150 protein-coding genes and 5 tRNA genes (1 of these 155 only partly in view) are annotated in these 177,383 nt (G+C 64.2%); 89 read left to right on the top strand and 66 right to left on the bottom strand.

The genetic code is table 11. The annotated features are described in order from the left end of the window. Positions 1-301 precede the first annotated feature (301 nt). A complete protein-coding gene (locus B2246_RS07315) occupies positions 302-955 on the bottom strand; it encodes a Crp/Fnr family transcriptional regulator (protein ID WP_349676971.1) in 654 nt (217 codons plus the stop codon). Between the two features lie 133 nt (positions 956-1,088). Between B2246_RS07315 and B2246_RS07310 the strand changes: the two genes are divergently transcribed. The 6 genes from B2246_RS07310 (at position 1,089) to B2246_RS07285 (ending at position 8,520) form a co-directional block, all read left to right on the top strand. Beyond that, positions 1,089-1,619: a thiamine pyrophosphate-binding protein gene (locus B2246_RS07310; protein ID WP_008644566.1), complete on the top strand. Its 531-nt coding sequence runs from the start codon at positions 1,089-1,091 to the stop codon at positions 1,617-1,619. 8 nt (positions 1,620-1,627) lie between these two features. Continuing rightward, positions 1,628-2,221 carry a thiamine pyrophosphate-dependent enzyme gene (locus tag B2246_RS07305; RefSeq protein WP_286881000.1) on the top strand — a complete coding sequence of 198 codons (594 nt, stop codon included), beginning with the start codon at positions 1,628-1,630 and terminating at the stop codon, positions 2,219-2,221. Positions 2,222-2,224: 3 nt separating this feature from the next. Then, positions 2,225-3,838 carry a GMC family oxidoreductase gene (locus B2246_RS07300; RefSeq protein ID WP_286880998.1) on the top strand — a complete coding sequence of 538 codons (1,614 nt, stop codon included), beginning with the start codon at positions 2,225-2,227 and terminating at the stop codon, positions 3,836-3,838. A 26-nt stretch (positions 3,839-3,864) separates the two neighbouring features. Further along, positions 3,865-6,180, top strand: a complete 2,316-nt coding sequence (locus B2246_RS07295) for an arylsulfatase (RefSeq protein ID WP_286880995.1) — start codon at positions 3,865-3,867, stop codon at positions 6,178-6,180. A 48-nt stretch (positions 6,181-6,228) separates the two neighbouring features. Beyond that, a complete protein-coding gene (locus B2246_RS07290) occupies positions 6,229-7,203 on the top strand; it encodes a Bug family tripartite tricarboxylate transporter substrate binding protein (RefSeq protein ID WP_234706950.1) in 975 nt (324 codons plus the stop codon). Between the two features lie 162 nt (positions 7,204-7,365). Further along, positions 7,366-8,520 (top strand): porin, encoded by a 1,155-nt coding sequence (locus B2246_RS07285; protein WP_286880992.1) that lies wholly within the window; start codon positions 7,366-7,368, stop codon positions 8,518-8,520. Between the two features lie 168 nt (positions 8,521-8,688). Here the strand turns inward: B2246_RS07285 and B2246_RS07280 are convergent, their stop codons facing one another. Continuing rightward, a complete protein-coding gene (locus B2246_RS07280; RefSeq protein WP_040011230.1) occupies positions 8,689-8,985 on the bottom strand; it encodes a hypothetical protein in 297 nt (98 codons plus the stop codon). Positions 8,986-9,342: 357 nt separating this feature from the next. Between B2246_RS07280 and zigA the strand changes: the two genes are divergently transcribed. From zigA to B2246_RS07250, 6 genes are read left to right on the top strand one after another with little or no spacing between them, the layout of a single operon-like run. Next, on the top strand, positions 9,343-10,536 hold the full coding sequence (gene zigA / locus B2246_RS07275; RefSeq protein WP_008650601.1) for a zinc metallochaperone GTPase ZigA: 1,194 nt from the start codon (positions 9,343-9,345) through the stop codon (positions 10,534-10,536). Between the two features lie 60 nt (positions 10,537-10,596). Further along, entirely contained in the window at positions 10,597-11,526 is a 930-nt protein-coding gene (gene folE2, locus B2246_RS07270; protein WP_286880985.1) for a GTP cyclohydrolase FolE2, read from the top strand. Then, positions 11,523-12,941 carry a cysteine--tRNA ligase gene (gene cysS / locus B2246_RS07265; RefSeq protein ID WP_035881822.1) on the top strand — a complete coding sequence of 473 codons (1,419 nt, stop codon included), beginning with the start codon at positions 11,523-11,525 and terminating at the stop codon, positions 12,939-12,941. Before folE2 ends, cysS begins: the two co-directional genes overlap by 4 nt. 26 nt (positions 12,942-12,967) lie before the next feature. Continuing rightward, complete coding sequence (locus tag B2246_RS07260; RefSeq protein ID WP_008650596.1) at positions 12,968-13,552, top strand: 6-pyruvoyl trahydropterin synthase family protein; 585 nt, start codon at positions 12,968-12,970, stop codon at positions 13,550-13,552. Next, a complete protein-coding gene (locus tag B2246_RS07255) occupies positions 13,549-14,109 on the top strand; it encodes a carbonate dehydratase (protein ID WP_286880978.1) in 561 nt (186 codons plus the stop codon). The genes B2246_RS07260 and B2246_RS07255 overlap by 4 nt, the downstream gene beginning before the upstream one ends. A 50-nt stretch (positions 14,110-14,159) precedes the next feature. After that, a complete protein-coding gene (locus B2246_RS07250) occupies positions 14,160-15,557 on the top strand; it encodes a dihydroorotase (RefSeq protein WP_186425268.1) in 1,398 nt (465 codons plus the stop codon). 65 nt (positions 15,558-15,622) lie between these two features. Here the strand turns inward: B2246_RS07250 and B2246_RS07245 are convergent, their stop codons facing one another. Beyond that, positions 15,623-17,809, bottom strand: a complete 2,187-nt coding sequence (locus tag B2246_RS07245; protein ID WP_186425269.1) for a TonB-dependent siderophore receptor — start codon at positions 17,807-17,809, stop codon at positions 15,623-15,625. Positions 17,810-18,168: 359 nt separating this feature from the next. Here B2246_RS07245 and B2246_RS07240 point away from each other — a divergent pair, with 359 nt between their 5' ends. The 4 genes from B2246_RS07240 (at position 18,169) to B2246_RS07225 (ending at position 22,777) form a co-directional block, all read left to right on the top strand. Further along, complete coding sequence (locus B2246_RS07240) at positions 18,169-18,468, top strand: DUF3649 domain-containing protein (protein ID WP_008650580.1); 300 nt, start codon at positions 18,169-18,171, stop codon at positions 18,466-18,468. Further along, the gene (locus B2246_RS07235; protein WP_286880972.1) at positions 18,468-20,096 is read left to right on the top strand and encodes a PepSY-associated TM helix domain-containing protein; all 1,629 of its coding nucleotides are present in this window, start codon (positions 18,468-18,470) and stop codon (positions 20,094-20,096) included. The genes B2246_RS07240 and B2246_RS07235 overlap by 1 nt, the downstream gene beginning before the upstream one ends. Beyond that, on the top strand, positions 20,093-20,455 hold the full coding sequence (locus tag B2246_RS07230; protein ID WP_008650577.1) for a DUF3325 domain-containing protein: 363 nt from the start codon (positions 20,093-20,095) through the stop codon (positions 20,453-20,455). The genes B2246_RS07235 and B2246_RS07230 overlap by 4 nt, the downstream gene beginning before the upstream one ends. Before the next feature lie 105 nt (positions 20,456-20,560). Beyond that, positions 20,561-22,777: a TonB-dependent receptor gene (locus tag B2246_RS07225; protein ID WP_286880969.1), complete on the top strand. Its 2,217-nt coding sequence runs from the start codon at positions 20,561-20,563 to the stop codon at positions 22,775-22,777. A 58-nt stretch (positions 22,778-22,835) separates the two neighbouring features. Here B2246_RS07225 and B2246_RS07220 read toward each other — a convergent pair whose 3' ends face one another. From B2246_RS07220 to B2246_RS07160, 13 genes are all read right to left on the bottom strand, one after another. Beyond that, positions 22,836-23,204, bottom strand: coding sequence for an STAS/SEC14 domain-containing protein (locus B2246_RS07220; RefSeq protein ID WP_286880967.1), 369 nt, complete (start codon positions 23,202-23,204; stop codon positions 22,836-22,838). Positions 23,205-23,358: 154 nt separating this feature from the next. Beyond that, positions 23,359-24,552 (bottom strand): type III PLP-dependent enzyme, encoded by a 1,194-nt coding sequence (locus B2246_RS07215; RefSeq protein WP_035881837.1) that lies wholly within the window; start codon positions 24,550-24,552, stop codon positions 23,359-23,361. Between the two features lie 38 nt (positions 24,553-24,590). Beyond that, positions 24,591-25,355, bottom strand: coding sequence for an HpcH/HpaI aldolase family protein (locus B2246_RS07210; RefSeq protein WP_411860063.1), 765 nt, complete (start codon positions 25,353-25,355; stop codon positions 24,591-24,593). Beyond that, complete coding sequence (locus B2246_RS07205; protein WP_286880962.1) at positions 25,343-27,172, bottom strand: IucA/IucC family protein; 1,830 nt, start codon at positions 27,170-27,172, stop codon at positions 25,343-25,345. Before B2246_RS07205 ends, B2246_RS07210 begins: the two co-directional genes overlap by 13 nt. Before the next feature lie 5 nt (positions 27,173-27,177). Next, positions 27,178-29,004: an IucA/IucC family protein gene (locus B2246_RS07200; protein WP_286880960.1), complete on the bottom strand. Its 1,827-nt coding sequence runs from the start codon at positions 29,002-29,004 to the stop codon at positions 27,178-27,180. Continuing rightward, entirely contained in the window at positions 28,991-30,178 is a 1,188-nt protein-coding gene (locus B2246_RS07195; protein WP_286880957.1) for an MFS transporter, read from the bottom strand. The genes B2246_RS07200 and B2246_RS07195 overlap by 14 nt, the downstream gene beginning before the upstream one ends. Positions 30,179-30,180: 2 nt before the next feature. Beyond that, entirely contained in the window at positions 30,181-31,950 is a 1,770-nt protein-coding gene (locus tag B2246_RS07190; RefSeq protein ID WP_286880954.1) for an IucA/IucC family protein, read from the bottom strand. After that, positions 31,947-33,014: a 2,3-diaminopropionate biosynthesis protein SbnB gene (gene sbnB, locus B2246_RS07185; RefSeq protein ID WP_286880952.1), complete on the bottom strand. Its 1,068-nt coding sequence runs from the start codon at positions 33,012-33,014 to the stop codon at positions 31,947-31,949. The genes B2246_RS07190 and sbnB overlap by 4 nt, the downstream gene beginning before the upstream one ends. Next, positions 33,011-34,036, bottom strand: coding sequence for a 2,3-diaminopropionate biosynthesis protein SbnA (gene sbnA / locus B2246_RS07180; RefSeq protein WP_286880950.1), 1,026 nt, complete (start codon positions 34,034-34,036; stop codon positions 33,011-33,013). The genes sbnB and sbnA overlap by 4 nt, the downstream gene beginning before the upstream one ends. Before the next feature lie 98 nt (positions 34,037-34,134). Then, positions 34,135-36,582 (bottom strand): TonB-dependent receptor, encoded by a 2,448-nt coding sequence (locus tag B2246_RS07175; RefSeq protein WP_286880948.1) that lies wholly within the window; start codon positions 36,580-36,582, stop codon positions 34,135-34,137. Between the two features lie 164 nt (positions 36,583-36,746). Beyond that, positions 36,747-37,775, bottom strand: coding sequence for a FecR family protein (locus tag B2246_RS07170; protein WP_286880946.1), 1,029 nt, complete (start codon positions 37,773-37,775; stop codon positions 36,747-36,749). A 96-nt stretch (positions 37,776-37,871) separates the two neighbouring features. Further along, positions 37,872-38,372, bottom strand: coding sequence for a sigma-70 family RNA polymerase sigma factor (locus B2246_RS07165; protein WP_008650559.1), 501 nt, complete (start codon positions 38,370-38,372; stop codon positions 37,872-37,874). 139 nt (positions 38,373-38,511) lie between these two features. Then, on the bottom strand, positions 38,512-41,646 hold the full coding sequence (locus B2246_RS07160) for a multidrug efflux RND transporter permease subunit (RefSeq protein ID WP_286880944.1): 3,135 nt from the start codon (positions 41,644-41,646) through the stop codon (positions 38,512-38,514). Between the two features lie 459 nt (positions 41,647-42,105). On the opposite strand from B2246_RS07160, the gene B2246_RS07155 reads away from it, so the two are divergent. From B2246_RS07155 to B2246_RS07130, 6 genes are all read left to right on the top strand, one after another. Further along, a complete protein-coding gene (locus tag B2246_RS07155) occupies positions 42,106-43,398 on the top strand; it encodes a dicarboxylate/amino acid:cation symporter (protein WP_008650557.1) in 1,293 nt (430 codons plus the stop codon). A gap of 4 nt (positions 43,399-43,402) precedes the next feature. Then, complete coding sequence (locus B2246_RS07150; protein WP_035881851.1) at positions 43,403-44,314, top strand: amino acid ABC transporter substrate-binding protein; 912 nt, start codon at positions 43,403-43,405, stop codon at positions 44,312-44,314. Between the two features lie 162 nt (positions 44,315-44,476). Further along, positions 44,477-46,783 (top strand): FdhF/YdeP family oxidoreductase, encoded by a 2,307-nt coding sequence (locus B2246_RS07145; RefSeq protein ID WP_008650550.1) that lies wholly within the window; start codon positions 44,477-44,479, stop codon positions 46,781-46,783. A gap of 14 nt (positions 46,784-46,797) precedes the next feature. Beyond that, on the top strand, positions 46,798-47,670 hold the full coding sequence (fdhD, locus tag B2246_RS07140) for a formate dehydrogenase accessory sulfurtransferase FdhD (protein WP_186425279.1): 873 nt from the start codon (positions 46,798-46,800) through the stop codon (positions 47,668-47,670). A gap of 55 nt (positions 47,671-47,725) precedes the next feature. Next, complete coding sequence (locus tag B2246_RS07135; protein WP_008650546.1) at positions 47,726-49,153, top strand: PLP-dependent aminotransferase family protein; 1,428 nt, start codon at positions 47,726-47,728, stop codon at positions 49,151-49,153. Beyond that, positions 49,150-49,443, top strand: a complete 294-nt coding sequence (locus B2246_RS07130; protein ID WP_008650545.1) for a hypothetical protein — start codon at positions 49,150-49,152, stop codon at positions 49,441-49,443. The genes B2246_RS07135 and B2246_RS07130 overlap by 4 nt, the downstream gene beginning before the upstream one ends. 43 nt (positions 49,444-49,486) lie before the next feature. On the opposite strand, the gene B2246_RS07125 is transcribed toward B2246_RS07130, so the two are convergent. The 3 genes from B2246_RS07125 to wrbA are packed head-to-tail and all read right to left on the bottom strand — an operon-like array spanning position 49,487 to position 51,959. After that, positions 49,487-50,911, bottom strand: coding sequence for an FAD-binding oxidoreductase (locus B2246_RS07125; protein WP_008650544.1), 1,425 nt, complete (start codon positions 50,909-50,911; stop codon positions 49,487-49,489). Between the two features lie 5 nt (positions 50,912-50,916). Further along, positions 50,917-51,369 carry a DUF2069 domain-containing protein gene (locus tag B2246_RS07120; RefSeq protein WP_286880938.1) on the bottom strand — a complete coding sequence of 151 codons (453 nt, stop codon included), beginning with the start codon at positions 51,367-51,369 and terminating at the stop codon, positions 50,917-50,919. Further along, positions 51,366-51,959: an NAD(P)H:quinone oxidoreductase gene (wrbA, locus tag B2246_RS07115; protein WP_008650538.1), complete on the bottom strand. Its 594-nt coding sequence runs from the start codon at positions 51,957-51,959 to the stop codon at positions 51,366-51,368. Before wrbA ends, B2246_RS07120 begins: the two co-directional genes overlap by 4 nt. A 108-nt stretch (positions 51,960-52,067) precedes the next feature. On the opposite strand from wrbA, the gene B2246_RS07110 reads away from it, so the two are divergent. Further along, positions 52,068-53,411 carry a YihY family inner membrane protein gene (locus B2246_RS07110; RefSeq protein WP_008650536.1) on the top strand — a complete coding sequence of 448 codons (1,344 nt, stop codon included), beginning with the start codon at positions 52,068-52,070 and terminating at the stop codon, positions 53,409-53,411. 136 nt (positions 53,412-53,547) lie between these two features. On the opposite strand, the gene B2246_RS07105 is transcribed toward B2246_RS07110, so the two are convergent. The 3 genes from B2246_RS07105 to B2246_RS07095 are packed head-to-tail and all read right to left on the bottom strand — an operon-like array spanning position 53,548 to position 56,015. Continuing rightward, positions 53,548-53,865: a DUF962 domain-containing protein gene (locus B2246_RS07105; RefSeq protein ID WP_008650535.1), complete on the bottom strand. Its 318-nt coding sequence runs from the start codon at positions 53,863-53,865 to the stop codon at positions 53,548-53,550. Between the two features lie 33 nt (positions 53,866-53,898). Further along, positions 53,899-54,714: an alpha/beta fold hydrolase gene (locus B2246_RS07100; RefSeq protein WP_286880935.1), complete on the bottom strand. Its 816-nt coding sequence runs from the start codon at positions 54,712-54,714 to the stop codon at positions 53,899-53,901. Then, the gene (locus B2246_RS07095; protein ID WP_008650532.1) at positions 54,714-56,015 is read right to left on the bottom strand and encodes an O-acetylhomoserine aminocarboxypropyltransferase; all 1,302 of its coding nucleotides are present in this window, start codon (positions 56,013-56,015) and stop codon (positions 54,714-54,716) included. The genes B2246_RS07100 and B2246_RS07095 overlap by 1 nt, the downstream gene beginning before the upstream one ends. A 230-nt stretch (positions 56,016-56,245) precedes the next feature. On the opposite strand from B2246_RS07095, the gene B2246_RS07090 reads away from it, so the two are divergent. The 5 genes from B2246_RS07090 to B2246_RS07070 all read left to right on the top strand — a co-directional run bounded on the left by B2246_RS07090 (position 56,246) and on the right by B2246_RS07070 (position 61,819). Continuing rightward, positions 56,246-56,701 (top strand): CBS domain-containing protein, encoded by a 456-nt coding sequence (locus B2246_RS07090; protein ID WP_008650530.1) that lies wholly within the window; start codon positions 56,246-56,248, stop codon positions 56,699-56,701. A 90-nt stretch (positions 56,702-56,791) separates the two neighbouring features. Further along, positions 56,792-58,696: an MFS transporter gene (locus B2246_RS07085; protein WP_008650529.1), complete on the top strand. Its 1,905-nt coding sequence runs from the start codon at positions 56,792-56,794 to the stop codon at positions 58,694-58,696. Positions 58,697-58,698: 2 nt separating this feature from the next. Then, on the top strand, positions 58,699-59,472 hold the full coding sequence (locus B2246_RS07080) for a glutathione S-transferase family protein (RefSeq protein WP_286880931.1): 774 nt from the start codon (positions 58,699-58,701) through the stop codon (positions 59,470-59,472). A 56-nt stretch (positions 59,473-59,528) separates the two neighbouring features. Continuing rightward, the gene (aroC, locus tag B2246_RS07075; protein ID WP_286880930.1) at positions 59,529-60,638 is read left to right on the top strand and encodes a chorismate synthase; all 1,110 of its coding nucleotides are present in this window, start codon (positions 59,529-59,531) and stop codon (positions 60,636-60,638) included. 83 nt (positions 60,639-60,721) lie between these two features. Beyond that, positions 60,722-61,819 carry an MFS transporter gene (locus B2246_RS07070; RefSeq protein WP_008650526.1) on the top strand — a complete coding sequence of 366 codons (1,098 nt, stop codon included), beginning with the start codon at positions 60,722-60,724 and terminating at the stop codon, positions 61,817-61,819. Between the two features lie 82 nt (positions 61,820-61,901). On the opposite strand, the gene B2246_RS07065 is transcribed toward B2246_RS07070, so the two are convergent. Continuing rightward, positions 61,902-63,008 carry an NAD(P)/FAD-dependent oxidoreductase gene (locus B2246_RS07065; protein ID WP_008650525.1) on the bottom strand — a complete coding sequence of 369 codons (1,107 nt, stop codon included), beginning with the start codon at positions 63,006-63,008 and terminating at the stop codon, positions 61,902-61,904. Between the two features lie 33 nt (positions 63,009-63,041). Next, positions 63,042-63,743 (bottom strand): FadR/GntR family transcriptional regulator, encoded by a 702-nt coding sequence (locus tag B2246_RS07060; RefSeq protein WP_286880928.1) that lies wholly within the window; start codon positions 63,741-63,743, stop codon positions 63,042-63,044. A 303-nt stretch (positions 63,744-64,046) separates the two neighbouring features. Between B2246_RS07060 and B2246_RS07055 the strand changes: the two genes are divergently transcribed. The 4 genes from B2246_RS07055 (at position 64,047) to torA (ending at position 70,258) form a co-directional block, all read left to right on the top strand. Then, positions 64,047-64,949: a flagellar brake protein gene (locus B2246_RS07055; RefSeq protein ID WP_008650523.1), complete on the top strand. Its 903-nt coding sequence runs from the start codon at positions 64,047-64,049 to the stop codon at positions 64,947-64,949. 554 nt (positions 64,950-65,503) lie between these two features. Then, positions 65,504-67,102 carry a c-type cytochrome gene (locus tag B2246_RS07050; RefSeq protein ID WP_040011227.1) on the top strand — a complete coding sequence of 533 codons (1,599 nt, stop codon included), beginning with the start codon at positions 65,504-65,506 and terminating at the stop codon, positions 67,100-67,102. Further along, positions 67,099-67,791, top strand: coding sequence for a TorD/DmsD family molecular chaperone (locus B2246_RS07045; protein ID WP_008650521.1), 693 nt, complete (start codon positions 67,099-67,101; stop codon positions 67,789-67,791). The genes B2246_RS07050 and B2246_RS07045 overlap by 4 nt, the downstream gene beginning before the upstream one ends. Further along, complete coding sequence (gene torA, locus B2246_RS07040) at positions 67,781-70,258, top strand: trimethylamine-N-oxide reductase TorA (RefSeq protein ID WP_008650520.1); 2,478 nt, start codon at positions 67,781-67,783, stop codon at positions 70,256-70,258. The genes B2246_RS07045 and torA overlap by 11 nt, the downstream gene beginning before the upstream one ends. 108 nt (positions 70,259-70,366) lie before the next feature. Here the strand turns inward: torA and B2246_RS07035 are convergent, their stop codons facing one another. Further along, positions 70,367-72,052: an electron transfer flavoprotein-ubiquinone oxidoreductase gene (locus tag B2246_RS07035; RefSeq protein WP_008650519.1), complete on the bottom strand. Its 1,686-nt coding sequence runs from the start codon at positions 72,050-72,052 to the stop codon at positions 70,367-70,369. A 331-nt stretch (positions 72,053-72,383) separates the two neighbouring features. Between B2246_RS07035 and B2246_RS07030 the strand changes: the two genes are divergently transcribed. The 5 genes from B2246_RS07030 (at position 72,384) to B2246_RS07010 (ending at position 76,703) form a co-directional block, all read left to right on the top strand. Next, entirely contained in the window at positions 72,384-73,169 is a 786-nt protein-coding gene (locus B2246_RS07030; RefSeq protein WP_008650518.1) for an SDR family oxidoreductase, read from the top strand. 178 nt (positions 73,170-73,347) lie between these two features. Then, positions 73,348-73,938: a TRAP transporter small permease gene (locus B2246_RS07025; protein ID WP_008650517.1), complete on the top strand. Its 591-nt coding sequence runs from the start codon at positions 73,348-73,350 to the stop codon at positions 73,936-73,938. Further along, the gene (locus B2246_RS07020; RefSeq protein ID WP_008650516.1) at positions 73,935-75,239 is read left to right on the top strand and encodes a TRAP transporter large permease; all 1,305 of its coding nucleotides are present in this window, start codon (positions 73,935-73,937) and stop codon (positions 75,237-75,239) included. The genes B2246_RS07025 and B2246_RS07020 overlap by 4 nt, the downstream gene beginning before the upstream one ends. Positions 75,240-75,273: 34 nt before the next feature. Then, positions 75,274-76,305 carry a DctP family TRAP transporter solute-binding subunit gene (locus B2246_RS07015; RefSeq protein ID WP_008650515.1) on the top strand — a complete coding sequence of 344 codons (1,032 nt, stop codon included), beginning with the start codon at positions 75,274-75,276 and terminating at the stop codon, positions 76,303-76,305. Then, the gene (locus B2246_RS07010; RefSeq protein ID WP_008650513.1) at positions 76,302-76,703 is read left to right on the top strand and encodes an acyl-CoA thioesterase; all 402 of its coding nucleotides are present in this window, start codon (positions 76,302-76,304) and stop codon (positions 76,701-76,703) included. The genes B2246_RS07015 and B2246_RS07010 overlap by 4 nt, the downstream gene beginning before the upstream one ends. Before the next feature lie 59 nt (positions 76,704-76,762). Here the strand turns inward: B2246_RS07010 and B2246_RS07005 are convergent, their stop codons facing one another. Beyond that, complete coding sequence (locus B2246_RS07005) at positions 76,763-77,308, bottom strand: PAS and helix-turn-helix domain-containing protein (protein ID WP_008650510.1); 546 nt, start codon at positions 77,306-77,308, stop codon at positions 76,763-76,765. Between the two features lie 195 nt (positions 77,309-77,503). Between B2246_RS07005 and B2246_RS07000 the strand changes: the two genes are divergently transcribed. Both B2246_RS07000 and B2246_RS06995 read left to right on the top strand, forming a co-directional pair. After that, positions 77,504-78,202 carry a CoA transferase subunit A gene (locus B2246_RS07000; protein WP_008650509.1) on the top strand — a complete coding sequence of 233 codons (699 nt, stop codon included), beginning with the start codon at positions 77,504-77,506 and terminating at the stop codon, positions 78,200-78,202. Between the two features lie 11 nt (positions 78,203-78,213). Then, the gene (locus B2246_RS06995) at positions 78,214-78,852 is read left to right on the top strand and encodes a CoA transferase subunit B (protein ID WP_008650507.1); all 639 of its coding nucleotides are present in this window, start codon (positions 78,214-78,216) and stop codon (positions 78,850-78,852) included. Positions 78,853-79,011: 159 nt separating this feature from the next. Here B2246_RS06995 and B2246_RS06990 read toward each other — a convergent pair whose 3' ends face one another. Both B2246_RS06990 and B2246_RS06985 read right to left on the bottom strand, forming a co-directional pair. Then, the gene (locus B2246_RS06990; protein ID WP_008650506.1) at positions 79,012-79,485 is read right to left on the bottom strand and encodes a DUF411 domain-containing protein; all 474 of its coding nucleotides are present in this window, start codon (positions 79,483-79,485) and stop codon (positions 79,012-79,014) included. Between the two features lie 20 nt (positions 79,486-79,505). After that, positions 79,506-80,282, bottom strand: a complete 777-nt coding sequence (locus B2246_RS06985; protein WP_011515941.1) for a 3-hydroxybutyrate dehydrogenase — start codon at positions 80,280-80,282, stop codon at positions 79,506-79,508. A gap of 187 nt (positions 80,283-80,469) precedes the next feature. Here B2246_RS06985 and B2246_RS06980 point away from each other — a divergent pair, with 187 nt between their 5' ends. From B2246_RS06980 to B2246_RS06920, 13 genes are all read left to right on the top strand, one after another. Continuing rightward, positions 80,470-81,351 (top strand): alpha/beta fold hydrolase, encoded by an 882-nt coding sequence (locus tag B2246_RS06980; RefSeq protein ID WP_286880922.1) that lies wholly within the window; start codon positions 80,470-80,472, stop codon positions 81,349-81,351. Between the two features lie 25 nt (positions 81,352-81,376). Next, on the top strand, positions 81,377-81,739 hold the full coding sequence (locus B2246_RS06975; protein WP_008650501.1) for a RidA family protein: 363 nt from the start codon (positions 81,377-81,379) through the stop codon (positions 81,737-81,739). Between the two features lie 16 nt (positions 81,740-81,755). Further along, entirely contained in the window at positions 81,756-83,984 is a 2,229-nt protein-coding gene (locus B2246_RS06970; protein WP_286880920.1) for a RelA/SpoT family protein, read from the top strand. A gap of 21 nt (positions 83,985-84,005) precedes the next feature. Next, positions 84,006-84,082: transfer RNA gene (locus B2246_RS06965), tRNA-Val, on the top strand. Positions 84,083-84,479: 397 nt separating this feature from the next. Beyond that, positions 84,480-86,387, top strand: a complete 1,908-nt coding sequence (thrS, locus tag B2246_RS06960; RefSeq protein ID WP_035881872.1) for a threonine--tRNA ligase — start codon at positions 84,480-84,482, stop codon at positions 86,385-86,387. A gap of 47 nt (positions 86,388-86,434) precedes the next feature. Beyond that, entirely contained in the window at positions 86,435-86,956 is a 522-nt protein-coding gene (gene infC, locus B2246_RS06955) for a translation initiation factor IF-3 (RefSeq protein WP_080672715.1), read from the top strand. A gap of 167 nt (positions 86,957-87,123) precedes the next feature. Continuing rightward, the gene (rpmI, locus tag B2246_RS06950; protein WP_006575466.1) at positions 87,124-87,321 is read left to right on the top strand and encodes a 50S ribosomal protein L35; all 198 of its coding nucleotides are present in this window, start codon (positions 87,124-87,126) and stop codon (positions 87,319-87,321) included. Between the two features lie 28 nt (positions 87,322-87,349). After that, positions 87,350-87,706, top strand: coding sequence for a 50S ribosomal protein L20 (gene rplT / locus B2246_RS06945; RefSeq protein WP_008650487.1), 357 nt, complete (start codon positions 87,350-87,352; stop codon positions 87,704-87,706). A gap of 208 nt (positions 87,707-87,914) precedes the next feature. Continuing rightward, entirely contained in the window at positions 87,915-88,946 is a 1,032-nt protein-coding gene (gene pheS, locus B2246_RS06940; protein ID WP_008650479.1) for a phenylalanine--tRNA ligase subunit alpha, read from the top strand. A gap of 77 nt (positions 88,947-89,023) precedes the next feature. After that, positions 89,024-91,471: a phenylalanine--tRNA ligase subunit beta gene (gene pheT, locus B2246_RS06935; protein WP_008650477.1), complete on the top strand. Its 2,448-nt coding sequence runs from the start codon at positions 89,024-89,026 to the stop codon at positions 91,469-91,471. 84 nt (positions 91,472-91,555) lie between these two features. After that, entirely contained in the window at positions 91,556-91,966 is a 411-nt protein-coding gene (locus B2246_RS06930) for an integration host factor subunit alpha (protein WP_008650476.1), read from the top strand. Between the two features lie 179 nt (positions 91,967-92,145). After that, a complete protein-coding gene (locus B2246_RS06925) occupies positions 92,146-92,580 on the top strand; it encodes a MerR family transcriptional regulator (RefSeq protein ID WP_008650473.1) in 435 nt (144 codons plus the stop codon). Between the two features lie 56 nt (positions 92,581-92,636). Then, positions 92,637-92,713 (top strand) — tRNA-Pro (locus B2246_RS06920). A 416-nt stretch (positions 92,714-93,129) separates the two neighbouring features. Here the strand turns inward: B2246_RS06920 and msrA are convergent. Genes msrA through msrB form a run of 3 tightly spaced genes read right to left on the bottom strand, consistent with a single transcriptional unit; the run spans position 93,130 to position 96,253 of the window. Then, positions 93,130-93,861 (bottom strand): peptide-methionine (S)-S-oxide reductase MsrA, encoded by a 732-nt coding sequence (gene msrA, locus B2246_RS06915; protein ID WP_186425284.1) that lies wholly within the window; start codon positions 93,859-93,861, stop codon positions 93,130-93,132. A gap of 27 nt (positions 93,862-93,888) precedes the next feature. Then, positions 93,889-95,679 carry a cytochrome c biogenesis protein DipZ gene (locus B2246_RS06910; protein WP_286880911.1) on the bottom strand — a complete coding sequence of 597 codons (1,791 nt, stop codon included), beginning with the start codon at positions 95,677-95,679 and terminating at the stop codon, positions 93,889-93,891. A gap of 58 nt (positions 95,680-95,737) precedes the next feature. Further along, complete coding sequence (gene msrB, locus B2246_RS06905) at positions 95,738-96,253, bottom strand: peptide-methionine (R)-S-oxide reductase MsrB (RefSeq protein ID WP_008650467.1); 516 nt, start codon at positions 96,251-96,253, stop codon at positions 95,738-95,740. Positions 96,254-96,404: 151 nt separating this feature from the next. Between msrB and B2246_RS06900 the strand changes: the two genes are divergently transcribed. Together B2246_RS06900 and B2246_RS06895 are read left to right on the top strand one after the other, a co-directional pair. Next, on the top strand, positions 96,405-97,148 hold the full coding sequence (locus tag B2246_RS06900) for a response regulator transcription factor (RefSeq protein WP_286880909.1): 744 nt from the start codon (positions 96,405-96,407) through the stop codon (positions 97,146-97,148). Next, positions 97,145-98,659, top strand: a complete 1,515-nt coding sequence (locus tag B2246_RS06895; protein ID WP_286880907.1) for a sensor histidine kinase — start codon at positions 97,145-97,147, stop codon at positions 98,657-98,659. The genes B2246_RS06900 and B2246_RS06895 overlap by 4 nt, the downstream gene beginning before the upstream one ends. On the opposite strand, the gene B2246_RS06890 is transcribed toward B2246_RS06895, so the two are convergent. Beyond that, positions 98,580-99,479, bottom strand: coding sequence for a LysR substrate-binding domain-containing protein (locus B2246_RS06890; protein WP_411860064.1), 900 nt, complete (start codon positions 99,477-99,479; stop codon positions 98,580-98,582). The two genes, B2246_RS06895 and B2246_RS06890, sit on opposite strands and share 80 nt — an antisense overlap. A gap of 119 nt (positions 99,480-99,598) precedes the next feature. On the opposite strand from B2246_RS06890, the gene eno reads away from it, so the two are divergent. Then, positions 99,599-100,876, top strand: a complete 1,278-nt coding sequence (gene eno, locus B2246_RS06885; RefSeq protein WP_286880905.1) for a phosphopyruvate hydratase — start codon at positions 99,599-99,601, stop codon at positions 100,874-100,876. 28 nt (positions 100,877-100,904) lie between these two features. Here eno and B2246_RS06880 read toward each other — a convergent pair whose 3' ends face one another. Then, on the bottom strand, positions 100,905-101,165 hold the full coding sequence (locus B2246_RS06880; RefSeq protein ID WP_008650459.1) for a hypothetical protein: 261 nt from the start codon (positions 101,163-101,165) through the stop codon (positions 100,905-100,907). A gap of 125 nt (positions 101,166-101,290) precedes the next feature. Here B2246_RS06880 and B2246_RS06875 point away from each other — a divergent pair, with 125 nt between their 5' ends. From B2246_RS06875 to B2246_RS06865, 3 genes are all read left to right on the top strand, one after another. Then, positions 101,291-101,794, top strand: a complete 504-nt coding sequence (locus tag B2246_RS06875) for a hypothetical protein (protein ID WP_008650457.1) — start codon at positions 101,291-101,293, stop codon at positions 101,792-101,794. Between the two features lie 57 nt (positions 101,795-101,851). Beyond that, entirely contained in the window at positions 101,852-102,091 is a 240-nt protein-coding gene (locus tag B2246_RS06870) for a hypothetical protein (RefSeq protein ID WP_008650455.1), read from the top strand. Positions 102,092-102,160: 69 nt separating this feature from the next. After that, positions 102,161-102,556 (top strand): hypothetical protein, encoded by a 396-nt coding sequence (locus tag B2246_RS06865; RefSeq protein ID WP_008650454.1) that lies wholly within the window; start codon positions 102,161-102,163, stop codon positions 102,554-102,556. 21 nt (positions 102,557-102,577) lie between these two features. Here B2246_RS06865 and B2246_RS06860 read toward each other — a convergent pair whose 3' ends face one another. The 5 genes from B2246_RS06860 to B2246_RS06840 all read right to left on the bottom strand — a co-directional run bounded on the left by B2246_RS06860 (position 102,578) and on the right by B2246_RS06840 (position 110,312). Next, complete coding sequence (locus B2246_RS06860; RefSeq protein WP_286880900.1) at positions 102,578-107,449, bottom strand: NAD-glutamate dehydrogenase; 4,872 nt, start codon at positions 107,447-107,449, stop codon at positions 102,578-102,580. 125 nt (positions 107,450-107,574) lie between these two features. Then, entirely contained in the window at positions 107,575-108,096 is a 522-nt protein-coding gene (locus tag B2246_RS06855; protein ID WP_035881883.1) for a hypothetical protein, read from the bottom strand. A 390-nt stretch (positions 108,097-108,486) separates the two neighbouring features. After that, entirely contained in the window at positions 108,487-108,825 is a 339-nt protein-coding gene (locus B2246_RS06850; protein WP_024569438.1) for a hypothetical protein, read from the bottom strand. A 175-nt stretch (positions 108,826-109,000) separates the two neighbouring features. Further along, positions 109,001-109,981, bottom strand: coding sequence for a Bug family tripartite tricarboxylate transporter substrate binding protein (locus B2246_RS06845; RefSeq protein WP_008650447.1), 981 nt, complete (start codon positions 109,979-109,981; stop codon positions 109,001-109,003). A gap of 255 nt (positions 109,982-110,236) precedes the next feature. Beyond that, positions 110,237-110,312 (bottom strand) — tRNA-Lys (locus tag B2246_RS06840). A 120-nt stretch (positions 110,313-110,432) separates the two neighbouring features. Here B2246_RS06840 and B2246_RS06835 point away from each other — a divergent pair. Continuing rightward, complete coding sequence (locus B2246_RS06835) at positions 110,433-111,332, top strand: LysR family transcriptional regulator (protein ID WP_035881885.1); 900 nt, start codon at positions 110,433-110,435, stop codon at positions 111,330-111,332. A gap of 120 nt (positions 111,333-111,452) precedes the next feature. Next, positions 111,453-112,844, top strand: coding sequence for an 8-oxoguanine deaminase (locus B2246_RS06830; protein WP_040011231.1), 1,392 nt, complete (start codon positions 111,453-111,455; stop codon positions 112,842-112,844). A gap of 194 nt (positions 112,845-113,038) precedes the next feature. On the opposite strand, the gene B2246_RS06825 is transcribed toward B2246_RS06830, so the two are convergent. Continuing rightward, a tRNA-Lys gene (locus B2246_RS06825) sits at positions 113,039-113,114 on the bottom strand. 260 nt (positions 113,115-113,374) lie between these two features. Between B2246_RS06825 and B2246_RS06820 the strand changes: the two genes are divergently transcribed. After that, on the top strand, positions 113,375-113,638 hold the full coding sequence (locus B2246_RS06820; protein WP_008650441.1) for a DUF1488 domain-containing protein: 264 nt from the start codon (positions 113,375-113,377) through the stop codon (positions 113,636-113,638). Between the two features lie 119 nt (positions 113,639-113,757). Here the strand turns inward: B2246_RS06820 and B2246_RS06815 are convergent, their stop codons facing one another. The 5 genes from B2246_RS06815 to folD all read right to left on the bottom strand — a co-directional run bounded on the left by B2246_RS06815 (position 113,758) and on the right by folD (position 119,954). Beyond that, a complete protein-coding gene (locus B2246_RS06815; RefSeq protein WP_286880895.1) occupies positions 113,758-115,569 on the bottom strand; it encodes a SulP family inorganic anion transporter in 1,812 nt (603 codons plus the stop codon). Positions 115,570-115,572: 3 nt separating this feature from the next. Further along, the gene (gene xth, locus B2246_RS06810) at positions 115,573-116,370 is read right to left on the bottom strand and encodes an exodeoxyribonuclease III (RefSeq protein ID WP_286880893.1); all 798 of its coding nucleotides are present in this window, start codon (positions 116,368-116,370) and stop codon (positions 115,573-115,575) included. Beyond that, complete coding sequence (locus B2246_RS06805; protein ID WP_060784569.1) at positions 116,367-116,822, bottom strand: hypothetical protein; 456 nt, start codon at positions 116,820-116,822, stop codon at positions 116,367-116,369. The genes xth and B2246_RS06805 overlap by 4 nt, the downstream gene beginning before the upstream one ends. A gap of 38 nt (positions 116,823-116,860) precedes the next feature. Continuing rightward, a complete protein-coding gene (locus B2246_RS06800) occupies positions 116,861-118,963 on the bottom strand; it encodes a M3 family metallopeptidase (RefSeq protein WP_286880889.1) in 2,103 nt (700 codons plus the stop codon). A 133-nt stretch (positions 118,964-119,096) separates the two neighbouring features. Next, positions 119,097-119,954: a bifunctional methylenetetrahydrofolate dehydrogenase/methenyltetrahydrofolate cyclohydrolase FolD gene (gene folD, locus B2246_RS06795; RefSeq protein ID WP_286880887.1), complete on the bottom strand. Its 858-nt coding sequence runs from the start codon at positions 119,952-119,954 to the stop codon at positions 119,097-119,099. A gap of 169 nt (positions 119,955-120,123) precedes the next feature. On the opposite strand from folD, the gene B2246_RS06790 reads away from it, so the two are divergent. Then, positions 120,124-120,819, top strand: a complete 696-nt coding sequence (locus B2246_RS06790; RefSeq protein ID WP_286880885.1) for an energy-coupling factor ABC transporter permease — start codon at positions 120,124-120,126, stop codon at positions 120,817-120,819. A 98-nt stretch (positions 120,820-120,917) separates the two neighbouring features. Here the strand turns inward: B2246_RS06790 and B2246_RS06785 are convergent, their stop codons facing one another. Then, complete coding sequence (locus tag B2246_RS06785) at positions 120,918-121,550, bottom strand: response regulator transcription factor (RefSeq protein ID WP_008650428.1); 633 nt, start codon at positions 121,548-121,550, stop codon at positions 120,918-120,920. 137 nt (positions 121,551-121,687) lie between these two features. Next, positions 121,688-124,300 carry a PAS domain S-box protein gene (locus B2246_RS06780; RefSeq protein WP_035881890.1) on the bottom strand — a complete coding sequence of 871 codons (2,613 nt, stop codon included), beginning with the start codon at positions 124,298-124,300 and terminating at the stop codon, positions 121,688-121,690. Between the two features lie 437 nt (positions 124,301-124,737). Between B2246_RS06780 and aceE the strand changes: the two genes are divergently transcribed. The 4 genes from aceE to lpdA all read left to right on the top strand — a co-directional run bounded on the left by aceE (position 124,738) and on the right by lpdA (position 131,769). Beyond that, positions 124,738-127,425, top strand: coding sequence for a pyruvate dehydrogenase (acetyl-transferring), homodimeric type (aceE, locus tag B2246_RS06775; RefSeq protein ID WP_035881893.1), 2,688 nt, complete (start codon positions 124,738-124,740; stop codon positions 127,423-127,425). Positions 127,426-127,626: 201 nt separating this feature from the next. Further along, positions 127,627-129,291, top strand: coding sequence for a dihydrolipoyllysine-residue acetyltransferase (gene aceF / locus B2246_RS06770; protein ID WP_286880880.1), 1,665 nt, complete (start codon positions 127,627-127,629; stop codon positions 129,289-129,291). A 63-nt stretch (positions 129,292-129,354) separates the two neighbouring features. Next, positions 129,355-129,951 (top strand): MFS transporter, encoded by a 597-nt coding sequence (locus B2246_RS06765; protein WP_035881919.1) that lies wholly within the window; start codon positions 129,355-129,357, stop codon positions 129,949-129,951. A 39-nt stretch (positions 129,952-129,990) separates the two neighbouring features. Further along, complete coding sequence (gene lpdA, locus B2246_RS06760; RefSeq protein ID WP_011515978.1) at positions 129,991-131,769, top strand: dihydrolipoyl dehydrogenase; 1,779 nt, start codon at positions 129,991-129,993, stop codon at positions 131,767-131,769. A 275-nt stretch (positions 131,770-132,044) separates the two neighbouring features. Here lpdA and phaP1 read toward each other — a convergent pair whose 3' ends face one another. Beyond that, positions 132,045-132,623 (bottom strand): TIGR01841 family phasin PhaP1, encoded by a 579-nt coding sequence (gene phaP1, locus B2246_RS06755; protein ID WP_008648591.1) that lies wholly within the window; start codon positions 132,621-132,623, stop codon positions 132,045-132,047. 433 nt (positions 132,624-133,056) lie between these two features. Between phaP1 and B2246_RS06750 the strand changes: the two genes are divergently transcribed. The 4 genes from B2246_RS06750 (at position 133,057) to pbpG (ending at position 136,750) form a co-directional block, all read left to right on the top strand. Continuing rightward, positions 133,057-133,980, top strand: coding sequence for a histone deacetylase family protein (locus B2246_RS06750; protein ID WP_286880875.1), 924 nt, complete (start codon positions 133,057-133,059; stop codon positions 133,978-133,980). Positions 133,981-134,086: 106 nt separating this feature from the next. Beyond that, positions 134,087-134,533, top strand: coding sequence for an acyl-CoA thioesterase (locus B2246_RS06745; protein WP_029310151.1), 447 nt, complete (start codon positions 134,087-134,089; stop codon positions 134,531-134,533). 32 nt (positions 134,534-134,565) lie between these two features. Then, a complete protein-coding gene (locus tag B2246_RS06740) occupies positions 134,566-135,261 on the top strand; it encodes a nitroreductase (RefSeq protein WP_186425297.1) in 696 nt (231 codons plus the stop codon). A gap of 307 nt (positions 135,262-135,568) precedes the next feature. Then, positions 135,569-136,750, top strand: coding sequence for a D-alanyl-D-alanine endopeptidase (gene pbpG, locus B2246_RS06735; protein ID WP_411860065.1), 1,182 nt, complete (start codon positions 135,569-135,571; stop codon positions 136,748-136,750). A 98-nt stretch (positions 136,751-136,848) separates the two neighbouring features. Here pbpG and B2246_RS06730 read toward each other — a convergent pair whose 3' ends face one another. Further along, the gene (locus B2246_RS06730) at positions 136,849-137,634 is read right to left on the bottom strand and encodes an IclR family transcriptional regulator (RefSeq protein ID WP_008648598.1); all 786 of its coding nucleotides are present in this window, start codon (positions 137,632-137,634) and stop codon (positions 136,849-136,851) included. A gap of 240 nt (positions 137,635-137,874) precedes the next feature. On the opposite strand from B2246_RS06730, the gene B2246_RS06725 reads away from it, so the two are divergent. The 3 genes from B2246_RS06725 to B2246_RS06715 are packed head-to-tail and all read left to right on the top strand — an operon-like array spanning position 137,875 to position 140,298. Then, positions 137,875-138,600 carry a (Fe-S)-binding protein gene (locus B2246_RS06725; RefSeq protein ID WP_008648600.1) on the top strand — a complete coding sequence of 242 codons (726 nt, stop codon included), beginning with the start codon at positions 137,875-137,877 and terminating at the stop codon, positions 138,598-138,600. A 22-nt stretch (positions 138,601-138,622) separates the two neighbouring features. Beyond that, positions 138,623-140,035 carry a LutB/LldF family L-lactate oxidation iron-sulfur protein gene (locus B2246_RS06720; protein ID WP_286880868.1) on the top strand — a complete coding sequence of 471 codons (1,413 nt, stop codon included), beginning with the start codon at positions 138,623-138,625 and terminating at the stop codon, positions 140,033-140,035. Further along, on the top strand, positions 140,032-140,298 hold the full coding sequence (locus B2246_RS06715; protein WP_008648602.1) for a hypothetical protein: 267 nt from the start codon (positions 140,032-140,034) through the stop codon (positions 140,296-140,298). Before B2246_RS06720 ends, B2246_RS06715 begins: the two co-directional genes overlap by 4 nt. A 56-nt stretch (positions 140,299-140,354) precedes the next feature. Here B2246_RS06715 and B2246_RS06710 read toward each other — a convergent pair whose 3' ends face one another. The 6 genes from B2246_RS06710 to B2246_RS06685 form a co-directional block, all read right to left on the bottom strand. Further along, positions 140,355-141,149: an ABC transporter ATP-binding protein gene (locus B2246_RS06710; RefSeq protein ID WP_008648603.1), complete on the bottom strand. Its 795-nt coding sequence runs from the start codon at positions 141,147-141,149 to the stop codon at positions 140,355-140,357. A 1-nt stretch (position 141,150) separates the two neighbouring features. After that, positions 141,151-142,047 (bottom strand): ABC transporter permease, encoded by an 897-nt coding sequence (locus B2246_RS06705; RefSeq protein ID WP_035881940.1) that lies wholly within the window; start codon positions 142,045-142,047, stop codon positions 141,151-141,153. A 102-nt stretch (positions 142,048-142,149) separates the two neighbouring features. After that, positions 142,150-143,121 (bottom strand): ABC transporter substrate-binding protein, encoded by a 972-nt coding sequence (locus B2246_RS06700; protein ID WP_008652195.1) that lies wholly within the window; start codon positions 143,119-143,121, stop codon positions 142,150-142,152. Between the two features lie 292 nt (positions 143,122-143,413). Then, positions 143,414-144,472, bottom strand: coding sequence for an aldo/keto reductase (locus B2246_RS06695; protein ID WP_008652193.1), 1,059 nt, complete (start codon positions 144,470-144,472; stop codon positions 143,414-143,416). A gap of 45 nt (positions 144,473-144,517) precedes the next feature. After that, the gene (locus B2246_RS06690) at positions 144,518-145,552 is read right to left on the bottom strand and encodes a quinone-dependent dihydroorotate dehydrogenase (RefSeq protein ID WP_008652191.1); all 1,035 of its coding nucleotides are present in this window, start codon (positions 145,550-145,552) and stop codon (positions 144,518-144,520) included. Positions 145,553-145,625: 73 nt separating this feature from the next. Next, positions 145,626-146,414, bottom strand: a complete 789-nt coding sequence (locus B2246_RS06685; RefSeq protein ID WP_186425299.1) for an arginyltransferase — start codon at positions 146,412-146,414, stop codon at positions 145,626-145,628. Positions 146,415-146,591: 177 nt separating this feature from the next. On the opposite strand from B2246_RS06685, the gene B2246_RS06680 reads away from it, so the two are divergent. Beyond that, the gene (locus B2246_RS06680) at positions 146,592-146,990 is read left to right on the top strand and encodes a hypothetical protein (RefSeq protein ID WP_286880861.1); all 399 of its coding nucleotides are present in this window, start codon (positions 146,592-146,594) and stop codon (positions 146,988-146,990) included. Between the two features lie 112 nt (positions 146,991-147,102). Here B2246_RS06680 and aat read toward each other — a convergent pair whose 3' ends face one another. The 9 genes from aat to B2246_RS06635 form a co-directional block, all read right to left on the bottom strand. Then, a complete protein-coding gene (gene aat / locus B2246_RS06675; protein ID WP_035881945.1) occupies positions 147,103-147,852 on the bottom strand; it encodes a leucyl/phenylalanyl-tRNA--protein transferase in 750 nt (249 codons plus the stop codon). Between the two features lie 59 nt (positions 147,853-147,911). Continuing rightward, entirely contained in the window at positions 147,912-148,496 is a 585-nt protein-coding gene (locus B2246_RS06670) for an NUDIX hydrolase (protein WP_008652183.1), read from the bottom strand. 151 nt (positions 148,497-148,647) lie between these two features. Beyond that, positions 148,648-148,723 (bottom strand) — tRNA-Met (locus tag B2246_RS06665). A gap of 122 nt (positions 148,724-148,845) precedes the next feature. After that, entirely contained in the window at positions 148,846-149,610 is a 765-nt protein-coding gene (locus B2246_RS06660; protein ID WP_187192283.1) for an RES family NAD+ phosphorylase, read from the bottom strand. Continuing rightward, the gene (locus B2246_RS06655) at positions 149,570-149,959 is read right to left on the bottom strand and encodes an antitoxin Xre/MbcA/ParS toxin-binding domain-containing protein (RefSeq protein WP_008652179.1); all 390 of its coding nucleotides are present in this window, start codon (positions 149,957-149,959) and stop codon (positions 149,570-149,572) included. Before B2246_RS06655 ends, B2246_RS06660 begins: the two co-directional genes overlap by 41 nt. A gap of 105 nt (positions 149,960-150,064) precedes the next feature. Beyond that, on the bottom strand, positions 150,065-151,312 hold the full coding sequence (gene boxA, locus B2246_RS06650) for a benzoyl-CoA 2,3-epoxidase subunit BoxA (protein ID WP_008652178.1): 1,248 nt from the start codon (positions 151,310-151,312) through the stop codon (positions 150,065-150,067). A gap of 26 nt (positions 151,313-151,338) precedes the next feature. Next, complete coding sequence (gene boxB / locus B2246_RS06645) at positions 151,339-152,763, bottom strand: benzoyl-CoA 2,3-epoxidase subunit BoxB (protein ID WP_035881946.1); 1,425 nt, start codon at positions 152,761-152,763, stop codon at positions 151,339-151,341. A gap of 41 nt (positions 152,764-152,804) precedes the next feature. Further along, positions 152,805-154,481: a 2,3-epoxybenzoyl-CoA dihydrolase gene (gene boxC, locus B2246_RS06640; protein ID WP_286880857.1), complete on the bottom strand. Its 1,677-nt coding sequence runs from the start codon at positions 154,479-154,481 to the stop codon at positions 152,805-152,807. Positions 154,482-154,601: 120 nt separating this feature from the next. Continuing rightward, positions 154,602-155,552 carry a helix-turn-helix transcriptional regulator gene (locus tag B2246_RS06635; RefSeq protein ID WP_008652172.1) on the bottom strand — a complete coding sequence of 317 codons (951 nt, stop codon included), beginning with the start codon at positions 155,550-155,552 and terminating at the stop codon, positions 154,602-154,604. Between the two features lie 248 nt (positions 155,553-155,800). Here B2246_RS06635 and B2246_RS06630 point away from each other — a divergent pair, with 248 nt between their 5' ends. The 8 genes from B2246_RS06630 to B2246_RS06595 all read left to right on the top strand — a co-directional run bounded on the left by B2246_RS06630 (position 155,801) and on the right by B2246_RS06595 (position 165,265). After that, positions 155,801-157,450: a benzoate-CoA ligase family protein gene (locus B2246_RS06630; protein ID WP_035881950.1), complete on the top strand. Its 1,650-nt coding sequence runs from the start codon at positions 155,801-155,803 to the stop codon at positions 157,448-157,450. Between the two features lies 1 nt (position 157,451). Further along, positions 157,452-158,267 (top strand): alpha/beta fold hydrolase, encoded by an 816-nt coding sequence (locus tag B2246_RS06625; protein ID WP_286880854.1) that lies wholly within the window; start codon positions 157,452-157,454, stop codon positions 158,265-158,267. An 85-nt stretch (positions 158,268-158,352) separates the two neighbouring features. After that, positions 158,353-159,546: an ABC transporter substrate-binding protein gene (locus B2246_RS06620; protein ID WP_008652165.1), complete on the top strand. Its 1,194-nt coding sequence runs from the start codon at positions 158,353-158,355 to the stop codon at positions 159,544-159,546. A gap of 25 nt (positions 159,547-159,571) precedes the next feature. Further along, positions 159,572-160,438 carry a branched-chain amino acid ABC transporter permease gene (locus B2246_RS06615; RefSeq protein ID WP_008652164.1) on the top strand — a complete coding sequence of 289 codons (867 nt, stop codon included), beginning with the start codon at positions 159,572-159,574 and terminating at the stop codon, positions 160,436-160,438. Positions 160,439-160,453: 15 nt separating this feature from the next. Next, the gene (locus B2246_RS06610) at positions 160,454-161,518 is read left to right on the top strand and encodes a branched-chain amino acid ABC transporter permease (RefSeq protein ID WP_035881956.1); all 1,065 of its coding nucleotides are present in this window, start codon (positions 160,454-160,456) and stop codon (positions 161,516-161,518) included. Beyond that, complete coding sequence (locus B2246_RS06605; protein WP_017513260.1) at positions 161,515-162,282, top strand: ABC transporter ATP-binding protein; 768 nt, start codon at positions 161,515-161,517, stop codon at positions 162,280-162,282. Before B2246_RS06610 ends, B2246_RS06605 begins: the two co-directional genes overlap by 4 nt. Beyond that, on the top strand, positions 162,279-162,995 hold the full coding sequence (locus B2246_RS06600; RefSeq protein WP_008646845.1) for an ABC transporter ATP-binding protein: 717 nt from the start codon (positions 162,279-162,281) through the stop codon (positions 162,993-162,995). Before B2246_RS06605 ends, B2246_RS06600 begins: the two co-directional genes overlap by 4 nt. A 371-nt stretch (positions 162,996-163,366) precedes the next feature. After that, complete coding sequence (locus tag B2246_RS06595; RefSeq protein ID WP_286964029.1) at positions 163,367-165,265, top strand: potassium transporter Kup; 1,899 nt, start codon at positions 163,367-163,369, stop codon at positions 165,263-165,265. A gap of 92 nt (positions 165,266-165,357) precedes the next feature. On the opposite strand, the gene B2246_RS06590 is transcribed toward B2246_RS06595, so the two are convergent. Beyond that, positions 165,358-167,721: a Tex family protein gene (locus B2246_RS06590; protein WP_035881959.1), complete on the bottom strand. Its 2,364-nt coding sequence runs from the start codon at positions 167,719-167,721 to the stop codon at positions 165,358-165,360. A 177-nt stretch (positions 167,722-167,898) separates the two neighbouring features. Between B2246_RS06590 and B2246_RS06585 the strand changes: the two genes are divergently transcribed. From B2246_RS06585 to B2246_RS06575, 3 genes are all read left to right on the top strand, one after another. Beyond that, on the top strand, positions 167,899-168,675 hold the full coding sequence (locus B2246_RS06585) for a hypothetical protein (protein WP_186425304.1): 777 nt from the start codon (positions 167,899-167,901) through the stop codon (positions 168,673-168,675). 57 nt (positions 168,676-168,732) lie between these two features. After that, a complete protein-coding gene (locus B2246_RS06580; RefSeq protein WP_008646837.1) occupies positions 168,733-168,936 on the top strand; it encodes a YdcH family protein in 204 nt (67 codons plus the stop codon). Between the two features lie 144 nt (positions 168,937-169,080). Beyond that, complete coding sequence (locus B2246_RS06575) at positions 169,081-171,228, top strand: ATP-dependent DNA helicase (protein ID WP_234818991.1); 2,148 nt, start codon at positions 169,081-169,083, stop codon at positions 171,226-171,228. A gap of 301 nt (positions 171,229-171,529) precedes the next feature. Here B2246_RS06575 and B2246_RS06570 read toward each other — a convergent pair whose 3' ends face one another. Continuing rightward, positions 171,530-172,360, bottom strand: a complete 831-nt coding sequence (locus B2246_RS06570) for an outer membrane protein assembly factor BamD (RefSeq protein WP_024570892.1) — start codon at positions 172,358-172,360, stop codon at positions 171,530-171,532. A 17-nt stretch (positions 172,361-172,377) separates the two neighbouring features. On the opposite strand from B2246_RS06570, the gene B2246_RS06565 reads away from it, so the two are divergent. Together B2246_RS06565 and pgeF are read left to right on the top strand one after the other, a co-directional pair. Beyond that, a complete protein-coding gene (locus B2246_RS06565; RefSeq protein ID WP_286880848.1) occupies positions 172,378-173,571 on the top strand; it encodes an RluA family pseudouridine synthase in 1,194 nt (397 codons plus the stop codon). Then, entirely contained in the window at positions 173,543-174,349 is an 807-nt protein-coding gene (gene pgeF / locus B2246_RS06560; RefSeq protein ID WP_186425306.1) for a peptidoglycan editing factor PgeF, read from the top strand. Before B2246_RS06565 ends, pgeF begins: the two co-directional genes overlap by 29 nt. 25 nt (positions 174,350-174,374) lie before the next feature. On the opposite strand, the gene B2246_RS06555 is transcribed toward pgeF, so the two are convergent. Further along, positions 174,375-174,602 (bottom strand): hypothetical protein, encoded by a 228-nt coding sequence (locus tag B2246_RS06555; RefSeq protein ID WP_017512837.1) that lies wholly within the window; start codon positions 174,600-174,602, stop codon positions 174,375-174,377. A 328-nt stretch (positions 174,603-174,930) separates the two neighbouring features. Here B2246_RS06555 and phaC point away from each other — a divergent pair, with 328 nt between their 5' ends. Together phaC and B2246_RS06545 are read left to right on the top strand one after the other, a co-directional pair. Beyond that, entirely contained in the window at positions 174,931-176,838 is a 1,908-nt protein-coding gene (gene phaC, locus B2246_RS06550) for a class I poly(R)-hydroxyalkanoic acid synthase (protein ID WP_286880846.1), read from the top strand. Positions 176,839-176,914: 76 nt separating this feature from the next. Continuing rightward, a protein-coding gene (locus B2246_RS06545) for an acetyl-CoA C-acetyltransferase (RefSeq protein WP_008646824.1) crosses the window boundary here: on the top strand, positions 176,915-177,383 show its beginning. Its footprint extends 713 nt past the window's final position; only the first 469 of its 1,182 coding nucleotides appear in the window; its start codon is at positions 176,915-176,917; its stop codon lies beyond the right edge, outside the window.

Here is a 177,383-nt window from a genome sequence, read left to right as displayed (position 1 = left end):
TTCGTTTTGCGGGGGCAAGCTCAGACTCGGACTTGCTATGGGTCTCGATGTCGCGCACAGCAAGGATCAGAACGCCATATATGTTCAGGTGGGGACCGCCTGGCATTGAGAGTGATCACGGGGCCGGGCACATTGCATGGTGACACTCGACTCGGGAGGTAACGCGAGCGGGGTGAGAACTCCTCTAGCGGCGAATGTCGGGAGAGGATTTGCAATTCTTTATCTACGTGGCGGATGCCGACACGATAGCCCGACGCCATTCTTCGGCATCACACGGTATCGAAATAGCCGAGCCCCCACATCACATATCCATCGATGCGATGGATACCAGCGCATCACGATCCAGGATCTCGATTTGCGAGTAGGCGATCGAGACAATGCTGTCGTTCTCGAACTCCTTCAACTCCTTGTTGAGGCGCTGTCGCGACACGCCGACCAGGGTAGCGAGTTCATCCTGCGAGAGCTTGATGGATAGCGCGACGGTGTTGCCGCGTGGCAGGCCGTAGGCCGGCAGTAGCGAGAGCAAGGCGCGTGCAAGCCGGGCCTTTGCCGGCGAGAGCGCATGCGCGGCCACGCCGTCATAGAGTGAGCGGGAGCGGGCACAGAACAATTGCAGCAGCGATTGTCCCAGGCCCGTGTCATTCGCCAACGCCTCGGCGAACGTGCTCTTTGGTACCAGCAGGACAATGCTCTCGCCGTGGGCCCGCGTGTCGTGAATGGAGTGCTTGCCATCCAGGATCGGGATCACGCCTTGTATCTGCCCCGGTTCCATGAAGCGGACTACGTAGCGCTTGCCTGTGCTTGTCTGCACGCCAACTTCCAGGCTGCCGCGCAAGACGACGATCAGTGACTCCATCGGCTTGCCGCGCGTGGTCAGCATCGCTCCATCAGGGCATACCTCGATTCTGCCGGCTGCCAGAAAACGCTCGAGGGTCTGCGCTGAGCATCTCTCCAATACCGCGGAACGACGCAAAACAGCTTCGGCAAGTGCCCGATATGTGGTGGATGGGTTTTGTGTCGTCAACGTGACAGATTGCTGCGCCGCGTCATACCCAGAATGGGCATCACAACGACAGAGCGAGGCAAAGGTGAGTACACAAAATCATAGCATTGCAGCTACCGCGTTTATTGCGGCGCTGGAACGCAGTGGCGTCGACCACTTCGTCACCGTGCCGGATTGGATTCAGTGGGCGCTCCATGCCCGTATCGGTGCGGGAGTCGATGGCATTCGGGAAGTCATCTGTGCCAACGAGGACCAGGCCGTTACCACGGCCGCCGGACTGACCATCGGTGGCAAACGCCCGGTCATCGCCGTCCAGAACCAGGGACTCTATGCCTGCGTCAACACCATTCGCGCGGTAGCCCTCGACGCACGCATTCCCACCGTTTTCCTTGTTGGCCAGTTCGGCCGCGAGTTCTCCAACTTTGGCGCCAACCCGGCGGAATCGCGTCGCAACATGGTGCGGCTGCTGGAGCCGGTGCTCGACGCGCTGGCCGTGCCGCATTGGCGACTCGAACGACCGGAAGACCTGGCGTGCGTGCAAACCGCATACGAACAGGCGCATAGCCAGCGCGGTGCTGCGGCCTTGATCGTGGGTGCACCCATTGGATGGAACTGAGACCTGTCATGCGAATTCTCGAAGCTTGCAAAGCAATTGAAGCGGCGCGCGATGGCGCGGTTCTGGTGACGACCATGGGGTCGATGTATTTGTTCGATACCCTGGGCGTCAACGCGGGGCGAATCAACTCCGTGCCGTTGATGGGCGGTGCGTCTGGTCTCGGCCTTGGCCTGGCCCTCGCGAAGCCCGAGCGCATGGTGATCGTGGTGGATGGGGATGCGAGTCTGCTGATGCAGCTTGGCAGCCTGGCGACCGTGGCAGGACAGCAGCCGCGCCGGTTTGCCCACTTCGTCGTGCACAACGGCAGCCAGTTCACGGGCGGTGTGAACCTGAAGCTTGCGTGCGAAGACACCATGGATTTTTGTGGCATGGCGCGTGCGGCGGGCTATCGCCATGTTGTACGCGTCGATAGCGTTGCTGTCCTGCTGGACGTAGTGGCCCAAATGCATGACGTGGAAGGGCCGGCATTCTATGAACTCTGCGTGGAGCAGGAGCCGCCACGATTTGACGCGGAGAATCCACAGGCGGAGATGCCGGACCGGCAGTTCTCGAGAATGGGTGCCGAAGCCGTGGCGCTGGCGGCGTGGTTGCAGGAGCGCTAGGCGATGAGCAACTTCGATTTCATCGTCGTCGGGGCCGGTTCCTCAGGCGCGACGCTTGCGACCCGGCTCGCGGAGCGCGGCTCCGGCAAGGTGCTGCTACTCGAAGCGGGTGCTAGCCGGGAGCGCGACTTCTGGGTGCGCGTCCCCATCGGTATCGCCAAGTTACTGTTGAATCCGCGCTACGTATGGCCATTCAAAACGGCGGGCCAACGCCATCTGGAGGGTCAGGAAATCTATTGGCCGCGCGGACGCATGCCTGGCGGCTCGAGTTCGGTCAACGGCATGATCTACGTCCGCGGGGAGCCTGCCGAGTTCGACCATTGGGCGGCGCTCGGCAATCCGGGATGGAGCCACGCGGAACTGCTGCCGTATTTCAAGCGACTGGAATCCACCATGGTTGGATCGGACGCATATCGCGGGCGTAGCGGACCCATCGGCGTGACGTCGCTGGCGCATCTGGGTCATGAGCTTTCGGAGGGCTTCATCGACGCGTGCGAGGCCGGCGGCATCCCCCGAAATGCCGACTACAACGGCGAGCAGTACGAGGGGGTTTCCTATCTGCAACTCTCCACGCGCAATGGGCAACGTTGCAGTACCGCAATCGGCTACCTGCATGGACGGGTGAATGCGAAGATCGACCTGCAGGTCGAGGCGACGGTGACACGCATTCTCTTCGATGGCAAGAAGGCTGTCGGCGTCGAGTATGTCCAGGCTGGTGTTACCCGGAAGGCGTATGCCAGCCGCGAGGTCATCCTCAGTGCCGGGCCGATCAAGTCACCGCAGATACTCGAATTGTCCGGGATCGGCAATGCGGAATTGCTGCGCGAGCATGGCATCCAACCGCGGCATCACCTGCCCGGCGTCGGCGAAAATCTGTCGGATCATCTGCAATGCCGGATCACGTACGAATGCACGAAGCGCATCACGCTGAACGATACGCTTTCGAGCCCACTCCGGCAGCTATGGATGGGCGCGCGTTACATGGTTACACGCAAGGGCATGATGGCGACACCGTCGGCCACCGTACACGCGCTGGCACGGACCGCACCGGCGCAGACGCGTGCTCAGGTCAAGGTGCAGCTTCACCACCTGAGTGGCATGGATCGCTATGCCCGCACGAAGGGGTTTGGTCTGGACGCGCATCCGGGTTTCTCTATCGGCTTCTTCCAGTTGCGGCCGGCATCCCGGGGCAGTCTCCATATCGCCAGCGTGGACCCGCACGCGGCGCCGCATATCGATCCCGCGTACTTCTCGGCGGAGAGCGACAAGGCGGTGATGCTTGAAGGCATTCGCCTGGCCCGGCGCATTGCCAGCCAGCCGGCGCTCGCTTGCTACATCAAGCGCGAAACGCGCCCCGGTGCGGATATTCGCTCGGACGACGAACTGCTGGCCTACATCAGGAAGGCGGGGCAGACCTCATGGCATCCGATCGGGACATGCAAGATGGGCAACGATCCCATGGCAGTGGTGGGCGCCGACCTGAAGGTTCACGGTGTCGCCAATCTGCGCGTGGTGGATTCCTCGATCATGCCGACCATGCCCTCGTCGAACACCAACGCCGCCTCCATCATGATTGGAGAGAAGGCTGCAGACCTCATCCTTGGCAAGACGACCTGACTCAGGGCGTCGACGGAGTACGTGAGATGACTACCAATCAATCGCGCTCGCATGGCGAGCAATCAATGGGCACGACCATGCAGGGACAAACATTCAAGGGCCGGATCGGCAAGACGCTGAAGGACTCCGAGCCGTGGTGGCCAGCCCGGCGTGAGGCGCTGCCGGGCACGCCCAACGTCGTGGTGGTGCTGCTCGACGATCTTGGGTTCTCGGATTTCGGTTGCTATGGAAGCGAGATTCGGACGCCCAACATCGACGGGCTCGCACAGGCGGGGCTGCGTTTCGTCAACTACACGACGGTGCCGATGTGCACGCCGGCGCGGGCGGCCCTGATGACAGGCAAGAACCCGCACGCGGTGGGATGCGGCTGGCTGACGCACAACAATCCCGGGTATCCGGGCTATCAGGCCGGCGAGATTGCGAAGGAGGCGCCCACCATGGCCGAGTTGCTGCGGGAACGCGGCTTCTCGACCTATGCGGTAGGCAAATGGCACAACACCGCTGACTACAACGTGACACCGTCGGGATCGCGCGATGCGTGGCCGCTGCAGCGGGGTTTCGATCGCTTCTATGGCTTCCTCGCGGCGGAGACTAACTATTTCGCTCCCGGGCAACTGATCGAGGGCAATAGCTTCATCGACGTTGAAGAGTATCCGGAGGGTTACTACTGCAGCGACGATTGGACCGACAAGGCAATCCACTGGCTCAAGGACCATCAGGGTGCCAGTCCGGACAAGCCGTTCTTCCTGTACCTTGCCCACAACGCCCCGCATGTGCCCTTGCAGGCCAAGCCGGAGGACATCCAACGCTATGCGGGAGCCTATCACCAGGGCTGGGACCAGACCCGGAAGGAACGCCATGCGCGCCAGGTCGCCGACGGGCTGATCCCGGCAGACTGGCAGCTATCCGAGCGAAGCCCCAACATCCCCGCCTGGGAGACGCTGGATGCCGACACACGCCGGCTCTATGCCCACTACATGGAAGTTTATGCCGCGATGGTTGACAACATCGACCAGAACGTCGGGCGGCTGGCGGACTTCCTGCGCGATGCGGGCATGCTCGATAACACCATCTTCATCATCACCTCGGACAACGGCGCTTCGTCAATCGGAGGGCCGCAAGGCGCGGCAAATATCTTCGAGAAGCGCGTCTCGGGAGCCGAGCCTAAGGGGCTGGCAGAGTCGATGATGCAAGACGGCAAGCTCGGTGGCGCGCATTCATACGCGGCCTATCCGGTCGGTTGGGGCAACGCGTCGAACACGCCATTTCGCTTTTACAAGCGCACACCGATGAATGGCGGCATCCGTGTGCCATATGTCATGCACTGGCCACGGGGCATTGCGGACGCAGGCGCCATCCGCCGGCAATGGATTCACGTGACCGACACCTTGCCGACGTTGCTCGAACTGGCCGGCGTCCGCTACCCGGAGGTCTTCAACAGTCTGCCCACCGGCGGCATGAATGGGAGATCGTTCCGCAAGATGCTGGCGGAGGCCGGACACCCCGCCGCGCGGGATCGCCAGCACTATGAACTGGAGGGCAATCGGGGCTATATCCGGGGGCAATGGAAGATTGTTTCGTTGCAGCCTCCAGGTGCGGCCATCGAACTGGACAACTGGATGCTGTTCGACCTTGCCGCCGATCCGACCGAGTGCGAAGACGTTGCCAAGGGGCATCCTGAACTGCTGGCGGCGCTGATCGCGGAGTTCGAAGCGGATGCCGAGGCCAACTACATCTACCCGCTCGACAACCGGGACAACCGTCGGGCGCTCTCTGTGCCACCGTTCCTGGAGAAGGCAAACGCGAGTGCCAGGATGTTCTATTCCGGGACATCGACGGTGCCGACCGCTATCGTGTCGCCGCTGATTGCGGACCGGGACTACGATCTCGAATGCAATTTCTCGTATGAGAGCGGGCAGGAGGGGGTGCTGCTTGCGTTCGGGAACTCCTTTGGCGGTTTGACCATCTTCGTGCAGCAGGGCCAACTTCACATCGTTTACAACGGTGGTCAACGACAGGCCGAACTTGCCGGGCAGCAACTGTCCGCCGGTGACCACGTGCTGGCCCTGGCGCATCGGGCCACGGGCGGGCGGCGAGGTGTCGGCGTCATCAGCCTGGACGGTGCGCCGGTCGGTGATCTGGATATGTCGCCAACCATCGTGAGACTCACGGGTGAGGGCCTGGACGTGGGCTGCGATCGTCGGCTGAAAGTCAGTGACCGCTATGGCACGCGCGGTGCATTCCCCTATGCGGGAAGCATCCGCTTCGTTCGGCTCACACCAGGACAGCAGGCGGTAGACAGTCTGGCGAACCGTCCCGAACGCCTCGCACAGATCGACTAGCGAGCCATGCTTCCGCGCTGCAAGCCCAAAACAAGAATGGAGACCAACATGCCTATGACGCACCGCCGCCGCGTGATGTTCGCGCTGGCCCTGTCCGCGCTGACGCTGCCGTTTGGCGCACGGGCAACTGAAAACTGGCCGACCAAGGCCATTCGCATCATCGTTCCGTACCCGGCCGGAGGCGGTCCGGACATCTCGGTCCGCAAGCTTGCCGAGATCATGGGCAGGCACCTGGGCGTTCCGGTAATCGTCGATAACAAGCCCGGAGCTTCCGCCTTGCTCGGCACTCAGGTTGCGGCCGCGGCCGCGCCCGATGGCTACACGGTTGCTTACATCACGTCGGGCCTGGTGACCGTCGAGGCCATGACCCACAAGATTGACCTGTCCAAGGCTTTGCAGCCGGTGGCCAAGGTCAATACCTCGGCATTTGTTGCGGTAGTGCCCTCCAACTCGAAGTACCACACCCTGCAGGAGCTGATCGGTGCCGCCAAGGCACACCCTGGGTCACTGAGTTACGGCTCGGCCGGTGTCGGATCGCCTGCGCACATGGCAGTCGAGTACATGAAGCGGAGCGTGTCGGGGCTGGAGTTCCTGCATGTCCCTTACAAGGGGGCCGTGGAGTCGATCAATGCGATGCGTAGCGGGCAGATCGACTTCTCCATCATGGTGCTTTCCTCGGCGCTGCCGCAGATCAAGGCCGGTAGCCTGAAGGCACTCGCCGTGACCACGCCCGCCCGAGTGCCGCAACTCGCCGGTACGCCGACCTTCGTCGAAGCTGGTGTGCCGCGCTATGGCTTCTCCTCGTGGGGGGGCTTCGCGCTGCCCGCGGGCACGTCGCCGGCCATTACACGGAAACTGTTCGCTGCGATACAGGCTGCGGCACATGACCCCGGATTTCAGTCGATCCAGGAGAACCTGGGGTCGGTGACGGACGTCAGTAGCTCCCCGGACCAGTTCCGCGCGGAACTGAATGACGCCGTTCGCGCGGAGGAGTCGGTGGCAAGGACCATCGTCCAGCAATAGCGCATCACATTCCCATCGATACACGTGTCCATCCGCCGACGATCCGTAGGCGGAGGGCATCGCTCGTCCGCAAGCTATCGGCCGCAAGAGCCGAGGCTCGTCTGCGAACCGCACGACACGAGCAACGCACAGCCAGAACCACAATAGAGGAGGAGAGACCTTATGAAGAAGATGATGGTTGCCACGCTTGCCACCGCAACGATGGCCCCGTTCGCGCACGCACAGTCATCGGTGACGTTGTATGGCGTGGTGACAACGAGTCTGCAGTACGTGAACCGGATGCAGAACACCTCTGGTGGCGTGCTCGCGCCGGGTAGTGGTTCGACCTTCCAGATGAATTCTTCCGGCATCGCACAGTCGCGGTTTGGGCTGCGCGGGGTGGAGGACCTGGGCGGTGGCTTCAAGAGTCTGTTCGTCCTGGAGAACCAGTTCAACACCGACAATGGCCAGCTTGGCGGCGGGCTGATGTTCGGCCGCCAAGCCTTCGTCGGGTTGCAGAATACCTATGGCAGGCTGACGTTCGGGCGTCAGTACACGTCAAGCTTCCTGACGATGGGCAGCTTCACCCCGGTGGCCTATGCGCCAGAGTTCGAGCCGGTGGTAGGCATCTCTGGGCCAAATTTCCGGGAAAGCAACATGGCGCAGTATCAGGGGGTGTTCGGCCCGGTCACCGCCACGGCGCATTGGTCGTTCGGAGAGCGCGCGGGTACCTTCTCGGCCGGGTCGGCCTACGGTGTGGGTGTTTCGTATCTGAACGATGTATTCGGCGTCGCGCTTGGGTACGACGAAGTGAAAACACTGAATACGGCACAAGTCGCTGGCAACTCGACGTCGAACGACTACGGCCGTGACATGCGCGCCACGGTGGCAGCTAGCTACATGCTCGGGCCAGTGAAGCTGGTCGCGGGATATCGCTGGGGGAACTCAGTGGCGCCGTCGACCGGCACACCATCGCTGCTGCCACATCGGGACAACATGTACTGGGCTGGTATCAACTGGTATGCGACTGGCGCACTCAAGCTGACGCTGGCGTACTACTACGACGATATCAAGGATGCCACCATCGGCGGTGTGCATACTAATCCGAAGAACCTGCAGCAATATCTGGCGCTGGCGGATTACAACCTCTCAAAGCGCACCGACGTCTTCCTTGGTGTCATGTACGCCCGCAATGCCTCGCTGAACTGGGACAACATCACCTACTTGCCGAATGGCCAATCCATCGGCTATTCACCCGCTACCTCTCAGGTCTACTACAAGACGCCAAGCTCAAGTGGACAGCTTGGCGTGTCAATGGGCATGCGGCATGTCTTTTAGGCATTTTTGGCGATGAGCCAGGTCAATGCCTGGGTCCTTGCCGGGAGTCTGTGCTTCCATCAGTGCAGATTTCCGGCGCAATGTCCGTTCGCAGTTGGAACCGGCCTTCGCGGGCCACACCGCCGCGTGTCGCCTCTTGGCCGAGCGAGGGGCCAGGCAGCACCCGAACTAGCCAAATCGATCTCGATTTGCGGTTCTCGACAGCAGCAACTCATTTGCTGAATCGAGGTTGCCGGTGTCTGGAACGATCGCGCCTGCGTGGATGAGCCGCTTGGCTCGCCAGAGTGGGATGCGATCGATGATGGAGGCGTTCTCTGGGGTCATCACGGCAACGTGCACAACATGCAGGGTAATCGGTGATCGCACCGTAACGAGGCGATGGCCCGCTGCCATCAGACCAATGATTCTGCGCTGAAGAATGGAGTTACCCACTTCGGATACTTGAGCGATGACGGGAGGATCCATGCTGCAGTCCTTTTTCCCCATGCAGTTGACATCTGATGCCTCGGTCTTCGCATTTCGTGCCACGATGCCGTGGCAGATCGCCTGGCAGTACGGGACATCAGCCCAAGTTGCATTCAGGCAACGCAGATAGATGGAGGCGGCAGATAGAGGGAGACAGCAGGGCCCGCATGTCGACTTCGATCGCTACAAGCTGGCCCCGCCGACGGCGCTGTTGGTGTTGCCGCACTCGTCGCTTTGGGGGCTTTGAAAATTTGGCTTGAAATGCAACAAGGTTGCATTTAAGATCTGTTTGCAACAATGTTGCATTAACAGATCGCCCGCATTTGGCAGGATGCCTTGCGGGCAAACCAAATCCTCATGCTTCCAGCCAAGCTTCCTGTCACCGTGCTCTCGGGCTTCCTCGGCGCGGGCAAGACCACCTTGCTTAATCACATCCTCCATAACCGTGAGGGTCGTCGCGTCGCGGTGATCGTCAACGACATGTCCGACGTCAACATCGATGCCGCGCTTGTCCGGGATGGCGGCGCCAATCTTTCGCGGACGGAAGAGACATTGGTCGAGATGAGCAATGGGTGCATCTGCTGCACGCTGCGCGAAGATCTGCTGCTGGAAGTCGACCGGCTGGCGAGGGAAGGGCGATTCGACCAACTGGTTATCGAATCGACCGGGATCTCGGAGCCCTTGCCGGTGGCGGAGACCTTTACGTTCGAAGGCGAAGATGGCCGTAGTCTCAATGAGGTTGCCCATCTGGACACCATGGTCACGGTGGTCGACGCCTTCAATTTCCTCCGCGACTACGGTTCGCGCGACAGTCTGCAATCGCGCGGCGAGTCACTGGGCGAGAAGGATGCGCGCACCGTCGTGGACCTCCTGATCGATCAGGTCGAATTCTGCGATGTGCTGGTCTTGAACAAGGTCGATCTGATCGTCGACGCGGACCGCGAGCGCCTCCTGGCCATTCTGCGCGCGCTCAACCCCAGGGCACGTATCGAGATCGCCGAGTTTGGCCGGGTGCCTCTCGATCGGGTGCTCGACACAGGTTTGTTCGATTTCGAGGAAGCATCGAAAGCGCCCGGCTGGATACAGGAAATGCGCGGCAAGCACGTGCCTGAGACCGAGGAATACGGCATTCGCAGCTTCGTCTACGGCGCCCGTCGACCATTTCATCCTCAACGCTTCCACGCGTTTGTCGCGGCCGAATGGCCGGGTGTGGTGCGGTCAAAGGGGTTCTTCTGGCTGGCAAGCCATCCGACGCTCGCGGGAACCTGGTCTCAGGCTGGCGCCGTTGCCAGGCACGGTCCGGCCGGTTACTGGTGGGCCGCGGTGCCGCCCGAGCGCTGGCCGGACGACCCGGAGTCCGTTGCCTTGATTCGCGCCAAATGGGACGACAGCGTCGGCGATGCGCGTCAGGAGATCGTGTTGATTGGTGTCGACATGGACGAGTTCGAACTTCGTAGATGTCTGGACGCCTGCCTGTTGACGGACGACGAGATGGCGCAGGGTCCTGATGCGTGGACCACCTGGCACAACCCCTTTCCTGACTGGCCCTGACACTTGGGGCTCCCCATGCGCCTAGGACATTGGGGATGCCTTCCCAATCCGAACGAAAGCATGAGCGCAGCCCTTCCCGACGTTTCCTTGACCGAAGTCTCCCCGACCTTCACCCCGCTGGAGTGGGTCGGCATGCAGGGCATCGACCTGCCAATCAGGCTTGTCGAGCCTGGCTATCGGCGTCAGTTGCACGCCCGCGCGGACATTCATGTCGACCTGCCCGCGCCCAGGGTCAAGGGGATCCATATGTCTCGCCTGTACGCGCTGCTGGATGCGCCGGACGATGGCGCGGGTCTTTCGCCCATCCGCATACGGCAATTGCTTGAAGCGGTGGTGGACAGTCATCGCGATTGCGAGACAGGCGGCGCGCGGCTACGCCTGCGTTTTGATCTGCTAGTCCGTCGCCCCGCATTGGTCACGGAAGGCATTGCAGGATGGAAGTCGTATCCGGTACGGCTGGACGCATCGCTGGTTGGCAATGTCTTTGCGCTGACGGCTCGGGTAACGGCAGGCTACTCGTCGACTTGTCCGTGCTCCGCGGCATTGACCCGGCAACTGGTAGAGCGAGGGTTTGCGAAGGCGTTCGCACATAAGCGTCATGTCGACGTCGCCGAAGTCTCGGCCTGGTTGCGGCAACACGGCACGCTGGCGACGCCACACAGCCAGCGTAGCGAGGCGTCGATCACTGTGGATATTGCCGTCGATTCGCCAAACCTGGAGCTTCTCGACCTGATCGACCACATCGAGCGCGCGCTTGGCACGCCACTACAGACTGCCGTCAAGCGTGCCGATGAGCAGGCATTCGCCGCGCTGAATGGCCAGAATCTCATGTTCGTTGAAGACGCGGCGCGCCGCATTCAGGTTGCGCTGGACGGACGTTTCGCGAATCCCAGGGTTCACGTTCGGCACCTTGAAAGTCTCCATCCTCATGATGCGGTGGCTTGGGCAGCGCCGTTGCAGATGAAGCATGCACGGGAGGTGGCCGCATGACTTCCGCGCTCAGCCTCTACAACTCGCTGACCCGCAAGAAGGAGCCCTTGCGGACCGGGCAGCCGGGCCGCGTCGCGATGTATGTCTGCGGGCCAACGGTCTACAACTTCGCGCATATCGGCAATGCCAGGCCGGCCGTTGTCTTCGACGTGCTGGCGCGGCTACTGCGCGAGCAATACGCAGAAGTGGTCTACGCCCGCAACTTCACCGATGTGGACGACAAGATCAACGCGAGCGCGGCGGCGGAGGGCGTGCCTATCGGCACCATTACTGCGCGCTACATCGATGCCTACCACGAGGACATGCGGGCGCTGGGCGTGTTGATTCCTGACCTGGAGCCGCGCGTCACCGAGCACATCCCCGCGATCATTGCCTTGATACGGCGGCTGATCGCAAACGGGAATGCCTATGTCGAACAGGATCATGTCCTGTTTCACGTGCCGTCCTTTCCCGCGTATGGCCAGCTTTCGGGTCGCCGACCTGAGGACATGCTCGCCGGCGCACGCGTCGAGGTCGCACCATACAAGCGCGATCCGCTGGACTTTGTCCTCTGGAAGCCGTCCACTGCCGAGCTTCCGGGTTGGCCGAGTCCGTGGGGACGCGGGCGACCAGGTTGGCATATCGAATGCTCAGCCATGATCGGGCAACACCTGGGAAGCACGATCGACATCCACGGGGGCGGCCAGGATCTGATATTCCCGCATCACGAGAATGAGATTGCCCAGGGCACTTGCGCGAATGGCGAGATGTACTGCCGCACCTGGGTTCACAACAGCTTCGTTACCGTGGACGGCCAGAAAATGTCCAAGTCGCTCGGCAACGTTCTGCTGCTGCGCGATCTGCTGGGGCAGGCGCCGGGGGAGGCGATACGACTGGCGTTGCTTTCGGCGCATTACCGGCATCCGCTCGACTGGAACGCGCAGCGCCTGCTGACGGCGCGCCAGACCCTGTCGCGCTTCTACCGGGGGCTGAAGACAGTTGAACACATCGAGATCTCGCCCGGCGAAGAGCCTGACGAGGAGGTAATCGCGGCCCTCAACAATGACCTGAACATTCCGGGTGCGCTGGCGCGACTCCACGTGTTGCTCGCCGAGCTGGAAAAGGCAGGTACCGATGCCGGCCGATCCGTGGCCAAGGCGCGGGTGACGGCGTCGGGACGGTTGCTCGGATTGTTCCAGCAGGATCCAAACTCCGCGCTCCAGGCACTGGCCGGGCCAGCAGACATCCATGGTCTCGCCACTGCTGCGGACGCGGCACGGATCGACCATTTGGTCGCGGAGCGCGAGCAGGCCCGCAAGCGCCGCGACTTCGCACGGGCAGACGCACTGCGTGAGGAACTTGGCGCGGCCGGTGTCCTGGTTCACGACACGGCCAATGGGAGTACCTGGACCCTTGTCGATGGAACTCCAGCATAAGGGCGGCGGGCGCACGTGACGACGGCATGCTGATTCGCAAGCTCTTCCGCTTCGAGAACGCCCATATCGTGCGCGGATGCAGCACGAGGCGCTGCTCGCATTCCATCCACGGGCATTCGTACAAGATCGAGTTACTGCTGGAGGCACACTCACTCGACCATGGACAGATGGTCTATGACTTCGGCCTGCTCAAGGGCGGCGCGTTTACGCTGATCGACGCCTTCGACCATGCGGTCACGCTATGGACCGGCGACGACCCAGCGTATCTGGCATCCATGCGCCAGCATTCAGAGCGTTGGGTGTTGATACCGGTGTCGCCAAGCGCCGAACAATTCTCAAGGTTGTTCTTCCGGCTGGTGGATGCGGTGCTAGCCACGACCGCCTTGCGCAATGGCGAGGGAGACGTGCGATTGCACTCCGTCATCGTCCATGAAACGGAGACCGGCTATGCGCAGTGTTTCCGTGAGGACGCCGAGAATCCCCGCATGGGGCGCATCGAGCTTGAATCCATCGTCTTCGCGCCCGCCATCACGGCGCAATGGTGCGACGCGGCGTTGTTCGAACGGTTAAAACGCGCGTGCGGATTAGCACGCCAGGAATCCGCTACATGATCAGAAAGAACCCGAGCGGCGATCTGCCGCAGATTCACCCGAGCGCCTTCGTTGACCCGACGGCCGTCCTGTGCGGCAAGGTGGTTGTTGCGGAGAACGTATTTATCGGTCCCTACGCGGTGATTCGTGCCGACGAGGTAGATGCCAATGGCCAGCTTGAGCCGATCCTGATTGGCGCGCATTCCAACATACAAGACGGCGTCGTCGTCCATTCCAAGTCTGGCGCGCGGGTATCGATCGGGGAACGCACCTCGATCGCGCATCGTGCCATCGTTCACGGTCCGTGCCGGGTCGGTAATGGGGTGTTCATCGGATTCAATAGCGTGCTATTCGACTGCGTCGTGGAAGACGGCTGCGTGGTGCGATTCAACGCCGTGGTCGATGGCTGCCATCTGCCGGCCGGCTTCCATGTTCCGTCGACGATGCGCATTGGACGATCCACCGACCTTGCCACACTCCCCAAGGTGTCCGTCGACGCCAGCGAGTTTTCCGAAGATGTCGCGCTGACCAACAACGCGTTGGTGCGCGGATACAAAGCCATCCAGAACGAGTTCTGAAACATGTCGGTTGCTCCTACGCTGCCACGCACAATCATGGAGGGCGCAGCATGATGGATGGAACATTCACCGATGTTGGGCGGTCATCGGCACGCCGCCATGCGGACCTGCTGGTGATTGGCGGCACCCTCGCCACCCCCAACGGTGTCGAGCGCGCCGATGTCGCATGTGCGGCCGGTCGCATCGTGGCGCTTGGAGACCTGCAGCACTCATGGACGGCCGATGCCACGCTCGACGCGAAGGGTCTGCACGTACTGCCGGGCGTTATCGATAGTCAGGTGCATTTCCGCGAGCCCGGCTTGACGCACAAGGAAACGTTGGAGGCCGGCACGCGCGGTGCGGTGCTAGGCGGCGTCACGGCGGTATTCGAGATGCCGAACACGCAACCGCTCACATTGCGTGCAGAGGATCTCCAGGCGAAGCTTGATGCGGCACGGGGACGAGCGTGGTGCGACCACGCGTTCTACATCGGCGGGTCGTCCGTAAATGCCGAGCATCTGGAGTACCTGGAGAGTCTGCCTGGCTGTGCTGGCGTGAAGGTCTTCATGGGCAGCTCGTTTGGCGACCTGCTGGCGGATGAAAACGAGGTGCTATGTCGGATCCTGGCGCACGGCCGCCGCAGGATGGCCGTGCATGCTGAGGATGAGGCCCGCCTGCGCGACCGCAAGGTCATCGCCGAGTCGAGCGGCGACGTGCGCCAGCACCCGGTCTGGCGCGACGCCAGCAGCGCATTGCTGGCCACGCAGCGCATCGTGACGCTTGCCGGGGATACTGGGCGGCGCCTTCATATCCTGCATGTTTCGACTGCCGAAGAGATTGCCTTCCTATCGGATCGGAAGGATCGCGTGACAGTTGAAGTGACGCCGCACCACCTGACCCTGGAGGCGCCAGAATGCTACGAGCGCCTGGGGACGCTGGCACAAATGAATCCTCCGGTGCGTGAACGTCGCCACCGGGACGCCCTATGGCAAGCGATTCGCGAGGGCGTCGTCGATGTCATCGGTAGTGACCATGCGCCTCACACGCTTGAGGAAAAGAGTCGTCCATATCCAGCTTCGCCCAGCGGCATGACCGGTGTGCAGACACTGGTGCCGGTGATGCTGAATCATGTGCATCGTGGTCAATTGAGCCTTCAGCGATTCGTCGACCTGACAAGCGCCGGACCGGCCCGGATCTTCGGTGTCGAAGGGAAGGGCCGTATCGCGCTTGGCTACGACGCCGACTTGACGCTGGTCGATCTGGAGGCTCGCAGGACCATCCGCAACGACTGGATCGCGAGTGTCAGCGGATGGACGCCCTATGACGGCATCGGCGTTACGGGCTGGCCGATCCATACCGTGGTGCGTGGCCACATCGTCGTGCGGGACGAAGCGCTCGTCGGGACGACACCTCTGGGTCGACCGTTGCGCTTCCTTGAAGCGCCACCACGAGTGCCAGGCGACATCTGAGATCAGGTGGCAGGGGGCCAGGTCGGGTCGGGGCAGCCAATGCCTGCTGATGGTGCGCGTGTCCGTCAGAACTGCAGCGATACGTTCGCCAGGAACGTGCGTGTTGACGCTGGCAGGACAAAGCCGTCATACGTGGTCGTCCAGTATCGGCGTCCAAACACATTGTTGACCACAGCGCGCACCGTCAGCGTCTTGCCAGCCATGCGCGTGGTGTAGCGCGCGCCGACATCGGCGGTGGTGTATGAAGGTATGTGCTGCGTGTTGGCCGAATTGACATACATATCGCCGGTTACCTTGGCGCCGGTCCACAGCGTCAGGCCGGGGGCGAACGGGGTGTCGTACTCGATGCGGCCCGTCACGATGTAGTTCGGCGTGGCGAACACGCGCTTGCCATTGACCAGGGGGTCGTCGACGCCAGAGGTCTTCGTGTCGAGCCACAACACACCACCCATCAGCCGTACATCGCGTGCTACGCGTAACCAGCCGCTTGTGTCCAGGCCGGTGAAACGCTGGCTGCCGTCCTGCACGAAGTAGTTGGCCGAGTTGGTGTACTCGTAGCCCTTTTCAACGCGGAACAGCGCGACGTTGGCCCCCCACTTGTCGCGGTCGGTCTTGAATCCCAGTTCATATTGCCGGCTCTTGAGTGGACCAAAGGTCTGCCCGGCGTTGACATTGGTGACGCCCGCCGATCCTCCCTGCTCCAGCGACTCCACGTAGCTGAAATACGCCGTGGAGAAGTCGTCGGTTTTGTACATCAGCGCAACGGTCGGGGTGAACGGATTGGCGCTGTAGTGCGAGGTTTTGACTTGCGACGGATCGTAGTTGTCCTGCGTGAAGTCGTTGTAGCGCACGCCGGCCAGTACCGAAAAACGTGGCGTGAACTGGATTGTGTCGCTCAGGTAGACCGATTTCTGCTGAATCCTGTAGTCGCGGTACGGGATGTAGTCCTTGCCCACGCCCGGCTGCTCGGGCAGCGGCACCGGGTTATACAGATTGCTGGTGCCCATGGGGATGCCATTGCCGCCAAGACCGTTGTCGAGTTCGCGCACCTGCGAGAGGTAGCCAATGCCGGCAACGATATCGTGCTTGATCGCACCCGTCTCGAACTTGCCCTGCACCATTGCGTCGTACGCCTGGTAGTAGTAGGCGGTCTTCCAGCGGTAGTTAGTGTCGGAGAAATCCCCGGCACTATTGGTAACGTACAGGAAGCTGTCGGCGTTAAGCCGGTTCTGGCGCGCAAATCGATACTTGAAGCTGGCCTGCCAGGCATCGTTGATGCGGTAGTCCACGCCGGTGCCTACGGTAAGCGTGTCGGTCTCGTGCGACGACCACGGCTGTGCCAGATTCCGGGCCACGCTGCTGGCGGGCGGAATGGACAGGTCCGACGCGAACGACAGGCCGAAGATCGTGCCCTGCGACTTGCGCTTCCAGTACATGACGTCGGCATTCCATGTGAGGTCCGGGGTGATGCGGAAATCCGTGGCCAGCGAGAAGGCCTGGCGCCGCACATGCACGTTTGGCTCGTTGGTGTTGCCATCCTCGTTGACCGCATTGATCCGATAGCCGAAGCGGTCATCCACGCCGAAGCGACCGCCGAGGTCGACCTTCTCGCTCCAGACGCTGTTGGCCTGGTAGCCGACCGTGACTTCTCGCAATGGCTTGTCCGTCGGACGTTTCACCACATAGTTGATGATGCCGCCGGGTGAGCCGAAGCCGTACATGAAGCCTGACAGCCCCTTGAGCAGTTCCACCTGTTCGAATGGTTCGAGTGGCATGTCGGCATCCCACGTGACGAAGTTCTGCCCATCCACCTTGGTGCCATTGAGCATGTCCACGCGCATGCCGCGCACGGCGAAGTAGGAGTTCTCGGTCCGCGCGTTATCGCCCAGCACCGACACGGCCGGGTCGTACTTGAACACGTCGTTGGCCGTCTGCGCCAGGCGTTGCTGGATCTCGTCGCCCGATACGGCCACCACGGAGAAGGGCGTATCCACGGGCTTGCGGTCGCCCAGCGCGCCGCTATTGACCCGTTCCACTTTGACGGCCTCCCCGGAGCGGTCCGCCACCACGGTAGCCGCCGGCAACATGGTCGCGTCGGCTGTGTCCTGCGACTGTGCCTGCGCTGGCTGCGAAAGGCTGAAGCTCAGCGCGGCAATGGCTACCGGCGACAGGATCGGCAGCGGGCGCGCCGAGCGCGTCGAATTACGCGCGCGCAAGCTCGCGTGCCTGTCGAGTGAATCAAGCATGGACATACAGACTTCCTGGATTGTTGTTGTTCTGGTGCGTGGCTCCGCACCCGGATGCGGCTGAATTTGACCGGAATACTAATACGAATGCAAATGATTTGCATTTATTACGATGTTCAGATGAGGGTCAAACGAGGGGCGATGTTCGGGTCGTTGCCAGGAGAGAGGCATCCGATCGGCCACAAAAGAGCGCTGTAGCTATCTTTTTGCCCCATACGCGGCACCGATTCGTCGAGAAAGCAACATGTCTGCCAATGTCTTATCCGACGTACAGCCGTCGTTCATCGCTTCCTGCTCAAATCCGTAATGCAAACCATTATCATATGCGTTTGTGTTTGTCGGGCCTGAGTGGAAGTCGTCGAATCATGAAACAGCGTGTGTCGGTTGGATATCGCGTGGCAATCGGCTCGCGGGTGATTGCCGCCGTTGTTGGTGGTTATGCGGTGGCGGCACTTTGTACTGGCTGCCTGTCGCTGGCACTGGTGCGGTGGACGAATGTCACCCGGTCGGAAGCCGTGATGACGGCCACGTTGATGTCGTTCCTCTGGTTTGCGTTGGCCGTCATCTGGGTGTTCGTGGCCAGTACCGCCTGGCGCGCCTGGGTCGGGTTGTGTGTGCCTGGCGTGTTGATGGCCGCCGGGTGGTTGATCTTGCGCGGTGCGTGATGGCTGAACTGAAGAAGGGGCAGGGGTTGAGGCAGTCGATGGCCTGGCTGCATACGTGGTCGGGGCTGTTGGTGTGCTGGGTCCTGTTCCTGGTGTTCTGCGGCGGCACGGCAAGCTACGTCAAGGACGAGATCTCGCTATGGATGAAGCCGGAGCTGCACGCGTCGTCGGATGGAGACGTATCCGCCGCTGATGTCGCGCAGCGTGCCTACGCATACCTGCAACGCGAGGCGCCTGGCGCCGAGCGCTGGTTCATCAATCTGCCGGACGCCCGGCGTCCCGCGATCTCCGTATTCTGGTTGCGCAAGCCCGGCCCGGCTGATGCCGGCAAGGGCAATCGCGCGCGCCTCGAATCACGCACGCTCGATGCCCGCACGGGTATGCCGATTCCCGGCGCGCGCGATACGCGTGGTGGCGAATTCCTCTATCGGCTGCATTTCGACTTGCACTACATGCCCGCGGTGCAGGCACGCTGGATCGTGGGCATCTGCGCGATGTTCATGCTCGTGGCAATCATCAGCGGCGTAATCACGCATCGGCGCATCTTCACGGATTTCTTCACGTTCCGTCCGCGCAAGGGGCCGCGCTCCTGGCTCGATGCGCACAACGCCCTGGCGGTACTGGCGCTGCCATTCCACCTGATGATCACCTATACGGGCCTGGTGACGCTCCTGTTCATGTACATGCCGTGGGGCATCCAGGCTGTCTACAAGGGCGACGAGAAGGCATTCACCGCCGAACTCGCGGCACGCGCGCCGCGCGTCAAAGCGGCGAACGAAGCAGCGGCACTGGCGCCGATCGCGCCGATGGTGGAGCAGGCCATGGCGCGCTGGCATGGCACGCCGCCGCAGCGGATAGCGGTGGAGCAGCCCAACAATGCCAATGCCACCGTCTCCCTGACGCGTGCGGAGAGCCGCGATATCGGCACCACGCTGCCGGTCATGGTGTTTTCGGGCACCACTGGTGCCGTTCAGTCCGCGCTTGGCGAAAGCGTGGCCGCGGCCAGCGCCACACGCAGCACGATGGTCGGCTTGCACGTGGCGCATTTCGCGCCGCCATTACTGCGTGCGCTGTTCTTTGTCTCCGGGCTGGCCGGCGCGCTGATGGTGGCCACTGGCGCGTTGCTATGGGCGGTCAAGACGCGCCAGAGCCATGCAAAGCATATCGCCGCCACCGGGCGCGTGCCGTTCGGGCTGCGGCTCGTCGAGGCCCTCAATCTCGGTGTCATCGCGGGTTTGCCGATTGCCTTCACTGCCTACTTCTGGGCGAATCGGCTGCTTCCGGCCGACATGTCCCAGCGTTCCGGCATGGAGGTCCAGGCCTTCTTCGGCGCCTGGGCGGTGGCGGCGCTGCTGGCGCAATGGAAACCCACGCGGGAGATGTGGCGCGTGCTGCTGTGGACCGGAGCGGGGTTGTTTGCGGGACTCCCTGTGCTCAACGCCTTCACCACTACCTCGCACCTCGGGGTGACGCTGCGCCACGGCCCGATTGCCGTCGCCGGCTTCGATCTGACCGTGCTTGCCATCGGCATTGGTATCGGTGCCGCCGCATGGATGCTTGGCAAACGGCGCCCCGGAAAACGCGCAGTCCCTGCCGCCAGGCACGGCGCGGCGGAGGTGTCGCCATGAGCGTCGAGCCAGCCGCGAGCGTCGTCGGCCTTGCCTTTGCCGTGGGCGGCTTTACGTGGCTAGCCCAGGCCATCGAGCGCCATCACGCCGACATGTTCGGGCGTGGCAGCGCGCCGTCCCCCGCACGTGTCGCGCGGCTGCGCGTGCTCGGCACGCTGGCGCTACTGGCGGCGCTGGCTGCATGTGTGCTCGCCGAGGGCTGGGCTTTCGGCGTCATCTACTGGACTGGCCTTCTGACAATCGGTGCGCTGACTGCGATCAGCGCATTCACCTGGGCGCCTCGTGCCACGCCACGTCTTGCACACGTGGCGATCGGCATTGGCGTTACCACTGCCCTCGCATTGATCTGCTCTCAGTAGCGAACGGGTGGGAAAAAACATTCGCGGACACGGGTTATGCCTTGCCCTCATGGCTTCTGGATCGGGCCGTGGCGCAAGGGGGTTATTTCCTTTTGGAGTCTTATCTTGTCTCTTGCTGTAGAGCGTAGTGTTCAACCGCGTGCCTTGCGGCCATCCCCGATTTACCTGCGCCATCTGGTCGTGGCGCTGGCGGCAGCCGGCGTATTGCCGTCCGTGGCGCTGGCACAGGCAGATGCGCAGCCATCCCAATCGTCGGGCGCGCCGCAAGCCGCGGCGACGTTGCCCGCCGTGACCGTGCACGGCGACGCAACTCCCGATCAGTTGCCGCCGTCCTATGCGGGCGGGCAGGTCGCACGCGGTGGCCGGCTTGGCGTGCTTGGCAATCAGGACTTCATGGATGTGCCGTTCAGCATGACGACGTACACGTCGCAGGCCATCCAGAATCAGCAGGCACGCAGTATTGCCGGCGTGCTGGCTGACGATCCGTTCATCCGCACCAGCTATGGCTTCGGCAATTTCTCCGAGACGTACATGGTGCGCGGTTTCCAGCTGACAGGCGACGACCTGGGCTGGAACGGCCTGTTCGGCATCGCGCCGCGTCAGCTCGTGGCTGCGGAGGCGGTCGATCGGGTGGAAACCTTCCGCGGTGCCAGCGCGTTCCTCAACGGTGTATCGCCAACCGGTACCGGCATTGGCGGGGGCATCAACCTCGTCCCGAAGTACGCCACGGTGGCACCGATTACGCAGGCAACGATCGACTACACCAGTGATGCCCAAGTGGGTGGCGCAGTCGATGTCGGCCGCCGCTTTGGCAGCGCCAAGGAGTTTGGGGCGCGGATCAACGCGATGGCGCGTGGAGGTGATACGCCGGTCGATTCCGAGAACCGCCAGCAGCGCTTGCTGACGCTCGGACTCGATTACCAGGGCGAGGCGTTTCGCGTCAATGCCGATTTTGGCTATCAGAAGCAGACGGTGAATCAGGGAAGAAGCACGATCCAGCTGGCTTCGGGAACGACGGCCCTGCCGCCCGTGCCGTCGGCGAGTTCGAACTTCGCGCAACCCTGGACGAACTCGATGCTCGAGGATACGTGGGGGACGATTCGCGCCGAGTACGACTTTGCTAAGGACTGGACGGCGTATGCGGCCTTCGGCATGCACCACAGCAACGAGATCGGCAACTACGGCGGCGCCACCGTCGGCAACGACGGTTTCGGCACCTCGCAGCGGCTCAGCGTGCCGTTCAAGCAGGACACAACCACCGGAGAGGTTGGGATTCGGGGTCGCTTCGTGACGGGTCCCGTCAAGCACAGCGTAAATCTGGGGTGGTCGGGATTGGAGCAGGAAAAACGGTCGGCCTACGAGATGTCCCGCACGTACGCGACCAACCTTTACGATGCCCCTGTCGTTGCGCGTCCAGCCACGGCATATTCGGGCAGCAGCATGACCGATCCGCAGGTGACTGGCCGTACGAACCTGAACGGCGTGTCGGTGGCTGACACGATGTCGTTCCTGGACGACCGCGTGCTGCTTACCGCAGGCGTCCGGCATCAAGTGATCAACACGCGCGGCTACGCCTACGGCACCAATGTGGTCACCCCTTATGGCGACTCGGCAACGTCGCCGATGTTCGGCATCGTGATCAAGCCGCTCCAGAACCTGTCGGTGTACTACAACCATATCGAGGGACTGGCCGCCGGGCCGACGCCGCCGTCGAGCGCCACGAACCGGAACGACGTATTCCCGCCGATCAAGTCGAAGCAGGATGAGGCCGGCGTCAAATACGATGCAGGCAAGTACGGCACAACGCTTGCGTTCTTCCAGATCAAGCAACCCAACGGCATTACGCAAGGGAACATATTCTCGGTGGCTGGCGAGCAGCGCAACCGTGGCGTCGAGTGGAGCGTGTTTGGCGAGCCGGTGCGCGGACTCCGTCTGCTGGGCGGCATCGGCTATATCGATACGAAGATGTCGAACACCGGCAATGCCGCGACCGAGGGCAAGGAGGCGATCGGCGTGCCGAACTACACGCTGACGGCGAGTGCCGAATACGACCTGCCCTTCGTGCCGGGGCTGACCGTCTCGGGTCGATACATCCAGACCGGCAGCCAGCAAGCCAATGCGACCAACACGATCAGCCTGCCGTCCTGGAACCGTTTCGATCTGGGCGCGCGATACACGTTCAAGGCCGCGCAGATGCGCTACACGATGCGCGCGTCGGTGGAGAATCTTGCTGACAAGGATTACTGGGCCTCGTCGTATGGCGGCTATCTGGTGGTTGGCCAACCTCGCACGTTCAAGCTGTCCATGACCGTGGACTACTAAGCGTGCCTCGTCATGCCGGGCGGCGATGTGCCACCCGGCATGACAACGGCCGGGGCATCTACCCGACGATCCACTCGCGGGCTTCGCGGGACTGGCTCATCGTGAACGTGCGGATCTTCCCGGGCACCAGGAACCGGAACACATTGATCGAGTGCCGGACCCAGTCATGGTCGGTGACCAGCGCAACGGATTCCCATTTCAGGTAGTGCGACACGCCGAGCTTGAAATCGTCCCACAGGGCGCCGGGCTCCATGCTCGTTATCGTGAAGTCGGGCCCCAGCTCGTAGTAGAGGCGCACCTTCTCGCGGCCGGTCAGCACGGCATCGATGGCGGGAATCAGCACCTTCTCGTAGTCATCCCGCGTCAGCTTGCCGTTGCCGTGCACTGCGACGACGTTGGCGGGAAAGCCGTCCAGAATTTCCATCATGGTTGTTCTCCTTGCGGAACGGCGCGCCGTGGCACGCGCTCCCGATCGTTACCGGACCGGCCGGTGAGCACGACACACCACCGGACCGTCCGGTTTCACCGTATATCGGGCTAGCCCCCGGGGCAAGCATTCCTTTCGATTCGTCCCGGTAGGATCAAGGTTGACCGCCGATGAACACGCGCTCGGGGTGCGGATGGCTCAGGAAGTCGTGGTGCGAGATATGCCAGCCGTACGCGCCCGCCATCGTGAACGCGATGCGATCCCCGACCCGCAGCCGTTCCACCGGCACCTCGCGCGCCAGCACATCCTTTGGTGTACAGAGTTCGCCACACAGCGTCACCGGCAGCCGCTCAACCACGGGCCTCGGAAACGGATAGTCCCATTGGTCATTCGGCAGCACCTGGAACGGATGGCTGTGCTGCCATGACACGGGCAGCCGGAAGTGGTGCGTGCCACCCCGCAGCACGGCGAACCATTTGTCGTGGTTCCGCTTCAGGTCGATGACTTCGGCGACATAGCAGCCACAGCCCGCGCTGATGAACCGGCCGCACTCGAAGACGATGCGCGTGGTCGGCGCAGTCTCCCGCAGCAGGGCGGCCAGCCCATGGCAGAAGCGGTCCCAGTCGAAGTGGCGCTCCGGGTTCTGATAGTCGATACCAATGCCACCACCGACGTTCAGCCATTCGAGCGTCAGGCCGTGCAAGTCGCGCAGGCGCTTGGCCAGCGCGATATGGCGGCCGATCAGGGCCAAATGGGTGTCGGCATCGAGACTGTTGGACCCGGCGTGCACATGCAGGCCAACCACGCGCACATTGGGCATCGTGCGGGATAGCGCCAGCACATCGGGTAGCAGGGCCTCGTCGATGCCGAACTGCGTGGCACTGCCGCCCATCTGGAGCGTGGCGCCGGGCAGACCGTAGGCGGGGTTCGCGCGAAGCAGCACATCGGCGCAGCGGCCTTGCCGTCTTGCTACGGCATCCAGTCGACTTAGCTGCAGCGCGCTTTCCACGTGAATCAGGCCGACGCCAAGACGCAGCGCGCCTTCGAGCTCGGCATCGGTCTTGCCCGGGCCGCCGAACGCAATGGGTACCTCGGCATTGACGCTGCGCACGCGCTCGATCTCGCCGAACGAGGCCACTTCGAAACCATCGGCTACACCCAGCAGGGTCCGAAGGACAGGCGCGTCGCTGTTGGCCTTCACGGCGTAATACAGTGCGCATTGCTCCGGCAGCGCCGCCCGCAAGCGTGTCGTGCGCAGGCGCAGATCGTCGAGATCGTAGAGATAGGCGCAGACCGGCTCGCGAGTATCCCGCTCGGCGATGTAGCGGGTAACGTGTGTCAGATCCATGGTTGTTCCTGTTCGAGGCAGCTTATGTCCTCATGCTGCTAGACGATGCACGCCTGCCGGTGGGCGGCCATCGCACGGCGGGCGATGCCGCGATCGTCGCCAAGCACCATCATCCGCGTGCCCCGTGCACGCCATGCGGCGGCGTCATCGGGTGTGCGGGGCAGGGCGCAGAAGTGTTTGTCATGACGCTGCGCGGCGGCGGCGATCGTTTCCACGGCGTCGCGCACGTGCGGATGGCGGGTTTGCCACGGCACGCCCAGCGACTGGGAGAGATCGGCCGCACCTTCGAGCAGCACGTCGACGCCCCGTTGCGCCGCGATGTCATCGGCGTTGCGCAAGCCCGCGGCGTCTTCGATCATTGCCACCACGAGCGTGTGCCGTGCGGCGTCCTCGGTGGCTTCGCGCAGATCGTCCCGGCCGTAGCCGCTGTGCCAGGTGGCATTGAGACCGCGCTTGCCTGTCGGGATGCCGCAGGTGTGATGGCAGCATGCCACCGCTTCGTTTGCCTGCGCCGCACTGGTGATGCGCGGGAAGACGATCCCTTGCGCGCCAGCGTCCAGCGCCGGTGCCACCTGATGCAACGCTGCCACGCGCACCAGCGGAGCGATGCCACTGGCACGCGCCGCCAGCAGCATCGCGCCAAGCAATGCGCCATCGATTAGCGTGTGCTCCAGATCGATCACTGCGAAGTCGTAGCCAGCGGCGGCGATCAGTTCCACTGTGAGCGGCGTCGGCGTCGAGCAGAACAGGCCGACGATCGGTTCTCTGCCTGGCGTGAGCAAGCGCTCCTTCAACGATTGCACGATGCCTCCGTCGGTGCGTGGTCCGTTGTAAGGCTGGTTGCGCGCGTCGATGCGAGCGCGCTCGCGAGCGGGTTCGGCGCGTCGCGTGTGCGCAGGCGGACTTCTGGCAGAAAGCGGCGGCTTGCCAGTAGCTCGATGGCCATGGTCGGCGCAAAGCAGTCGAAGCGCGCGAACTGTTCGGCCAGATCCGGATGATCGGCCTGGTAGTCGCGGATCACGCCGGCGACGATGCGCCAGAACGCGGGTTCTTCCAGATAGCCGTGGTCGGCCAGCATCGCGCCGAACTCGGCCAGATTGACGAAGAACAGGGCGTCGCAGGTGAAGTCGCGCAGTTCGTCGGCATCGTCGGTCTCGATGAATGAGTTCGGATTGACCAGCGCGTGTTCGGGCGGCGGTACTGTCAGCGCGGGCGGCTCCGTCGACAGCCATTGGCGCGAAAAACGCACGCCGTCGTGGAAGTCCTTGAGCGCGACGCGCTCGGGCAGGCCATCCACGTGGATCAGCAGCATGTTCTGCGCGTGGGATTCCAGGGCGATTCCATGAACCCACAGCAGGTGCAGCACCGGCAGCCATGCGCGTTCGATCAGCCGGCGCACCCATATGGCGGCACCATACCGATCGAGCCAAGGCGCAAGCAGGGGCTCGCCATCGCTGTCGAGGTGGGCCAGGGCGGTCATCGGTAGCGCGCGCTCGTCTGGGGTGAGATGGCCGTGGATGCTCTCGCGCCAGATGCACGACAACGCGCCGTACTGTCCCTGAGCGGGTGCCGCCGGCATGTAGCTGACGCCCGCCACCTCGCGCAACAGGATCGGCGCGGCAATCGGGGGTGTCCACGTCGTGCTTGCCACCAGGCAGGCCAGCCAGTCGCTCAGCGGCGCGGCGTTGCAGACGGTATGCGGCGCCAGCACGCGCGACGTCGACGTGTTCACCATGTTCATGGCCAGTTTCAGCGATGGCGCTCCGGGGTGATCCAGACTGGCCAGCGTACGAATCGATTGCTGGGGCAGGTAGCGCTCGGGCAGTGTGCCGATGGCGATCAGATCGCCTTGCGCGAAGGCGGCGTGGAACGTCGGCGCGGCAACCTCCTCCCATTGCCACGGGTGGATTGGTAGTGGCAGGTAGTCCGCCGGGTCCACGCCGTATCGGGCCAGCGCTGTGTCAAAGCGCTGACGCGCGGCATCACTCAGCAGGGCGCCAGCGTTCTGCCCGGGCACGGTGGCGCTGGCCGACGCGCGGCAACGATCCCGTCGCACGGCCAGCAGCACGGGATGTACCGCCGAGGCACATTCCGGGCCGAAACGTGCGTTGTCGATCATCGTGAAACCAAGACGCGACTTGTAGGACGGGTGGTAGGGATGCGCGCCAGTCAGGCGTGCCTCGACGGTGTCGTAGTCGGCGTCGCGCAGCAACTGGCCGCTGGCACCGTTTGCATGGTGCGAGTGCGCATCCTTGATTTGCGTGGATAGCAGTTCCATCGCGAACTGCTGAATGCGCTGGGGATCGGCGTCGAACTGGCCGGCGAGTTCGTGCAGCAGGCGCGATACATCGTCCGCCGCCGTCTCGTCGCCACCGTGCGCGCGTATCACGTTGCCCAGGCGGATGCGGCCGAACGCATCGATGCGCCTGACCGCGCAGCGGTACCGCACCGGTTGGCCATCGGCTGCAACGGCTGGGAGCGTGACGGACTCGGTGGTCCAGTGGACGTCGCGAAACACGTCCTCGAACAGCAGCGCCTCCATGAGTTGGCGGATTACGCGTTGCGTGGCACAGCGATAGTGATCGCTCTGGATCAGGGCTTGATAATCGTCGATCTGCATGGCGGTTACGCGTGCGGGTGATGAAGTGGGTTGGCGATGGCTACCCAGGCCGGCGTTTCGCCATGCCGTCCGAAGCAGCTCAGCAGATTGGCCTTGGCGGGCAGCGTGGGCATGGCTGCGAGCTGTGCCAGTACCGTTCGGGCAGTGGGGCCGTCGTCATGCAGGGCGCGGGCAGTCTGTTGCCACAGCGTTTCCTCGCTGCAATGGCCGGTACGGGCGATGCACGCGATGCAATGGCCGATGTGGTTCACCATCACGTAATAGGCAAAGCGGTGCAACGCCGCGGCGTCGTCGTAGAGCGCCGGGCTGCCGTCGAGGTCGCCCGCCCAGGGATACCGGTCCCGGCTGATGCTGACGCCCTCCATGTCACGCACATAGCCGTGCGCGGGCCAGCCTTCGTGGAAGGCAACCATGCTGTTCTGCAGATGCGCTTCGAGGCTGATGCCATAGTCGCCGAACAGGCGCGTCAGCGGCAGCAGGGTGACTTCCAGATAGCGCGCCCACCAGCGGCTGACGTCTTTCACGGCTGGTGATGCGCCTAGCGCCTGGCGCAAGTGGGCCGCAAGCAGACTCGTGCCGTGTGGTGGGTCTTCGAGCACGGTCGCCAGCACCTGGGCGGTATCGCCATGTCGCTCGGGCAGGCCCTGACGATAGATCACCGCGGTACTGGCACGGAGTCCGGGGTCATCGATGTCCAGCACCGCGCCACCAAGCTCGGTCAGTACCGTGAAGCGATCGTTGACCCGGACCGATGCCGGTACTCGCGCGATGGCGCGACTCGCATCGAGCGCACGCAGCACGTGCTCGGGAGGATTGTTGCGGACGAAATTGGTGATCCGCACATCGATCGCGAGCTTCAGGAACAGGCGCTGGCGTGGCAGCCATACGGTACGTACCGAGGACGTTGGCCAGGCGAGTTCACCCCGTTGTCCGAGCGACAGCAGCGCGCCACGCGCGATCAGCGCGCGGATGGCGGGTTGCTGCAGCAAGTGTCGAGCTTGCCAGGGGTGGCAGGGCAGCAGCCGATACTCGCCGTCGCGCAGCAAGGGCGCAGCGAACGTCATGACCTCCGGGTCGATCGGCAACGGTCCGTTATTGGAGCTGTGGGATGCGAAGTGTTCGTTGGCGACCGCCAGGTAGTGCAGCGGAAACGCGGTGCCGAACTCGGGCGCGTATCGGCGCAGGTCATCGTGCGTGAATCCTTCGGATGCCTTCGATGTTCCATGGAAGACATGGCCGAAGCGCAACCGCTGCTCGGCGGCGATGAAGGTCGACGGCGCGGAAGGTGCGGGCGCATCGGCGTGATAGAGCCGGGCCTTCTGCGCACCGTTGCGCATCAGCGCGGCAAAACGCACGGGCCATTCGTCCGTGGCGGCAGCAGGGAAGCTGGCGGCCAGCGCATCGACGATGGCGTCGACGAGGGGCTCCGCCTGGACCAGTGGCGTGGGCTGGCCATCCTCGGGGTCGAGCATTGCGGCGTGTGCGACCCGGTGGTATCCGATCGGCGATACGTAGTCGAGCGCGGCCGCGAGCCATCGGTGGTTGCCATCGGCGTGGGGTAGTGCGATCACGGCAGTACGGAGGCCTGACGCCTGCCATATCGACAATGTTGGGTCGAGCGCGGCGGGAACAGAATGATCGGCTGGCAGGTGAGCGTGGCCGCAGGGATCGTGGATGCCGCTTTCGCGGCAGTAGGTGTTGAAAAACTGCTCGATCAGGCGCCGCTCCACCGGTTCGACCGAAGGGGTTGTCGCGGAGAAAACACGTTTGGCGTGCAGCACGGAGACTGCAGGTTCGACTGAGAGTATTGACACGGTGTCACCTCGCATCATGGACAGGGGCGAATGAAGGAGAACGGCCTGGCAGGACCAGCAGGGCAGATACGACGAACATGGCGGCCGTCACCCAGAGCGCGGCGTTCGGGCCACCGAGCGGCAGACTGATCATCACGGCCAGCGGTCCGACGAGTTGGCCGGCCGTCATTGCGCTACGCGCCACGCCCGTCGCGGTGCCGTGCAGCGCTGCGGGAAGCACCCGATGGCAATGTGCGAGCACGGACAGCGCCAGTGCGGCAAACAGCGCGCCGTGAATCACGCGGAGCAGCGCGATCTGCCAGAGCGCGGTGGCCAGCGGCAGCAGTGCAATGGCCGCCGCGCATCCGGACGCGGCAAGGAGAAAATGCCGCCCGGACGCCACGCGATCATTGCGCGCGCCCCACCAGGGGCTGGCGAGCATCGCCGCTAGCCAGCCGAGCGCGTGGAGCGTGCCCGCTTTGCTGGCTAGCAGCGCATCGTGCGGCGCGCGCTGCTGCAGATAGAGCACGAACACGTTGACGAGCGCGAATGCACCCGCCTGCGACAGACAGGCGGCGGCCAGCCAGCGGCGCAGCATCAGCACATCGCGGATGGGCTTGCGCTTGCCGGTGGAAAGTGCTGGCGCGGTGTGAGTCGGCATGTCGCGCAACAGGGTCGACAGCGCCAACGTCAGCAGGGCATTGAGCGCTGCCACCGCAAACAGCATCGGGCGTGGTGACCAGACATCCTGCAGCACGCCGCCGAGCACCGGGCCCAGCAATGCGCCGGCCGCCACCGCCGACTCCTGAAGGCCAAACGCCCGGTTGCGCGAGGCGGGTGCGCTTACGTGTCCGATGCATGCGGTCAGCATCACGCCGATGGCGCTGGCGCCTTGCAGCACCCGGCCGACGATGAATCCGGTGACATGCTGCGAAGTGGCCAGGATCAGCACGCTGACCGTGAAGACGACCAGTGACACCAGCAAGACCGGGCGATGACCGACGCGATCGCACCAGATACCGGTGAACGGCGCCACCGCGAGCGCCCCGACCGCAGGCGCGGCCAGCGCGACGCTGCTCCAGTCGGTGCCATGGGCGCCCGGCATGGCGTGCAGGTAGAGCGGCAGAATCGGCACGAGCGTCATTAATCCCGTGGTGACCACCACCTGTGTGGCCAGCAGTACCGTCAGCGTTTGGGGGCGATTGGGACGCATGACTATGGCTCTGGCTGGCGCAGCGGATTCGGCAGGCGGCCCATCGCGCTGGGCATTCCCGTGCCGATCGTTTCCCGGGCGAGCAATGGCGCGAGCACTTGCTTGAACGGCCACGTGTCGGCTTCCAGCAGGGCATTCCGGACGATGGCCGCAACGTGAGGTCTGGCGATGACGCCTTCGCGTAGCAGTGCGTCGATCCGTTCACGCACGATGCGCCAGCCGGTGTTCTCGTCTGCCTCGTACGCGTCGGCAATGGCCACCGCCATTGCGAACAGGTTCACGCAAATGCCTAGCGTCTGCAGGTAAGCAAGCAAGGCATCGGGCGCGTCCAGGATCAGCGTGTTGGGCGTGGAGCGATCAATGGCATAGTCGGGTGCCGGCACACCAGCGTCGGCCATCAACGCCGGGCAGATGCGCAACGTGTCGTGATCGCGCAGCACGAGACCGTGCAGGCCAGGACCGCTTTCCGTCGGGGCGATCACCAGCAGCACGTTCTGGCCATGCAACTCGGGCATGACGCCGTGCGCGAAGCAACGCAGGCCAGCTTCCAGCAACAGGTGGGAGATGCGCCGGAACCAGTCCCATGCCTGTTGAGAATCGCTGGCACCCAGCGCACGCAACGCGGGGAGTTCGCCGCCGCTGGTGACAGCGGCGCAGGCTGCCATCGGCATCAGCCAGCTACCGGGTGGCAGTTGCTCTGGCGCGGGATAGCGGCGCAACAGGCAAGCCAGTTCGCCGGGCTCGCGCGTCAGGACGTCGTGCTGACGCAAGGACCACCAGTCCTGCTCGTCGCACAGGAACAGGTACTGGTCCAGCCACGCATCACGTGCCTGTAGCCGGGCGAGGCATGTCTGTGCCTGCACGCCGTTGTGGAGATACCGGGGTGGCAGTGTTCGCGTTGCGCCCAGGGCTTGCACGCTGAGCGAAAGCTTTACGTGCAGCGGATATGGCTCCGATGAGTCCGGGACGGCCATCGAACGAAGCGAAGCCGTGGGCCACGCATCGCCGTGGCTGCCCAGATCAATCCACGACATGCCGGACAGATGATGCCGCTGCCACGGATGCATCGGGAACCAGAGGTGCGAGGCATCGGTCCGGGCAGTCTCCGCCCAAGTGTGCAGCCGCTCGAAGGCGTGAGGGTTCAACAAGGCTTTGGCGATGGGTTGTCCGGTCTCCGGCACGCGTGCGCTGCCGCGCACCTGATTGCGCGGTAGGGCCACCCATCGCAACTGCAGCGGTTGGCCCGTTTCGGTGTGATAACCGGGCGTGTCGGGGCGCGCCTTGTTCCCCCAACCCTTGGCGCGTGCGAGGGGGTGGAAGGGCCGGTCACGGAGGCAAGTCAGTGCTTCCCAATGCATCAGCACATCGGGGGCGGCGCGCGCTTTCTCCACGATGGCGTCCTCGTGGTCGAATGTGTGGGCGGATTGGGCGCGAGCCAGTTCGAACAGCGCGCGCAAACGCTCGCTGCAGTGCGGCCACCAGTCGGCGCCCTGTAGTGCCGCCAATGCGTCCGTACCATCGACCGTGGTCTCGGCGCCATCGCGCCGCAGCGTCAACGTGGCATCCTGCACGGCCAACGGGCGAATGCCGAGCAGGCGTCGCCCGCATGCATGAAGCTCTCCCGCCCGACCAAGGGCGATGACGAGCGACGCGCCTTCGCCTGCGTCGTGATCCACGATACGCGCGTGGTTGCGGAATCCGTGGAGGTCCTCCAGCCACAGCGCGTCGATCAGGTCCTGCACCAGCAGGCGTTCATGGAAGCCGCCACTCATAGCAGCGGCAGGCGCGTGCCGGCGTTTCGTTCCAGCGCCAGGTGGTAGAAGTGGCGCGCGCAGACCATGTCGTCGAGCGCCATGCCCATCGGATTGAGCAGGATGATCTCGTCGTCGCGCTCGCGGCCGGGCTTCCTGCCGATCACGATCTCGCCCAGTTCCGCGTGCAACTGCTCGCGGCTGAAGCGGCCTTCGAGCACGAGCTGGTTGATGATCTTCTTTTCGCGGTTGGATTGGTCCCAGTCGTCGACGATTACCTTGTCGACCTTCTCGTAGACATCCTTGTGCACGTCCATGATCGATACGTTGCAGACGAAGGCGCCGGTCTTGAGCCAGGCGTGTTCGAGGTACGGCGTAGCGGTGACCGTGCAGGTCACCACCACGTCGGCGGCGCGTACGGCCAGTTCGGCGCTGCCGCACAGTTCCCAGCCCACGGCGGGAAAGCGGCTGCCGAGCATCGACCGCATCACGTGCATGGCGTCGCGCGAGAGATCGAACAGGTGCACGGCGCGGATTTGCGGGAATTGCTCGAGGAGCGTCTGCATCTGCATCTGGGCGATCGGGCCGCAGCCGATGCAGGCGACATCGGTGAAGCCGCTACGCGCCAGATGCCGCGTGGCCACCGCCGTGATGGCGGCGGTGCGCATGCCGCTGATCAGGCCGCCTTCCATGATCGCCACGGGGTAGTTGGTGGTGGCGTCGTTGAGCACGATCACCGCGCTGGCGCGCTCCAGACCGAATCGCGCGGGGTTGTGCTGGCGGCTGCCGATCCATTTGATGCCGGCGATCGGGTCGTCGCCGCCGATGTAGCAGGGCATCGCGATGATGCGGTCGGCGATATGGTCGGCGCCGGACCAGCGCAGATAGGGCTTGAGCGGCTGCACATGCTCGCCGCGCGCGTGGATGGCGAGGCCTTCGGCAATGGCTTGTACGAAGGCGTCGGAGTGGTCCGCGCCCAGCGCGATCAGGTCGTCGCGGCTCAGGTAGCGTATTTCGGGCTTGGTCTGGGAGGGGGCCGATGCAGAGGGAGAGGCGGTGGATGAGAGCGTGGGCGAGTTGGTCATGCGGACACTCCGGCGGGGATCAATGAGGCAACGGTGGGAAGGGCGGCGAGGTTCGGCACGGCGCGACGCGCGGCGATGCGTGCGAGCCAGGCGTCGTCATAAACGGTGTCCAGATAGCGTTCGCCGCGATCTGGGAACAGGGTGAGAATGCGCAGCGGTCGATGGCTGACCGGCGTGGCATGCAGGACCTGCTCGATGGCAGCGACGACCGCGCCGGAAGATCCCCCCGCGAAGATGCCTTCGCGCGCCAGCAGGCGCCGGCACGCCGTGGCGGCGGTGTAGTCGTCGATATGGATCACTTCGTCGATCTCGTCCCGGCACAGCAATTCCGGCACGCGGCTGGCGCCAATGCCCGGCAGTTCGCGCGCTTGCGAGGGCTGGCCGAACAGCACGGAACCGACTGCGTCGACGCCTACCACGCGCATCGACGGCCACGCCTTGCGCAGCCGTCGCGCAATACCATGCACGGTGCCGGACGTGCTGACGCCCAGCACCAGCACATCGGCCGGCTGGGCAAGCTGCGCCAATATCTCGGCGGCCTCGCCGTAGTAGTGGCTTTCCCAGTTGAGCGGATTGGCGTACTGGTTGATCCAGATCGCATCGCGCTGTTCGCGCAGCATCTGACGCACCCGCTCGATACGCGTTTCCAGGTATCCGCCCTGGCTGTCCTTCGCGGTCACCTGCTCGATGCCCGCGCCGTAGCAACGCAGGATCTTCAGGTTGGTGGGCGAGATCTTGGGATCAACCACCGCCGTGAAGCGCAGCCCCTTGAGGCCGCAGATCATCGCCAGGGCGATGGCGAGGTTGCCCGACGAGCTTTCGATGATATGAGAGTGCGGCCCGATCGTCCCTTCGGCCAGGCCTTTCTCCACGATGTAGCGCGCGGGCCGGTCCTTGACGCTGCCGGCCGGATTGAGCAGTTCCAGCTTGGCGAAGACCTCCGCGTCCGCGCGGCCGAAGAGGCGGCGTAGCTGGACCAGTGGCGTGTTGCCGATACTCTCGATGATGCTGTTGCAGACCATGGTGCAAATCTCCTTGCTGATAGGGCGCTGTAGTACATGGCAATGAGAATCGTTACTAATTTCGGCCGTGACAAGGCCCGAAAAGCCTTGTCACGCCGTTACCAGCGGTGCTGGTAGGTGGCGGTAAGCGTGATGCCGGCCGCCGGGAGATGGCTTGTGTTGTTGCTGTTGCGCAGAAGCTGGCTGTAGAGCGGGTAGTAGTAGCGGTTCAACAGGTTCTGGATGCCAACAGTGACCGTGTCCTTCTTCGTGACCTGGTAGCTGCTGATCAGATCGAGCGTGGTGTAGCTGCTCACGTCGCGGCGGCCGAAGCTCGTCACGCCGTTCAGTCGGTAGTCGTACCCGGCGAAGAATGTGGCTTGAAGCCGGTTGTTCCATCGCGGCACGGGGCGGAATTGCACGTAGCCGGTCAGCTTGAGCGGCGGGATGCGGTATCCGGTCATCTGTTGGCTATCGCGGCCTTGCGGGGTTTCGCGGCCCTGCATCCAGGTGAAGGTGCCACCCGCGCCCCAGCGTTCGTCGGTGGACAGATAGTCGGCCGATGCTTCCACGCCATAGATCTTTTCCGCGGTGCGCGTCAGGATCAGGCCGTTGTTGAAGCTCTGCACGTCGCCGAGGTCCGACGTGGTGTAGAAGATCGCCAGCGAGCCGAGCGTGTTGCCGAACGCGCCACGCCAGCCCAGTTCGTAGTTGTTGGTCTTGACCGGCTGCAGGTCGGACGAGCCGATATCGAAACCCGCGCGCGCATTGCGCACCTGCAGGCCGATATCGGGCAGGTTGAAACCCTGACTGAACGCGGCATAGAACTCGTGGTCCTTCACCGGCTTGTAGGCCACGCCGATATTGCCGAGCACGGCGCTGTAGTCGACCGCGCCGCCGCTGACGGTGGCGGGATTGGTCACCCGCGATTGCGAAAGCGGCACGAAGTCGCTGAAGCTCGCCCGCGCGTACTGGTAGCGCAGGCCGCCCTCGGTCGACCACTGCTCGTTGAACTTGTGCTGCAACTGGGCAAAGCCGCCGATGCTGCGCGTGGTGATCGGCGGCATGTAGGTCAGCGTGCCGATCTTGTTGAAGATCCGGCCGCCGCTGGCGTCATACGCCTTCGGGTCGAAGATGTCGATGGGCATGTCGCTGGTCTCCTGCTCGAAGTCCATGCCCCAGATCACGCGGGTGCGCTTGTCCGCGCCGAGCGGCGTCTTGATGGTCAGGCGGCTGCCGAAGACCTCGGAATCCTGCATTGCCTGGTCGACGTTGGCGCCGCGCACGGGCACGGCGCGGGCGTCGAACGGCGTGAAGCGGCTGTAGTAGTTCCGGTAGTAGAACTGCGCCGACAACTGGCTGCCGAGCAGGTCGCGGTGTTCGTATTCGAGATTGACGAGCGTGTTGCGGATCTGGTTCTGGTCGGCAAGTTGCAGCCCATCGAGCGCGCGTGCGGGCACGCTGCCCGGCGGCAGTTTGGCCACGCTCGGATCCGATGCCCAGCGCGTGTCCTGCTTGGCGTCAAAATGGCTGAAGGCTAGCTGGATGCGCTGGTCGGGCGCGAAGCGCAGGCCGAGCTTGCCGCCGACGTTGTAGTTGTTCGAGTCGAACAGATCGCCCTGGCTCGGCTCTGGCGCAATGCGCTGGCCCTTTGCGTCATACGAATTGCCGATATGGCGCGCGCCAAGGTCGAACGCATAGTCGAGCATCCCGCTGCTGCCCGAGAAGTGCTGCTGCACGTTGGCGCTCAGGCCGTCCGCGCGCAGTCGGGAGAGCGGGGTGGACATCGTCACCGTGGTATCGGCCTTGGGCTCGCCGCCAGCCGGCCGGGTGGTGATCGAGACGATACCGCCCGTGGCGCCGCCGCCGTAGATTGCGCTACTGCCTCGCAGCACCTCCACGCGTTCCACCAGCGCCGGATCGATATTGGCCAGGTTGCGTGCGGAGTCGCGATTGGTGTTCAGCGGAATGCCGTCGAGCAGCACCAGCATGCCGCGCCCGCGCAGTGTCTGGCCGAAGTCTGTCACCGTGTGGCTGGAGTCGGCCATGCCGGGGATCACCTTGGACAGCACCGTGGCCAGGCTGTCCGAGCCCGTTTTCAGTTCCTCGAGTTCGGTGCGTTCCAGCACCGTCGATTGACGCGTCGGGCGGACCAGATCGCTCGATGTCCGCGACGCGGTGACCTCCACCGCGGCCAGCACGGTGGTGGGCTGGGCCGTGGCGTGGAGCGTGTCGGATGCCACCGCCGGTGCTGCGGCCGGTGCCGCGGAAACCGGCCGCAGCACGAAGCCCTGGTTGCCGCTGCGCTGGTACTGGATGCCGCTGCCCTTGAGCAGCGAGTCCAGCGCGGCTTCTGGACGCATCGTGCCGTTCACGGCCGGCGCCCGTTTGCCCGCCACCAGTTCGGGCGGGAAGTACAGTTGCAGCGATGTCTGGCGGCCGAGTTGCAGCAGGGCATCGGCCAGCGGCTGTGCCTCGATGTAGATTGGCACGTCACCGCGCGGCGTCTGGGCAGCGGCGGGTGCCACGGCCATGCTCATCAGGACGGCGGCCGCAAGCGCGGCCATGGACCCACGCCGTCCCAAATCTCGGGCGGCGGCGCCGGCCCGGTTCCCCGTAGTCGAATTTGAATGTGTCACGTCAGGTTTTCTTGGATTACTTCAGAACACGACAGCCGCGGCTTTGCTGGCTATCGGTAGGAAGACGAAATCCGGAAGAAAAACCTGAATGCCTAGTGCGAAAAAATTTCGGTGCTGCCGTCTGGCAGGTTACGCACGCCCACCGGCAGCATCTGCGGCAACGCGGCCAGCAGGCCCGACGTGTCGTCGGCACTGAACACGCTGCTGACGCGCAGGCTGCCCGTCGCGGCATCTGCCACACGCACCGGCTGCTGCCGATAACGGGAGACTTCGGCCGCCACGGCCGAAAGCGGCGCGTCGTTGAAGACGAGCTTGCCTTCGCGCCAGGCCAGGACGCCAGGCACGTCGATCGAGGCCGCGCCGGTCACGGTACCGTCGCTGGCGATGCGCGCGCCGAGCCCTGCGGACAGGCGCGTGTCGGGTGTCCGGCTGGCGTTGCCTTTCATGCCGTCTTTCGCGCTGCCTCTGACGTTTACCGAGCCGGATTCGACCGATACGTCCACGCCCGATGTGTCACGCCGGACGTCGAAACGGGTGCCGGTCACGGTAACGGTGCCCATGCCCGCATCAACCACGAACGGGCGCGCGGCGTCGTGCGACACCTCGAACATCGCCTCACCTTCGCGCAAGGTCACGCGACGGGTGCCGGCGCTGTAGTGAATTTCCAGGCGCGAGCGGGTATTGAGTTCGATGCGCGATCCGTCGTCGAGCGTCAGCGTCCTGCGTTCGCCCGGTGCGGTCTGGTATTCACCGTTGGTGGCAACCGCCGCGTCATGCTGCCAGCCGATCCAGCCAATGCCGATGGCCAGTGCCGCGCACAGCCCGAGCAGGGCGGGGCGCCAGCCGGGCGATGCCCGGCGCGAGGGTGGGGGCGATAGCGGAGGCGATAGTGGGGGTGTCGGGCAGGTGCTTTCATCCACGGCCAGCCTGCGCAGCCTGTCCGGATCGATGGCTGCCGCGGCTTGCCAGACGCGTTCGAGCGCCGCGTATTCGGCGCGATGGTCGGCGCTGGCCGCCAGCCAGGCGGCAAATGCCTGTTGCTCGGCCGGGCTGAGCGCCGGGGCCTGATTGCGCGAGAACCAGCGCGCCGCGGCTTCGCGGACGTCGACGGATTGGCTCATCGGATTCTCGACCGGGGCGCAAGACCGCTGCATGGGCTGCTTGGGGGGGAGCAGACGCCGCCAGACGGATAGGGGGCAGGCATCGACAAGATCGTTCTATTGAGGTGAGAGTTGGCCCAGTTGGTCGCGCAGGTGTCGCATCGCGCGAATCATGTATTTCTCGACCATGTTCTTCGAGATATTCAGCCGCTCGGCGATTTCCTGCTGGGAGCACCCATCCAGTCGTTGCCAGATAAAGACCTGGCGGCACTTCAAGGGCAGTTCGGCCAGCGCGCGCTCCAGCCCCGCGACCACCTGCACGGCATGCAGGTCTGCCTCGGGATTCCCGGAGGGTGCGTGAATCGACTCGATGCTGTCAAGCGGCAGGTGCTCGTGCCCGTCTCGTTTGCGGAAGGTGTCGATCGCGATATTACGGGCGGTCTGGTGCAGATAGGCGCGCGGCTGCTCGGGCGTCACCCGGGCCTCCAGCACGCGCAGCATGGCTTCTTGCGACAGGTCCTCGGCCTCGTGCCGATTGCTGAGCCTGCGCGTCCAGGTACCGACCAGCTCCTGGTAGTGCACGTACAGACCGAGGGCACGCAGGCGCGTCGAGGCCATGGATGGAGTGTCAGCTAAGAGTAAGCGTTTTGATGCAAATGCGACCTATTATCATTTGTAGGTGATGAAGGCGTCAACCGCGACATGCAATGTGTGGCTGCACGTCGCGGGTGTGGCGGCTGTGGCTTGTGCGGCGCTTTCAGGCGCCGGGTTCAGAGGCCGGCGCCTTGTCGGGTTCGGTGGTGGCGCGCACTTTCGACCAGCGGGCGATCCAGGCATAGAGCAGCGGGATGACCAGCGTGCCGAGGATCGTCGCGCCGAGCATGCCGCCCAGCACGCCCGTGCCCACTGCGCGTTGGGCGCCGGCGCCGGGGCCGGTGCTGATCGCCAGTGGCACCACGCCCAGAATGAACGCGAGCGAGGTCATCACCACCGGGCGCAGCCGCTGGCGTGCCGCCTGGGTGGCGGCCTGCACGCGCTCCAGTCCATCGCGCCGCAGTTGCTCGGCGTACTCGACCACGAGAATCGCGTTCTTGGCCGCGAGCCCCATGATCACGATCACGCCGACCTTGAAGTAGACATCGTTGGGCAGCCCCCGCAGCCAGACGGCCGACGCGGCGCCGACCAGGCCGGCCGGCACGATCGCCAGCACCGCCAGCGGCAGCGTCCAGCTTTCGTACAACGCCACCAGGCACAGGAAGATGAACAGCATCGACAGCGCGAACAGCCACGGCGCCTGCGTGCCGCTTTGCTGCTGCTCGAACGCGCGGCCGCTCCAGCGCACCTCGTAGTCGGGGCCGAGTTCGCGCACCAGCGATTCGAGCCGCGTCATCGCGGTTCCGGTACTGGTGCCCGGCGCCACGTCGGCATTGATGCGTACCGAGATCAAGCCGTTGTAGCGTTCGAGCGTGGCCTCGCCGTTGCCCCATTCCAGCGTGGCGAACGCGCCGAGCGACACCATCTGGCCCTGCGCGTTGCGCACGTGCAGGCGTGCCAGATCCTCCGGCTGCATTCGGAACGGCGCATCCGCCTGCAGGATCACGCGCCGCACGCGACCGTCGCGGGCCAGTTCGTCGATGTAGCGGGAGCCGAGCGTGGCCGCCAGCGCGTGGTGGATCGCCTCGGTATCGACGCCGAAGCTCTCGGCCTTGCGGTAGTCGATCGCCAGGTCGAGCGCGGGCACGGGCTGGCCCGCCGTGGCGCGGACTTCGGCGAACACCGGGTCGGCCTTGGCACGTTCGATCAGTTTGTCGCGCGCGGCATAGAGGCTCGGACGTCCGCCTTCCAGTCGCGTGACGAGCCGCATGTCCAGCCCGCTGGTGCTGCCCAGTTCCGGCAGCGCCGTGCCGTTGTACGGGTAGAGCTGGGCATCGCCGCGTCCGGGCCATTCCTCGAGGCCCTTGGTCAGCCGTGCCAGCACGACGTCCGCCGCGTTCTCGCGCCCACGCAGCTTCCAGTCGTCGAGCGACAGAAACACGCTGGCGCGTTGCTCGCCAGAGCCGCCGCTGTTCCAGCCGAACAGCGCGAACGACGTCTTGACCGGAAAGCGCTGCTGTTTCATCCACTGTTCCAGTTGCGCGATGGTCTCCCGAGTCTGCGCCTGGGTGCTGCCCGGCGGCAGTTCCACGTCGATCACGAGTTCACCAGTGTCCTCCTCGGGCAGAAAGCCGCTAGGCAGTTGCCAGAGCCCGATCGCGCAGACCGCGGCCATGGCCAGATAGACCGCCAGCCACCGCAGGCGGCGTTGCTGAAGCCGCTGCACCCAACCGGCATAGCGCGTGGTGAACGCGGCGAAGCGATGCTCGAACCACGCTAGTGGACCGCGCGCGGGCTGGGCGCCGTGGCGCAGCAGCGAGGCGCACATCGCGGGCGCCAGCGACAGCGCGAAGAACAGCGAGAACGCGATCGAGATGGCCAGCGTCATGGCGAAGTGGCGATAGATCACCCCCACGGCGCTGCCCAGGAAAGCCATCGGCACGAACACGGCGCAGAGCACCAGCGTCACCGCCAGCAGCGCGCCCGAGACCTCGCGCATCGAACGCGACGCGGCGGTAAAGGCATCGACGCCTTCCTCGCGCATGATCCGCTCGACGTTCTCGACCACAACGATCGCATCGTCCACCAGGATGCCGATGGCCAGCACCACGCCGAACAGCGTGATCACGTTCAGCGACAGCCCGAACGCGTAGAGACATGCCACCGTGCCGAGCAGCGAAACCGGCACGACGATGCACGGGATCAGCGTGGCCCGCAGGTTGCCGAGGAACAGGTACAGGATCAGGAACACCAGCACCGTGGCCTCGGCCAGCGTCATCAGCACGCGCGAAATCGAGCTTTGCACGAAGTGCGCGGTGTCGTACGAGATGTCATACGCCACGCCAGCCGGAAAGGCCTTGGCGGCCTCGTCGAGCGCGTCCCGGACCGTGCGCGAAGTGGCCAGTACGTTGGCGCCGTCCGCGAGCTTCAGGCCCATCGAGGCGGCCTCGCGGCCATTGAGCGTGGAGCTGTAGCGATAGTCGGCGGCGGCCATCTCCACGCGCGCCACGTCGCGCAGCAAGACAGCGGAGCCATCGGCGGCCGAGCGCAGCACGATGCGACCGAACGCTTCGGGGTTGGCCAGCGGCGCAGGCGGGCGCACGACCGCCTGGTAGGACTGCCCGGGCTTCGATGGCGCGCCGCCAAGCTGGCCCGGCGTGACGCTGCCATTGCGCGCGCGAATCGCGGCTTCCACGTCGGCCGTGGTCAGGCCATAGGCATTGAGCTGGTCGGGATTGAACCAGACGCGCAGCGCGTACTCGGCGCTGTATGCCTCCACCTTGCCGATGCCGGGCAGTCGCCGCAGCATGGGCAGGACCGTGCCGGCGGCATAGTCGGCCAGCGCGGTCTCGGACATCGTGCCGGTCTTCGAGATCAGCGACACGTACATGAACGGGCTGGCGCTGGCCTGATCGACATAGACCCCGCCGCGCCGCACCACCTCGGGCAGCAGCGGCTCGGCCTGGGACACGCGGTTGCGCACGTTCACCTGCGCGAGTTGCGGATCGGTGCCTTGCCGGAAGCCGATGGTGACCGTGGCCGTGCCGGCCTCGCTGCTCGAATCGATATAGAGCAGCCCAGGTATCCCATGCATCTGCTGTTCGAGCACGGCCGTGACGCGGTCTTCCACGGTGCGCGCGGTGGCGCCCGGGTAGTCGGCGTAGAGGATGACCGTCGGTGGGGCCACCGCCGGGTACTGGGCCACCGGAATGTTCTTCAGGGCAACGAGCCCTGCAATCATGGTCAGGATTGCCAGCACCCACGCGAAGGCGGGTCGGCGAAGAAAGAATTGCGCCATGTATGACGTGCGACTGCTGACGCCTGGTCATTGCTCCGCCTATGCGGCGGCGCACCGAGGTTCGGCGTGGGTTAGGTAGGTATGTAAATCGGCCGCCGGAAGAAATAGGCGGCACGCGGGCCGGCAAGGCCCGGGGGCACGGTCCGCGCGGCCCGGTGGCTCAGCCGGGTGGCGCTGCGCGCGCTTGTCGGTATGACGCTCCGGCAAAGATGGATGCGGGGGCGAGTGTGGCGGATTATATACATGGCGCATGGGCGTCGCAATCGAGCCATGACGCGCGATGGGTCATCGGGACGCGCAGGTGTTTTCCGGGTTTGCGGAATTGCACCAGCACGTCCTATCGTTACCTAGAGTGCTGGCGCAGACGCAGGACATGCAGGCTGGCACGGCACGTATGACACGCAGGACACGCAGGACACGCAGGACATCCGGATGGCCGCCCCCCCCAAAGGAGATGTCATGAGCACGAAGTCCCATATCACGACCTGGATTCTGATTGCGATGATCCTGGGTGCCGCCGTTGGCTATGCGTGCTACATCGCGTTTCCCGACCCGAAGGTGGCCAAGGAAGTGGCCGGGTACATCTCGCTCATCACGGATGTGTTCCTGCGGCTGATCAAGATGATCATCGCGCCACTCGTGTTCTCTACCCTGGTGATCGGCATCGCCCATATGGGGGATGCGGGCACCGTGGGACGGGTGGGCGGCAAGGCGATGGCGTGGTTCATTACCGCGTCGCTGGTGTCGCTGACCCTTGGCCTGATCATGGCGACGATGCTGGCGCCGGGCCACAACATCGGCCTGCCGTTGCCCGACGTGGGCTCTGCGACCAACCTCAAGACCAACGCCTTCACGCTGAAGGACTTCGTCACCCATCTGGTGCCCAGATCGGTGGGCGAGGCGATGGCGAACAACGAGATCCTGCAGATCGTGGTGTTCTCGATCTTCTTCGGCACCGCAATCTCGATGCTCGGCGAACGTGGCGCGCGCATGGCCGGCGTGATCGACGACCTCGCGCAGATCATGCTCAAGATCACCGGCGCGGTGATGTGGCTGGCACCGATCGCCGTGTTCGCGGCGATTGCGTCGACGGTGACCACGCAGGGGCTCGGCATCCTGGTGACCTTCGCCAAGTTCATGGGCAGCTTCTACCTGTCGCTGTTTGTGCTCTGGGCGCTGCTGGCGCTGGCCGGCTACATTTTCCTCGGTAGCCGCGTCTTCACACTGATCCGGCTCATCCGCGAGCCGTTCCTGATTTCGTTTTCGACGGCGAGCTCCGAAGCGGCCTATCCGAAGCTGCTCGATTCGCTCGACCGTTTCGGCGTCGATCGCAAGATTTCGAGCTTCGTGCTGCCGCTCGGCTATTCGTTCAACCTTGACGGCTCGATGATGTACTGCACGTTCGCGGTGCTGTTCATTGCGCAGGCGTATGACATCCACCTGCCGCTGGGCACGCAGATCACGATGCTGCTGCTGCTGATGCTGACTTCGAAGGGAATGGCCGGCGTGCCGCGCGCCTCGCTGGTGGTGATCGCCGCCACGCTGAACCAGTTCGGCATTCCGGAGGCGGGTTTGCTGCTGATCATGGGCGTGGACCAGTTCCTCGACATGGGCCGGTCGGCGACCAACGCGGTCGGCAATTCGATCGCCGCCGCCGTGGTGGCCAAGTGGGAAGGGCAGTTGTCGTCCGGGCCGGTTGCCGAGACCGAGAGCGCGATCGCTGCGGACGATGCGAGCACGGCGGAGGCCTGACATCATGGCGGCGCGCTTGCCGGGAATGCTGGCCGCACTGTGGCTGGGGCTGGTCGCGACGTTTGGCGCGACGCTGGCCGTGGCCCAGGACGCCACCGTGTTGAGCGGCACGCTCAAGAAAGCCAGGGACACCGGCACGCTGGTGATCGGCTATCGCGAGTCGTCGCTGCCGTTTTCGTACCTGAACCAGGCCAGCCGGCCTATCGGCTACTCGATCGACATCTGCACGGACATCGTGCAGGCCGCTAGCGAGGAGGTGGGCCGCGAGCTGGCCGTGAAGTGGGTGCCGGTGACGTCGGAGAACCGTTTCGAGGCGATTACCTCGGGCAGGATCGATCTCGAATGCGGATCGACCACGCGCAATGCCGAGCGCATGCAGACCGTCGCGTTCTCCCCGGTGATCTTTATCGCTGGCACCAAGCTGATGGTGCCGCGCGCATCACCGATCAAGTCGTTCCGCGACCTGAAGGGCAAGACCGTGGTGGTCACGGCAGGCACGACCAACGAGCAGGCCGTCGCGCAGTTGTCGAAGCGCTTTGACCTGAACATCAACCTGATCCGCGTGCGCGACCATGCCGACGCATTCGCGGTGCTGAGCCGGGGCGGCGCCGATGCCTACGCCGGCGACGATGTGCTGCTGTATGGCTTTCTGGCCCATTACGGCGCCGGCAAGAAGTTCATCATCACGCGCGATTTCATTTCGTATGACCCGTACGGGATCATGCTGCGCAAGGACGATCCGCAGTTCGCGGCGCTGGTCGGCAAGGCCGTGCGCGACGTGATCACCTCGGGCGACATGGAGCGGCTCTACAAGCAATGGTTCATGAACAAGTTGCCGACCGGCGAGCGGCTGGGGATTCCGATGAGCGCGGAGCTGGAGGGCATCATCGACGCCACGCCGGAACGGCCAGAATAGATATGCGCATTTGCGCACTTATGCGGTTTTGACAAGCACAGTTCCGGATTGGTGCGCCGCGATGGCGCAAACTGTACTCTTTCCGGCGGGGTAATTCTGTACGTCACGGGCGTCACATCGAGGGCCTAGTCTCTCGTGCATTGCAGCAAAAGTCGCCCCCCGATGACTACCCCGACGCCCGAAAAGGGCCATGTTGCCCCCTATACGCACCCGGCCGCCGGCTGGGGCGCGCTCAAGCAGGTCGCCATCAACCTCGTCAAGGAGAAGGTTGCTGGCGGCAAGTACAAGACGCTGTTCAAGCAGAACCAGCCGGACGGCTTCGACTGTCCAGGCTGCGCCTGGCCGGACCGCCAGCACGCGTCGACCTTCGAATTCTGCGAGAACGGCGTCAAGGCCGTGGCGGCCGAGGCCACCAGCAAGCGCGTGACCAACGCGTTCTTTGCGCAGTACACGGTCACCGAGCTGATGCGGCAGTCCGACTACGAGCTCGAGCAGCATGGTCGCCTGACGCACCCGGTGCGCTATGACGCCGCCACCGACAAGTACGTGCCGGTGGACTGGGACGAGGCATTCCGCCTGATCGCCGATCATCTGCGCCGGCTGGACGACCCCGACCGCGCCACGTTCTACACCTCGGGCCGTGCCAGCAACGAGGCGGCCTTCCTGTTCCAGCTGTTCGTGCGGATGTACGGGACGAACAACTTCCCGGATTGCTCGAACATGTGCCACGAGGCCACCAGCCGTGGCCTGCCGGTGACGGTGGGCGTGGGCAAGGCCACGGTGGTGCTCGACGACTTCCAGCTTGCCGACACGATCATGGTGTTCGGCCAGAATCCCGCCACCAACCATCCGCGCATGCTCAACGAGTTGCGCGATGCGGCGAAGCGCGGCGCCACGATCGTTTCGATCAACCCGCTCAAGGAGCGCGGCCTGCAGCGCTTCACGAGTCCGCAGCACGTCAGCGAGATGCTTACCGGCGGCAGCACGAAGATCGCCACGATGTTCGTTCGTCCGAAGCTGGCCGGTGACTTCGCGCTGCTCAAGGGCCTGGGCAAGCGTGTGATCGAACTCGACGACGCGGCCGTTGCCACGGGCGGCAAGCGTGTGGTGGACGTGGATTTCATCCGCGAGCACACCGCCGATTTCGATGCCTTCGCTACGGATCTGCGCGCCGAGAGCTGGGCCGATATCGTCGCGGAGTCCGGCGTGACGCGCGCGGACATCGATGCGTTGGCCGACGTCTATGTCCACAGCGAACGCACGATTGCCTGCTGGGGCATGGGACTGACGCAGCACAAGGATTCAGTGCGCACGATCCAGTTGCTGTCGAACGTGATGATGTTGCGTGGGAACATCGGCCGGCCCGGCGCAGGCCTGATGCCGGTACGCGGCCACTCGAACGTGCAGGGCGACCGCACGATGGGCATCGAGGAGCAGCCTGACGACGCCTTCCTGGACCGCCTTGGCGCCACGTTCGATTTCAAGCCGCCGCGCGCCCACGGGCAGGACGTGGTGGCCGCGATCAACGCGATGCTGGCCGGCAAGGTCAAGGTGTTCGTGGGTCTGGGCGGGAATTTCTCGATCGCCACACCCGATACGCCGCGCACGTGGGAGGCGCTGCGCCAGTGCGATCTCACGGTCAATATTGCCACCAAGCTCAACCGCAGCCATCTGGTGATCGGGAAGGATTCGCTGTTGCTGCCGACGCTGGGCCGCACCGAGATCGACGAGCAGAACGGCGTGCCGCAGGGTGTGACGGTCGAGGACTCGGTGTGCATGGTCCATCTCTCGTACGGCATGAACAAGCCGGCATCGCCGCACCTGCTGTCGGAGACCGCCATCGTGGCGCGCATGGCCGACGCCACGCTCGGCTCGGACAAGGTCGACTGGCGCTGGTACGCGCAGGACTATGCACGCATCCGCGACGCGATTGAAAAGGTGATTCCGGGCTTCGAGCGCTTCAACGAGCGCGTGGCGCATCCGGGTGGCTTTCATCTGACCCCGGCATCGCGCAACCGGGTCTGGAAGACCGCGTCGGGCAAGGCCCAGTTCCTGGTGCATGCCATCGACAAGGACACGCCGATCAAGCGCGCCCGCGCCCGCTACGGCGACGACATGATGGTCATGATGACCACGCGTTCGCACGACCAGTACAACACCACCATCTACGGACTCGACGATCGCTATCGTGGCGTGTACGGGCTGCGCCGCGTGGTGTTCATCCATCCCGCGGACCGCGCCCGGCTGGGCTTCGCGGAAGGCGAGCACGTCGATATCACGAGCGTCTGGGAAGACGGCGTGACGCGCCATGTGCAGGATTTCCGTCTGGTCGATTACGACATCCCCGAGGGTTGCCTGGGTGCGTACTATCCGGAGACCAATCCACTGGTGCCGCTGGAGAGCATCGGCGACCGATCCGGCACCCCGACGTCGAAATCGATTCCCGTGCGGCTGCGGCGCGCGGGCTGACCGGAGGCAGGAGCATGGTGGAAGACGAGTATGGGCAGGCCGGCTACGTCGAGCGCGAGATTCTGCGCCACACCGGGGGCCACACCGGGGGCCACACCGTTCCCGAGATCGATGACGTGGCGGAAGAAGTGCCGGTCGCGCTGGTCTACAACGGCATCTCGCACGCCGTGATGATGGCCACACCGCTCGATCTGGAAGCGTTCGCGATTGGCTTCTCGCTGACCGAGGGGATCGTCGACAGCGTTGCCGAGATCCGCGACATCGAGATCGCGCCGGGCTGCGACGGCATCGAGGTGCGTATCGAGATCGGCCAGCGTTCGTTCATGGCGCTGCGCGCGCACCGGCGCACGCTGGCCGGACGTACTGGCTGTGGCGTGTGCGGAACCGAAAGCCTGGCGCTGCTCGATCTGGAGCCGACGCCGGTTGGCGTGCCTGCGCGACGGATTGAACCGACGCCTGCGATGCTCCGTCACGCCACCGACGCATTGCAGGCGCGGCAGGTGTTGATGGCCGCGACCGGAGGCGTTCACGCGGCTGCATGGTGCGACGCGCAGGGCAACGTCGTTGCCGTGTTCGAGGACGTGGGTCGCCACAATGCGCTGGACAAGCTGATCGGCCATCTGGCCCGCACCCGCACGACGTTCGGCGATGGCTTTGTCCTGCTATCCAGCCGCGCCAGCTATGAACTCGTGCGCAAGGCCGCGCGAATGCGCATCCAGATGCTGGCCACGATCTCCGCGCCGACGTCGCTGGCCATCCGTATTGCCGCGCAGGCCGGCCTGCGCCTGCTGAGCTTCTGCCGCAAGGACGGTTTCGTCGAGTACACGGCGCCAGCAGAGAACGCGGGTTTCGTATTACGATCTGAGCCGCTGGCGGTACCGGGCTGACGCCCGGCCGGGCACCGCCAGCCAGATCGGAAATTACTGGCGAAAGGTTGGCGGTGTGACTCTCTACGAAAAACTTGCGGCCGATATCGAGGCGCTGGTCCAGCAAGGCGTATTGCTCCCGGGCGAGAAAATCCCCTCGGTGCGGCAGGCGGCGCAGCATCATCGCCTGAGCATCACCACGGTCGTGCGCGCGTATCTGCTGCTGGAATCGCGCGGCATTCTGGAGAGCCGGCCGCAATCGGGCTACTTCGTGCGTGCCCGGCCCGGCGAGCCACCGATCGACCTGCTGCCGACCCGACCCGCGGCACGCCCTTCGGCGGTGGATGTGAGCGCGCTCGTGTTGTCGACGCTGCGCTCGATCCGTGTCGATGACGCGGTGCCGCTCGGCTCGCCATATCCCGACCCCCGGCTCTATCCGTGGCAGCGCATCACGCAGTACGCCAATGCCATCGCCAAGCGCTACGACACGTGGAGCGTGCTCGATGACCTGCCGCCCGGCGCGCCACCACTGATTCGCCAGATCACGCGCCGCTACCTGGAGAACGGGCTGGCCGTCGATCCGAACGAGGTGATCGTCACGATCGGCGCCACCGAGGCCATCAACCTGTGCCTGCAGGCCGTGGCAAAGCCGGGCGACACCATTGCCGTGGAATCGCCAACGTACTACGCGATGCTGCACGCGATCGAGCGGCTGGGGATGCGTGCCGTGGAAGTGGCGACCGATCCCGTGGAGGGCATCGACGTGCAGGCGCTGGCGAAGCTGCTCGACGAACGCCCCGTGGCCGCGTGCATGGTGATGCCGAATTTCCAGAATCCGCTTGGCTTCCAGATGCCGGACGATCGCAAGCAGGCGCTGGTGGAATTGCTGACGGCGCGCGATATCCCGGTGATCGAGAACGACGTCTATGGCGAGCTGTTCTACGGCGACGTGCATCCGACCTCGCTCAAGTCCTACGATCGGGCCGGCATCGTACTGCATTGCTCGTCGTTCTCGAAGACGTTGACCAATGCGTACCGCATCGGCTGGGCGCTGCCGGGACGGTACCGGGAGAGGGTGGAGCGGCTCAAGTTCCTGAACACGCTGACCACCTCGACGATTCCGCAATTGGCCATCGCCGAATTCCTGCGCAAGGACGGCTACGACTTCCATCTGCGGCGCGTGCGCAAAGCCTATGCGCAGCAGGCCAACATCATGGCGGCGGCGGTGCGTCGCTTCTTTCCGCAGGGCACGCGCGTGTCGCGTCCCGCTGGCGGGTATGTGCTGTGGGTGGAGTTGCCGGAGGAGGTGGACGCGATGGCCCTTTATCACGCGGCGCTGGAGCGACGCATCACGGTGGCGCCCGGCCACATCTTCTCGCCGGTGCCGACCTATGCCAACTGCATCCGACTTAACTACAGCAGCGCATGGACGCCAGACATGGAGGCGGCCGTCGTTACGCTCGGCAAGCTGGTGGCGACATTGCAGGCGCGGGAGGCAATATGAGCGATGACGTGAACGAACAGGAGGGCATCGACCCGGTGCTGGAGGCGATCCTCCGCGCGCTTTGGGAGCATGCACGGGAAGCCGGCGGCGACCTGTCGCTGGCGCGACTCAGCAAGCGGGCCGAGGCGCAGATGAGCGTGCTGAGGCGGGTGCTGACGCAACTGGCCGACGCGGGACTGGCGGTGATGACGCTGGAAGAGGATGGCCGGGGCTCGGCGCGGCTGACGGAGGAGGGCGAGGCGTTGTGCGGGCAGTTGTTCGAGGGGGATGACGGGCGGATGCCGCATTGACGGGGCATGTGGGGCATGTGGTTGCCATGCCCCGCCCGAACTCTCAAACCACCTTTCCGGGGTTCATCAAGCCTTGCGGATCCAGCGCCTGCTTGATGGCCCGCATCATCGTCAGCTCCACCTCGCTCTTGTAGCGGCGGTTCTCTTCGCGCTTGAGCTGGCCAAGACCGTGTTCCGCCGAGATCGAGCCGTTGTGGACGTGCACGCTGTTGTGGACGATCAGGTTGATCGCATCCTGATGCGACAGGAACTGGTCATGATCCACGCCGACCGGCGGTGACACGTTGTAGTGCAGGTTGCCATCGCCAAGATGGCCGAACGTGACCATGCGCGCGCCGGGGAAGGCGTCTTGCAGCAGCGTGTCGGTGGTCTCGATGAAGTCCGCCACGCGCGAGATCGGCACGGCGATATCGTGCTTGATGTTCTTGCCTTCCTCGACCTGCGCCAGCGGAATGTGTTCGCGCAGGTTCCAGAAATCGCGTGACTGCTGTACCGATTCGGCCACCACGGCATCCTTGACCACGCCGGCTTCGAACGCGACCTCCATCATCTTTTCGAAGATCGTCCGCGCGTGTTCCTCGCTCTCGCTGTCGGACAGTTCCAGCAGAACGAGTTGCGGATGATGGGCGGTGAACGGGTAGCGCAACTGCGGGTAGTGCTTCGTCACCAGATCCATGCACATCGCGGACATCAGCTCGAAACCGGTCAGCATGGCGCCCGCGTGCGACTGCGCGATGGCCAGCAGCGCCAGCGCGGCGCGTGGGCTTTCAACGGCGGCCAGCGCGGTGACCCGTGCGCGCGGCGCCGGAAACAGTTTCATGACCGCCGCGGTGATGATACCGAGCGTGCCTTCGGCGCCGATGAACAGGTCGCGCAGGTCATAGCCGGTATTGTCCTTGCGCAGGCCGCGCAGGCCGTCCCAGACCTCGCCCTTGATGTTCACGACCTCGAGCCCCAGACAGAGTTCGCGCGTGTTGCCGTAGCGCAGCACGGCCGTGCCGCCCGCGTTGGTCGACAGGTTGCCGCCGATCGTGCAGCTGCCTTCGGCCGCCAGCGAGAGCGGGAACAGCCGGCCGTGTGTCTGCGCGACCTCCTGCAATTGCTGCAGGATCACGCCGGCCTCGACGGTGATCGTGTTATTGAGCGGGTCGACCTGCCGCACGCGGTTCATGCGCTGCAGGGACAGCACCACCGTGCCACGCGCGGCGGCATCGCCGGGCTCGGGGGTGGCGCCGCCGCACAGGCCCGTGTTGCCGCCCTGAGGCACCACGGCCAGCTTGTGCGCATGGCAGGCACGCATCACCGCCGCGACTTCCTCGGTCGAGCCGGGACGCAGCACGGCCAGCGCGTCGCCGGTGTAACGGTGGCGCCAGTCGGTCAGGTAGGGGGCCTTGTCGGCCGGGTCGGTCAGCACGTTCTGCGAACCGATGGCTGCGCGGCAAAGATCGAGGAAGGAATCGGAGTGCATGGCAGTCAGTGGTTGGATTGCGTTTTGGTTGCCGTTTTGGTTGCCGTCTTGGTCGCTGTTTTGGCCAATGCCTTGGCGCGCCGTTTGAAGGGGCGCAGGTAGAGGATCGTGCTGGAGAAGAACAGCAGCGTCAGCGCTACCTCGCCCCAGGCCAGCCAGGAAGAGGGGGCCCGGTCGCTGGTCGCGCGGACGATGCCCTCGGTGAAGTAGAGCAGGATCAGCATCGACGACCACTGCATCGTATAGCGGTTGCGTGCGAGCACACCGCGCAGCACCGGCAGCAGCAGCACGAATTTCAAGACCAGCCAGGAACCGCCCGGACGCAACGGCGCCAGGAACCACTCCCATGCGATGCAGAGCAGCATCAGGGCGATCAGGCTGGCCAGGCTCAGGCGCCAGAGCGCCGGGTTGTGCAGGGCGTCGGGCGAGCCGTCCCGATGGATGTCCGGTGAGTTCATCGCGCCAGCTTCAATGCGGTTTCCGCCAGGCGGCGGCCCATCGCGGTGGCGAGCGATGCTTCCTGCTCGGTGATCGGGCCGTGATTGTCCACGTGGGCGTAATGGCTCGGGCCATACGGCGTGCCGCCTGCCGTGGTCGTCATCAGGCCGGACTCGGCGTAGGGCAGGCCGACGATCAACATGCCGTGGTGCAGCAGCGGCAGCATCATCGAGAGCAGTGTGGTCTCCTGGCCGCCGTGCAGGCTGCCCGTCGACGTGAACACGCAGGCCGGCTTGCCAGTCAGCGCGCCGGAGAGCCACTGGGCGACGGTGCCGTCGAGAAAGTACTTCATCGGCGCGGCCATGTTGCCGAAGCGCGTCGGGCTGCCCAGCGCCAGTCCGGCGCATTCCTCGAGGTCGCGCAGTTCGGCATACGGGGCGCCTTCGGGCGGGATGTCCGGCGCGGTGGCCTCGCAGACCGTGGAAACCGGCGGGACGGTGCGCAGGCGGGATTGGGCGCCGGGCACGCTGTCGATACCGCGGGCGATCAGTTCGGCGAGCTTGCGGGTGGCGCCGTGACGGCTGTAGTAAAGGACGAGAATGTCGGTCATGGATGGTTTGGCAGGGCGCGGTCGGCGCAAGTGCATTGCGCGTATTATATTTGCGTGAGTTTGCCATCATCCCATTGAGGATCATCCGATCGAGGAGAAAGCCCCCGCATGACCGCTGTACGCATCGCCCGCCTGCGCAGGGAGTGGAACCTGCAGAAAGTGCGTGCACTTGCCCGCTATGCGTTGCGCCGCGCCGGCGAGGACCGCCTGCCCCAGGTATCGGCCAGCCTGACGTTCACGACCGTGCTGGCGGTGGTGCCGGTGCTGACCGTTGCCTTCGCGCTGCTGGCCGCGTTTCCGGTGTTCCGGGATTTCCGTGGCCAGATCGAGATGTTCCTGTTCCAGAACCTGATTCCGGGCGGCAATGTCAGCGACTCGGTGTCGCGTTATATCGGACAGTTCTCCCGCAGCGCGCGTGGCCTGACGGCATTGGGCCTGGCTGGGCTGATGGTGACGTCCGTGCTGACGATGCTGACCGTCGAGGACGCGCTCAATGCGATCTGGCGCGTCAGGCGGCGCCGGCCATTCGCGCAACGGGTGCTGGTGTTCTGGGCCGTGCTGACGCTCGGGCCGGTGCTGATCGGCGCGAGCCTGTCCGTCAGCTCGTACCTGATGTCGGTCTCGATGGGCTACGTCGGCAACCTGCCGTTCGGCGTCGGGGTCGTGATCAGCCTGGTGCCGGTGCTGCTCTCCGCGCTCGCCTTTGCCTTCCTTTACATGGCGGTGCCCTATGCCTACGTGGAGTGGCGCGATGCGATCGTCGCCGGCATCGTGGCGGCTGTCGCCTTTGAAGTCGCCAAGCGCGGCTTTGGCTACTTCATCACCCATATCCCCACCTACACAGCCGTATATGGCACCTTCGCCGTGCTGCCGCTGTTCCTGCTGTGGATGTACGTGAGCTGGCTGGTGACGCTGCTCGGCGCGACGATCGCGGCCAATCTGCCGGTGATCCGCGAGGGACACTGGCGTCGGCGGACGTTCGCGGGCAGTGAGTTCTTCGATGCCCTTGGCATCCTGTATCTGCTGTACCGCGCGCGGGACGAGGTGCCGCGTACCGTCGGCGAACTGGATATGGGTCGCAAGCTGCGGATGGAGGCCGACTATCTCTCCGGCCTGCTGACCAAGCTCAAGGCCATGCATCTGGTGGGCAAGCTTCAGCAGGATCGGGGTCAGGCACACTGGGCGTTGCTCTGCGATCCGTCGCAGGTCACGCTACGCACGCTGCACGACAGGCTGGTGCTGAACATGGCGCGCCTGCCGCGCACCGCGCTGGCCCAACAGATGCAGGGGGCGGAGGCATTGCGGTCGATCCTGGAGAATCCGCAACTCGAGCAGACGCTGGACGCGGTGTTCCGCCAGCAGACGGCCGGGGCGGCCGCGAACGAGGAAACGGGCCGCCGCGATCGCAAGGTGGTGGAAGTTGTCCCGCCGGGCTGGCACGGGCAGGTCTAGGAAACCGTTTCAGATTGTTTCTGGCGTCGTTGCGGGGCCTTGCCGTACCACCGGTACTGTTTGCGCCCCGCGTCAAGCCAGAACGGCTGCGCTTCATCCCTATACGGCTTCCGTTTTTGGGTGGCAGGACAGCCGTTCAGAACCTGATCTTGCCGCGCAGGATGTCCGCGTACATGACCCAGTCGCCCATCAGGCTGTAGAACGGATGCTTGAACGTGGCCGGGCGGTTCTTCTCGAAGCCGAAGTGCCCGACCCAGGCAAACGCATAGCCTGACACCAGGGCCGCCAGTAGCCACCACGCATTGCCGGTGACCAGTAGCGTCACCAGGCAGGCCAGCGCGACCGTCGACCCGACGAAATGCAGGCGGCGGCAGGTGCGGTTCCGGTGCTCGTTCAGGTAGAACGGGTAGAAATCGGCAAAGCTGGCGAACTCCTTGGTGTGGGCCTGGGCCATGGCAGTCTCCTGTTTTCTTCTTTTTGGTGTTTCCTAGCGGGCGGTCTTCGCGAATCCCGCCAGGGCGTCCAGCACCTCGTCGGGCTTTTCTCCCATCATGGCGTGTCCGCTCGGCACCGTGACGATCCTGGCGTTCTTCATCTTGCTGGCCAGGGCCTGGGCCGCCTTGGGCGACGTCATCATGTCCTTGGTGCCCACCACGAACAGGGCGGGACATGCCACCGCCGCTGCGGCTTCCTCGCCATGCGCGTAGCCGTTGCACGCCGAGAAGTCGGTATGGAACACATGCGCCCCGGGATTGCGCGCCGAGATCCGCTCCATCAGGCGCTGGCTGCCGCCGTGCATCCACGCGCCCGGGCCGGGGGAGGAGGGTTTGTTCGCAAGGCTCGAGATCGACCACTGGTTGACCATCGCGATGGCATCGCCTTCGCGGTTCAGGGCGGCGTCGAGCAGGGCGTCGGACACCTTCATCGGATAGGCGGTGGCCAGCAGGCCGATCGCGCGCACCGCCTGGGGGTGCCGCGCCGCGCATTCGAGCGCGATCAGGGAGCCCATGCTGTGGCCGAACACCAGTGCCGGCGCCTTCACGCCGGCTGCCGCGACCAGCGCCATCACCCAGTCGGCCAATTCCTCGACCGACGTCAGCGGCGCGCCTTCGCTGCGATTGTGGCCGGGCAGGTCGACGGCCAGCACCGAGAAACCGTGATTGGCGAACCAGCGCGTCTGCAGCCCCCAGACGCTGTGATCGTTCTGCGCGCCGTGCACGAAGACGGCGCAGGGCAGGGCGGGGTCGAACGGCTTGCCGCCGGTGTAGGCGTAGGCCTTGTGGCCGGAGAGGTTCAGTTCCATCAGGCTTTCCCTCCCATGGCCTTCTCGGCGGCCTTGAGGCCGCGTTTCAGGTCGTCGATCAGGTCGTCCGGATCCTCCAGGCCGATCGACAGGCGGATTGTGCCTTCGCCGATGCCGGCCGCGCGCAGCGCTGCGGCGTCCATGCGGAAGTGGGTGGTGGACGCCGGATGGATCACCAGTGAGCGTGCATCGCCCACGTTGGCCAGGTGCGAGAACAGCGACAGGCTTTCGATGAAGCGCTGGCCGGCGGTGCGGTCGGCCTTGAGGTTGAAGCTGAACACCGCGCCGCAGCCGCGCGGCAGCAGGCGCTTGGCCAGTTCGTAGTCCGGGTGCGATTCGAGCTCAGGATAGGCTACCGACTCGACCATCGGGTGGCTGGCCAGGAACTGCACCACGCGCCGCGTGTTGTCGACGTGGCGGCTCATGCGCAGCGGCAACGTCTCGATGCCCTGCAGGAGCTGCCAGGCAGCCATCGGATTCATGCAGGCGCCGAAGTCGCGCAGGCCCTCGCGCCGCGCGCGCAGCAGAAACGGCGCAACCGTGCTTTCCTCGGTGAACACCATGTTGTGGAAGCCCTCGTACGGCTCGGACAGTTCCGGGAAGCGGCCCGAGGCTTCGAAATCAAACGTGCCGCCTTCCGAGAGCACACCGCCGATCGTCGTGCCATGGCCGCCCAGGAACTTGGTGGCCGAGTGGTAGAGCAGCCCGGCGCCGTGGTCGAACGGGCGCAGCAGGTAGGGCGTGGTGAACGTCGAGTCCACCAGCAGCGGAATGCCGTGTTCCTGGCCGATCTGGGCCACGGTGGCGATGTCGAGCACGTCCAGGCCGGGGTTGCCCAGTGTTTCACCGAAGAGCAGCTTCGTCTCGGGGCGGATCGCGGCGCGCCAGGCGTCGATGTCGCGCGGATTGACGAAGGTGGTCTCGATGCCGAAGCGGCGCAGCGTGTAGTGCAGCAGGTTGTGGGACCCGCCATAGAGCGCGGTGGACGCCACGATATGGGCGCCCGCGCCCATCAGCGTGGCTACGGCCAGGTGCAGGGCGGCCTGGCCCGAGGCCGTGGCAATGGCGCCCGCGCCGTTTTCCAGCGCGGCCACGCGCTCCTCGAACACGGCGACCGTGGGGTTGCTGATGCGCGAATAGACGTGTCCGGCGCGTTCCATATTGAACAGCGATGCGGCGTGCTCGCTGTCGCGGAATACGAAGGATGTGGTCAGATGGATCGGTGTGGCGCGGGCCCCGGTGGTGGGGTCGGGCGCGGCGCCGGCGTGCAGGGCCAGCGTGTCAAAGCGGGTACCGGACATGGTGAAAGGGCTCGGTTTGCCGAGCCATGGGTAGTTGTCTCCGTCCGGCATCGTAGCACCATACGCCACATGCGTAACCCGGGAATCCACGGCGGGACGGGCGCTGGAAGCCGCGCTCGCTTTACTTGAGACGGCGGTTTGGGCTAGGATCGACCATCGGGCGCGCCCCTCACGAAACCAGCCTGAATACCATCAGGCACAGCAATACGCAAAGCAGCGGAGACACCATCATGAAAGTCAGCGATATCCTGCAACTCAAGGGCAACACGCTCTTTACCGTCACGCCGGATACGCCACTGATGCAGGCCGTCCAGGCGATGGCCGAGCACGACATTGGCTCGCTGGTGGTGATGGAATACGGCGATCTCGTCGGGATGCTGACCTTCCGCGAGATCATCGAGACAATGGCCGCCAACAACGGCACGCTGGGCACCCACAGCATCCGCAAGCTCATGGACGACGCGCCGCTGACCTGCACCCCCGAGACCGACGTCAACGAAGTGCGCCGCATGATGCTGGAGCGCCACACCCGTTACCTGCCAGTACTCGACAATCGCACACTGATGGGCGTGATCTCGTTCTACGACGTAGCCAAATCCGTGGTGGAAGAGCAGAGCTTCGAGAACAAGATGCTCAAGGCCTATATCCGCGACTGGCCCGAAGAGAAGGAAGAGCGCGCCGGCTGATCCCCTCGGCAGTCCTGGCGCCCCTTGCAGGTATGATGGCGGCGGCCTGATGCCCCGGCGGGTAACCGGGGTCAATAAGAAACGCTGCTCATGAGCCAACAAAGCCAGTTTCGCCTGCTTGGCGCGCGCCGGTTTGCGCCGTTCTTCTGGACGCAGTTCCTTGGGGCGATGAACGACAACGTCTTCAAGGTCGCCTTCACTTCCCTGGTTACCTACCATGCCACGCTGTTCGAGGGTGTCGACCCCCACAGCGCGGCATTCCTGATTTCAGCGATCTTCATCGCGCCGTTCGTGCTGTTCTCCGCCACGAGCGGCCAGATTGCCGACAAGATCGAAAAATCGAAGCTGATCCGGCTGGTCAAGTCGCTGGAGATCGCGATCATGCTGGTCGGGCTGGCCGGCTTCTATCTGCACAGCGCCACACTGCTATACCTCGGCACTTTCCTGATGGGGCTGCATTCGACCCTGTTCGGCCCGGTCAAATTCGCCTATCTGCCGCAGCATCTGGACCAGACCGAACTGGTTGGCGGCAACGGTCTGGTGGAAATGGGCACGTTCGTGGCCATTCTGTTCGGCACGCTGCTTGGCGGCGAGATGGCCGGCATCGCGCGCGGCGATGGCACCGTGATCGGTCCGCTGTACGTCGGTATCGCCTGTGTGGCTATCGCCGTGGCGGGGCGGGCGGTGTCGCAGGGTATCCCCCTGTCGCCCGCCCCGCAGCCGGACCTCCGCATCAACTGGAACCCGTTCACCGAGACCTGGCGCAACCTCATGCTTGCGCGCGAGCGCCGCGTGGTGTTCCTGAGCCTGCTCGGTATTTCGTGGCTCTGGTTTCTCGGGGCGACATTCCTGACCTCGTTCTTCAGCTTCGCCAAGGACGTGCTGGGCGGCGATCAGAACGTGGTGACGCTGCTGCTGGCCGTATTCTCGATCGGCATCGGCACCGGGTCGCTGCTGTGCGAGCGGCTGTCCGGGCGTCACGTGGAAATCGGCCTGGTGCCGTTCGGCTCGATCGGCATGACGGTGTTCGCCGTCGATCTGTACCTGGCTTCGCACGGGCTCGGCGCCGGCGCCTCGCTGAACGGCATCCCCGGATTCCTGGCTCAGCCGGGCACCTGGCGTGTGCTGGTGGATCTGTTCGGCGTGGCGATGTTCGGCGGCTTCTACAGCGTGCCGCTCTATGCGCTGATCCAGAGCCGGTCCGCACCCACGCACCGCGCACGGATCATCGCGGCCAACAACATCCTGAACAGCTTCTTCATGATCGGCGCCTCGCTGCTGGGCGTGTACATGACCCAGGCCGGCTACACCATTCCGCAACTGTTCCTGGTGGTGGGGCTGCTCAACGCCGTGGTGGCGATCTACATCTACACGCTGGTGCCCGAGTTCCTGCTGCGTTTTATCGCCTGGGTGCTGGTGCATACGATCTACCGCCTGCGCCGCATCAACGCCGAACGCATCCCGGAGGAGGGGCCGGCGGTGCTGGTCTGCAACCATGTCAGCTTTGCCGATGCGGTGGTGCTGATGGCGGCCAGCCCCCGGCCGGTGCGCTTCGTGATGGACCACAACATCTTCAAGGTGCCGTTGCTGTCGTGGTTCTTCCGGCAGGCCAAGGCGATTCCGATCGCACCCGCGCACGAAAATCCGGAGATGCTGGCGCGCGCCTACGACACCGTGGCGGCCGCGCTGGCTGATGGCGACCTCGTCTGCATCTTCCCCGAAGGCAAGATCACAGCCACTGGCGACGTCAATCCGTTCAAGAGCGGTGTGCGCCAGATTATTGAGCGAACGCCGGTGCCGGTGGTGCCGATGGCGTTGCGCGGGCTCTGGGGAAGCTTCTTCTCGCGCAAAGGCGCGCCGGCGATGACCCGTCCGTTCCGGCGCGGCATCCTGAGCAAGCTGGAACTGGTGGTTGGTGAGCCGGTGCCGCCCGAAGCGGCCACGCCGGAGAGTCTTCAACAAATGGTGCTCGCGCTGCGCGGCGACTGGAAATAGCCATGATCACGCTCTTCACGTTCGGCCCGTCGTTCGGCCTGCCCGATGCGAGCCCGTTCGTCATGAAGGCCGAGTTGCTGCTGAAGATGGCCGGCCTGCCGTACCAGACCGCGCGTGGCAACCTGCGGCGCGCGCCCAAGGGCAAGCTGCCGTACCTGGACGACATGGGCCGGATCGTCGCGGACTCGACGCTGATCCGCTGGCATATCGCGAAGACATATCACGTCGATTTCGACGAAGGACTGAGCCCGGCCGAGCGGGGCACCGCCTGGGCCGTGGAAAAGCTCATGGAGGACAACCTCTATTGGGCGGTGGCGCGTGTGCGCTGGCTGGAGCGTGACAACTTCGAGCGCGGTCCAGCGCAGTTCTTCAACGTCGTGCCGGGGCCGTTGCGTGGCCTGGTCAAGGTGCTGGTACGCCGCAAGGTGCGGCAGATGCTCTGGGCGCAGGGCCTTGGTCGGCATAGCGAGCAGGACATGACGGCGATGGCGGTGCAGGGCATCAAGGCGATCACCGACATCCTTGGTGACAAGCCCTACCTGATGGGAAACAACCCATGCGGCGCGGACGCCACGCTGTTCGCATTCGCGGCCAGCCTGCTGTCCCCGGTATTCGAGACGCCGATTCGCGCCGCGGCCGAGTCACATCCGAACCTGATTGCCTATATGGCCCGGATGCGGGCCCGGTACTACCCCGATTTCCAGGGCAGTGGGGTCTTCGCGTCAGCCTCCGCCGCAACGGCAGGCCGGCCCGAGGCGGCTTTCGGGCAGCAATAGCCCTGCAAAATAGCCGTACAATGTAGGCCGTCCCCAATTTCTGTGCGGTTTCGATCATGTCTGGCAATACTCTCGGCCTGCTTTTCACAGTTACCACGTTCGGCGAATCGCACGGGCCGGCCATCGGCGCGGTAGTGGATGGCTGCCCGCCGGGGATGTCGCTGACCGAAGCCGATATCCAGATCGACCTGGACCGCCGCAAGCCCGGCACGTCGCGTCACGTGACGCAGCGCCAGGAAGCAGACCAGGTGGAGATCCTGTCCGGCGTATTCGAAGGCAAGACCACGGGCACGCCAATCTGCCTGCTGATCCGTAACACCGACCAGCGCAGCAAGGACTACGGCAACATCGTCGAGACGTTCCGCCCCGGCCATGCCGACTACACCTACTGGCACAAGTACGGTATCCGCGACTATCGCGGTGGTGGCCGCTCGTCGGCGCGCCTGACCGCGCCCGTGGTGGCCGCCGCGGCAATCGCTAAGAAATGGCTGAATGAGCAGTACGGCACCGAGATTCGTGGCTACATGTCGCAGCTCGGTGAGGTCGAAGTGCCGTTCTCTGACTGGAAACACGTGCCGGAGAACCCGTTCTTCGCCGCGAACGCCGATATCGTTCCCGAATTGGAAACCTACATGGATGCGTTGCGCCGCGACGGCGACTCCGTCGGCGCGCGTATCGAAGTGGTGGCCAGCCATGTGCCGGTGGGTCTGGGCGAGCCGCTGTTCGACAAGCTCGACGCCGATATCGCGCACGCAATGATGGGCATCAACGCGGTCAAGGGCGTCGAGATCGGCGCTGGCTTCGACAGCGTGTCCCAGCGCGGCACCGTGCATGGCGACGAACTGACGCCGGAGGGGTTCCGCACGAATAACTCGGGTGGCGTGCTCGGCGGGATCTCCACGGGGCAGGACATCAAGGTATCGCTGGCGATCAAGCCGACGTCGAGCATCCGTACCGCGCGCGAATCGATCGACAAGGCTGGCAGCCCGGCCAGCGTGGAAACGTTCGGCCGCCACGACCCGTGCGTCGGCATCCGCGCCACGCCGATCGCCGAAGCCATGCTCGCGCTGGTGCTGATGGACCACGCATTGCGGCATCGCGCCCAATGCGGTGACGTCCGCGTCGACACCCCGCGCATCCCGGCGCAAGCACCGGGCAAATCCTGAGCACCCGCGTTTCCGGGTCGATCGACCCGGGGACCTATTTCCGTTTCGGACTCTTCTATCTCGGCTATTACGGCTACGTCGGCGTGATATCGCCGTATGTCAGTCTGTTTTTCGCCGACCGGGGCTATTCGCCGGTGCAAATCGGCGTGCTGATGGCCTGTTTTCAGCTATCCCGCATCGTGGGCCCGTATCTGTGGGGCTGGCTCTCGGACGTGATGCACACACGCGTGAAGCTGTTGCGGCTGGCCGCGGTCACGGCATTGCTGGCGTTCCTGACCGTGCCCGGTATCCAGAGCTACGGCGGCATGATGGCGATGATGATCGGGCTCAACCTGATCACGAGCGCCATGTCGCCGCTGGGCGACGCGCTGACGATCTCGACGCTGCGCCGGCACGGTGCGTTCGACCATCGCTATGGGCGTGTGCGGATGTTCGGCTCGATCGGCTTTATCGCCGCGGTGCTGACGGGCGGCGCGCTGTTTGAGCGCTTCGGCATGCCGGCGTTTCCGTGGCTGGCCAGCACGATGCTGGCGCTGTTCGCGCTGGTGGTCTTCGGCATGCGCGACGCGCCCGACGAGGGCCCGCGCGCGACACCCCCACCGGCGCTGCCTCTGCTGCGGCGGCCCGATGTGGCCTGGTTCCTGGCATCGGCCTTCCTGATGATGTTCGCTCACGCGGCGCTTTACGTCTTCTACTCGCTCTATCTGGAACAGCTTGGCTACAGCAAGTTCGCGATTGGCGTGATGTGGACCATCGGCGTGGTGGCCGAGATCGTGTTCTTCTTCTATCAGGGCAAGCTGTTCGGCGCGCTGGCGCTGCGCACGATTCTGGCTGGCACATTCGTGCTGGCCGCGCTGCGTTTCGGCCTGACCGGCTACTTCGCGCAGTACGCCTGGCTGATGGCGCTAGTGCAGATCCTGCACGCAGCCACCTTTGGCGCGCACCACAGTGCCAGCCTCAAGCGCCTGCAACGCTGGTTCGCCGGCCCGCTGCAGGGGCGGGGGCAGGCGCTGTACACAGGGATTTCCTACGGCGTGGGCGGCACGCTCGGCGGCCTGGCGATGGGCTGGACGTGGAAGACGCTCGCGCCGATGCACACGTTCGGGCTGGCGGCGCTGGCGGCACTGATTGGCGCGGGATGCGCCGTGATGAGTTTTCGTGGGGAGGCCGAACGGGCCTGAGATCGTCGATCTGACGGATGTCCGGCGCTACGCGCACCCCTCTTCGGTCTATACACCGCGCGCGGAAGAGGGGTGCAAACCATCAGTTCTCCAGCAACCCCGCCACGCGTTCCGCGATCGCCAGCGACGAAGTCAGCCCGGGCGACTCGATGCCGAACAGGTTCACCAGCCCCGGCACGCCATGCGTCCGAGGCCCGTCGATCCGGAAATCGGCCGCAACCTCCGTCGGGCCACTGACCTTCGGCCGGATGCCGGCATAACCCGGCTGCAGTGCGCCGTCGGCCAGGCCGGGCCAGTAGCGGCGGACTTCGTCGTAGAAACTGTCGGCATCGTGCGGCGGCACGCTGTATTCGATCTCGTCGATCCAGCGCACGTTGGGGCCGAAGCGTGCCTGACCACCCATGTCTAGCGTCAGATGCACGCCCAGCCCGGCTGCTTCGGGCACCGGATAGATCAGCCGCGAGAACGGGGCGCGGCCGGCGAGCGTGAAATAGCAGCCCTTGGCGTAGTACTGCGGTGGGATATGTTCCGGCGGAATGCCGTCGATGCGGCGCGCCAGGTCCGGCGCGGTCAGCCCCGCCGAATTGACGACCGTACGGGCGAGCAGCACGGTCGATCCATCATCGCTACCGACCTCGAGCCGGATGCCGTCCGGCGTCACCGCGCCCGACAGCACCGGCGACTGCACGGCCAGCATCGCGCCGGCCCGCTCGGCATCGCCAAGCAGCGCGGTCATCAGGCCGTGGCTGTCGATGATGCCGGTGGAAGGTGAGAGCAGGGCGGCTTCGCATTCGAGCTGGGGTTCCATCGCCCGCGCTTCATCGCGCGTCAGCAGTTGCATGTCATGCACGCCGTTGGCGGCGGCCTTGGCGCGAATGCCTTCCAGCGTGGCCACCTGGGCGGTGCTGGTGGCGACGATCAGCTTGCCGCAGCGCTGATGGGCGACATGGTGGCTGGCGCAGTAGTCGTAGAGCATCGCCTTGCCGCGCACACACAGTTCGGCCTTGAGCGACCCCGCGGGATAGTAGATGCCGGCGTGGATCACCTCGCTGTTGCGCGCGCTCGTAATCGTGCCGAACGCGTTCTCGGCCTCGAGAATGATGACCTCGCGGCCCTGCAGCGCCAGCGCGCGCGCAACGGCCAGACCGACCACGCCAGCGCCGATCACGACGCAATCTACTTGTTCCATCTCTCTGCTCCTTGTTGCTCTGATATCTGTTGTTCAGTCGAGGCCCATCCGCGCAGCGGCGGCGGACAGGTGGGCGGTGGCCGCCGCGCGGGCTGCCGAGGGGTCGCCGGCCGCGATGGCCTCGACCAGGGCCGCATGTTCGGCGTCGGCAGCGCGTGGTGTGCCATGCAATGCGCCGAGGCGGGCGCTGTTCTCCCAGGCGTGCTGGCGCGCCACGAGCAATTGCTGGCTGACGAAATCCGTTAGCCCGGTAAAGCAGGGGTTGTGGGCGGCTTGGGCAATTGCGTGGTGGAACGCAATGTCGGCGGCGGCCGCGCTCGGGAAGTCTGTGGCGTGGGTCTGCATCGTGGCCAGTGCGGCACGGATCGCGACCAGATCGGCATCGGTGCGGCGTGCGGCCGCCATTTCGGCGCACGCGGTTTCCACGACGCGCCGTAATTCGAATAGCTGGGCCAGCGTCGGGCCACCGTCCGGGGCGCTGGCTACGCGCCAGACTTGCCCGCCCGGTGTCTCGGAGACATAGGCGCCGGACCCCTTGCGGGTGACCAGTATCCCGTCGGCCTTCAGCAGGGCGATGGCTTCGCGCACAATCGGCCGGCTTACATCGAACGTCTCTGCCAGCGTGGCCTCGGCCGGCAACCGGGCGCCGGCGGCAAAGCGTCCGGCGGCGATATCGTCGCGCAGGGCCTGGGCGATGCGGCTGGCAAGGGAGGCGGGGCGGGAGAGGCGATTCATTGGGTTTGACATGTCAGGCTGTCAGACAGCTTTGCGCAAGTGGCTGATTTTGCGGTGATGATTGAGCCGCGTCAAGCGGCAATCTGCCCGAGCGCTACAGGTGGCCGATGATCGCCCGCTATCTGAGGTGTGCTGTCTGCCGGGGACCTGCTCCCAGAAGGGTCAAGGTTTCGTCACATTGGCCGATAGCAGCCTTCAAGGGCCGGGAGTCCATCGGTTTGGCACGGCCGCCTTTCATACATGCATCGCGCCGCATTTCCGCTCGTCCGGTCCCGGCGCATCTCATGGAGCCGCGTTCACACCATGATTCTGCTATCTCCCCAGGACCTGCCAGTGGGGCAGCCATTACCCTGGTCGCTGCTCGACGAGCAGGGCAACCTGATGCTCGACAGCGGCAGCATCATTCCCGACGCCCGCGACCTGGCCCTGGTCTTCCGCCACGGACAGGTCTGCCGGCCAGATGACATACCCGAAGCCGGCAACGAACCCGAGGTGCAAACCGCTTCGCGCCTCTCCGCTGGCCCGCTCGGCTTGCAGGTTGGCACGCTGCTGCACGTGAAGACGCCAGGCGAGAAGTCGCGCGCCGCCGCCAGCCGCCTGATCGGGTTTGTCGATCAGGGATTGTTCATCACGTGGCCAACACTCGGGGGGCGGGACCTGATGCTGCAGGCCGGCGAGCCCTTGCTGCTACGCGGCTTCTCGGGCCAGGCCATCCACAGCTTCACCTCGACGATCACGGCGGTCTGCCGCAGCCCGTTCCGGTATCTGGTGCTGTCGGCGCCGGCGCAGACCGAGCAGATGCCCGTGCGGCGTGCGGCGCGTGTGCCTACGCGATTGGCGGCGTATCTGACCGAAGGCGCGGACGAGGATGGTCAGCCGTCCAATGCCGGCATGGATGATCGTATGAGCCAAGGGATGGCGCGGCTGGGCGTGCTGTCCGATCTCAGCACCGGCGGGGCACTTGTGCAGACATCCTCCCTGGCCCCTGCCGTGGGTCAGAAGGTGCGTCTGCGCTTTCGTCTGAAGACGGCTTCGCTCGATGCCGAAGTGATCATCGACGGCACGGTGCGCAGCGCGGCTTCGCAGGACGATGACGAATTCCCGGCCTTCGGCGTGGCATTCGATGCGCTGGGGGAGCGCGAGTTGACGCTGCTGCAATGCTTCATCTACGAGCAGTTGCTGGCCACCACCTGCATGCCGGTTTGACGCGGTTCTGAATCGAGACGCGCTGCAATGCACGCGCGTACTTTGGCTAGTGAACCCTGCAGCCGCCGGTGCATGGCACGATGGATGGCGACGTGGCGGTAGCCGTCGCCGTGCCATCCGCGTCATCGGCCGAGACTGTGGGCTGGTGTCGGCGCATTGCCGTCACTGGTGGGCGTCGACATCCCGCCTGGACCCGACCTGGCCTTGAACAGGCCTTGAACAAGCGGGCGCGGCGTAGTACCAACGACTTCGATATGGCAGCCCGTGGCATGGGCACAAGGCACATCAGGTGCCGTCGGCCTCCATGCATTCTTGAGCGTGGGGTTCGACTTCAGGTAGTCGGCGTTGTTAAGGCGGCACCGTGGAATCGACCGCCGAACAAACCATAACGCTGTCCGGGCGCCGCTCGACAGTGCGGCCTGTTAGCGGATCGCGAATCGAGTCTGTACCAAACTGCCATCGTTAACGCTCGATTGTCGAGCATCAATTCACGCACGTTTTCGCAAGCGTAGCGTGATGGACGACTTGGGTTTCCCCAACAGAGGTCGTCAAACATGAAAAGCAAATGGTCCCTGCGCGTCGTCACGGCAATCGTGGCGATTGGCATCGTTGTCTTCCTCGCGCTTACCGCTCCCACCACCTGGAGATTGCTGCACGCGTCACGTGACCTGCCTGACGCATCTCCCCCCGACTTGAAAAACGGACGTGTCATGTTCGTCGCTGGCGACTGCGCGACATGCCACGCGTCGGTAGGCAAGGGCGACGATACGCTGCTCGGCGGCGGACGTTCGCTCGAGACCGCGTTCGGCACGTTCCACATGCCGAATATCTCGTCGCATCCGAACGACGGTATCGGCCAATGGAAGCTGGAGCAGTTCATCATGGCCATGCGGGAGGGGGTCATCCCTGGCAAGGGCAATGCCTATCCGGCCTTCCCCTATACGTCGTACCAACGCATGACGGCCAATGACCTGCGCGACCTGTTCGCCTACATGCAGTCGCTGCAGCCGGTGGCCGGCACGATACCCGATCACGAACTCAGATTCCCGTTTTCGATGCGGCGCGGCGTCGGCCTGTGGCGGCTGGCTTTCCTCGATGGCAAACCGTTGCCGGAGGTTGCGGCGGACAAGAGTGAACTCTGGCGGCGCGGCAGGTATCTGGTGGAAGGCGTGGGCCATTGCGTGGAATGCCACTCTCCGCGCAACGTGGCGGGTGCCGTGCCATTCTCGAAACGTTTCTCCGGGGGTCCCAATCCCGAAGGCACTGGATACATCCCAAATATCACGCCCGATGAGACGGGCATCGGGTACTGGTCCGTGCACGATATCGCGCGCTATCTTGAAGACGGTGTCGGCCCGATCGGCATGAAGGCTGGCGGCGACATGAAAGAGGTCATCGAGAACACCGCGCGGCTTTCGCACGAGGATCGACTGGCGATGGCCGAGTACCTGAAGTCTGTGCCGGCCGTCGAAGCACCGAACGCTGGTGCGCCGAAGCCGAACCGCACGGCAGAGGTGATCATGCTCCCGGCTGCCCATGCGGCGGCGGGGCCCTCGAAACTGGCTGCGCTGTTGGCATCGCCCGATGTGATCGGCAAGAGCGATGCGCTCTACGTCGTTTCTCCCGCGCCGTTCACGCTGGAGGCGAGCGGCACGGCCGAGGATGGCAAGCTGCTTGGCGCCACAAAGGTTGCCGTCCTGTCGAGAGACGGGGGCCGGATGCGGGTACGCGTCGACGGCTGGCAACTCGATGGCTCGGACAGCGCGGTCTACGCGCTCCAGGGGCAACGGATCCTGCAGGCCGTGCTGTCGCCCGAGGCGATTGCCAGGGTGAAGCGTTTGTCGTCGATCGAGGACGAGCATACGGGCCAGCAGTGGCATCAGGTCAGTCTGGAGGTATGGATCGCTCAGAAGGGATTGTCGGCGGATCTCGCACAACTCTGGCATCACAGCGATGAAACGTATCGCGCGTCTTGCGCCACGTGCCACGCACTGCCGCACAGCGAGGATTTCCTCGCGAACCAATGGATCGGGACGCTCGGCGCCATGAAGCGCTACACGTCGCTGGACGATGCCGAGTACCGGTTGCTGCTGTCGTGGCTGCAGTATCACTCGAAGGACGTCGGTACGTCGTCGAAGGGTAGCCATCCATGACGAGTGCCACGGAAGAGAGCGGAATCCCGGACGTGACGGTGACGCTGGTGCTCGAATGGATTGCGGGCTTGCTGGTGGCGCCACCGACCGGGAACCAGATCGCGCGATTGCGCTCGCCGGAGGGTTGCGCGGTTCTCGGCGCCATTGCGGCGGAATGGTCGAGTCATGCCGCCATGCTCCAGATTCGCAGGGCGCTGGACCCTTGCAAGCCAGCGGACACCGTGGCTGCGGATTTGTCCGTCAGCTACACGCGGTTGTTCGAAGGCGTTTGCGGCAATCCTGCCGTATCACTTTATGAGAGTACCTATGCAGTTGCCGACTGCGAGGTGCCGGTGCAGCCGAGGCTGTACGGCCGCGCCGCAGGCGAGATGGATGCGCTGCTGCGGCAATTCAGGATGGGCCTCGGCGCCACGCGCGAAGCCTCTGACCATATATCGATCGAACTCGCGCTCCTTGCGGCGCTGTTGCGCAAGGGTCACCTCACCGGCGAGGGTTTGATGCGGGCGCGGCTGGCAGGCTGGATGCCGGCATTGATCGACGAATGTATCGCGCTGGACCCGGACGGTTTCTATGGCGGGCTGGCGCGGCTGCTGGGCAATCTGAATCTGCTGGAGGCGCCGGGGCCCGATGGTCAGCCCCACCTCGTCTCCGTGATCGATGGACAAGACGGGAGTCACCATGTCGAATGAATTTGGGAAGTCGGACACGAACATGTCTCGCCGGCGCTTTATCCAGGGCGCGCTGGCCGCGGGTGCGTTAGGTTCCACTGGGGCCACGCTACTGGCGTCGGGTGCGCGGGCGGCGACGGCGGGCAGTCGCGAGGTCCTGACTGGATCGCACTGGGGGGCGTTCTACATGCGTGTGGACGATGGCCGGGTAACGGGCGTCCGGCCGTGGGAGAAGGACCCGAAGCCATCGCATCAACTGCCCGGTGTGCTGGACTCGATGTACTCACCGACGCGCATCCGCCATCCGATGGTGCGCCGGGCCTGGCTTGAACGGGGGCCCGGCGCCGATCCCGAAGGGCGCGGCAAGGGCGATTTCGTTCGGGTCAGTTGGGAGAAGGCGCTCGATCTCGTGGCTGCGGAGCTGGTGCGTGTGCGAAAGAAACACGGCCCGACCTCGATCTTCGGTGGCTCCTATGGCTGGAAGAGTCCCGGCAAACTGCACAATTGCCAGACGTTGCTGGCACGCGCGCTGACCGTCAACGGCGGATTCGTCAGTCGCAGCGGGGACTACTCGACCGGCGCGGCACAGGTGATCCTGCCTTACGTGGTGGGATCGATCGACGTCTACGAGCAACCTACCGCGTGGCCGGTGCTGGCCGAGCATACGGAACTGATGGTCTTCTGGGCGGCCGATCCGATGGTCACGAACCAGATCGGCTGGCAGGTGCCTGACCATGGCGCCTATCCTGGCATGGAAGCATTGAAGAGCAAGGGCGTAAAGGTGATCTGCATTGATCCGGTGCGAACGGACACCTGTCGCTATTTCGATGCCGAATGGCTGGCGCCGCGCCCGCATACCGATGTCGCGATGATGCTCGGGATCGCGCATACGCTGTACACGGAAAAGCTGCACGATGCGAAGTTCCTGGCCCGCTATACCACCGGCTTCGATCGATTCGTTCCCTATCTGACGGGGGAGTCCGATGGCGTGGCCAAGAATGCGGAGTGGGCGGCGAGCATCTGCGAGATACCTGCGGAGACGATCCGCGATCTCGCGCGTCGATTCGCTTCGAAGCGCACGATGCTGGCGGCAGGGTGGTCCATTCAGCGCCAGCATCATGGCGAGCAGTCACACTGGATGCTGGTGACGCTGGCGTCGATGCTGGGGCAGATCGGATTGCCCGGTGGGGGCTATGGCTTCACCTATCACTATGCCAATGGCGGCAGCCCCACGGCTACCGGGCCAGTGCTGCCGGGTATCGTCGGCGGTGCGAAGCCGCCGCCGGGATCGGAGTGGCTCGAAGCGGGCGGGACGGAGACGATACCGGTCTCGCGCATCGTCGAGATGCTCGAGAATCCCGGCAAGCCGTACGACTTCAACGGCAAGCGCTCGAAGTACCCTGACATCCGGTTGGCCTACTGGGTCGGTGGCAATCCGTTCATGCATCATCAGGATCGCAACCGGATGATCAAGGCGTGGCGCAAGCTCGATACGTTCATCGTGCAGGACTTCCAGTGGACAGCCACCGCGCGTCATGCGGACATCGTGCTTCCGTGCACGACGAGCTACGAGCGCAATGACATCGAAGGTATTGGCGACTACTCGATGAGCCACATCCTGGCGATGCGCAAGGTGGTGGCCCCATTGTTCGAAGCGCGCGACGACTACGACATTTTCGCGGCGATCTGCGAGCGGATGGGTACCGGCAAGGCGTTCACCGAGGGGCGCGACGACATGGCCTGGATTCGAACGTTCTACGAAGCGGCGCGCGTTCAGGCACGCGGTAAGCGCATGGAAATGCCAGTGTTCGATGTGTTCTGGAACAGCAACAAGCCGCTGGCGTTCCCGATCGGCGAGGAGGCGAAGGGTTACATCCGGCACAAGGAGTTCCGCGATGACCCGCTGCTCAACGCGCTCGGCACGCCGTCGGGACGGATCGAGATCTACTCGTCGAACATCGCACGCATGAAATACGACGATTGCCCGCCTCATCCCACCTGGATGGAGCCGCTGGAACGGCTGGGTGGACCCACGACCAGGTATCCGTTGCACGTCGACAGCAGCCACCCCAGAAGTCGCCTGCATTCGCAGTTGTGCGGCACGGTGCTGCGCGGGAGCTATGCCATCAAGGGACGCGAGCCGTGCCTGATGCATCCGGAAGATGCCAAGACCCGTGGGATTGCCGATGGCGACATCGTACGTGTGTTCAACGATCGCGGGCAGATGCTGGTGGGTGTCAGGCTTACCGATGACATACGCCGTGGTGTTATCCGCGTGTGCGAAGGCGGGTGGTACGACCCTGCAGAGCCAGGCAAGCCCGGGACCCTGTGCCGATATGGCGACGTCAACAACCTGACGACTGGCATCGGCACCTCGAAGCTGGCGCAAGGCAATTGCGGACACACTGCCATGGCCGACGTCGAGAAGTACCGGGAACCGGCACCTGCCGTCGAAGTGTTCAAAGCGCCGGGCGGGGGCGACGCCTGAGTCGTGGTTCGCCCAATAGAAGGTTCGCCCAATAGAAAACGCCGGCCACCGGCCGGCGTTTTCCTTGTCGTGCAATGCCGCCTGATCTTGTCTCGGGCGGCAGGCGTCTTACATGCCCACGTAGTTCGGGCCGCCGCCACCTTCCGGCGTGACCCACACGATGTTCTGCGTCGGGTCCTTGATGTCGCAAGTCTTGCAGTGCACGCAGTTCTGCGCGTTGATCTGCAGGCGCTCCTTGCCGTCATCGTTCTGCACGAACTCGTACACGCCAGCCGGGCAGTAGCGCGACTCGGGGCCGGCGTACTTTTCCCAGTTGATGTTCACCGGCACGCTCGCGTCCTTGAGCGTCAGGTGCGCGGGCTGGTTTTCTTCGTGGTTCGTGTTGCTGATGAACACCGACGACAGACGATCGAACGTGAGCTTGCCGTCCGGCTTCGGATAGACGATCTTCTCGCACTCGGCGGCCGGCTTCAGGTACACGTGGTCCGGCTTTTCGCGGTGGAGGGTCCAGGGCGGGTTGCGGATGCCAAGCTTCGGCAGCAGCCATTGCTCGATACCGGTCATCAGCGTGGCGGTGGTGCGGCCCTTCTTGAACCACTGCTTGAAGTTCTTCGCTTGCAGCAGTTCCTTGTGGAGCCAGCTCGATTCGAACGCGGCGGGGTAGGCGGTCAGTTCGTCGTGCTGACGGCCGCCCTGCAGCGCGTCGTAGGCGGCCTCGGCGGCCAGCATGCCAGTCTTGATCGCAGCGTGGCTGCCCTTGATACGCGAGGCGTTCAGGTAGCCGGCGTCGCAACCCACCAGTGCGCCACCCGGGAACACGGTCTTCGGCAGCGACAGCAGGCCGCCGGCGGTGATCGCGCGGGCGCCATAGCCGATACGCTTGCCGCCTTCAAAGTAAGCGCGGATTTCCGGGTGCGTCTTGAAGCGCTGGAATTCCTCGAACGGCGACAGCCACGGGTTCGTGTAGTCCAGGCCAACCACGAAGCCCACTGCGACCTTGTTGTCCTCCATGTGATAGAGGAACGAGCCGCCGTAAGTTGCGGGGTCGAGCGGCCAGCCGGCCGTGTGCACCACCAGACCGGGCTTATGCTTGGCCGGATCGATTTCCCACAGTTCTTTCAGGCCGATGCCGTAGCTTTGCGGGTCCTTGCCGGCGTCGAGCTTGTACTTGGCGATGATCTGCTTGCCCAGGTGGCCACGCGCGCCCTCGGCGAAGATCGTGTACTTGGCGTGGAGCTCCATGCCGAGCTGGAAGTTCTCGGTGGGCTCGCCTTCCTTGCTGATACCCATGTTGCCCGTGGCCACGCCCTTGACCGAGCCGTCCTCGTTGTACAGGACTTCGGCGGCCGGGAAGCCCGGGAAAATTTCTACGCCCAGCGCCTCGGCTTGCTGGCCCATCCAGCGAACGAAGTTCGACAGGCTGACGATGTAGTTGCCGTGGTTGTGGAAGCACTCCGGCAGCAGCGCCGGCGGGGTGCCCTTGGAGCCGGATTCGTTCAGGAACAGGAACTTGTCTTCCGTTACCGGCTGGTTCAGCGGCGCGCCGAGTTCCTTCCAGTTCGGGATCAGTTCAGTAAGCGCGCGCGGATCCATGATCGCGCCGGACAGGATGTGAGCGCCGGGCTCCGAGCCTTTCTCCAGCACACAGACATTGACGTCGCCGCCTTTTTCTTGCGCCAGTTGCTTCAGGCGAATAGCCGTGGCGAGGCCTGCAGGTCCGCCGCCAACGATGACGACGTCGTACTCCATGGCTTCTCGCGGGCCGAACTGCTCGACGAGCTGTTGCTGATCCATTGTCTCTTACCCTCTGTTTCTTCTGGGCGGCAATACTGCCGCATGGGTCGCAGTCCGTCGTGCGGGTGCTGCGGTTTGTGGGAATGCGGTGATCGGGCTCCAAGAAACTGGCAGGGATTTGCGGGGCTTTGCGAAGTCTCCCGCATTTCCCCCTTTCGCTTTGGGGACCAAGTTCTTAGAATCTCCGGCATTGTCCGGGACTCGACACCCTCAGGCAAGATTTTTTTTTGAACGACCGTTCTTTTTTTTGGTAAGCTGCGGCCGCCAGCCTATGTAACGTCGGCGCCGCACGTCCGGCTGGGCCGGGCGCCCCCCAAACACCGAGGTAACTATGGGTCTGTCGATTAATCTGGAAGGCAAGGTCGCGCTGGTGACCGGCGCGTCAAGCGGCCTGGGCACGCGTTTTTCCAATGTTCTGGCGGCCGCCGGGGCCAAGGTGGTACTGGCTTCGCGCCGAGTGGAACGGCTCAAGGAGCTACGTGCCTCGATTGAGGCAGACGGCGGCAGCGCGCACGTGGTGCAGCTCGACGTGACCGATCCGGACAGTATCCGGGCGGCCGTGGCGCACGCCGAAACCGAGGCTGGCGCGATCGACATCCTGGTCAACAATTCGGGCGTTTCCACCACGCAGAAGTTGACCGACGTCACCGCTGACGACTTCGATTTCGTCTTCGATACCAATACGCGGGGCGCGTTCTTTGTCGCCCAGGAAGTGGCCAAGCGCATGATCGCGCGGGCCAAGGGCGCCGAAAAACTGGGCAATCCGCTGCCTCAGGCGCGAATCGTCAATATTGCGTCGGTGGCCGGTCTCAAGGTACTGTCGCAGATCGGTGTCTACTGCATGAGCAAGGCAGCCGTGGTCCATATGACCAAGGCGATGGCGCTGGAATGGGCGCGGCACGGTATCAATACCAACGCGATCTGCCCAGGCTATATCGACACCGAGATCAACCACCACCACTGGGACACCGACGCGGGGCAGAAGCTGATCCAGATGCTGCCGCGCAAGCGCCTGGGCCAACCCGAAGACCTCGATGGCCTGTTGCTGCTGCTGGCGTCCGATGCCTCGCGCTTTATCAATGGTGCGGTGGTCACGGCCGACGATGGCATGGTCTGATCCTCCCGGATTGGACCGAGAAGAATAAATAACCAAATAAGAATCACCCCGGGGCGTTAACAGAACGAAGCGAAGCGGTTCTGGGCAGGGAAGGTGGCGCGGCGAGACCATGGCGCCCGTACCACGGTGCCAGAATCGTTTTGTTAGCGCCTCGGGACCGGACCGGAGGCCGGGGAGGATGGAGCAAGACAATCAGGCACGGCGCGACGCCGTGCCGCAGCATGTCGTCGATTCGGTGATCATTCCCGAAGCCGCCGACGAAGCGCGGGACAGCGAATTCCGGGTTTCACCGCGTATCGAGGACTGGATCGGCGTGATCGTGATGGGGCTGTTGGTAATCATCACGTTCGCTAACGTGGTGGTCCGCTACTTCACCGACGAATCGTTTGCCTGGACCGAGGAGTTCTCGGTCTTCCTGATGATCGTGCTGGCGCTGGTGGCCGGCAGCGCCGCCGTGGCGCGCGATCGCAATATCCGTATCGAATTCTTCTTCGAGCGTGGCAGTGCCGCGCGGCAGAAGCGGCTGGCTATCGTTTCGGCGCTGGCCGTCGCGGTCATGTTCCTGGCCCTCGCCGTGCTGGGTGTGCGGATCACGTGGGACGAGTACACGTTCGGTGAGACATCGCCGGGCATCGGCGTGCCGAGCTGGTGGTACTCGGTCTGGCTGCCTGTTCTGTCGATGGCGATAACGCTGCGGGCGCTGGCTCTGGCCCTGCGCAATGTCCGGGCGCTGCGTGCCCTGATGAACGATGGGGAGCGTGCGCAATGACGCTGATCGCCATCATTCTGTTCGCGGTTTTCATTGGCCTGATGCTGCTGGGCGTGCCAATTGGCGTGTCGCTGGGGCTGGGCGGTCTGATCGCCATCGGCCTGTCGAACCTCGATACGCAGATGTTCGGCCTGCTGGCCGTGCCGCAGAACTTCTATGCCGGTCTTGCCAAGTACCCGCTGCTGGCCATTCCAATGTTCGTGCTGGTCGGTTCGATCTTCGACCGTTCCGGCGTGGCGCAGCGACTGGTCACGTTCGCCATCGCGATCGTGGGCCGTGGTCCGGGCATGTTGCCGCTGGTGGCTATTCTGGTGGCGATGTTCCTGGGTGGCATCTCGGGCTCTGGTCCCGCGAACGCGGCAGCGGTAGGGGGCGTGATGATCGCGGCGATGTCGCGTGCGGGCTATCCGGGCTCCTACAGCGCCGCGGTGGTTGGCGCGGCGGCGGCTACGGACATCCTGATTCCGCCGTCAGTGGCGTTCATTATCTACAGCGTGCTGGTGCCGGGCGCATCGGTGCCCGCGCTGTTTGCCGCCGGCATGATCCCGGGCATCCTGGCCGGTGTGGCGTTGATCGTTCCGGCCGTCTGGCTGGCGCGCAAGCACAACATGGGGCATATCGAGGCCGGCTTGCCGCGCCCGCCGTTCTGGAAGAGCCTGCGCGAGGCCGCATGGGGCCTGGTGGCGCCGTTCCTGATCCTGGGTGGCATGCGCGCGGGCTGGTTCACGCCGACCGAGGCCGCCGTCGTGGCCGTGGTCTACGGGCTGTTCGTCGGCATGGTGATCTATCGCAGCATCGGCGTGCGCGACCTGTTCACGATTTTCCAGGAGGCGGCCGAGACATCGGCGGTGATCCTGCTGGTCGTGGCGCTAGCCGGCATCTTCGCCTATGCGCTGTCCACGCTCGGCGTGATCGACCCGCTGGCCAATGCCATTGCGCATTCGGGACTGGGCGAGTACGGCGTGCTGGCGCTGATCGTGCTGCTGCTGATGACCGTCGGCATGTTCCTGGACGGCATCTCGATCTTCCTGATCTTCGTGCCGCTGCTGCTGCCCATCGCCACCGCGTTCCACTGGAATCCGGTATGGTTTGGCGTGGTGCTTACGCTCAAGGTGGCGCTGGGTCAGTTCACCCCGCCGCTGGCCGTCAACCTGATGGTGTCGTGCCGCATCGCGCGCGTGCGCATGGAAGAGACCGTGCCATGGGTGATCTGGATGCTGCTGGCGATGTTCGTCGCCATGCTGATGGTGCTGGCCTATCCGCCGCTGGCCACCTGGCTGCCCGACTACCTGGGCTATTGATATGAACGAGAAAACGAAAAGAGGAGATTCCCGGATGAAACGCCGTGCCCTGATGCTGTCCGTTGCCGCTTCGATCGCCGCCGCCGCGCTTGCGCCGGCCGGTGCGATGGCGCAGACCTACAAGTCCGAATACAAGATGTCGCTGGTGCTCGGCCCCGCATTCCCGTGGGGCAAGGGCGGCGAGATCTGGGCAGACATGGTGCGTCAGCGCACCAATGGCCGCATCAACATCAAGCTGTATCCGGGCACCTCGCTGGTGGCTGGTGACCAGACGCGCGAGTTCTCGGCGATTCGCCAGGGTGTGATCGACATGGCCGTGGGCTCCACCATCAACTGGTCCCCGCAGGTCAAGGAACTGAACCTGTTCTCGCTGCCGTTCCTGATGCCCGACTACAAGGCGCTGGACTCGTTGACCCAGGGCGATGTGGGCAAGTCGATCTTCGCCACGCTGGAGAAGGCGGGCGTGGTGCCGCTGGCCTGGGGCGAGAACGGTTTCCGTGAAGTCTCGAACTCGAAGCACGAGATCCGCAAGCCGGAGGACCTCAAGGGTCTGAAGCTGCGTGTGGTGGGCTCGCCGTTGTACATCGAGACGTTCAACGCGCTGGGCGCCAACCCCACGCAGATGAGCTGGGCCGATGCGCAGCCGGCCATGGCCTCCGGCGCCGTGGATGGCCAGGAGAACCCGCAGAGCGTGTTCGCGGCTGCCAAGCTCTACACGGTGGGCCAGAAGTTCGTGACGACCTGGGGCTACGTGGCCGACCCGCTGATCTTCGTGGTCAACAAGCAGATCTGGGAAAGCTGGACGCCGGCTGACCGCGAGATCGTCAAGCAGGCCGCCATCGACGCCGGCAAGCAGGAAATTGCGCTGGCCCGCAAGGGGCTGAACGAGGCGGGCGCACCGGCATGGAAAGACATGGAGCAGCACGGCGTGAAGGTGACCAGCCTGACGCCGGCCGAGCATGATGCCTTCCGCAAGGCCACCGCCAAGGTCTACGACAAGTGGAAGAAGCAGATTGGCGCCGATCTGGTGACCAAGGCCGAAGCGTCCATCGCCAATCGCCGATGAAACACGTCTTCACCTTCGTGATGCCGATACGGTGGGGTGACATGGACGCCATGGGTCATGTCAACAACACCGTCTACTTCCGCTACATGGAACAGGCGCGGCTCGAGTGGTTCGCCTCGCTGGGGCGTAGCGGTAAGGACGCCAGCGGCCATGGGCCGGTCATCATCAACGCCAGCATGACGTTCCTGAAGCAGCTTCGTCACCCCGGCGACATCGAATGCCGCGTGTACGCAGGCAAGCTCGGTCGCACGAGTTTCGAAACGTGGACGGAGATTATCCGGACCGATCTGCCTGACGTGATCTGGGCGGAAGGTGGCGCGAAGGTGGTGTGGTGCGACTACACGGCGGAGAAGTCGGTCCCGGTTCCGGACGAAATCCGTCGCCTGATCGAGGCGTAGGCTTCAAGTCCGCAATCGGCAGGCCCTCTCTCCCGTCTTGCGGGAGAGAGGGCGCATCCTCAGTGATTGACAAGGCGTTGGACCAGATCCACCGCCGTATGCGCTCCATATTTCTTCATCAGACGTGCCCGGTAGATGTCCACCGTGCGCGGGCTGATCGCCAGCAGCTTGCCGATCTGCTTGCTGGTCTTGCCCTCGACCAGCTGCGCGGCAATATCGCGCTCCCGCGCGGTCAGCTCGGCTGTTACGGGCCGCTTCTGGGATAGATCCTCGAACGTCCAGATGCCGCTGCCGAGTGGATCCTGCCGGTCCAGCGCGCGGCCGGTGACATGGCACCAGAACAGCTCCCCGTTGGCGCGCTTCATGATCCGCTCGTCCGAGTACATCCCCTTTGCATTCATGATCGGCACGATCCGCGCGCCGGTGCGCTCGAACTCGTCGGCAGTGGGGTAGAGCACCTGGAAGGACTCGCCGACCAGGGCGTCGCGCGTGGTGCCGAAGATCCGGCAAACCTCGTCATTGCAATCCTCGATCATGCGGGCGCGCGACAGCACCAGCCCGACGGGCGCAAGCTGAAAAGCGGTCTGGTAGTCGATGGACGGCATTATCCCTTATGTACTTTTACGTAATGGCGTTGGCGGTATGCGTTGACGTATGCTTTGGGGCGGCAACGGCGGGGCCTGACCGCTGATTGTACCGTTACAGATTCCGCATGTGGCCGGTTGGCCATGTGGCGGACCAAGAACGTCGTCGGAAGGCTTCGAACCATCCGCGCGGGACTACCGAGGAAGGAGCAAACAATGAACAAGGTCTACGCCAGCGCTGCTGAGGCGCTCGCGGGCGTCGTGCGCGACGGCCAGACGATCGCCGTGGGCGGTTTTGGTCTGTGCGGCATCCCCGAAGCGCTGATCGCGGCACTGCGCGATAGCGGCGCCAAGCAGCTTACCTGCATCTCCAACAATGCCGGCGTCGATGGTTTTGGCCTCGGCCTGCTGCTTGCCACGCGGCAGATCCGCAAGATGATCTCGTCCTACGTGGGCGAGAACAAGGAGTTCGAGCGCCAGTACCTGGCTGGCGAACTCGAACTCGAATTCACGCCGCAGGGCACGCTGGCCGAGAAGCTGCGCGCCGGCGGATCGGGCATCCCGGCGTTTTTCACCAAGACCGGCGTGGGCACGATCGTCGCAGATGGCAAGGAAATCCGCGAGTTCGACGGCCAGCAATACGTGATGGAGCGTTCGCTGACGGCGGACGTGGCGCTGGTCAAGGCCAAGAAGGCTGACAAGGCAGGTAATCTGGTCTTCCGCCGCACCGCCCGCAACTTCAACCCGGTTTGCGCAATGGCCGGAAAGATCACGGTGGTCGAGGTGGAAGAGATCGTTGAAACCGGTGAGATCGATCCGGACGACGTCCACCTGCCGGGCATCTTCGTGCACCGCATCGTGCTGAACACGAACCCCGAAAAACGCATCGAACAGCGCACCGTGCGTGCCAAGTAAGGAGACAGATCATGGCATGGACACGTGATGAAATGGCCGCGCGCGCGGCCCGGGAACTGCAGGACGGTTTCTATGTGAATCTCGGTATCGGCCTGCCGACGCTGGTGGCCAACCACGTGCCGGAAGGCATGGAAGTGTGGCTGCAGTCGGAAAACGGCCTGCTGGGCATCGGTCCGTTCCCGACCGAGGAAGAAGTGGACGCCGACATGATCAACGCCGGCAAGCAGACGGTGACGACGCTACCCGGTTCGTCGATCTTCTCGTCGGCCGATTCGTTTGCGATGATTCGCGGCGGCAAGATCAACCTGGCCATCCTGGGCGCCATGCAGGTCAGCCAGCGCGGCGACCTGGCCAACTGGATGATCCCGGGCAAGATGGTCAAGGGCATGGGCGGCGCGATGGACCTCGTGGCCGGCGTGGGTCGCGTGGTGGTGCTGATGGAACATACCGCCAAGAAGAAGGATGGCACCGAGGACATCAAGATCCTTGAGGCGTGCAATCTGCCGCTGACCGGCGTGGGTGTGGTGAATCGCATCATCACCGACCTGGCCGTGATGGACGTGACGCCGGAAGGCCTGAAGCTGGTGGAAACCGCTCCGGGCGTGAGCCGGGAGGAAGTGCAGGCGAAGACGGGTGCGAAACTGATTTGATCCGCTGTCTGAGCCGCTTGTTTGAGTTGTTGGTTTGGCCGCCTGGTACGGTGGCCAAAGCACAGTAGCCAGTAGGAAAAAGCCCCCGCCGGTTTATGCCGGCGGGGGCTTTTTTTGCCTGGTGAGGGTTTCCGTTCGCCGATCCTGGCTCGCCGAGCCTCAGGACTTCGCCTTGTTGTAGCTCGAGAAGACCGACGCCGCGCCATTGGCTTTCACCAGCAGCACGTCGAACGGGTCCTTGCGTGAACCATATTCCATGCCCGGAGATCCTGCCGGCATTCCCGGCACGGCCAATCCTGCGGCCTGCGGCTTGCTGGCCAGCAGCTTCTTGATGTCGGCTGCCGGCACATGGCCCTCGATACCGTAGCCGGCGATGACGCCGGTGTGGCACGAGCCGAAGCGGTCCGGAATCCCGTACTTGGTGCGATAGACGCCAGTGTCCTCGACATCGTGCGTGGTCACCGTAAAGCCGTTGGCGCGCAGATGCTTGACCCAGTCCTCGCAGCAGCCGCAAGTCGGGCTCTTGTAGACGTCAATGGCCAACAGCTTCGGCGACTGCGCCATGGCCAACACCGGCGCCAGCGTCAGCGAACTGGCGCCAAGGATGCGCAGGAAGTTACGTCGGTCTGCCATTTACTGCACTCCTCGTTCTCTTATTGGGCCACCCAGCCACCGTCCATGTTCCAGATCGCGCCGCGCACCTGACGCGCGGCTTCGCTCGACAGGAACACCGCCAGCGCGCCGAGTTCCTCGGGCGTGACGAACTGGCCGGAAGGCTGCTTCTCGATCACCAGTTCACGCTTGGCTTGCTCGACCGGAATCCCTTCCTTCTGGGCGCGGGCTTCCACCTGCTTCTGTACCAGTGGCGTCAGCACCCAGCCCGGGCAGATGGCGTTGGCCGTGACGCCGGTCTGCGCCGTTTCGAGCGCGGTGACCTTGGTGAAGCCGACGATGCCGTGTTTCGCGGCCACGTAGGCCGACTTTTCCGCCGATGCCACGAGACCGTGGGTCGAGGCGATATTGATGACCCGACCCCAGTTCTTCGCCTTCATCGAGGGCAGGGCCAGGCGGGTGGTGTGGAATGCGGAGGTGAGATTGATGGCGATGATCGCGTCCCAGCGATCGACCGGAAATTCCTCGATCTTTGCCACGAACTGGATGCCTGCGTTGTTGACCAGGATGTCCACACCGCCGAAGTCCTTCTCGGCATAGCGCATCATGTCCTCGATCTCGGCGGCCTTGCTCATGTCGGCGCCGTGGTAGCCCACCTGAATGCCGCTGCCGGATTTGGCGATCTCCGCCTTTGCGCCGTCCACGTCACCGAATCCGTTGACGATGATGTTGGCACCTTGCGCGGCCAGCGCCTGGGCGATGCCGAGTCCGATACCGCTGGTCGATCCAGTGACCAGTGCCGTCTTGCCTTTGAGCATGGATGCCTCCGTTGGGCGAGTCAGGATGTGCTGTGGCATTGTACTCGCTGAGCGTACAATCCTGCTTTGGCCAAAAGCCCGCAATTTGGTTCAACCACCCGGTTCGACCGTCGTACTTTCCGAAGTAGTCATATCGCTTAACCTTTCGCGTCATCATGCCTTTGGCGCGAGATTGCAGGGAGTCCAGATGTCTTCCAGTCCGCGCCTCGGCTTCGTACAGTGCATCAGCGCATCCGGCCTGCATCGCATGGCCTATCACGAGTGGGGAGATCCCGCGAATCAGCGAGTGCTGGTGTGCGTGCACGGCCTGACCCGTACCGGACGTGATTTCGATGCGCTGGCACGTTCGCTGAGCGACGAGTACCGCGTGGTGTGCCCGGACGTGGCGGGCCGTGGCCGCTCCGACTGGCTGGCCGATCCGCGGGGCTACGTGTTGCCGCAATACGTGTCCGATATGGTCACGCTGATCGCGCGACTGAACGTCGAACAGGTGGACTGGTTCGGCACGTCGATGGGCGGGCTGATCGGCATCGGGCTGGCCGGGCTGGCCAAGTCGCCGGTGCGCAAGCTGCTGCTCAACGATGTGGGTCCGCGCATCACCGCGCAATCGATGGAACGGATTGGTGCGTATCTGGGTTTGCCGGTGCGCTTCAAGACGTTCGAGGAAGGGCTGGCCTATCTGCAGACGATTAGCGCCTCATTTGGCCGTCATACTCCCGAGCAGTGGCGCGAGCTGAATGGCGCGATCCTGAAACCGATGCAGGGCGCCGAGGGGCTCGAATGGGGATTGCATTACGACCCGGCGCTGGCCGTGCCGTTCAAGGACGCGACGCCGGAGGCGATGCAGGCTGGTGAGGCCGCGCTGTGGGCGATGTTCGAGGCCATTCAAGGGCCGACGCTGGTGGTGCGCGGCGCGCAGTCCGATCTGCTGATGCGCGAGATCCTGGCCGAGATGGTGGCACGCGGCAAGCAGGTGTCGAGCGTGGAGATTCCCGATGTGGGTCATGCTCCGACGTTTGTCGATCCGGCGCAGATCGCCATCGCCCGTCAATTTTTCCTGGGGTCTTGAGCCCCGATACTGAACGAAAACTGTCATGAGCACCAACACCCTGAAGCGCGCCCACGTGGGCAAGCGCCTGTCCGAATACGCGGTCTACAACGGCGTGGTCTATCTGGCCGGCCAGGTGCCCGAGGTCGACCCCAAGGCCGACCTGCGCGGCCAGACGCGCGAGGTGCTGGGCCATATCGACCGCCTGCTGGCCGAAGCCGGCAGCGACAAGACGCGCATCCTGATGTGCCAGATCTTCCTGACGGACATCACGCGCATTGGCGAGATGAACGAGGTGTGGGACGAGTGGGTGGCGCAAGGCAATACGCCGCCGCGGGCCACCGTCCAGGCGGCGCTGGCCAATCCCGACTACCTGATCGAAGTGGTGGTGACGGCCGCGCTCAACTGATGCGGGGCGGTAAGACATGGTGACATCGACGGAGCTGACGGGTCAGACCGCGGGCGTGCCCGACGCCGGGCTCGTCGAGCGCGCGCTCGCGTATGTGCGCGAGAAGGCCGACGGCGAGAAACCCACGACACTGCCCACCGGCGAGACCGTGCTGTCTCATGCCGAGGGGATGCTGCGTATCCTGGATGGCCTGCGCGTAGACGATGCCGCGCGTGCGGCGGCGTGCCTGTTCCCGATGGTGGCGTTCGTGCCCGGCGTCGAGGCGCACATCGAGGAACGCTTCGGCGAGGACGTGGCGCGGCTGGTGAGGGGCGTGCGGCAACTGTTGCGGATTGGCGCGATCGCCACGCAGGCCGAGACCGCCGAAACGTCGAAGTCGCAGGCGGCGGCGCGGCAGGAGCAAGTTGAGGCGCTGCGCAAGATGCTGCTGGCCTTCGCGCAGGACATCCGCGTGGTGCTGGTGCGGCTGGCTTCGCGTCTGCAGACGTTGCGCTGGCTGGCGCAGACCAAGAGCCAGCCGCTGCCGGGCGTGGCGCGCGAAACGCTCGATATCTACGCGCCGCTGGCGAACCGGCTGGGTATCTGGCAAATGAAGTGGGAGCTCGAGGATCTGGCCTTCCGCTTCGAGCAGCCCGAGACCTACAAGCGCATCGCCAAACTGCTCGACGAAAAGCGCATCGAGCGAGAGGGCTATATCTCGCAGGCGATCGCGCGGCTGCAGTCGGAGCTGGCGGCAGCGGGCATTCGCGCCGAAGTGACCGGGCGACCCAAGCACATCTACAGCATCTGGAAGAAGATGCGGGGCAAGGCGCTCGATTTTGCTGATCTCTACGACGTGCGCGCATTCCGCGTGATTGTCGACGACATCAAGGACTGCTATACGGTGCTCGGTATCGTGCACCATATCTGGCAACCGATTCCGCGCGAGTTCGACGACTACATCTCGCGGCCGAAGGCGAATGGCTACAAATCCCTGCACACGGTGGTGATCGGCGACGATGGCCGAGCGTTCGAGGTGCAGATCCGTACGCACGAGATGCACCACTTCGCCGAGTACGGCGTGGCGGCGCACTGGCGCTACAAGGAAGCGGGTGGCAGGGGCTATAGCGGTCAGTTCACCGCGGACAACAGCTACGACGAGAAAATCGCGTGGCTGCGGCAACTGCTGGCGTGGAAGGATGACGCCGATCACACGGTCACGCACGAGGATTCGCCGTGGGAGCAGCTCAAGCACGCGGCAATCGACGACCACATCTATGTGCTGACGCCGCAGGCGCGCGTGGTGGCGTTGCCTCAGGGCGCCACGCCGGTGGATTTTGCCTACTACCTGCATAGTGACCTCGGCCATCGTTGCCGCGGTGCGCGTGTCGATGGCGCGATGGTGCCGCTCAACACGCCGCTCAAGAACGGGCAGACCGTGGAGATCGTGGCGGTCAAGCAGGGTGGGCCTTCGCGCGACTGGCTGAACCCCGAGCTGGGCTACCTGGCCAGCAGCCGCGCACGTGCCAAGGTGCGGGCATGGTTCAATGCGCTCGACTCTCAGGAGACGATTGCCCAAGGGCGTGCCCTGATCGAAAAGACGTTGCAGCGCGAGGGCAAGACGGCGGTCAATCTCGACGATCTCGCCACCCGACTCAACTTCAAGACACCGGATGATCTGTTCGCGGCGGTGGCGAAGGAAGAGTTCAGCCTGCGCCACGTGGAGCAGGCGCTACGGCATCCGGACGGGGAGGTGCAGCCGCAGTTCAGCGAGGAAGAGGCCGTTACCAAGAAGAGTCGCGCCACCAGCGTGGCGCGCGGCGCCAAGAGTGGCGTGCTCGTGGTGGGCGTCGATTCGCTGATGACGCAAATGTCTCGCTGCTGCAAGCCGGCGCCGCCGGACGATATCGTTGGCTTCGTGACTCGTGGTCGGGGTGTGTCAATCCATCGACGCAACTGCCACACGTTCCAGCAACTGGCGACGCGCGACCCTGAGCGAGTGATTCAGACGGAATGGGGCAAGCGCAGCGATGCCGTGTATCCCGTGGACATCCAGGTGGAGGCGATCGACCGGCAGGGCTTGCTGCGCGATATTTCCGAAGTGCTGTCGCGCGAGAAGATCAACGTCACGGGTGTGAAGACGCTGTCGAGCAAGGGTGTTGCTCGAATGCAGTTCACGGCGGAGGTTGCCGAGGCCACGCAACTCCAGCGTGCGATTTCCCTGATCGAAGAAGTGCAGGGGGTGTTGCACGCGAAACGAAAATAAGGTTATACTTGCAGCTTCGCTAGGCTCGTAGCTCAGCTGGTTAGAGCACCACCTTGACATGGTGGGGGTCGTTGGTTCGAGTCCAATCGAGCCTACCAACGAACATGCAGTAAAAACGTAGCACCCGTCGGCAATCGAAGGCTGGCGCTGGCAGATCCGAACAACCTTCCAAGGAACGGAAACGCATCATGAGCAAGACAACTCGAACTACTACCGCTGGTTAGCGACAGTAGTCGAGGTGCGCCTTCGACCCGTAGTGTGTGATACGGGGAAACACAGAAAAACGCGGCCTTGGCCGCGTTTTTTTTCGTCTGTCGTTTTCCAGCATCCTGTAAGCTGCCTCGTCGCTCGCCGTGAGGCAGCCAGAAAGATTCGTTGCTGGTCGTGTCCGATAGCCGTTCAGGTGATTGGATGGGCCGGCGCCACAAAAGAAGCTATGCTCCGCTCGCCACATCGCCTGAAGGCCGGTGCAGCGGAATCCTCGAGAGGTGCAAGATGATCGTAATCACGCTGCCAGACGGTTCCCGTCGTGAGTATCCCGGCCCCGTCACGGTGGCCGAAGTGGCGCAGAGCATTGGCTCTGGTCTGGCCAAGGCGGCGCTCGCCGGCAAGGTCGATGGCCGCATGGTCGATACGAGCTTCAGGATCGACCAGGATGCATCGCTGTCCATCGTCACGGACAAGGATGCTGATGGCGTCGACGTGATTCGTCACTCGACGGCCCACTTGCTGGCCTACGCTGTCAAGGAGTTGTATCCCGACGCGCAGGTCACGATCGGTCCGGTCATTGACAACGGCTTCTACTACGACTTCTCGTACAAGCGCCCCTTCACGCCGGAAGACCTCGCCGCCATCGAAAAGAAGATGACGGAACTCGCGCGCAAGGACGAGAAGGTGTCGCGCGAGGTGTGGAATCGCGATGAGGCGGTGGCCCTGTTCGAGTCGATGGGCGAGAAGTACAAGGCCGAGATCATTGCGTCGATTCCCGCGGATCAGGAGATCGGCCTCTATCGCGAAGGTAGCTTCGTCGACCTGTGCCGTGGCCCGCACGTACCGTCCACGGGCAAGCTCAAGGTCTTCAAGTTGATGAAGGTGGCCGGTGCCTACTGGCGCGGCGACTCCAACAACGAGATGCTCCAGCGTATCTACGGTACGGCCTGGGCGAAGAAGGAAGACCAGGACGCCTACCTGCACATGCTGGAGGAGGCTGAGAAGCGCGATCACCGTCGCCTGGGCAAGACGCTCGACCTGTTCCATCTGCAGGAAGAGGCGCCTGGCATGGTGTTCTGGCACCCGAAGGGCTGGCAGGTGTGGCAGGCCGTCGAGCAATATATGCGCGGCCGTCTGGGTCAGGCCGGCTACGAGGAAGTGCGCACGCCGCAGGTGATGGATCGTTCGCTCTGGGAGCGTTCCGGCCACTGGGACAACTATAAAGAGAACATGTTCGTCACGGAGTCGGAGAAGCGCGATTACGCGATCAAGCCGATGAACTGCCCGGGCCATGTGCAGATCTTCAACCACGGCCTGCGCTCGTACCGCGACCTGCCGCTGCGCCTTGCCGAGTTCGGTGCGTGCCATCGCAACGAGCCTTCGGGAGCGTTGCACGGACTGATGCGTGTGCGAGGTTTTGTGCAGGATGATGCGCATATCTTCTGCACGGAAGAGCAGATCGTCGAGGAGGCCAAGGCCTTCAACGAACTCGCGTTCTCGATCTATGACGACTTTGGCTTCAAGGATGTCGCGGTGAAGCTGTCGCTGCGCCCGGAAAAGCGCGCGGGCTCGGATGCGGTCTGGGATCACGCCGAGGATGGCCTGCGCCTGGCGCTGCGCGCCTGCGGCGTGGAGTGGGAAGAACTGCCCGGCGAGGGTGCTTTCTACGGCCCAAAGGTCGAGTACCACATCAAGGATGCAATCGGCCGTTCGTGGCAGTGCGGCACGCTGCAGCTCGATCTGGTGCTGCCGGAGCGTCTGGGCGCCGAGTACGTTTCCGAGGACAATTCCCGGAAGCGCCCGGTCATGCTGCACCGCGCGATCCTTGGTTCGTTCGAGCGCTTCCTGGGTATCTTGCTGGAAAACCACGCGGGTGCGCTGCCCGCCTGGCTGGCTCCGGAGCAGGTAGTGGTGATGAATATCGCCGAATCCCAGTCGGAATATGCTGAAAGCGTTGTGCAACTCTTGCAAAAACAAGGGTTTAGGGCCAAGGCGGATTTGCGTAACGAGAAAATTACGTATAAAATTCGCGAGCATTCCCTCCAGAAGATCCCTTACCTGCTGGTAATTGGCGACAAGGAGCGGGATGCCAATCAAGTGGCCGTGCGTGCCCGTGGCAACGTGGATCTGGGTGTTATGCCTGTTTCCGCGTTTGTGGAGCGTCTGCAACAGGACGTTTCCAGCAAAGCCTGAGGGTGTCGAGCACGGCTTGTTTTTTTGTCTTCTTGAGGTAACGGAACATCGCTACAGACAAAGGTCACCGTATCAACCGGGAAATCAGCGCGCCTGAGTTGCGCCTGGTAGGGGTTGATAACGAGCAGCTCGGCATCGTCAAATTCATGGACGCACTGCGCCTGGCCGAGGACAAGGACTTGGATCTCGTGGAGATCGCGCCCAACGCGACTCCGCCCGTGGCCCGCATCATGGACTACGGCAAGTTCAAGTACGAGGAAGCCAAGCGCGCCCACGAGGCCAAGCTCAAGCAGAAAATCATCCAGGTCAAGGAAGTGAAATTCCGTCCTGGCACGGATGATGGCGATTACAACGTCAAGCTGCGCAATTTGCGACGCTTCCTGGAAGAGGGCGACAAGACCAAGATCACGTTGCGCTTCCGTGGCCGTGAAATGGCCCACCAGGAAATCGGCGCGCGCGTGCTCGAGCGTCTGAAGGCTGACCTGGAGGAACTGGGTCAGGTCGAGCAGATGCCGAAGATGGAAGGTCGCCAGATGGTGATGGTGCTGGCCCCCAAGAAGAAGAAGTAATTCTTGCGCGGGCGGCGGCTGGGGTGCCATGTGCATCCCAGCGTCGTCCTGTGCGGAAACTGTGCGCGGCGCTTCGTGCGCTGCGTACAAAAACAAGTGGATACGGGTTTTGCAAGTGATGGCGTCAGCCGTCCACCTGTATGCATGTCATAGAGCTGGAGTTTTTCATGCCTAAGATGAAGACCAAGAAAAGCGCCTCCAAGCGCTTTACTGCGCGTCCGAACGGTTCGTTCAAGCGCGGCCAGGCCTTCAAGCGTCACATCCTGACCAAGAAGACCACCAAGAACAAGCGTCAACTGCGCGGCACCCAGGACGTCCATGAGACGAACCTGAAGTCCGTTCGCGCAATGATGCCTTACGCATAACCTCAAACGATAACGAAAGGAGTTTTATATGCCTCGAGTCAAGCGTGGGGTTACTGCACGGGCCCGTCACAAGAAAGTCATCGACGCTGCCAAGGGTTACCGCGGCCGTCGTAATAATGTCTATCGTATCGCCAAGCAGGCGGTCATGCGTGCTGGCCAGTACGCCTACCGCGATCGTCGCAACAAGAAGCGCGTGTTCCGCGCTCTCTGGATTGCACGTATCAACGCTGCTACGCGTGAGCATGGCATGACCTACAGCGTGTTCATGAACGGCCTGAAGAAGGCTTCGATTGAACTGGACCGCAAGGTGCTGTCGGACATGGCTATCCACGACAAGCCTGCCTTTGCCGCCATCGTCAACCAGGTGAAAGCCACCGTTGCCTGATGCCGGCTGCGGAAGCGCCTAGACCGCGCTTCCGGGCAAGCACCGACCGCAAGGTCTGCTGAAACGGGGCTCCTCACCGAGCCCCGTTTTTATTTCGAATGTCGTGTCGATCGGAGCGATCCGAGACGGCATTCGAAATAGATGCGCCGCACGCGCATTGCCGCGTGCAGTGTCAACCTTTCCACGTATTTGTCTACGTATTGCTGCCATGTCCCTGGATCTGGATCAAGTCGTCGCCGACGCCCAGGCTGCTTTCGCCGCCGCCAACGACAACGCCACGCTGGAAAACGAAAAGGCCCGCTTCCTGGGTAAGACCGGTGCGCTGACCGAGCTGCTCAAGGGCCTCGGCAAGCTGGACCCGGAAACACGCAAGACCGAAGGTGCGCGTATCAACCAGGTCAAGCAGCAGGTGGAAGCCGCGCTGCAGGCCCGCCGCCAAGCGCTGGCCGATGCGCTGATGAACGCGCGTCTGGCCGCGGAAGCCATCGACGTGACGCTGCCCGGCCGCTCTGTTGCGCGTGGCAGCGTGCATCCGGTGATGCGTACCTGGGAGCGTGTCGAGCAGATCTTCGGCTCGATCGGTTTCGACGTGGCCGACGGCCCTGAAATCGAAACCGACTGGATGAACTTCACCGCGCTGAACAACCCGGACAACCATCCGGCGCGTTCGATGCAGGATACGTTCTATGTGGACGGCCGCGACAGCGACGACAAGCTCCTGCTGCTGCGTACCCACACCAGCCCGATGCAGGTGCGTTACGCGCGCATGCACGTTGAGAAGTACGCCGGTCGCGCCATGCCGCCGATCAAGGTGATCTGCCCGGGCCGCACGTACCGCGTGGACAGCGATGCCACGCACTCGCCGATGTTCAATCAGGTGGAAGGTCTGTGGATTGGCGACAACGTGAGCTTTGCCGACCTGAAGGGCGTCTACACCGATTTCCTGCGCAAGTTCTTCGAGCGCGACGATATCCAGGTGCGCTTCCGTCCGTCGTACTTCCCGTTCACCGAGCCGTCGGCTGAAATCGACATGGCGTTCGGCAACGGCAAGTGGCTGGAAATCTCCGGCTCGGGCCAGGTGCACCCCAACGTGCTGCGCAATATGGGCCTCGATCCCGAGCGCTACATCGGCTTTGCGTTCGGCTCCGGCCTCGAGCGCCTGACGATGCTGCGCTATGGCATCAATGACCTGCGACTGTTCTTCGAAGGCGATGTGCGCTTCCTGCGCCAGTTCGCCTGATATGGCGTACCGCCCGAAGCAATAACGCAGCTCCAACGTCCCAGACAACTCAGAATACCTACCGGATCAGAAGCGCCATGCAATTCTCGGAATCCTGGCTTCGCACGTTCGCCAACCCTGAAAAGATCTCCACCGACGCGCTGTCGCACAGCCTGACCATGGCCGGGCTCGAAGTGGAAGAAGTGGGCCCCGTTGCGCCGCCGTTCACGAAGATCGTGGTGGCCCGCGTGCTGGCCACTGAACGCCATCCCAACGCCGACCGCCTGAACGTGTGCCAGGTGGATGCCGGCACCGGCGAAACGCTGCAGATCGTTTGCGGCGCGCCTAACGTCAAGCCCGGCATCGTCGTGCCGTGCGCGCTGGTCGGCGCCGTGCTGCCGCCGGGTGAAGAGGGCGGCAAGCCGTTCGAGATCAAGGTCGGCAAGCTGCGCGGCGTGGATAGCTTCGGCATGTTGTGCTCCGCACGCGAACTGAAGCTGTCCGAAGATCACGGTGGTCTGCTGGTCCTGCCGGACGACGCGCCGGTGGGTCAGGACATTCGCCAGTACCTTGATCTCGATGATCAGGTCTTCACGATCAAGCTGACGCCGAACAAGGCCGACTGCCTGTCGATCCATGGTGTTGCGCGCGAAGTGTCGGCGCTGACCGGCGCCGCGCTGACGCTGCCGGACATGTCGCCAGTAGCCGTGACGATCCAGGACAAGCTGCAGGTCAAGATCTCCTCGCCGGACCTGTGCGGCCGTTTCTCGGGCCGGGTCATCCGTGGCGTAAACGCACGCGCGGCCACGCCAGCATGGATGGTGCAGCGTCTGGAGCGCTCGGGGCAGCGCAGTATCTCGGCGCTGGTCGACATCTCGAACTACGTGATGCTCGAGCTAGGCCGTCCGTCGCATGTGTTCGATCTGGACAAGATCCACGGCGGCCTGGATGTGCGCTGGGGCCGCAAGGGCGAACAGCTCAAGCTGCTCAACGGCAATACCGTCGAGGTGGACGAGCAGGTGGGCGTGATTGCCGACGACAAGGAGATCGAGAGCCTGGCCGGCATCATGGGCGGCGACAGCACTGCCGTTTCGCTCGACACGACCAATATCTACCTGGAAGCCGCGTTCTGGTGGCCCAATGCCATCCAGGGCCGCGCGCGCCGCTACAACTTCTCGACCGATGCCGCGCATCGTTTCGAGCGTGGCGTGGACTACGCCACCACGGTCGAGCATATCGAACGCATCACCGCGCTGATTCTCGACATCTGCGGTGGTCAGGCCGGCCCGGTGGACGACCAGACCGTCAATGTGCCGCAGCGCCAGCCCGTGAAGCTGCGCGTGGCGCGTGCCGAACGCGTGCTGGGTATCGAACTGTCGTCGGCGGAGATTGCTGACGTCTTCCAGCGCCTGAACCTGTCGTTCACGCGCTCGCAAGGCGACGAAGGCGAAGTGTTCGAAGTCACGCCGCCGAGCTATCGCTTCGACATCGAGATCGAGGAAGACCTGATCGAGGAAGTCGCGCGTATCTATGGTTTCGAGCGTATCCCGGCCCGCCCGCCTGTGGCCGAAAGCGAAATGCGTCCGACCAACGAAGGCCGCCGCTCGCAACACGTGGTGCGCCACGCGCTGGCCGCGCGCGACTTCAACGAGGTGATCAATTTCGCCTTCGTGGAAGAGCAGTGGGAGCAGGACTTCGCGGACAACAACAACCCGATCCGGCTGCTGAATCCGATTGCGAGCCAACTGGCCGTGATGCGCTCCACGATGATCGGTGGTTTGCTCGACAAGGTTCGCTACAACCTTAACCGCAAGGCCTCGCGCGTGCGGCTGTTCGAGGTGGGCCGCGTGTTCCACCGCGATCCGAAGGTAGCCGACGGCGGCCTGACCGTTGCCGGCTACCATCAGCCGATGATGGCCGCCGGTATCGCCTACGGCCCGGCATTCGAGGAGCAGTGGGGCGTGGCCACGCGTCCGATCGATTTCTTCGACATCAAGGGCGATGTGGAAGCGCTGTTCCACCCGCGCGTGCCGCGCTTCGAGCCGGTGGCGCATCCCGCGCTGCACCCGGGTCGCGCCGCGCGCGTGATCGTCGACGGCAAGGCTGTCGGCGTGGTAGGTGAACTCCATCCTCGCTGGCTGCAGAAGTACGAGCTGACGCAGGCGCCGGTGCTGTTCGAACTCGAACTCGACGCGCTGCGCAATGTAGGTCTGCCGGTGTACACGGAGATCTCGAAGTTCCCGGCCGCAGTGCGCGATCTGGCTGTGGTCGTGAAGCAGTCGCTGCGTGCGCAAGACATGCTGGACGCCATGCGTGCGGCGCTGGACAAGGGCGGCTTCGGCCATTTCGTCCAGAGCCTTGTACTGTTCGACGAGTTCCGGCCGAAGGCCGCGTCGACGGCCATTGGCGCTGACGAGAAAAGCCTTGCGTTCCGCGTAACGTTGCAAGATACTGGGTCGACCCTCCAGGACGAGACAGTCGACAGTGCGGTGCGCTGCATGATCGACGCGCTGACGGCAGGCTTCGAAGCCCGCCTGCGCGCTTAAGCGAATCAGGCAGTCCACCTTCAATTGGAGCGCCCGGGCACAGCCCCCGGGCGGATCGCGGCAGATTTTACAGAGCGATCTAGGATGAACGATCGAGACACGATTTCCATGAATGCTGCAGACCTGGGCGATGCAAGCGACCGGCACGCTGCCTCCCTCGACGATGCATCGCCGGAAGCCCGTGCCGCCGAGGTGCCAACCCTGACCAAAGCCGAACTTGCAGAGATGCTGTTCGATCAGGTTGGCCTGAACAAGCGCGAATCGAAAGACATGGTCGAAGCGTTCTTCGACGTGATTCGAGAAGCGTTGGAGCGCGGTGACAGCGTCAAGCTGTCAGGCTTCGGCAACTTCCAGTTGCGCGACAAGGCGCAACGTCCCGGCCGCAACCCCAAGACGGGAGAGATCATCCCGATCACGGCGCGCCGTGTGGTGACGTTCCACGCCAGCCAAAAGCTCAAGGCACAGGTGGAGGAGCGCGCAGGTCTGGAGGCCTGACGCGCGAGGGCACATGCCGCACGGGCAGTATCGTCGCGGCAGCCACACATCTGTAACGACGCGCAACCGGGTGATTGCCCGCGGCGATTGCAGTCTGTATCCTGCAATGCCGCGCGCAGTTCGCGTCCAACCGAGCCAACCGGCTCTGGTCCACGGCCTGACATCAGACTACCCAACGCATGACGGAAAAATCCAGCGAGCGCGTCGCGCTGCCGCCGATTCCCGCAAAACGCTACTTCACCATCGGTGAGGTCAGCGAGCTCTGCGCCGTCAAGCCGCATGTGCTGCGCTACTGGGAACAAGAATTCACCCAGCTCAAGCCCGTGAAGCGACGCGGCAATCGCCGTTACTACCAGCATCACGAAGTCCTGCTGATTCGCCGGATTCGCGATCTGCTGTACGAGCAAGGTTTCACGATCAACGGCGCGCGCAACCGGCTCGACGAAGGGCGCCATCACGGCGCTGGCGTCGCGGTGGGCGCCGAGCCCAGTGAGGTTCAGGTTGCCGTCGAGGAGGCACCAGTGCTTTCTGTCGACCTGAATTCGCTGCGCAACGACCTGGTCGAAGTGCAGCACCTGCTGGCGCAATTGAAAGAGATCGCACGGCACCAATAAATTGGCTTTGAACTACTAGCCATCGTCGAATTGACGGTGATATACTCTCGCTTCTTCGGGGCGTAGCGCAGCCTGGTAGCGTACCTGCATGGGGTGCAGGTGGTCGGAGGTTCAAATCCTCTCGCCCCGACCAGAAAATAAAAGGCCTGACAGGTTTCCTGTCAGGCCTTTTGTCTTTTGGTCCCGCCGGTCGCACAAATGGCAGGTTTGGAATCTGAGGCTCCGTAGCCGGCACTCGCGTTGTGAGTTCGAGCGGCAAGAATGCGGGTAGGAACTCCTCTTTCCTTTTGTAGCGCTGTCCGAAATAAAGCACAGCACGTTGCAATCCTTCCTTACATTTCGGACATAGGTTCTGACCCGGTCATCGACTAGCCTTTCCCCATTGCATCGACACGGCAGCTTGCGCTGCCGGAGTAGGAACGGATGAACTGGCGAGACATATTTCTGATTGGTTTTGGATGGGTGGGGGCCTGCCTGGCTGCGGGCTGGTTTCTGACGATGGCGGTCAAGGTGCTGGGTTGACCCTGGCGCCATCTCTCACCGATCGCTTCAACCTCCCTTCGATACCAGCACCGCATCATTCCGATACACGTCCGGGAACATCGTTTTCAGATTACCGATCTTCGGCAGGTCATTGATGACGATATACGGATAGCTCGGATTCTTGACGAGAAAATCCTGGTGATAGTTCTCGGCCGGAAAGAACCCCTTGTAATCCTCGACGCGCGTGACGATCGGCGCGCGGTACGCTTTCGACGTGTCGAGCTGGGCGATATACGCCTCGGCAATCGAGCGTTGCACAGGCGAGCGCGGGAAGATCGCCGAGCGGTACTGCGTGCCGTGATCGGGCCCCTGATAGTTCAGTTGCGTGGGATTGTGCGCGACCGAGAAGAAGATCTGCAGCAGCTTGCCGTAGCTGATCTGGCTGGGGTCGTAGCGGATTTCGACCGACTCCGCGTGTCCGGTCGTGCCGCTGCCCACCATCTCGTATTGCGCGTTGCTGGCCGAGCCGCCGGAGTAACCGGACGTTACCCGTGTAACGCCGCGGACATGTTGGAACACGCCTTGCACGCCCCAGAAACATCCACCGGCGAACACGGCGGTCTCGGTATGGCTCGTGCCGGCTCTTTCGTCGACGGCCGGCGCGGGGATCTTCACGGCGGCCTCGGCCGAGATCGCGGGTAGTTCCCACATTGCGGCCGCCACCATCAGCATGGCCAAGCTTGCGAGCTTCAGCGTGGTGGGGCGGGTCCAGCGTTGCAGTGTCGTCATGGCATCCATGGTCAGACTCCTTGAAAGTAGCGTAGATCAGCCGAAGGTGAACGCATAGGCCTGCACGCCGGGATCGAGGAATTCGATGGCGAACGTGCGATCGGTGACGTCGCCTTGCTGGCGTACGAGTTGATACAGGCGCTGTCCGGTGACGGTCCCGCTGCCATCCGCGGCGACATCGGTGCCGTGCGATGCGCCTGGCGCCTTGCCGTCGATCGTCACGCGGAAGCGCACTGGCTTGCCGTCCGGGGCTGGGCCGAGCACCAGGTGCAGGTCGCGGGCGTGGAAGCGATAAACGATCTTCCCGCTGGCCTGTTCCAGCGTTGCCTGTTCCTCGCCAACCTTCCAGTTGCCCGCCAGGCCCCACTCATTGAGCGTGGGGCGGGCCGGCGCGGCGTATTCCTTGGATTGATCCGGCCGGGCGCCACCCGGAGACGCGAAGTTCTCGGCACGGGCGTAGCCCACATAGGTCTCCTGCGAACGCAGCGCGCTGGCATCGGCGGGCATCTCCACGCCGTGCATGGCGTTGTCCGCGGTCATTGCCACCTTCGTCACGTCCGCGTGGCCCGCTTCAGCCAGCAGTTGCCGGATCACGGCTTCCGATTTCTCGTATTCGCCTTCGCCGAAATGATGGAAGCGCACGCGCCCCTGGGCGTCGATGAAGTAATGCGCCGGCCAGTAGTTGTTGTTGAACGCGCGCCAGATCGCGTAGTTGTTGTCGATGGCCACCGGGTAGGTCACGCCGAGATCCTTCGTGGCCTTGCGGACGTTGTCGATATTGCGTTCGAACGCGAACTCGGGGGCATGGACGCCGATGACGACCAGGCCCTGATCCCGGTATTTCTCCGCCCAGGCCTTTACGTAGGGCAGCGTGCGCAGGCAGTTGATGCACGAGTACGTCCAGAAATCGACCAGCACGACCTTGCCGCGTAGCGCTTCCGCAGTCAGCGGCGGCGAGTTGAGCCATTCCACCGCGCCATTGAGGCCGGGGAACTGGCCTTCCACTGGCAGTGTGGCGGGACGGTCGACGGCTCGCATCATCATGGCTCCGCCTTCTGCTGGCACGCTGGTGGCGGCCATCATCGCGCCGCCGCTACGGTCCTTGTGTCCCAGTGCGTCGACCAGGCGCTGCTCCAGGCCGCCGGTGGCCACGGTCGAGACGCGTGTCAGGATGCCTGTGTCGAGTCCAAGCGCGATTGCCGCGACGCCGGCCAGCATCGCCACGCCGATCCCGCGACGAACCCATTCGCCAGCGTCGAGCGAACGCTTCATCGCTGCGAATACGCGTCCGCCGATCAACAGGGCCACCGCCAGCGATGTGGCAGCGCCTGCGGCGTAGGCCAGCAGCAGCAGCGTGGTGCCCAGGCTTGCGCCCTGAAGGGCGGCGCCGGTCAGCACGAGACCGAGGATCGGGCCCGCGCATGGCGCCCACAGCAGGCCGGTGGCAATGCCGAGCAGGAATGACGATGCGGGGCTGGCGGGTTTGCCGTCGGCCTGCGCGAAGTTCGACAGCCGGCTGCCCGCATTCACCAGCGGCCGCATCAGGCGTTCGGCAAGCCGGGGCAGCAGCAGCGTCAGTCCGAACACGGCCAGTAGGGCGATGGCGAGCCAGCGGCCATACTGGTTGGCTTGAGCGACCCAGCCGCCACCGACCGCGGCGAGCGTGGCCACGCCGGCGAAGGTGAGGCCCATGCCGGCCAGCAGAGGCAGGCCGCTGCGCACGAATGGTTGATCGGCGCGCGCGAACACGAACGGCAATACGGGCAGGATGCAGGGGCTCAGGATCGTGAGCGCGCCGCCCAGGTAGGAGAGGATCAGTAGCAGCATGGCAATTGGTCCGTGATGGGTCCGCGATGGGTCCGCGATGGGTCCGCGATGGGCCTGGTCAGGCGGATACGGGGCGGAACGTCATGGCTACGCCATTCATGCAGTAGCGCAGTCCCGTAGGCTTGGGGCCGTCGTCGAACACGTGGCCAAGGTGGCCGCCGCAACGGCGGCAATGCACTGCCGTGCGCGCCATGCCGAACGTGCGGTCCTCGGTGGTGCCCACCGCGTTGGCCAGCGGCGCCCAGAAGCTCGGCCAGCCAGTGCCGCTGTCGAACTTGGTCGACGACGAGAACAGGTCGAGCTGGCAGCCCGCGCACGAGAAAACGCCCTTGCGATGCTCATCATTGAGCGGGCTGCTGAACGGGCGCTCGGTGCCTTCGTGGCGCAGTACCGTGTACTGGGCCGGCGTCAGCTTCTGGCGCCACGCCTCGTCGCTCAATGTGACTTCGAAGGATTGGGCGCCGGCTCCGGCGGCGTTGGCATTGCCGGTGGCCAGCAGCCGCCAGCCGCCGACGACGGCAAGCGTAGCGGTCAGCGAGCCGCCCGAAAGCAGAAAGCGTCTGGTGATGCGCATGGTGGTCTCCGTGTTCGGGATGGGTTGAACGCATGGTAGGCAACCATCCATGGCGGAGTCCTCGCCAAACCTTAAACAATTCGTGATAACTGGACTGGCGGATTTCTGCACAATAGAGCCAGTTCAGAGCCGAGGGCCAAGCCGCCACACCATGGAACACGCCAAACGCATCCTGCTGGTCGAAGACGATGTCGGTATCGCCAACGTGCTGGCCATGCACCTGCGCGACGAGCGCTACGAGGTCGTGCATAGCGCTGATGGCGCCGAGGGGCTGCGCCTGCTGGAGCAGGGCGGTTGGGATGCGCTGGTGCTGGACCTGATGCTGCCCGGCGTGGATGGTCTCGAGATCTGCCGCCGGGCCCGGGCGATGACGCGCTACACGCCGATCATCATCACCAGCGCGCGCTCCAGCGAGGTGCATCGCATCCTGGGGCTCGAACTCGGTGCCGACGACTATCTGGCCAAGCCGTTCTCGGTGCTGGAACTGGTGGCGCGCGTCAAGGCGCTGCTGCGCCGGGTGGAGGCAATGGCGCGTGACGTACGGGCCGATGCCGGAAGTCTGGAGCTGGCCGGACTGGCCATTGATCCTCTCGCGCGGGAGGCCGCTGTCGACGGCAAGCGTCTCGACCTGACCCCACGCGAGTTCGACCTGCTGTACTACTTCGCGCGCCATCCGGACAAGGTGTTCTCACGCATGGATTTGCTCAACGCGGTGTGGGGCTACCAGCACGAGGGTTACGAGCACACGGTGAACACGCATATCAACCGGCTGCGCACCAAGATCGAGGTCGATCCGGCGCAGCCGAAGCGCATCCTGACGGTGTGGCGGCGCGGCTATCGGTTCGTGGCCGATCCGCAAGCCGACGCCACGCAGGACGAAGGGGAAGCATCGTGAACCTGTCCCTGACACAACGGCTGTCCGCCGTTTTCGCCGCGTTGTTGCTCGCCTGCTGCGGGGCCTCCGCCTGGCTGCAGGTGCGGGCCAACGCGATGCATGAGAAAGAGGTGGTCCAGGACATATCGCGCGGGCTCGCTGCATACATCGCGCGCAATGCGCTGCTGGAGGATCAGAGCGCCATCGCGCCGCAGGCATTGCGCCAGCTCTTCGGGCAGTTGATGGTCGTGAATCCGAGCGTTGAGGTTTATCTACTCGACGATCAGGGACGCATTCGCGGGCACGATGCGCCGGCGGGGCACCTGGTGCGCGATCACGTGAACCTGGCGCCGGTAAAGAAGCTGATCGACGGTGGGGCGCTGCCGATCTTTGGCGACGACCCGCGCAGCGACAGCGGGCGGAAGGTGTTCAGCGCGGCGCCGTTGCGGCAGGGCGGCTATATCTACGTGGTGCTGCAGGGCGAGGCGCATGACAAGCTGGCCGCGCTGGCATCGCGCGACGCGGTCATGCGGACCACGCTCTGGTCGATGGCGTTGGTGGCCGCGCTCGGGCTGGTGGCGGGTCTGGTGGCTTTCGGCCTGATCACGCGCCCGCTGCGACGCCTGACGATCGAGATCCGGCAGTTTGATTCGGGCGATGCCGGCGATTTGCGGGGATCAGGCATCCCGGGTGCAGGAGCTGCCGACCGGATACAAGAACCGATGCAGCGCGACGAGATCGCCGCGCTACGCACGGCGTTCCGTCAGATGGCCGACCGGATCGAGACGCAATGGCGCGCGCTCAAGCAGCAGGATCAGGAGCGGCGCGAGATGGTGGCCAATATCTCGCACGACCTGCGCACACCGCTGACGTCGCTGCACGGGTATCTGGAAACGCTCTCGCTCAAGGCGGACAAGCTCAGTGCCGAGGAACGCCAGCGCTACCTTGCCATCGCGCTGGCGCAGAGCGCCAAGGTGGGCGGGCTGGCGCAGTCGCTGTTCGAACTGGCGCGGCTCGAACACGGCATGGTCCAGGCGATGCCCGAGACATTCTCGATCGTCGACCTGACACAGGACGTGCTCGAAAAATTCGCCCTGCCGGCCGAGGCCAAGCATCTGCAATTGCGCGCCGGCGTGCCGCCTGTGCTGCCTGCCGTCGCCGCCGACCTCGGCATGATCGAGCGCGTGCTGACGAACCTGCTCGACAACGCGATTCGCCATACACCGGCGGGCGGCACTGTCGAAGTCGACCTGACCAGCCAGAATGGCAGCGTGGCGGTGACGGTCAGCGATACGGGGCCGGGGATTCCGCCGGCCTTGCGCGAGTCGTTGTTCCAGCGGCCGTTTCCGTCGGGCGGCGCGCACCGGGGCGGCGGGCTCGGCCTGCTGATCGTGCAGCGAATGCTCCAGTTGAACGGCAGTCAGGCGCGGCTGGTGGAAGGGCAGGTGGGCACTACGCTCCGGTTTGTCCTGCCTGTCGCGGGGCGCGAGAGTCGACCGGCGGCAATAGCCGACGCTGCAGCCACGCGATAAACACATCGGCATCGGCCGGCACGTCGCGGGTGGCCGGGACCGCCATCAGACCGCCGCCAAATGCGGTGAATCCATAGGGCGCCACGAGGGTGCCTGCCGCCAGTTCCGCCTGGATCAGTCGTTGCTCGATCAGCGCCACGCCCAGCCCCGACAGGGCGGCCTGGATGCACAGATGCGTGTGCGGAAACGTCAGCCCGGCGCCGGGTGCGATGTGGTGACCAGTCAGCGCTTCCCACTGGTCCCACGCGCTCGATGTGAAATCGTGCGTGATGCGCGCGCCGGTGGCCACTTCCGGCGCATAGGCGGGTGCGCAGACCGGGCCGAAGGCGACCGGCGCCAGCTGGATCGCGCGTTGTCGTTCGGCGGCGGGGTATGACGACAGGTCCCAGGCAATCACCACATCTGCGCCTTCGGTGCGGATCTCGCGCGCCGATGTCATCGAGAGCCGAATACGGATATCGGGTCGCAGCCGATAGAAGTCGACCAGTTCGGGTACCAGCCAGCGCATCGCGAAGGTTGCGCTACATGCCACGTGCAGCGTAGGCCCGCGCGCCTGATCGAGCAGACGACCGTAACCTTGTTCGAGCTGGTCCAGCGCCGTGCGTACCACCTCATAGAGCGCCTGGCCGTGCTCGTTCAGGCGCAGACCGGTCCCCTCGCGCTCGAATAGCTCCACGCCCGCGTGCTCCTGCAATTGGCGCAACTGCCGACTGACTGCGCCGTGCGTGCGAAATAGCTCTTCGGCGGCGCGGGTCACGGAGCCCGTACGGGCCGTGGCCTCGAACGCGCGCAAGGTTGACATTGGGGGCAGGGTTCGCACCGTATGCTCCTGCTGTGTGAGAAAAACTGACGAATTGAGGAAAATAACGCGATATTCAGCTTGGTGAAAGCCTTTTAGGATCGACACATCTTCATTTTTCTCACAAAAGGAGTGCGCGAATGAGCCAGGTGGCTGAGATCCGGGGACTGGAAGTGCTCGATAGTCGGGGTAATCCGACGGTGGAGGTGGAGGTCGTGCTCGACGACGGCGCGGTCGGCCGAGCCATTGTGCCGTCGGGGGCATCGACCGGCGCGCGCGAGGCTGTGGAGTTGCGCGATGCCGATCGGCGACGCTATCTGGGGCGTGGCGTGTCGCGGGCGGTTCAGGCCGTCAACACCGAGTTGCGTGAGGCACTACTCGGGCGCGATGCCGGTGACCAACCCGAGATCGACACGATCATGATCGACCTCGACGGCACCCCGGATAAGCGTCGGCTCGGCGCCAACGCGTTGCTCGGCGTGTCCCTGGCCGTGGCTCACGCGGCTGCGGTGTCGAACGGTCTGCCGCTGTTCGCCTATCTTGGCGGAGAGCGTGCTTCGTTGCTGCCCGTGCCGCTGATCAACGTGATCAATGGCGGAGCCCATGCCGACAATGCGCTCGATTTTCAGGAATTCATGATCGTGCCTGCCGGGGCACCAACCTTTACTGAGGCGGTACGTGCCGGCTCGGAAGTTTTCCATACGCTACGCGGCATGCTGAAGGCTGCCGGCTACACCACCAACGTGGGCGATGAGGGTGGCTTCGCGCCCGAATTTCACGCTGCCGAGGAGGCGTTGGACATTCTGGTCGCAGCCATCGCCAAGGCAGGCTATCGCCCCGGCGACGACGTAGCGCTGGCCATCGACCCCGCCGCCAGCGAGCTATATGTCAACGGCAGCTATGTCTATCAGGGCGAGGGCGTCGAGCGCTCGCGCGAGGAGCAGGTGGCCTATCTGGTACGCCTTGCGGACCGCTATCCGATTGTTTCGATCGAGGATGGGATGGCGGAAGACGATGCGATGGGCTGGCAATTGCTGACGCGGAAGCTCGGCAAGCGGTGCCAGCTTGTTGGCGACGACGTGTTCTGCACGCATCCGACCTTGCTGAGGCAGGGGGTGGAGCAGGGCGTGGCCAACGCCATTCTGGTCAAGGCCAACCAGATTGGTACGCTGAGCGAGATGCGCGAGACGGTTCGCGTGGCCCATGGTTACGGGTATTCGGCCGTGATGTCGCATCGCTCGGGTGAAACCGAGGATGTGACGATCGCCGACCTTGCCGTGGCGCTGCAATGCGGGCAGATCAAGACGGGGTCGATGTCGCGCGCGGATCGCACCGCCAAGTACAACCGCCTGCTGCGGATCGAGCGCGAGCTTGGGTCGCGTGCCGAGTACGCGGGCGCGTTGCTGCGGCGCCGCTAGAGCACTAGAGCACTAGAGCACTAGAGCACTAGAGCAGCGCGAAGCGTGCGGCCTGTGGCCCGATCACGGCGGGACGGCTGACCGGGTAGCGATGGTGGTCGCCGCCATCGCTGAACGACAGGTAGTCCGGCGTCCAGCGCAGCGCGTGCAGATGCCGGATCTCAACGCCATCGACGAGAATTGCGCCGCTCTGCACCGTGACGCTCGCGCAAGGCAGGCGCAGCATCTCGGCATCGTCGCCGAAGTAGTGGGCTTCCAGCAGGATCGAGGCAGGCTGATAGGCGGGCATGGCAGGGCGGCGGAGAGGTGATGGTTCGGGGATGTTTCGGAGACGTTTCGGAGATTTCCGATACTGTATGAATGTACAGTATATCCACCTTGTCCGCCCATTGCACGTGCCGGATTCTGATTTTCATGGCGGACCGCGTGCGCGACGCGGGGCTGGCTTCGACGTTGCATTGGTGTAACCTGAAACGCAACGAAGCTCCGGACATCCGTCCGCAGACGGAGGTGCCGATGTTGCAGCGCGATGCGCAGTTCACGAGCAGGATCTGCTGGTTCGCGGCGGGACTTCTGGCTGGCGCGCTGGCTGCCAGCCTGTGCGCCGCGCTAGGGATGCGCCGCGCGCGGCAGGTTGCCGATGACGATGACGCAGCCACGGCGCAGGACCCCCGCGCGATGGCGCGGGCGTCCATCTCGCCGGATAGCGGCTCAGACATGTTCGAATACCGCGGGTTTGTCGTGCACCTGTTCTGGCAGGCGCTGGGCAGGGAGCGATACAAGGCGTGGTGCGATATCTGGGAAGCCGGCGCGGTGGTACAGGAGGCGGGAGGGCCGCCTGCCACGTACCCCACGGCCGCCGAAGCTCGCATGGCGGCAGGCGCATGGGCGAGGCACTGGGTCCAGAACAACGGCTAGGCCGCCGCCGCTGGCGGGGCCGCATGTTACGATTCGCCGCAATTTCCGGAGTCGACAATGTTTTTTTGCCACAACCAGTCTTGCGGTGCGCGCTGGGCGCCCGACGAGGTGGAGATCCACAACGAGGGGCAGGGCCCGCTTTTTCGCTGCCCGCTCTGCGGCGCGCGTAACCACCTGAAGGCCAATCAAGGGCGCGATGGCGCCGTCACCTACAAGCAGATTCCGCGCGAGCATGTCGCGAAGACGCCTCCCAGCGCCGAGGCGAAGCGCGCCACGCAGCCGCGCCGCCGAAGCTGACTTCCCCTCCTAAGGGGGAGCGTGGCGGTTGCGGCTCAAGCCAGCGTGCACGGGGCCGTTAAGACAGCCATGGAAATCAGCGACCTATCCCACGATTCCGCTTCTAACGCCGAGGTCATCGGCTGGGCGGCCGCATCGCCGCAAGTCATCGCGCGTGTGCTCAATACCGCGCTCGCGGCGCAGGACCTGTCGGGCTTTGCAGCTCTGCTGTCCGACATTGCGCGCGATCGCGGGCTCAAGGGTGCGCGCGGCACGCACCAGTCGATCTACGACATGCCCTACGCCAGCCTGCTGCCACGGCAGAAGCATCTGCTGGCGGACGCGTTCGACCTGTTCCTGCGACTCGGCCTGGAGTTTCGCGCGCGGGGCGGCGAACCGGATGACCTTTCCGATGACGACGACCTGGCGCCGCTGCGCGACATGGACGATGACGACGTCATCGATGACGAGGACCGTCACGCCTGAACCCACTGGTGGCAGCCGGATTCAGGCGCGTTCGAGCAAGCCAATCTCCCTGACCGCGACGGACAGCATCGACAAGGCCGCCACGCCTGAAACGCCCGAGGCGCGTTGGTCGGCCAGCATCTGGGCATAGCGGTCCAGCGCCGCCTGACGGGTGCCGCGCCAGCCCTCGATGAGCGCCTGCGGGTCGTCCGTGTCGCGCGACTGGCCTAGCACGCTCGTCGTCAACGCACGCTTGAGCCGGCCCAGGTCGTCGAGCGTGGTCGTGCGTGCCAGCAGATCCCAGTGCGTCTCCGCGGGCAGAGACAACGCGCGCTCGCGCAGCCATCCGAAGTTGAGTTCGGTGTCCAGGGCGAAGTAGACCCCCGCCACGGCGCCAAGGCTGCGGCCACATGTTCCAGAGACTTCCGCGATGTCGAGCGCTGCCGCCGCGATATCGCTGGCCGCCACACGTAGCGCCAGATCTTCGTCGACGCCGGCCTCGGTCAGGGCCATGGCGCGTTCGGCCATGGCCTGCGATGGCTCGGGCGGCAGCAGCGTCGGCAATTGCGGCGTGAGCCAATGCGCCGCATCGACGAACCTGGTCGCGCCTGGCTCCACCGTACCGCCCGCGCGCAGATAGCGGATGAACCAGAGCGTGGCGCGTTCGAGCAGCCGCGCCAGATCGCCGAACATGCGCGCCTGCACAGCGTCCTCGACGCGATTGTCGAGCGCGTCGATCCGTTCCCAGAGCCCGGTAAGCCCGAACACATCGCGGGCCAGCAGACAGGCGCGCACGATGTCCGCGGGCCGCGCGTCGGTTTCCTCCATCTGGTGATGGACGAACGTGGCGCCGACGCGGTTCACCAGCATGTTGGTCAGGTGCGTGGCCAGGATCTCGCGCCGCAGCGGATGGCGCTGCATGGCTTCCGCGTAGCGCTGGCGTAGCGGCTGCGGGAAGTAGTCGGCCAGCAGCCCAGCCACGAGCACATCCTCGGGGATATCGGACGCAAGCAGTTCGTCGTAGAGCCACATCTTGCTGTAGGCCAGCAGCACCGCGCGTTCGGGCGATGTCAGCCCGGCGCCCAGCGCCTTGCGTTCGGTGATGTCCTCGTCCGTGGGCAGAAACTCGAGTGGCCGGTTGAGACGGCCCGCACGTTCCAGCCAGCGGATCAGTCGCGCTTCGGCATCGACCAGCACCGGCGCCACGCGGCCCGCGACCGAGAGCGCCTGGGTCTGGAAGTAGTTGTCCTGCAGCACCAGCAGGCCGACTTCGTCGGTCATCTCAGCCAGCAGCTTGTTGCGTTGCTTCTCGGTCATCTCGCCATCGGCCACTACGATGCCAAGCAGGATCTTGATATTGACCTCGTGGTCGGAGCAGTCGACGCCGGCGGAATTGTCGATGGCATCCGTATTGATACGGCCGCCGTGGCGGGCAAACTCGATACGCCCGAGCTGGGTGAAACCGAGGTTGCCGCCTTCGCCCACCACCTTGCAGCGCAGTTCGTTGCCGTTGACACGTACCGGATCGTTGGCGCGATCGCCGGCTTGCTGGTGGGTTTCGGTACTCGCCTTGACGTAGGTACCGATGCCGCCGTTGTAGAGCAAATCCACAGGGGCCATCAGGATCGCGTGGATCAGTTCGGCCGGAGGCAGCGATGCCGCCGTGATGCCGAGCACCGCCTGTACCTGCGGCGAGAGCGCGATCGTCTTGGCCGTGCGTGGATAGATGCCGCCACCCGCGGAAATCAGCGTGGCGTCGTAATCGGCCCAGCTCGAACGCGGCAGATCGAACATGCGCGCGCGCTCGGCCAGGCTCTTCGCACAGTCCGGATCCGGGTCGAGGAAGATATGTCGATGGTCGAACGCGGCCACGAGCTTGATGTGGGGAGACAGCAGCATGCCATTGCCGAACACGTCGCCAGACATGTCGCCAACGCCGACCACCGTGAATGGTGTGGCCTGGATATCGGTGCCCATCTCGCGAAAGTGCCGCTTGACGCTTTCCCATGCGCCGCGCGCGGTGATGCCCATCTTCTTGTGGTCGTAGCCAACCGATCCACCGGAGGCGAAGGCGTCGTCGAGCCAGAAACCGTATTCGGCCGAGATGGCATTCGCATAGTCCGAGAACGTGGCTGTGCCCTTGTCGGCCGCCACCACGAGGTATGGGTCCGAATCGTCATGACGCACCACCTCGGGTGGTGGCACGAGGTTGCCGGAGACAAGGTTGTCGGTCAGGTCGAGCAGGCCGCGCAGGAACGTCTGGTAGCAGGCCACGCCTTCGGCGAGGAAGGCATCGCGATCGGTGGGCGGCGGCGGCCGCTTGACGACGAAGCCGCCCTTCGAGCCGACCGGCACGATGACCGTGTTCTTGACCATCTGCGCTTTCATCAGGCCCAGCACCTCGGTGCGGAAATCCTCGCGCCGGTCCGACCATCGCAGACCGCCACGCGCCACGCGTCCGCCGCGCAGGTGCACGCCTTCCACCCGTGGCGAGTAGACCCAGATCTCGAACATCGGTCGCGGCTCGGGCAGCCCCTGTACCAGCGCCGGATTGAGCTTGAACGAAATGTAAGGGCGTGGATGGCCGTCCGCGCCGTGATGGAAGTAATTGGTGCGCACGGTTGCGCTGATCACGTTGAGGAACAGCCGCAGGATGCGATCCTCGTCGAGATTCGGCACCTGGTCGAGCGCGGATTCGATATCGGCCAGCAGCTTGCGGCAGCGGGCATCGTCGGGTGCGCCGGCGGCGGCAACGGCCGGGTCGAAGCGGGCGACGAACAGCGAGACCAGCATCGCCGCGATACGCGGGTTTGCCGCCAGCGCTTGTTCGATGTAGGCGTTGCTGAACGTGGAGCCCACCTGGCGCAGGTACTTGGCGTAGGCGCGCAGGATCGTCACGTCGCGCGCGGCGAGGCCTGCCCGCAGCACCAACCGGTTGAAGTCGTCGTTCTCGATCTCGCCATTCCAGGCGCGTCCGAAAGCGTCTTCGAACAGCGGCTTGGCGCGCTCGATCTCGATATCGACCGGCTGGCCCTCATGGTCGGCGGCGATCTCCAGGCCGAAGTCGTGAATCCATATCGGGTCGCCGGCGTCGGGTTCGATCAGATAGGGACGTTCCTCGTCGACGCGCACGCCCAGGTGTTCGAGCATGGGCAGGCTTGCCGACAGCGCAATCGGCAGGCCGGCGCGGAATACCTTGAAGCGAAACGCGCCGGGGGCCGCTTCGATCGGGCGATACAGGTTCATGGCCAGGCCGTTCGGATGCTGGCGCGCGTGCTCCATCAGTTCGATATCGCGCACGGCGGTACGAGCGGGATAGTCCTCGCGATAGCCAGCCGGGAACGAGTCGCCATAGCGGCGCAGCAACCTGTTGCCGTGCTCCTCTCCACGGGTCTCGTGCAGCGCGGCGGACAGGTCGTCCTGCCAGCGGCGCGTGGCCTGCACGATCCGCTCTTCGAGCTCGCGCGTATCGGCCTCCGGCATCGTGCCTGGCTGCCCGCGCACCGTGATCTGGATACGTGCCAGCGGGGACTCGGACAGCAACGGCGTGAATTCGCAGCCCGTGCCGTTGAACGCCTGCATCAGCAACTTCTGGATGCGCTGGCGCAGGTCGGTGTTGTACTTGTCGCGCGGGACGAACACCAGGCAGGAGATGAAACGGTCGAAGCGGTCGCGCCGAACGAACAGGCGCGTGCGCTGGTGTTCCTGCAGTCGCAGGATGCCGAGCGTGATGTCGAACAGCTCGTTTTCGTCGGCCTGGAACATGTCGTCGCGTGGGTACTGTTCCAGGATGGTGATCAGGGACTTGTACAGATGGCCCTTGGTCAGGAAGCCGGCGCGCGACAGGATGTTGGCGCACTTGCGGCGTACCAGCGGGATCTCGCTGGTGCTGACCATGTAGGCCGTGGACGTGTACAGGCCTACGAAACGGCGTTCGCCGAACAGCTTGCCGTTAGCGTCGAGCAGCTTGACCCCGACGTAGTCGAGGTAGCCGGGTCGATGCACCGTGGCGCGTGAATTGGCCTTGGTCAGGAAGATCGGCGTGGCGCCCTCGATGACACTGCGGGCGGCCGCGGGCAGGGACGTGAGGTCCTCGGCCGCGGGGTCGCGCAGAGCCTCGCGCAGAATGCCCGCGCCGGTGCCGGGCACGCCGCGCAGCCAGAACTGGCCATCGCGCGAGATCAGTTCGTAATCGCGATGCCCGAGGAACGTGAAGTGGTCGTCCAGCATCCATTCCAGGAACGAGCGTGCTTCCACCGACTCCGGCGTGGCGGCATCGGGGGCCTGGGCCATGCTGCCGATCGTGTCGCGCGCAATCTGTTGCATGCGCGGCCAGTCTTCCACGGCGGCGCGCACATCGCCGAGGATGCGCGCGATGGCATTGCGCAAGGCTTCGAGTTGCGTGGCCTCGCCTGTGCGGTCGACTTCGAAATGGATGAACGATTCAAGCCGGCAGTTGGTGGCACCCATTTCGCCGCCACCAAGGCCGATGCTCTCGATGCCGCCGCGCGCGTCGCGGCAGACGCGAAAAACCGGATGAATGGCCGAGTGCAGCGTCAGTCCGTGCCGGTTGATCTCCGTGGTGACCGAATCGACCAGGAACGGCATGTCGTCGTTGACGATCTCGACAATGGAGTGGTCCGAGTGCCAGCCGTGTTCCTCGAGATTCGGGTTGTAGACGCGCAATCGGGCGGTGCCCGGCACGAACTTCTGCGCCGTCTGCCAGTGCGCCATGACGGCGCCGTAAAGATCGGCCACGTTGCGTGCGAGCAGGTCCTCGCCATCGGCCAGGTCGTAGTAGTGCCGCAGCAGGGGTTCGACAATCCCGAACGTCGCAGCCGGCAGCCGTTCTTGCGCGAACGCGACCAATTCATCCAGCAACTGCGCAACCTTTTCTTCGTTTTCCGGGGGCATGGTGTCTCCTCGGCGGCGTGCCGGTGCATGATCACACTGTAGGAAAGAATTGCCTTGCCCGGGTGACAAAACAGAAACGCCCCGCGCGGGGCGGGGCGTCATGGCTGCGGGGCGGGGCGGGGCGGTCAGGCGGCGATAGCCTGTTGCGCAACGCGGCGGAGTTCGTCCGGCACGACCATCGACATCTCGTCGCGTTCCCACGCCGCATGGCGAATATGGCGAGCAACGTGGTCTTCCAGCGTAGTGGTCATGCGATGCAGCAAGCTGCTTAGCGCCGCGCGCTCCGAGGTGCTGAACTGACCGGCGGATACCGAGTGCAGGGCCTTGATGGCCTGCGCTGCGCGTTTCATCCGCGCGACCGACGCCGGTGCGATGCGCGGCGTGCCGTCAGCATCGAAATCGAGCCAGCCATCGTCGCCCAGTTCGCGCAGCATATGCTCGCTCTGCGCGACATCGAGAAAGATGGCGGTTTCGCACGGCTTGCCGCGTACGAATTCCTCGTGGCGGATTGCCCGCAACAGCAGCCATTTGGGATAGGTCAGCCCCGATACGCCCAGGGTCTGTTCAAGCGCGCCTTGCCAGGCCGTGACGGCCTCGACCAGCGCGAGCACTACGGGTTCGTGGGTATCGAGTGCTTTGGGCTGCATTAGCTCAGGTCTCCCATATTAGGGTTGCCGCCTGATGCAATCTGGGCCGGTGCATTGGCCGGCCCGGGCGGCTTGGGTGCCTGCCTCTCAACGCGGGCAGGTCACGCCTGGTACTGCTCGAAATCATTGGTAGGCCGAACACTAGCAGCAATGTAGAGACATTGGTGTGACAGGTCGGGTATGTCCTAGTCAGTCTTTGGGATGAGGCGAACCGGGCGCCGCTTGGCGTGCTGGAAAGGGGGCGGGAGACCTGCGTGACAGCGGCAATGCAGTGACGGATCACAATCGCGTGGAAGCGATGGTTAATCCACTCGGCGATGCGGGGGAGGGGGGCGGGAGGGAAGAGAAACATGGCCCCCGCCTGAGAACGGGGGCCATGAAGGACGACGCTTACTGCTTCTTGGCGCCGTCGGTGTACGGGTCGAACTTGCCGGATTTCGCGCCGTCGGTATACGGATCGAACTTGCCGGACTTCGCCCCGTCAGTGTACGGGTCAGCCTTCTTGCCCGGAGCCAGTTCCGACTTGGTCGACTTCTTGGCGCCGTCAGTGTACGGATCGAACTTGCCGGACTTGGCCGCGCTCTTGTTCGGGTTGGCCTTGTCCTTCGAGTGGGCCCCGCTGTAAAGATCGCCGCCGTCCGTGTAGTTCTTCTGCGCATGGGCCAGTTGCATGGTGCCCAAGGCAGCCAGGGCGGCAACAACCAGCGTCGGTACGGTCTTCTTCAGCATCATCATCCTCACAGGTAACCGCCGGGCTTACGGGCCCGGCCAAATAGGAAAAAAATGACTTCATCTGTACTGTACCGGTGATCGTGGAGACTCGCCTAGCGAAAGTTGTAGTAACAATGTTCAGGCGGCGAGACAGCCACGTCACAAGGCCGTCATACGGTACTTATTGCGCCATTTACTCCAGGGTAATGTTCTGATCGACGGCGATCTTCTTGCGCAGTTCCAGTTCACGCTTGATCTGTGCCGTGTACTGTTGCGGCGTGTTGCCGTCGGGGTAGGCGCCGGCATCGTGCAGACGCTTCTTCACATTGGGGTCTTGCAGGGCCTTGACTGCCGCATCGTGCACCCTGGTGACAATGGCAGCAGGGGTGCCCGCCGGGGCCACCAGGCCATACCAGGCCATGTTGTTCATGTCCTTCATGCCTTCTTCCGCGAACGTCGGCACGTTGGGCAGGCCTTCCACGCGCTTCGGCGCGGCGACGGCCAGGGCGCGCAGCTTGTCGCTCTGGATGAACGGCATCGACGACGGCAGGTTGTCGAACTGCGCGTTGACCTGTCCGGCCAGCGTGTCATTCAGCGCCGGGCCCGATCCACGGTACGGAATGTGGACCATGTCGGTCTTGGTGATGTACTTGAACAGTTCGCCATCCAGGTGCGAAATGCTGCCCTTGCCGGCCGACGCATAGCTGTACTTGCCGGGGTTCGATTTCACCAGGGCAATGAACTCCTTCAGGTTCTTTGCCGGCACCTTCGGGTTCACGGTCAGTACGTTCGGCACGTTCACCAGGTTGGTGATCGGCGCGAAGTCCTTGATCGGGTCGTACGGGTTCTTGGGGTTGGTGGCCGGGTTGGTGGCCATCGTGCTGACCGTGGCGATACCCAGCGTGTAGCCATCTGGCGAGGACTTGGCCAGCGCATCGGCGCCGATCGCGCCGCCGCCACCGCCGCGGTTTTCCACCACCACCGGCTGACCCAGTTCACGGCCGATCGCATCGGACACGGCACGGCCGACGATATCGGTGGTACCGCCGGCGGCGAACGGCACGATCAGGCGGATCGGCTTGGTCGGATACGCTTGCGCGTGGGCGATGCCGGTCTGGGTCAGGCCGAGGACGGCGAGGGCGGCGATGGCGCCCGTATTCAGAACTGCTTTCAAAAGATGCCTCCAGGTGTTGCTAGTACGTGTTGCTAGTTGTGCTGGTTCCGCAATACGGAACTTCGTTCCGTGATGTACGTCGACGGGCATTCAACCCTGAAATGGCGGGGGCGGGGAATCGGGGAGAACCCGTGGATGCGCGTGGGGGAGAGCGTAGCGGGTGAGCAATGACGCGCGTATGAAGCAGGAAGCTCTGCGGGAGCGCCAAAGCAAAAGGCCGAAAGCAATGCTGCTTTCGGCCTTTCCTGAATTCGCTGGTGGGGCGTGAGTGACTCGAACACTCGACCTACGGATTAAGAGTCCGCTGCTCTACCAACTGAGCTAACGCCCCAACGAGAAAGAGATTCTAGCAAGGTACCGAATACTGCGCAAGCCCTTGTTCGCATTTTTTTCATCGGCGTGTCAGGTGCCGCTTACAATGCGCCCACTGTCTCAATGGCTCCTATCCGTCATGCACGCCCGTGTCCTGCGCTATCTCGATGAAGTCGTGCGCCGTGGTTCGATCCGCCGCGCCGCCGAGCATCTGCACGTGGCGCCAACCGCGATCAACCGGCAGATCCTTGAGCTAGAGGCGGAGCTGGGGGCGCCGCTGTTCGATCGGATCAACCGCCGCCTGCACCTGACGCCGTTGGGCGAGATGGTGCTCGCTCACGTGCGGCAGACGCTGCGCGAGCATGAGGCGCTGCAGGTGCGCGTTGCCGAGATCAAGGGCGCGCGGCGTGGCATGGTCACGGTTGCGACCACGTCGGGTCTGGCGGGCTCCCTGTTGCCGTCTCTCGTGCACGACTTCCGTCAGCATCATCCTGGCATCGTGGTGCGTGTGGCGGACCTGCCCGTGGCCGGCATTGTGGCGGCGGTGGAGCAGGGCGATGCGGACCTGGGGCTCGGGTACGACTTGCCGGAGGTGGCGGCGTTCCGCGTGATGGCCAGCCGTGACTGGTCGATTGGCGCGGTGGTGGCGCCGGGGCATCCCCTTGCCATGCAGCCGTCGACGCGGCTGGCGGAGTGCGCCGGCTATCCGTTGATCCTCCCGGCGCCTTCGCTGTCGATCCGCGCGCTCGTCGACGACGCCTTCGCGCGGCAGTCGGTCGAGGTGACACCCGCTGTGGAATCGACCTCGGTCGTGTTGATCCAGCGACTCGCGGCAGCCGGGGTCGGCGTGGCACTGCTCAATCCGCTCGATGTGATGGATGAGCGCGCACGTGGCGCCGTGGTGTTCGTGCCGCTGCGCGACAGCGATCTACGGCAGCAAGCGTTGAGGATGGTTGCGCGGGTGCGGGCGCCGCTGAGTCCCGCAGCCGAATTGATGGCGGAGCGTATCGGCACGGCGCTGGACGGCCTGTTCCGTTAATTCCGCTCGTCCACGGTCTAGGTGTCCTCATTTTGTGGACACCAAGCGCGAAATTCTGCGCTTTTGGTGTGTACTGGCGTTGCGTAGACTGCGCAACGTTCACAACCCATGCACATCACCATGACTTTGATCCTTCAGCACGCCGACGTACTCGTCACCATGGACGCGCAGCGGCGCGAGATTGCCGATGGCGCGCTGGTCGCGAACGGGCCGGCGGTGGAGTGGGTGGGGCCCACGGCCGAACTGCCCGAGCAATACCGTCGGCTTGCCGACGAGGGGCGCGCCGAGGTCGTCGATATGCGCGGGCATGTGGTCATGCCCGGGCTGGTCAACACCCATCACCATATGTACCAGAGCCTCACGCGCGCCGTGCCTGCCGCGCAGGATGCCGAGCTGTTCGGGTGGCTGACCAATCTCTACATGCTCTGGTCGCACCTGACGCCGGAGATGATCCGTGTGTCGACCCAGACCGCGATGGCCGAACTGATGCTGTCCGGATGCACGACTACCAGCGATCACCTGTACCTCTATCCGAATGGATCGCGCCTGGACGATTCGATCGACGCGGCGCGCCAGATTGGCATGCGTTTTCACGCGGCACGCGGTTCGATGAGTGTCGGCCGTAGCCAGGGTGGGCTGCCGCCCGATGTCGTCGTGGAAACCGAGGCAGCGATCCTGCGCGACAGCCAGCGGCTGGTCGAGCAGTATCACGATGCGTCGCGGCACGCGATGCTGCGTGTGGTGCTGGCCCCGTGCTCGCCGTTTTCCGTGTCGCGCGACCTGATGAGAGAGTCCGCGAAGATGGCGCGCCACTACGGCGTGTCGCTGCATACGCACCTTGCGGAGAACGACAACGACATTGCCTACTCGCGCGAGAAGTTCGGCATGACGCCTGCGCAGTACGCGGAGGATCTGGGCTGGGTCGGGCACGATGTCTGGCACGCGCACTGCGTGAAGCTCGATGAGGAGGGGGTGGCGTTGTTCGCCCGTACCGGCACGGGCGTGGCGCATTGCCCTTGCTCCAACATGCGGCTGGCTTCTGGCATCGCGCCGATTCGCCGGATGCGTGATGCCGGCGTGCCTGTGGGCCTCGGCGTCGACGGCAGCGCATCGAACGACGGCGCGCACATGCTTGGCGAAGCGCGTCAGGCGATGCTGCTGCAGCGGGTCGGGTATGGCCCGGCCGCAATGAGCGCCCGCGAGGCGCTAGAGATTGCCACGCTTGGCGGGGCCAAGGTGCTGAATCGGGATGATATTGGCGCGCTCGCGCCGGGTATGTCGGCGGATATCGTCGCCTTCGACATGTCGGGCGTCGGCTACGCCGGGGCTGGGCACGATCCGGTGGCGGCCCTGGTGTTCTGCACGCCGGGCAATGTGTCGATGAGCGTCATCAATGGCCGCGTGGTGATTCGCGACGGACATCTGCTGACTGCCGATCTGCCGAACGTGCTGTCGGATCATCGGCGCCTGGCGCGCACACTGTTCGAGCGCGCGCAGGCGGCGGGTGCGTGATTCGCTGAAAGCGTCCGGCATTTGATGAGCGGATGACATCAACGCCGGTCGATGCTGGGGCTGGTGTGCTGCGACGGCGCATGCGCTGGACGGCACCGGCGCGACATCGGTGGCTCGGGGCTCGACATTGAGCGGCGCCAAGCCACCAAAAGCAAAAGGCCGGAAGCATTGCTGCTTCCGGCCTTTTTGATGTCTGGTGGGGCGTGAGTGACTCGAACACTCGACCTACGGATTAAGAGTCCGCTGCTCTACCAACTGAGCTAACGCCCCGACGAAGACCGAGATTCTAGCAGCATTTTTGGCTTTGTCAAATCTTTGATGAGAGATTCTTCTGCCAGCCTGCACATCGCCCTGACATATACGACTGACATGCTCGTGCGCAGCGCGTGCGCCGCGATGGGAATTCGCCCGACGTCGTGACGAGCATTGAGACACATCGCATTCTCATATTTCCGCGCATGGGATCGAAGACGATTTCCGCCAAGCCATGTTAGGATGCTTTTCCACTTGCATATTGGAGGGCTGTGATGATGGAAATCAAATTCCAGGAGCAAGACCGCTACGACATCAACAACGAGGGTTTGCTGTTCCACGCGATTGTCGATGGTGAGCAAGTGACATGTGTCGTAACACGCGAGGCGCTGTGGGAAGGCTTTAGTGCCGACCAGGTGCTGTCGCTCGAAGAGGCTTTCCGTGCTGGTCGTGAAACGATCGAGCGCGCGGCCTTGGTGCTGATAGAGCAGGGCGTGCCGCAACCTATCGTGGTCAAGCGCGCGCACGTGGCGCCGGTCTGACCCGGCGGGGCACCCCTCCGCCGCCGGCTTCGGCTACGTTTCACGCGTAGACCGGCCGGCGCGCTCACATACCTACCGTCTTTCGTCTTATATCAACGTCTGGTTGTTCCGATTGCCGCTCAGGCAGAGGCTGCTGCGTCTGACGCGCTGGCTTGTGGCGAGCGCGGCACGGCTCCCGGGCGCTGAGCGCATTCCTCGAAGATGCGCGCCTGGCATTGCGCGCAGATGTCGGGCGAAAGACTGCCAATAATCGTGTGCAGCGCCTGTCGCTTGGTGGGGAAGATGTGGTCGTCGCCGAGCTTTGCGGTGAAACCGGTCTGTTCCCAAGTCTCGAGGACCTGCGTGCGCGGACGATGGAAGTAGAGGTCGCCGCCGGCTGCACGCCGCTCCGCCAGCTCGGCTTCCCACATCTCCGCGCCCGCCAGGTCGATGAAATTCATGCTCTTGGTCATCGCCAGCAGATGCTTCTGGCTGGCGTTGACCGTACGCAGCCAGTGCAGGCGATCGGTGACGTATTGCACGGCGCCGAAGTAGATCGCGCCTTCCATGCGCAGGAGCTTCAACTGCGGACATTCCGGTTGGGGGCGGCGCAGTTCGTCCAGCGGTGTGAAGCGGCGGCCCGGGTCATCGGCATCGGGCACGAGGCTGCGTACGGCGGGGCGCGAGGTGCGATACAGGTACGCGACGAGCGACAGGATCGTGCCGAGCAATACGGCCATCTCGAGCCGGATCGCCAGCGTGGCGACGAAGGTGCCTACCGCGATCGCGAACTCGGTGCGCGATAGTCGCGCGATACGGCGCAGGCGCTGGAAATCGAACAGGCCCCAGGCCACGAGCAGCAGCATGGCCGAGATCGCCGCCAGCGGAATCTGCGCCAGCAACGGGGCGCTGACCATGACGAGCACGACCAGCAGCAGCGCAGAGAACACGCTGGCCAGTGGCGTCCGCGCGCCGGCCTCGAAATTCGGGACCGAGCGGTTCAGCGACCCGCACGAAATGTAGCCAGAGAAGAATCCGCCCGCGATATTCGACAGCCCCTGGCCGATGAACTCGCGATTGGCGTCGATGTGCTGGCCCGAGCGCAAGGCCACGGCCTTGGCAATCGAAATCGACTGGCCGAGCGCGACGATGGTCAGTGCCGAGGCAATGCCAAGCAGGTCAGGCACCGTGCGCCAGTTGATGTCGGGGATATGGAACGGCGGGATCGCCGATGGAATCGGCCCCACCACGTTCACATGGCTGGCGTCGCCCCAGCCCGTCGTGTTGAGCAGCAGCGCCACGCCATAGCCGGCGAGCAGGCCGATCAGCATGAAAGGCGCGCGGCGCGAGATCCGTTTGACGAGCAGCGTGACCGCCAGCGTCACGGCGCCGACGATCAACGCGCTACCGCTGACCGTGTCGAGATTGTCGAGCAGGAAGCGCACCACGCCGAATGCGCTCGTGCCAGTTGGCACGGCAAGCCCGAGTAGATCCTTCAGCGCGTGAAGTCCGATCAAGGTCGCGGCGCCACAGGTGAAACCGAGTAGTACCGATGGCGAAATGAAATTGGCGAGCGATCCGAGCCGGAGCGCGCCTACCGCCAGTTGCAGGATGCCGACCAGCATCGTGACCGCCAGCGCCAGCGAGATATAGGCGGGGCTGCCCGCAAATGCCACCGGGCTCAGCATGGCGAACAGCGCGAGGGAATTGGCGTTGGTCGGCCCCGACATCACATGCCAGCTCGAGCCGAACAGGGCGGCGACGATGCAGGGGATCACTGCCGTATAGATGCCGTACTGCGGGGGTAGACCTGCCAGCGTGGCAAAGGCCACGCCCTGCGGTAGCACCAGCACCGCGCCGAGCAGGCCGGCAATCAGATCAGCGCGCAGCGTCAGCGGCGTAACGCGCGGGAGCCAGGGAAGCCAGCGCGTCAGGGCCAGATTCGTACGCATCGGCTAGCCGAGCGTGAGCGTGGCCACGACCGGGGTGTGGTCGGACGGCTGCTCCCAGCGGCGGGGCTCCTTGTCGATGACGCATGTCGCGCACTGCCGCGCCAGGTCGGCCGAAAGCAGGATATGGTCGATACGCAACCCGGCATTGCGGCGGAAACCCATCATTCGGTAATCCCACCACGAGAACATTTTCTCGGGCTGTTCGAACATGCGGAATGAGTCGACCAGACCCAGGCCGATCAATGTCCGGAACGCGTCGCGCTCCTGCGGCGAGACCAGGTTTTGGCCTTCCCACTTGGCCGGGTCGTGGACGTCGCGGTCTTCCGGGGCGATGTTGAAGTCGCCCAGCAGCGCGAGTTTCGGATACCGGGCCATCTCGGCACGCAGCCACTCGGTCATGGCCTTGAGCCAGTCGAGCTTGTAGACGAACTTGTCCGAGTCCAGCGCCTGGCCATTCGGGAAGTACGCGCTGATCAGACGTACGTCGCCGTACGTGCCGGCGATCACGCGTTGCTGCGCATCCTCATAGCCGGGAATGTTGCGCACCACGTCAGTCGGCACGGGCATGGCCGCGTTGCGTGCCAGGATCGCCACACCGTTGTAGGTTTTCTGGCCCGTGAAAATGCTATGGAAGCCGGCCGCTTCGAGTTCGGCCAGCGGGTACTTGTCATCGGGCAGCTTCAGTTCCTGCAGGCACAGCGCGTCGATCGGCGCGCCCGCGGCATCCTGAGCGCCTAGCCATTGCAGTACCTGCGGCAGACGTACCTTGAGGGAGTTGACGTTCCAGCTTGCGATTCTCATATCTCGTTTTTGTTTGGATTGTCGTTGTCGCCGTGCGCGTCGCCGATGGCGTCCATGCCGCCAAGCAGTCCGCGCTGGTCCAGGATCGCGTAGGCGATTTCCGGATGGGTATCCATGCTGCGGCGGATCGCGGCTGGGATCGCCTGCCGGGTCTTGCGGCACAGGCCTGGCTGGTCCGCAAGTTCAATGCGGAAGCCGCGCGTCGTGCGTACCACGTTGTCGCTCGGCGTGATGCTGACCTCGATGCCGAGCAACTCGCGCATCCTCGTCTTCATCCGCTCGAGTTCATCGAGTGTGGCAATGCTTTCCAGCCGGTCCACCAGCTTCTTCTCTTCCTGCTGCGTCAGTTGCAGGATGCGCAGATCGGCGTGGGGGTCCGCCAGCAGCGCGTCGCGATTGCAGACACAGGCGCCCGGTGGACATTCCTTGCGAATCGGGAAAGGAATGTTCATGGTCCGGGCGCCTGGGGGCAGGGCGGGGTAGGTGGCGGTCAGGCAGCGACTGCTGCTTCCGTCATGCCACCGTGCCGCAGCAGCGCGTCGATCTGCGGCGCGCGGCCGCGGAACGCCACGAACGATTCCATCGCCGGGCGGCTACCACCCACCGACAGGATCTCGCGGCGATAACGCTCGCCGGTTGCGCTGTCGAGCACGCTGCCGGAGAGCTGTGCGGCTTCCTCGAATGCTGCGTAAACATCGGCGGACAACACTTCGGCCCACTTGTAGCTGTAGTAACCGGCGGCATAGCCACCCGCGAAGATGTGGCTGAACGTATTCGGCCAGCGCGACAGCGGCGACTGGGGCACCACGTGCTTCGCGTCGTTGATCTTGCGCGACAGTTCGAGCACCGATACCGCACCCTGCGGGTCGTAGTCGGTATGCAGGTGCATGTCGAACGACGAGAACACGATCTGGCGCAGCGTCATCATGCCGTTCTGGAAGTTCTTCGCGGCCAGCATGCGATCGAACAGCGCGCGCGGCAGCGGCGCGCCGGTTTCCACGTGGGCCGTCATCGTCGACAGCACCTCGTATTCCCAGCAGAAGTTCTCCATGAACTGTGACGGCAGCTCCACGGCATCCCATTCCACGCCGTTGATGCCGGACACGCCGAGGTCGCCCACCTGCGTCAGCATGTGGTGCAGCCCGTGGCCGAACTCGTGGAACATCGTGATCACTTCATCATGCGTGAACAGCGCGGGCTTGTCGCCGACCGGCGCGGTGAAATTGCAGGTCAGGTAGGCCACCGGCGTTTGCACGGTGCCGTTGCCGCGTTCCTTGCGGCCACGCGCATCATCCATCCAGGCGCCGCCGCGCTTGCCTTCGCGCGCGTACAGGTCAATGTAGAACTGGGCGAGCAGCGCGCCCTGAGGCGACACCACGCGGAAGAAGCGCACGTCCTTGTGCCAGGTCTGCGTCATGTCCGGCTGGATGCGGACCGAGAACAGCTTCTCGGCCACGCCGAACAGCCCTTCGAGCACCTTCGGTTCCTGGAAGTACTGCTTGACCTCGTCGTCGGAGAACGAGTAGCGCTTCTGGCGCAGCTTTTCGGACGCGTAGGCGACATCCCACGGCGCGACGTCGTTCAGGCCGAGTTCGGCGGCGGCGAATTCGCGTAGTTCGGTCCAGTCGTGTTCGGCGAACGGGCGGGCCTTGACGGCCAGCTCGTCGAGGAACTTGAGCACTTCGGCCGGCGACTCGGCCATTTTCGGCACCAGCGAGACTTCGCCATAGTTGGCGTAGCCCAGCATATGCGCCTCTTCACGGCGTAGCGTCAGTTGCTCGCGCATATTGGCCGTGTTGTCCCAGTCGGCCTGACCATTGCCGTGCTGCGGGCCCAGTTCCGAGGCGCGCGTGACGCTGGCCTCGTACATGGTCTGGCGCAGCGAGCGGTCGTCCGCGTATTGCAGCACAGGGAAGTACGACGGAAAGTGCAGCGTGAACTTCCAGCCTGCCTTGCCATCCTTCTGGGCGGCCAGCGCCGCGGCTTCCTTTGCGTCGGCCGGAATACCGGACAGGCGTGCTTCGTCCTCGATATAGAGGGCGTAGCCATTGGTGGCATCGAGCACGTGGTCGGAGAACGCCTTTGACAGTTGCGCCTGCTGTTCCTGGATCTCGGCAAAGCGCGGCTTCTTGTCCTCGGCCAGTTCGGCGCCGCCCAGGCGGAACCCGCGCAGCTCGTTCTCGAGCAGTTGCTTGCGCGCCGGCGAAAGGCTCGCGAACTCGGGGCCGGCGGCGACGGCCTTGTACTTTTCGTACAGGGCCAGACTCTGGCCCAGCGATGACCAGAATTCGGTCATGCGGGGGAGGTTATCGGCGTGTGCCTTGCGCAACTCGGGGGTGTCGGCTACCGCGCTGAGATGGCCGACCACGCCCCAGGCGCGGCCGAGCGGCTCGGTGGCGACTTCCAGTGCCTCGACGGCGCTGGCCCAGGTGGCGGGGGTGGCCGAATCCTCGGCGCGGGCGACGGCTGCCTGCGCCTGGGCGAGCAGCACGTCCAGCGCCGGGCTAATGTGCTCGGGCCGGATCTCCGCGAAGCGCGGCAGGTCGGAGAAATCAAGCAACGGGTTGCTGGCGCGGTCGGTAGTATCAGTCATGGTGGCAAATTCCGATTGGCTGCCGGGATGCGGCATCACACGTGCAAGATGAGGCCTATGCGCCGAAATATCCAGTACGACTTAGCTATTGGCGCGATTGGCCCATCACTCAGGCCCTCACCTAGAGCATCACTCAGGCGATGCCGGCTTTGCGTTCCGCGGCTTCCAGCGTATTGATCAGCAGCATCGTGATCGTCATCGGGCCCACGCCACCCGGAACCGGGGTGATATGGTCGGCCACTTCGCGCACACCGGTGAAGTCCACGTCGCCGCACAGCTTGCCGGCGTCGTCACGGTTCATGCCCACGTCGATCACCACGGCACCCGGCTTGACCATGTCGGCAGTAATGATGTTGCGGCGACCCACGGCGGCGACGATCACGTCGGCATCACGGGTGTGGGCAGCGAGGTCGCGCGTCTTGCTATTGCAGATCGTTACCGTTGCGCCAGCCTGCAGCAGCATCATGGCCATCGGCTTGCCGACGATGTTCGAGGCACCCACCACCACGGCGCGCGCGCCGCGCAGCGGATACTGGATCGATTCGAGCATCTTCATGCAGCCGTACGGCGTGCAGGGGCGGAACAGCGGGGCGCCGGTCATCAGCGCGCCGGCGTTGGCCACGTGGAAGCCGTCTACGTCCTTTTCTGGGGCGATGGCTTCGAGCACCTTGTGGCTGTCGATATGCTTGGGCAGCGGCAGTTGGACCAGGATCCCGTGGATCTTCGGGTCGTTGTTCAGTTCGTCGATGCGGGCCAGCAGGTCGGCTTCGGACAGGTCGGCCGGGTAGCGGTTCAGCGACGAATAAAATCCGTTGTCCTCGCACGCCTTCACCTTGTTGCGCACATAGACCTGGCTGGCGGGGTCCTCGCCTACGAGTACCACGGCCAGGCCGGGCTGGTGGCCGGCCGCGGTCAGGCGGGCAGCGCGCTGGGCGGCCTCGGCGCGGATTTGTTTGGCAAGGGCGTTACCGTCGATCAGGTGAGCGGACATGGGGATACGTGACTGGAGAGGCTTGGGGAAACGGGGAGCCGGCGCCGGCGGGGTGGCCGGCGTCGCTCGTGAAACCCGAATTATAAAGGGGTTGACCAGAATCAGAACGGGCTGCCTGGCTTGATCGGATACAACCCGGTTTCTGGCCGGGGCTGCTAGCATCCGCCCGATGCAGATCGACGATTCCTCACTTCAGGCCCTGCTGGCGACCTGGCCGCTTCCGACCCTCTCCGTGGCGATGCTCGCCTGGGTGGCGTCGCAGCGGCCATGGCGGCTGCTGCGGCAGGAACCGCTCCAGCACGCCTGGCTCGGCGGGCTCGTATTCCTGACCTTGCTGTGGTCGGCGCGGGCGACGGTCGGGACCGGGGTCGTGGTTCAGCTGATGGGGGCCCCGCTGGCGGTGACGATGTTCGGGCTGCCGCTGGCGATGCTGACGCTGGCCGTCGTCGATCTGGTGTCGCTGCTGGGGCTGGCTTACTTGGCGGGGCAGGGCTGGGCGGATATCGCCTGGGTATCCATGGCGCCGCGCTTTATCTGGATGGCGGTGGTTCCGGGGGTGCTGACTGCCGGGCTGCAGGCCGTGATGCGACGCCGGCTACCGCGCCACCCGTTCATCTTCATTCTCGGCCACGGCTATTTCGCCCCGCTGGTGGCCGCCATCGTCGCCGGCAGCCTTCGCACGCTCTGGCAGTTCCATTTGGGACCGCCCCCCGCCGGGCTGACGATCGGGGACAGCCTGACCGGCGCCGTGGTGATCGGGTTCGGCGAGGCATTCCTGACGGGGATGCTGGTGGCGATCTTCGTCGTCTATCGCCCGCAATGGGTGCTGACGTTCACGGACGAGGACTATCTGACGGGGAAGTAACGAGCGGCCAAGAGACGGGCAGGCGCCGTTCGGTCGGCAGTCGGCAAGGGGCCCGCTCCTTCCCGCCGCAACGGGGAGAAGGAGCGGCAAGGCGGGACTCAGCTATTGCGTGAGAGCGCCAGGCGCAGCAGATCCGCCACCGTGTTGACGTTGAGCTTTTCCATGATGTTGGCGCGGTGCGCCTCCACGGTCTTGATGGAAATGCCCAGGTCGTCGGCAATCTGCTTGTTCAGACGGCCTGCCACGATGCGCTCGAGCACCTGCTGCTCGCGCGTGGTCAGCTTGCTCAGCAGGTCCTTGGCGGCACGCTGCTCGCGCGCGGCCGAGTGATCGGTGCGGGCTTTCTGCAGCATCCGTTCCACCAGCGAGCGCAGTTCCGATTCGTCGAACGGCTTCTCGATGAAGTCGATCGCACCGCGCTTCATCGTCGAGACCGCCATCGGCACGTCGCCATGGCCGGTGATGAAGACGATCGGGATGTCGATGTTCTCGGCGATCATGCGCTCCTGCAACTCCGGGCCGCTCATGCCGGGCATACGGACGTCCAGGATCAGGCACGAAACCTGGCTGGCGTCGTAGGCGGACAGGAACTGCTCGGCGCTGTTGAAGCTGCGCACCTGGTAGCCGTTGCCCTCGAGCAGCCAGGTCAGCGAGTCACGCATGGCTTCATCGTCGTCGACGATGAATACGGTCTCGCCACGATGAGGCGTGGGGCTGGGCGTTGCGGTCATGAAATCTCCTGGGGCAAAGTCGTTTGCAACGAAGTGTAACCGCCAGCGGCAGTGCGCAACACCCCGGGTGAACGATCCGGACGACCTCCCGATGCCCCGCGGCAGAGGGTCGTCCGCTTCGCCCGAGGGCATCCCCGTTACTGTTCGGGTAGCGCAGGCTGCAGCGGCAGGGTGATTTTAAACGTACAGCCGATGCCGTCCACATTGTTTTCTACCCACAGACGGCCCTGATGGGATTCGATGATCGAACGGCAGATATTCAGGCCCATGCCCATGCCGTCCGATTTGGTGCTGAAGAACGGCTCGAACAGGCGCTCCTTGGTGGCTTCGTCCACGCCCGGGCCCTGATCGATCACGTCGATGCAGACGCACTGGCCAAACTCGACGTTTTCTACCCGGGCGTGCAACCGTACCACGCCCGCGGCGCGCAGGGCCGGCATGCCAGCCATCGCTTCCACGGCATTCTTGAGCAGGTTGACCAGCACCTGCTCGATCAGCACCGGGTCCACGTAGAGCATCAGCGGCGGGGTCGGCAGGCGGGTCAGGATCGTGACGCGGCGTCGCGTGGCCTCCAGGTCGGCCAGGCCCACGGCATCGGCCACGATGTCGTGCAGCGAGGCCTCGCGCCGTTGCGGCTGGCTACGTTTCACGAAACCGCGAATGCGGCTGATGATCGTGCCCGCACGCACCGCCTGCGCCGAGGTCTTTTCCAGCACCGGGATCAGGTCTTCCGGCGTGCTCCGGCCCGAATGCAGGCGAGCCACGGCGCCCATGCAGTAGTTGTTGATGGCCGCCAGCGGCTGGTTCAGCTCGTGCGCCAGCGACGACGCCATCTCGCCCATCGTGGTCAGGCGGCTCGTGAACTGCAGGCGTTCCTCGTGCTGGCGCGCCATTTCCTCGGCTGCCTTGCGCACCGTGATGTCGGTGGCGATCTGCATCTGCGCGAGGTGGCCGTCCACCCATTGGATATAGCGGCGGCGCACTTCGAACCATTTCTGCATGTCCGGCACGAACACCTCGCGGGCGTCGGACGCGTACGGCATCAGTTCCGAAGCAGGCAGGCCGGCATAGGCGTCGACGAAGTCGGTGTTGTCGCTCGACATCTGGTCCTTGTCGAAATCGTCCCCGGCCAGCTTCAGGTGGCCCTCGGCTTCCCAGCCGAAGAGTTGCCGATAGTACCGGTTGGCGAACAGCAGTTCGGCCTTGTCCGTGGCCAGCACCGACACAGCCGCGTCCAGGCTTTCCAGCACCGTCGTGAAGCGGTCATGCGCGGCGGCGAGTTCCTCGCGGGCGCGCTTTGGCTCGGTGATGTCCGTCATCGAGCTCATCCAGCCCGTATGGCGGCCACGGCTGTCGACCAGCGGCGATACGTACATGCGGGCGAAGAAGCTGCTGCCGTCACGGCGCATGACGCGCATTTCATAGCCGGTGGCCGGCGACTTGCCCTGCAACGTCAGGTCGATCTGCTTTTGCATCTCCTGCTGGTCATTGGGCGGCCAGTAGGGGAAGGGCGGCACGCGGCCGACCAGATCGCTCTCGGTCCAGCCCGTCATGCGGCAGAACGCGGGATTCACGTAGGTAATTCGCCCGTTCAGGTCTAGCGCCCGCAGCCCGATCAGCATCGAGTTTTCCATCGCGCGACGGAACGAGGTTTCGGCCAGCAGGGCGCGCTGGGCCTCGGAGCGACGGCTGGTATGGCGCCACATGCTCCACAGGCTCCACAGCAGGAAGCACGACAGGCCCACCACCAGCCACAGCAACATATTGTTGGGCAGGTTCGACGGCGGCGGGTAGGCGTCGGCGCGCAGGGACAGCGAATGGCCCGGCGGGTCGAGCAAGACTTCGTAGGACAGCGCGTTGCCCGGTACCGGACGTACCGAGGTGCTGGCCCGGGTCTGGTTGTTCTTGTCGATCAGCGAGAAGCGGTAGCGCTCGGTCAACTCCGGTGGCAGCAGGTGCGTCAGGATGCCGTTGATCGAGTAGAGCGCGCCCAGCGTGCCCAGGAACTCGTTATCGCGCACGATCGGCACTTCCATCAGCATGAAGCTGTCGCCGCGATCGTTCATTAGCGGCCGGGAATAGACCACACGCTGGGTCTCGCGCGCGGCGTCGAACGTGTCCAGGACCTCGGGCTCGAGCGGCTGATCGGCGGTTTCACGCAGGCGGGCAGCAAATTCCGACGTCGATGGCAGCGACCAGCGGCCGCGCCGCGTGGCGTCGAGCCAGTTGATGAAGACGATCTCCGGGTTCTCGCGCAGGATTTCCTGTGCGGCCGTCCGGTAGGCGCCCTGGTCGAGTTGTGCGGCGGCAATATCCCGCGCCAGTGAGGCCAACTGGTCCTGGTTGCTCAGCAGGGACAGGCGCACTCGCTGCTGCGCCCAGGCGGCGTCGCGGTATAGCGCGTCGCGCTGCTGCTGGTGCTCGGTTTCGTGGAGCGACCAGAGGATGACGCCCATCGCCACCGTGAACAGCACGATGGCCACGAGCGGGATGAACATGAACCAGCTCGTGGCGACGAGATTGCGCCAGCGCGTGATCCAGAGGCGGCGGGGGGCGGCGGCAAGCGGCGTGCCGCCGTCCGTGCCATCGGTGCTGTCTTGTGCCTCGGCCTGGGGGGCGCCATGGGCGTCGCCACCATTTGTACGGGCGGCATGAACTACCCCGTGAGGGGCATCGCTGACGGCGCCGGCAGGGTTCGGAGGCAGAATGGCCGTGCGCAGGCCGGAGAGAATTCGTTTGAGAAACTGCATAGGGGATTGACGGCTGACCGAGCAGTTTATCCACTTTATTGCGGTGCGTCGCTTGGGGAAAGCGCCTACACGGCACAGTATTTGTGCGCTGGTCGCGAGGCCTTGGAAGACGGACGCGATGCGATTTCTGATGCACTGCCGCAATATTTCACATTATAAGAAATGACTTCGTAATCTGAAAATTTAGCTTGTCATCACTTGCTGTGCTTCCATAGAATCGCTTCGACCGATCAATGCGGGCGGGCGCACTGCGCTTGCTGAGTACAGGATCCGGGCGATGAACGCGTCATCAGCCCCAGAGAGGATCCGGCTTTGGCCTACCGATGCCAGGGCAAGGCTTGGCGCTCCGCCGCGACGTCACAAACCGTCAAGACCGGCCGCTGGAGTCCCGCGCTTCGCTGTGTGGGCACCGGGCAGGAATTCACCAGGAGACAGTCATGTCCGCTGTACCAGAGCAGATCCTCGGCGCCAGCAGCGCCAACGACGCAGATCCCCAGGAAACGCACGAATGGCTGGACGCCCTGCAGGGCGTCCTCAACGCGGAAGGCACCGAGCGCGCCGCGTTCCTGATCGACAAGCAAATCGAATACGCGCGCGTGAACGGCGTTACCCAGCCGTTTCATGCCGAAACGCCGTACATCAACACTATCCCGGTAGAGCAGCAGGCCCGCATTCCCGGCGACCAGGACATCGAGCACCGCATTCGCTCGTACACGCGCTGGAACGCGATGGCCATGGTGCTGCGCGCCAACAAGCACACCAACGTCGGCGGCCACATCTCGTCGTTCGCCTCGGCGGCCACGCTCTATGACGTGGGCTACAACCACTTCTGGCGCGCTCCGTCGGAGCAGAGCGGTGGCGACCTCGTTTTCGTGCAGGGCCATTCGGCACCGGGCGTCTACTCGCGCGCCTTCCTGCTGGGTCGCCTGACGCCCGAACAGCTCGACAGCTTCCGCCAGGAAGTGGACGGCAAGGGCATCTCGTCGTACCCGCACCCTTGGCTGATGCCGGATTTCTGGCAGTTCCCGACCGTGTCGATGGGCCTGGGCCCGATCATGGCGATCTACCAGGCCCGCTTCATGAAGTACCTGGCCAGCCGTGGCCTGGTGAATGCCGGCGACCGCAAGGTATGGGCGTTCCTGGGTGATGGCGAGACCGACGAGCCGGAATCGCTGGGCGCGATCGGCATGGCCGGCCGCGAGAAGCTGGACAATCTGGTTTTCGTGATCAACTGCAACCTGCAGCGCCTGGATGGCCCGGTGCGCGGCAATGGCAAGATCATCCAGGAACTGGAATCGGAATTCCGTGGCTCGGGCTGGAACGTGATCAAGCTGGTCTGGGGCAGCCGCTGGGATCCGCTGCTGCAGCGCGACACCAAGGGCCTGCTGATGAAGCGCATGATGGAATGCGTGGACGGCGAGTACCAGACCTTCAAGGCCAAGGACGGCGCCTACGTGCGCGAGCACTTCTTCAATACGCCGGAACTGAAGGCCATGGTGGCCGACTGGTCCGACGACGACATCTGGCGCCTGAACCGCGGCGGCCATGATCCGCACAAGGTCTACGCGGCCTACAAGGCAGCTAGCGAGCACAAGGGCCAGCCGACGCTGATCCTGGCCAAGACCATCAAGGGCTATGGCATGGGCGATGCCGGCCAGGCCATGAACGTGGCCCACCAGCAGAAGAAGATGCCGGTGGACGCGATCCGCGCGTTCCGCGACCAGTTCAACATCCCGGTGGCGGATGACAAGCTGGAAGAAGTCCCGTACCTGACCTTCCCGGAAGGCTCGAAGGAACTGGAATACATGCGCAAGGCGCGCATGGACCTGGGCGGCTACCTGCCGGCCCGCCGCATGAAGGCCGAGGCGCTGAAGGTGCCCGAGCTGTCGGCGTTCGAAGCGCTGCTCAAGGCCACCGGCGAAGGCCGCGAAGTGTCCACCACGATGGCCTTCGTGCGTATCCTGAACACGCTGCTCAAGGACAAGCAGGTCGGCAAGCACGTGGTGCCTATCGTGCCGGACGAGTCGCGTACCTTCGGCATGGAAGGCCTGTTCCGCCAGGTTGGTATCTGGAACCAGGAAGGCCAGAAGTACGTGCCGGAAGACCATGACCAACTGATGTTCTACAAGGAATCGCAGACGGGTCAGGTACTGCAGGAAGGCATCAACGAAGCCGGCGCCATGTGCGACTGGATCGCCGCCGCCACGTCGTACTCGACGCACGGCGTGCAGATGATCCCGTTCTACATCTACTACTCGATGTTCGGCATCCAGCGTATCGGCGACTTGTGCTGGGCCGCCGCCGACATGCGCTCGCGCGGCTTCCTGCTGGGCGGTACCGCTGGCCGCACCACGCTGAACGGTGAAGGCTTGCAGCACGAGGACGGTCACTCACACGTGTTCCACGCTGTGATCCCGAACTGCATCTCGTACGATCCGACGTTCCAGTACGAACTCGCCGTGATCATGCAGGACGGCCTGCGCCGCATGTATGCCGAACAGGAAGACGTGTACTACTACCTGACGGTGATGAACGAGAACTACGAGCATCCGGAAATGCCGGCTGGCGTGGAACGCGACATCGTTCAGGGCATGTACCAGTTCCGCAAGGGCGTGGAGAACAGCAACGCGCCGCGCGTGCAACTGCTGGGCTCGGGCACGATCTTCCGCGAGGTGATCGCCGCCGCCGACCTGCTCAAGAAGGACTGGGGCGTGGAATCGGATCTGTGGAGCTGCCCGAGCTTCACCGAACTGGCCCGTGAAGGCCAGGAAGTCGAGCGTCACAACCTGCTGAACCCGACCGGCACGCAGCGCGAATCGTTCGTCGCCCAGAAGCTCAAGGGCGTGCGCGGTCCGGTCATCGCGTCCACCGACTACATCCGTGCGTTCGCCGAGCAGATCCGTCCGTTCGTGCCGCGTCGCTACGTGGTGCTGGGCACTGACGGCTTCGGCCGCTCGGACACCCGCGAGAAGCTGCGCCACTTCTTCGAAGTGGACCGCTACTGGGTCACGGTGGCCGCGCTGAAGGCGCTGGCCGACGAAGGCGCGATCGGTCGCGAGAAGGTGGCCGAGGCCATCAAGAAGTACAACCTCGACCCGAACAAGCCGAACCCGATGTCGGTCTGACCCCGGACTTGCACGACTGAACCCCCGCAGCGCGGCACCCGCCGCGCCGCGGCGTGCCACTGGTTGACCCGGCGGCGCACCGCGGCGAATGGTGATGCGCGGCAGCGTGACAGATGCGTGTGGCGAGAGTAACCTCGCCGATTGCGTTTGTCGCGTTTGTCGTATCTGGCCAGAGTGCCGGCTGCCCAGGAGAGACACTGAATGAGTCAAGCGATTGAAATCAAGGTGCCGGATATCGGCGACTACGACGCCGTTCCCGTCATCGAAGTGCACGTGAAGCCGGGCGACACGATCAACGCGGAAGACGCGCTGGTGACGCTGGAATCCGACAAGGCCACCATGGATGTACCGTCGCCGCAGGCCGGCACGGTCAAGGAAGTCCGGATCAAGGTGGGTGACAGCGTTTCCGAAGGCTCCGTGCTGGTGATGCTCGAGCCCGCAGGCGCCGCTGCCGCCGCTCCGGCTCCCGCAGCCGCTGCTGCTCCGGCGGCTCCGGCCCCTGCCGCCGCGGCACCCGCGGCGGCCGCTCCCGCTGCCCCGGCTCCGGCCGCTGCCCCTGCTGGCGGTGGCACGGTCGAGGTCAAGGTGCCCGATATCGGCGACTACGACGCCGTGCCGGTCATCGAAATCCACGTCAAGGTGGGTGACCAGATCAACGCCGAAGACGCGTTGGTGACGCTGGAGTCCGACAAGGCCACCATGGATGTGCCGTCGCCGCAGGCCGGCACGGTCAAGGAAATCAAGGTCAAGGTCGGTGATAACGTCGCCCAAGGCACGCTGATCCTGATCCTGGAAGCTGCTGGCGGCGCTGCCGCAGCAGCTCCGGCCCCGGCAGCCGCCCCGGCGCCTGCCGCAGCGGCTCCCGCGCCCGCACCGGCGGCCGCGGCGCCGGCACCTGTTGCCGCGCCGGCCGTCGCGCCTGCGGTGCAAGGTACGACCGGCAAGGCCGCTCACGCCAGCCCGTCCGTGCGCAAGTTCGCGCGCGAGCTGGGTGTCGACGTGTCGCGTGTGCCGGGCACAGCTCCCAAGGGCCGCATCACGCAGGAAGACGTGCAGAACTACGTCAAGAGCGTCATGAGCGGCCAGACTGCCGCGCCGTCCGCACCGGCTGCCGCCGCTGGCACCGGCGTGGGCCTGGACCTGCTGCCGTGGCCGAAGGTGGACTTCACGCGCTTTGGCGAAGTGGAGTCGAAGCCGCTGTCGCGCATCAAGAAGATCTCTGGCGCCAACCTGCATCGCAACTGGGTCATGATCCCTCACGTCACGAACTGTGACGAAGCGGACATCACCGAGCTTGAGGCATTCCGCGTGCAGCTCAACAAGGAAAACGAGAAGGCTGGCATCAAGGTGACGATGCTTGCGTTCATGATCAAGGCTACCGTTGCGGCGCTCAAGAAGTTTCCGAACTTCAACGCCTCGCTGGACGGCGACAACCTGGTGCTGAAGAAGTACTTCAACATCGGTTTCGCGGCCGACACCCCGAACGGTCTGGTCGTACCGGTGATCAAGGACGCCGACAAGAAGGGCGTGCTCGAGATCAGCCAGGAAATGAGCGATCTGGCCAAGCTGGCGCGCGACGGCAAGCTGAAGCCTGACCAGATGCAAGGCGGCTGCTTCTCGATCTCGTCGCTCGGCGGCCTCGGTGGCACGTACTTCACGCCGATCATCAATGCGCCGGAAGTGGCCATCATGGGCGTGTGCAAGTCGTATATGAAGCCGGTGTGGGACGGCAAGCAATTCGCCCCGCGCCTGACGCTGCCGCTGTCGCTGTCGTGGGATCACCGCGTGATCGACGGCGCCGAGGCCGCGCGCTTCAACACGTACTTCGCAGCGCTGCTGGCGGATTTCCGCCGGATTCTGCTGTAAGCATCGGCAACGCCCGCCAGCGAACCTGGCGGGCGCGTCTGCATTGCATTCAAGGGGCGAGCCATGACTACCTGCGTTGTCGTCAGGAAAGGTGACGAGGTGGCGATCGGTGCCGATGCGCTGGTGACATTCGGCGATACGCGGCTGTCGCGCGCTTATGAGCGGAACCAGAAGGTGATTCCCGTTGGCGACAGTTTCGTCGGGCTGGCAGGCACCACCGCGCATTTCCCGGTCATGCGAAGCCTGCTGACGGGCATGGGCGAGGAATGCCGGCTGCATACCCGCGACGATGTGTTCCGAACCTTCCTCAAGGTGCATGAAAAGCTCAAGAACGAGTATTTCATCAACACCAAGGAAGACGAGGACGACCCCTACGAGTCATCGCAGATCGTTTGCCTGATCGCCAATTCGGGCGGCATTTTCGGCGTCTATTCGTACCGCGAGGTGTTTTCGTTCGATCGTTTCTGGGGCATTGGCTCGGGCCGCAACTACGCGCTCGGCGCCATGCACGCGGTGTATGACCGCTCGGACCTGGATGCTGGAGCGATTGCGCGAATCGGCGTGGAAGCGGGTATCGAGTTCGACAAGAGTTCGGCGGCACCGATCGACGTGCATACGGTACGGCTGCAAGTGGCAACCAACAAAGACGGCGCGGCCTGATCCCAAGGCGGACAGCGTGCGCATCCCAGGAGGAAGAACATGAGTGTGATCGAAGTCAAGGTGCCGGATATCGGCGATTTCGACGCGGTGGAAGTGATCGAGGTGCTGGTCAAGGCCGGCGACACGGTCGAGGAAGAACAGTCGCTGATCGTGCTGGAGTCCGACAAGGCCAGCATGGAAGTGCCGTCGTCGGCCGCCGGCAAGGTCGTGGACGTCAAGGTCAAGGTGGGCGACAAGGTCGCCAAGGGCACGCTGATCTGCACCGTCGAAGGTGGCGCGGCGGCGGCTCCTGCCCCGGCTCCGGCGGCAGCGCCCAAGCCCGCGGCTGCGCCTGCTCCGGCGCCGGCAGCGGCTCCGGCGGCCGCCACGCATGCCGGTGGCGCCGACATCCAGTGCGAAATGCTGGTGCTGGGCGCAGGCCCCGGCGGTTACTCGGCGGCTTTCCGGTCGGCGGACCTCGGCATGAACACCGTTCTGGTCGAGCGCTATGGCACCCTCGGCGGCGTTTGCCTGAACGTGGGCTGCATCCCGTCGAAGGCGCTGCTGCACAACGCGGCGGTGATCGACGAGGCCAAGGCGCTGGCCGCGCACGGCATCCTGTTCGGCGAAGCCAAGATCGATCTGGATGGCCTGCGGCACTACAAGGAAAGCGTGGTCGGCAAGCTGACCGGCGGTCTGTCGGGAATGGCGAAGGCCCGCAAGGTGCAGGTGGTGCGCGGCATCGGCACGTTCCTGGATCCGCATCATCTGGAAGTGCAGGAAACGGAAGGCGACAGCAAGGCCACCAATGGCAAGAAGACCGTGATCCGCTTCGAAAAGGCGATCATCGCGGCCGGCAGCCAGGCCGTGAAGCTGCCGTTCGTCCCTGAGGATCCGCGCATTTTCGATTCGACGGGCGCGCTGGAACTGCGCGACATCCCGAACAAGATGCTCGTGATTGGCGGCGGCATCATCGGCCTGGAAATGGCCACCGTCTACAGCACGCTCGGCGCGCGACTCGATGTCGTGGAAATGCTCGACGGCCTGATGCAGGGCGCTGACCGCGATCTGGTCAAGGTCTGGGACAAGGTAAACAAGCATCGCTTCGATAACGTGATGCTGAAGACCAAGACTGTCGGCGTGGAAGCGAAGCCGGACGGTATCTACGTGAAGTTCGAGGGCGAGTCCGCGCCGGCCGAGCCGCAGCGCTACGACGCCGTGCTGGTGTCGGTAGGCCGTTCCCCGAACGGCAAGAAGATCGGTGCCGAGAAGGCCGGTGTGGCTGTGACCGACCGTGGCTTCATCGATGTCGACAAGCAGATGCGCACCAACGTGCCGCACATCTACGCGATCGGCGATATCGTTGGCCAGCCGATGCTCGCACACAAGGCGGTGCATGAGGCACACGTGGCCGCCGAGGCCGCGCATGGCGAGAAGGCCTACTTCGACGCGAAGCAGATCCCGTCAGTGGCGTTCACCGATCCGGAAGTGGCATGGGCCGGCAAGACCGAAGACCAGTGCAAGGCCGAAGGCATCAAGTACAGCAAGGGCGTGTTCCCATGGGCCGCTTCGGGCCGTGCGATTGCCAATGGCCGTGACGAGGGCTTCACCAAGCTGATTTTCGACGAGGAAACCCATCGCATCATCGGTGGCGGTATCGTCGGCACCCACGCGGGCGACCTGATCAGCGAAGTTTGCCTGGCCATCGAGATGGGCGCGGATGCCGTGGATATTGGCAAGACGATTCACCCGCACCCGACCTTGGGCGAGTCGATCGGCATGGCCGCGGAAATCTACGAAGGTGTGTGCACGGACGTGCCGCCGCCGCGCAAGCGCTGATTGCTGGCGCCGTAGTGAGAGAACCCGCCGATTCGGCGGGTTTTTTTTATTTGTCTCGATTCTCCTGCAAGCAGCGGGGAGGGCGCGACGAAAAAAAGCCCGGCCCCTGGTAGTCAGGGGCCGGGCTTGAACGATACCTTTTGGAATCGGGTACCGAGGAGACACCGGTACGAGGCGATCGGGATCGCCTCCATTGGCAAAACGCCCCGCGTGGGCGGGGCGTTTTGCCAACGGACCGGCCAGAGCCGGTGCGTTGGTATTACAGATACAGATGCTTAGGCAGCAGTGGCCGACTTCTTGGTGGCCGTGCGGGCCGTGGCGCTGGCTTGCTGGGCAGCCTTGGTCGCGGCGGTGGCAGCGGCCTGGAAGTTGCTCTCAGCCATTTCAACGGCTTGCTTGGTAGCCTTCTGCACCGACTCGTAGGCGTTGTTGGCCGCCGAGATCGCCGACTTCACGATCGCCACGGTCGACTCCGAACCCGCCGGAGCGTTCTTGGCCAGGTTGTCGACCAGGGCTTGCACGTTCTTCGTGCCTTCAGCCAGCTGGGCTTCGGCAACCTTGGTGAACTCGCTTTGGGTTTCCGAAGCGATTTCGTACAGGTGACGCGTGTAGGCCAGGGTCTTCTCGGCAACCGGCTGCACCAGCGATGCCTGGATGGCCAGCAGTTCCTGGGCGTCCTTGGCGGTCAGCGCCTTCTTGGCGTTGTCGGCGTTCTCAGCCAGGGTGGCCTTGACCACTTGCAGGTTCAGCTCAACGAGCTTCTCCACGCCTTCGAAAGCCTTCGAGGTCAGGCCGAACAGGGTTTCGAGGTTGGCTTTATGTGCGGCTGCAACTTGTTCCGGGGTCAGGATCATTGCGGGTCTCCAGTGGTGAGCTTCAAGGTCAAGCAAAAGTGAAATTAAGCCGCCCAGATGTCAAAGCCATGACTTCAGTGTCCTGGCCAGCCCGAGCGTGTGTCTCGTATTTCGGCGCTGCCCGAAGGCTTTGATGCGCCGCAACAATTGCAATTCTAAGAGAACAACGATGAGTGTCAAGCGGTTTTTGTGCGTTGCACAAAAAATCGCCCGAACCACCCCGTCGAAAGCGCATAGAAGTCGACGTATGCCGCGTAAATTAAGGGTTTTTCCTGAGTCCACCGCTTGATGCGGCGCGGGAGATCCTGGCGTTTTCTGGCGGTTTCGGCGATTGGTGTGCCGCAGCGGGAGGGGAGTGCTACCATCGCTGACTGCCCGGTCGGATAATGATGTCATTCAGGCACTTTCCGGGCTGCTCATCCTGCCCCTCCCGATGCTTGCCTTTTACGCCGATCATTTCGTCCTGCCGTTGCCGCCGGGTCACCGTTTTCCGATGCGCAAATACAGCATGCTGCGTGATGCGGTGGTGCGTGAGGTGGGTGGGGTGGAATTGCGCGAGGCGCCGCGTGCCGACGATGAAACACTCGCATTGGCCCACACCGCTGCCTATATCGAGGAGGTCTCCACCGGCCAACTCGATGCGGCGCGTCAGCGCGAGATCGGCTTTCCCTGGTCGCATGAAATGGTGGAGCGTTCCCGACGCTCGGCCGGCGCGACGATTGCCGCTTGCAGGGTCGCGCTGGAGCAGGGTATCGCGGCGAATCTGGCTGGCGGCACTCACCACGCGTACGCGGACAAGGGGGCAGGGTTTTGCGTATTCAATGACGCGGCGATTGCGGCGCGTCGCCTGCAGCGCGACGGCAGCGTGCGGCGTGTGGCAGTCATCGATCTCGACGTCCACCAGGGCAACGGTACCGCATCGATCCTGCGTGATGATCCGACGATATTCACGCTGTCGCTGCACGGCGAGAAGAACTACCCATTCCGCAAGGAAGCGAGCGATCTCGACGTCGGGTTGCCGGACGGGTGCGATGACGGTACCTATGCCGTCGCGCTGGCGTCCGCGCTCGATACCCTGTTCGCACGATTCGATCCCGATCTGCTGATCTACCTGGCCGGCGCCGACCCTCATGAGGGTGATCGCCTGGGGCGATTGAAGCTCACGATGGCCGGTCTTGCGCGGCGAGACACGATGGTGTTCGAAGCTGCGCGATCACGTGGGTTGCCGGTCGCCGTCGCTATGGCAGGTGGCTATGGCAACCAGATCGAGGACACGGTCGCCGTGCATACGCAGACCATCATGCTTGCGGCGCGGTATCACGCGCAACTTGCCGTCGAATGCGCGAACGTGTCATGAATTGATTGCAATCCATTGGAACCTTGTGGCGGCCAGTGCGCTCATATCGAGCTGTCGTGCATCTGGCCGGTGCCATTTGTCCGAGCCATTCCTGACTCCAATAACAATGAAGCCCGAACCCGATTGCCGCAGTGCCTACGCACACTTCCAGCCGATCACGACGCGTTGGATGGATAACGATGTCTATGGTCACGTCAACAACGTTGTCTACTACAGTTATTTTGATACGGTCGTTAACACGTACCTGATCCGGGCTGGCGTGCTGGACATCGAGGCGGGCGAGACGATCGGTCTGGTGATCGAGACGCAGTGCAACTACTTCTCGTCACTGAGTTTTCCCGACACAGTGGTGGCGGGGCTGCGCGTGGCGAAGCTCGGCAATTCGAGCGTGCGCTACGAGGTTGGGCTGTTTTGCAATGATGATGACGTCGCCGCCGCCCAAGGGCATTTCGTGCACGTGTATGTCGATCGCGAAACGCGCCGGCCGGTGCCGCTGCCGCAGCCTTTGCGCCAGGCGCTCGAGGCGCTGGTGATTGGCCAGCAGGCACAGTGACCGCATTAACAAGAACAAGGAGACCGCAGAGCATGTCGACCCCTGGTGACGCAGCGATCGTTGATCGCGCCATCACAACGCGCCGTTCGATTCGCGCATTCCTCGATACGCCGGTACCACGCGAGACCGTCGAAGAGATTCTTGCGGTGGCAAGCCGCGCACCCTCCGGTACCAACACCCAGCCGTGGAAGGTGTATGTGCTGGCCGGCGATGCCAAGGCCCGCCTGTGCGCGGATGTGCTGGCCGCGTACGAGGATCCCGAGCGCGATGCCAAGTACCGTGAGGAGTATCCGTACTACCCGCGCGAGTGGACTAATCCGTATCTGGCGCGCCGCCGCAAGGTTGGCTGGGATCTGTACAGCCTGTTGCAGATCAGCCGCGAAGACAAGGCGCGCATGCACGAACAACATGCCCGCAATTTCCGTTTCTTTGATGCACCTGTAGGCATGATCTTCACCATCGATCGCATCATGGAACAAGGAAGCTGGCTGGATTACGGCATGTTCCTGCAAAGCATCATGGTGGCGGCGCGCGCGCGTGGCCTGGATACGTGCCCGCAGGCCGCTTTTACGCAGTTTCACAGGATCATTGGGCAGCACTTACGTCTGCCAGAGGAAGAGATGGTGGTGTGTGGCATGTCGCTTGGATATGCCGACCCCGAGGCTACGGCCAATCAATTGACGACGGAACGTGAACCGGTCAGCGGGTTCGCGCGTTTTCTTTCCTGAGTCGCTATCGGTGTCCTCAGGAATCGACGAGATCGACCGATATGGACGCCGAGGGCACTTTGATTTTGTAAAGGGTGGCTGGCTGTGCCGGGGTGTCGACATGGTTTGTCGACGTGGTGCCGGTTACACAGCAGCCGACCCAGTTGTTGTTTTTGGAGTTGCGGAAATATGACGAAGTAGGCGCTTTTCCCGTGATGTGGAAATGTTTGCCAACCAAACTTTAACGAGCGCTTCTAAGTCATTAATCTTGCTAACAATTTCTTAATTTCCTAAACTAGCGCCATTCCGCAGCCGCGCTGATCAGATCATGTTCCGGATCGAATCTCTCATGCCCCGATTCTTCGGCCTACCCCAATTGACCGCGCTCGCCACTTCGGCGGTCGTGTCCATTGCCCTGCTGGCCGCGCCGGCCTCGTACGCAGCGACGTCGTCGACTGCGACGAAGTCGTCGTCGAAAAAGCAGGCAAAATCCACTAAAACCACCAAAAAGGTGGCTTCCGCGAAAGCGGAGGCGTCGCCACGCAAGGTGATCGCCCTGCGCAACGGCAAACGTACCGTCGTCGCAAGCCGCGCGGCGCCGGTGCGTGCGGCGTTCGTGCCATCCAAGCCGTCGCTGGGTGAGGCGATGGGCCTGCGTGATACCGAGGATGCGCTTGCCCTGCGTTCGTCAGTGGCGCTGGTCATGGATCAGAACACCAATGAGGTGCTGTTCCAGAAGAATCCCACGGCTGTGCTGCCGATCGCATCCATTACCAAGCTGATGACCGCGCTGGTGGTGATGGACGCACGTCTGCCGATGGACGAAATGCTCACGGTGACCGAGGAAGACCGCGATACCGAGAAGCACAGCAGCTCGCGTCTGCGCTTTGGTACCCAGCTGACCCGCCAGGAGATGCTGTTGCTGGCGCTGATGTCGTCGGAGAACCGTGCTGCTTCGGCACTGGGTCGTAACTATCCGGGTGGCCTGCCTGCCTTTGTTGGCGCGATGAACCGCAAGGCGCGCGAGCTTGGCATGAGTGACAGCCACTTTGTCGATTCGAATGGCCTGTCGAGCAGCAACGTGTCGAGCGCGATGGATTTGGCTCGCCTAGTCAATGCCGCCTATCGCAATCCGACGATCCGCGAGTACTCGACGCAACCCGAGCACGAAGTCACCGTGTTTGGCCGTCCGATGCACTACGTCAGCACCAACCGCCTGGTGCGTGGCGGCAACTGGGATATCGGTCTGCAGAAGACCGGTTATATCTCTGAAGCCGGCCAGTGCCTGGTGATGCAGACACGCGTGAATGATCGCAACGTGGTGATGGTGTTCCTCGACTCGGTTGGCAAGCTGTCGCGCTTTGCCGATGCCACGCGCGTGCGTAGCTGGCTTGAGCATCAACCGGCGACGTCGGCGCAACCGCGCCCTTTCCCGTCGAATCCCAATCTCACTCAGGGCCCTAAATCGCCCACGGCGATCCTGGTCTCGCAGCAGTCGCACGGTACCTGAGCGACGACATCTGAGCGTTTGGGCCGTCCAAGAAAAACGCGCCGCCGGGCGAAAACCCGGCGGCGCGTTTTTTGTTTGCCTCGGCAGTTGTCAGGCGATCAAGCTGTCGGCTCCGGGACATATCCCATGCCACGCGAGATCTGCAGCGCGGTGTCCTTGAGGTTCTGCAGCCAGCTATCCTGAAGCCGATCGGCCGGTGCAGAGAGTGACAGGCCGGCGACAAGGCGTCGCGAGTCGTCATAGATGCCTGCGGCGATACAGCGGACGCCGAGTTCCAGTTCCTCGTTATCGCGTGCGTAGCCATTCGAGCGCACCCAGGTCAGTTCGCGCTCGAGCTTGGAGATATCCGTGATCGACGTGCGCGTATGACCGGCCAGCCCAGTACGGGTGGCGTAGTTGCGTACGCGCGCGCCTTCGTCCGCGGCCAGAAACAGCTTGCCGACCGAGGTCAGGTGCAGTGGGGCGCGGCCGCCGATGGCACGCACCACCTGCATCCCCGAGCGCTCGCTGTAGGCGCGCTCGATGTAGACGATTTCGTCGCCCTGACGTACCGACAGGTTGACGGTCTGGCCGGTGACGCGGTGCAGGGCACGCATTGGCGCCAGTGCAGCGTCACGCACCGAAAGGCGTGCCTTGACCAGATTGCCCAGCTCGAGCAGCCGCATACCCAGTCGATAGCTGCCCGGATCGGAGCGGTCGACAAAGCGGCACGCCACCATGTCGTTCAGGATCCGGTGGGCCGTGGACGGGTGCAGGCCGGTGGCCAGCGAAAGCTCTTTCAGACTGACGGGGTCGGCGTGCTGGGCCAGCGCGTCCAGCAGCGTCATCATGCGCTCGATCACCTGGATCGAGGTCTTGCCGGGTGACTTGTCTGCTTCTGCCATGGAGAAAATTTGTGCCGTGCGGCAAATTAAGCGTTTGCCTGATTCTATCTCACATCGTGAAAATTTCAACTGATGAAACGTGATTACTGAAACCAACCTCCAATCGCTTGCGCGATGACCGAACATTTCGCATGAGCCGCATTGTGCGGCGGGATGAACAAGATTGCGGCGCCGGATGCCCGCAGCGGCGGGGGCAAGGGGCATAATTGCGATGTTTCTGGGTCTGGAAAAAGGGAAGCGATGCGAATCGGACTGTTCGCCACCTGTCTGGTGGACCTCATGCGCCCCGAGATCGGGTTCTCGGTGCTGAAGCTGCTGGAATCGGCTGGCTACGAGGTCATGGTGCCCGAGGCGCAGACCTGCTGCGGACAGCCTGCCTACAACTCGGGTGAGCGCGCCGTATCACGCGACCTGGCGGAGAAATTCCTGCGCGAGTTCGAGATGTTCGACTACGTGGTGGTGCCGTCTGGCTCCTGCGGCGGCATGATTCGCCAGCACTACCAGGACCTGCTGCGCGACGATCCGGAACTGCACGGCCGCTACGAGCGCCTGCGGGAGCGCGTCTTCGAACTGACCGATTTTCTCGTCAACGTGGCAAAGATCGATCGGTTCGATTCCACCTTTGCCGGCAATGTCACCTATCACGATTCCTGTTCCGGCCTGCGTGAGCTGGGCGTCAAGCAGCAGCCACGCGAACTGCTGGGCAAGCTGCCGGGTGTGACGCTGACCGAAATGAAGGACTGCGAGGCGTGCTGCGGATTCGGCGGCACGTTCTCGGTGAAGTACGGCAATATTTCCACGGCGATCGTCGACGAGAAGTGCGCCAACATTCAGTCCAGCGGGGCCGATGCCGTGGTGCTCGGTGACCTCGGCTGTATCCTCAACATCGAAGGCCGGCTGCGCCGCACGGGCGATACGCGCACACGCGTGCTCCATATCGCCCAGGTGCTGGCTGGCGACGCCTGAAGACCCGCAACGAGCCCCCACGATGCAAGTCCACAGCATGGAATTCAAGGCGCGCGCAGGGCAGAAGCTTGCCGACCAGCGCCTGCAGCAGAACCTCAAGAAGCTCTCGACCAAGTTCGTCACCGCGCGCGCCGATGCGATCCGCGACATCGATTTCGATGCCACGCGCGCCGCGTTGAAGGAGCGGCGCAACCGGGCGCTCGAGAATCTCGACGTCTGGCTGGCCAAGTTCGAGGAGAGCGCGACAAAGCGTGGCGCCACGGTGTTGTTTGCCGAATCGACCGCCGATGCCGCGAGGCTAGTGGGCGAAATCGCGCAAAAGCATGGTGTGAAGAAGGTCATCAAGAGCAAGTCGATGGTGACCGAGGAGATGCGCCTGAACCAGGTGCTTGGCGAGATGGGCGTGCAGAGCATCGAGACCGACCTCGGCGAGTACATCCTGCAGATCAACGATGCCGAGCCGCCGTCGCACATCATTGCGCCGGTGATCCACAAGGACAAGGACCAGATTGCCGACCTGTTCGCCAAGGTCCATAACAAGCCTCGTCTGACCGATATCCCCGAGATGACGCGCGAAGCGCGCGAGGTGCTGCGGCCAGAGTTCCTGTCCGCCGACATGGGCGTCACGGGCGGGAATTTCATCATCGCCGAGACCGGCTCGGTGGCCGTGGTCACCAACGAAGGCAATGAGGGCATGTGTACGATCATGCCGCGCGTGCACGTGGCCGTAACCGGTATCGAGAAAGTCCTGCCGACGCTGGAGGATCTGGCCACCGTGATGCGGCTGTTGCCGCGTTCGGCAACGGGGCAGGCGATCTCGAACTATTTTTCGCTGCTGACTGGGCCGCGTGCCGAGGGCGAGCGGGACGGTCCGGAGCACATGTACTTCGTGCTCGTCGATGGTGGGCGCAGCGGCCTGATCGGCGGAGAGTTCCAGGAGATGCTGCGCTGCATTCGCTGCGGCGCCTGCATGAACCATTGCCCCGTGTACCAGAAGATCGGCGGGCACGCCTATGGCTGGGTCTATCCGGGTCCGATGGGCAGCGTGCTGACGCCGAGTTACGTCGGGCTGGCGAATGCACTGGACCTGCCGCAGGCAGCCACGCTGTGCGGCGAATGCAACCGCGTCTGTCCGGCGTCGATCCCGCTGTCCGATCTGCTGCGCAAGCTGCGCGAGAAACAGATGGAACGACGCCTGCGTCCGTGGCAGGAGCGGGCGGCGCTGCAGGCCTGGGGTTTTATTGCACGACGCCCGGATCTGTACGCGTTTGTCACGCGCATGGGCGCGCGACTGCTCGCACGCATGGGCGGCCGTGGAAAGCTGATCGCAAGCCTGCCGATGGCGGGTAAGGGATGGACGGACACGCGTGACATGCCGGCCCCGAGCGGCCGGACGTTCCGCGAACTTTACAAGGAAAGGAGGGCGCGTTCATGAGCGCCAATCAGGAGACGCTGGCCGCAATGCGGACTGCGCTGGATGCACACGTCGCCGGCAGCCTGCCGGTGGGGGATCTGATCGAACAGTGGCGTGCCTCGGCATCGTCGCTGACGTTGCCGCCGGTATTCGGTCAGGCGATGGAAGAGTTGCTGCGCAGGATGGAAATGTCGGCCGTGTTCGCGCAGGATAGCTGCTCGTTCTCGAGCACTGCGGTGACCGACCAGCTCAAGAAGTGGCTGGATAAGGCGGGAACGATATAAGGTACTGCCACAGGTAAGCTCCCCTCCCGCAATGCGGGTGAGGGGAGCTTGCCTATTTACCCCAGCAGCAGCGCGTCGTCATCGAGCTGCTCATGCCGTGTCTGCTCGAACATCTTGAGCAGATCGGGCACGTCCAGCCCCTTGCGCTGGTCGCCGGACACATCCAGAACGACCTGGCCCTGGTGCAGCATCACCGTGCGCTGGCCATAGTCGAGTGCCTGGCGCATCGAGTGCGTGACCATCATCGTCGTGAGCTTGCTTTCCTCGACGATCCGGGCCGTCAGTTCGAGCACGAATGCCGCCGTCTTCGGGTCCAGCGCCGCGGTGTGTTCGTCGAGCAGCAGGATGCGCGACGGCTGCAGCGAAGCCATCAGCAGGCTTACTGCCTGGCGTTGGCCGCCGGACAGCAGGCCAATCCGGTCCGTCAGCCGGTTCTCGAGGCCCAGGTTCAGCAGGCGCAGCTTGTCGCGAAACAGCTCGCGCGACGACTTGTTCAGCGCCGGGCGGAAGCCGCGACGCGAACCACGTGCCATCGCCAATGCCATGTTTTCCTCGATCGTCAGCGCCTCGCAGGTGCCGGCCATCGGATCCTGGAACACGCGGGCCACCAGATGGGCACGATCCCATGCCGGTTTGCGCGTGACGTCGACGTCATCGATCATGATGCGGCCGGTGTCGACCATCAGGTCGCCGCTGACCGCGTTGAGGAAGGTCGATTTGCCGGCGCCATTCGAGCCGATCACGGCAACGAACTGGCCAGCCGGAATCTCCAGGCTCAGGCCGCGCAGGGCGCGGTTCTCGATCGGAGTACCCGGGTTGAAGGTGAGCTTCAGGTTTTCGGCGCGCAGCATGTCAGGCACCTCCGTTCTTGCGGGCGAACAGCTTCTTGCGCGTGGCCGGCAGCACCAGCGCCAGCGTCACGAGGGCAGCCGTCACCAGGTTCAGATCCTGTGCCTTGAGGCCGATGAACTCGCTGTTCAACGCCAGCGCGATGAAGAAGCGATAGAGGATTGCGCCAACCACCACAGCCAGCGTGACGTACACCAGACGTCGTGCCGGAATGATCGTTTCGCCGATGATCACGGCGGCCAGGCCAATCACGATCGTGCCGATACCCATCGAAATGTCGGAGCCGCCTTGCGTCTGCGCGAACAACGCGCCCGCCAGTGCGACGAGCGCATTGGAGAGCGCCATGCCGGCCAGCGTCGCGCGGCCGGTGGGCACGCCCTGGGCGCGGGCCATGCGCGGGTTGGCGCCGGTGGCGCGCATCGCCAGGCCAAGTTGCGACGAGAAGAACCAGTCCAGGCCAACCTTGGCGATCACGACCACCACGAACAGCACTACCGGGCGCAGCACGTAGTCGGGCATCCATTCCGGCTGCAGGATCGTGAAGATGGTCGGTTCGGTGATCAGGGGCACGTTCGGGCGGCCCATGACGCGCAGGTTGATCGAGTACAGCGCGATCATCATCAGGATACTGGCCAGCAGATCCATGATCTTGAGTCGCACGTTGAGCCAGCCCGTGATGAAACCGGCCAGCGAGCCGGCGATGATGGCGGCCACCGTGGCGGTGAACGGGTCGTGCCCGGCCGAGATCAGCGTGGCAGCCACGGCGCCGCCCAATGGGAAGCTGCCGTCGACGGTCAGGTCGGGGAAATTGAGGATGCGGAAGGAAATCAGCACCCCGAGCGCTACGAGACTGAAGATCAGGCCGATCTCGAGGGCGCCCAGAAGGGAAAAGAGGGACATTGGGGGAAATCCTGTTGCTAGCCCGACCGGTTTGGCCCGGGTAGGGCCCTGGGGGCGCTCAAGGCCGCGCTCGTAGGGTAGGCGGCGCGGCCTCTTTGGGTCTTACTTGATGACGGTCTTGGCTTCCTTGATCAGGTCCGGCGACAGGGTGACGCCTTGCTTCTCGGCGGCGCCCGTGTTCACGAACAGCTCAAGGTTGTCGGAGGTTTGCGAAGCAATCGCGCCCGGCTTTTCACCCTTCAGGATGCGCAGCACGACCTTGCCGGTCTGATGGCCCAGGTCACCGTAGTTGATACCCAGGGCGGCGATGGCGCCACGCTTCACGCTGTCGGTGTCCGAAGCCACCAGCGGGATCTTCGATTCGTTGGCCACCTTGACCAGCGATTCATACGCGGACACGACGTTGTTGTCGGTGTTCGTGTAGATCACGTCCACCTTGCCGATCAGGCTCTTGGCGGCCGGGCCGATGTCCACGGTACGCGGCGCGGCGGCTTCCTTCAGGGTCAGGCCTTCCTTGGCCAGCAGTGCCTTCAGTTCCTTGACCACCACCACCGAGTTGGCTTCACCCGGGTTGTAGACCATGCCCACGTTCTTGGCCTTGGGCACCACGCGCTTGATCAGGGCGACCTGCTTGTCCAGCGGCAGCTTGTCCGACACGCCGGTTACATTGGTGCCCGATGCGCCCCAGCTCTTGACCAGCTGAGCAGCCACCGGATCGGTCACGCCCGAATACACCACGGGGACGGACTTGGTGGCAGCCACCACGGCCTGCGCCGACGGCGTGGCAATGGCCACGATCACGTTCGGCTGGTCACCCACGAACTTGCGGGCGATCTGGGCGGCCGTGCCGGTGTTGCCCTGGGCGCTTTGGTATTCCCACTTCAGGTTCTTGTCGGCGTCGTAGCCGTTGGCCTTCAGTTCGTCGCGCACGCCGTCACGAATGGCGTCGAGTGCCGGGTGATCCACGATCGACAGGACCTTCACAGTCTGGGCCTGCACGGCGCCGCCGTAGAGCAGAGCCAGCGCGACTGCGCTGCCGAGGATGGTTTTGGTGGATGCCTTGAGACGCAGCATGTATTTGTTCTCCCCCGAGGGTTCGGTGCTTTAGATCAGCCGCAAAAACGTGACCGCCGTCCTGACAGTAAGCCTGCTGGCACTGGAAACATGTCAGGCAGGGTGACCCGGTCGGTCCGCGTGCGGGCGCGCTGCGCCCGGCGGCAGGTGCGGGCGCGCGCGCGGTCGCAACGGATACGACGGCGCGAAGGCTCGCAGCATACCATTTTCACCGCCTGGATGGCTCGCTTTTAATGCCGCACCGCGCCATATCCTGCTGAAAAACACCTCTACCGGGGAGGTGCACCGCAAATTATTGCGCCGGATTGTGGATTTCGGCGTGAATGCGCTCAACGGCCGACAGCACCTCGGCTGAAAGTGCGGTGTCCAGGGCGTCTACGTTTTCTTTAAGTTGCGCAAGGCTCGTGGCGCCGATGATCGTGCTGGCGATAAACCAGCGCGAATAGCACCATGACAGTGCCAATGTGGCGCCCGACATCCCGTGCGCGCGGGCGAGTTCCTGGTAGCGCGCCGCGGCCGCCATCGTCTCGGCTCGCATGTAGCGCGGGCTCCAGTCAGGGGAGAAGCGCGTCAGCCGGCCAACGGCGTCGGGGTTGAATACGGGGTGGTTTGCATCACCGGTCAGGTACTTGCCGGTCAACTGGCCGAACCCGAGCGGGCTGTACGCCAGCAGGCTGACCTCGGTGCGGAAGCAGGTCTCGTCCAGCCCCTGCTCGAAGCTGCGGTTGACGAGGTTGTACGGGTTCTGGATCGTGGCGATGCGGGGCAGGCCATGCCGCTCGGCCACATTGACGAACTCCGTCACGCCCCACGGCGTTTCGTTTGACACGCCGACGTAGCGGATCTTGCCGGCCCGCACCAGGTCGCCCATCGCTTCGAGTTGTGCCTCAATTGTTGCGCACTGCCGCTCAGCTTCGGGGTTGAAGCGCTTCTGGCCGAAAATCGGTGCGTTACGCGCCGGCCAATGAATCTGGTAGAGGTCGATGTAGTCGGTCTGCAGCCGCTTGAGGGAGTCTTCGACCGCAGCGCGGATACTGTCTGGCGTCAGATCGCCGCCATTGCGTATCCACGGGTTGCGCGCCGGGCCGGCCACCTTGCTGGCGAGCACGACGCGATCACGCGGCTGCTTCTTCAGCCAGGTGCCGATGATGCGCTCGGTGCTGCCGTACGTCTCGGCGCGCGGCTTGACCGGGTACATCTCGGCGGTGTCGATGAAATTGATGCCCCGCGAGAATGCGTAGTCGAGCTGGCTATGGCCTTCGGCCTCGGTGTTCTGCTCGCCGAAGGTCATCGTGCCCAGGCAGATGCGCGAGACTTCGAGGTCGCTGCGGCCGAGTCGGATCTTTTTCATGGTGTTTCCCTGGATCGTGTCGGCCGACAGAATGCCTGAAATCCGCTATCGGCGCAGGGCGCTGGCGCACTCGCGTACCAGCGTCGGCCCGCGATAAATCAGGCCGCTGTAGAGCTGCACGAGCTGCGCGCCGGCATCGATCTTGGCGCGCGCATCGGCGCCGTTGAAGATGCCGCCTACACCGATGATCGGCAGCGCGTCGCCAATGACTTCGCGCAACGCGCGAACCACGCGCGTGGAGGCTTCGAACACCGGCCGGCCGGACAGACCGCCCGCTTCCTCTGCATGAGGCAGGCCCTTCACGGCGTCGCGCGAGATCGTCGTGTTTGTGGCGATCACGCCGTCGATCTTGTGGCGCACCAGCGCATCGCCGATGTTGCGAACCTGGTCATCGTCGAGATCGGGAGCGATCTTGAGCGCCACGGGCACGTAGCGCTTGTGCTGGTCGGCCAGGCGCTGCTGGGCGGCCTTGAGTGTGGACAGCAGGCTATCGAGTTCGCTGGCGCCCTGGAGCTGGCGCAGGTTCTTGGTGTTAGGCGATGAGATATTCACCGTGACATAGCTTGCGTGCGGATAGACGCGCTCAAGACAGTACAGGTAATCGTCTGCCGCGCGCTCGATCGGCGTATCGGCGTTCTTGCCAATATTGAGCCCCAGCACACCGCCTTCGGCCTTCCAGCGGGATGCCTGGACGTTCCGGATGAATGCATCGACGCCCCCGTTGTTGAAGCCCATGCGGTTGATCAGCGCGTCGGCCTGCGGCAGTCGGAACATGCGCGGGCGCGGGTTGCCCGGCTGCGCCCGAGGTGTGACCGTACCGACTTCGATGAAGCCGAAGCCGAATGCCGCCAGGCCATCGATATACGCGCCATCCTTGTCCAGGCCGGCCGCCAGGCCGACCGGATTCGGAAAGCGAACGCCCATGACCGTGCGCGGGTCGTCGGCGATGCTGTTGCCGATGCATCCGGCCAGCCCCATGCGCTTGGCGCGCATCAGGTTATTGAGCGTGAAATGGTGGGCGTCCTCCGCATCCATGGAAAACAGGGCGGGGCGCAGCAGGGGGTAAAGCGCGTTGAGCACGAGGGTGGGGCGCGGCCAGGGCCGGCGAGGAGTCTGAACCAAGGCGGCATTGTAGCGCCTCCTGCGTCCGTTCTTACTCCAGGGCTGGGCCGGGTGCAGGTTGCCCGGATGCCTCCGCCGGAGCCTCGAAGGTGTGCCACTGATTGCCGGTGAGTACCTGCAATGGCTGAAAGCGTGCCTTGTAGGCCATCTTGCGGCTGTCGGCAATCCAGTACCCGAGGTACAGGTGGGGCAGGCCAAGCTCACGGGTCTGGTTGATCTGCCACAGGATGTTGTAGGTCCCGTAGCTCGCGCCCACGATCAGGGGGTCGTAGAACGTGTAGACGGACGACAGGCCATCGTCGAGCACGTCGATCATGCTGACCATGCGCAGGCGTCCCGCTTCCGGGGATCCCGGTGGTTCACGAAACTCCACCAGACGGGAGTTCACACGGCTCTGCAGCAGGAACTGCTCGTACTGGTCGCGGCTGTCCTGGTCCATGCCGCCGCCGGCATGGCGCATCGACTGGTAAAGCAGATACAGCGAGTAATGCTCCTCGACGTAGGTGAGCGGCGCCACGAGGGCCTGAAGGCCCTGATGGTCTCGCCATGCGCGGCGCTGGCTGCGATCGGGTCTGAACTGCTCGACCAGCACCCGGCATGGCGTGCAGGCGCGGCATTCGTCGCAATAGGGGCGGTAGGTGAAGATGCCGCTGCGCCGGAAGCCAGCCCGTACCAGCCGTGAGTAGACGTCGGCATTGATCAGGTGCGCCGGCGTGGCCACCTGAGAGCGTGCCATGCGGCCTTCGAGGTAGCTGCAAGCGTAGGGCGCCGTCGCATAAAACTGCAGCGCGGAAAGCGGGAGTTCCTTCAGCTTGCTCATGGCGTCGGAGATGGACGGGGGCTTGTCTGGCAGTCTATCAGAGCGGGCCGGCGCACGTCTGCAAGGCAATGCCGTGGCGTGCTGCCGAGGTGAGGCACCATTTTGAGATTCCTCGCATGGTGCGACGGATGGCGGACGCCTAGCATGTGAGTCATCTGACACAGCGGAGAATTTGCAATGACAGCCATGGTCATTCAGGCAGAGACTATCGAGCGCAGCGTCGCAGACGCCAGCACCCACGGGCCACGTGAATCGCGGCCGTCCAGGATCACGGAGATCGCCGCCTTGATCGCGGCGATCGCTGCTGGCGGCGCGACACTGGTCGCGGTGATGAGCTATCAGAATGCGATCATGGAGGAAAAGCTCACGGCTGCGGTGAGTCCACTTGCCATGTCGATCATTGAGATGGATAAGCGGCTCACCAATTCAATTGGCGAGATGGACAAGCGGCTTACCAATTCGATTGGTGAGATGGATAAGCGACTCACGGGGCGGCTGGACCAGGTCGATCGACGCCTGCATCAGATGGATCAGCGAATTGATCGGATCCAGGTGAGCAGACGAAATGTCCCGTAGCCGCGCGTACGTGGGGGGCTGCAGCGTGGGCAATCGCCGGGTACGGGTCGAGGGGGCGCTGATACCAGTGTGGGCACGTGACGCCGACACTTGTCCCCGATGATCCGTGCAATCAGAGTCCGGTACTTGCCTGTGACGTCCAGCGCGTCAGTTCAGATTTGTCAAAACGCCAGGGCGAGATATTGGCTTCGGCAGCCGTCTGGCGAACGTGTGCAATGAACTGCTCGCGAGGGATTGGCTCTGCGCCGAGCGAGGCGAGGTGATCGGTCTCCTGCTGGCAGTCGATCATGGTCACGCCGTGGCGTTCCAGGAATCCGCATAGCGCCGCAAGGGCGATCTTCGACGCATCCGTGCGGTGGGCGAACATCGACTCGCCGTAGAACATGCGCCCCAGGGCCACACCGTAGAGACCGCCAACGCGTTCGCCGCGATACCAGGTCTCGACAGAGTGCGCGAGTCCGAGGCGATGCAGGCTGCCGTACGCTGCGACGATGTCGTCCGTGATCCAGGTGCCGAGCTGGCCATCGCGTGGGGTCATTGCGCAAGCCTGCATCACGGCGACGAAATCGTCATCGACGCGAATTTCCCAGTCGGGGTCCCGCAGGATGCGACGCAGGGTCTTCCGTAGCGACACCGATATCTTCAGCCCATGCGGGGCCAGCACCATTCGCGGGTCCGTGCTCCACCACAAAACGGGCTGGCCCTCCGAGTACCAGGGAAAGATGCCCTGTCGATAGGCTAGAAGCAGACGCTGCGGTGAAAGATCGCGGCTGGCCGCAAGGAGCCCCGGCGCGTCACTTGCTGGTCCGAGCGCGCGCTCGACCGGTGGAAACGGGTCCTGCGGGTCGAGCCAGGTGATCATGCTCTGAGGCTGGGGTTGTGGCTGGAATCGCGGGAAGCCTGCGGGTTGGGCGCCGCTTTTTACGGCGTAACCGTGGCGCGGCTGGTCAGCGGGCGCATCGGCTTGTCGATGTCGAGTGTATGCAACCGGAAGCTGCTATCGGCGATCCTGCCGGCAGCGCGGTCGGCGAAGAAGCAGCGCAGCGTGTGGATGACCGTGGGGAATGCCAGATCGTCCCAAGGCACATCGGCTTCGTCGACGAGCTTGACCTCGAGGCTTTCTTCGCCCGGGGCTACATCCAGGTCCAGCAGGCGGGCCAGATAGAAAAGATGCACTTGATGCACGTGTGGCACGTTCAGCATCGAGAACAGTTCACCCACTTCCACGCGGGCGCCGGCTTCCTCCAGCGTTTCGCGCGAAGCGGCTTGTGCGGTGGTCTCGCCAATTTCCATGAACCCCGCCGGCAGCGTCCAGAAGCCATAGCGCGGCTCGATTGCGCGTTTGCAGATCAGGATCTTGTCTTCCCACACCGGGATCGTGCCCACGACATTGCGCGGATTCACATAGTGGATGGTGCCGCAGCTATCGCACACGCTGCGCGGGCGGTTGTCGCCTTCAGGCACGCGCAAAACTACCGCATGGCCACAGTTCGAGCAGAATTTCATGAGGGAAGCATTCGGGAGGAATGGCGCCAAGTGTATCACCGCGCCGGGGCGCTTCTGTATGGCCCCTGCCGTCCGGCACGTCATGCAAAGCGTGTGCGCCATGGCAAACAAAAAACCCGCCAATAGGCGGGTTTGCTGTGCGACGATCGGTTGGTTGCGGGGGCAGGACTTGAACCTGCGACCTTCGGGTTATGAGCCCGACGAGCTGCCAACTGCTCCACCCCGCGTCCGTCGAAGCTGTGATTATAGGTGAGTCGTTGACGCAATGCAACAGAAACATCCGAATAATTGCGGAGACACGCTGGATGGCCTGCCGACAAGGGTTAGATCGTTGCGCGTGGCAGTCGGTTCAGGGTGTGGAAGGACTTTCGCTTGTGCGCTGCCGTAGGGCATCCCACCAGGCACCTTCGAACTCGAAACTGTCGCGTTGCTGCAGGTCGTCGCGTTGCCACATCACGCGGTCGCGGCGTACGGTCAGCATCCAGGTAGTGGTGGCGAGCGGCTCGGGCACGTCGAAGGCGCGGGGGGTGAGGATGGCGGCGCAAGCGCCGTGCACGGGGTCACGCGCCGATGTGTACCGGATCATGCCGATGCCTGCTTCGCGCGCGGTGCGCCCGAACGCCTGACATTCGTCATGCTGGTTGGCGTCGGTCCAGCGCGCGCCGTCTTCCACAAACGGCGGCGTATCGAGTGCCACGCCGTCGGTCTTCACGCTGACCTGGAACAGGGTTTGCGCGCGCGCATCGATGCGCGGCAACGCCGGACTGTCCTGCAGGAACCGCCAGCGCCAGAATCCAAGCTCCGCGCAGGCCGTGCGAATGGCTTCGGCGCCATAGAACACACCGATGTCCTGAGGGCCGCGAAAGCGTGAGCCCTCGGCGGCGGGCGGGTAGCGGAACGGCGTGTAGATCAGATAGTGCAGATGCCGCGCATCGAGTGGCACGACGGGCTTGCCGGCGTCGAGGACGGCCTCCAGCACGGCCTGCTCCTCGAGCGTGTCGACCAGCGGCATGGTCGACACCACGTGTTGCGCTTCTACCGCCCGCCAGAGCCTGAGCGCGAACGGCTTGCGCTCAGATGCGACCGCGGGTGGCGTCCAGGTAGTGAACGACACGTACGATGCCCTCCGTTGTGCGGATCAGTTCGAGCGGCTTGCCGCCGAGTGCGAGATTGTCGTGGGTCAGCCAGAGCCGCGCCTGTTCCTCGTGGCCAAGGATGGCATCGAGCGAGCGGAACAGGCGCACGAACAGGACGGCGAACTCCCATTCCTTGCGATGGGCGTCGAGCACGTAGCCGCCCGAGGCCATGCGCGAAACCGAAGCGGTGCTGATCCCCAGCACGCTGGCCACGATGGCCTGGCTGATGCCGAGAAAGCCAGCCGCGCGCATCACGGCCTTGGTGAGCGTTACGCCAGGATCGGGGGCACTTCCGGGGTCCGGCGTCGGAATCTGACCAGATTGCATCGCCTATGCTCCTGTTTCTTGAGAAACATTATAGGCACCCGGTTTCAGAAGGGAAGCTGCAAATGGTGTTGATTCCTGTGGTGATTCCGTTTCCCGATCCCGTTCCTAATACGTTTCGATATGCAGGCGACCTTCGGCACGCAGACGCGGCTCGATGTCCTGCCACGACTGACCCGACGTGGCGCAGACCTCGGCGAATGCATCCAGCACGCCTTCCTCCATCCCCTTGAGTCCGCAGATGTAGATATGACCATGCGGGTCTGCCAGCAACGCGGCCACCTGGGCCGAGGCCTCGCGAATGGCGTCCTGCACATACCGGCGCGGTACCTCCGGATCGCGCGAGAACGCGAAGTGGATGTCCAGGAAGTCCTTGGGTAGCTTCAGCAGCGGGCCAAAGTAGGGCAGTTCCCGCCGATTGCGGGCGCCGAAGAACAGCAGCCGGCGACCGCTGAAGTGGTCCATGTTGCGGCGCATACGCTCGGTCATTGCCCGCATCGGCGCGGACCCGGTACCGGTGCAGATCATCATCACGCTCGCTTCGCGGTGGTTCGGCATCAGGAATGTGCTGCCGAACGGCCCGACCACCTGCACCGGGTCGCCCTTGGCCAGGTCGCACAGGAAGTTCGACGCCACGCCGCGCACTGGGTTGCCATCGTGATCGGTGTCCACGCGCTTCACGGTCAGCGCGAGGTTGTTGTAACCCGGCCGCTCTCCGTCGCGCGGGCTGGCCACCGAATACATGCGGATGTAGTGCGGCTTTCCGGATGCATCGGTGCCGGGCGGCACGATCCCGATTGCCTGACCTTCCAGCACCGGAAAGAAGTGATTGCCGAAATCGAGCACGATGTGATGGATGTCGCTCGATGCATCCTCGGCGGTCAGCCGGTAGTTGCCGGCCACCGTGGCGGTCACCGGCTCGCGCACGCCGTGCAGGTTGACGTACGGATGCGCGGCCGACCACGGTGCCCTGGATGACGTATGCCGGCTGGTCTCCACCTCCTGAACGGCCACGGATTTGCTGCCGCGCGACGCTTCATCGATGACCTGTCCGGCTGCAGCCGCTGCCTCGATCTCCGCTTCGGGCAGCGGTACCTCTTCCGGCAGTTCGTCCCAGGTCAACTGGGCTTCGATGGTGTAGGCCTGGCCCTTGAGCATCGTGCGCCAATTGTCGATGGCGCCGGTGGGGCAGGGCGACAGGCATGCATTGCACGCATTGCAGACGTCAGCCTTGACCACGTAGTTGCGGTCGTCGTGAGTGATGGCATCTATCGGGCACGTGTCTTCGCAGGTATTGCAGCGAATGCAGATTTCCGGGTCGATCAGATGTTGCTTGATGATGTCGGCGGCGCCCATGATCGTCAGCCTCGATGGATAGGTCGTCAGTTGAAACGAACGTACTCGAAATCAACCGGCTGGCGGTTGATGCCAACTGCCGGCGGCGCGATCCAGTTGGCGTACTTGCCGGGTTCTACCACCCTCCCCATCAGCGAAGCCACGTACTTGCGATCTTGTTCAGTCGCCAGCCATTTGTCCTTGTTGGCTTCCCATTCGGCGGTCGTCAATATTTCGCCGGTGGGCGACACGTGCAGGTTCGCGAAGGTGCCGATCTTGCGGTTGAACGCCTTGTGCGGCACGGTCAGGCGGAATGGGATGCCCGCCTTCTCGATGACCTTGTTCCAGCGTGCCACGCCGCCCATGGAGTCTTTAATGTAGTCGTCGCGCAGCACCTCGTTCAACGCATTCAGCATCGGCACTTCACGCTCGGTCAGCTTGCCATCCCGGACGTCGAGGATGCGGTACACGTCGCCCTTGAGCAAGTGGTCATCGTCGCGCTTGCCTTCGTCGAAGCGACCCTTGAGGCCGGCGCTGTAGAACGTGGCGGCGTTGGAGGACTGGTCCGCCCCGAACAGGTCGATCGTGACGCTGTAGTGGAAGTTCAGGTAGCGCTGGATCGTTTCCAGGTCGATCACGCCAGCGGCGCGCACGTCCGCCGGGTCCTGGATGTCGCGCTCACGCATGACCTCGCAGGTGCGCTGGATCACTCGAGAGACGCCGGACTCACCCACAAACATATGGTGTGCTTCCTCGGTCAGCATGAAGCGCGTGGTGCGCGCAAGCGGGTCGAAGCCAGATTCAGCCAGCGCGCAGAGCTGGAACTTGCCGTCGCGATCGGTGAAGTAGGTAAACATGAAGAACGACAGCCAGTCCGGGGTCCGCTCGTTGAACGCGCCCAGGATGCGTGGATTGTCCTCGTCACCCGAGCGGCGGCCCAGCAGCGCTTCCGCTTCCTCACGGCCGTCGCGACCGAAATGGCGGTGCAGCAGGTAGACCATGGCCCACAGGTGTCGGCCTTCTTCCACGTTGACCTGGAACAAGTTGCGCAGGTCATAGAGCGACGGCGCGGTCAGGCCCAGATGGCGTTGCTGCTCCACCGATGCCGGTTCCGTGTCACCCTGCGTGACGATGATGCGGCGCAGATTGGCGCGGTGTTCGCCCGGGACTTCCTGCCAGGCCGCTTCACCTTTGTGCTCGCCAAAGTGAATCCGGCGATTGGGGTCCGCCGGCTGCAGGAAGATGCCCCAGCGATAGTCGGGCATCTTCACGTGCTCGAAGTGCGCCCAGCCTGATGGATCGACGGAGACCGCGGTGCGCAGGTAGACATCGAAGTTGTGCGAGCCGTCCGGCCCCATGTCGCGCCACCAGTCCAGGAACGCCGGCTGCCAGTGTTCGAGCGCGCGCTGCAGCGTGCGGTCCTCGGAGAGGTTCACGTTGTTCGGAATCTTCTGGCTGTAGTCGATGCTCATTGCGGGTCTCCTTTTATATTTGCCGTCAGATCGGACAGTCGTCAGACCCGATCCCAGTCGAAGCGTGCCTTGTTGCCGGTGCCGAATACCTTGAGCGCGCCGTGTTCGCCGACCGCGTTGGGCCGGTTGAAGATCCAGTTCTGCCAGGCCGTCAGGCGGCCGAAAATGCGCGTTTCCATCGTTTCTCGCCCGCCGAAGCGCAGGTTGGCTTCCAGGCCGGTCAGGGCGTCGGGCGACAGGCTCGCGCGTTCCTCGGTGGCAATACGGATTTCGTCCTCCCAGTCGATGTCGTCGAGCGCGGCCGTGATCAGGCCAACGGCTTCGGCGGCGGGGCCGTCGAGCGGCTTGCCGGCCTGTTCGCGCACGGCGGCGATGGCGTTGGCATCTTCATAGAAGCGTGCGGCCAGGCGCGTCAGGCCGTTCGGCATCGGATAGCGGCCGAAGTTGGCAACGTCGGCATGAACGCGGGGAGCTTCGTCCGGCGTGTCGGGCAGTTGCAGCATGTAGGCGCGGTCCGCGGCCAGCACCAGTTCCAGCAGCGTGCCGGCAAAGCAGGAGCCCGGTTCCACCAGCGCGAACAGGCTGCGCGACGACACATCCAGGCGCGCCAGCGTGCGGCGCAGCATGCCGATCGTCTCGCGCACGAACCAGTGGCCGGCATGGGCATCCATCAGCGCATCGGCCGCCAGCACTTGGGCGGCATCGCCGGTGGTCTTGAGGATCCACATGCCGATATCGAGATGATTGGTGCGCAGCGTCAGGATGGCGTCGTCCAGTTCGCGTGCCATCTTGAGTGGCCACCACTGGGCGCCGGCGGCGAGGATGCCGGCCAGATCCCGGGGCTGACCGGCGTCGGGCGCCGACACGGTGATCGTTGCGCGGCGTGACTCATGGTCGATGTCGACGCGAACGGTTTCGTACCGATAGCCTTCGGCGGTCACGGCGCGCGTCAGTGGCGTCAGTCTCACGCCCTGTGTATCGGCAGGGCGGTCGCTCTGGGCGGCCAGCGCCTGCGCGCGTTCGCGCACGTATTCGGCAAAGCGTGCGGGTTTCACCACCTCGTCGACAAGCTTCCAGTCCTTGGCGCGTTGCCCGCGCACCCCTTCGGTGGTCAGGCAGAAGATGTCGGCGTGGTCGCGGCGCACATGGCGCTTGTCGGTGACGCGCGTCAGGCCGCCGGTGCCCGGCAGCACGCCCAGCAGCGGCACTTCGGGCAGGCTCACGGCCGAGGAGCGGTCGTCAACCAGCACGATCTCGTCGCAGGCCAGCGCCAGCTCGTAGCCGCCGCCCGCCGTGGTGCCGTTGCAGGCGGCGATGAACTTGATGCCCGAGTGGAGGCTGGCGTCCTCGATGCCGTTACGGGTCTCGTTCGTGAACTTGCAGAAGTTGACCTTCCACGCGTGGCTGGACTTGCCGAGCATGAAGATGTTGGCGCCCGAGCAGAAGATGCGATCTTTCGTGCTCGTCATCACCACGGTGCGCACTTCCGGATGTTCGAAGCGAATGCGCTGCAGGGCATCGTGCAGTTCGATGTCGACGCCCAGATCATAGGAGTTCAGCTTCAGCGCATAGCCGGGGCGCAGTCCGCCTTCCTCATCGACGTTCATCGCCAGCGTGGCGACAGGGCCCTCAAACGTAAGTTGCCAGTGACGGTATTGCTCGGGGTCGCGCTCGAACGTGACGGGGGCGCTGGATGCGATGGGGGCGGTATCCGACATGAGGGCTGTCTCCTTGATGCACTATAGTGCCTTATCTTCTGGCATGAAATATAGTGCATCAATCGAGGCGATGCAAGATCGCGCAAGCCCGTTGCGAAGAAAAAACTGAAGGGAGGGGTGTCAGGCCCGCGTGTGCAGGATCTGCGCCTGCAGCGTGTGCAGTGACGTGGCGGCATCCTGGCCGCTGGTGTCGATCGAGGCGTCCGCGCGCGAATAGAGTGGCGTGCGGGCTTGCAGGATGCGCCGCAGGTCGGTCATCGCCTCGCGGTTGCCTTCCATCGGCCGCATGTCGCCTTGCGCTACCACGCGCGCCATGTGTTCCTCGGGTGACGTGCGCACCCAGATCGTGAAGCACCGCGACAGCAGCAGGTTGAACGTGGCGGGTTCGGAAACCAGGCTGCCCGGCGTGGCCAGCACCATGGTGTCGTTCTCGCGCAGCACGCGCTCCAGCGCGCGCATTTCGTAGCGGCGATACGCGGCCTGGCCGTACAGCGAATGGATCTCGGAAAGGCTCGCGCCAGCTTCCTTTTCGATGGCGGCGTTCAGTTCGACGAACGGCATGTCCTCCGCGGCTGCGAGCGCGCGGCCCAGCGTCGATTTGCCCGCGCCGCGCAGGCCGATCAACGCGATGCGGCGATGGCGGGCGTCACGGGATTCCGTCGGTGACAGCGCGTGCCGCGCGGCTTCCCGCACGCGGGCCAGATCGCTCGCCGGCAGTTGTGCGAGCCACTGAATCAGTTGCGAGAACTCTGTGGCGCGAGGGTTGCCCGCGCCGCCCGCGTCGGCATGGCCGTCGACCTCCGCCAGCACCACGGGCAGTGGCACGTCCAGCGCGTTGGCGACCTGCCGCAACAGCAGCACCGATGCATTGCCGGTGCCGGTTTCGAGATTGGCGAGATAGCGTTCCGATACGTCCGCGCCGCGCGCCAGATCCTTGCGCGACATGCCGCGTGCCGCGCGCAGTGAGCGGATGCGCTCACCCAGATGCGTGAGATACGGGTCCCGTTCTCCGGCCGCGCGGTTGTCCGGGCGGCCTTCGGCGGTCATAAGCGGATCAGGGTCGCGGCGCATGGTTCAGGGCGTTTGGGATTCCACAATCGGAGCGGCGGCATTATACGTGCAGGAAAGTGCGCGGCGGATCCGTGCCTCTGCGGTCATATAGTGCATACCCTTGCTTGCATAATAGTCGATATGCAATAAAATGCATCGCACATCGTCGGCAACCTTCCATGGCTGTCGGCACAAAAAGACAAACCTGCTGGATGCCATGCCGCGCGCAGTGTTGTTCGAGACCGCCGGATGGCCAGAGGAGTGGAGACATGACGCCCCCGATCTCGAGCGTTGGCCAGGCCGGCTGCGCCGCCGCATCGACCGACCCCCATGCCGAAACGGCGATTGCCGCGTTGCCGCCGCGCTATAACGCCGCCGAGGATTTGCTGACACGCAACCTTGTCGCAGGACGGGGCGTCAGGACGGCATACATTGATGACGCGGGCAGTCTGACTTTCGCCGAACTCGACGAGCGCTGCCGCCGTTTCGCCGGCGCGCTGGTGCGGGCGGGCTTCCGCCGCGAGGAACGTGTACTGCTCTGCGCGTTCGATACGATCGATTTTCCCACCGTGTTTCTTGGCTGCCTGCTTGCCGGCGTGGTGCCGGTGGCGGTCAATACGCTGCTGACGACCGAGGACTACGCCTACATGCTGGAGCACAGCGGGGCGCGGGCGGTGGTGGTCTCGGCGCAATTGCTGCCGACGATGCGCGCGGCTATGACCAAGGCGGGTGTCACACCGGATCTGATCGTGGCCGCGCCGCATACCGAGGATTCGGCCAACGCGGCCAACACGGTCAGCGCCATGGCGGCGAGCGCGCCGCCGTTGGCGCAATCCGTCGCAACCGGGCCCGACGATATGGCGTTCTGGTTGTACTCGTCCGGGTCGACCGGTCGGCCCAAGGGCACGGTCCACACGCATGGCAACCTGTTTCACACCGCCGACCTCTATGCGCGTCGCGTGCTGGGCATCCGTGAGGACGACACCGTGTTCTCGGCGGCCAAGCTGTTCTTTGCCTATGGGCTCGGCAACGCGCTGACGTTTCCGCTGGCGGTGGGCGCCACGACGATCCTGATGGCCGAACGGCCAACCCCGCAGGCCGTGTTCCAGCGGCTGACCACCCATCGTCCCACTGTGTTCTGTGGGGTGCCCACGCTGTTCGCCGGTATGCTCGCCTCGCCAGATTTGCCGCCGCGCGCCGATGTGGCGATGCGTGTGTGCACGTCAGCAGGTGAGGCACTGCCCCAGGACATCGGCAACCGCTTTCTCGCGCATTTCGGGTGCGACATCCTCGACGGCATTGGTTCCACCGAGATGCTGCACATCTTCTTGTCGAACCGGCCAGGCGAGGTGCGCTATGGCACCACGGGCAAGCCGGTGCCGGGCTACGAATTGAAACTGCTCGACGAGCGAGGCGAGCCCTGCGCGCCCGGCGAAGTTGGGGACCTCTATATCAAAGGCCCATCGGCCGCGCTGATGTACTGGTGCAATCGCGAGAAGAGCCGCGACACGTTCGTTGGCGCCTGGACGCGCAGCGGTGACAAGTACGTGTGCGACGCCGACGGCTATTTCACCTACGCGGGCCGCAGCGATGACATGCTCAAGGTCGGCGGCATCTACGTTTCGCCATTCGAGGTGGAGGCCGCGCTGGCCCTGCATCCGGCGGTGCTCGAGGCCGCGGTGATCGGCGTGGCCGATGCGGACGACCTGATCAAGCCGAAGGCGTTCGTGGTGATGCGGCCGGGCCAGCAATGGCACGAAGGCATGGCCGCGGAACTGCAGGCGTTCGTGAAGTCCCGCCTCGCGCCGTACAAGTATCCGCGGCAGATCGAATGTGTCGAAGAGTTGCCCAAGACCGCCACTGGCAAGATCCAGCGTTTCCGGCTGCGCCAGCGCGAGGAAGCCGCACGGCAGCGCTGACATGCATACCGACATCGTTCAGATTCCGTTCGACGGACGCAGTATCGACATCGAGTACCAATGGCTGCGCGCGGAACGGATGACGCGGCCGCTCGTGGTCTTCCTGCATGAGGGGCTGGGCTCGATCAGCATGTGGCGGGACTTTCCGCGCCAGTTCTGCGAAGCCGGTGATTTCCGTGGGCTTGTATTTTCGCGCTATGGCTACGGGGGCTCCACGCCGCGCCCGCATGCAGAGAGATGGGGCGTCGATTTCATGCACCGGCAGGCGCGGGAGGCGCTGCCGGCCTTGTTCGAGGCGCTGGATATCGGGCCGGGTCGCCGCCATGGCAAGCCGTGGCTGCTCGGACACAGCGACGGCGGGTCGATCGCGCTGATTCACGCGGCGAGCTTTCCGGATGCGGTCGATGGCCTGACGGTGCTGGCGCCGCACATCATCGTTGAAGACCTGTCCGTGCGCAGCATCGCCGTCACGCGCGAGACCTATCTGCAGACAGATCTGCGCGAGAAGCTCGCGCGTCACCACCATGATGTCGATTCGGCATTCTGGGGATGGAACGACATCTGGCTCAACCCCGACTTCCGCCGCTTCGACCTGCGCCCGTTGTTGTCCGACATCCGCTGCCCGGTGCTGGCGGTACAGGGCGAGGACGACGAGTACGGCACGATGGAGCAAATCGAGGGTATCCAGCGATATGCGCCGCAGACGGTGCTGCTTAAACTCGCGCGGTGTGGACATTCGCCGCACCGGGACCAGTCCGGCGCATTGACGGCGGCAGCCGTGGCGTTTATAAACACACATACTTCAAATATAAAATAATTGGCCCTGACGGCAGGAACGCTGCCGTACCGCGGGCCAAATGGCTTGAAACCAAAGGCTTCAGACCACCAGGGAGGAGACCCCCATGCATCGCAATGCATCGCGCAGGCTATTGCCAGCCTGCCTCGCCGTCGCCACGCTGCTCGCCACGGGGTCCGTGGCACTGGCCCAGAGCGCGCCGGCCACATCCGGCAAGATCAAGGTCGGCTTCATGCTGCCGTACACGGGCACTTATGCCGCCCTCGGCGGGGCTATCGAAAATGGCTTCCGGATGTACGTGCAGGAGCAGGGCGGCAAGCTGGGCGGCCGCGAGGTTGAATACTTCAAGGTCGATGACGAGTCCGATCCGGCCAAGGCGCCGGAGAATGCCACCAAGCTGATCAAGCGCGACCAGGTCGACGTGGTGGTCGGCACGGTTCATTCGGGCGTGCAAATGGGCATCGTCAAGGTGGCCAAGGAAAACAATACGCTGCTGATCATTCCCAATGCCGGCGTGGACGAAGCCACCGGGCCGCTGTGCGGCTCCAACATCTTCCGCTCGTCGTTCTCGAACTGGCAGCCGGGCTATGCAATGGGCCATGTGCTGGCGGATCGCGGCCTGAAGAAGGTGGTCACGCTGACGTGGAAATACGCAGCGGGCGAGCAGTCGGTCAAGGGCTTCAAGGAAGCGTTCGAAGCCAAGGGCGGCAAGGTGGTGAAGGAGTTGAGCCTGCCGTTCCCGAATGTCGAATTCCAGGCGTTGATTACCGAAGTGGCTTCGATCAAGCCCGACGCCGTGTTCGTGTTCTTCGCCGGCGGCGGCGCGGTCAAGTTCGTCAAGGACTGGCAGGCCGCCGGTCTCAAGGACAAGATTCCGCTGTACGCATCAGGCTTCCTGACCGACGGCACGCTCGAGGCGCAGGGTGCCGCGGCGCAGGGTCTGGAGACCACGCTGCACTATGCCGATGGCCTGACCAATCCGCGCGACAAGAGCTTCCGGCTCGACTACGCCAAGTTGTACAAGCTGCAGCCCGATGTCTACGCGGTACAAGGCTACGATGCCGCGCAACTGCTGGCGGCTGGCGCCAATGCGGTCAAGGGCGACATGTCGCGCAAGCCGGAGGTCATCAAGGCGATGGAAGCCGCGAAGGTGGATAGCCCGCGTGGCGCCTTCACGCTGTCGAAGGCGCACAACCCGGTGCAGGACTTCTATCTGCGCAAGGTCGATGGCCGCGACAACAAGGTCAGCAGCGTCGCCGTGAAGGCGCTGGCCGATCCGGCGCGCGGCTGCCGCCTGTAATCGCACGTTGGAAAGCGGCATCGCGATGGACCTTGTCTCGTTTCTGATTCAGTGCCTGAACAGCGTGCAGTACGGGCTGCTGCTGTTCCTCGTGGCCAGCGGCTTGACGCTGATCTTCGGCATCATGGGCGTGATCAATCTCGCACATGGCAGCTTCTACATGCTGGGGGCCTATCTGGCATTCACGCTGGCCAGCCTGACGGGCAACCTGTTCATTGCGCTGCCGCTCGGCATCGTGCTGGCCGTGCTGTTCGGGTACGTGCTGGAGTGGGCCTTCTTCAGCTACCTGTATCAGCGAGACCATCTGCAACAGGTGCTGATGACATACGGGCTAATCCTGGTATTCGAGGAGTTGCGCAGCATCCTGGTGGGCGACGACGTGCACGGTGTGCAAGTGCCGTCGCTGCTCGACTGGTCGCTGCCGGTGGGCAACGACATGACCTATCCGGTGTATCGCCTGTTCATCTCGGCCGTCTGCCTGTTGGTGGCCGGCGCGATGTACTACGTGATTCGCCGCACGCGCGTGGGCATGATGATCCGCGCCGGCGCCACGAACCGCGAGATGGTGCAGTCGCTTGGCGTCAACGTGACCGTGCTCTATCGCTTCGTGTTCGCGCTCGGCGTGGCCCTGGCCGTGCTGGCAGGCATGATCGCCGCGCCTGTTTCCTCGGTCTACCCGGGCATGGGCGGGCAGGTGCTGATCATCTGCTTCGTCGTGGTCGTGATCGGCGGTATCGGCTCGGTCAAGGGTGCGCTGGTGGCGTCGCTGCTGATCGGCTTCGTCGATACGTTCGGCAAGGTGTTCTGGCAGGATGCGGCTGGCGTGCTGGTCTACCTGCTGATGGCCGTGATCCTGCTGTGGAAGCCCCAGGGGCTGTTCCGCGCGGGCTGAGCAGGAAATCCTGACATGCATTCCGATTCCTTGACACCGCCACGACAGGACATCCGCCGCCCGGGCTGGATGGCGGCCGCTGGCTGGCTGGTGGCCTTGGCCGTGCTCTGCACCATGCCGATGCTGCTGACCGCCGACAGCCACAAGTACTACATCGAGCTGCTCAGCAAGGTCATGATCATGGCGATCTTCGCGCTGTCGCTGCAGCTGCTGATTGGCTACACCGGACTGGTGAGCCTGGGCCACGCCGCCTACTTCGCGATGGCCGCCTATGCCACGGCGATGCTGGCGCCCGAGAGCGGGCCGGGCAATGGCTGGCTGTTGCTGTTCGGCGCCGTGGGCGCGGCGGCCGCGCTGGCGCTGGTGGTTGGCGCGCTCGTGCTGCGCACGCGCGGCATCTACTTCATCATGGTCACGCTGGCCTTCGCGCAGATGGTGTACTTCGTGTTCCACGACACGAAGATCGCCGGTGGCAGCGACGGCACCTACATCTACTTCCGTCCCGAGTTCGGGCTGTTTTCGGCGCGACCGGTGACCGTCAACGACCCTGTGCAGTTCTATTGGCTGGTGCTCGTTGCGCTGGCGCTGACCGTGGCCGCGCTGACCTTGCTGCTGCGTTCCCGCTTCGGCCACGCGCTGGTGGGGATCCGGCACAACGAGCAGCGGATGCGGGCGGCCGGGTTCGGCACCTATCGCTATCAGCTCGGGGCGTTCGTCGTGGGCGGTGCGTTCGCGGGGCTGGCTGGGTACCTCTATGCGATCCAGTTCGGTTTCGTGAATCCCGAGATTGCTTCCTGGCACCAGTCGGGCAACGCGATGCTGATGGTGATTCTTGGCGGCGTCGGCAGCCTGGCTGGCGCCGTGCTGGGTGCGTTCTCGTTCGTGCTGCTGGCCGAATGGTTCGGCACGTTGACCAAGCACTGGCAGCTGCTGATGGGCGGTTTCATCATCCTGGCGGTGGCGTTGCTGCCGCGCGGGCTGGTCAGCGTGCCGGCGGTACTGCGGCATCGTTCTCCGCGTCGCGCGCGGCGGGCGGGCGCGGCCACCGAATCGAACACACGCAGCCGGGAGGCCGTATGAACACGATCCCATCGGTTCCGGTACTCGATGCGCAAAGCCTGACGCGCCGATTTGGCGGGCTCACGGCGGTCAACAGCGTGGACCTGGCCCTGCATCTGCACGAGATCCATGCGGTGATCGGCACCAACGGCGCCGGCAAGTCGACACTGATCAACCTGTTGTCGGGCGAACTGCCACCATCGGAGGGCCGGCTGCAATTGCAAGGGCGCGATGTCACGGGCTGGGCGCAGCCCAAGCTGGCGCGCCACGGCATTGGTCGCAGCTACCAGCGCAACAACATCTTCCTGCCGCTGACCGTGCGCGAGAATTGCCGGCTTGCGGCGCAATCGCGCGCGCAGCGGGCCTGGCGGCTCTGGGAGCCGGCGCAGGGCTGCCGCACGAGCCGCGCGCTGGCCGACGAGGCGCTCGAACGGGCAGGGCTGATGCAGCACGCTGGCCGGCTTGCCAGCGATCTCGCGCATGGCCAGAAGCGCCAGCTCGAGGTGGCCATGTGTCTCGCGACCGAGCCCGTGGCACTGCTGCTCGACGAACCGCTGGCTGGCATGGGGGCCGAGGAGTCGGAGCGGATGCTTGACCTGCTGCGCGGCCTGAAGGAGGGCCACGCGATCCTGCTGGTCGAGCACGACATGGAGGCCGTGTTTGCCGTGGCCGATCGCATCACGGTGATGGTGAACGGCACGGTGATCGCCACCGGCGATCCGGCCAGCATCCGCGCCAATCGGGAAGTGCAACTGGCCTATCTCGGCGAAGAGGAGGCCGCATGAGCCATGCCGCGATCATTGACGCAGATGGCGTCAACGCCTGGTATGGATCGAGCCACGTGCTGCGCGGGATCGACTTTCGCGTCGGCGCCGGCGAGTCGGTTGGTTTGCTTGGTCGCAACGGTATGGGCAAGAGCACGTTGCTGCGGACGCTGCTGGGCCACGTGCGCGAACGTGAAGGCGGGATCCGCGTGGTGGGGCGCGATATGTCGCGCGCGCGGCCGCATGAGGTCGCCCGGCTCGGTATCGCCTATGTCCCGGAAGGGCGGGGGATATTTCCTAACCTGAGCGTGCGCGAGAACCTGTTGATGGCTGCGCGTGCCGGGAGCCAGGGCCGCAAGGATTGGGACGAGGCCCGCGTGCTGGACCTGTTCCCGCGCCTGAAAGAGCGGTTGTCGCACGGCGGGCAGCAGTTGTCGGGCGGCGAACAGCAGATGCTGTCGATCGGCCGCGCGCTGATGACCAACCCGGATTGCCTGATCCTGGACGAGGCTACCGAAGGGCTGGCGCCCAAGATCGTCCATGAGATCTGGAATGTGATCGCCACGATACGGGCGACGGGGATCGCGTCGGTGGTTGTCGACCGAAACTACCGGGCCGTGCTGGCCCATGTGGACCGGGTGGTCGTGCTGGAAAAGGGGCTGGTGGTCATGTCCGGGCCCGCCGCCGATCTGGCCGCCGCGCCGGCCGCGCTGGACCGTTACCTGGGCGTTTGATTTCCAGAATCGGCGGCCCGCCATGGGGCGCCAGTGTGGCTTGTCCGCAACGCTCGTTTGGTGGGGCAACCCACCGCGAAGGGTGACCAGGGCTTGACCATGGCCCACTTCGCTTCCATGCTTGTTCGGTCGCATTGGCAACACGGGCATCTTCCACAGTGGTCGTCTTACAGCACTTCATCTAGAATGCGCGCGTTTGTGCAATGCAATAGAGGCAGAGACGGCCATACCGCCCCATCGGGGACCGGAGCCGCTTGCGCGAGAGAATTTGTGCCTGAATCACCACATCGGTAGGTTTTATGTCCGGCAGCCCGCCGGGTGAGCCGAAGTCAGGCCGGAGAGGCGCGAGCCGGTCCACCAGACCCAAATCCATGACTCAATCCACAACCAGTCACTACTACGTCGAAAGCCCGAGCTCCCGTGCGCTCGTGGTCGGCGCGATCGGTGTCGTCTTCGGCGATATCGGCACCAGTCCCCTTTACTCGCTCAAGGAATGCTTCAGCCCGGAACATGGCATTCCGTTCAGTCCCGATGCGGTGCTCGGCATCATCTCGATGCTGTTCTGGGCCTTTGTCATCGTCGTGTCGCTGAAGTACGTGATGTTCGTGATGCGGGCCGACAACAACGGCGAGGGCGGCATTCTGGCGCTGATGGCGCTGGCCTTGCGCACGGCGGCGCCACGGTCACGCATGGCCAAGCTGATCATGATGTTCGGCATCTTCGGCGCGTGCATGTTCTACGGCGACGCGGTGATCACGCCGGCCATCTCGGTGCTGTCTGCCGTCGAAGGGCTGGAGATTGCCGCGCCGGGGCTTTCCCACTTCGTGATTCCGATCACACTGCTGATCCTGGCCTTGCTGTTCTTTATCCAGCGCAGCGGCACGCATGTGGTGGGCAAGCTGTTCGGGCCGATCATGGTGGTGTGGTTCCTGGCGCTCGGCGCGCTGGGCCTGATCCATTTGGTGCAGGCACCCGGGATCGTCAAGGCCATCAACCCGGTCTATGCGGTGTCATTCCTGCATGACCACTCGCTCCAGGCGTTCATCGTGCTGGGTAGCGTGTTCCTGGTGCTGACTGGCGCGGAGGCGCTCTACGCCGATATGGGCCACTTCGGCGCGAAGCCGATCCGCACGGCCTGGTTCGTGCTGGTCATGCCGTGCCTGATCCTGAACTACTTTGGCCAGGGGGCGATGCTGCTGGGCAACCCCGACGCGATCGAAAATCCTTTCTACCTGATGGTGCCGTCGGCGCTGCAATTGCCGATGGTGTTGCTGGCCACCGCGGCCACGGTGATTGCGTCGCAGGCCGTGATCTCGGGAGCGTTCTCGCTGACGAGCCAGGCCATCCAGCTTGGTTTCATGCCGCGGATGCGTATCCGCTATACGTCGGCGGCGGAGATTGGCCAGATCTACATGCCTGTGATCAACTGGATCCTGCTGGTACTTGTGATCTGCGTGGTGCTGGCCTTCAAGAAGTCCGATAACCTGGCGGCCGCGTACGGTATCGCCGTGACCACGACGATGGTGATCACCACGTTCCTGGCCGCGCTGGTGATGCGCAACGTCTGGAAGTGGAACCCTGCACTGGTGACGCTGATCAGTCTGACGTTCCTGGTGGTCGACATGTCGTTCTTCGCGGCCAATCTGCTCAAGATCGCCGAGGGCGGCTGGTTCCCGCTGCTGATGGGTGGTAGCGCGTTCTTCCTGTTGATGACCTGGCACAGTGGTCGCAAGCTGCTGCGCGCGCGTAGTCTGGAAGATGGCATTCCGCTGGAGCCGTTTATCGCCGGCCTGCTGGCGCCCCCGCCGCATCGCGTGGAGGGCACGGCCGTGTTCCTGACCGGCAACACCGAATCGGTGCCGGTGTCGCTGCTGCACAACCTCAAGCACAACCGCGTGCTGCACGAGCGGGTGGTTTTCCTGCAGTTCGTGACGCGCGACATTCCGTACGTGGACGACGACGAGCGCCTGAGTTGCAAGGATCTGGGCGGCGGCGTCTACATCCTCAAGTCCGAATACGGCTTCAAGGAAACGCCTGATGTGCAGCGGGTGCTGGATCTGGCCCAGCGCAAGCTCGGCATGCAATTCGAGCTGATGGAAACCTCATTCTTCATCGCGCGCGAATCGGTGATTCCGTCGAAGCTGCCGGGTATGTCGATGTGGCGCGAAAGCTTGTTCGCGTGGATGCATCAGAACGGCGCGAAACCGTCGGACTTCTTCTCGATTCCGGCCAACCGCGTGGTGGAGCTTGGGACGAAGGTAGAAATCTGATTCCCGAGGTCCAGATGTGACAACGCCCCGCAACAGCGGGGCGTTTTGTTTTTCCCCCTCTCCCGCGAGCGGGAGTGGGGAACTGCCGGGACTTAGCGCTTCAGCTTGGCGAATGCCGCCGCCATCGCGCCTTGCGGCACCGCTTCACGACGGTTGGCGCCGTTGGCGCCCTTGCCACCGCCGTTACGCTGGCCACCGCGATCGTTCGAGCGATCGGCGCCGCCTGCGCGTGCCGTGGCCTGGCCCGGCTCGTCATCGAGGCGCATCGTCAAGCCGATGCGGTTGCGCTTGACGTCGACTTCCATCACCTTGACCTTGACGATCTGGCCGGCCTTGACCACCTCGTGCGCATCCTTGACGAACTTCGTCGAAAGCGCCGAGATATGGACCAGCCCGTCCTGATGCACGCCGATGTCGACGAACGCGCCGAAGGCCGCCACGTTCGTCACCACGCCTTCGAGCACCATGCCGGGCTGCAGGTCCTTGACGTCCTCCACACCATCCTGGAACGTCGCGGTCTTGAACTCGGGGCGCGGGTCGCGGCCCGGCTTTTCGAGTTCGGACAGGATGTCGCGCACGGTCGGCAGGCCGAACGTGTCATCGGCAAACTGCTGGGCCGACAGGCCGCGCAGGGCATCGCGGTTGCCCATCACATCGGGCAGGCCCTTCTTGATGTGGTCCAGGATGCGCTGCACCACCGGATAGGCTTCCGGGTGCACCGACGAGCGGTCGAGCGGGTTGTCCCCGTCGTTGACGCGCAGGAAGCCGGCGGCCTGTTCGAACGTCTTGTCGCCCAGGCGCGGCACCTTCTTCAGTGCATCGCGATTCGAGAACGCGCCATTGGCGTCGCGGTATTCGACGATATTGCGCGCCAGTACCGAGTTCAGGCCCGAGACACGCGCCAGCAGCGGGGCGGAGGCCGTGTTGACGTCCACACCCACCGCGTTTACGCAGTCTTCCACCACGGCGTCCAGCGCACGCGCGAGTTCGCGCTGGTTCACATCATGCTGATACTGGCCCACGCCGATCGATTTCGGGTCGATCTTGACCAGTTCAGCGAGCGGGTCCTGCAGCCGGCGGGCGATCGACACCGCGCCGCGCAGCGACACGTCGAGTTCCGGAAACTCCTTGGCTGCCAGTTCCGAGGCCGAGTAGACCGATGCGCCGGCCTCGCTGACCACGATCTTGGTGAGCTTCAGCTCGGGTGCGCCCTTCATCAGGTCCTGCACCAGCTTGTCCGTTTCGCGGCTGGCCGTGCCGTTGCCGATCGAGCACAGCGCGACGTTGTGTTGCTTGGCCAGACGTGCCAGCGTGGCCAGCGACCCATTCCAGTCGCGGCGAGGCTCGTGCGGGTAGATCGTTGCCGTTTCCAACAGCTTGCCCGTGGTGTCCACCACGGCGATCTTGCAGCCCGTGCGGATGCCCGGGTCGACACCCATCACCGATTTCGGGCCGGCCGGCGCGGCCAGCAGCAGCTCGTGCAGGTTGCGGCCGAACACTTTGATGGCCTCGCCCTCGGCGGTCTCGCGCAGTTGCGTGAGCAGTTCGGTTTCCAGATGCGGCTGCACCTTGACGCGCCAGCTCCAGCGGCAGACATCGGCCAGCCACTTGTCGGCGGGGCGATTCTGGTTCTGGATGCCGACGTGGCGCGCGATCATGCCTTCGCATGGATGCGGCACCATCGCGTCCTGTTCCTCGCCAAGGCCAAGCTTGACCATCAGCACGCCCGCGTTGCGGCCGCGGAACAGCGCCAGCGCGCGGTGCGACGGCACGGTGCGGATCGTCTCGCTGTACTGGTAGTAGTCGCGGAACTTCTCTTCCTCGGCGGTTTCCTTGCCCTCCACGACGGAGGATGTCACCACGCCGTTGTTCCAGAGGTGCTCGCGCAGCTTGCCGAGCAGTTCCGCCGTTTCGCCGAACTGCTCCGACAGGATGTCGCGCGCGCCGTCCAGCGCGGCCTTGACGTCGGGCACGCCGCCGTCGGCGGTGGGGTTGCCGTTGACGTACTTGGCGGCCTCGGCTTGGGGGTCGAGCGTCGGGTCGGCCAGCAGTGCCTGCGCAAGTGGTTCCAGGCCGCATTCGCGGGCGATCTGGGCGCGCGTGCGGCGGCGCGGCTTGTAGGGCAGGTACAGGTCTTCCAGCGTCTGCTTGGTGTCGGCCGCTTCAATGGCCGCGCGCAGCTCGTCGGTGAGCTTGCCCTGTTCCTCGATCGACGCCAGGATCGTGGCGCGACGATCTTCCATGTCGCGCAGGTAAAGCAGGCGCTCCTCAAGCGTGCGAAGCTGCGTGTCGTCCAGGTTGCCCGTGACTTCCTTGCGATAGCGGGCGATGAATGGCACCGTGGCGCCTTCGTCCAGAAGGTTGACGGCAGCCGCTACCTGGCGAGGTTGCACGGACAGTTCGGCCGCGATCAGCGACACAATCTTTTGCAGAACGGAAGCAGGCAGATTGGACATCGAGAATACGAGTCAGTCGAAAGCGGGGCATTGTGCCACAAGCGCGATGTACGGCTGGTGACGGGGAGACACCTTTTGTGCCCGCTGTTTTCCAACATGGCGGCACATCCACGGGCAGACACAAGTTACAACGTTCGCCCGAGGGTCCGAAGTGGCCCCGGATGCTAGAATTCCGGCATGATCGTCAAGCCCCATCTGGCCACCATGGCTGCCCCGGTTTCCCAAGTGCCCACAGTGTCTTCCACGGCTCTCACCATCGCGCTCGCGGCGCTGCTGCTGGCTGCGCCGTTTCGGCCCGCCATGGCGCAGGCGTCCACGCCGGCTGCCGCGGCTGTGCCGCCGGCCCCAGGCGTCGCGCGCGATTTCGATTCCGAGCGCAAGGCGATCGACGACTCGCGGGCCTGGACCAAGTATCGCTACGCGGTGGCTGAACACGCGTGCTACAGCAAGTTCCTGGTGAACAACTGCATCGACAAGGCCAAGGAAGTCCAACGCGGCGAACTGCAGGTGCTGCGCGAGCGCGATCTGGAGGTGGGCGATGCCGAGCGTGCCTACCGTGCGACCCAGCGTGATCACGACCAGGCCCTGCGGCGTGCGGAGTACGAGGCCAGCCTGCCCAAGCGGGCCGCCGACGAACAGGCCAGCCGCGAAGCCTTCGAACGCAAGCAGCAGGACCAGGCGCTGCGTGATGCGCAGCACAATGCTGGCGCGCCGCAGCGGGCGGCCAATGCCGAGGCTTACCAGAAGAAGCAGGACGATTTCGCCACCAAGATGCAGGAGGCACAGCAGAAGGGTGCCGAGCAGGCCCGTCAGCACGAGGAGAACGCGAAGGCATACCAGCAGAAACAGGTCGATGCCGCGCAACGCCAGAAGGAACTGGAAGAACGTCGCGCACGCGCCGCGGAAAAGCAGAATCAAGGGCAGTCGTCGACGCCCAGCCCATTCGGATTCTGATCTGGCTCGAACAACACCCGGGCAATGGCCGCAAGGCAGGGCAGGGGAAGGCGCAACATGGACGAGAACCTCAATACGCTGGCGCGACAGATCATCGAACTGCAGATCGAGCATCGTGATCTGGATTTCATGATCGACCGCCTTGCGTCCGATCCGTCGCACGACGAATTGCAACTGCGCCGGCTCAAGAAGCGCCGGCTCAAGCTCAAGGACGCCATCACCCTGTTGCAAGTGCAGGTCGAGCCCGACGTACCCGCATAGCATCGATATCCACCGGGGTCCCTCCGGCGCCATGACAAAAGCGTGCGCGACGATTCGCGCCACGCCTCAGGAAGTTCCAACTTGTCCGAACCGATCGAAGACACATCCTTATCCGACGGCCCCGATGCGGCCGGAGCCGCCGACATGCCGGAGTCGCTCGCGAACGCCGTCGCCGCGGCGGCAGCCGACCAGGCCGCGCTAAGGTCTTCGCAACTCGCCACGATCTTTGCCGAAACCGGCACGCTGGCCAGTGCGATCCCCGGCTACCGGCCGCGCGCGGCGCAGGAGAAGATGTCCGAGGCCGTGGCCAATGCGATCGCCGACAACGACACGGTGATCGTCGAGGCTGGCACGGGTACGGGCAAGACGTACGCCTACCTGGTGCCGGCCATGCTCTGGGGCGGGAAGGTCATCCTTTCGACCGGTACCAAGAACCTGCAGGACCAGCTTTACCTCCGCGACATTCCCACGGTACGCCACGCGCTGAACGTGCCGATTTCGGTTTCCCTGCTCAAGGGGCGGGCCAACTACGTTTGCCACTATCACCTGGAGCGGGCGCAGGCCAATGGCCGGCTGGCGTCGAAGCAGGATGCGGCCTGGTTGCGCGAGATCAGCCGATTCGCCAAGACCACGACGTCCGGGGACAAGGCCGAGCTGGCCGAAGTGCCCGAGAACGCACCAGTGTGGCAGATCGTGACCTCCACGCGGGACAACTGCCTGGGCAGCGAATGTCCGAACTACAAGGAATGCTTCGTGATGCGCGCCCGCAAGGAGGCGCAGCAGGCCGACCTCGTGGTCGTCAACCATCACTTGTTCTTTGCCGACGTTGTGCTGCGCGATACCGGCATGGCCGAATTGCTGCCCGCCGCCAACACGGTGATCTTCGACGAGGCGCACCAGTTGCCCGAGACGGCGACGTTGTTCTTTGGCGAAACGTTGTCGACGAGCCAACTGCTCGAGTTGGCCCGCGATACCGTGGCCGAAGGGCTGTCGCACGCGCGCGATGCGGTGGACTGGGTCGCGCTTGGGGCACCGCTCGAACGGGCTGCCCGCGATCTGCGCCTGGCCTTTGGCAGGGAGAACGCCCGCCTTGCGCTGGGGCAGATCGACGCCGACCCGCGCATTCGCGAGCCGTTTCACGAAACGCTCGACGCGCTCGATACGGCGCTGTCCGACTTTGTCGAGGCACTGGAATCGCAGGCCGAGCGTGCCGAGGAGCTTGAACAGTGCCATCGCCGCGCGCTCGAACTCGCCCAGCGGCTGGCGGCATGGCGCGACGACCGGATTGCCGCATCCCCCGTGCCTGCGGCCGTGCCGGCCGACGATGCGGAAGGCGACCAGACTTCCCAGTCTTCCCAGACTTCCCAGTCTGTCCAACCTGCCCAGCTTGGCCCCGAAACCGTACGCTGGGTGGAAGTGTTCTCGCACACGGTACAGTTGCATCGGACGCCGTTGTCGATCGCACCGATCTTCAGCCGGCAACGCGCAGGCCAGGCACGCGCCTGGGTCTTCACCTCTGCCACGCTGTCCGTGAAGGGCAACTTCACCCATTACGCCGCGCAGCTTGGGCTGGATCGCGATCGGTCGTTGACACTGCCGAGCCCGTTCGACTATGCGAAACAGGGGCTGCTGTATGTACCCCGGGATATGCCACCGCCGCAATCGCCTCAATTTACCGAGGCGGTGGTGGAGCGGGCGCTGCCGTTGATCGAGGCGGCAGGTGGCCGCACCTTCCTGCTTTGCACCACGTTGCGGGCGGTGCAGAAGGCGTCGGACATGCTCTATGACCTGTTCGCGGAGCGCGGTATCAACCTGCCGCTGCTCGTGCAGGGCCAGGCGAGCCGTACCGAATTGCTCGACCGCTTCCGCGAGCTTGGCAATGCCGTGCTGGTGGGCAGCCAGAGTTTCTGGGAAGGCGTTGATGTCCGTGGCGAGGCGCTGTCGCTGGTCATCATCGACAAGCTGCCGTTCGCACCGCCCGATGATCCAGTGCTGGCAGCGCGCATGGAGGTACTGCAGAAGAAGGGGCTCAGCCCGTTCGCGGTCCACCAGCTACCGCATGCGGTGATCACGCTGAAGCAGGGTGCTGGCCGACTGATCCGGTCCGAGACCGATCGGGGCGTACTGGCGATCTGCGATACCCGACTCGTGGAAAAGCCATATGGCCGGCAGATTTGGCAGAGTCTTCCGCCGTTCACGCGCACGCGCGAAGCCGATACCGTCATTCGGTTCCTGGAAGGGCTGGGACGAGGTGAGGCGCCGCAGTCCGAGTCCAGCACGGAATCGGAGTAGCTGTCCCAGCTTGTACCGGGCAACGACGAGTTCGTAGCGTCAGCCCGCCGGGGGCTGGTCTTCCCGCACCAGACTTACTCGATCGGCAGCGGCTACGAGATTTCGAGTGACCGCAGCCAGCGCATCCTAGCGGCATGGTCGCTATGACGCGGCCTGCGACACGTACGATGGTTATAGTGCCGAGAAGGTGAAGTGTCCATGAGCCCGACGTCCGACATCAGGCCAACAAAAAACCGCACGGATCGCGTGCGGTTTTTTGTTGCTTGCATCGTAAGGTCCAATGCGGGCAGGTTCGGCTACCTCAGAACACTTCCCACCAGGACTTGTCCTTGCGGCGCTGCCCATACTTGATGTAGTCGCTGTTCGGATAGTTGCGTTCCATCACGCGGGCGGCATCGTCGCGCAGATCCTTCATGCCCAGCGCATCATACGAGCGGACCATGATATACAGCGCTTCTTCGTTGGCCGGCGCGCCGTCGTAGTCCTTCAATGCCTGCTGCGCGCGGTTGACTGCGGCCAGGTAGGCGCCACGGCGATAGTAGTAACGCGCCGCGTGAACTTCGTGCTGGGCCAGCGAGTTGACGATGTACTGCATGCGCAGCGTCGCGTCGGGCGTGTACTTGCTGTCCGGGTAGCGGGTGATCAGGATCTGGAACGCGTCATAGGCTGCTCGCGCCGCCTTCGGATCACGTTCGCTCAGGTCCTGGCCGGAGAACCGGCCCAGCCAGCCCAGGTTGTCGTTGAAGTTGATCAGCCCCTTGAGGTAGTAGGCGTAATCGATGTTCGGATGGCTCGGGTGCAACTGGATGAAGCGGTCGACGGCAGCCAACGCGGCAGCGGTCTCACCATCCTTGTAGTTGGCGTAGGCCGTATCGATCTGCGCCTGCTGGGCGTAACGGCCAAATGGATAGCGGCCCTCGAGCTTCTCGTAGAGCTTGACGGCGCGCGTGTAGTCGCCGCCATCCAGGGCATCCTTGGCTTCAGAATATAATTTGTTCGCTGACCAGCCAGCCGTTTCGTCCGGCTGGTCGCCCAGCAGGCCGCACGCGGACAGCATGACGCAGCCGCCTGCAAGCAAAATCGCTCCAAATCTCGCGCGCCAATTAGCGCGTCTCATGCTCTGCAATTGCATGGGCAACCTGTTCCCGGATGAAAAATAGCGCCAAGCATTATAGCCGAAGCCCCAAGCCCGAAACCGGGCCGGAGCGCCACACCGAATCCACCGCCGTAGCGGACGTCGATACGGAGGAGTTTGGCGACCTCGGTGAGTTCAACGACGATGTGCCGGTCTCGCCGCCGGCCGCGTCGGATTTCGTGCCACTGTACATGGAAGTCGATAGCGCGTCTCACGGCGAGCGCCTCGACAAGCTGCTCGCGCGGCACTTCAGCGAGTTTTCGCGTAGCCGTATCCAGCAATGGATCGAGGATGGTGCCGTAAGGGTCGATGGCGAGCCAAGCCGTGCCAAGGCATCGGTCCAGATGGGCCAGAAGATCGAGGTCCAGCCGCAGGCCGCCCCGGAGTCCATGGCATTCACGGCAGAAGACGTGCCTCTCGACGTCGTGTACGAGGATGATGCCATGTTGGTCATCAACAAGCCCGCCGGACTGGTCGTGCACCCGGCCGCCGGCAACTGGAGCGGCACCGTGCTGAACGGGCTGCTGCATCGCGATCCGTCTGCGGCAAGGCTGCCCCGCGCGGGGATTGTCCACCGGCTGGACAAGGAAACCTCCGGCCTGATGGTGGTGGCACGGACGCTGGTCGCCCAGACGGATCTGGTGCGACAGCTCGCCGCGCGCACGGTCAAGCGGACCTATCTCGCGCTGGTCTGGGGCGAGACTCCCGATGACGGCACGATCGATGCACCGATCGGCCGGGACCCTCGCGAGCGCACGCGCATGGCGATCGTGCATACGAACAGCGGCAAACCGTCGCGCACGCACTTCGAGACCCTTGGCACGGTGCCGCTGGGCCGGGGTAAGGTGTCGATGGTGATGTGCCAGCTCGAGACCGGTCGGACACACCAGATCCGCGTGCATTTTGAGTCGATCGGCCATCCGCTGGTGGGCGATCCCGTCTATCACAAGGCCACGCAACGCGGGCAGCGCCCCGCGATCCGTGTGCCGCTGCCTGTCCCGTTCACGCGCCAGGCGCTCCATGCCTACCGGCTGGGGCTCGTGCATCCGGTCACCGGCCGCAAGATGTCGTGGGAAGCCGAGCCGCCCGAAGACCTCCAGGCCTTGATCGATGCCCTCGACTTCGAGGGGCAGGCGCAGGACGATGAAGAGGAAGACGACTGGTACGAAGGGGACGACGATGACCAAGGCGACCACGACGAGGAATGATCGCCCGGCCTGGATCGTGCCCGACTGGCCTGCGCCGGCGTGGGTGCGCGCATTGTCGACCACGCGCCATGGTGGTGTCAGTGCAGGCCCCTATGGCCTGGCCGACGGATCGGCCGGTGGCCTGAATCTCGGCACGCATGTCGGTGATGACCCGGCCGCCGTGGCCGGGAATCGCCAGCGCTTGGTGGGACATCTGCCGGCCATGCCGCGCTGGCTCGACCAGGTGCATGGCTGTGGCGTGGTCACGGCCGACGGCGTCATGGATGGTGTGCCGCAGGCGGACGCGAGCATCGCCACCGAGTCAGGCCATGTCTGCGCGATCATGACGGCCGATTGCCTGCCAGTGCTGCTCTGCGATGCGGCGGGCACGGTCGTTGGCGCGGCACATGCGGGCTGGAGGGGGCTCTGCGACGGGGTCATCGAGGCCACGCTGGCACGCATGGCGGCACATGCCGGCCCCAATCCAACCTGGCTTGCTTGGCTTGGTCCGGCCATCGGGCCGACGGCATTCGAGGTAGGTGCCGAGGTCCGTGCCGCCTTCATCGAGCGCGCGCGCGACGACGAGCGGGCGGGGGTCGAGGCAGCGTTTCTCCCTGGCGCGCCAGGCAAGTACTGGGCAGATATCTATGCATTGGCCCGCATCCGCTTGGCACGCGCAGGTTGCGTGCGGATTCATGGCGGGGATGCCTGTACCGTTACCGACGCCGATCGCTTTTTCTCCTACCGCAGGGATCGAACGACTGGCCGCATGGCCACGCTCGTCTGGCTGGAACGCTGACAGCCGCCGCCGGCCGTGGCACCGTCTACTGGCCGGCTTTCGACTCGGATTCCGCCGTCTTTGCCGCGGCGGCTTCGCCGGCTTCACGCGCTTTTCGCCGCCTGCGCCGGCCCGGCGTCCCCATGATGTACATCACGATCGAGACCGGAGCCAGTCCGTAAAACAGAAAGGTGGCCACGCCAGCCACCGCGTTGGTCTCGGTAATCGACATCATCAGGACGACGTAGAGCCAGCCAATTGCCACGATATACATCAGACTTTCATCTCTTTCGTGTATGAGTTCATGCTGCCTGGCACGCCACGCCAGGCCTACCGTCCGGTAGGTCGGGATTTGGCGGCCAGGGAGTTACCTGTCGTGCGGATTTCCGCATTGACAGCGTCTACATTGCGAGGCAACAATGCCTTTAAATGTATCGAAACCGAGGAATTACTCTAGGGTTTCGCCGGCTAGCATAGCGTATGACGCAGGGCATCCGAGGTCGTTCTGCAGCAGTGTCAGACGCAACCCGGATCAGGGGCGGGTCGGGAGACAGTCACCCCGAGCCCGTCAACCAATACGACGGCAGAGAGACGAATACATTATGGCGACCGGCAAAGGTGCGGCAGCTTCCGATAAGGAAGGCAAGTCCCAACCGTTTCAGTTCGTGCCGGGGCCATTTGATCCAGCCACCTGGCTGGAGTGGTCCCGTCAATGGGTACCCGAGGCCAACGGCGATATGCCGTCTGGTTTCCCGGCCGGCATGGCCGGCGCGTTTCCGGGTGGATTCCCGGGCGGCGAGGCATTCGTCCAGGCCTTCCAGAACGCTTTCCAGGGTGCCGCCACGCAAGGTGCGAACGGCGTGAATGGCGCCGGCGGCGTGAAGATCGCGCCCGCGCAGCTTGCCCGTATCCAGGAACGCTTTTTCAGGGATTTCGCCGAACTCTGGCGCGAAATGGGCGAGGGCGCCGTGGCAGCCAGCACGCCTGCGCCCAACGGCGCGGCCAATGCCGATTCAGCCAGCCAGCGCTTGTCCGACAAGCGTTTCGCCAGCCCGGCATGGCGCAACAATGCCCCGTATCGCTATACCGCAGCCTTCTACCTGCTGACGGCCCGCGCCATGACCGAACTGGCCGAGGCGGTCGAGGCGGATCCCAAGGTTCGTCAGCGCATCCGCTTCGCGGTATCGCAATGGGTGGATGCCATGTCGCCGGCCAACTTCCTGGCGACAAACCCTGACGCGCAACAGCGTCTGATCGAATCCGGTGGTGAGTCACTGCGCAAGGGCGTGCGCAATATGCTGGAGGATCTGGCCAGGGGCAAGATCTCGCAGACCGATGAAACAGCGTTCGAGGTCGGCCGAAATATGGCCGTGACCGAAGGCGCCGTGGTCTACGAGAACGAGTATTTCCAGCTTCTGCAGTACAAGCCTCTGACCGACAAGGTCTACGAGCGGCCGCTGCTGATGGTGCCGCCGTGCATCAACAAGTTCTACATTCTGGACCTGCAACCCGAGAGCTCGCTTGTACGTCATGCCGTGGAGCAGGGGAATACCGTCTTCCTGGTGTCGTGGCGAAACCCCGATGCGTCGATGGCCGAGCGCACCTGGGATGAGTACATCGAGCACGCGGCGATCCGCGCGATCGAAGTGACGCGCGATATCAGCGGACAGGACAAGATCAACGTGCTGGGCTTCTGCGTCGGCGGCACGATCGTCTCGACGGCGCTTTCCGTGCTGGCCGCGCGTGGCGAGCGTCCGGCAGCCAGCCTGACGTTGCTGACCACGCTGCTGGATTTCGCCGATACGGGCATCCTCGACGTCTTCGTCGATGAAGCGCACGTGCAACTGCGCGAGGCCACACTGGGCGGGGCCGGCGGCGCGCCGTGCGGGCTGCTGCGCGGCGTGGAACTGGCCAATACGTTCTCGTTCCTTCGTCCGAACGACCTGGTCTGGAACTACGTGGTCGACAACTATCTCAAGGGCAACACGCCGGTTCCGTTCGACCTGTTGTTCTGGAATGGCGACGCCACCAATCTCCCGGGCCCGTGGTACTGCTGGTACCTGCGCCATACGTATCTGCAGGACGAACTGAAGGTGCCGGGCAAGCTTACCGTCTGCAACGCGCCGGTGGACTTCGGGGCGATCGACGTGCCGACCTACATCTACGGGTCGCGCGAAGACCACATCGTGCCCTGGGCCGCGGCCTACGCTTCCACGGCGCTGCTGCGGAACAAGTTGCGTTTCGTGCTGGGTGCCTCCGGCCATATCGCGGGCGTCATCAACCCGCCGGTCAAGAAGAAGCGCAGTCATTGGACCAATGACAAACTGTCGGAATCGGCCCATGATTGGCTGGCCGGCGCGCAGGAGCATCCGGGAAGCTGGTGGCCGGACTGGGTGACATGGCTGGGCAAGCAAGCGGGTCAGAAGCGTGCCGCGCCAGCCGATTACGGCAATGACCACTACCGGGCGATTGAACCCGCGCCAGGGCGCTACGTCAAACAGCGCGCCTGAGCTTCATGAGGGCCGGCCCGCGACGCCGGCCCGGATTTCGAACCGTTCCGCATTCGTTTTCTCGAAAGGACATCAAATGACCGATATCGTCATCGTTTCCGCAGCCCGTACCGCAGTCGGCAAGTTCGGCGGTTCGCTCGCGAAGATTCCCGCGCCGGAGTTGGGCGCCATCGTGATCAAGGCCGCGCTGGAGCGTGCCGGCGTGAAGCCGGACCAGGTGAGCGAAGTGATCATGGGCCAGGTGCTGACGGCCGCCTCGGGCCAGAACCCGGCACGCCAGGCTTCGCGCAAGGCGGGCCTGCCCGACATGGTGCCGGCCATGACCATCAACAAGGTGTGCGGTTCAGGCCTGAAGGCCGTGATGCTGGCCGCCAACGCGATTGTGGCTGGCGAGGCCGAGATCGTCGTCGCCGGCGGCATGGAGAACATGAGCGCCGCGCCGCACGTGCTGCCGGGTTCGCGCGATGGCTTCCGCATGGGCGACACCAAACTGGTCGATTCCATGATCGTTGACGGCCTGTGGGATGTGTACAACCAGTACCACA

It is taken from the genome of Cupriavidus sp. UBA2010 (genome assembly GCF_002335265.1).
In the GTDB taxonomy this organism is placed as follows: Bacteria; Pseudomonadota; Gammaproteobacteria; order Burkholderiales; family Burkholderiaceae; genus Cupriavidus; species Cupriavidus metallidurans.
The sequence above is the reverse complement of the archived record's forward strand: the minus strand, read 5'-3'. Positions and strand labels throughout refer to the sequence as shown.

Excerpts from the sequence above, each read along its gene's own strand:
- B2246_RS07030 (WP_008650518.1), top strand. The coding sequence starts at position 72,384 with ATGGGTCTGTCGATTAATCTGGAAGGCAAGGTCGCGCTGGTGACCGGC.
- B2246_RS06790 (WP_286880885.1), top strand. The coding sequence starts at position 120,124 with ATGCAGATCGACGATTCCTCACTTCAGGCCCTGCTGGCGACCTGGCCG.
- rpmI (WP_006575466.1), top strand. The coding sequence starts at position 87,124 with ATGCCTAAGATGAAGACCAAGAAAAGCGCCTCCAAGCGCTTTACTGCG.
- B2246_RS06600 (WP_008646845.1), top strand. The coding sequence starts at position 162,279 with ATGAGCCATGCCGCGATCATTGACGCAGATGGCGTCAACGCCTGGTAT.
- B2246_RS07200 (WP_286880960.1), bottom strand. The coding sequence starts at position 29,004 with ATGATGCGAGGTGACACCGTGTCAATACTCTCAGTCGAACCTGCAGTC.
- B2246_RS07055 (WP_008650523.1), top strand. The coding sequence starts at position 64,047 with ATGATTCTGCTATCTCCCCAGGACCTGCCAGTGGGGCAGCCATTACCC.
- B2246_RS06635 (WP_008652172.1), bottom strand. The coding sequence starts at position 155,552 with ATGCGCCGCGACCCTGATCCGCTTATGACCGCCGAAGGCCGCCCGGAC.
- B2246_RS07175 (WP_286880948.1), bottom strand. The coding sequence starts at position 36,582 with ATGGCCGCGCTTGCGGCCGCCGTCCTGATGAGCATGGCCGTGGCACCC.
- B2246_RS06615 (WP_008652164.1), top strand. The coding sequence starts at position 159,572 with ATGGACCTTGTCTCGTTTCTGATTCAGTGCCTGAACAGCGTGCAGTAC.
- B2246_RS07165 (WP_008650559.1), bottom strand. The coding sequence starts at position 38,372 with ATGGCCTCGACGCGCCTGCGTGCCCTCGGTCTGTACGTGCACTACCAG.
- sbnA (WP_286880950.1), bottom strand. The coding sequence starts at position 34,036 with ATGGTCTGCAACAGCATCATCGAGAGTATCGGCAACACGCCACTGGTC.
- B2246_RS06910 (WP_286880911.1), bottom strand. The coding sequence starts at position 95,679 with ATGCTGCTACTGATCCTCTCCTACCTGGGCGGCGCGCTCACGATCCTG.
- B2246_RS06835 (WP_035881885.1), top strand. The coding sequence starts at position 110,433 with ATGCACGCCCGTGTCCTGCGCTATCTCGATGAAGTCGTGCGCCGTGGT.
- phaP1 (WP_008648591.1), bottom strand. The coding sequence starts at position 132,623 with ATGATCCTGACCCCGGAACAAGTTGCAGCCGCACATAAAGCCAACCTC.
- cysS (WP_035881822.1), top strand. The coding sequence starts at position 11,523 with ATGACTTCCGCGCTCAGCCTCTACAACTCGCTGACCCGCAAGAAGGAG.
- pbpG (WP_411860065.1), top strand. The coding sequence starts at position 135,569 with ATGTTCCGGATCGAATCTCTCATGCCCCGATTCTTCGGCCTACCCCAA.
- aceF (WP_286880880.1), top strand. The coding sequence starts at position 127,627 with ATGAGTCAAGCGATTGAAATCAAGGTGCCGGATATCGGCGACTACGAC.
- B2246_RS07100 (WP_286880935.1), bottom strand. The coding sequence starts at position 54,714 with ATGGAACTGAACCTCTCCGGCCACAAGGCCTACGCCTACACCGGCGGC.
- B2246_RS07295 (WP_286880995.1), top strand. The coding sequence starts at position 3,865 with ATGACTACCAATCAATCGCGCTCGCATGGCGAGCAATCAATGGGCACG.
- B2246_RS06670 (WP_008652183.1), bottom strand. The coding sequence starts at position 148,496 with ATGAAATTCTGCTCGAACTGTGGCCATGCGGTAGTTTTGCGCGTGCCT.
- B2246_RS06820 (WP_008650441.1), top strand. The coding sequence starts at position 113,375 with ATGGAAATCAAATTCCAGGAGCAAGACCGCTACGACATCAACAACGAG.
- boxC (WP_286880857.1), bottom strand. The coding sequence starts at position 154,481 with ATGTCGGATACCGCCCCCATCGCATCCAGCGCCCCCGTCACGTTCGAG.
- B2246_RS06855 (WP_035881883.1), bottom strand. The coding sequence starts at position 108,096 with ATGCAGCCCAAAGCACTCGATACCCACGAACCCGTAGTGCTCGCGCTG.
- B2246_RS06705 (WP_035881940.1), bottom strand. The coding sequence starts at position 142,047 with ATGTCCCTCTTTTCCCTTCTGGGCGCCCTCGAGATCGGCCTGATCTTC.
- B2246_RS07125 (WP_008650544.1), bottom strand. The coding sequence starts at position 50,911 with ATGCACTCCGATTCCTTCCTCGATCTTTGCCGCGCAGCCATCGGTTCG.
- aceE (WP_035881893.1), top strand. The coding sequence starts at position 124,738 with ATGTCCGCTGTACCAGAGCAGATCCTCGGCGCCAGCAGCGCCAACGAC.
- B2246_RS06630 (WP_035881950.1), top strand. The coding sequence starts at position 155,801 with ATGACGCCCCCGATCTCGAGCGTTGGCCAGGCCGGCTGCGCCGCCGCA.
- B2246_RS07170 (WP_286880946.1), bottom strand. The coding sequence starts at position 37,775 with ATGAGCCAATCCGTCGACGTCCGCGAAGCCGCGGCGCGCTGGTTCTCG.
- B2246_RS06765 (WP_035881919.1), top strand. The coding sequence starts at position 129,355 with ATGACTACCTGCGTTGTCGTCAGGAAAGGTGACGAGGTGGCGATCGGT.
- B2246_RS06925 (WP_008650473.1), top strand. The coding sequence starts at position 92,146 with ATGACGGAAAAATCCAGCGAGCGCGTCGCGCTGCCGCCGATTCCCGCA.
- B2246_RS07000 (WP_008650509.1), top strand. The coding sequence starts at position 77,504 with ATGAACAAGGTCTACGCCAGCGCTGCTGAGGCGCTCGCGGGCGTCGTG.
- lpdA (WP_011515978.1), top strand. The coding sequence starts at position 129,991 with ATGAGTGTGATCGAAGTCAAGGTGCCGGATATCGGCGATTTCGACGCG.
- boxA (WP_008652178.1), bottom strand. The coding sequence starts at position 151,312 with ATGGGCGCCGCCGACATCATCAAGCAACATCTGATCGACCCGGAAATC.
- B2246_RS06715 (WP_008648602.1), top strand. The coding sequence starts at position 140,032 with ATGAGCGCCAATCAGGAGACGCTGGCCGCAATGCGGACTGCGCTGGAT.
- B2246_RS06570 (WP_024570892.1), bottom strand. The coding sequence starts at position 172,360 with ATGCAATTGCAGAGCATGAGACGCGCTAATTGGCGCGCGAGATTTGGA.
- B2246_RS06800 (WP_286880889.1), bottom strand. The coding sequence starts at position 118,963 with ATGACTGATACTACCGACCGCGCCAGCAACCCGTTGCTTGATTTCTCC.
- B2246_RS06850 (WP_024569438.1), bottom strand. The coding sequence starts at position 108,825 with ATGCTGAAGAAGACCGTACCGACGCTGGTTGTTGCCGCCCTGGCTGCC.
- B2246_RS06865 (WP_008650454.1), top strand. The coding sequence starts at position 102,161 with ATGGAAATCAGCGACCTATCCCACGATTCCGCTTCTAACGCCGAGGTC.
- B2246_RS06730 (WP_008648598.1), bottom strand. The coding sequence starts at position 137,634 with ATGGCAGAAGCAGACAAGTCACCCGGCAAGACCTCGATCCAGGTGATC.
- B2246_RS07065 (WP_008650525.1), bottom strand. The coding sequence starts at position 63,008 with ATGGAACAAGTAGATTGCGTCGTGATCGGCGCTGGCGTGGTCGGTCTG.
- B2246_RS06605 (WP_017513260.1), top strand. The coding sequence starts at position 161,515 with ATGAACACGATCCCATCGGTTCCGGTACTCGATGCGCAAAGCCTGACG.
- B2246_RS07205 (WP_286880962.1), bottom strand. The coding sequence starts at position 27,172 with ATGCAGATCGACGATTATCAAGCCCTGATCCAGAGCGATCACTATCGC.
- thrS (WP_035881872.1), top strand. The coding sequence starts at position 84,480 with ATGATCGTAATCACGCTGCCAGACGGTTCCCGTCGTGAGTATCCCGGC.
- B2246_RS07045 (WP_008650521.1), top strand. The coding sequence starts at position 67,099 with ATGACGAGTGCCACGGAAGAGAGCGGAATCCCGGACGTGACGGTGACG.
- pheT (WP_008650477.1), top strand. The coding sequence starts at position 89,024 with ATGCAATTCTCGGAATCCTGGCTTCGCACGTTCGCCAACCCTGAAAAG.
- xth (WP_286880893.1), bottom strand. The coding sequence starts at position 116,370 with ATGAGAATCGCAAGCTGGAACGTCAACTCCCTCAAGGTACGTCTGCCG.
- B2246_RS06625 (WP_286880854.1), top strand. The coding sequence starts at position 157,452 with ATGCATACCGACATCGTTCAGATTCCGTTCGACGGACGCAGTATCGAC.
- B2246_RS06745 (WP_029310151.1), top strand. The coding sequence starts at position 134,087 with ATGAAGCCCGAACCCGATTGCCGCAGTGCCTACGCACACTTCCAGCCG.
- B2246_RS07160 (WP_286880944.1), bottom strand. The coding sequence starts at position 41,646 with ATGGCGCAATTCTTTCTTCGCCGACCCGCCTTCGCGTGGGTGCTGGCA.
- fdhD (WP_186425279.1), top strand. The coding sequence starts at position 46,798 with ATGGTGGAAGACGAGTATGGGCAGGCCGGCTACGTCGAGCGCGAGATT.
- B2246_RS06975 (WP_008650501.1), top strand. The coding sequence starts at position 81,377 with ATGAGCACCAACACCCTGAAGCGCGCCCACGTGGGCAAGCGCCTGTCC.
- wrbA (WP_008650538.1), bottom strand. The coding sequence starts at position 51,959 with ATGACCGACATTCTCGTCCTTTACTACAGCCGTCACGGCGCCACCCGC.
- B2246_RS07035 (WP_008650519.1), bottom strand. The coding sequence starts at position 72,052 with ATGGATCAGCAACAGCTCGTCGAGCAGTTCGGCCCGCGAGAAGCCATG.
- B2246_RS07085 (WP_008650529.1), top strand. The coding sequence starts at position 56,792 with ATGAGCCAACAAAGCCAGTTTCGCCTGCTTGGCGCGCGCCGGTTTGCG.
- B2246_RS06815 (WP_286880895.1), bottom strand. The coding sequence starts at position 115,569 with ATGCGTACGAATCTGGCCCTGACGCGCTGGCTTCCCTGGCTCCCGCGC.
- B2246_RS06680 (WP_286880861.1), top strand. The coding sequence starts at position 146,592 with ATGACAGCCATGGTCATTCAGGCAGAGACTATCGAGCGCAGCGTCGCA.
- rplT (WP_008650487.1), top strand. The coding sequence starts at position 87,350 with ATGCCTCGAGTCAAGCGTGGGGTTACTGCACGGGCCCGTCACAAGAAA.
- B2246_RS06655 (WP_008652179.1), bottom strand. The coding sequence starts at position 149,959 with ATGCAATCTGGTCAGATTCCGACGCCGGACCCCGGAAGTGCCCCCGAT.
- B2246_RS06995 (WP_008650507.1), top strand. The coding sequence starts at position 78,214 with ATGGCATGGACACGTGATGAAATGGCCGCGCGCGCGGCCCGGGAACTG.
- B2246_RS06970 (WP_286880920.1), top strand. The coding sequence starts at position 81,756 with ATGGTGACATCGACGGAGCTGACGGGTCAGACCGCGGGCGTGCCCGAC.
- B2246_RS06685 (WP_186425299.1), bottom strand. The coding sequence starts at position 146,414 with ATGAGCAAGCTGAAGGAACTCCCGCTTTCCGCGCTGCAGTTTTATGCG.
- torA (WP_008650520.1), top strand. The coding sequence starts at position 67,781 with ATGTCGAATGAATTTGGGAAGTCGGACACGAACATGTCTCGCCGGCGC.
- B2246_RS07285 (WP_286880992.1), top strand. The coding sequence starts at position 7,366 with ATGAAGAAGATGATGGTTGCCACGCTTGCCACCGCAACGATGGCCCCG.
- B2246_RS06830 (WP_040011231.1), top strand. The coding sequence starts at position 111,453 with ATGACTTTGATCCTTCAGCACGCCGACGTACTCGTCACCATGGACGCG.
- B2246_RS06620 (WP_008652165.1), top strand. The coding sequence starts at position 158,353 with ATGCATCGCAATGCATCGCGCAGGCTATTGCCAGCCTGCCTCGCCGTC.
- B2246_RS07260 (WP_008650596.1), top strand. The coding sequence starts at position 12,968 with ATGCTGATTCGCAAGCTCTTCCGCTTCGAGAACGCCCATATCGTGCGC.
- B2246_RS06610 (WP_035881956.1), top strand. The coding sequence starts at position 160,454 with ATGCATTCCGATTCCTTGACACCGCCACGACAGGACATCCGCCGCCCG.
- B2246_RS07215 (WP_035881837.1), bottom strand. The coding sequence starts at position 24,552 with ATGGATCTGACACACGTTACCCGCTACATCGCCGAGCGGGATACTCGC.
- msrA (WP_186425284.1), bottom strand. The coding sequence starts at position 93,861 with ATGGATGCCATGACGACACTGCAACGCTGGACCCGCCCCACCACGCTG.
- B2246_RS07020 (WP_008650516.1), top strand. The coding sequence starts at position 73,935 with ATGACGCTGATCGCCATCATTCTGTTCGCGGTTTTCATTGGCCTGATG.
- B2246_RS06860 (WP_286880900.1), bottom strand. The coding sequence starts at position 107,449 with ATGCCCCCGGAAAACGAAGAAAAGGTTGCGCAGTTGCTGGATGAATTG.
- aat (WP_035881945.1), bottom strand. The coding sequence starts at position 147,852 with ATGATCACCTGGCTCGACCCGCAGGACCCGTTTCCACCGGTCGAGCGC.
- B2246_RS07300 (WP_286880998.1), top strand. The coding sequence starts at position 2,225 with ATGAGCAACTTCGATTTCATCGTCGTCGGGGCCGGTTCCTCAGGCGCG.
- aroC (WP_286880930.1), top strand. The coding sequence starts at position 59,529 with ATGTCTGGCAATACTCTCGGCCTGCTTTTCACAGTTACCACGTTCGGC.
- B2246_RS07280 (WP_040011230.1), bottom strand. The coding sequence starts at position 8,985 with ATGGATCCTCCCGTCATCGCTCAAGTATCCGAAGTGGGTAACTCCATT.
- folE2 (WP_286880985.1), top strand. The coding sequence starts at position 10,597 with ATGAGCGCAGCCCTTCCCGACGTTTCCTTGACCGAAGTCTCCCCGACC.
- B2246_RS07155 (WP_008650557.1), top strand. The coding sequence starts at position 42,106 with ATGAGCACGAAGTCCCATATCACGACCTGGATTCTGATTGCGATGATC.
- B2246_RS06565 (WP_286880848.1), top strand. The coding sequence starts at position 172,378 with ATGAAAAATAGCGCCAAGCATTATAGCCGAAGCCCCAAGCCCGAAACC.
- B2246_RS07245 (WP_186425269.1), bottom strand. The coding sequence starts at position 17,809 with ATGTCCATGCTTGATTCACTCGACAGGCACGCGAGCTTGCGCGCGCGT.
- B2246_RS07005 (WP_008650510.1), bottom strand. The coding sequence starts at position 77,308 with ATGCCGTCCATCGACTACCAGACCGCTTTTCAGCTTGCGCCCGTCGGG.
- B2246_RS06700 (WP_008652195.1), bottom strand. The coding sequence starts at position 143,121 with ATGCTGCGTCTCAAGGCATCCACCAAAACCATCCTCGGCAGCGCAGTC.
- B2246_RS07220 (WP_286880967.1), bottom strand. The coding sequence starts at position 23,204 with ATGATGGAAATTCTGGACGGCTTTCCCGCCAACGTCGTCGCAGTGCAC.
- B2246_RS06780 (WP_035881890.1), bottom strand. The coding sequence starts at position 124,300 with ATGCAGTTTCTCAAACGAATTCTCTCCGGCCTGCGCACGGCCATTCTG.
- B2246_RS07130 (WP_008650545.1), top strand. The coding sequence starts at position 49,150 with ATGAGCGATGACGTGAACGAACAGGAGGGCATCGACCCGGTGCTGGAG.
- B2246_RS06720 (WP_286880868.1), top strand. The coding sequence starts at position 138,623 with ATGCAAGTCCACAGCATGGAATTCAAGGCGCGCGCAGGGCAGAAGCTT.
- B2246_RS06900 (WP_286880909.1), top strand. The coding sequence starts at position 96,405 with ATGGAACACGCCAAACGCATCCTGCTGGTCGAAGACGATGTCGGTATC.
- B2246_RS07120 (WP_286880938.1), bottom strand. The coding sequence starts at position 51,369 with ATGAACTCACCGGACATCCATCGGGACGGCTCGCCCGACGCCCTGCAC.
- B2246_RS07235 (WP_286880972.1), top strand. The coding sequence starts at position 18,468 with ATGGCTGAACTGAAGAAGGGGCAGGGGTTGAGGCAGTCGATGGCCTGG.
- pheS (WP_008650479.1), top strand. The coding sequence starts at position 87,915 with ATGTCCCTGGATCTGGATCAAGTCGTCGCCGACGCCCAGGCTGCTTTC.
- B2246_RS06805 (WP_060784569.1), bottom strand. The coding sequence starts at position 116,822 with ATGAACATTCCTTTCCCGATTCGCAAGGAATGTCCACCGGGCGCCTGT.
- B2246_RS07305 (WP_286881000.1), top strand. The coding sequence starts at position 1,628 with ATGCGAATTCTCGAAGCTTGCAAAGCAATTGAAGCGGCGCGCGATGGC.
- B2246_RS07195 (WP_286880957.1), bottom strand. The coding sequence starts at position 30,178 with ATGCGTCCCAATCGCCCCCAAACGCTGACGGTACTGCTGGCCACACAG.
- B2246_RS07230 (WP_008650577.1), top strand. The coding sequence starts at position 20,093 with ATGAGCGTCGAGCCAGCCGCGAGCGTCGTCGGCCTTGCCTTTGCCGTG.
- B2246_RS07290 (WP_234706950.1), top strand. The coding sequence starts at position 6,229 with ATGCCTATGACGCACCGCCGCCGCGTGATGTTCGCGCTGGCCCTGTCC.
- B2246_RS07060 (WP_286880928.1), bottom strand. The coding sequence starts at position 63,743 with ATGAATCGCCTCTCCCGCCCCGCCTCCCTTGCCAGCCGCATCGCCCAG.
- B2246_RS06590 (WP_035881959.1), bottom strand. The coding sequence starts at position 167,721 with ATGTCCAATCTGCCTGCTTCCGTTCTGCAAAAGATTGTGTCGCTGATC.
- B2246_RS06585 (WP_186425304.1), top strand. The coding sequence starts at position 167,899 with ATGATCGTCAAGCCCCATCTGGCCACCATGGCTGCCCCGGTTTCCCAA.
- B2246_RS07015 (WP_008650515.1), top strand. The coding sequence starts at position 75,274 with ATGAAACGCCGTGCCCTGATGCTGTCCGTTGCCGCTTCGATCGCCGCC.
- B2246_RS06930 (WP_008650476.1), top strand. The coding sequence starts at position 91,556 with ATGAACGATCGAGACACGATTTCCATGAATGCTGCAGACCTGGGCGAT.
- zigA (WP_008650601.1), top strand. The coding sequence starts at position 9,343 with ATGCTTCCAGCCAAGCTTCCTGTCACCGTGCTCTCGGGCTTCCTCGGC.
- B2246_RS07095 (WP_008650532.1), bottom strand. The coding sequence starts at position 56,015 with ATGTCCGGTACCCGCTTTGACACGCTGGCCCTGCACGCCGGCGCCGCG.
- phaC (WP_286880846.1), top strand. The coding sequence starts at position 174,931 with ATGGCGACCGGCAAAGGTGCGGCAGCTTCCGATAAGGAAGGCAAGTCC.
- B2246_RS06695 (WP_008652193.1), bottom strand. The coding sequence starts at position 144,472 with ATGAAAAAGATCCGACTCGGCCGCAGCGACCTCGAAGTCTCGCGCATC.
- pgeF (WP_186425306.1), top strand. The coding sequence starts at position 173,543 with ATGACCAAGGCGACCACGACGAGGAATGATCGCCCGGCCTGGATCGTG.
- B2246_RS06725 (WP_008648600.1), top strand. The coding sequence starts at position 137,875 with ATGCGAATCGGACTGTTCGCCACCTGTCTGGTGGACCTCATGCGCCCC.
- eno (WP_286880905.1), top strand. The coding sequence starts at position 99,599 with ATGAGCCAGGTGGCTGAGATCCGGGGACTGGAAGTGCTCGATAGTCGG.
- folD (WP_286880887.1), bottom strand. The coding sequence starts at position 119,954 with ATGTCCGCTCACCTGATCGACGGTAACGCCCTTGCCAAACAAATCCGC.
- B2246_RS06875 (WP_008650457.1), top strand. The coding sequence starts at position 101,291 with ATGGCGGACCGCGTGCGCGACGCGGGGCTGGCTTCGACGTTGCATTGG.
- B2246_RS06595 (WP_286964029.1), top strand. The coding sequence starts at position 163,367 with ATGACTCAATCCACAACCAGTCACTACTACGTCGAAAGCCCGAGCTCC.
- B2246_RS06580 (WP_008646837.1), top strand. The coding sequence starts at position 168,733 with ATGGACGAGAACCTCAATACGCTGGCGCGACAGATCATCGAACTGCAG.
- boxB (WP_035881946.1), bottom strand. The coding sequence starts at position 152,763 with ATGAGCATCGACTACAGCCAGAAGATTCCGAACAACGTGAACCTCTCC.
- B2246_RS06880 (WP_008650459.1), bottom strand. The coding sequence starts at position 101,165 with ATGCCCGCCTATCAGCCTGCCTCGATCCTGCTGGAAGCCCACTACTTC.
- B2246_RS06990 (WP_008650506.1), bottom strand. The coding sequence starts at position 79,485 with ATGGCAGACCGACGTAACTTCCTGCGCATCCTTGGCGCCAGTTCGCTG.
- B2246_RS06555 (WP_017512837.1), bottom strand. The coding sequence starts at position 174,602 with ATGTATATCGTGGCAATTGGCTGGCTCTACGTCGTCCTGATGATGTCG.
- B2246_RS07150 (WP_035881851.1), top strand. The coding sequence starts at position 43,403 with ATGGCGGCGCGCTTGCCGGGAATGCTGGCCGCACTGTGGCTGGGGCTG.
- B2246_RS07145 (WP_008650550.1), top strand. The coding sequence starts at position 44,477 with ATGACTACCCCGACGCCCGAAAAGGGCCATGTTGCCCCCTATACGCAC.
- B2246_RS06575 (WP_234818991.1), top strand. The coding sequence starts at position 169,081 with ATGCCGGAGTCGCTCGCGAACGCCGTCGCCGCGGCGGCAGCCGACCAG.
- B2246_RS07110 (WP_008650536.1), top strand. The coding sequence starts at position 52,068 with ATGACCGCTGTACGCATCGCCCGCCTGCGCAGGGAGTGGAACCTGCAG.
- B2246_RS06710 (WP_008648603.1), bottom strand. The coding sequence starts at position 141,149 with ATGCTGCGCGCCGAAAACCTGAAGCTCACCTTCAACCCGGGTACTCCG.
- B2246_RS06985 (WP_011515941.1), bottom strand. The coding sequence starts at position 80,282 with ATGCTCAAAGGCAAGACGGCACTGGTCACTGGATCGACCAGCGGTATC.
- B2246_RS07010 (WP_008650513.1), top strand. The coding sequence starts at position 76,302 with ATGAAACACGTCTTCACCTTCGTGATGCCGATACGGTGGGGTGACATG.
- B2246_RS07080 (WP_286880931.1), top strand. The coding sequence starts at position 58,699 with ATGATCACGCTCTTCACGTTCGGCCCGTCGTTCGGCCTGCCCGATGCG.
- B2246_RS07090 (WP_008650530.1), top strand. The coding sequence starts at position 56,246 with ATGAAAGTCAGCGATATCCTGCAACTCAAGGGCAACACGCTCTTTACC.
- sbnB (WP_286880952.1), bottom strand. The coding sequence starts at position 33,014 with ATGACCAACTCGCCCACGCTCTCATCCACCGCCTCTCCCTCTGCATCG.
- B2246_RS07250 (WP_186425268.1), top strand. The coding sequence starts at position 14,160 with ATGATGGATGGAACATTCACCGATGTTGGGCGGTCATCGGCACGCCGC.
- B2246_RS07240 (WP_008650580.1), top strand. The coding sequence starts at position 18,169 with ATGAAACAGCGTGTGTCGGTTGGATATCGCGTGGCAATCGGCTCGCGG.
- B2246_RS07025 (WP_008650517.1), top strand. The coding sequence starts at position 73,348 with ATGGAGCAAGACAATCAGGCACGGCGCGACGCCGTGCCGCAGCATGTC.
- B2246_RS06870 (WP_008650455.1), top strand. The coding sequence starts at position 101,852 with ATGTTTTTTTGCCACAACCAGTCTTGCGGTGCGCGCTGGGCGCCCGAC.
- B2246_RS07190 (WP_286880954.1), bottom strand. The coding sequence starts at position 31,950 with ATGAGTGGCGGCTTCCATGAACGCCTGCTGGTGCAGGACCTGATCGAC.
- B2246_RS06980 (WP_286880922.1), top strand. The coding sequence starts at position 80,470 with ATGTCTTCCAGTCCGCGCCTCGGCTTCGTACAGTGCATCAGCGCATCC.
- B2246_RS07050 (WP_040011227.1), top strand. The coding sequence starts at position 65,504 with ATGAAAAGCAAATGGTCCCTGCGCGTCGTCACGGCAATCGTGGCGATT.
- B2246_RS06740 (WP_186425297.1), top strand. The coding sequence starts at position 134,566 with ATGTCGACCCCTGGTGACGCAGCGATCGTTGATCGCGCCATCACAACG.
- msrB (WP_008650467.1), bottom strand. The coding sequence starts at position 96,253 with ATGCGCATCACCAGACGCTTTCTGCTTTCGGGCGGCTCGCTGACCGCT.
- B2246_RS07105 (WP_008650535.1), bottom strand. The coding sequence starts at position 53,865 with ATGGCCCAGGCCCACACCAAGGAGTTCGCCAGCTTTGCCGATTTCTAC.
- B2246_RS06785 (WP_008650428.1), bottom strand. The coding sequence starts at position 121,550 with ATGACCGCAACGCCCAGCCCCACGCCTCATCGTGGCGAGACCGTATTC.
- B2246_RS07255 (WP_286880978.1), top strand. The coding sequence starts at position 13,549 with ATGATCAGAAAGAACCCGAGCGGCGATCTGCCGCAGATTCACCCGAGC.
- B2246_RS06750 (WP_286880875.1), top strand. The coding sequence starts at position 133,057 with ATGCTTGCCTTTTACGCCGATCATTTCGTCCTGCCGTTGCCGCCGGGT.